Origin of the sequence: Roseivirga pacifica (genome assembly GCF_900111145.1) — a bacterium.
Taxonomy (GTDB): Bacteria; Bacteroidota; Bacteroidia; order Cytophagales; family Cyclobacteriaceae; genus Roseivirga; species Roseivirga pacifica.
Genome location: NZ_FOIR01000004.1, coordinates 115,343 through 346,028, shown reverse-complemented (window position 1 = coordinate 346,028; position 230,686 = coordinate 115,343). Strand labels below are relative to the sequence as shown.

The window sequence follows — 230,686 nt, the reverse complement described above, 5'->3', positions numbered from 1 at the left end:
CCTTGTATTTGCCCTTTGTTACTAAAACAGGTTTTATTGGCTCTCTAGATGAGGTAGCATCGTTAGGGTCGTGACCACCGATGGTTTGCAATACCAGCTCGCAGTCTGCTACAGACTTGGCAAAGACGCCAATTGTATCGAATGACGAGGCGTATGCAAGAAGTCCCCAGCGCGAAACGCGAGAATACGTAGGTTTGATACCCACAATACCGCAAAACGATGCTGGTTGCCTTACCGATCCGCCAGTGTCGGTGCCAAGCGATACCAAGCACATGTCGGCTTGCACAGCTACGGCCGAACCTCCAGATGAACCACCGGGTACGCGGCTTTCATCGGCAGCATTCTTTACATGGCCAAAGGCTGAGTTTTCGTTAGAAGAGCCCATGCCGAATTCATCGCAGTTTTGGCGACCAATTACAATGGCGTCTTCATTTAACAAACGCTGAACAGCTGTTGCGGTAAATTGAGATTCGAAACCTTCGAGGATTTTACTGCCACCACTTACTTGGTGGTTTTGGTAACACAGAAGATCCTTAATGCCAAAAACTAAGCCGGCTAATTTGCCGGCCTTTTTAGTTTTAATTTTTTCGTCTATCTGAACTGCTCTCTCTAGTGCTTCTTCTTTATACACTTCTATAAAAGCATTGAGCGACTGTTTGTCTTCAATGTTTTTTAGGTAGTGTTCTACAAGCTCAGAGCAAGTTGTGTTACCAAGGTATAGGTCATTTTGAATCTCATCTAAACGATGATACGACTTCAAAATATTAGCGAATTACTTATCGATTTCCTTCCCTGCGTCATCCACCTCTTTCTTGATTTCTTTGGTGGCATCCTTAAATTCTCTGATTCCTTTACCTAAGCCTCTGGCCAAGTCTGGAATTCTCTTCGCACCAAAAAGAAGCAAGATTGCTAGGATAATGAATATCCACTCTGGCCCTCCTGGCATTCCTATCGCAAATATTGTTTCCATAAACGTTTATAATAAAATTTTTACAAAGATAGTCAATTATTAAGACTCGAAGTTGGTGAATCCTAATCGGAACACCCACCTAAAAGAACGTTTTTTTTTGCAAGGCCGTTCAATTGATTTTGCTTTGGAGCCATATTTCAGGATTAACGGTTCCATTCTTATCGTTAATGCGAAATTTTAGTTCGGAAACGTTGTCTCCATTGGTTAAAACCTGCCCAAGCCTTTGGCCGGCAATTATTTGATCGCCTTTTTTTACGGTTACCGCTTTTAGGCGTGAATAGGCCGAAAAATAATCGCCATGCTGAATAAGCACCGTAATGCCTTGGCCCTGAATACTCATAACGCCAACTACCTTGCCAGAGAACACCGCCTTCACATCTGCATCTTTAGCCGTTTGAATATCGATGCCTTTGTTGTTTAGTGTAACCCGCTTTAGTGTTGGGTGGCGGTGCTTACCGTATTTTGATGAGATAAAGCCACCGTCAACAGGCCACGGCAATTTGCCCATGTTGTCTGAAAACTCTTTGCTGAGGGTAGACATATCGGCAGAAGATGCGGCCGCAGCTAACCTTTCGGCCTCGATGATTTCATCAATACGATTGGTCAGCTCGCGCTCAGAGGCGCGTTGTTTTTCTAACTCATCTTGAATTTTATTGGCTTGTTTTTCCAGCGTACTAATGAGCTGGCGCTGCTCGCCCCTGAGATTTTGTAGTTTTTTGTTTTCAGAAAGCTCTTCATCTAACAAAGCTTGTTTGTCTTGCTTTTGCTGCTCTATTTCAGCGATTTGCTCATTCAAATTGGCTTGAACAATCTGAATCTGTTCGCTTTGCTTCTTTCTGGCATCGGCATATTGTTCTATATACTTAAAGCGCATAAAGAGCTGGTTGAAAGTTTGAGAAGCAAATAGGAAAGTGAGCTTATTGAAGCCTGAACTGGTTTTTTGAGTGGCGTAAACCATTTTAGCGTACTCTTCTTTCAGTGCTGCCAAGTCGCGATCCATGGCCTCGATAATGCTTTGGTCTTCTGCAATCTCATCGTCCAGAACGGCCATTTCATCATTAATCGCTTTGATTAGTGTGGCGCGAGATGTGATTTGATTGTTCAGCGCTTTTAACCTACCAAGTGAGGTGTTGCGCTGTGCAGCAGTTTGATCAAGGATCTTTTGGTTCTCGTTTATTTTCCGAAGCAGCTCTTGCTTTTGCTTTTCCAGTTCGGCCCGTGTGTTTTGAGCTGAAGCCAATGGTGCCAGCAACACAAAAAATAGGAGGGCAAATGCACTACTTATGCAGCGTGTACCTGTCTGGGATAGAAAATGGGAAACTGAGTGAGCTATCTTCAATTTGTACTCTATTATGTTCAATGTCTACAGTGGCTTGCTGCTTTTTACCTTCGGTGAAGTAAGTTAGTATCATCAAGGCTTTATTTGCAAACGCTTTCTCGTTCAGGGGCTTAAATTCCCCGTACTTAATCTCTAACGTGTTAAGGCTTTCGCTAGTACTGGCATATAAATTTTCGAGGCGTGCAGTCTTTGGCCCAATCGTGTTGTTGATTTTTAACGGCCCTTCGGTTTGAATAATTACTTGATTGTTGCCCTTTTTAACAACTTGGTCTCCTTTTCTTCTAGGAATGGGCAAGTCGCCAATTAGTACCGACTGAAATAGATTGTAAGAAAACTGAAAGTTGTATTGCGCACTAAGCTCAGCAAAGGAAAAGGCGTAATATTCTTTATTAATGCGATCAACAAGAATGAGTGAGTCTTTGGTAATTCTGCCTCTGGCGGCCTCAATACCAACGCCTGGGGTTAATGAGAACCAAATGAGGCTATCTTTTTTAATGCGCATTCTGGCCGTAGCCTTCGTTTTGTCGTCACCGTTTTTGTACTTGAATTTGGTACGGGTGCTCAAATAGTCGTAGTCAATTTCTTGCACCAGCACATCGTCTCGATGGAAATTGAACCCAAGGAATTTTCTGTTACAGCTTTGCAGAGCAAGGCTGAGAATAAGCAGGATAATTAACCCAAAAGGTTTAGTTGTATGCTTTGTTTGCAATTTTCTCTTCCAGTTTATCAGATGTACCGCCCAAAGTTAAGGCTTTCTGCCATTGAACTAGGGCTTCGTTAGTTTGGCCCGCCTTAAAAAGTATGTCGCCATAAATTTCCAGGCTAGCTCCGTCAACTTCGTTCGGAAATTGTGCCAAGGCGGTTTCCATTGTCGACTTAGATTGCGCTGTGTTGTTTTGGTTTAAAAGTGCTTTGGCTTGAATGCTTACCGCTCTCAGTTTTTGGTTTATGCCCTCGGCAAAACCGTTCAACAATTCTAAAGCCTTTTGTGGTTCCGATTCGCTTAAATAGTTAGCGTAACTCAGTATGGCCTCTTCGTGAACGGTGTTAAAACCTACAGATTTTTCAAAGTAGGTTTCTGCTTGTGTGGCATTGTTGCGCGCTAGTTGAATAAGCCCTAATTGGGCATTCAAAAGGCTTTGCAATTGCTGGTTACTACCCGACATACGCAGGGCCTGTGTGGCATTGTCTTCAGCGTCATCAATTTCCCCTGAACCTAATTGGCCAGCCGAAAGAAAGTAGTAAAAGATAGCTTGGTTAGGGAAGAGGCTAAGCGCTTCATCGGCATCGTTGGTCAGGTCTTCCCAAAGCTTTTGGTTGTATTCGTAGCTTAGCACTTTGTTCCAGCCAGCAAAGTCGCCCGGGTTTAGCTGTGTTAGTTTTTTGTAATTGGCGATTGCTTTTTCTTGGTAAGCTTTTCTTACCGTGGGGTCCGGGTTGAATGCTAAACGAGAATAAATAAGGCCTCCATTTTCAAACACCATGGCAGAGGCTGGGTAAGTGGTTTGTAACACTTGCTGTAGGCTGTCAATGAAGTTTTCGTTCCCAGTTTCCGCATCATTGAAAATGAGGTAACCAATCGCCAATGCCTTAGCATCAGCGCCAAATTCATCATCTTCAAACACCATGTTAATGCTCGACTTTACTTTATCCGTTTTACCCTGTTGTGTATAAAGGTCAATGAGTAAAAGCGTGGCTTTAGTATTGTTGGCCTGAATCTGCTCCAATTGCGAGGTGGCTTCAGGTAACTTACCCTGAAAACTCATTAGTTCAACGTACTGCTGAAGTACAATATCGTCTTGCGGAAATTTGTTTAACCCCTGGGAGAGCGTTTGGGTAGCAGACTCAGTTTGACCTGAAATGAGCTCGATTTCTGCTTTTTTCAGATAGAATTCGGGTGCGTTAGGATAAGCTGCTATGGCTTTATCTGCCAAGGTTATTGCGTCAGAGTTATTTCCTGTTTGCTGGTATGTATCAATAATTTCGGCATAGTAAGCCTCATAACCACTGGCATTTGTTTGCAGCATGTCGTAGAAGCGTTTGGCATCTTCTAAGCTTTCATTTTGCTTGGCTAGTTGCGCGCCTAAAATGTAATAGAACTTATTGTCTGGCTGAATTTCTATCGCTTTGGTAATGGCTTCCAGCCCTTCCTCATACTTTTCCTGAATGCCCAGCACCTCAGCTTTCTTAAAGTAGGCCGCGTGGTTTTTTGGATCGGTGGAAAGGGATTGATCTAAGAAGGCCAGCGCACGCTCATAATCTTCCAACAAAAAGAATTTCTCCGCTTCTATCATCACAAATTCAGCATTGGCTTTTTCGTATGCAGAAGCTTCTTTTTCAAGCTTCTGCTCTTCCGCCTGCTGATAAGCAGCCAGTGAGGGGCTAAGTGCCACTGCCAAGATGAATGATATGATGATTCGGTTTTTCACAATAGATGCTACAATAAAACGATTGAAGCTTTACGATGTTTCCTGTTTGTGAGCACTGGCAGTTATGCGGTTCTTTTGGTTTTGTAATTCACGCTTCTGCCTTCAAGTAAAAACATTATTCCTGCAAAAAGAAGTGTAATCACTAGATCGAACCCGTATTGCAGCCATTGATTGCCGACTTGCACTCCGCCTAAGCTATATACAATGGCCAAACCAATCAGTATATAAATGAAAAGTTTGCCAAACCGATAGGGTACAGGGAAGTATTTTACTCCGTATTTATAGCAAAGGGCCGACATTAATATGTAACAAGTTAAGCTGGTTAAAGCGCTGCCAATGTAACCCATGGCTGGAATGAGCAGGATGTTGCCCGCTACGGTAATTAGGGCTCCGGCTCCGGCAAAGTAAGTACCGAAAATCGTTTTGTCTTTTATTTTGAACCAAACACTGAGGTTTACATAAATGCCGTAGAAGAGTTTGGCTAAAAGTAGAATTGGAAGTACAAAAAGCGCCTCCTTATATTCTGGTCTGCGCAAGAAAATGTCGCTTATCAGGTCTATGTTCAAACCAATAGCCACCAATATCACCACATTGAATACCACAAAGTAGTGCATGATTTTAGCAAATAGTTCTGGTGCTTGCCTATTGTCTGCGTGGTTAAAAAAGAAAGGCTCCGCTGCATAGCGAAAGGCCTGAATTCCTAGCATCATGATTACGCTTAGCTTAACTGCACTACCAAACTTACCGAGTGCTTCACTTCCAGAATTGCCCATAGATTCAGGGAATACGTTCTTCATGATAATTGTATAGCCTTGCTCGTTGAACATACCAGCTAAGCCCATGGCAAAAAGTGGCAAAGCATAGTAAAGCATGGGCTTAAAAGTAGTCCAGTCTATGCGTAGGCGCAGTTGCGAAAACTCCCTCCAAAGCAACGGTAGGTAAAGTAGGTTTGCTAAAATGTTTGCAATAAAGATGTACTCAATTCCTTTGCCGCCACTAAAAACAGCGTTTACAATTGGTTTCAGGGCTTCTAGATACTTGCCCGCTAGAATATCGGGGAATACAATGATAAATAGCAGGTTAAGAATAATGGTTATAGAGACAACCAGTGTTCTAATTACAGCGAATTTGAGTGCTTTTTCTTGTTGGCGTAGTTTGGCAAAAGGGATGGCCACAATAGCATCTATAAAGAGGATTATGGCTAAGTACTCTATATATACTGGTGCAATGTCTTCGCCAAAAAGAAAGCTGAACTTATCGGCACCAAAGTAGAGTATGCCCGAAAGCAGGGTTGAAATAAGAATGATGGCGGTGGTACTGCTGTGGTAAACCTTATCGTCATTACTCTTGGATGAGAAACGGAAAAAAGCCGTTTCCATTCCGAAAGTGTAGAGTACTAGGAAGAGTGCAGTGAATCCATATAGGTAGGTTACTTGACCGTACTCTGCGGCATCTAGCCTTTCTGTCCAAATAGGGAGTAATAGAAAGTTGAGTACTCTGGCGAGAATACTGCTTATGCCATAATAGGCTGTTTGTCCAGCCAGCTTTCGAATTTGACTCATATAGAAAGGGAGGCGTTACTCTCCCTTAAACTGTGGTTTTCTTTTTGCTAAGAAGGCTTGTGTTCCTTCTTTAAAGTCTTCTGTTTTTGTACAGGCCGCAAAACCGTTTGCTTCTGTTTGGTAGCCATTTTCAGTTTGGTTAACCGCTGCATTTACACAGTCAATTACCAAGCTTACAGCTACAGGTGCCTTGGCTGTAATTTTGCCCAAAAGCTCCTCGCATTTTGCTTTTGCCTCTTCAATTGTGCCGGTTACATAGTTAATCAAGCCAAGAGATAACGCAGTGTTAGCGTCTATCATATCTCCTGTCATACACAATTCAAAAGATTTTCCTTTACCCACCAATTGAGTAAGTCTTTGGGTTCCGCCATAACCAGGAATAATTCCAAGGTTTACTTCGGGCTGGCCAAATTTCGCATTGGCACTTGCTACACGCATATGGCAAGCCATGGCCAATTCGCAGCCGCCACCGAGTGCAAAACCGTTTACTAATGCTATTACTGGTTTGTGGCAAGTCTCTATCATAGAGAAAACTTCTTGACCGTTTTCAGCAAATTTTCTGGCATTAAGCTCCGTAAGGTCTGCTATTTCAGAAATATCTGCTCCGGCAACAAATGCCTTTTCGCCTGAACCGCTAAGCAAAACCGCTTTCACTTCAGGGTCATCATAAATTTGTTGGAATGCCTCCTTCAGTTCTTCAATGGTTTGAATGTTTAGTGCATTGAGTTTATCTGGTCGATTAATGGTAATCGATGCAATGCCATTCTCCTTTTCGAACAATAGGTTGTTAAATGTTGTCATTATCCCTTTTTATGTTGGCTCAAAGATAACAGTACGCCCCGAAACACAAAAATATGAGCAGGTGATGGAGACCTACGACCAACTGTGTATTGAAGCCGTTTAAAGTCAAGGTTTTATTTCCTTTTAAAGCTTTGTGAATTACCTTTGCGGGCGAATTGAGCGCGTAAAAAAGAACGACAAAAAATGGCAAAACAAGACAGAATTACGGTAGCGCATGGCGATGGTATCGGTCCTGAAATTATGGACGCAACCTTGCGTATTATGGATGCTGCTGAAGTAGGCCTTACCTACGATGTTATTGAAATTGGAGAGAAAGTTTATAAGTCTGGTCACGAGTCTGGTATTAGCCCAGAGTCTTGGGAAACTCTAAGAAATAACAAAGTATTCTTAAAGGCTCCTATTACTACTCCTCAGGGTGGTGGTTTTAAGAGTTTGAATGTGACCATCCGTAAGTCTTTGGGACTTTACTCAAACGTAAGGCCATTTAGAGCATATACTCCTTACGTTCCTTCTCACTTTCCTAACATGGATGTGGTGATTGTTCGTGAAAACGAGGAAGATCTTTACGCTGGTATTGAGCACCAGCAAACTAGCGAAGTGGTGCAAACCATTAAGCTTATTTCTGAGCCGGGTTCAGAGAAAATTGTACGTTATGCTTTTGAATATGCAAGAGCGTACGGTCGTAAGAAGGTGACTTGTATGACCAAGGACAATATTATGAAGCACTCTGATGGGCTTTTCCACAAAGTGTTCAACGAGGTGGCTAAAGAATACCCAGACATTGCTGCTGATCACTGGATTATTGACATCGGGTCGGCTGTAGTGGCTGCACGCCCAGAGTCTTTGGACGTAGTGGTAACGCTAAACCTTTACGGTGATGTGATTTCTGATATTGCTGCCGAGGTTGCTGGTTCTGTAGGTATGGCGGGTTCTTCAAACATTGGTATGGAACACGCAATGTTCGAAGCTATTCACGGTTCTGCACCAGATATTGCTGGCCAAAACATTGCTAACCCTTCTGGTTTGTTGAATGGTGCCACTATGATGTTGGTGCAAATTGGCAAAGCCGATAAAGCTGAGTTGATTCAGAATGCTTGGTTGAAAACTTTGGAAGACGGAATTCACACAGGTGATATTTACGATCCGAAAATTAGCGTTGAGCGCGTAGGTACAAAAGAATTTGCCGATGCGGTAATCGAAAGACTTGGCCAAAAGCCAAAGAAATTGAAGCCAGTAAAATACAACGAGAACGTTTCTATTAATGTAGAGGTAGCTGAAAAGCCTGCTAAGAAAAAGGAAATGGTTGGCGTTGATGTGTTTATCGACTGGAGAGAAGGTAACAGAGATGCTGATGCTTTTGGTGATAAACTTTCTGCTGAAGGTGCTACCGATAAATTGAAAGTTAAGGTGATCTCAAACCGTGGTGTATTGGTTTACCCAGGTGGAATGCCTGAGACATTCAAATCGGACCACTGGAGAGTGCGTTACACCAACCCGAACAACGAGTTGGTAACCAATAGCGATGTACTTGAGTTGCTTCAGAAAATTCAAGACCTAGGCTTCGACTTTATTAAAACAGAGCACCTTTACCACTTTGATGGTGAGCGTGGTTACTCGCTAAGCCAAGGAGAATAAGAAAATTCTACTATAGATTAAAGCCAGTGTGAAAGCACTGGCTTTTTTGCTAATACCTACTTTTATTCACGGTGTACTCCTTTTCCCATTTCTTTTCTGCTAACTCAAAAACTTGTCTGAAAGTACAAAGTTCTAGGTTTTCGAATTTGTAAGTTGATTTGGGCATAATATGACCTAGATTACCTTTGAAAACAGCTGAAGAGCAAACTCCATTCGTCATAATTAGTGTAGTGGACCATTGGTTGTAGATATCTACACCGTCAGACTCTAGCGCCTTTTCTGTGAACGCACCTTGCAATACTCCATTATTGAAGGTGCCTGTATAGGTTACGTTGTAATTGTATTTTACGTTAATTTGATCAACCGCACTTTTCTCACCGTTCTGGTATTCAAATTTAAAATTACCGTGCTTGACTTTGTTGTTGTCTTGAATGACGTAGCTATAATAGCCAGTATAGTTTACTTTCTCAGTGTTTGATGTTTCTCCGTCTATCACGGGTAAGCCAATAACCAGTTCAAGGTGCTCAGCAGAAATTCCTTCAAAAGTGGTTTTCAGTGTGTCTGTCTGATTTTCGAGGGATACACTAAAGTTATTTATAAACAGTAAGCTTAAAAATAGTTCTGTCATTAGTCATGTGTCTTCAGTTTTTAAATATAAAAAAAAGGCCACCACAAAGTGCTGGCCTTCCTCGGTTCAGAACTGGTTAGTTTAATCCCAGTCAAAAGTATCTATTGTATATGTGCCTTTATCTTCCAAGCCGTAGTCTCCGTATTTCCCTGAAGATTCCATTTCGAACTCAACAGACCATTGCTGTTGGTTTAATTTGGAGCCTTTTACCCTAACGCTGGTTATGTTAAAGCCTTCTTCGAAATAGCAGTAGCACGCCCTGGTGTAATACAATTCCATTTCGCCAAGACCACTATCCGTTTTTGAGTCGTATTCAAAAGAGGGAATGTTGTTCGGTATCTCTATCCAAAATATTTCAGAGAGCTCATCATCAGCTATGTCTTTGTCATCGGGGTGCGTAAGTACAAAGCGAAAAACGGTTTTTTCACCTTTGTTCCACTTAATGTATGTTCCGGTTTCTTCCTCTGGCTCGGTCAGTTCTGCATTTAAATAGAACTTACGTTCTACAGCGCCTTCCAAAGGGTCTACTTTGTTGCAAGCAATTGCCATTAAGGCCAAGGTTGCTACTACTGTTGCTGTGAATATCTTTTGCATGACTAGGTTGTTTGCAAGATTAGACACAGGCATCTGTCGCAAAGTTGGAATGCGATGAAACTCCCCCTTTTTGAAAAGGGGGCTTGGGGGATTAGATCAGAAAGTGAAGAATTTAACCCTGGTTGTTGTTCTTTACCAATGCGCTTGTAGCTGAGTGCCAAAAGCGTATTTATTTATCACTTCACTTTGAGTGAAAAGATGAACCTTGAAAGCACCCTACTTACCGAAATACTTTGGTAGGTTTTCCAGAATGTCGTCCGACATTTGGTCTATATCGTAGCTTTCTTGCCAGCCCCAGTCTTTTCTTGCTTCGCTATCGTCAATGCTATCAGGCCAAGAGTCAGCTATTTTCTGTCTGAAATCTGGAGCAAAGTCCATTTTCAAATCAGGATAACGTCTTTTTATAGAGTTGGCCAATTCAACAGGAGTAAAAGAAAGTGCCGCCACATTGTAGCTCGAACGTACCTTTACCTTTTCTGCCGGAGCTTCCATTAAGTCAATAGTAGCCTTAATCGCATCTGGCATGTACATCATTGGCAGTACTGTTTCTTCAGAAAGAAAACAGGTAAAGTCTTCGCCAGCAATCGCCTTGTGGTAAATATCTACGGCATAGTCGGTAGTTCCACCACCTGGTAGCGACTTATAGCCGATTAGTCCAGGGTAGCGCAAACTTCTAACATCAACACCATATTTATTGTGGTAATATTCGCACCAACGCTCGCCTGCTAATTTGCTTATGCCGTAGACGGTGTTAGGGTCCATTACTGTGTGCTGTGGCGTGTCAACTCTTGGGGTAGTTGGCCCGAAAACAGCAATAGAACTTGGCCAGTATATCTTGTTTAGTTTGTGGTCTTTGGCTGCTTCTAAAATATTCAAAAGGCCCGTCATGTTCAGGTTCCAAGCCCACTGTGGGTTTTCTTCTCCTTTGGCAGAAAGAATTGCGGCCAAATGATAAATTTGAGTAATGCCATGCTTTTTAATGATCGTATCGATCAACTCACGGTTCATTACATCTAAACGTTCAAAAGTAAAAGCCTCAATCGCCTTGTTGGGTTGCGAAATATCAGATGCTATAACTTGCTCATTTCCAAATAATTTACCCAGCTCGTGGGTTAGCTCAGAGCCAAGTTGGCCACAAGCACCAATTACTAAAACTTTCTCCATTTCCTCCGTTTTGAATTGCGGTGCAAACATATAGAATCATTGCTATAAGTAAAACGTTTGCCATGCGAAAGGTGAGGGCATGCGCTTTCTTTTTATATTTGTTGCTCATGGAAGAAATGACTTTTGATGCGTATTTAATTTCGAAGAAAATCGACCCTTCGGTCTTTAAAAGGACCGAAAAAGATCAGTTCGAATCGCTTAAGCATATTTTCGACCAGGTGAGCCCTGCCAGCTTTACGCAGCAAAAGCTTTTTTTGATCAATGCTACCAGAAGGAAATTCCCTTTTACAGAAGAGGCCGTTGAAGTTCCAAAAAAGAAGCCTATGGCAAGGCCAAAAATCATGAAACCTAAAACCCAATAATATGTACGACAAGCTGAAACCACATTTGGAGGCTGAAATCGAATCGATTAAAGAAGCCGGTTTATTCAAAAAAGAGCGTGTGATTACCACTCCTCAGGCGGCTGATATTAAAACCACTGAAGGCAAAGAAGTAATTAACTTTTGCGCCAATAACTACTTAGGCTTAAGCTCTCACCCAAAGGTGGTTGAAGCAGCAAAAGCTGCTATCGATACGCACGGTTTTGGTATGTCATCGGTACGTTTTATCTGCGGAACACAAGATATTCATAAAGAGCTTGAGCAAAAGATTTCTGAGTTTTTGGGCATGGAAGACACCATTCTTTATGCCGCAGCATTCGATGCAAATGGCGGGGTTTTCGAACCGCTTTTCGGTCCTGAAGACGCGATTATTTCTGATACGCTAAATCATGCTTCTATTATTGATGGTGTGAGGCTTTGTAAAGCCATGCGTTTCCGCTTTGTGCACAACGATATGGCCGACTTGGAAAAGCAGTTACAAGATGCAGATGCCAAAGGTGCTAAGCAGAAGATCATTGTTACCGATGGCGTGTTTTCAATGGATGGTACTATTGCACAGTTGGACAAAATCTGCGACTTAGCCGATAAGTACAATGCCCTTGTAATGACCGATGAGTGTCATTCAACAGGATTTATGGGTAAAACTGGCAGAGGGGTACATGAGTACCGCAATTGCATGGATCGAGTAGATATAATCACTGGTACTTTGGGTAAAGCCCTTGGTGGTGCTAGTGGAGGTTTTACTTCTGGTAAGAAGGAAGTTATTGAGTTACTGCGCCAGCGCTCTAGGCCTTACTTGTTCTCTAATACTTTGGCGCCATCTATCGTTGGGGCATCAATTGCAGTGTTCGATATGCTATCGGAAACCACCGAATTGCGCGATAAGCTGGAAGAAAACACCAAGTACTTCCGTGAGGAAATGACCAAAGCTGGGTTTGATATTAAGCCGGGTGAACATGCAATTGTACCTGTAATGCTTTATGAAGCTCCGTTGGCGCAAAAAATGGCCGATGCATTGTTAGAAAAAGGGATCTATGTAATCGGATTCTTCTATCCTGTAGTGCCAAAAGGACAAGCCAGAATTCGTGTGCAGGTTTCTGCAGGTCACGAAAAGCATCACTTAGATAAAGCAATAACAGCCTTTACCCAGGTTGGTAAAGACCTAGGTGTGATTTAAGCACTTATTGCCGACAAAATTTGAAAGCCAATACTTTAAGTGTTGGCTTTTTTTATGCTTTGGTAATGGGAGTTTTTCGTCCTGTGGCTTTGAATAAACTACCGATTTAGTTATTCTTGAGTATAGGCGATTTAATTTATGAACACACGACTGTACTTAATGTTGCCGCTGGTGTTGCTTGTTGCGGCCTGCGGTAGCGCACCCAAAGAAAACGTCTCGACCGAGGCTTCTTTTTATTCATATCCTATTGATCGTAATGCTCCTAAGGTTGATTTTTATGACCAGATAGAAAGCGTTAGACTACTTGGTTTGGAGGAAACTGACGAGTCATTATTACAACCTTTCTTGGTACATCTACCTACGGATAACGAGTTGTTAATTGTGGATGAAGGCAGCGGGGTTGTGTACCGTTACTCTAAGCAAGGAGAGTACATTGATAAGTTTAGCCACAAGGGCGATGGCCCTGAAGAATATGCAGGCATGCAGAATACTTTTTGGGATGGAACTGCATTGGTGACATTCGATAATAGAAATAGTGAGCTTTTGAGTTATACGGCTACTGGTGAATTCATAAGTACCGAAAAGCTGCCAACCAGAGTAATGCATGTAATGAAACGTGGCAATACCTGGTACTGGAGTAAAGGCAATATTCTTAATGAGGACTCGCTAAAATACAACCTGCTGGTGGCCGATGAGGCACTCAAAATTCAGCAATACCTAAAGCCAGTAGGCGAAGCTGATCCATTTCCAATCATGGGGTCGATTAACGATTTAAGAACATTCAACGATAAGATTTTATTCAATACCCTTATTTCTGATTCCGTTTTTGTGGTTGAAACAGATACAGTTGCCCCGTTTATCCATTTCGACTTTGGTGACGAATGGTTTTGGACGGAAGAGATGCGGGGTGATGCAGGTATGGCCATGGGAGCAATTGAGCAGGCCAATAAGGTCTGGGTATTTAATTGGTTTTTAACGAATGATCGAGTGGAGTTAAGTTATAACCTGAGTTTCAATGATAGTCGCAGAGGCTTTATTGAAAGAAAGACAGGTAAGTTTTATCACTACAGCGGAGAGGCATTGGAGAAAATTCCGGTGCAGTACTTTGGTGTGGATGATACAGCAGATGCCTTTTTCGGGACTACTAATTTTGAGGGGCTGGAGAAAATGGTGGAGGGTTTGGATGAATCTCAAATAGAGGTGCTTGGCAGTTTGAGCTTGGAAGATATGCTGAATATGGAGAATCCAACCCTGATTTGGGTGACTTTTAAACCGACAGTAGAATAAATTAATCAAGATGAATTCACACAATACCTTTTACCTATTCACCGCCATGTTCTTTTGCTTGCTGATGGCTTGTAGCTCGGCACAAGAAGAAGCTACAGAACAAGCTGCAGTTGTAAATACCGAGTTTCGGTCCATTCCGCTAAGTTTAAACGCTCCTGATACCAAGCTTGCTGACCTTATTGAGTCTGTGGAAATTGTAAAGCTGGAAGAAACAAGTGAATCGTTGCTTAGCTTTATTAATGCAGTTCATGAGGTTGGTGACAGCTATGTTTTTTCTAGTGAGGACGGGATATATACGTTTTCTAACGAGGGTGAGTATATTCAGAAATTTAGCCGCTTTGGTGAGGGACCCGAAGAGCACGATAACATAGAAGACTTGTGGATGGAAGGGGATACCGCTGTAATTCATGACACCAAGCGTTATATAAAAAGGTACTTGCTCGATGGTACTTTTATTAGTGCTGAAAAGTTAGAGAATAATGCAGACCATATTATGCCCTTTGAAGGTGGCTACTTAATGGATATGGGATTTCGGCCAGTGAATGACACTTTGAAGTTCGGTTTGGTAAAGGCAGATAAGAATGGCGTGTTTGAACAAGGCTATCTGCCCTTTGATAAATTCCCCGGCTTTTCGATTAAAACAAGCACACCTACTGTACAAACTGTTGGGGGAATGGTTTTAATTCAGAAGACTTTGTCCGACTCTGTTTACCTGTATGCCGATGGTCAGGTTAAGCCCTTAATTCATTATGACTTTGGAGATGACTGGCTGTTGAATGACATTGAACTGTCTGGTAATTTTTTTACGGAGGTACAGCAATCGGAGAAAACTTGGATGATTATGGGAGAGTTAGGGCCACAATTGACTGTGCTAAATGCACAAGTGGGTATGGGAAGTAGTCCGCGCTTTTTAATGGATCGCTCAAATGGTAAGACGGTAAAGATTGACGTACAGATTGATCCCGAAGAGAAATTCAGCTTTGCAATATGTAAATGGCGTGGCCCAAAAGAAGCTATTTTATCATTGGAGTCCCTTCAAGTAGCACCTTTAATAGATCAGTTAGATGAATCTCAATACAACTTTAGAGGAGGTACTACCCTAGAAGAAATAGAATCCTCTGAAAATCGAGCCTTGTTGGTGGTGAAGTGGAAAGATAGTGTTGAATGGTAGTTTTATTGAGTTCATTTTTCTAAAAGGTAGATGCTGCAATTCACCAAACTCCTAGAAGGCTTTTCGTGAAAGAAACCAATAGGCAAGCGGTACAAAGTACAGCGCGGTAAAGGTACCAATGGTAAGTCCGCCAATTACTGCAAAAACCAGTGGACGCTGCAAGTCAGCCCCAATACCATCAGCAAACACTACGGGTAGCAAAGCCAAAATGGTTGTAATGGAAGTCATCAGAATAGGCTTAAGTCTAATTTCTCCGGTTTTGGCAATGGCGGCAGTAAGCTGTGCTCTGTAATCCGTACTTTGATCTTTATTTATTGCACCAGCCAATCGGTTAATGGTGTCTATTTTTAAAATGGCATCATTAACCATAATTCCCAGCATTACAATAATCCCAATGGCCGACATTACATTAAGTGTTGCGCCAGAAATGTATATAATAATTAGGGCACCTAAAATCCCTAGGGGTAAAGTGAAAATCACAATAAGGGGCTGAACGAGCGATTCGAACTGCGCGGCTAAGATAAAATAGAGCAGGGCTACTGATATTGCCAGAATAAAGAGTAACTGTTGCAGGTTTTCTTGATCCTCAAAGTAAGTGCCGTCAAAGTCTACCGTAAGGCCTTCTTGCGAAGCAACGGCTGGAAGTTTACTGGTCAGTATTTTGATCTCACTCTCACTGATTTCATCCCACTCCAGTGATTGGTAAATACCGGTTCTGTCTGCCGTAATGTTCTTTTCGGTGCTGGAGAATGAGAAGTTAACAAAGCGAGAAACAGGATATTGTTCTCCTCTTGCACCACTTACAAAAACCTGCTGCAATTGTTGTTGCAAATCGGTCTGAGGGCGCGTGATCTTTATCGGGGTTACTTCACCAAACCTTCGGATTTCTGTAACTAAGTAGCCATCGAGTGCATTGCCCAAGGCTGTTTTAAATGCACCTTCGTTAATACCGTAAGTTGAAAGTGCCTCTATATCGATGGAGCCCTCTAGGGCGTTTTCGTAAACAAAACCTTTTCCTGCTATAGATTCGCTTTCAATGTTTTGCTCAGAGGCTTGCTTGAGTGTTGTCATCATTGCGGGCTTCATTGGCTCGCTTTCTCCTAAGTTTTTCCATTTGGCCACAAAGTAGCTGCCTTCCGTTACAAAAATCTGATCGAAGGCATTCGGAGCATCAGTAATCTCAAAAGTGGCTTCTGGGAAACTTTGACTTAAAAATGCTGCAATTTGAGCTTCTATTTTAGCCTTCTGCTGTTGGTCTGCGAACTTTAGATAGAGGTTTGCGTGTTCCACGGATCCTTCCGAAATGGAGAGCAAAAACTGACTTAGGCCAATGTCTGATTCGGAAACCGTGCTTTCTGGGGTTTCAGCCAGTATAGATTGAAGGCGCGCTTTATTAGCTGCTACATCAATTGGTGCATTCCACTGAATGGTTACCAGTGTTTCAGTCTTTTCAATTTCTGGCAAACCAGTTTTTGGCAAACTGTTCAATAATAAATAAGCCAATGGAATAAGCAATACAAGTACGGCCAAGCTAACTGCTTTGAATTTCCAAACCAGCTTAAAAATGCTTTTGTAGCCTCTTAGTATAAGTCTGAAAAATGCACTGTCTTCATTGATTCGTTTTTCGCTTTTACCAAAAAACAATTTGTAAAGTAGCGGCAATAAAATAAAGGCCACCATTAAGGATGCTCCTAAAATAATGGCCACGGAAACCGCCTGATCGTAGAAAAGTGAGCCTGAAAGCCCATTGAGGAAGACTAGCGGCACGAACACCGCCAAGGTGGTTAAAACCGAACTGATAAGTGGCGACATTACTTCGTTTACCCCGCTAATACAGGCTTCGGTAAGGCCAAGTCCTTCGCTGCGTTTGCGCGAAATATTATCGATAACAATGATGGCATTGTCAATGAGCATTCCCAAACCCAGTGCCAGCCCGCTTAGTGAAATAATGTTGATACTAAGCCCTACAGCATAGAAAAGTAAAAAACTGATAATGAGCGATACAGGTAGGGTAATACCCATAATAATTGGCAGGCGATAATTTCCCATGAATAGGAAGAGTACGGCAAATGCGAAAACACCACCATAGATTAAACTAGTGCTGAGGTTGCTAATGCCTGCGTTTAATAGGCTCGATTGGTCTTGCGTTAGATCGAAATCGGCCTCAGTATATTCCTTTTTAAAAAGTTCTACTGCATCGTAAACCAAGGGAGTGAGCTCGGTCATCTTGGCATCGGCCTGTTTGTGTACCGTAATCACTAGGCCTTCTTGTCCTTGAAACAAATGATAACTCTGTACCTTTTCCTGTTCGAAGGAAATACTTGCAAGGCGACTGAGTGGAACGACATCACCATCAGGGTTTTTAACCGGAAGCTTTTTGATCTCTTCAATATCGTCTAAGCGATTGGCCATGCGCACGAAGTAGCGGTACTGACCGTCTTTTATAGAAAGTTGCCCCAGTTCTTGGTTAGCAGTTTTTAGCGTTTGCTCAATTTGCGACTCTGTGATGTTGAGTGCCTCCAGTTGTGCCCTGTATGGATCAATGGAAATAAATTCAGAGCGAGTTCCATTAATGTCTACAATGGAAACTCCGTCCAATTGCTCGAGTCTTTTCTTAAGTACGCGCTCGGTAAGTTCAGAAAGCTCAATAAAATCTGTGCCTGCGCGCGGAGTTACCTGAATACGAATAATTGGTATGTCAGAGGTATTCACACGAATAATGCGCGGCCGATCCATGTCGCGGGGCAGGCTTTCCTGTAGCCTATCAATCTTTTCATTGATTTCGATATAAGCCAAATCCATGCGCGTACCGTAATTAAATTGCAGGTTGATGACACCACTTTCACTAGTGGCGGTACTTTCCAGGCTTTTTAAATTGTTCAGCGCATTTAGCTCGGTGCGAATAGGGTTGAGTACGCTGTTTTCGATAATGCGTGCTGGGTTGTTGGGGTAGTCTACTTTTACTACAATGGAAGGTACTTCTATACCCGGCAAAAGCGAAATGGGTAAGTGCCGAATGGCCAACACACTAAACACCAGTAGCCCCAGAAACGAGAGCAGTACAGCAATAGGGCGTTTGATTAAGAAACGAACCATATGCTATTAATTATTCGATTCTATAGAGTTGCTTACTTGCTTTACGCGGGCATCGTGCGCCAGCTGCATGTTGTTGCTAACGATCACAATGTCGCCATCCTTGAGCCCGTCTTTCACCTCTATTTCTACGCCATTGTCCATGCCGGTTTCTACATATTTCCATTTGGCAAGGCCATCTTCCAAGGTGAATATTACCGATCGGCCGCTCTTCATTACCAAAGCTTCGCGCGGTACAATAATGTTCTCGTTTTGAGGTACACGTACTACTGCATTGGCATTCATACCGGGTAAAAGCCCCTGTGGATTGTCGATTTTCAGCTTTAAGCTTACCATGCCATTCTCGTCTACACTTGGGTCAATTTCCACTAGGGTAGAAGAAAATACTTTGTCACGAAAGGCCAATGGGTAGATGTCAGCTTTTAGCCCTGTTTTTAAGTGTGCATAGTCCGATTCAAGCACTTTTGCCGTAAGTACCAAGCTGTTGGGGTTGTAGATTTTACAAAGAGCATCGCTGTTTACCAAGTTGCCTTTTTGTTGTTCTAAGGCTGTAACAATGCCCGAAATGGGTGCTTCTAGAATGGTATTGTCTAAATTAAGTTGTGCCTCTTTTATTGCTATTTCGGCATTTACCAAGCCGTTTTTGGCTCTCAGGTTATCGCGAATAACTTGCGTGAGAGAGCTACCGAAGGATATAGAATCGTTATCGTAGTTCACCTTTGAACTCGCATAAGATGCCTTGGCTCTTTCCAATGCGAGTACCTCTTTGGAGTTTTCAAGCTGAGCCAATACTTGCCCGGCTGTAACGCGCTGGCCGTTTTTAATGTTTAGCTCTTGTAAATAGCCTCCGGTTTGAAAAGTGACCTGCACTTCTTGCGCAGCCGAAAGAATACCGCTGGCGTTTACCCTCAGTTCAAAGTCCTTTTGTTGGGCAATGGCAGTAAGCACTTCGGTAGGTTTTACTTCAGCCCGAAGCGATTCAACATCAGGTTCTTCAAAAGTTTCCTTTTTGTTTTGACAGGAAGCAACCGCTAAAAATACGAGTAGTGTGAATAGTTGTGGTGTTCTCATAAAGCACACAAAATAGTGCTAAAATTTATAAGCAGAAAGCTATGGGTGGAAAAGTTGGGGTGGTTTAACTAAAAAGGTCGTTGGTTGGTGTTTGAGCTATTCTTTTTGCCAGAGCAACACCTCAAAATCAATAAAGTCTTCTGCTTCGTTATTTTTTAGTTTTATGCAAAGGCCTTTTGGTGATACAAATGACATGTTGATGTCATACTTAAATTTGGGGAGTTCTTTCTCGCCTATGATTTCTAAATGCTCATTCAGAATGATAATTCGGGGTGCTTTAGTTTCTGATCTTTCCGAGTCTTTAGAGTAATAGTCGTTTTCAGATATTGGGTCTTGCGCAAAGCGGTAATACAGTTTCCGATAAGGGTCATAATGTATCATATGAAAAGACGGTTGAGTCATAAACTTCATTTCGTCATGCTTTCTTCCTGGCGATTGCATGCTTTTTCTTGGGGCTTTTAGGTTGCCATAAGTTGGGCTACTTGCGTAATGACTGTTGGTTCCGTTTAGGTCTTTTACACTAATTGAGGTCAAGTTTTTATCCGCTGCATAGCTGAAAACAAAAAGTTCTTTATCAGGATTGAAAGTGTAGAACATGTTTTCAAAACCACCTCTCCAATACGCTTCTTTATAGAAGTCTGGATATCCAGAGAAGTAATCGATTTGGTCTGTTTTTAAGTTGAGTATGGCCATAGTGGGTTGCGTGAAAATACCGCCAATGGCCACTTGAAAATACAGTTTACTATTGTGGTAGGTCATAGGGCTGCCCGTCCAAACCATTGGGTCGGGCAGCTTATTGATTTTACTTGGGTCTGAATTCTTATGTTTTTTGATTGACTTCCCATTGATGTCAATCTGGCGAATTGCTCCGATAACATCATTTGTGTAAATGGTTTGGTCATCCACATAGAGGTAGTTGTTGGAGTAATTTGGGTTTGGTCCTTCCCGCTCAATAAAGGTCTTCTTTACCGGTTTGCCAGTTTCCAAGCTAAAGTAGATGATGGAGAAGTCATTGTCGTTCCAATAGGCTAGCTGGTCTTTTTCTGCAATATATTGAAGCCTAAAAGAGTTTGGCGGAGTTACGTAGTCAAGGTGAACGCGGATTGATCCTATTGGGCTTAGCAGGGCTAGTGCTTGCTTTTGTTTTGCGTTAGTTTGGCTTGCAAGTGACGTTAGTATCAAGAGGAATTGTAAAATGAATTGGTGCATGTGTTTTTGTCAGTTGAGACTAGAACGGATAAATGATTGTGTTAGTGTTTATTCTTTTATTAAACTAAGTATGTAGTTCTTTTTGATTTTCACTATTCATACATACTTTTATACTTAGTCAATTAAATTTTTGCTTTGACCAAACACACCGGAAACTTCAGATTAGTAATACTTTTTGTGGCACTGGCCATTGTGGGCTTGGCGACTGTACCAGCGCTAAGAGTTAATTTTTCTCCTACCTATACCAAGCCTGCACTTACCATTACTTATAGTTTATCCAATGCCTCGCCCGATATTGTGGAGCGCTTGGCTACTTCTCCTTTAGAAAATGCCTTTTCTCAATTAGAAGGTGTAAATAAGGTGTACAGTATTTCACGCTACAATAGTGGTACCATTGAGCTTTCTTTCGATAAGGGAGAGGATATGGCTTTCCGTAAGTTCGAAGTGAATGGAATAATTCGGAACATTTATAAAAAACTACCCGAGAACCTGTCTTATCCGCAAGTGGAGCAACGTGGTGGAGAGGAACAAAACGAGTCGAAGAGCCCAATTTTTCAGTACTCCATCAACGGTGCTTTTGCTCCATATAAGTTACAGAGAGATGTGGAGGAGTACATTACCAAACCGTTGGCGCAAATCAAAGGCATAGAGAATATTGAAGTACATGGAGGAAATCCCTTACAGATAACGGTGGATTTTGATGTGCCAACCCTGCAGCGTTATCATTTGAGTAAAGCTAGTATTGCTTCCGCGCTTTCCGGCTTAAGCCAAACAGTGTATGCCGGCTTGGCCAAAAGCCCAAATGGCGATCAGTTCTTTCTGAAAACCGCTGACCAAGTGCCTGATGTTAAGGCGCTAGAGCAAACGCAGGTGGGGATGGTAAAGCAAAAGCCTGTACTGCTAAAGGATGTAGCCAAGGTGTATGTAGAAGAACAAACACCGACCAGTTATAGGCGAATAAATGCCAAAAACGCGGTGTATATGTATGTTTATGCTCGGCAAGGCGTGAACAAAATAGTGCTCTCATCAGAAATAAAGCAGAAAATTGAAGCGCTGAAGCAACTTGTTCCTGATGGGATTGATGTGCGCTTAGAGCGGGATGATACTGAGTATTTGGGTAAGGAAATGGATAAGATCTACGTGCGTACAGCACTGTCTGTAGGGATACTTATTCTGTTTATTTTGGCCATTAACCGAAATGTTCGTTACCTGCTCACGCTCTTTTTGGGTATTGTGGTAAACCTATGCATTACAGCCATTTTCATTTATGCACTGAATGTTGAATTGCACATTTATTCTATAGCCGGTCTTACAATTTCGTTTGGGTTGATTGTTGACAATGCCATTGTGATGATCGACCATATGTATCGCAAGAAAAACCGAAAGGTGTTTATGGCACTTTTTGCAGCTTCACTCACCACAATTATGGCGCTACTTATGGTGCTGCTATTGCCAGAAGAGGATAGGAGAGATTTAACGGATTTTAGTGTTGTAGTGGCTATTAACTTGGCGGTGTCTTTGTTGATTGCTTTGTTTTTCACACCGGCACTTTACCAGTTGCTGTTTAAAGAAAAGATAGGAAGACCCAAGCCAAGCATAAAAAGCCTGAGAAGAAAAGTACGTGGGTTTAAGCGCTATGAGAATGGTGTTGGCTTTTTAGTGCGTTACAGAAAAGCTTTTATTGTGCTGGTTATTCTCGGGTTTGGCTTGCCTATATTTAAACTGCCTATTACATGGGAGGGGCAAGAATGGTATAATAAAAGTATAGGGAGCGATACTTACCAAGACGATATTCGCCCAATAACTGACAAGGTTTTTGGTGGGGCACTGCGCAAGTTTGTGCAAGAGGTTTACGAAGGGTACGGCTATCGCTCGCCTCAGCAAACTAAACTGAATGTAAATGCCAGATTGCCATTCGGCACAACTTTGGAAGATGCCAATTATGTAATTGGTAAGGTAGAGGAATATCTGACCGAGGTTAAGGGGATAGATAAATTTGTAACTAACGTTAATAACCGCACGGCTCGAATAGAGATTACATTCGAGGAGGCATATGAAAACTCTGGACTTCCGTACCAGCTAAAGGGAAGATTGCAAGCGCGGTCAATTGATTTAACGGGAGTTCGTTGGAGTATACACGGTGTCGGACAAGGCTTTAGCGCAGGAGGAGAGAGCAACTCACGCCCTAGTTTTCGCATAAAAATGAAAGGCTATAATTTTGATGAATTAGCTGGTTATGCCGAAATAATGTCTGATACCCTGCTTGGGCATAACAGGGTGCAAGAGGTGAACGACAATGCACAGCTTGGTTGGGGTGAGCAAACCAGTGAATATGTACTAGACTTTGATGTGGACCGATTGGCGACAGCCGGTATTAACCGAGGTGCAATTACTGGTATGCTTCAAGATTTAACCTTGCCCCGTGGGGCTTCGTTGCAGGCAAATTTTGACGATGAGCGTTTGCCTGTGGTAATAAAGGCCAACAACGCAGCCGAGTTTTCTCGGTACGATCTGATGGAAGAAGCGCTGCCTCTAGATACGGCTAGGTTTGTTAAACTGAACAACTATGCCAATTTAACCTTTGAGCAAACCGCTAACGAAATCCATAAAGAAGACCGTCAGTATTTGCGGGTAGTGGCATTCGAATACCTAGGGTCGGGAAAATTTGGGGATCGTTACCGAACTAATATTGTTGATTATCTAAATAGTATAATGCCAGTGGGCTACGAATCTGAGGCAAGCAGTTATACTTTTAGCATGGCTCGGGAGAAACGGCAGTACAGTTTACTCCTGTTTTTGATTTTAGGTATTTACTTTATTTGTGCCATTCTTTTCGAAAACCTTAGGCAGCCTTTCCATATTATTGTCACTATTCCTATTTCGTTTATTGGCTTGTTTTTGATTTTCTCTTTGTTCGATTTTTCTTTCGATCAAGGCGGCTATGCAGCTTTTGTAATGCTAGGTGGGCTTGTTGTAAATGCTTCCATTTTTATAGTGAATGATTTGAATACCAATAACAGATTAAGGAATTATAACCGATTGGTGTTGCGATCGGTGCTTGGTAAAGCACAACCTATTTTACTCACCATTCTTTCTACATGCTTCGGGCTAATTCCGTTTTTATTGGAAGGCGAAAGTGAAGTGTTTTGGTTTGCCTTGGCCATTGGAACCATCGGTGGATTGGTGTTTTCTACTGTAGCAGTGTTTGTGTGTTTGCCGGTGTTTCTGTCTAAGAAGAAACTTGCGGCCTAGCGCTTTCCTTAAGTGGCGATAGAACTAGGTTACCGCAAAACGTACAAGGTTATTGGCCAAGTTTAGGCTTCTATCAAGAAGCAACTTCCAGATTGGCTTCTTCAGTTTCTTTTTCTTGTTTCGCCTCAGATAGATAGCTGTTGATTCGCTTTCGGATTTCCGGAATTAATAAGTTGCTGTCAATAACACCATTGCGGGCTATTGAGATTTGCCCGGTTTCTTCAGAAATAATCATGGTGAGTGTGTCTGTTGCTTCAGACATACCCATGGCAGCTCGGTGTCGCATGCCATACTGTGCGGGTAGTTCACGCTCACTCACAGGTAGAATACAGCGTGCAGCCTTTATTCGGTTCTTAAACAAAATAATGGCGCCATCGTGTAGTGGGCTGTGCTTGTTAAAGATGGAAATCAGGAGTCTTTTAGACACGACTGCGTCCATTAAATCGCCAGTATCGGCATAAAACTTTAGCTCGGAGTTTTTGGAGAAAACGATAAGTGCGCCAGTATTTGTGGCGGAAAGACTCTTTGCGGCCTCAATTACTGGAGTAATATTAAACTGCTCCTTTTCTTCCTTCCGCTTCCATATCATTATAGACTTTAGAATACCATCTTGTCTAAAGGTGGATTTGCCGAGGATTAGCAGAAACTTTCTTATCTCTTGAGAGAAGATAATAATGGCCGCCAGTACACCAACCCCCATAAACTGGCCGAGTATTCCGGCTAACAGTTCCATTTCGGCAGCGCGTACAATCAGGTAGATGAGGTAGAGTACCAAAAAGCCGATGAGTACCCTTACGGCAACACTTCCTTTTAGCAGTTTGTAAACCTGATAAATCAATACGCTCACTAAAAGGATATCGACAATATCGACCCATCGTACATCAAGAAACCCTATTTTGAATGCGTATATCAAGCGTATAATTGGTTATAAAGTTTTACTGTTTCGGTAGCTTCTTTTACATCGTGCACCCTGAGTATTTTGGCGCCATTAATTAGCGCAACCATATTAAGTGCTGTGGTGCCATTGAGTGCTTCTTCTGCGCTGTTGCCTAGCGTTTTGTAAATCATAGACTTTCGCGAAAGCCCTGCTAGTACAGGTAGGTTGAAGCGTTGAAAATAGCTTAAATTTTTAAGCATTTCACAGTTCTGCTCCACGGTTTTGGCAAAGCCAAAGCCAGGGTCGAGTATGACATCGGCCACACCAAGTGCCTTTAACTTAGCCAGCTGGGCATCTAACTCAGTGCAAACATCAACCAGCAAATTGTCATAATTGGTCAGGTTGCTCATAGTTTGCGGAGTGCCTCGCATATGCATTAAAATATAAGGAACGCGAAGTTTTGCAACTGTGGCGAACATTTCTTCATCTAGAAGCCCTCCGGAAACATCATTTATGATGGCCGCACCTGCTTCAATTCCGGCTTTGGCTACTGCACTTCTAAAAGTATCGACCGAAATTACTGTTTCCGGAAACTCCTTCAGAATTGTCTCTACAGCCAAAATTACCCTGTCGGTTTCTTCGCGCTGGGTAACCTCTGCTGCTCCTGGCCGAGTGGAGTAACCGCCAATGTCAATTATGGAAGCGCCATCCTCGAGCATTTTAGCTGTCTTGGCCTTAATCAGGTCTGGAGTTTGAGTTCTGCTTTCAGAGAAAAATGAGTCAGGGTTAATATTCAGAATACCCATTACCAATGGGCTGTTTAGCGAGATCAGATTTCCCTTTACATTCAATGTGCTTTTCGTCATAAAAACCTATCTTTCGCCTTCAAATTAAGCGATACCTTAAACCCAGATTTACCTTGGAAGAACAAACAATAGGCGAATATAAAGAAGTTATTAAGGCCTGTAAAGACATATTCGTTAAGAAAACGAAAGACTACGGCACAGCTTGGAGAATACTAAGACTGTCGTCTATTACAGACCAAATTTTTATTAAAGCCCAACGCATTCGCTCTATTCAAGACAAGGGCACACAAAAGGTTGGTGACGACATTTCGGGTGAGTTTATCGGGATTATCAATTATTGTGTTATCGCTTTGATTCAGATGGAATTAGATGAAAACGCACCGCTGGAAATGGATGCCGAAACACTAGAGCCGCTATATAACAAGCACGTTCGTCAAACCAGGGAGTTGTTGGAAAATAAGAATCATGACTACGGTGAGGCCTGGCGCGACATGCGGGTAAGTTCTATGACCGACATTATTCTAATGAAGCTGCTTCGTGTAAAACAGATTGAAGATAATCAGGGAAAAACCATTATTTCGGAAGGAATTGATGCCAACTACATGGACATGATCAATTACTCGGTTTTCTGTTTAATCTTAATGGGCTTCGCTAAATCATGAAACTTCTTAACACAATCGCCAGGGTGCTCGTAGGGGGGCTGTTTATCTTTTCTGGACTGATTAAGGTAAACGATCCGGTAGGTACGCAAATAAAACTGGAAGAGTATTTTACTGTTTTTGCGGTGGATATTGCTCCGTTTTTCGAAAGCCTAAAGCCAGCTGCTTTATTTCTATCTGTTCTGCTTTCTACACTAGAAATAGTGCTTGGAATTGCCGTGCTGCTTAAATACCGGGAAAAGCTCGTAACCACTTTGCTCCTAGTGCTGATTGTGTTCTTTACTTTTCTTACGTTCTATTCGGCTTACTTTAATAAAGTGACAGACTGTGGTTGTTTTGGTGATGCTATTAAGCTCACGCCATGGGAGTCGTTTACAAAAGATATCATTCTGTTGGTGCTTATTCTGGTGCTTTTTGTAAAGCGAAAGGCAAATGAGATTACCTCAGGCGCAAAAAAGAAAACCATTGGTTTGGCCGTAGTTGTGGTGCTTTGCTTGGCAGTTGCTTTCAACGCTATAAAACATTTGCCAGTAATAGATTTTAGAGCTTACAAGGTGGGTACAAATATTAACGAGGCTATTATGCCGCCAGCCGATGATCCAACGCAAGTACCTAAGATTACAAATTATGCGCTTTGGGGAGATGAAAGTGACTTTACATTTGAATCACTTCAGGGGAAAAAGCTTTTGTTGATTATTCATGATGTGGAGAAAACAGATTTAGAATCTTATCCTGAGTTGAACAGTATGATCAGGGCTTTAGGTTATGATGTGGAGGTTGTGGCTATTACAGCTTCAAGCGGCCCTCAGTTCGAAGCTTTGAGGCATCAGGAGCAATTGGCTATTCCTTATTACTACTCCGACAAAACGCTCTTAAAAACCATGATCCGCTCGAATCCTGGCTTAGTACTTATGAACAATGGCACCATTAAGGGAAAGTGGCATTATAACGATATTCCTGCAGCAACAGATGTTCTAGAAAAAGTAGCGCAATAATGCAGCATTTACGCTTGTTTTTGGTTGGCCTAGCCGGAAGTGGAAAATCCACTTTGGGTAAACAGTTGGCCGAACGATTAGGTGCTCCGTTTTATGATTTGGATAGCCAGATTGAAAATCGGGTAGGTATGAGTATTCCAGAATACTTTAGCCAACAAGGACAGGCGAACTTTCGCATTCAAGAAAGTGAATGTTTGAATGAATTGATTGCTACACAAGATAGCTTTGTGCTTGCTACTGGTGGAGGCGCTCCTTGCTTTCACTTTAATATGGACGCCATGAACGAACATGGCACGACCATCTATTTAGATGTAAACCCAGGTGATTTAGCGCTACGCATTTTGGAAGATGGCGTTGAAAATAGGCCACTTTTGAAAAGTTACGATCAGCAAGACTTGATTGCTGAGATTAGAGCGATGAAAGAAAAGCGCCAAGGTTTTTACCAACAGGCACAAATAAAAATCAGAGACAACCAAATCACTGTGGATATGATTGTCTCTGAATTGAAAAGTGCTGGAAAACTTTAGAAGTTAAGCCCTACCGAGAGTCTTAGTTGGTTCAGTGTATTGTCTGTAATACCCTGAGGCCCGGTACCATCGTAAAAGCTGTACGACTGGTAAGAAGACTGATAGGTGGTTCGGCTATAGCCGGCATCCACAAAGAACTTTCTAAAACTTAAACCTACTCCGCCCGACATTACTTCTTGCGACCTATCGAGGTTGTCGTATGAGTCAGCATAAGGATCCCCAATTCGAGCATAACCAGCCCTGAATTTAAATATGCTATATCTAAACTCTGCACCAAAGCGCACATTCAATGTAGACTGGTAAATATTGTCTATGGTGTTGTTATCTCCTTCTGTTGAGAAGTCGATAGAAGAAACATGTGCGTTGGAGTAATCGGCATATTCAATGTCGGCAGTAATAAAACCTGCTTTACCCAAGAATAATGCTGCTCCGGCATTTACCTTCATTGGAGTTCTTAGATCATAATTTGAAGCATAAATTGGCGTACTTGATTGTAGGCTTGTTAGCACTGTGTCTTCCAAAATGTACCTGTTACCGAATTCGTCTGTAAAGTTGGCAACATCATAGTTGTTCCATTCTGAATTGTAAATGGCATCACTTTCTTCGTTAAAGTTGAACCATGTAGGTGTAGTAATTGAGGCACCGAACCTGAAGATAGGGATTGGTCTAACGATAAAACCAAAGTTGGCATTGATACCCGAACCTGAAGTTGTCAATTGTTCGTCAATGGAGAACGTGCTCAACGAGGTGCCCTCAAAAGATTCAGTATAAACCCTGTTATTCGAATATTTGGTTGAGACAAAGCCTAAGCCCGCGCCTATGTACAGTACATCGTTGTAATTGCCACCAAACGAAATGTTGATTTCATCAATATGGCCGGATTGCCTGTGGCGTTCGTTCTGATAAGGGAACCCTTCAACAGGAGATACATATAGGTCTTCAGCTCCAGGAATAGGATTGATTAAAAAATGGTCATAACCAATTTGTTCAATGCCGCCTAATTCTTCGGGAAAGAAGCCATATGCATTATCAATCATTGCGTCAATAATTGAGCTCTCGTTGTTTTGGGCTCCATACTGAAGGTCTCGCTTAAAGTTAGCGGAACGATTATAGGTTATGGCTAGCGTTCCTCCTCGCCAGCCTCCAGGTACCAAGTCTCCTTTGTTGAAATTTATTATTGCTGCAAAATTCGAGAATTCCATACCTGAATTCTCATTGTCAACAGTATTGCCTAAATAGTCAGTGGAATATGTATTGAAGTTGAAGCCAGGTGTAATTACTAGCTGAGAACGATTGTACATCCCTAGTCCGGCTGGGTTTAAAAACGCAGCGCTTGGGTCGGCACCTAATACAGAACCTGCCCCGGCCATTCCAGTAAGTCTGGCTGAGCCCAAACCGCGATACTGACCATAACGCAGTGCATCTTGATAATAGCCGTATGCAAAAGGGTCAACTTGTGCGTTCGACTTGAAAGCAAGGCACAACAGTGCCATGCTTAATGCTATAAGCTTAAAGTTTTTCATAAATGAGTTTTGATCTTACTGGTTACCTCTTGAACTTCTGGTGCTGCCGCCTGACCTAGAAGAACCGCTACTTCTCGAAGAAGAAACTCCGCTAGATCTACTGCCTCCTGATGAGCTTCTGCTCACTCCACTGCCTGAAGATCGGGAAGATGACGAATTGGTTCTTCCAACATTAACAGGGCGCGAACCGCTTGTTGATCTTGAATAAGAACTGCTTCTGCCAGAAGAAAACCCTCTGCTGTAAGCGTTTCTATTACTTCTGTCAATCACAGACCTACTTAAACCACTTGAGGTGCTCCTGTTGAACGTAGGTGAAGAAACCGCAGATCTACTTGATCCAACATTATAACTTCTTCTGTTAACAGAGCTTCTCGTAAATCTACTAGAACTAGAGCCACCACTTGCGGTATTTCTATAGTTTGCTCTAGCCGAAGAGCTTCTTGCCGCTGTTACTCTGCTTCTGGTAACTCTACTTACGCCACTTGAACCACTTCCGATTCTATAGTCATCCGTTCTCACACGGTTAACTCGCGATGCAGTAATGTTCGGGTTTGTAGCTCTTGTACTTCTGGTAGAGGTGGAACCAACTCTTCCGCCTCGTGCGGCTCTTGGGTTGGCAGAACCGCCTGATGCCGATACCGCTCTCTGAGACCTACTTCTGGTTCCAGAACCATTCAATGCATCAGATCTTACGCTCGCTACTGAAGAAGATCTTAGTCTAGGGCCGTACTCAATAGGTCTTCCGTTGGCGGTATAATAATGCTCTGGTCTGCTAGGTCTTGGGTTGTAGTAACCCGGGCCATACCAGCCGCCCCATCCTGGTCTCCAAGGATTGTAGTTGTACCAGTTGTTCCAACCAAAGCCAAAGCCAATTCCTACGTACCAAGAATTTCTCCATGGTCTGTAATAACTCGGTAAGGGTGTCCAAAAAGGATCGTAGAGTCCATATGGGTTAAGGTCAACGTAAGACATGCCCATTCCATAATTGAAACCGTATCCAAAGCCAGAATAGAAATCTGTAGCAGCTACGCTAAGTCCAACTGTTGGCCCCATAAAATCACTATATCTTAAGGAGTTTGCAGACTGACCAGAAAGATAGTTGTCCATTCTCCAAGCTTCACCTTTATAATATTGGTCGTACCAGGCTACTCTAAACTGGTAGTCTTGCACCATTAAATTGTTAAATGAGCTTTCGTTCCAGTCTGTGTCCCAGTCCATTGGAAGCTCATAATAAGCTAGGTGCTCATTTTCGTAATCGTAAAGAAAATCTCGATAGTTTAAATCTTTTGCAGACGTTACTTTAGCTCCTTCAGGACCTTGTAACTCAAAGTAAGTTAAAGGCTCTTCTTCTGGAGTTGAGTATCGTTCTAGAACCTCTGGCGAGACAGTAGCCTTGCCTGAGTACCCTAAGTCAACTTCGCTTGGGTCAGCTTCTTGAACTGGGGGTAGGTCAACGCTTTGAGGTTGCGTTTTTCGGTCGGCTTTCGTGAAATACATGTCATCGTATTCACCACCTTGTTGATATTGGTTTGGTGAGCATGAGTAAATCAATACCATGCTTAGTGGTGCCATTAGGTATTTTCCGTAGTTTTTCATTTTCATAAGTCCTCCTGTTGGCATTTTTTAAAGTTAACGTCTATTTCTCATTTCTAGTCGAGAAAACATCCGAAAAGTATATCTTTGTCGGATAAATTTTTCAGTACAAAAAGAGCAAGTATCATACCAAAAAGGGACTATGAGCAAAGGAATACCAAAAAGGAGCGAAGATTATTCATTGTGGTATAATGAATTGGTGAAAAAGGCTGATTTAGCTGAAAACTCACCGGTTAGAGGTTGCATGGTAATCAAGCCCTATGGCTTTTCCATCTGGGAAAAAATGCAAGCCGAAATTGATAGAATGTTTAAAGAAACAGGTCATACGAATGCTTATTTCCCCCTTTTTATTCCCAAGTCTTACTTAAGTAAAGAGGCAGATCACGTAGAGGGTTTTGCTAAAGAGTGTGCGGTAGTAACCCATTACAGGCTTAAGAATGATGAAAATGGCAATGGGGTTGTGGTTGATCCTGAAGCTAAGTTGGAAGAAGAACTTATCGTTCGTCCAACTTCTGAAACAGTGATATGGAATACCTATAAAAACTGGGTTCAGTCTTATAGGGACTTGCCTATTTTGGTTAACCAATGGGCTAATGTTGTGCGTTGGGAAATGAGAACTCGCTTGTTTTTGCGTACCGCTGAATTCTTATGGCAAGAAGGGCATACTGCACATGCTACAAAGCAAGAAGCCATTGATGAATCGGTACAAATGATGAATGTGTACGCTCAGTTTGCTGAGGAGTTTATGGCTGTGCCAGTAATTAAAGGTATTAAGTCGGAAAGCGAGCGATTTGCTGGGGCTGTGGAAACATACTGTATTGAGGCTTTGATGCAAGACGGAAAGGCGCTACAAGCTGGTACTTCGCATTTCTTAGGACAGAACTTCGCTAAAGCATTCGATGTGAAGTTTACTTCCAAAGAAGGTAAGCAAGATTTTGTTTGGGGAACATCTTGGGGTGTTAGTACCCGTTTAATGGGTGCCCTTATTATGGCTCATTCAGACGACCAAGGTTTGGTGCTGCCTCCAAAGTTGGCGCCTATTCAAGTGGTAATTGTACCTATATATAAAGGAGAAGAGCAGTTGAATGCTATTCGCGATAAAGTGAATGAGTTTATACCTGCCTTGCGTAAGGCTGGTGTTTCGGTAAAGCTTGACGACCGCGATACGCACAAACCGGGCTTTAAGTTTGCTGAATGGGAATTGAAAGGTGTGCCGGTTCGATTGGCCATGGGGCCTCGCGATATGGAAAACAATACCTTGGAAATTGCCCGAAGAGATACAGGTGAAAAGGAAACCTTCGACCTAAGCAATGACCTAGTTGCCAAAATTGAAGGCTTGCTGACAGATATTCAGGATAGTATTTACCAAAAGGCGGTAGCCTACCGTGCGGAACATACCACAGAAGTAAACTCATACGAAGAGTTTAAAGAAGTGCTTGAAAGCAAAGGAGGCTTTGTTTCTGCTCATTGGGATGGTACTGCCGAAACTGAAGAGCAGATAAAAGATGAAACCAAAGCTACAATTCGCTGTATACATATCGATGCCAAAGAAGAGGAAGGCGTGTGTATCTATTCGGGTAAACCATCTTCAAGAAGAGTTCTTTTTGCCAAGGCATACTAGGGCATTCCCTTTTTGTTGTATATTGGTGTGACTTCAAACACACCTATGGGCGACTGGATTTCTATCGTTTTATTAATTGTTATCGGGATAGTTTTAATCTATTTCGAATTACTTTTGGTGCCAGGTACTACAATAGTAGGCTTGGTTGGTGTTGTCTTATGTGTGGTGGGAATATATCTCACTTATGAAAAGCATGGTGATGCGACTGGGAATTGGGTGTTGGCTGGCTCTGTTGTACTTTCTCTAATAGGGTTGTTTTATAGCTTTAGGGCGAAGTCTTGGGAAAAGTTTTCGTTGAAAACAAGTAATCGATCTAAGGTTAATGAAAACTATTTCTCAGACATAAGCATTGGCATTGAAGGAGTTGCCTTATCGGATCTTAAGCCAATTGGAAAGGCAGATTTTAAAAATAAAGCTTACGAAGTCAGGTCTAATGGAGGGCATATTTCTTCAGGCTCTCAAATACGAGTAACCAAGGTTTCTGGAAACAGAATTGTTGTAGAATTGATAACTACTAATTAATGGAAAATTATACAGTTTTGATTTGGGTAATAGGTGGTATTGTTGCCCTATTTATATTTTTTTATTTCATACCTGTTAATCTCTGGTTTACAGCGTTAATTTCAGGGGTTAGAGTAAGTTTAGTTGAGTTAGTATTGATGAGGGTAAGAAAGGTGCCGCCTAGTCTCATAGTAAACTCATTAATCACTGCTACAAAAGCCGGTTTGGATTTGTCTTCTAAGGATTTAGAGACTCACTACCTTGCTGGTGGAAATGTACCTACTGTTATCAAAGCACTCATATCTGCGGATAAGGCGAATATAACTCTGGGTTTTCAGCAGGCTACTGCTATAGACCTTGCTGGTAGAGATGTATTCGAAGCTGTTCAGATTTCTGTAAATCCAAAAGTAATCACTACGCCTAAAGTAGCGGCTGTGGCTGCCGATGGTATTCAGTTGGTTGCTATTGCTAGAGTTACCGTGCGAGCGAATATCCAACAATTGGTTGGTGGTGCTGGTGAAGATACTATTTTGGCCAGGGTAGGTGAAGGTATTGTGACCTCAATTGGTTCTGCCGGAACACATAAGGAAGTACTTGAGAATCCGGATAAGATATCGAAACTCGTGCTGCAAAGAGGCTTGGATGCTGGAACAGCATTCGAAATTCTTTCCATTGATATTGCTGATGTTGATGTAGGACAAAATATTGGTGCGCAGCTACAAACCGACCAAGCCCAAGCCGACTTGAAAGTTGCTGAAGCGAAGGCGGAGGAAAGACGTGCCATGGCTGTAGCTGAAGAGCAAGAAATGAAAGCGAAGTCGCAAGAGGCGCGTGCAAAAGTGATTTTAGCAGAGGCGGAGGTGCCTTTGGCAGTTGCAGAGGCGTTTCGTTCGGGCAACTTGGGAATTATGGATTACTACAAGTTGGAGAATATTCAGGCTGATACGGATATGCGCGATTCTATTGCGAATCCTCAGCAAAAGAGCTCGACCAAACGAAAGGGTTCTTCTGATAAGAAATAATTACGAGAGTAATTTTATGAATTGAAAAAGGCTGGTGAACAACTGGCCTTTTCTATTTACTCAGCCGAATAGTTTCCCATTGGCTCGCTTTAGACCCAAGAAAGGCATCCTTAAATTGCTGAATAGTTTCGTAGGCAGTAGGTACCACATCTTCTCCTTTCAGGCTTATTACCCCAAACATTCCATTTTTCTCTACCTGAAAATAGCCGCTATCAAGTTTAGAAATGCTATCATATTGCGGCATTCGAATCAACTTTCCGTTGGAATCCGCCAAGCCAAAAGCATTGCCTATTTGTAATATTATGCCTTCAGTGGTGCGAATGAGTTGGGTGTACTTTGGTTCTAGTATAAAGGCTCCGCTGCTATCAATAAGTCCTTGTTCGCTGTTAGGGGTGGTTACTGTTGCCATTCCATTGTGGAAAGGTGCAATGTGTTTGAACACAGGTTGCACAACAATTTCCTCCCTAAAATTGATGACTCCCCAATTACCAATAAGCTTTACTGGGCAAAGGCCTTCAGAAAAATCACCAATTGAATCGTAGCGGTTGGCAATATTTAAATGTCCCATTTCGCCAACAAACCCCCATTGGTTGTCTTTGTAGATTTTGATGTGTTGTTCTGAATAATTCGCTACCTGTTGTGTGCCTTCAGGTAGTTTAAAGTCTGCTTTGTCCTCTGGCCTAAAAAGGTAGAATTGCTCGTTTCGTTCAAGTAGCCACATGGTTTTGTTGAGCGGTCTTACGGTGTCATAGCTGTGCTCAAGTAGTTGGTTGCCATTTAGGTCGAATACTTTGTACCCTTGCGAGTCGGTTTTATAAAAGCCTTGCGGCAGGGGAGAGATTTTATCGTAGCTCCTAAAAATCGTGTTACCCGCTCTATTGGCAATGCCATATTCTGAGCCTTGTTGAAAGTAAATTAGGTCATCATAAAAGTGGATCCAATCCTTGTAAGGGGTGATTACCCAAATGCCATTTTCGTTGATTACGCCAAAAAGTCCCCGGGACTTAACGATGGCTAATCCTTTATTAAAGTCAGAAATGCTATCATATTGAAAGGTGGTAAGTTCTTCACCAAAAGTGTTGATCAACCCAAACTTCTCGCCTCGTTTTGCTATGAATTTACCCTCAGAAAATGGTTTAAATTCTGAGTAACCATTTTGATTGATTTTGTTTCCTTCAAAGTCATAAGCGAACCAGTGTTGTCCATCGTTTCTGTGGATTTTTGCTAAGGCAAAATGCTGATAAAGTCTTATGCTATCAAAGTTAGTAGGTAGTACTGAGCTTCCTTTAGAGTTGAGTAAACCATAGTAACCCTGTTGCCGGTTTTTAATTACAATCCCTTTGTCGTTGGAATCTTCAACCGTATGATCAACCAAGTAGCTCAGGTAGTTTTCATTTTTGTCAATTATTGCAATGTTGTTTCCTGTACTTATGGCGAAGGCATCGGCTGCCAGCTGGCTTATTTGGTCAAAGTTGAAAGACTTTTGACCTTCACCAATTTTAAAGTATTCCCAGTTTCTAAAGCCCATAACACGGGCGCTGCTTTCACTAATCTCAATCTGCTTATAAATTGGGGTAATAACCACTTTGCCGCTTTTGTCGATAATGCCTTTTCTGTTGTAGTAGGTTACGGCAAGTAACTCGTTTGAATGAGCCGAAATTTCTTCAAATTCAAAACCTGAAAGTTGATCTCCTTCTTTAGCGAAAAGTGCCGAAAGCCCATCGGGTTCTTTCACTGAGTACCTGTCAGAACCTAGGGCTTCAATATCTTCATAGTTTAATGGGATGATATTTTTGCCATTGCTGTTCAAAACGCCCTTGCGAAATCCTGTATCCATTTTTTTAGATACAATTAATTGATCGCCATTAGGAGTGAGTGTGAGGTGTTCGAACGGTACTTGTACTTTGCCTTTTGTGGTAAGTGTGCCGTAGTTGAGCCATACGGAGTTTGTGGCACGTGTGCTTCCTATTAACTGGCCGTTTTGCCAAGGATAAAGGTCGGTATAGAGGTGCTGGGTTAGTTTTTTGCCAGTGTTATTAACCAATGCCCATTTTTCGTTTAGTTGTGCGCCAAAAATCTGAGCGTTAGGGTCAAAGGCTTGGTCGCTCCAGCCAAATGCCTCGAATTGGGCAGTGAAAATTGTATCTACTTTTGCGGTGTCAATTAAGCCGAGCCTTCCGTTTACCTCATAAGGTACTAGCTGAAATGCACTAACTGAAAGCGAAAAGCAGCAAAAAAACAGAGTAATAAACAGTCGGGTTAGCGGCATTAAGTATGGCAACGTAAATAAAACGCCAAGCTTACGAAATTTGTAAGGAAAATGGAATGAAGCTTTGAGGCTTTGGTGGAATTACTTTTTTACGGCTTGATTTTCCAAATCGAACAAATCGTTCAATATGTCAATCAATGTTTCTGCTTCACCTCTTTTGCAGGCTGCTTTTAGTTGAAGTACAGGTAGCTTCATTATTTTTTGCGTTAAACTCTTCGAGAGTTTTTCCGCAAAAGCTTCCATTTCAGGCGATGCGTGCTTCAAATGCTTTTTAAGCTCATCTTGTCTGATTTGCTCTAGCGCGCCTTTAAGCTTGTGAATGGTTGGAGAAACTTCCATTTCCATCGACCATTCGTTTACATCATCCAGAGAATCTGCAATTATGGCTTCAACATCAGGAATTGCGGCCAGTCGCTTATTCAAAGCTGCTGATGCATTGTTTTGAATTTCGTCAATATTGTAGAGGGCAACACCTTTAATATCTTCAATAGCAGGATCGATTGATCGAGGAATAGATAGGTCGACAAAATATTTAATGCCTTTGATTTCGGTGTTGGCAAGTTGCTCCGGATTGATGAAGTGTCTAACAGCAACGCTGGAAATTACTACGTCAAATTCATTAAAGCTCTTGTCTAATTGGTCAAATGGAAGCACGTTCAGTTGACATTCAAGACCGAGCTTATCGGCAACTTCTGTAGTTCTATTCGTAATGCTTACGTCAAGCTTGGTCTCAGCCATGTGTCTGGCTAAGTCTTCACCAATTTCACCCAGGCCTAGGAGTAAGATCTTAGGGTTCTCTAGGTTTTCGGCTAATGTTTTCACCAATTCAGAAGTTGCGTAGGAAACACTCGCAGCACCATTCCTGAAGTTAGTTTCTTGAAAAACACGCTTGTTAGCGTAAAAGATGGTGTGAAGCACGCGGTGCAAAAATGGCCCTGCCATTTGTGCATCGGCAGACATTTGGTAAGCTCTTTTTACTTGATTGATGATTTGTAAGTCACCAACTACTTGAGCTTCGAGCCCTAAAGCCACACGGAACAGGTGTTCTGAAGCGCTTTCAGGATCATTGATTACCTGAAAATGCTCCATGTATTGCTCCATATCAGCAATTCCTTTTTTTAAACCTAGGAATTGAATAAGCTGAGCAGCTACTTCGGTTTCGCTTGAGTAATAGAATTCGGTACGGTTGCAGGTGGAAATAATAAGCGCTTCAGAAACAGGGAAGAGGTCTCTAATCTCTTCTAACATCGATTTGATAAGATTGTCATCTAATGCGATAACCTCTCTGATCTCAACCGGTGTGTTTTTGTATGATAAGCTTATTACTTTGAAATCGCCCTGCATTGCTGCCTACTTTCTTCTAATACTGCCTGCAAAAATAACCTCTGCATATTCTTAATAAAAGTGATAAAAATCAGTGTTTGATATTTAGAATGCTTCTAAATAATTGTTTGACAATTCTCTGGGTTTTAATACTTTCGGTATATTTAATTGTATTAATTTCAAAACGCACACACCTTGAAATTCCGATTGAAACAATGGATTAAACACTATTTCGGTTTTACCAAGACAGAAACCAATGCTGTGGTGGTTTTGGTTCCATTGTTGGTGCTTATAGTCTTATCTCCAAAATTCTATTCGGCCTGGTTTAGGGTTGATTATCAGAACTATGAACATGATGCCGTATTGCTCGATAGTCTGGTAGCAAGAGTGAAAGAGTCGGTGCGGCCTAATGAGCTAGTTTCTCCATCAAAACCAGAGGAATTCTTATTTAATCCAAATGTGGTTTCTGGAGATAGTTTGAGGCTGCTGGGCGTTCCAGGTTTTATAGCGGATCGAATAGAAAATTATCGGTCTAAGGGTGGTCAATTTAGGGTGAAAGCTGACTTAAAGAGAATTTATGATTTCCCAGATTCGACTTATAATAGACTTGAGCAATTCATTCTCTTGCCCGATAAGGTTAAGGCTAGGGTAGAAAAGAAGCCAACGCCAAAAGTACCTAAACCTGATGGTGAGATTGAGGTGAGGGCACCAGAGAAAAAAGCTGAAGAATTTTTAGTTGTAAATATTGCTAGTGCCGATTCAATGAGCCTGCGCGCCTTACGGGGTATTGGGCCAGCCTATGCGCGCAGAATCGTTAAATATCGAGATTTGCTTGGAGGCTTTTATCATGTTGAGCAGTTGCGGGAGGTTTATGGGCTGTCCGACTCTCTTTTTGTGGCTTTGCAACCGCACCTTATTTGTGAGGATTATCAGTTAAAAAAACTGGCGATCAACTTAGCTACTTTTAAGCAGCTCAACGCACATCCGTATATCTCTTACCAACAGGCCGGTGATATTTTGAACACGAAAAGTAAAAACGGTAAATTCACCAATGCCAATGACCTATTAAAGGTCGAGACATTCGACAGTACTCAAGTAGTCAAACTTTTACCTTACCTGGATTTCCGATGAAGAAAATTATTAGCGCAGCGCAAACGCGCGCAACCGATAGCTTTACGATTACAAAGGAGGGGATTTCCTCTATTGATCTTATGGAGAGGGCTTCTAAGCGGTTTGTGGAATGCTTTCTTGAATTGTACCCTGCGGTGTCTTCTGTCTGTGTGTTTGCCGGAACCGGTAATAATGGTGGCGATGGTCTGGCAATTGCCAGGTTGCTTCAGCGGAATGGAGTAGATGCGCAGGCTTACTTGGTAAAGTATGCTGATAGTCTTTCGGCCGATTGTAAGAGTAATTTTGATCGCTTAGATAATTGTGTGGTTTTAAAGGAGGGCGACCACACTGGAGTTAACTGTGAGTTGATTATCGATGCAATTTTTGGCTCAGGGCTCAATAGGCCTGTTGAAGGTTGGCTGGCCGATCTGTTTGATGATATTAATAGGAGTGATGTGCCTGTGGTTAGCGTGGATGTTCCGTCTGGTCTTTTTGCAGATTCCTCTGGTCATGGTGCAGTTATTAGGGCTGATGATACCATTACTTTTCAAAGACCAAAACGCTCTTTTTTTGTTCCCGAAACTGGGAGGTTCACTGGGAAATGGCATTGTGTCGATATTGGGCTCAATGAGGCTTTTATTGAGGGGCAAGAGTCGGATTTTTACTTGATAGAGGCGAGTGATGTTGGTTTGCCAAAACGAGAAAAGTTCAGTCATAAAGGTAATTTTGGTAAGGTGCAATTGTTGGCAGGCAGCTATGGAAAAATGGGGGCAGCAATTCTTTGTGCCAAAGCAATTATGCGGTCAGGGGCTGGGTTGCTCACTGTTCATATACCAAGAGAAGGGTATACAGCAATGCAAGTAAGTGTGCCAGAAGCCATGGTTACTGTGGATGAGGGGGGTGAGTTTATTTCAAATCCGGTTGTTCAGTCTGATGCCTCTGCTATTTGTATTGGCCCCGGGTTAGGTGTTAATGAGTCAACTGTTCATGGGCTTCTGCAATTTCTTAGGTCAGTTGAGAAGCCTTTGGTACTAGATGCAGATGCACTAAATATTTTGGCGCAAAACCCTTTGCTTCTGAAAGAGTTACCGAGTAAAACGGTATTAACACCGCATGTGGGAGAATTTCATAGGTTGTTTGGTGAGTGTAAGGATGGTTTTGAAAGATTGGAGCGGGCACAACAGGCTGCGAAAAAGTACGATTTAGTGATTGTGTTAAAGGGTGCACATACAGCAGTTGTTGATAGTGAACGAGTGGTTTTCAATAATACGGGCAATGCTGGTATGGCAACGGGTGGTAGTGGAGATGTGCTTGCTGGAATTATAACAGCTTTGCTTGGGCAGGGGATGGCTGCTAGTGAGGCTGCTTTAAGTGGGGTTTACTTGCACGGCTTGGCTGGAGATTATGCTGCAAAAAAGGTAGGTGAAGTGTCATTAATGGCATCAGATTTGCTTGAATCATTACCATATTCAATTGATAACGTTCGGAAAAAGAAAATTATTTGAAAAAAGAGTATATTTATCCAAACCTTCAGGTCAATTGATGGGTCTAATAAGAGAATGAAAACCTTCAGCCTAAACATACCGCTTCAAAGATTCGCCTTAATGGCGATATTGCTTTTGGTATGTGCGAGTCTTTCAGCCCAAAACGGTAGGCTTGCAGAGGCCGGTGGATCTTCATCTGACGAGAAAGTTAAGATTGAGGTATTTCCAAACCCAACCTCTGATTTGATTAACATCGATCTAACGGATGCTGAGCTTAGTAAGCCTAAAATTGAAATCAGAAGTATTATCGGGACAAAAATGAACATCTATCTAGAAAAGAACGGTACCGATAAATACAAGGTAGATGTAAGTAGTTTTCCAAGAGGTTACTATCTGGTGCTGGTTCGAGAGGATAGGACCAAGTTCCAACAAACCATAAGATTCTCTAAGAAATGAAAAACCCCGAAAGTTTCGGGGTTTGTTGTTTTTAATACATTGCGTTTCCAGGTGTTCTTGGGAAAGGAATCACATCCCTAATATTTCCTAGTCCAGTTACAAAGATCATTAGTCTTTCAAAGCCTAGTCCGAATCCACTATGTGGTACCGAGCCGAACCTTCTGGTGTCTAAGTACCAATCCATTTCTTCTTCAGGAATATGCATTTCTGCCATTCTGGCTCTTAGTACATCAAGTCTTTCCTCTCGCTGCGAACCACCAACAATCTCGCCAATGCCAGGGAAAAGAATGTCCATGGCGCCAACAGTTTTGTCATCATCATTCATGCGCATGTAGAATGCTTTGATGTCTTTAGGGTAATCGAAAAGGATGACAGGCTTGTTGAAATGTTTTTCAACCAGGTAACGCTCGTGTTCTGATTGTAGATCTGTTCCCCACCCTTCTACAGGGAATTGAAATTTCTTCTTTTTGTTAGGCTTAGAGTTTCTCAATATTTCAACAGCATCTGTATAGCTAACTCTTTCGAAGTCGTTTTCAACAACAAACTGTAGCTTTTCGCGCAGGGTCATCGGGCTGCGCTCGGTTGCAGGTTTGTTCTTTTCCTCGTCAAGTAGTCTGTTTTCTAAAAACTCTAGGTCATCTGCACAGTTATCTAGTGCGTATTTGGCCAAGTATTTTAAGAATTCTTCAGCCAAGTCCATGTTGTCGGAAAGCTCGTAAAAAGCCATTTCTGGCTCAATCATCCAGAATTCCGCTAAATGGCGAGTTGTGTTAGAGTTCTCGGCTCTAAAGGTTGGCCCGAAAGTGTAGATGTCTCCCAATGCAAGTGCCCCTAGTTCTCCTTCCAGCTGACCCGATACGGTTAGGTTTGTTTCCTTGCCGAAGAAGTCTTCACTGAAGTCAACCGATCCGTCCTCTGTTAGTGGAGGATTTTTAGCATCAAGTGTTGTCACTCTAAACATTTCGCCTGCACCTTCTGCATCAGAACCAGTAACAATAGGGGTGTGCATATATACAAAGCCCTTTTGGTTAAAGAACTGATGAACGGCAAAAGACATAGCGTGGCGCATTCTGTAAACTGCACTAAATGTGCTGGTTCTTGGGCGCAAATGCGCAATCTCTCTCAAAAATTCAAAAGAGTGCTTTTTTGGTTGCAATGGATACTTTTCAGGGTCGGCTGTGCCGAGTACTTCCAGCTGAGACGCTTGGATTTCCATGTTTTGGCCAGCCCCTTGAGATGCCACAAGTTTACCTGTAACCGAAATACTAGCTCCAGTAGTAACAAGTCGCAAAGTATCCTCGCTGATTTGATTTGGGTCGGCTACAACCTGAATGTTCTTAATGGTTGAACCATCATTGACAGCGATAAAATTCACGTGTTTATTTCCACGTTTAGTTCTTACCCAGCCTTTTACTAAAACCTCTCTGTCGAATTCAGTGCTTTGTAGCAGCTCCGATACTTTTGTTCTTTTTGTTTTCATGGGGCTATTTCTCAAGCGATTAAAATGAACGCAAAACAATCATTTTTTCTCCTTATTAACAATTAATTGACTGTCATTTCGGTAAATAACTGCTGTGGCTAAACCTTATGGAACGAATAGAAAAAAGGTTGATTGTGTGATGTTTTGGCTGTTTTTAATTTTTTGCATGATTTTTGTTAAAAAGTGTCACATTGCATTTCTTTCTCTCGTTCTTTACTTAACTTTGGTTGAACGAGTCGAACAAAACTCAACGCATGCAGAAACTCAGTTTAAGTCAAACATTAGGTCAGAAACTGTCTCCACAACAGATTCAGTTTATCAAGTTGTTACAGGTGCCAACTGCAGAGTTGGATACGCGTGTAGAAGAAGAACTTGAGTTGAACCCTGCTTTGGAAGAGGGGAGAGAAGAGCCTGAGCCAGTAAGTGAAGCAGATGATTATGACGAGGCGGAGAGCCCTACCGATGATTTGAACGTAGAGGACTACCTTGGAGATGATGACTACTCCGGCTATAAAATGCAAGGTGATGGTAGTTATGATGATGAAGACAAGGAAATGCCGATCGCCATGCAGGCCTCTTTGAATGATCAGCTTGAGATGCAATTGGGGTATTTAGGGCTCGATAGTCGTAGCGAAACCATCGCTAAGCAACTTATTGGCAGCATTGAATCTGATGGGTATATAAGAAGAGAGTTGGATGCTATCGTAAACGATTTGGCGTTCTCACAAAATATAGAAACTGATATTGAGGAGCTTGAAGAGTTGCTCGGTCAAATTCAACAATTTGATCCTCCTGGCATAGCGGCAAGAAATCTTCAAGAGTGCTTGTTGATTCAACTTCAAAGAAAGTTGGAAGACTTGGAGGAAGACCCGGTGCTGCAAGCAGCAATTGAAATAATTGAGCATTGCTTTGATGAGTTTACCAAGAAGCATTACGATAAGATTGTTCGGAAACTCAATATTGACGATCAAGAGTTGCTGAAAGATGCAGTTGCCGCAATTGTTAAGCTAAACCCTAAGCCGGGTGGCGTTTCTGGTGGAATCGTTAAAACGCAATATCTTATTCCAGATTTTATTCTTTCTAACAATAATGGAAAGATGGACTTGACGCTTAATTCCAGAAACGCACCTGAGTTAAGAGTAAGTCAGTCGTACTCTGATATGTTTAAGGCATATGATAAGAGTGATAAAAAGGATAAGAAGCTAAAAGAGACCGTTTCGTTTGTTAAGCAAAAGCTTGATGCTGCAAAGTGGTTTATAGATGCTATTAAACAGCGCCAAAATACATTGCTAAGAACAATGGAGGCGATTGTGAAGTATCAGTATGAATTCTTTTTGGAGGGTGATGAAACCAAACTTCGCCCTATGATCTTGAAGGATATTGCCAACGAAATCCAAATGGATATTTCTACGGTTTCGCGTGTGGCTAACTCCAAGTCGGTTCAGACGGATTTCGGTATTTTTCCTTTAAAGTACTTCTTTAGCGAGGGAATTTCTACAGCAAGTGGAGAGGATGTAAGCTCGAGAGAAGTGAAAAACGTATTGGCTGAGTTTATTAATAACGAAGACAAGAAGAAGCCGCTTTCGGATGATAAGTTAGAAAAGGCACTCAAGGCAAAAGGGTACAATATTGCGCGTAGAACAGTTGCTAAATATCGTGAGCAGCTGAACATACCTGTAGCGCGACTAAGAAAAGAATTATAGTTTGAGTTTTTTCGCCAAGTTAATCACATACATTTTTCAGCCATTGTTGATGCCGACATTGGTTTTTTATACCCTCTTATTTCATTTGGGGAGTAGTTCAAATCTTACGGATAAAGGTAGATGGACAGTTGTTTCGCTCATTTTTGTAACCACTTGCGTTATTCCGGTGCTTACGGTTGTCATGTTTAAAGCTACGCGGGTTATTCGCGATTTGAATATGGTCAATAGAACAGATCGTTACATCCCTTTTGTGTTCATTACGCTATTTTATGTGGTGGTTTCATACCTTATAAAAGGGCAGGAGTGGTTGACTCCGCTTATGTATAATTGTTTTTTGGCCATTACAACAGTGGTTGTGCTAACGAATGGTATCACATTTAAGTGGAAGATAAGCGCGCATGCAGCTGGTGTTGCTGGTTGGCTCGGCTTTATTGTAGCCTTTCAAAACCAGTTTGCTTCTACCAATACATTGTTCTGGCCGTTGGTTTGGTCAGTTGCACTTTGTGGTTTAGTGTTTTGGTCTCGTCTTTTTCTTAAGGCACACAAGCCAGCTGAGATATGGGCCGGGGCCACAATGGGTTTTTTGGTCTGTTATGCGGCAGTTGTCTTTTTTTCTTAGGCAGAAAAAAGGGCTTAATTAAAAGCCCGTTAGTGATATTCCTATTGTAAGTGTTCTTGTGTCCGCCCCGCCTGCCGGAGGGTTGTCAAACTTATCAGAAAGTTCGTAGAAGCTAAAAATGGCAAAACCACCCCAGCCAACTCTTGCCTGTAGGCCGTATCTAAAGCGGTTAAACCCTAGCTCTTTTCGGTCTTTTAGCATTCTGTTGTCGCCAAGTGCATCTTGAAACTTAACCTTTGTAAAAGAAGAGTAAAGAACACCAACCTTACCACCGGCTGCTACTCTAAAACCTCTGCTGTATTTGTCTCTATTCGCATACCATCTAATTTCAAGTGGCATGTCTACGTAGAATAGGCCAAGCTTTGATTTATCAAAACTTAATGAACCGAATTGATCTTCTAAGTCAACTACCTCAGTTGTTCTCTGGCCGTTGCTAATGCTAGAGACAAGTGTAGTGTTGTTGTCGAATGTATACTTTTCCCAGCTCATGCCTAAACCAGGGGTTAAGGTAAAACCACCCTTGCCAATTGGTAAGTCGTAGAAGTAAGTTGCGTTTACTGTTTTTGACTGAAACCAGTTTAAGTCGGCACCAGTAGGCTTGTCTGACCAGCTATTAAAGCCAAAATCGAAGACCAATGCACCCGGAAGATCCGGTCTTTGAGCTTTGGCAGAAAATGCGACAAAAATTAATGCGAATATTAAAAGGCTTTTTTTCATATAGTTGCGCTGTTTAAAGCGGTGGCAAAGATAGTATTTTTTAAAAGTATACATAAACGTGTTTTGCAAAGAAAAAGAATTAATTACCTTTGCACTCCGTTTTAACGGACTTTAACAGCGAAAAGTATTTGGCCTCGTAGCATAACTGAATAGTGCACTTGATTACGGCTCAAGAGGTTGCAGGTTTGAATCCTGCCGAGGTCACAAAAACAGAAAAGGTCACCCTTGGGGTGGCCTTTTCTGTTTTTAAGATTTTGTATCAGGTTCAAACCATTTGAAATCTCTTCCGAGTATTCGGAGAGATTCGTGAGGGGCTGTGCGGTATGCTCTGCGGGTACGAACAATCCTGCCGAGGTCACTTAAAGTACAAAAGCTCTGAATGTTTTCAGAGCTTTTTTTATTTACGGATTACCGAGCTTGCTCGGGTAATCAAGAAAAAAAGACATGCGCAGCATGAGCTTTTGTATTTTCAGGTGTGATATTTAGAGTTGTTTGCCAATTCCCAAAAGTGCACACCAAGGGTTTTTATTAGTAAAAGAGGTAACCTTGTAACTCCTCTTTTTATTCTCCATCCAATTTTTTTTGAACCCACGGCACGTTATCACGTAACTAAAGGCTAGAATATGTGCGTTTATTCGGTGTATAGTACTTTTAATAAGTAACCACTTACGTAAATTCATCATTTAATTCGGACACTCTTACAAAGTGTTCGGGTTCGGTTCATTCAGAAGATATTCGCTCAATCTGGTCAATTGGCGGTCGTATTTTTGGATAAAATGCAGTTGCTTTTCTTGAGTGCTGTTTGTGGTTAAATGGTGTTATTCCGCTGAAATAAAGGCTATTCTGAAAAACAAAACTCACCGTATATTCGGTAAAAGGTCAAAACAATGATAGCGTATAAGGGTCAACACACTATCCACAAAAAGGGTGGACAGCTTTATTGGCGAACAGAAAATGGTTCAATGGAAGGAATCAACAACGGCTTCGCCTATTTCTCATCTAAAAATTTATCGGCAGAAAATCAGCAAACACGATTTACAATTCGGTTTGGGCTTGACGGTACTCAGGTTTATGAAGTGAATAACCAGCAAGTGCAAGTCAATTCAGGCCAGTTTTTCGTTATGAACGAAGGTACTGAATATCATTTGCGGGCACTGAATAATGAAGATACAACAATGCTGGCGTTTTGTTTTAACGAGCAGTTTATCGCGGATTTTATTGCCTGTAAGCAAAAAAGCAACCTCAGTTTGCTCGACTCCGGTGGTCTATTTGAGTGTACTAACAGCACTTTTCACTTCCCAGAACATTCGTTGGTGGTAGATGCAGGTTTAAAAACCTGTATTGAGGAGTTAATGGATGAACATATATGTGCACCAGTTGATATGGTTGATGAATTCGAACTGTTCTCTACCATATTAACCACCGTAATGCGAAGAACAAAAGAGGTGTTATCGCCTTTTGAACGGCAAAATGTTGTCAAGAAATCTACTCAGGTTGAACTCTTCAAAAGGCTGTCTATAGCTAGAGATTATATTCAAGCACATTACTGCGAAGATGTTAATCTAAACGAGATTTCTAGGGTGGCCTGTCTTTCTCCTTATCATTTTCATAGGGCTTTTAAGCACACCTTTGGCATTACGCCCAAAAAGTTTGTAACCCACCTAAGAATAGAGCGGGCTAAATGGCTGTTAGAAAACGGTGATAGGTCTGTACAAATGATTTGTCATGAAATTGGCTTTAGGGATGTAAGTTCTTTTACAAGATTATTTTGCTCTTATACTGGTCATACGCCTTCTGTTTACAGAAATTTGCTTAGCAATAAGTTGATTATGACAGCATAAAATAAACCCTTTTGCGCTTTGCTTGTTTGATGTATGCAAGCTGACAATTATGGAGAGTTCTTGTTTTTGCAAGGAATTATTCTCTCCTTATTGTCCGTTATTCGTACCAAACATGCAGTCGGAAACCGCCATACTTTTTTTCTCAAGAACGCTCGAAGATGAGTATAAGGCGAAGTCGTTTGGTCTTTCGAAGGAACGATTCAAATCAGTTTATTCAGGTTTAGTAAGTAAGGCACTTCGAGTAGCAGAGCAAACTGGGTTTGCTCTGCATGAGGTTTATTCTGGTAGTCAAGTCGGCAGAACATTTGGGGAGCGCCTGATAAACGCCATTCTATCCATTGAGTCTGGAGGGTTTAAAAAAGTACTGGTAATTGGGAATGACTGTCCCGAACTGAATGCCTTGCATTTAAAACAGGCTGCCCAAAGCTTGGGAAATCACCCGTCTGTGGTTTTAGAAGATAAGCGTGGTGGTATAGCACTATTAGGAATTGACCTAACAAAGGTTGATTTCAATGATTTGATTAGCATAAAGTGGAGCACTGCTGCGGTAGCTCAGGAGCTTAAGTCACGTGTAAAATCCTACTCGCTAGAGTGGAGTCTGCGCGATGTCAATTCAAAGAGGGATCTCCTTCTTTTGAGACGAGAGGCATCCAAAGGTGTGCGTAAGTTCGTACGTCTGCTATGTGCGGCATTCACCTATACATACCAAAGAATTTTTGAGCAAACAATTGAGGTGCTGCGTGCATGCATGCTGGCATTTTGGAAAGGTCCTCCTTTCTGCTTACTCAATCGATTTTAGCATACTTATTCAGCGTGCGTTTTGTGCGCTTAAACCTTACAAACCTTTTCATGGACAAAACATATTATAATCCTGCCGACCTTAAGAAGTTCGGGCAGATAACTGATTTTCAAGAGAAACTAGGAAAAAAATTCTTCGATTGGTACGGAGCTGTTTTTGAGCCTGGAGCACTTACCGCGAGAGAAAAATCGCTAATAGCGCTGGCTGTAGCTCATGCCGTGCAGTGCCCGTACTGTATTGATGCATATACCGATGACAGCATGAAAAAAGGAGCAGATGAAGAACAAATGATGGAAGCTGTACATGTAGCAGCGGCTATCAGAGGTGGTGCTTCTTTGGTTCATGGTGTGCAAATGATGAATAAAGTAGACGAGAAACTAATGTAATATGAGCATTAAAACTTTGCTTAGGGAGAAACATTGGCTGTCTTCGCCTGATGAACAGGTGAAGGTTTTAAGCAACCACGAGGCTGCCGGTGTTCCTTCTTTTGCACAGCAACTAGATAAGAGTGGAGTGGAACTTACCCCTACGGGAATAGATACCTTTCAGGTGAACGTGGGTAAAATGTGTAACCAAGTTTGCAAACACTGCCATGTAGATGCAGGGCCTGACCGAAAGGAAATAATGACCCGCGAAACCATGCAGCAAATTTTGTATGCACTGGAAGGTACCGATGTAAAAACCGTAGACCTTACAGGTGGAGCTCCAGAAATGAATCCTGATTTTAGGTGGTTTGTAGAAGCCCTTTCTGAACAAGGACGCCAAATTATTGTGCGCTGTAATCTTACCATAATTTTAGCAAACCCTAAGTACCACGATTTGCCCGACTTCTTTAGAAAACACGGGGTGAATGTGGTTTCATCGTTGCCTTCTTTTACAGCCAGACGAACAAATGCCCAGCGAGGTAATGGTGTTTTCGAAAAGTCCATTGAGGCATTGAAAATGCTGAATGCCGTAGGTTATGGCAAAGCAGACTCTGGCCTGAAGCTCGATTTGGTTTATAACCCTTCAGGTGCATTTCTACCAGACGATCAGGCCATTCTAACCCAAGAGTTTAAACAGAAATTAAAGGAAAGCTACGATATCGTATTCAACGACCTGTTTGTAATTACTAACCTTCCTGTCAGTCGATTCTTGGATTACCTACTCAATTCTAAGAATTACGAGTCGTATATGGATGAATTGGCCAATGCTTATAACCCTGTGGCAGCTGCAGGGGTTATGTGCCGAAACATGGTTTCAATTAGCTGGGATGGTTATCTGTACGATTGCGATTTTAACCAAATGCTAGAGTTGAAATTGTCGGGGAATGCGCCTAAGCATGTTAAAGACTTTGATTGGGACAAGGTAATGGACAGAGAAATAGTAATAAATCAACACTGTTATGGCTGTACTGCAGGGGCAGGTTCTAGCTGTGGCGGTGCAACTACATAAACATGAGTTATTTAGAAACCACTAAAGACATTTATAAAAAAGCAGCAGAAACACCCGATGTGGGGCTTTGCTGTACTACGACACCAGTTTGGGCTTTTCCGGGGTTGGAGATTCCCAAAATAATGCAGCAAATGAATTATGGTTGCGGCAGCACTGTTCACCCTCGAGATTTGGTGAACAACCCCAAGATTCTCTACGTGGGTGTAGGTGGAGGTATGGAGCTTCTTCAGTTCTCTTATTTCAGTCGCCAGCCTGAGGGCGTAATCGGTGTTGATGTGGTGGATGAAATGTTGGCTGCTTCCGCACGCAATTTTGAAGAGGCCGCTGAATCTAACGCTTGGTTCGATCCGTCTTTTGTTACGCTCAAAAAAGGCGATGCCTTGAGTTTGCCTGTTGAGGATGAGTCTGTAGATGTGGCTGCGCAGAATTGCCTGTTCAATATTTTTCATGAAGAAGATTTGAAAAAGGCACTGAAGGAGATGTACAGAGTACTAAAGCCCAGGGGTCGTTTGGTGCTTTCTGACCCTGTTTCGGAAGATGAAATGCCTGAATCATTGAAGCAGGATGAGCAACTTCGGGGGCTTTGCTTAAGTGGGGCATTGCCGCTTAAGGACTACATAAAGATGATCACTGACATAGGCTTCGGCACGGTAGAAATTAGGGCGAAGAGGCCTTATCGCATACTTACTCCAACGCAATACGACACTCCAGAATCTATCTACATAGAATCGGTTGAGGTGTGTGCAATTAAGGATCCAATGCCTGCTGATGGGCCTTGTGTGTTTACAGGTAGAACCGCTATTTATACCGGAAAAGATGAGTGTTTTGATGACCATAATGGGCATATACTCTTGCCGAACCAGCCTTTAGCTGTTTGCGATAAAACGGCCGGTAACTTAGAGGCACTCAATAGCCCAGATATTTGGGTGTCGCCAAGTACCTACTTTTACGATGGTGGCGGCTGTTGCTAACTGAATGATGAAATCAATGAAGCTACGCTGGTTAATAATTGGACAAGCGTGGCTTTCTTTTTTCTTGTGAATTGTTCTGGCTTTTAGAATATTAGTAGAAATGTTTGTGTGAATATGGAGCAGGTAGAAAGGCCAGACGAGAATGATGATAAGGACAAGTTAAGGCGGTGGGTAAACAACCTTCAGCTCGAAAGTTGGCAGCTTGAGCTACTGATCACGGGTTTCTCAATTTTTCTTTTGGCTACTAGTTTAGAGGAATACGAGCTTTTTAGAGCTTCTATGGCTTTTAATAAGTTCACTTTAGGCGGAAACATGAATCCGGTTATCTCGGTTTCTGTTTTGCTTATTCTAAACACAATTCCGCTGGCCATGCGGTTTTTCCTTTTCAGTTTGTTGGCGCACTTACTCCTCAGAGGATTTTGGATTGGCATAGTAGGATTGAGCTCCGTTTCTAACCGAATTGATTTTGATAGCCTGCGCTTAAGTGGCGGGTTTAAAAAGTTCATTCCCAAAAACGTTCGAACGCTCGATGAGCTTATTCTTTATTTAGATAAGATCGCGAGCGTAATTTTTGCCTACACTTATTTATTGGCTTTCTCCATAATTTCGGTGGTATTGGTTGGTGCTTTTTTGCTGGTAGTGCTAAGCTTAACCTCGTATTTCCCTGTTGTTATTGAAAGTGTGGCTTTGGCCGGTACCTTAAATGCCATTGTGTTCTTTGTTTGGTTTATTCTGGCTTTAGGCTCAATTATCTTCTTTTTAGATACGCTGTTGTTCGGGGTGTTCAAAAGGTCCAGATGGTTTTCAACGCTCTATTACCCAATTTATCGTTTCTATTCTATCCTGTCGCTTTCCTTTGTTTACCGAAGTATTTACTATCACTTAATAACCAATTATAAGAAGAAACATATAGTGTTTGCTTCGCTGGCTTTGCTTGTGCTGTTTTTGATTAATAATAGGTTGAACAGCTGGGATAACTACCCTTTCTTTCCGCAAATGGACGATGAAAGTGAGGCTTTAATAAGGAATGAACATTACGATGATCAGCGCACCGATGGATTTATAGAAACGGCCAGTATTCCGTCTCGCATAGTAAATAATGGGTTTTTGGAGTTATTTGTAAGGTACTCGCCAGTGAATAACGAGATTCTGCAATTCTTATGCCCTGCGTCTAAAAACCTGAATACCGACATAACTTTTATGGAAGGAATGAAGGCCGGTGTGGAGGCGCAAGGCGATAGTACCCGGACGATAAATGAGATACTCCGCTCGCTCAACAACTTTGACGAAATGGTGAGTATGTCGGCTGGTTGCTTGGTGAAAATGTACGACATATATATTGATGGGGCCAAGGTTGAAAACCCTGAGCTTTTCTTCACCACTCACAAAAATAAAGGCGAAAAGGGCTTTGCTTTTATGTTGGATTTGAATGATTTAAGTAGAGGTAGACACCTGCTTTCTATAAATCATTATGAACGAACAAACCAGATTTGGGGAGGAGAGATTACCGAGCAAACCATTAAAAAGGAGAATTTCGTGAAAATTGTATTCTGGAAGGAATAATGTTACCACTAACATAATCCGCAAGAATAAACGAAAATCCATTTCCTATCTTAATTCATAGAAATCGCAGGCTATGATTAAGAACTACATAAAAATTGCATTTAGAAATATTCGTAAGCAGAGCTTTTATGCTGTGCTGAATATTACCGGTTTGGCAGTTGGAATTAGCTGTTGCATACTCATTCTTACCTATGTGGCCGATGAGTTAAGCTATGATAGCTTTCAACCTGAAGTGGAACAAACTTATAGGGTTGCCCTCGATAGAAAGTTTCCTGACAATCAATTTGTGTATGCGCGTTCGCCAATGCCGCTTGGTGTAACGTTGGTTCGCGATTTACCCGTGGTGACCAATTTTACACGGGTGTTCAATAACTTCGGTTCGCTTACATTTCAGTTAGAAGACCAGTACTTTGATGAACGCAATGTGCTGGCGGTGGACTCTACCTTTTTCGATTTCTTTCATGCTGACTTTGTTAGTGGAGACAAACAAACTGCATTGGATCAGCCAAACAGTTTAATAATTACAGAGGCAATGGCTACCAAGTATTTCGGTGGTCAAGATGCTTTGGGCAAGCAATTAACTGTTCAGAATATAGGTGAGATGATGGTAAGAGGAGTGGTGAAAAATCCGCCTTCCAACTCTCATATGCATTACGATTTCCTTTTTTCTCTTAATACTATGCCTGGTTTGTATCGAAACGATTTTTGGGGTTCATATCAAACCTATAATTACCTGCGGCTAGAGTCAGGAACTGATCCGGCCATGGTAGAACAGCGCATTGAAGAGATTGTGCAATCTTATATGGAACCTCAAGTGCAAAGCTTTCTAGGGATTGATTGGCAGGAGTATGAAGCAGCTGGAAATGATCATCGCTACTTTCTTCAGCCAATGAAGGATATTCATTTGCATTCTAACTTTCAGTGGGAGTTAGAACCTAACGGAAATGCGACAATCGTATACCTATTTGCTGCGATTTCGGGCTTTATTTTACTCTTGGCTTGCATCAATTTTATAAACCTTACTACGGCTAGAGCCGCTAATAGGGCGAGAGAGGTTGGAATGCGAAAAGTACTTGGCGCAGTACGTAAGCAATTGGTTGGTCAGTTTTTAACAGAGGCCGTTTTTGTCTGTTTGTTGGCAAGTGCGCTAGCTGTTTTTCTTGCCTCTATGCTCATGCCGCTTTTCAACGAAATGTCGGGCAAGCAAATAGATATTGTGAGTTTAATGAATTGGCGATCTATTGGTGGTCTTGTGCTTTTCTCTGTGTTGCTTGGTGTTGCTTCAGGGCTTTACCCTGCATTCTTTCTATCGGCATTTAAACCCATTTCAGTATTGAAAGGTAAAGTAAGTGGCGGGGCGAAAAGCTCGTTTTTGCGTAACGGGTTGGTCATTTTTCAATTCGGAGTTTCAATAGTTTTAATCATCGGAACGCTCGTAATTTATCAGCAAATCCAGTATTTGAATGACAAACCCTTGGGTTTTGATAAAGACCAATTAGTAGTGGTAGAGCGGGCCGACTTGTTAGGTGAGCAAATTGAAACATTTAAAAACATACTTTTAGAAAACCCAAGAATCGAATCGGTGGCAGGAGCAGCCACTATTCCTGGTAGACAGGTAAATGGCGGCACCTTTATGGATGTTACTGGCAATGCCAGCGAACGGTATTTAATGCCTAGCATTCGCGGAGATTATGATTTGATCAACACCATGGGGTTGAATGTGGTAGATGGCCGCGCTTTTGATAATGCCATTGTTACAGACTCAACTGCTATAATAGTAAACGAGTCGGCTGTAAAAACCTTTGGATGGAATGACCCGATAGGAAAGCAGTTACAGCCAATAAACGGCCCAATTTATACTGTAATTGGCGTTGTTGAAGATTTTCATTTCGAGTCGTTGCACCAAAATATTGGCCCATTGGCCCTCTTTGCAAGTGACCTTGGCGCTAACCCTACCGGTTTAATGGTGCTGAAAGTATCCACTTCGGACTTAAGCAATACCCTGGCTTCTATTGAGTCCAGTTGGGACGAATTTGTTCAACAAAGGGCGGTGCAGTTGTCGTTTGTAGATCAGGAGTTTGGAGAGTTGTATGAGGCAGAGGAGCGTAGCGGCCAGTTATTTTCTGCCTTTGCAGTTTTGGCCATTATTATTGCTTGCTTAGGGGCGGTTGGCTTGGCTGCTTTTTTAGCCGCGCAGCGCAGAAAGGAAATTGGAGTGAGAAAGGTGTTGGGAGCTACCACTTTTGGCTTAGTGGGTTTGCTTTCAAAAGAGTTTGTAAAGCTAATATTGGTGGCAAACTTATTGGCTTGGCCCTTGGCCTACTACCTAATGCAGCAATGGCTAAATACCTTTGCGTATGCTGTTGGGCTAAACTTACTCGTATTTGTGATGGCGCTCTTGGGGTCTGTGCTCATAGCCTTGCTAACTGTTTCCTTCCATAGTGTAAAGGCGGCCGTTACCAATCCGGCCGAAATCCTACACTATGAGTAATAAACAAGGGTTGATTAATATCTAGAATTTTGGAGATAGCTTAGCAGAACGCTTTAAATACAACCTCAGTTTAAGTCCTAAGAAGGTGAAAATGCCAGCATAGAAAAGACCTGCGATTAAAAGGATTGCTTCAATAGATAAAGTGTTCATGGCTATCTGTTTTAAATGATATTCAAATCTGCTCAGATAGCCACAAATATTTTTACGGGAATTCGTGAAAAACTGGATTTACGTAATTCCCTTAGCGCCACTTTACGCGTACAAAACTCTTGGCTTTGCTAAAGTTTTTCGGAATGTGTTTAATGATGCTATCGCGCAGTTTTTCCAGAACGGCCTCTTTTGTAAAACTCTTATGAACCACCAAGCTAACTTCCCTAATTGGCTCAGGTGAGGTAAAGCGTTTTATACGTTGGTCAGTCATGTCATTCAAAACAGAAAGCTCAGGTACCAAGGTATAGCCCATATTATGCTTTACAAGGTTCTTTAACGTTTCTATTGAGCCACTTTCGTACGAGAAGTTTCCACTTCGAGCATTCTTTTCGCTGCAAATATTCAGTACTTGGTTTCTTAAGCAGTGTCCTTCAGTAAGTAGCCAAAGCCCTCTTTCGGAAAGTTCGTTAGGGTCAATCTCTTGCTTCATAAAAAAAGGATGGTGCATGCTAGTGTAGAGCAAAAAGGGCTCGTTGAACATTGGTACCTCCCTAAGGTTGCTCTCCTCTAAAGGAGTAGCCATAAGCCCAATATCCAATAAGTCGTTTTTGAGATCGCTTATTAGTTGAGACGACTCTACCTCTCTAATAATAAGTTTAGTATTAGGGTTGTTGGCCGTAAAGTCATTGAGAAAAAGCGGTACTAAGTAAGGCGCTATGGTTGGAATAACCCCTAACCTAAAGGTGCCCTTCATGGTGTCTTTTTCCTCATTAATCATGGCCTTTAGCTGGTTGGTTTCCCTTAAGATTTGGCGCGCCTTAGCTATAATCAATTCACCTGTTGGGGTAGGTATAATTGGCTGCTTGGACCTATCAAAAATGAGCGTGCCCATTTCCGTTTCCAGCTTTTTTACCTGCAGGGTCAACGTAGGCTGTGTTACAAAACACTGCTCGGCAGCCGTAACAAAATGACGGTGCGTATCGAGCGAAACGATGTATTCTAATTGTTGTAATGTCATATTTACGAATTCTATAACATTTTTAGGAACATTGAAGGGGTAAATAACGTTCTTTGTGTGTAAACAAAAAAGAAAACAATCAGAGAAATGGAAAAATCAACAAATATGACAGTAGTAGAAAAATTAAATCAGCTTTTAATCAACTATCAGGTGCATTATCAAAACCTGAGACTTTTTCATTGGAATGTAAAAGGCCCTTTCTTTTTCGTGCTTCACGATAAGTTTGAGGAGCTTTACAGAGATGCTGCTGAAAAAATTGATGAAGTAGCAGAGCGTGTGTTGGCACTTGGAGGAACGCCAAAAGGTTCGCTTAAAAATATTGTTTCGAATGCTGATGTTGAATCGCACGAGGAGCAAATGGAGGCCAATGAAATGGTAAACTCGATTATTAGCGCTAACAAAAAGCTTATAGAAAACTTAAATGGTGTTTTAACAACTGCGGAAGAAGCAGGTGATGAGGGTACACTCGATATTTTCACTAGCTACATTCAAGAGTTGGAGAAACAAAACTGGATGTTTAAAGCGTACTTGAAGTAATGAATTTTCATACTAGGAAGTGGGTAAAACCCGAGGACCTGAACCCAAACGGTTCGCTGTTTGGAGGTAGGTTGTTGGCGTGGATTGATGAGGAGGCTGCCCTTTACACAGTTGTGCAGCTTGAAAACCCTCATATCGTAACCAAGTTTATTTCCGAGATCAACTTTATTTCGGCTCCAAAACAAGGCGATATCATTGAAATAGGTATTGAAGCTGTTGAGTTTGGAAGAACCTCGCTAACCTTAAGTTGTGAGGTACGAAATAAGCAAACGCGAAAGCAGATTTTATCGATTGATAAAATCGTGATGGTGAACTTGGGTGAGGATGGAAACCCCGCTCCACATGGAAAAACGAAAATTGAGTACGTTAAAGATCGATTAGTGTAATTCTATTATATATTTTGGATTGAGGCCGAGGGATTTTTCCTTCGGCTTTTTTTATGCAGAAAGTTAGCGATGGCTATCGTAGTCTTCTAAAATACTGAGGTAGCTGAGGTATCGGGTTTCGCTGATTTCACCTTGCTCAAATGCATCTAAAACTACGCAGCCTGGCTCGTTGGTGTGAGTACAGTTGTTGAACTTACATTCGCCCAAGAACTGGCGCATTTCCGGAAAATAGTGACCAATTTCTTCTGGTTCCATTTCAACCAAACCTAGTTCTTTAATTCCGGGAGTGTCTATTACCAAGCTCTGTTCGTTCATTTCAAACATTTCTGCAAAAGTAGTGGTGTGCGTGCCTTTGTTGGCAAAGGAGGAAACCTCTCCGGTTTTTTGCTCGATAGAAGGAATAATAGCGTTAAGCAATGTTGACTTACCTACTCCGGAATGTCCGGCTATCAAAGTGGTTTTGTCTTTCAATAAGGAGTGGATGGTTTCTAGTCCTTCATCTTCAAGCACAGAGATAAGGTGGGCATCGTAACCAATTGCCTTATACATATCCATTAGCTCTTCGCAAAACTCCACTTGCTTTGGTTTAAGCATGTCCTTTTTGTTGAAAACAATAATGGCTGGAATTCTGAATGATTCGGCACTAACTAGAAAGCGGTCGATGAACCCGAGCGATGTGCGCGGAAAGGAAAGTGTCGCTAGTAGAACGGCTTGATCTAAGTTGCTAGCCAAAATATGAGAAAAGCCGTTTTTTCTAGTTGATTTGCGGATTATGTAGTTCTCGCGGTCTTCAATTTGAGTGATTACCGCAGAGCCTTTTTCTTCTCCTTCGGTACTTAGTGTTACCCAGTCGCCAACGGCAATTGGGTTGTTCACTTTTAGCTTTGCGTTACGGAATTTGCCCCTTAAGCGGCATTGATAATAGTGGCCATCTTCGGCTTTTACACCATACCAACTACCAGTCGATTTGTAGACTCTTCCCCTCATATGGCACGAAGATAGTCCATTATGATGTTTGTAGAACCAGCTTTCTCGTTTACGTATTGCTTGCAGGTAGCTGAGGCGGTGTTTCTGAGTTCTTTTTCGTTCAATAGTCTGTTCAAAATAGCCTGAGCTTGATCTGCTGTTTCAATGCTAAACCCACCGCCTTTTTCTTGCAACTCTATGGACTCAGGGAATTTTTCGAGCCCCTTATTGCCGTAAACTACTGGCAAGCCAAAAGCAACAGCCTCCAATACATTGTGCAAGCCATCTCCAAACGCACCTCCTATATAGGCAAAGCTTCCGTATTGGTAGGTGTTAGAAAGCATGCCAATCGTGTTGAGAATGAGTATGTGCTCATTGGTGAAATTGTCAAATTCGGTGTATCGAATGGCTTGATCTTTTAAATAGTCTTCAATTTTAGCCACATGCGCATCGTCCACTAAATGTGGTGCAATAATCACTTTTATGTCATTGGAGTGTTCGTTAATGAAAGCCGCTAAAACCTCCATGTCTTCGGGCCAGGCACTTCCAACAATAAAGGCAGGTTTGCCAGCTAAGAAAGTCTCAACTTGACTTTGTTTGGCTGGGTTTGCAATGGTTTGTTGTACTCGATCGAAGCGTGTGTCGCCAGAAACAGATACGTTTTTAATGCCAATGCCTTGAAGCAACGCTTCAGAGCTTTCGTTCTGAACAAAGGTATGCTCAAAAAAGCGAAGCATTTGGCGATGAAGCCCACCGTAAGGTTTAAAGAAAATATGCTTTTCGGTAAAAAGAGCAGAGATGCTTACTAGTGGTATGCTCAGATTATTGATTGTTTTGAGGTGATGGTACCAGTATTCGTATTTAATGAAAACTACTTTTTTGGGATTAACCATTTTTACAAAAGCTCTGGCGCTCTTGCCAGTATCCCAAGGTAAATAACTGGTAAAGTCGGCTACAGGGTGGTTTTTTCTGTGGTCAAAGCCCGAAGGTGAAAAGAAAGTAACCAATAGCTTATATTCGGGAAAGGCTGCTTTTACCTGCTCCATTACGGGCAACCCTTGCTCAAACTCTCCTAGCGATGCAGCATGAAACCAAATGATAGGAGATTGATTGTTTTCTAGCTTGGTTTGAAGTGCTTGAATAGATGCTTTCCTGTCCTCAACGGCCTTTTTAGCCTTTGTATTAAAGGGGCTTGCAACAATAGCCAATAGCCTGTAGAGAAAGATTGAAAGGTTGTAAAGGAGCATCATTTGTGCAAAAATAGCAGTAAAAACGGCATGGGTAAAACTATCCGTTCGATATGATTAAATACCTGTTCTTTATTGGTAAAAGTTTCTTAGCAATATTCTCTTTGTTTACTGCTTTAAAAAGCGCGTTCTTCGATAAATGAATGTAGGGAATCTACCTATTAGTGGGTATTCGCATAGGAAAATATGCATTCTATATTTATAAACTTGTATCTTCAATCAGTAAAACTAAAAACTAAAATGCGAAGTAAGTATCTATTATTAGCCCTGATTAGTGTCTTTTTATGGGGCTGTGGAGAGGCTGGCGTAGAGTCGGATATCTCGAAACTAATTGACACAGAGCGTATAGAAATTAATCTTTCAACTCCATTTGTTGGACAAGAAGTGGATAGAACACCATCTACGATAGTTTACGCTAGAAATGTAGTGGAGTCTGACGAATTTTCAGAATATCTTGATGATGCTCAGAACTTTACAGTAAACTTTATTACCTATAGTGTTGAGGGTTTTCCTACTACTAGTAGTGCGGACATGGTCTTGGATGTTTCTGTATCTATTCAAGGTGGTAACTTTTTAGAGTTGTTATCTCTTAGAATTAATGATGTTCAGAACAATCCTCAGGACATTATGATCTACGAGAAGGGAAGTGACCTTCCTGCAAATGAGAGTACAGTTAGCCAGTTGGAAAATGCGCTGCTAAATGGACAGACTTTCGATATGAAGATTGAGCTTTATGGAGAAGATGTGACACTAGAACAAGCTGATGTAGCCTTCGACCTAATCTTTAAGTATGACCTTACTGCAAGAGTTCAGTTCGACTAATTCTTCTACTTCAATCAAAACAATGACAACGATGAAAAGATATATATACACATCACTTTTCTGTGCTTCCATTCTATTTGGGTTTAGCCAAAAAGCGAAAGCCCAGTTGGATTTAGGTACAATATTGGAGGCAGGAGCCGCAGACGTAACCACTTACCTTAAGAATTATGCAGAGCCTGCGTTTAAAGGTTTGGGCTTTGGAATGAATGGCGGTTGGTACAATACTGCCGAAACTCATAACTTACTTGGTGTTGACCTTTCAGTTTCGCTAATAGCCTCAAGAGTTCCAACAGGTGCAGAGTTCTTTACTTTCAATAACAGCGATTATACAAACATTTATTATAGAGATGCATCATCGGTTGATGTGCCAACAATGTTTGGGCCTAATTTAGGTGCAGATGACCTTCCTCAACTTTCAGTGCGTGACTTTAACGATGCTGATAATGATGGAGATACAATGGAGGAGTTGGTTAGACTTTCTGCCCCAACAGGCCTTGGTTTAGATGAAGAGGATTTTATGCCTTTTAATGCTGTGCCTGTACCAATGGCGCAATTAGGAATTGGCTTATTCAAAAATACAGATTTAAAGGTGCGTTACATCCCAAATGTGGAGGTTGACGATGACGGAAATTCTGTAAAACTATTTGGCCTTGGTTTAATGCACGACATTAAGCAATGGTTGCCTGGTGAGAAGCTTTTACCAATTGATCTTTCTGTATTCTTAGGCTTTACTAGCTTAGAGACTAATGTTTACATCGATAAAGATTTGGACCAAAGGGTGACAATGGAGGCCAACTCATTTATGGCTCAGGCTGTTGTTTCTAAAAAGCTTTCGATCTTTACTCCTTATGTGGGATTGGGTTATGCTAGCAACAATGTAAACTTTAAGATGCTAGGTAACTTTGATACTGAGACAGGTACTTTAACTGATCCGATTGATTTTGATTATGAGGGCAGTGGCTTTAGAGCAAATGCTGGTCTTAGAATTAAACTAGCTATTTTAACAATTACTGGTGAGTATGCTTTCCAAGAATATGACACTTACACAGTAGGTATTGGATTTACTTTCAGATAAGAATATTAACAGATAAGTTAAAGGCTGCTTTCCAGTTTGGGTAAGCAGCCTTTTTTTATTGCCAATTTTTCGAGAAGAACTTCCATTCTGCTTTATTTCCTTTCACTAATTGTATAGGTTTGAAGTCCAATTTTTAGACCGATCACCGTTAACTTATGAGTAAAGTAAAAGTATTGTTCGTTTGCCTCGGAAATATCTGCCGTTCTCCATTAGCAGAGGGGATTTTTAGACAGCGTGTAGAAGAAAGAGGGCTTTCAGAATACTTTTTAATTGACTCTTGTGGAACGGCATCTTACCACATAGGCGAAACTCCAGACGAACGTTCCATGGCGAATGCCGAAAAGAATGGCGTAAAATACACTCACCGTGGGCGTCAGTTCAAGAAAGACGACTTTAAGCGTTTCGATTACATTTTCCCCATGGATGCTTCTAATAAAATGAACATCATGGAATTCCATCCGGGAGAAGCAAAGGCTACCGTTGAAATGATGAGGGCGTATGATGGCACGCAGTCTGGTACCGATGTGCCTGACCCGTATTACGGTGGCGAGCAGGGTTTTCAGAATGTGTTCGATATACTTGATGAATCAGTAAACAACCTACTCGATCATTTAGTGAAGGAACATCAGCTTGCTTAATGAGTCCAATGGCTGGACTTTTTTACTTCTTCACCTCGTCCTTCATAGTTTTTTGTAAACCATCTGGAAGTTATTTCGGGAACGCTGCTCAATAATGATTTGTTTGTCTATCATCAGTTCGTCAATGGTTGCCTGATTATAATTTTTGACCGTAATCATCTCTAGCCCTTCGTTATAATAGATAGAAAACTCTTCCATTAAGGCAGTGCGTAGTTGCTCCCTTCTTTTGGGGTCATCGTCCATACAAATGGTAAAAGTAATGGCCGAGTTTTGCATCAGGTTGATGCTCAGGTTCAGGCGCTTTACATGATCGAAAATCATGTGTATGTGATGCTCATTAATAAATGAAAAGTCGCTGATTTTGAATGAGATAACCGTTTGTTTGTCTTTGTGTATAATGGCTGGAGCAAGATTTGGTACTTGGCACTCCTCTATTATTGTTCCCTCAGCTTCTGGGGTTTCAAAAGACTTAACGTAAAGTGGAATGCCTTTTTGCGCCAGCGGCTTTATCGTTTTTGGGTGAATTACCGAAGCACCATAGTAGGTCATTTCAGCGGCCTCTTTGTATGGTAACTGCTTATACAAGGTGGTTTTTTCAAACTTCTTTGGGTCAGCATTGAGTACTCCAGGTACATCTTTCCAAATAGTGAGGGAAGTAGCATTAAGGCTAGTGGCAAAAATAGCACCGGTAAAGTCGCTACCTTCACGGCCTAAGGTAGTGGTGTTGAATTTTGCGTTGCTGCCTATAAAGCCCTGAGAAATAACAATACCGCTTTCGAGCATTGGGTTTACCTGAGAGCGAATCATTGCTTGGCTCGCACCCCAATCTACCTTAGCTTGGCGGTGAGTGTTGTCGGTTTTGAGCACCTTCCTTGCATCTAACCAAGTGTTGGCAATTCCTTCTTTAGCTAAATAAGCGGCAATTATTTTGGTAGAAAGTAATTCACCACAAGAAACTGACTGATCATAAACGTAGTCGTAGCCCATTGTGCTACTGAATTTATTCAGTGCATTTTCAAGTTCTTCGTAAATATTCTCGATGTCGGCCTGCAATGCTTCATTGCTGCTTAAGCCCAAATCGTAAATAATTTGCTCGTGAAAGCTAGTGATAGCGGCAAGGGCTTCGGTAGGATCTTCCTCCTGCATGGTGGCGTCAAGCAATCGCTCGAAGGCGTTGGTTGTCTTACCCATGGCCGATACAATTACCACAAGTGGTTGGTTTAAATTGGCTTTTATGATTTGCGCCATGTTGCGCACGGAAGGGGCATCTTTTACTGAGGCTCCGCCAAACTTAAATACTTTCAATGGACGTGTATAAATTTTACTAATTTCGCTGCAAGTTATTAACGATTTCCGACTTACAAATTATAAATCACCTATGGGAAAAGCGGAAAAATCGAGAATTGCCCTTCCAGTTGGCTCTAATCTCGATAGATTCATCATGAAAAACCAAGAGGCATTTCCGTATGCCTCTGGAGAATTGTCTCAGTTAATCAGAGACTTAGCTTACGCGGGCAAGGTAGTGAACCGCGAAATTAATCGGGCAGGGCTAGCCGATATCACCGGAGCTTATGGTAACGAAAATGTACAAGGCGAGGAGCAACAAAATTTAGATGTTGCTGCTAACATTAGGTTTACCAGAGCGCTTAAAAAAGGGGGAGAGGTAGCCGCTATTATTTCTGAAGAGGACGAAGAAATTATCGACCTGAACAATCCACGTTCTAAATATATTGTGGCGATAGATCCGCTTGACGGTTCGTCCAATATAGATGTGAATGTGTCAATTGGGACGATTTTTTCTGTTTACCGAAGAATTTCCCCGCAGGGAAGCCCGATTCAGACAGAGGATGTGTTGCAACCGGGTAGTGCTCAAGTGGCTGCTGGTTACATTCTTTACGGCTCTTCAACCATGTTTGTGTACACAACGGGTAAAGGAGTAAATGGCTTTACTTATGAACCATCACTTGGCGAATACATTTTGTCTCACCAAAACATGAAAATGCCTAAGGATGGGAAAGTGTACTCAATTAATGAAGGTTCTTATTATTCGTTCGAACCGCATGTAAGGGACTATGTGGAGGCCTGTAAAAAGCGAGGCTTTTCGGCACGGTACATCGGTTCTTTGGTGGCAGATTTTCACAGAAACTTATTAAAGGGTGGGATTTATATTTATCCTTCTACCGAAAAAGCGCCAAATGGAAAACTGAGATTAATGTACGAATGTAATGCATTGGCCATGATTGCCGAACAGGCCGGAGGTAAAGCAACTGATGGTAAGCAGCGTATTTTGGATATTCAGCCAACAGACTTGCACCAGCGTGTGCCTTTTTATGTGGGCAGTACCAAAATGGTGAAAGAAGCAACTGAAGAAGCCTAGTCTTCAAATTAAATGCATTGGTATCAATCAAGGCCTCACTCAAAGTGAGGCCTTGACTTTTTTAAGGCTTTATTAGAAAGTCACCCTGAACGCAGCGAAGGATCTCAGTTGCAGGGGCACAATTTGAGTAGGTATTTGCATATGACTGGTGTTGCTTGCCAATTGCAGTGAATGTCTCCCTCTTTGAAGAGGGAGTGCCACAGGCGAGGGAGTAGAAATGTAGTTCTTTCTAATGACTATAGTCACAAAACTTGCCGCCAAAATCGGTGTCCTCACCGATTTGTAAACATGTATTTTATGGGGATGAGCTATGCCAATGGTGCAATATCATTCCATTTACTTTTCTTTTGATGCTCCAAAAGAAAAGTAACAAAAGAAAAAGCGCCCAACATCAAAACCATCGGGGCAGCCTTCTACTTTTATCGTTTATTTTTCAGCCGATGGTCACGCTGATGTTGGATCCCCACGCGCGTTAATCCGATGCTTTTTCTCTTAACACTATTTGGCTATGACTGGTGTTGCTTGCCAGTTGCAGTGAATGTCTCCCTCTTTGAAGAGGGAGTGCCGCAGGCGAGGGAGTAGAAATGTAGTCCTTTTTAATGACCATGTTGCAAACCTCACCGATTTGTAAGTTGTGTTTTGAAGAGGTGGTAACGTGTGTCGAGTGCTCTATCCTAAGAATACTTCTTTCGAGTGCCTACTTTTTGTAGCTCGCGCTCCAAAATCATTTTAGTAATGATGGCCGCAGGGTTGTCGTTGGTAATGGCCAGCGCTGCTTTTAGTTTCTGCTCCGAAACATCTATGCGGTAAAGCACATTAATCAGTGCATTAAAGTCGCGCTCCATCAAGTCTTCAACTACACGCATTATTTTAAGGTAAGCTTGGTCGTAGCTAAAGTCTGGCTGATTGGCCAAGTCTAAATAAGAAACATCCAGCCCAAAATCCTTTTCAAAAAGGGCCAGGCCGGATGTTATGTCTTTATTGTCGTAGGTCATTTTCCCTACTTGTTTTTATGCTTCTTCTTTTTCTTCAGTAGCTCCTTCAGCCAAAACCTCAGGGCATTTTACCGCAATAAGGTTGTACCAAGTCACTAGTTTCTTAATGTCAGAAACGTAAACTCTGTCCTCATCGTATTCTGGTAAAATGTGCTTAAGGAAAGATTTTAACTCGTCTCCAGAAGAGTTTTTGTCTAGTCCTGTATCGCCTTCAAACTCACTGTGAATCGACTGAAGCACATCAAGTAATGGTGTAGAACCATCTTCAGTATGAGAGTAGATAGAGATTTCGCTAAGAATCGATACACGAGCATCTGCTCCAACTACCAATTTCTGCTTTTTCTCGTCAAGCGATTCTAAAATAACACCGGCCTTTGAAGGTTTAAGTACCTTAAACAACCCACCTTTTCCTGCCACTGAGGCCAATTCTTCAAACTTCATAAACGTTTCAATTATTGAGGCTTCAAAGTAAACGGAAGCCACGGCTTTAACCAACAGAAAATTTAACTTTCAAGAATCTCTTGGATGTACTCGGATACTTTTTCTTTACCAAACTTACTTTCCGAAGAGGTAAGGAATATTGGCGGCAATTCTTCCCAGTTCGCCTTCATGGTTTTTCTAAACTTGGCAACGTTTTGCTGGCCCTTATTAATAGATTGTTTATCGGCTTTGGTGAAAATTAGCGCGAAAGGAATCATGTTCTCTCCCAGCCAGTCAATAAACTCCAAGTCTATTTGCTGCGGGGGCAGTCGGCTGTCAATTAGCACAAAAACCAACTGCAGGTTTTCGCGATTGATCAGGTACTCGGAGATCATCATTTCCCATGCCTCGCGATTCTTCTTGCTGGTTTTAGCGTAACCATAGCCTGGTAAGTCTACCAAGTACCAACTTTCATCAATTTTAAAATGATTAATAAGTTGAGTTTTGCCCGGCTTGCCCGATGTTTTCGCCAAGTTCTTTTTATCGGTAAGCATGTTAATGAGGGAGGATTTGCCAACATTCGATCGGCCAATAAAGGCAAACTCAGGTAAATCCGGTTTCGGACATTTTTTGTAGTCGGTATTGCTAATAATAAAGGCTGCGCTTTCAAACATGGCACAAAGGTATTGAATTCGAGCAATTTAAAAGCCCGATGAATCGGCTCATTTCTGGGTATTCCTTTTCTTATTGTTACCTTTGCACTCCCTCGATATTGGGGGGAAACAAAAAACAATAATTATGTCAAAAGCAAAGAAAGGCGATCAGGTAAAAGTTCACTACACTGGTAAACTTACAGATGGAACAGTTTTCGATTCTTCTGAAGGTAGAGAACCACTAGGTTTTGAGCTTGGCGCTGGAATGATGATTAAAGGATTTGATGCAGCAGTAGACGGAATGGCTATTGGAGATAAAGTAACTGCCGAAATTCCTGCAGCTGATGCCTACGGAGAAGCTCGTGAAGACCTTATTTTCGATGTGCCAAAAGCAAATTTACCAGAAGACCTTAAGCCAGAAGTTGGTCAGCAATTAGCTATGAGCCAGCCAAATGGACAGCAAGTGCCAGTAACTGTTAAAGATGTGAAAGAAGATATTGTAGTGATTGACGCTAACCACCAATTGGCTGGTAAAGATCTTGTTTTCGATATTGAACTAGTAGAGATTGCCTAAGGCATTCAAAAAAATATAGATAAATACGGAGCCTCACCCTGTGAGGCTTTGTTATTTCCACCAAACAATACCACATACTGAAGGTTTCCTTCGTATTATTGCACCCGAAAATTGAAGAAGATGGCGGTAGTACCTTACAAAGAGCAGCAGGGAAGTAAAAAAGAACAAGTGGCCGAAATGTTTAACAACATTAGCCATAAGTACGATTTCCTAAATCACTTCTTAAGCCTTGGTATAGATATTTTGTGGCGAAAGAAAGCCATAAGATTGTTGAAAGCCGATAAGCCAAAGCAAATTCTAGACATTGCCACAGGTACTGGCGATTTTGCCATCGAAGCATTGGCGCTTAACCCCGATAGAGTTGTAGGAGTTGATATTTCTGCCGGTATGCTAGAGGTTGGCAAGCAGAAAATGAAGAAGAAGGGCTACGACAATATCATTGATATGCAGTTGGGCGATAGCGAAAAGTTGCTTTTTGAAGACAATACCTTCGATGCCGTAATCGTTGCTTTTGGCGTAAGGAATTTCGAAAACCTTAAAAAAGGACTGGCCGATATGCACAGAGTGTTGAAGCCTGGAGGGAAAACGGTGATCATCGAGTTTTCGAAGCCTAAGCGTTTCCCTATGAAGCAACTTTACAATTTTTATTTTAAATCGATTCTGCCGATTATTGGACGGATTGTTTCGAAAGATCAGGCGGCCTACACTTACTTGCCAGAATCGGTTGGAGCTTTTCCTGATGGACAAAAGTTTTTGGACATTCTTGGCGAAGTAGGATATAAAGAGACTCAATGCAAACCACTCACTTTCGGTATAAGTTCTATCTACATCGGGCAAAAATAATTGCCTTACTTCTCTTTTTAGTTTCTTTTCAGGCATTTACCCAGCAACGCAGAAAGCCGGGAGTTACGCTACATCGTATTGAAAGCGACCAGAAGAAGTTTAAGTATGGTTTCTTTTTAGGGGCACATCAAAACTATTATGGTTTGCAGTATTCTGATGCCTTTTCTGGTGCAGATTACGACAATGTAACTTCAATCACTCCACGGAAAAACCTAGGGTTCAACCTTGGGTTTATGGTCAACTTTAGGCTGAATGATCAGTTTTCTTTCAGGTTTGTGCCGGTGAAAATTGGGCTTTACCAGCATACAGTAGACTACAATTTCACCGATGGAACGATCGATCAGCAGATTATAGAAAGTACCCGAATTGAACCAGGACTGTTTTTAAAATACCGTTCTATCCGAAGGGATAATTCGCGCATGTATCTTATTGCAGGTGTAAGTGCTTCTATGCGTTCTGGTAAAGATGACTTGGAAACCTCTCAAGACCGATTAGAGATAGGTAAGTTCAATGCCAAATTCGAGGTAGGGATTGGAATGGAGCGTTATTTCGAGTTTTTTAAGTTCGCTCCAGAGATTCGTTATTCCCGTGGGCTGGTGAATGTAATGACGGGCGCGAACAACTTTTACCATAACGGAATTCAACGTTTGGTAACCCATAATTTCAGTATCTACTTGCATTTTTCAGACTAAGTTTCCGTTAGTCATTTCTACATTATTGGTTGAGTGCTTTTTCTGTTATTTTCACTTCAAATACTTGAGTGAATGAAAATAGCATTAGTTACAGGGGCAACATCGGGCATTGGTTGGGCTACGGCCGAACATTTGGCAGCGGTGGGCTACAAGCTTATTATTTGTGGCAGAAGAGAAGAGCGATTGAAAGAACTTTCGTCAAAGGTTGAAGTGGAAACCTATCCATTGATTTTTGATGTACGCGACAAGGCCGCAGTAGATGCTGCCATTGCGAGCTTGCCAGAAGAGTGGAAGGCCATAGATGTACTGATTAACAATGCGGGAAATGCGCATGGACTTGGTAAGATTCAGGATGGTAATGTGGATGATTGGGAAGCCATGATTGACATTAACGTGAAGGGTTTGCTCTATATGACAAAGGCTGTGGTGCCAGGAATGATAGCCCGTGCAACAGGCCATATTGTAAATATTGGGTCGGTTGCTGGTAAGGAAGTTTACCCGAATGGCAATGTGTATTGCGCAAGCAAGCATGCTGTAGATGCATTAAACAGCGGCATGCGTTTAGACCTAAATGGAACAGGTGTGAAGGTGTCGCAGGTATGTCCAGGTTTGGTTGAAACGGAGTTTTCGTTGGTGCGATTTAAGGGCGATGAAGACCGAGCTGGCGCTGTTTACCAAGGCTTCGACCCACTAACGGCAAATGATATTGCTGATCTCATTCAGTTTATCGTTACTAGGCCAGCACATGTAAACATAGCCGATACATTGATTTTCCCGGCTGCTCAGGCGGGTTCAACTGTGGTAGATAGAAAGGCTTAAGGCATGGAAGAAAATACAAACGAAGGTATTCCAATACCAAAGTCATTCCTTTCATCGGATACCAATGCGCCAATTCAGCGATGCATCGATTGTGATCATGATTTGATGCTGGGTGATAGGCATTATATGATCGAAAAGGTTTTTAAGCGTTACCCAAACCTAGATAAGTTAGAGGTACTTTTCGAATACGCGATTTGCAGTGTGTGTTACGAAAAAATGAAAGACGCACTTTCGGCAGAAAGCATGGCCAACCTTTCTCAGTATATGATGCAAAACTCCGACATGAGCGCCTTGCAAAAGCGCATTGAGGAAAACCCAGAAGATCCGGAGCAATGGCTTACGCACTGCATTATTAAAGGCACTGCAAAAGATGAAATGAAAGAATTTCAGATGGGCGCCTGCTTTAGAGGTGATAAAATGGCAACTGATTTTATGCCGCCATTTCTAATAGGTGAGTTGGCTATTGAGGAAATGAACGAATTGCTTTCCGAAGAGACCAAAGGTGAAATGGACGATTTTATGGGAGAGCATTTTGGAATTCCTCCTGAACTTAGAAAAGACTTTATCCTTATTTAAATGAAGAGATTTTTAATGCTTTTGTGCCTCACAATGTTGATTTGGGGCTGCAATAATAAAGAGGCAATTAAGGTTGAAAAAGGTGTTTCGCTTGAGTTGGCCCAATGGAGAAAAGCCAACATTAGTATGGTTAATTATAAGCTTGAATTTCGTGTGCCCGAGGCGTACGATCAGCAGATTCAGGCTTTGGAAGAGCTTACATTTAACCTGAAGGAGGTAGATCAAGACTTGCAACTTGATTTTAAAGAAGATGCATCTAAGCTGAAGGGCTTGATAGTGAACGGATCGTCAGTGCCAATTCTGTTTGAGCAAGAGCATTTAATCCTTCCCAAGGAGGGGCTTAAAGAAGGTTTTAACAAAGTAGAGGTAAACTTTTTTGCAGGAGAAAGCTCACTGAATAGAAAAGAAGAGTTTTTGTACACCCTCTTTGTGCCAGACAGGGCCAGAACGGCTTTTCCGTGTTTCGACCAGCCAAACTTAAAGGCTACCTTCGAACTGAAGCTTGATTTGCCAAATAGTTGGAATGCTGTTGCAAATGCTCCTGTTGGTACAGTCCAAATAAAGGATGGTCGCAAGCAGCTTGAGTATCAAAAATCTGACCTAATCAGCACATATCTTTTCTCTTTTGTAGCAGGAAAATTCAAGTCCATTACTGAAACCATTGGAGGAAGAACCATGACCATGCTACACCGAGAGACTGATGAGAATAAAGTGGCTAGGAACAAGGATGATGTTTTCAAGTTGCACGCTGCATCTATTCAGTGGTTGGAAGGTTACACGGGTATAAAATATCCATTTAAAAAGTTCGATTTCGCCCTTATTCCTAGCTTTCAGTATGGAGGAATGGAACATGTAGGAGCCATTCAGTATCAGGCTAATAGTTTGTTTTTAGATGAGGACCCATCGCAAAATAGGTTGCTCTCAAGAGCGAGTTTGATTGCGCATGAAACTGCCCATATGTGGTTTGGTAATTTGGTTACTATGGACTGGTTTAATGATGTGTGGACCAAGGAAGTGTTTGCCAATTTTATGGCAGCCAAAATGGTCAATCCTAGTTTTCCTGAAATTAACCACGACCTGAATTTTCTTAAGCATTACTCATCAGCCTACAGTGTTGACCGTACTGAGGGGGCGAACCCAATTCGTCAGGAGCTACCTAACCTGAATGAGGCGGGCCAAATGTATGGTGCGATTATTTACAACAAGGCGCCAATTATGATGAAACAATTGGAGTTTTTGATTGGTGAAGAGGTGTTTAGAGCTGGTTTGCAGGAGTATCTGAAAACTTATGGAATGAGCAATGCCACTTGGCCGAACCTAATTGAGATTCTAGATAAAAAATCGGAGGCAGATTTGAAAACATGGAGTGAGGTATGGGTGAATTCTCCTGGCCGACCTGATTTTAACTTTGCAGTAGCTGACGGAACCGGAACACTAAGCCAAACCGACAGAAATGGAGATAAGGTATGGCCGCAGTCTTTCCGAATGAAACTGTATAACAATGGCCGAAAGGATAGGAAGGAATTACAGGTAGTTTCTGGGGGAGATCCATACACCGTTGCTTTAAGTAATAGTTGGACGGATTTTGATGTGCTACACAATTCTAATGGTATTGGCTATGGACTTTTTCCACCAGCCTATAATATGATTGAAAAACGATGGGAGTCGCTTTCCGACCTTGAAAAAGGCTCACTTCTGTTAAATGCATATGAAAACTTGATTGAGCCAGCTAATCATGGTCAGGGGAATCAGTACAGTCCCGGGCAGTATTTGGAAGTGCTACAGTGGATTATTGAAAGGGAACAAAACCAATTGAATTTAAACCGAGCGATTGGCCAGATAACTTCTATTTATTGGAATCTATTGGATGAGGCGCAGCGCACTGCTTTGGCACCATCGCTAGAGAAGCAATTGTACGGACTAATGCTAAAGGCGGATGATGCAGCTATTAAAAAGATGTTTTTTAATGCTTTTAGTGGTGTAACCATTACAGAATTGAACAAGCAGCACTTGTTTGATATTTGGGTGGGAACGTCTCATGCGCAGATCGAAGGTTTAAAACTATCTGAAAATGATAAAATAGGATTGGCATCCAATCTTGCTGTTAAAATGCCTGATAAGGCTGCGCTTATTACAAACAAGCAATATCATGGTATTCAGAACCCTGATGCGAAAAGGCGTTTTGCTTTTATTATGCCGGCTCTTTCAGATACAGCGGCTGTTCGCGATGCGTTTTTCGAGTCATTAAAAGATGAGCAAAATAGAGAAACCGAATCTTGGGTGCTTTCGGCATTAAACTATTTACATCACCCGCTGCGCAAAACAGAATCGGTAAAGTACATCAAGCCGAGTTTGGAGTTGTTGCAGGGGATTCAGGTTACTGGCGATATTTTCTTCCCAAAGAGGTGGCTCGATGCCAACTTGGGTGGGCATAGTTCCGATGAGGCTATTGCCACAGTGGAGGACTTTCTAAAAGAAAACCCGAATTACAATAAGCAACTAAAGATGAAGATTCAGCAGTCGGCTGATTTTGGAAAAAGAGCCAATGCGATTTTGAGTAGGGACAAAAAAATAACCCCTCGTTAGAGCGGTTTTTTCATTCACCTTATTTTAATGACTAGGCGTTGTCTTGCATTATAATTGCCCCATGTTATAGCGACTCGGGTTTGTCATTTCGATTATAAAACTAGCAAGTGCCAAGGTAAGTTCCGCCTAAAACAAATTAAGTTGCGATTAAGCAATTGTGTACAAAAAAAGCCAGTCGATTGACTGGCTTTTGTATTGTTGAGATGCTTAGCATCTATTTATCTTTGGATTAACCACCAATCTTAACGATTAGGTCGGCAGCTCTGTTAGAGTAACCAGCTTCGTTGTCGTACCAACCAACAACTTTTACCAAGTTACCTTGAGCAGAAGTTAAGTCAGAATCGAAGATGTTAGAGTGAGGGTTTCCAATAATGTCTACAGAAACGATTGGATCCTCAGTGTACTCTAAAATACCTTTCATTGGGCCTTCAGCAGCAGCTTTCATTGCAGCGTTAACCTCTTCAGCAGTTACTTCTTTTTCCAAAACTACTGTAAGGTCAGTTAACGAACCGTCAGGAGTAGGAACTCTCATAGCCATACCGTCTAATTTGCCAGCAAGGTGAGGAAGTACCAAACCTACAGCTTTAGCAGCACCAGTAGAAGTAGGGATAATAGAAACAGCACCTGCTCTAGCTCTTCTTAAGTCTTTGTGAGGAGCATCCTGAATTCTTTGGTCAGCAGTGTAAGCGTGAACTGTTGTCATGAAACCTTTTACAATGCCAAAGTTGTCGTCCAATACTTTTGCCATTGGAGCAAGGCAGTTAGTAGTACAAGATGCGTTAGAAACGATAGTTTCTTCGCCAGTAAGTTCTTCGTCATTTACTCCAAGAACAATAGTTTTTACACCACCTTTAGCAGGAGCAGAAATTACTACTTTTTTAGCACCGGCCTCTAAGTGACCACCAGCGCTTTCTTTGTCAACGAATCTACCAGTCGACTCAAGTACTACATCAACTTTAAGATCTCCCCAAGGAAGGTTCTTAGGCTCTTTTTCTGCAGTTACTTTAATTTCAGTACCATTTACAACGATTCCTGCATCAGATGCTGACACAGTTCCGTCAAATCTACCATGGACAGAATCGTACTTCAATAGGTGGGCTAGGGTAGCAGTATCGGTCAAGTCGTTGATCGCTACTACTTCAACATTTTCTTTGTTCAATAAGGTCTTGAAAGTCAATCTTCCGATTCTTCCAAATCCATTAATGGCTACTCTGATTTTAGACATATCCGTAACGGGTTTTAAATAAAGTTTTAGGGCTGTAAAGCTAACAAAGCCCTACACGTTTTCAAATAATAATAAAGGTAAGTACACTGGTATAAACCAAGGCACTTGGGGAACAGTTCTAACGGAAACGTTTGAAATATTTTTGGAAAAAAGTTTTTGCAAATATTAAACCCCCAATTATATTTGCACCTCGAAAACGATAGGGCATTGAAACACTGTTGTGTCGTTTGAGAAAAGAAATCCTAATGGTCCCTTCGTCTAGGGGTTAGGACGCCAGGTTTTCATCCTGGAAACAGGGGTTCGATTCCCCTAGGGACTACAGAATCAAGCTCGACATTATGTCGGGCTTTTTTTGTGCCCAATTGTCAATTACGTTTTCGTATTGGCTGAACTTATAGACAAGTCTGTCTGTTTTTTACTAAATTTATCGATATGAAGGGACGGCCAGTAAAAGAAAGATTGATTGAAACAGCTTCTGACCTGTTTTATAATAAAGGATACAACCGAACCGGTATTAATGAGATACTGGAGAAGTCCGGTGTCGCTAAGGCGAGTATGTATCAACACTTTCGCTCTAAAGAAGAGATTGGTGTGGAATACCTTAAGCATATGGACGCTGAGGCGCACAAGAAGCTGGGTGCCAAAATTAATGCTAAACCACAAGGGCCAGAGCGTGTAATGGCCATCATAGAACATGTTTCCGAGTTCTTCGATTCAGGGACTTTCAGAGGTTGCTGGAGTTTGAATACAATTGCCGAGATTTCACAAGAGGATAAACTGATGATGGCGGAAATCTTGAAGCAAAAAAGAGAGATGAAAGCATTCACCTATCGCTTGGTTGTCGATAATTTGAACGCAAGAGAACCGGAAGTAATAGCAAATCAACTCTATTTGATCTACGAATCAGCACTTATGGAAGCCAGGGTTTTCAATGAAAAATGGCCGATTGAAGTGGCTAAGGGTATGTTTGAAAAAATTATTCAAGAAAATTAATCTTTTTTTGAACTAAAAGAACAGACTTGTCTGTTTGTATTTCAAATAAAACGAACAGACTTGTCTGTATTTTAAAAACTTTAAAACAAATAATCATGGAAACATTTAACGTACCAACCAGAGAAGAAGTAAGTGAGCAGAACAAAGCCATCTTCGACAATTTGAAAAATGCATTGGGATTTGTTCCTAACCTCTATGCGACTATGGCGCATTCAGAAAATGCACTAGGTAACTACTTGCAACTTCAGCAGGGAAAAACATCATTTTCTAACAAGGAAAAAGAAGTGATAAACCTAGTGGTGAGCCAAGGCAACGAATGTAGCTATTGCCAAAGTGCGCACACTGCCATAAGCAAAATGAACGGTTTTACAGATGAGCAAATCCTTGAGCTAAGATCGGGTAAGGCTTCATTTAACGAAAAATTCGATGCGCTGGTAAAACTTGCTAGCGAGGTAAACCTAAACAGGGGCAAAGTTGATGCGGAGTTAGTGGAGAACTTTTATAGTGCAGGTTACACTAAAGGTCATTTAGTCGATTTGGTAGTGGCTGTGGCCGACAAGGTGGTAATGAATTACCTACATAATCTTACTCAAATTCCTGTGGATTTCCCTGCAGCACCAGCTTTAGAATCTGTGGAGGCATAAGAAAAAAATTAGCATTCGGGTCGTAAGGCCTGAATGCATTTCAAAACAACAATCATAAGGTCATGAAAAACAAAATTAACTGGCAAAAAGCCATTATTGCAGGTGTACTAGGTACGCTGGCATTCGATATTGTAGGATTCTTTTTTACCGGTCAATGGTGGGATATTCCTGCTCTTTTAGGGCAGAAAACCGGTTTGGGCTTAGCCTATGGCGTAGCTGGTCACTACGGCAACGGTGTGCTACTTTCCATTCTTTATGCAGGCATTGCGCCATCACTTTGGGGACCCAAGTGGGCAAAAGCGGCAATTTTTGCTAGTGCGGAAACAGTTGCCTTGGTATGGTTCTTTATGTTTCCGCTTTTAGGGGCGGGGGTAGCCGGCTTGGCACTCAGTCCAATGATTCCGATAATCACTATGGTGAGACACTGGGCATATGCCATTCCGCTTACCGTGATTTTAGATTACGGCAGCCAAACGGTAAAAGGTAAAAAAGCTGTTAGTGTTGGTTGATGATTGTTCGGGGTGGGTCTTTTGGCCCGCCTCTAACTTTTAATGTATTTATTATGGAAAAGAAATATCCACTACCTCCTTATACTTTGGAAACAGCCAAAGAAAAAATTCAACTCGCAGAAAATGCCTGGAATAGCCAAGATCCGGACAAAGTTTCGTTGGCTTACTCGGTAGATAGCGAATGGAGAAACAGATCTGTATTTGTGAAAGGCCGAGAAGAGATTCGTACTTTTTTAGCAGATAAATGGAAAAAGGAAAAGAACTATAAACTCAAGAAGGAGTATTGGGCGCATACCGATAACCGCATTGCAGTGAGGTTTGAGTATGAATACCAGGATGAAACTGGAGAGTGGTTCAGGGCCTATGGCAATGAAAACTGGGAGTTTGATGAAAACGGTTTAATGACTAAGCGATTTGCCAGCATTAATGACCTTCCGATAAAGGCTGCCGAAAAAAGGCTTGTTTAACGGTTAAGTTTTTAAGAACTGCGCTGTAAAACCTTCTTTATACACTCTGCCAATCGGTATTTCTACACCTTTTTCGGTAAAAACGCGATTGCCCGAAACCCGCTGAATCCTTGCAATATTGATGATGTACGATTTGTGTACTTGCACAAAGCTACCTGTTGGTAGGTGTTCTAGCCAATATTTAAGTGGTTCAACCGATAGGTGCTTTTTACTGCTTGTTACAATCTCAGAATAATCGGCACTGGCCTTAATAAATTCTATATCGGTGATTTTGAGTTTAATATGGTCGTGGCCCGACTTAATAAAGATCTCTTTGTTTACTTCCTTCGGAGTTATTGTTTCGGGTGCTGTTTTTGGGCTCAAAAGCCCCTGTACTTTACTTACAGCTTGGACGAAACGCTGAAAAGGAAAGGGCTTTAGTAGGTAATCTACCACATTGTACTCATAACTCTCTAGCGCATAATCGGAGTAGGCGGTGGTTAAAATCACGTAAGAATCTGTCGGTTTGATCCTCAGAAATTCCATGCCCGTCATTTTGGGCAAGTGAATGTCTAGGAAGATGAGGTCTACCTTGTTGTTGCTAAGAAATGCGAGTGCCTTGATGGTGTCAGAAAATGTACCGAGCAACTCTAGCGTGCCAATATCTTCAATGTACTTTTTGATAATCCGCTGTGCGGGAGCTTGGTCTTCTATTATTATGCAAGTCATCACTTTTCTCCTAATTCCATTTTCAAAACCACTCTAAAATATTGCTCGGTCTGTTCGAGCAATAAGTCGTGCGCATTAGGGTAAATATAGGCTAAGCGCTGTTTCACATTCTCAAGCCCAATACCTTTTGCATCTGTATTTTCTTCCTCTTCCTTTTGATAAGAATTTGTGCACTCAAAATAAAGCTGATTTCCTTCTAGTGCTATGCTAATATCAATACTGATATTGTCCATTTGATTTATGGCGCTATGCTTAAAGGCGTTTTCCACAAAAACCATTAGAATTAGTGGAGCAATTGGTAGCTCAGCACTTTCAACATTTGTTTTGCTAAACTTTACCGTGCCTCTTCCCTCAATTTGCATCTCGTACAAGGCAACAAAATGTGCCAGTTGCAATACTTCATTTTTCAGAGATACATATTCGTTTCGGCACTCATAAAGCATGTATCGCAATATGGAAGACATCTCAAGAATGATTTGCGGAGTTTTTGGAGAGTTCTCCAATGCATGCGAATACAGGTTGTTCAGATTATTGAATAGAAAGTGCGGATTGATCTGCGATTTGAGAAAACGCAACTCACTCTCTTTTATTGATGCTTTCAGTTCGTCAACCTGTCGTTCCTTCGTTATAATGTCCCAGGCCAGCTTAAAGCCGCAGAGAATAATCATAACCGGCAGTACATCAATTAGGCTTCGGAAAACACCTTGAAAGTAGCGCCCTCTATATTCAGGAAAATAGATTTTTTCAATCACTGCTTCTTCCAAAAATATAACCACTGCAATGAGTGTAACTACCGAAAGGAAAAATTGCCAGTACTTCTTTTTGTAAAGGAATTTCGGAAAAAGGTAGTAGCTCATTACAAAAGCTCCTGCCACATAATTCAGAAAAAACACAAAGTGCGATTCGCTTAACGAAACGCTGACATGTTCTTCGCCAGGATTGCCGCGGTAGGTGTAAAAGATGAAAACAATGGAAGTAATGCCAAGTTGAAATGGGATTTCCCATTTGGAAAAGGACGGTTTCTGTTCCAGGTTTATCACGCTACTAGTTTATGCTAATTCTTTCAAAGGGCTTAAATTTTTCACCCCATCTTCCAAGTTAACACGATAAACGACATTCTAAACCCCGCGACCCGCAATATGTGTTCATTTCGGCTTTACATGCAGTTCATGGTATTAGTTTGGTAGTTCAAGGATTATTTTAGAACGGCTTTTAAGGAGTGTTTTTCTTTGATGTAGTAATTCAAAAAATCTATAGATATGCAAAAAAGAACACTCATGCTTTTGGTCACACTTGTGTTTTCAGCGCTTCAGGCGTTTGGTCAAGGGAGCACGGTGACTATTAAGGGAAAAGTGATTGAAGAGGAGACCGATCTGCCGCTAAGCTTTGTTACCATTGCTGTTGTGGGAATAGGTTCGGATGTGCCATTGGCGGGTACACTAACTGCCGATGATGGTAGTTTTAATATAGAAACAACTGCCAGCGATTTCGCAATTAAGATTAGCTTTATTGGTTTTGAAACTAAGTTGATTGAGGACTTCACTGTGGAGGGAAATGAAATTGACTTGGGTATCGTAGTATTGGGTGCTGATAGCCAAGAACTGGAAGATGTAGTGGTTGTTGGAGAAAAATCTTCTACAGAATTCAGGCTCGACAAAAGGGTTTTTAATGTTGGCCAAGATTTGAGTACAGCTGGTGGGAGTGCGCTTGATGTGCTCTCTAATGTGCCATCGGTAAATGTAAATATCGAAGGGCAGATTAGCTTGCGTGGAAGTGCCGGAGTGCAAATACTCATCAACGGTAAGCCTTCTGTAATGGCGAGCGATGGTGGTAACGCGCTGGGTACGCTTACTGCAGACATGATCGAGAGCATCGAAGTAATCACAAATCCATCGGCCAAATACGAGGCAGAAGGTACTGCTGGTATAATTAATATTGTGCTTAAAAAGGATGAGCGCAAGGGTACTAACGGTTCTATTTCATTGAATACCGGTATTCCGGATAATCACAGTGTTGGGTTAAGCTTGAATCACAGAACTGAAAAGTTTAACCTGTTCTCGCAGCTTGGGGTAGGCTACAGAAATATGCCCAACGAAAATACTTCGATCAATAGAAACAAGGTTACAGATACCACCATCTATTCGGTAGGTAACGGTGATAAATACGAAACCTTTTACAACGTTATTTTGGGTGCCGATTATCATATAAATGATAATAACGTGATTACCCTTTCTGGTAATTACTCGCTAGAAGATGAGGATCAGCCTTCGGTAACCAACTTCTCGTCACTTTATGGCGAAACGGTGATCTCTAGCTGGGATAGAACGGAAGATACAGAGGCAACTAACCCAAAGTATCAGTTCGATTTGCAGTACAAAAGAGATTTCGATGATCATGAAGATCATGACCTATTGTTCTCGGCTTTGGGGAGTTCCTTTGCAAAGGACCAGTCGTCTTACTTTACCAACCAAACTACCGCTGGTGCCGATGAAGATTTGGAGCAGCGAACTGCTACTGACTTCGGAGAAACGCAGTACACATTTAAGTTAGATTATACCAAGCCTTTTTCTGATGTATTTACCCTAGAAACCGGTAGCCAATACTTTATTAATGATGTGGGTAATGACTACATGGTAGAAAACTTGGAGAATGGCACTTGGATGGTTGATGCTTCTCAGACCAATGTTTTCGATTACAATCAAAAGGTGTTGGGAGTGTATGCCACTGGGGCTTATGAAAAGGAAAAATGGGGTTTAAAGTTAGGGTTGAGGGTTGAGGATACCGACCTTAAAACCTACTTGCAAAACACTGGTGAGGAGAATAATCAGAACTATACCGATCTATTCCCTTCAATTCACACTTCTTACGAGTTAAGAGAGAATCTTTCCATTCAGGGTGGCTATTCTCGTAGAATTTTCCGTCCAAGACTTTGGGACTTGAACCCATTCTCAAACATTCAGAATAACTATAACATAAGAACAGGTAATCCTGATTTGCAGCCTGAATACTCAGATTCTTACGAGGTGGCTACTATTTACAATGCGGGTGATTTGTCGTTAAACTTTACACTTTATCAAAGAAATACAACTGGAGTGGTTGAGCGCATTTCGTTTTACGAAGACAATGTGAATATTACCCGTCCGGAGAATATTGGTACCAACAATTCAACAGGCTTGGAGCTTAACGCCAAATACGATGCATTGGACTGGTTTACCGCAACGGTTGATATGAACTATAACTACTTTGTGCGAAACGGTGAGTTCGATGGTACGTCATTCGATTTCAGTAACGATCAATGGTCGGGCAGGTTAGTTACAAAGTTTAAGTTGCCGGCAGGAGTAGACTTTGAGGCAACTACCAATTACCGTTCTAGCTACCAAACGGTGCAGAGTACAATTTCAGACCAGTTCTTTATGGATTTTGGCTTGAGAAAGAAAATTATTAGAGGAAGAGGTGTTTTGAACATGAGTGTTAGAGATGCCTTTGCTTCGAGAATCCAAGAGAGCATTATCGATCAGCCAGAGTACTCTTTGTACAACGAAGGTTTTAGAGGTCGATTTATTACACTGGGTTTTAGTTTCAGCTTTGGTAAAGGCGAAGCAATGACTTACTCTGGTGGAAGAAGATAGTTGCCGGTTAGGTATACTTTGTTGATTTGAGAGACTAAGGTTATTTTAGTTGAGTTTCCCTTAGCATTAGACTGATTCGTTAAGGGTACAAAGCACCTACCGATATTATGTGTCAAATATTTTGTGCATAGTGTCGGTAGGTGTTATTTGTTTTGAGTCGTGCGCTTTTTACAATAGTATTTCGCTATTTTTCCAGAATGAAAGTAACCGAAGGTTTACAATCTCGAAAGCAACAGATACTGGAAGAAGCGGCTAAATTGTTCCGCAATTATGGGTTTAAGGGTACATCGCTACAGCAAATAGCCAAAAAAGTGGGGATGGAAGGCCCTAGTTTATACAACCATATTTCGTCTAAAAACGAGATTCTTTCCCATTTACTCATGACCAATGCACGCATTTTTCATGAGCGCATTACAGAGATCCAGACCTCTTCTTTGGGAGCTATCGACAAGCTGGATCGGGTGATTTCACTACACATAGAGCTCACAGTGGCCAACCCAGATGCCATGGCGCTTATGTTGCATGAATGGGCACACTTGGAACCTGCCGAAAAACAAGAGTATGTGAGCCTGCGCGATTGCTATGAGCGAGAGTTTCAGTCCATACTAGAGCAGAATATTGCCGAAGGAAAAGTGGTGCAAATGGATGTGCATTTTATGATGTTCATGATACTTTCCACACTTCGTTCGCTTTATGCTTGGTGCGCAAAGTACCGAGATTACAATAGGCTTGAGCTCGAACAGAATATCAAGCAAGGTGTTCTAAAGGGGATTTTAGCCTAGGGTTAAAATTTTTTGCAACATTAACTAATGTTCGTTAGTTTTAACCTAAATTAGGTTAGTAAAATGGCATTCTACCCGCTAAAAGTTAAGGACTTAAGTAGACCTACTGATGATTCAGTTGCTGTGTCTTTCGATGTTCCTGAAAACTTAAAAGAGCAGTTTAAATATACCCAAGGGCAATATTTAACCCTTCGACAGCAAATCAATGGCGAAGAAGTTCGCAGATCTTATTCCATTTGTTCATGTCCGTTAGATGGCGACTTAACCGTGGCTGTTAAACGTGTTGAGGGTGGTTTATTTTCGAATTACGCCAACAATCGTTTGCAGGTGGGCGATGTACTTGAGGCAATGCCGCCAAATGGTAAATTCTTCACCCAACTAGATGTAGCCAACCAAAAGGAATATGTGGCTTTTGCGGGTGGTAGTGGTATTACACCTATCATTTCTATTATCGAAACTACATTACGCACCGAGCCAAAAAGTAGCTTTACGCTGTTCTATGCCAATAGAAAATCGGGAGCTATCATTTTTCAGGAAAGGCTGGAAGCGCTAAAGAATAAGTATATGGACAGGTTTAGCTTGCACCATGTACTGAGCGATGAAATGGTAGACCCTGACCTTTATTATGGTTATATTGATGGTGAAAAGCTGAAGACTTTTTCAAAGCTTTTCTTTAACCCAAAGGAGGTTGACGAGTTCTTTACCTGTGGGCCTGAGCCAATGATGTTGGCCATTAGAGAAGCGCTGATTGAGTTGGAAGTTCAGACCAAAAAGATTCATATGGAGTTGTTTACTTCTCCATTGGGTAAGCTAGGCGGAGCCAAAGAAGCTAAGCCAGCCAAGCAGGCCAAAAGTGAGGTGACAATTACCCTAGATGGTAATAACATTACCTTTCCTTACGATTCACACGAGTCGATTTTGGATGAGGCCATAAAAGCAGGTGTTGACCTGCCATATGCCTGCAAAGGTGGTGTTTGCAGTACTTGCATTTGCAAGGTTGAAGAAGGAAGCGTAGATATGACAGTGAACTACGCGCTAGAACCGGATGAGCTAGCCAATGGCATGGTGCTGAGCTGTCAGTCGCACCCAACTACCGATAAGGTAAAGCTGAATTTTGATGTGTAAAACCGAAAATTCAATGATATGAGTACTGAATTATTGGAACAAAAATTTAATGAGAAGATAGACCAGGAGGTTCGTATTGAGCCGAAGGACTGGATGCCCGAAAAGTATCGAAAGACATTGATCAGGCAGATTTCTCAGCACGCCCATTCCGAAATTGTTGGGATGTTGCCCGAAGCGAACTGGATTACAAGAGCGCCTTCTTTAAGAAGAAAGGCTGCTGCTTTGGCCAAGGTACAAGACGAGGCAGGTCATGGACTTTATCTCTATTCTGCCTGCGAAACATTGGGCGTAGAGCGCGATGATTTGTTGGCCGACTTACACTCGGGCAAAGCCAAATATTCGAGCATTTTCAACTATCCAACTTTAAGTTGGGCCGATATGGGCGCCATAGGTTGGTTGGTAGATGGTGCCGCAATTATGAACCAAGTGCCGCTTTGCCGTGCTTCTTACGGGCCGTATGCCAGGGCTATGGTAAGAGTGTGTAAGGAAGAATCTTTCCACCAACGCCAAGGTTACGAAATCATGCTTACGCTTTGCAAAGGTTCAGAAGCACAAAAGAAAATGGCGCAAGATGCGCTTAACAGATGGTGGTGGCCATCACTAATGATGTTCGGACCAACTGATGCTGATTCTAAACATACTGAGCAATCAATGCGCTGGGGAATTAAACGTTTCACAAATGATGAATTGCGTCAAAAGTTTGTGGATGTAACCATTCCGCAAGCTGAAATTCTTGGTTTGACGGTTCCAGATAAAGATTTGAAATGGAACGAAGAACGGGGTCACTACGATTTTGGTGAGATCAATTGGGAAGAGTTTTTCAATGTAATTAGCGGAAACGGCCCTTGTAATAAGCAAAGAATTGACGCTAGAAAAAAAGCCTATGACGATGGTGCTTGGGTGCGCGAAGCAGCCAATGCGTATGCTGAAAAGAAAGCCAAAAAGAAGGTAGCATAATCTCTACTATGTCCGGTTGGAACAGAAATGCTCCCCCGACCACTAAAGGGTGAATTAATGTAAATGACAGCTCCCTTTAGGGATTAAGGGTAAAGTAGAGAGGAAGACAAAGTAGATGGAATATCGCAAATCGTAAATCAAACATCGTAAATCAATAAGATGAACAAGAACTGGCCCCTTTGGGAAATATTTATAAGAAGTAAAGCAGGTTTGAACCACAAACACGTGGGAAGTCTACATGCTGCAGATGCAGACATGGCGGTGCAAAATGCGCGCGATGTTTACACCAGAAGAAATGAAGGTGTGAGTATTTGGGTGGTAGAAACAAAGCATATCACAGCTTCCGATCCTGACGATTCGGATCAAATGTATGAGCCGGCTAAGGATAAAGCCTACCGACACCCAACATTTTACGATTTGCCTGACGAGCTAAAACACATGTAATATGACTGATCAGAATAAGTTCGATTACATACTTCAGCAAGCAGATAACTGCCTCATTCTTGGTCAGCGATTAGCCGAATGGTGCGGTCACGGCCCAATTTTGGAGCAAGATATTGCGCTTACTAACATTTCACTCGACTTGATTGGTCAAGCACGATTGTTCTACCAATATGCTGCTGAAATTCAAGGAGAAGAAAAAACCGAAGACGATTTGGCCTACTTGCGTGATGCATGGGGCTTTAAAAATGTGCTTTTAGTAGAGCAGCCGAATGGTGACTTTGGCTTTACCATTATGCGCCAGTTTTTGTACGATACTTTTAGCTGTTACTTCTACGAAGCACTGATGAGTTCTAGCGATGAAAGACTAGCTTCAATTGCTGCTAAATCGCACAAGGAAACACTCTATCACATGAAATGGAGTGCCGATTGGGTAATCCGCTTAGGTGACGGAACGGTTGAAAGCCATAACCGCGTTCAGCAAGCATTAAATGAGCTTTGGTCTTATAAAGACGAGATCGTTATAGAAACTAGTGCTGATTCGGATGCGCTTGCAGCAGGTTACGGTGTTTCATTAGCCGAACTAAAAGAGAAAAGAGACGCCAAAATCACAGCGGTTTTAGAAGAAGCTACGCTTTCTATCCCTGAAGGAACTTACAGTCACAAGGGAGGAAAGGAAGGCGTTCATAGCGAACATTTGGGCTACATTTTAGCCGACCTGCAATTCTTACAAAGAGCATATCCGGGTAACGAATGGTAATCAATAAAGAACACGTTCAGGAAATTCTGGAGGAGGTAAAAGACCCGGAAATCCCCGTGGTCTCTATTTACGATTTAGGTATCCTTCGCGATGTGAAGGTAGAAAACGGCTTTGTAGAAGTGGTGATTACACCAACTTACACAGGCTGTCCCGCCATGCTCGAAATTGAGCGCGACATCAATAATGCGCTGAAAAAAGAAGGAATCAACGACTTTAAAATAACCACTGTGCTTTCCCCTGCTTGGAGTACCGATTTTATGACCGAGCGCGGCAAAGCAAACCTGAAGGAGTACGGCATTGCTCCACCAAACCCAACTAACGAAGAGGATATTGAGTGCCCAAACTGCGGTTCTCAAAACACCAAATTGCTGAGCCAGTTTGGTTCTACGGCTTGCAAGTCGCTGTTCAAATGCAACGATTGCCTTGAGCCCTTCGATTATTTTAAATGCCACTAAACTTTAACCAAACCATGACCTTAGAAATAACCCAAAAAGAAAATCTAGGTATCATTCGCTTCAACCGACCAGAAGCATACAACAGCTTTACCAGAGAAATGAGTTTTGCTTTGATTGATGCTTTGAAAAAGTTCAATGAAGACAAAACCGTAAGGGCCGTGTTGCTTACTGGCAACGGAAAGGCTTTCTGTGCAGGTCAGGATTTGAAAGAAGCGGTAGAAGATAATGGTCTTTCTGTGGAGCAAATGGTAGAAGAGCACTACAACCCAATTGTGCGGTTGATTCGCAAGTTGGAAAAGCCGGTGATCGCTGCGGTTAATGGAGTAGCAGCCGGTGCTGGAGCTAACATTGCCTTTGCTTGTGATATTGCTGTGGCCACTAAATCGGCTGCATTTATTCAAGCTTTTAGCAAAATAGGATTAGTGCCTGATAGTGGTGGTACCTTCTTTTTGCCGAGGTTAGTTGGTTTCCAAAAAGCATCTGCACTTATGATGCTGGGCGATAAGGTTACGGCCGAAGAAGCCGCGCAAATGAACATGATTTACAAAGTGTTTGAAGATGATGTGTTTGCGGAAGAAAGCGAGAAACTAGCCATAAAGATGTCACAAATGCCAACCAAGGCTTTAGCATACACTAAGCATTTGTTGAACCAATCGTTCACCAATGATTTGGATGCGCAGTTAGACCAAGAGAAGGAATGGCAAGCTAAATCTGCGGCTTCAAAAGATTCAATCGAAGGCATTCAAGCCTTTGTGGAAAAACGTAAACCAGAATTTACTGGAGAATAAAAGGGATGAAAGATACTTTTATAATAGATGGAATTAGAACTCCGATTGGCAAATTCGGAGGCACCTTAGGCGCAGTTCGTGCAGATGATTTGGCCGCTTTGGTCATCAAAAAATTGATGAGCCGAAATAGCCAAATTGACCCAGCTTTAATCGAAGATGTGATCTTGGGCTGTGCTAACCAAGCTGGAGAAGACAATAGAAACGTGGCTAGAATGGCTTCGCTTTTGGCGGGACTTCCGTATTCAGTACCAGGCGAAACGGTGAATCGTTTATGCGCTTCGGGTATGTCGGCCATTGTGCAGGCTAACCGTGCCATTAAAACTGGCGATGGCGATATGTTCATTGCTGGTGGTGTGGAGAATATGACACGTGGGCCTTGGGTGGTCTCCAAATCAGCTAGACCATTCGGTACCGATGCAAAGATGTACGATTCAAGCTTCGGATGGAGGTTTATCAACCCACAAATGGAGAAGGTTTACGGAACAGATTCCATGGGGATGACAGCCGAAAACTTGGTGGAAATCCACAAGATCAGTCGTGACGATCAAGATGCTTTCGCTTACAATTCCCAAATGAAAGCTGCGAAAGCACAAGCTAGCGGTAGATTAGCCGAAGAAATTGTAGTGGTTGAAATTCCGCAGCGCAAGAAGGATCCCATCGTTTTCAATCAAGACGAATTTATCAAAGCCAACACCACGCAAGAAATTCTTGCTGGCTTACGTCCTGCCTTCAAAAATGACGGTAGTGTAACTGCGGGTAATGCTTCTGGCCTAAACGATGGTGCAGCAGCGATTTTAGTAGCTTCGGAAGAAGCGGTTAAAGCCAATAGTTTAACACCAAAAGCACGTATTGTCGCTTCTGGCGTGGTAGGTGTAGAGCCGAGAATCATGGGCATTGGCCCAGTTGAGGCTACCCGAAAAGCATTGAAGAAAGCTGGTTTAACGCTCGATCAAATGGATGTGATTGAGATCAACGAAGCCTTTGCAGCACAGTCACTTTCGTGCACAAGGGCTTTAGGCCTTGCCGATGACGATGAGCGCATCAACCCAAATGGTGGTGCAATTGCTATTGGTCATCCGCTGGGAATGACAGGCGCTAGAATCACTTATTCAGCAGCTTTAGAATTGCAAAAAACAGGCAAGCGTTACGCATTGGCAACTATGTGTGTTGGTGTAGGTCAGGGCTATGCCATAATCCTCGAAAACGTAGGTTAATGATTTACGAATTCAACAATATCAAACCTGTTGTTCACGAGACGGCATTTGTCCATCCTTTGGCAGCCGTTACTGGCGATGTAATCATTGGTAAAAATGTCTACATCGGTCCGGGAGCAGCCATTCGTGGCGATTGGGGGAGAATTGTGATTGAAGATGGCTGCAACGTTCAGGAAAATTGCACCGTGCATATGTTTCCCGGCATCACCATCACTTTACAAGAAAGCGCACACATTGGTCATGGGGCCATTATTCACGGAGCACAAATTGGCAAAAATGTATTGGTCGGCATGAATGCGGTGATTATGGATGAGGCCGTAATCGGTGATGAGTCCATTGTTGGGGCGCTCAGCTTTGTGAAAGCCAACGCTGTTTTCGAACCGAGAAGTTTGATTGTTGGCAACCCAGCCAAGCGTATCAAAGAAGTAAGCGATGAAATGATTGCCTGGAAATCAGAAGGAACAAAGCTGTATCAGCAGCTTCCTGCCGACTGTTATACTTCGCTGAAAGAGTGCGAACCGCTAAGGAAAATTGAACCCAACCGACCGATTGCTTCGGCAGATTATAAAACCTGGAACGAAACGAAAAAGAAATGATGATAGATAAGATACCACACTTTATTGCGGGCGAATGGATTCATGGCGATGGCGATGGAGAGGTTTTGCACCATGCCATTACAGGCGAAGCTGTTGGAACGCATACCATTAAGGGCCTTGATTTCAGCGCAGCATATGACTATGCACGAAATGTTGGTAATCCTGCTTTACGCAAAATGACTTTCCAAGAACGTGGTTTAATGCTCAAGGCTTTGGCTTTCCACCTTATGGAAAAGAAAGAGCAGTTCTACGAAGTGAGCAAAGCGACTGGTGCTACGCGCATCGATAGCTGGATAGACATTGAGGGTGGTATCGGAAACGTATTTTCAAACGCCAGTTTAAGACGTCAATTCCCGAACACTTCTTATCATGTAGATGGCGATATGGTTGGCCTTTCTAAAGGCGGATCGTTTGTTGGTCACCACATTATGGTGCCGAAAGAAGGTGTGGCGGTGCATATCAACGCTTTCAACTTTCCGGTTTGGGGAATGTTGGAAAAGGCTGCTGTCAACTGGTTGGCTGGAATGCCGTGTATCATCAAACCAGCTGAGCAAACCTGTTATTTAACGCAGGCGGTGGTGAAAGAAATCATCGACTCAGGCATATTGCCTGACGGTGCCTTACAACTAGTTTCTGGCTATGGTAATGGAATTCTAGACTATGTCGATTCGCAAGATGTGGTGACTTTCACGGGCTCTTTCGAAACGGGTAAGAAGCTAAAAACACTTCCTCAAATCATTGAAAACTCCGTGCCTTTCAATCTAGAGGCCGATTCATTGAACTGTGCAGTATTGGGTGAAGATGCAGTGCCTGGCACAGCGGAATTCGATCTATTTATCAAGGAAGTTCGAAAAGAAATTACCGTTAAAGCAGGGCAGAAGTGTACTGCTGTACGAAGAATTATAGTGCCAGAAAAACTGGTGGAAGATGTTCAAATTGCTTTGGGCAAAGCTTTGACTAAAACCACTATTGGTGACCCTTCTGTAGAAGGCGTAAGAATGGGGGCTTTGGCCGGAAAAGAGCAGTTGGCTGAGGTAACCAAGAAGGTGGCCGAACTGGCCAAAACATCCGAAATGGTTTACGGTACACTAGACAAAGTGGAGCTGATGGGAGCTGATTGGGATAAAGGTGCATTCATTTCACCTATCTTGTTCTTAAACCAGAATCCGCTGGGTGTTGATGAACCACACAATGTGGAGGCTTTTGGTCCTGTAAGTACCATTTTGCCGTACAAAACCATCGATGAAGCCATTGCCATTTCTAAGAAAGGAAAGGGCTCGTTAGTGTCCTCGATCACTACGGCCGATGATAAAATTGCTACTGAATATACGATTGGAGCAGCAACCCATCACGGAAGAATTTTAGTGCTGAACGAAGCTTGCGCCAAGGAAAGCACAGGTCATGGTTCGCCAATGCCAATGTTGACACACGGTGGCCCAGGTCGTGCCGGTGGAGGCGAAGAAATGGGTGGAAAGCGTGGCGTAATGCACTACATGCAGCGCACGGCTATCCAAGGCTCACCAACTACTTTAACGGAGATTACGCAGCAATATCAATACGGTGGCGAATATAAAGATCCGGGGCAGCATTTGTTCTCTAAATACTTTGAAGATATTGAGGTAGGAGAGACAGTGATTACTGCGAAAAGAACGGTAACGGAAACCGATATTGTGAACTTCGCCAATGTAAGCTGGGATCATTTCTATGCGCACACAGACGAGACTTCACTGGAAGGAACAACCTTCGAAGGACGCGTAGCACACGGTTATTTTGTGCTTTCTGCTGCCGCTGGTTTGTTCGTTCAGGCCAAGAAAGGACCAGTATTGTTGAACTACGGACTAGAAACGTGTCGCTTTACAAAACCTGTTTATCCAGGTGCCACCATTGGTGTTCGTTTAACCGTGAAGGAAAAAGTCGAGCAAGAGAAGAAAGACGATATCGCCAAAGGTATTGTGAAGTTCTTGGTAGATGTATACGATGAAACTGGCGAAACCGTAGCCATCGCGACTATTCTAACAATGATCAAAAAGAAAAATCAAGATTAATGGAGAACTACGTAAACCTACAGGTAAACGAAGGAATAGGAACAATTGAATTTTTCACCAAGCAAAGCAACTCCTTGCCGGGTGCGACTTTGAAGGAACTTGCTGAAACCATTACCAAGGCGGGCGAGGATGACAGTATCAAGGTGATCATTCTAAAGAGTGGTGGTGACCGTGCGTTTTGCGCAGGTGCCAGCTTCGATGAGCTTTTGGCTATTGAAGACAAAGACACTGGTAAGGAATTCTTCCTTGGTTTCGCACGAGTAATTAATGCGATGCGTAAGGCACCAAAGTTTATTATTGGGAGAGTGCAAGGTAAGGCTGTTGGTGGAGGAATTGGCGTAGCTTCGGCTACGGATTATTGCTTCGCAACAAAGTTTGCTTCCATTAAACTTAGTGAACTGGCCGTGGGGATCGGTCCTTTTGTTGTGAGTCCGGCCATTGAACGCAAGATGGGCGTAGCCGCTACTTCTCAGATGGCCATTAACGCTACTGAATTTCACGATGCGCAGTGGGCAGCTGACAAAGGCTTATACCAGCAGATATTCGATGATGCAGCGGCAATGGACGAAGCGGTAAATGCACTTGCACAAAAACTTGTCAAGTCGAATCCAGAGTCTATGGCCATGATGAAAAAAGTATTCTGGCGTGGTACGGAAGACTGGGATAAGCTGCTTGATGAAAGAGCACAGATTAGCGGTGAGTTGGTTACTTCTGATTATACTAAGAATTTTATTACTGAGTTTAAGAAGAAATTAGGTTGAGCCTAGCTTAATCTTTTACGTCATTCTCGCGCAGGCGGGAATCTCACATTTCGAAAGTGTTTTGGTGTGGATACCAAAACTGGCTTACGGGGCTTTTTTTGGGGGGGGCTTTTTCAGCCGATGGTCACGTCCCGATTGCTATCGGGATTGGATCCCCACCTGCGTTAATCCGATGCTTTTTCTCTTAACACTACTTGGTTATGACTGTGTTACTTGCCAATTGCAGTGAATGTCTCTCTCTTTGAAGAGTGATTTCATAGAAAAAGGCATTTAATTGAATGTTGAATTGAAAAACACTAAATGTGTTGCTCTTCAATCTAGTAGAGGCAATTCCCCCTTTTTCGAAAAGGGGGCTAGGGGGATTTGAAAACCATATTTGATTACTTGAAAAGCCAATCCTCCCAACCTCCTTCGTCAAGGAGGAGTGTCTGTGCAAACATCGTTGGTCAGAATTCCATAGAGGTGCCACTTGCTAGGAAATTACTTTCCCCAAGGGGAGGACAAGTAAAGACTAAGACTTCTCCATGCGGCTGAAATGGCAAAATGAAGTTGAACCTACTTCCTCAAATAGGTTACAAAATCGAAGGCATAGCGATGCTTTTCATCGGCTGAGTGATGGACGCGTGAGTCTTCTTGCCATTGGCTTTTGTCGAAGTCAGGAAAGAAAGTATCAGCACCTTTAATGTCAGCATATACCTCGGTAATGTGCATTTTGTCGATCATGCCTTTTTCCAGCGACTCCTTGTAAATGGCGCCACCGCCAATCACGAAGACTTCTTCCACTTTCAATTCTTGCTCTGCCAGTTCCAATGCAGCTTCTAGAGAATTAACGGCATAATGTCCCTCTGGCGCTTGGTAGTCTTGCTGTCGCGTTACGATCACAAAGGTTCGTTTTGGTAGTAAGCCAGGTAGCGAATCGAAAGTCTTTCGTCCCAGTATCACCACATGGTTGAGTGTAACTTGCTTGAAAAAACGGAAGTCGTCCGGTAAGCGCCAAAGCAAGTCATTGTCTTTGCCAATGGCACCATTTTTAGCTGCGGCTACTACTATCGTGCGAATCATAGATTGTTTCCTCTTAAAAAGCTCTCGATGTCCATGCGTTTTTTACCCTGCATTTGCAGTTCGGTAATGGCCAGCGAATTGCCTCCGCTTTGAATGTGGAGGTAAGTTTTATTATCCGTTTTATAGTCGCCTGGTTGATCGCCAGCTGTAGTCATTTCTAGCTTTTCAGCTTTGTAGATTTTAAACTGCGTGCCGTTGATCATCGTCCATGCAGCTGGGTAAGGAGAAAGGCCACGGATGAAGTTATAAACTTTTTCAGACGATTTACTCCAGTCGATTTCGCAGGTTTCTTTAAAGATCTTAGGGGCGTGTTTTATCTCTCCACTTTCGTCTTGCGGGTCTTGCGGATAGTCATCTTCTTGAATGGCTTGCACTGTTTTAAGTACCAATTTTGAACCTCTGTCCATTAGTCGACCATAGAGGTCGCCCACATTATCATCCTCTTCAATCGGTTCTTTTTCTTGGAAAATAATGTTTCCGGTATCTATCTCGTGCTTCAAAAAGAAGGTTGTTACGCCTGTTTCTTTTTCACCATTGATAATGGCCCAGTTAATGGGCGCAGCACCACGGTATTGCGGCAATAAAGAAGCGTGTAGGTTGAAAGTGCCAATTTCTGGCATGTCCCAAACCACTTCTGGCAACATGCGGAAGGCTACCACGATTTGTAAGTTGGCCTTGTAGCTTTTCAATTCCTCAATGAATTCTGGCGACTTAAGATTGGTAGGTTGAAGCACCGGAATGTCTTGCGAAACGGCATAGTCCTTTACGGGTGAAGTAGCCAGTTTTTGCCCTCTGCCTTTTGGTTTATCGGGTGCCGTAATTACAGCCACCACATTAAAATTGTTTTCTACCAATATTTGAAGGCTAGGCACCGCAAATTCAGGTGTGCCCATATAGATAATGCGTAAATCAGTCATTGAAAGAATTTCTTCGCCCCAAAAATAGGGAATGTATTTGAAGGCGCCTTAATGGTTGTTGGCTATCCTTTTTTATCCCGACTTTACGGAGGGATCGGCCAAGTTAATTTGGGTCGATGCTTCGGCTTCGCTCAGCATGGAAAATCATTTATTCATTCAAATCGAATCTTATACTATAGCTGAATCTATTAATAAATACACTATGGTGAAAAAGCTTAGAGAGCCGGCAATAATTAGAAATGAAGCTAAAAGCTTAAACCAATAAATGCTTAATCCCAGAAATCTTTTCGGGTCATTTAAATTAGCCCACTTTAAATAGTGTTTTACTCCTATGCCAATTGCTATTAGTATTAATGGTATTAAAGAATATCCAATGACTTCTAGATCTATCATTTAAAATCCTTATACAGCAAGTACTTCTTGCGTAGGGCTTTGTAGGCGTTTAGTTTGGGTTGCCAAGTGGCTCTTATTTCGGCGTCTGACATGCCGGCTTCTACTTGCTTGCGGAAATCTTTGGTGCCAGAAAGTAAGTCGATATAATCTCTAAAGAAGGTAGTATCATCTTTAATCTCTTGATGATATTCCAACAAGTACTTCAGTGTAAACTCAGGCTTGGCGGCTGTACCTACAAACGACTGACCTTTGCAGAGCTTGCCTTCCATTGGCGGATATTTAGAGCCCTCGTTTGGTTGGGGAGTGAATTCATAAGTACCGGGCGTGTAGTCAGGGTGGCCAATCACTTCAAAAGGATGGTCGGTGCCGCGGCCTACACTCACCACGCTACCTTCGAACAAGCCGAGGCTAGGATAAAGCGTGATGGAGTTGTCTGTTGGCAAATTAGGCGATGGCTTAATCGGTAGGCTGTAGGTTTGGCTATGATCCCAGCCCAGCATAGGAATAACCTTAAGGTCACTTGTTGCACCGTTGGCTAGCCAACCTTCATTATTGATCATTTGGGCAAGTTCGCCCACGGTAAGGCCGTGTACCACAGGTATTGGGTGCATGGCCACAAAACTATTCACATCATCATCCTTTACAGGGCCGTCCACATACATGCCGTTTGGGTTGGGGCGGTCAAGCACGATAACCTGCTTGCCGTTTTCTGCAGCGGCTTCCATTACATAGTGCATCGTGCTAATGAAAGTATAAAAGCGCACGCCCACATCTTGAATATCGAAAATCAAAACATCTACATCTTCCAGCATTTCTGGGGTGGGCTTTTTGGTTTTGCCATAAATAGAAATAATTGGCAAACCTGTTTTAGCATCTTTGGTATCGTCTACTTTTTCACCATCGGGGGCTTCACCACGAAAACCGTGTTCAGGCGCCATTACTTTCACCACATTAACTCCGCGGCTTACTAATGTGTCCACTAAGTGCGTATTGTTAATTACGGAAGTTTGATTGACCACCAGTGCTATGCGTTTTCCTTCTGAAAGTGGGAGGTATTCACCCATTCGGGCTGCACCGAGTTGCAGTTCTTGTGCTTTGGCACAACCGAACATTAAAAAAATGGAGGCAAGTAAAATAAGACGATTCATTCGCTTCGTTTATATTTGAGCATTAGCATCAAAAATAACGATAATCTTGAACCTCCCTTATTTCATTTCCAAAAGAATAAACGCCAGTGATAAAGGGAGTTTTTCGTCAATCATTCACAAAATTGCCATAGCCAGTGTAGCACTGGGCATCGCCATAATGCTGGTTTCATTCCAAATATTGGGTGGTTTTCAGAATAGTATCAAAGACAAGATCTTTAGCTTTTCGGGGCATATTCAAATCAAAGCATTCACTTTTTCGAGTGAATATGAGCAAACGCCAATAGTAATTGAAGGGGAGCGGATGGAAATGCTGCAGGACGATCCGCATGTAAAGCATTTACAGGAGTTTGCCTTTAAACCTGGGCTTATTTCCCAAAACGAAGAGGTTTTTGGAATGCTCTTTAAAGGGGTGAGCCAATCTTTCGATACCATACGTTTTGCTGATTATTTGGTGGAAGGAAGCATGCTGACTTTTGATGAAGAGGAAGCTTATCCGAATGAAATACTGCTGAGTGAGCATATGGCGCGCCAAATGCAAGTGGGAGTAGGGGACAGAATTGTGAGTTACTTTATAATGGATCCGCCCCGAACTAGGTCATTTTTTGTGAAGGGGATTTTTAGCTCTGGTTTGGAAGACTTTGACGAGCAAATTGTGATTGGCGATATTAAAGTGGTTCGAACGCTGAATGGTTGGGAAGACAATGAGGTTGGTGGTTACGAGGTGTTTATCAACGATTTAGAAAAGCTGGAGGAGGCGGATGATTCCATCCTTCAAAGATTAAGCGTAAATCAGACCACAGAGCGCGTAGATCAAAAATTTGTACAGGTCTTCGATTGGCTCAATCTGCTTTCTCAGAACGTGTTTATCCTTATTGGTCTTATACTATTTGTGGCTTGCTTTAACATGGTTTCGGTGCTCTTTATACTGATTATGGAGCGCAGACCAATGATTGGTTCTTTCAAAGCCTTGGGAGCTACAGACAAACTAATTCGTAGCATATTCACCTACAATGGCGTACGATTGGTTGTTCGCGGGTTAATTATCGGGAATGTGATCGGTTTGGTGTTTGGCTTTTTGCAGTACCAGTTCAAGCTTATTCCGCTCGACCCAGCCACATATTATATGAGTCACGTACCAATCGATTGGAACTGGTTCCGCATATTGGGCATAAACGCGCTTACATTTTTATTAGTAGGTGTGGTGCTGTTATTGCCAACGGCAATTATCTCACGAATCAGTCCGGTTAAGGCCATTCGCTTCGACTAGCGGAGTAGAAAAATCCTGATCTTTTCGGAAAGTTCTGAACAGGCTGTTCAGCTTTATTTGGAGTACGCCAAGTACCGCTTCTTTAATGATTCCGCCTGTCATTTTCGATTCGCCACGGGTTCGATCTGTAAAAATGATTGGTACTTCGGCAATGCTAAAGCCATACTTCCACGCCAAAAATTTCATTTCAATTTGAAAGGCGTAGCCCATAAATTTCACACGGTCCAGCTCAATGGTTTCGAGCACACTGCGGTGGTAGCATTTAAAACCCGCGGTAGTATCGTTTACTGGCATGCCTGTGATAATGCGCACATAATGGCTGGCAAAATAGCTCAACATTACTCGGCTCATGGGCCAGTTAACTACGTTTACACCCGTAATGTAGCGCGAGCCAATGGCCATATCGTTACCTTGTGTGGCGCAAGCGTAGTAGAGCTTGTTCAGGTCTTCTGGGTTGTGCGAAAAGTCCGCATCCATTTCAAAAATATACTGGTAGTTGCGCTTTAGTGCCCAGCGAAAACCATGAATATAAGCTGTTCCAAGACCGAGTTTGCCTTCACGCTCTACCAAGTGCAACCTTTCAGGGTAAAGCTTTTGCTTTTCCTTAACCAGGTCAGCAGTGCCGTCAGGTGAATTGTCATCAATAACCAACAGGTGAAAATCTTTCTCCTGATTAAGCACGGTGTCAATCATCTCTTCGATGTTTTCGCGCTCTTTGTAGGTTGGTATAATTACAATGCTATCGCTCATGGGGCTATTACGGCCAAAAATTGAATCTCTTCAGCGAGTGGGCTGCCGTTTAAAATTAACTTACTTTATTTGTGCCAACTCGTGGTGCCGAATATAGGATAAAACGATGTGCGTTATGTAAATGTTAAGCACATTTTCTTTAAAAGATGTTAAGATGACAAAAGCTGTGAAATGTGTGTTTTTAGATCGTGATGGGGTTTTGAATGAAGAGCTGGGCTATCAGGTCTCGCATTTCGATGAGTTTAAAATCCGTGATGAGGTGCCGAAAGCCTTGCAACAGTTCAAGTCGGCTGGTTATTTATTGGTAGTGATCACAAACCAAAGTGGTATCGCTAAAGGTACTTATAATGAGGGTTTTGTGCGAAAATGTCACGAGGCTATTCAAGCCGCTTGCGACTATGTAATTGACGACCTGTATTTCGCCCCTGGTTACGATAAAATTAGCAAGACACTTTCACGGAAGCCAAGAGGACTGATGTTCGAAAAAGCCATAGCCAAGCACGGAATTGACACATCAAAAAGCTGGATGATTGGTGACCGAGAGAGCGATATGATTCCCTCGAAAAAGCTGGGGATAAACACTGTTCACTTAACGGAAGGTGAAAAATCTGAATTTGCCGATTATAAAGTACACTCCCTACTCGAAGCTGCTCAATTAATTATTAATGCTGGTTAGGTCTCGGTACTTTGTACACCATACTCCATTCTGGCTTTAGCCAAGTTCATCCCAAGTTTCACAGCGTTCACCGATAAAATTTTAGTAGTTTCAGTACTTGCAGCACTTTTGAGTCAACGATTTCGGATAGCCCGAAGACAAAAACTCAAAACATTAAAACAATGAAAAAGCTAAAAGTAATAATCGCGTTTGCGGCAGTTGCACTCCTAATGAATTCGTGCATTTATTCGCTGTTTCCAATTTTCACAAAAGAGACCCGAGTTTTTCTACCTGAACTAGATGGTAAGTGGCAGGAGGGCGACAAGGAAGGTAATTATGTTACTTTCTCCGCAGGGCTCAATTACAAAGGGAATTTAAAAGTTAGTAAGGTGGAAAAAGGACAGCCTCAGCCTAAGGTTGAACCAAAAGTTGAAACCAGTTTCTCTATAGAGTTTGATGGGGACGAATATTATGTGGAAGATGGTGATACCATTCGAGACAAAGAAAAAGTAAAGGCCTATTGGGAGAAAGAAATGGAAAAGCTTTCAGAGGAATTTAAGGGGGATATGGCCGATAAACTGGCGAATACGCTTACTGAGCTTGGTGGTGCGATAGAGCAACTAACGAGTGGTTTAGATGTAGGCTTCGACAAGGATCCAGAAAGTTACTATATGACGATTTATGAAGAAGGGGAGAAAGTGGCGGTTTATGAGGCCAATGTTACTGAAATTGGAGGAGAGTACTTTCTTGATATTTATGCCACTGATGGTGATTTGGCCGATCAGGCTTTTGAAAGTATGGTATGGTTTCCGGTGCATAGCTTTATGAAATTGGAAATGAATGGAGATCAATTGAAACTGGTGCAGTTTGACTATCAGAAAATGAACAAGCTCTTTAAAAGTAACCTGATCCGTTTGAGGCATGAAGTGGTTGACGGTACTGTACTGATTACTGCGCAGACTGATGAATTGAGAAAATTTATTGATAAGTATTCGAAAGACGAGTCGGTATTCGAGGGGTCTACACTTTACACCAAGGTAGGACAATAGCATGAAGAGACTGGTCAAGTTTTTAAAGTCGCGTTGGTTTCAGCATCCAATTTTTTGGATGCTGTCCATTTACGCTATAGGCAGCTACTTTGCCATTTCCAGCATTCTTAAGTTTCTCGACTTCTATTATGCATTGTTTTTCCATATCCCGCTATTCTTTTTGGTGTATGTAAACCTGTTGGTAATTGTTCCCAACTTGCTCAAGAAGGGGCGTTACGCGCTCTATGCACTTTCGGTGCTGGCATTGCTTGCAGCTACCTACTGGTTGCACGAATTTACCTTTGAGGTTATAGTGGCGGAAACAGCATTATATATGGTGTCCTTTGCCGATTGGCAAGTGCTGGTGACTATTTTCGCTATTTACATCGTACTTACCACGCTGCTTACCTTGTCTAAATCTTGGTACACTTTGCAGCAGGTGGAGAAAGAGAAACTTTCAATTGAGCTCGATTCTCTCAAAACACAGGTCAACCCCCACTTTCTTTTCAACAGCCTCAATAGTATTTATTCTTTGGCTTTGGCCAAAAGCGAACAAACAGCTGATAGTGTTTTGGAGCTTTCGAACCTATTACGGTACATGTTGTACGAGGTGGGTGAAGATAAAGTGCCTTTAGAAATGGAGGTGGAAATGATCGAGAACTACATTGAGTTGCAAAAGCTACGTGCCGATGCTTCGACCAAGGTTCAGTTTAGTGTAAGTGGAAAGATTGAAGCTTATAAAGTAGCTCCTTTACTTTTCTTTCCTTTGATAGAAAATGCTTTTAAACATGGTGTTAAAGGTGTTTCGGAAGAAGGGTTTATTCATATTGAAATGAAGTTGGATAAGGGACTGTACTTTGAAATAAGTAACAATAAAGGAGTAGTAGATGATATGGAGCAGGGTAAATATGGAGGGATAGGTCTGGAAAATGTTAAACGAAGGCTAGAACTGATTTACCCGAATGCACATACCTTTGAGATTGAAGAGACCGCTGACCTTTTTACTGCAAAACTTACACTAAAATGATTCGATGCCTGATAATAGATGATGAGCCATTGAGCCGAAATGTACTGAAGGGCTTTATCCAAGACCATCCCGATTTGAACTTAGCTGGCGAGTGTAAAGATGCACTAGAGGCTATGACTTTTTTGGAGAAACAGCCAGTCGATTTGCTGTTTTTAGATGTGAACATGCCGAAATTATCTGGCGTGAATTTCTATAAAGCGTTGCAGCAAAAGCCAGCGGTGGTTTTTACTACAGCTTATCCTGAATTTGCTGTAGATGGCTTTGAGCTAAACGCTGCGGATTACCTAATGAAGCCCATTGCATTTGAGCGCTTTCTACAGGCAGTGCAAAAGGTGAAAACGAAGCTTGGAGGAGTGTCGGAAAGCAAACCCCAGCAAGATTACATTATGCTAAAAGCAGACAAAAAGATGTACCGTACTCCGTTTGATGAGTTGCTGTTTTGCGAAGCTTTAGGGGATTATGTAAAAGTTTATTTAACGGATAAGGTGTTGATTGTAACCACTACCATGAAGAAGCTCTTGGCAGAATTGCCCTCAAATCAATTTATCAGAACACATAAGTCTTTTATCATCAACACGGCTAAATTCGATTACATTGAGGGTAATCAGATTAAGGTTGGAGAACATACTATTGCTATTGGGCAGAGTTATCGTGAGCAGGTCTTGAGTGTTTTGGGTAGCTAATGATAGTTTCCTAGATTCGAAGCACAGAAATGGTTGTTATTTAGTTATTTAAATACTTCTTGAAGTACTGCTATATCTTGGGAGATTTTTTCTAGGAGTTTATCAAAAACCAAAGTGTTACTGTCAATACCACGTTGGTCCTTTGAGCACTTAGAGCAGCTCATGCTATCTTTATTGTTTTCTTTTCCGCATTCACAGCCCCATATGGAAGTTAACTTACTGGTTAGTCCCTTCTTTTTCTCAGAGAAAGAGACTTTAATAGGATACTTTTCTTGAATTAGCTTTTTAATGTTTTCGAGCGCATGTAGGTCGTTGGTTATGTATTCTGACTTCTCACTTTTTAAGGTTTTCATAAGCAGTATTCCTTGGTGAAAGTCTGAGGTGATGAGATTAGAATAAACTATGTTGTAGTCTAATAGCTTATTGGATTTTATGATTTCAAGGATCTGATTTTTAGTGCTTATCGAAAGTTCTTCTTTTATCAGGTTTGAATAGAGTTTTTCTTTGGATATTTCTGAAGGTAAATGTCCAAAAAATTCCACCATTTTAGATTCGAAGTCAGGCATATGAGATACACTCTTTTTGTCGAAGTATTCAATAACCAGCTCTGAGAACTCTTCTAATTGGTTCTCAATTAGAAACCTCCAAGTTTCATCAATATAGGCTAGAGAGTCGTTTTTTGCAGATTCTAGATATAGCTGTTTTTTCTTAAGAATATTAAAGGCGATATCCGAGATTGATGTCTTTGAATTGAAATTGGTAGATTTTTCACTATTATCTGTTTTTAATTTGGCTGCCATTCCTATCGCTGTAACCATCAACATTGACTTCCCTTGGGCCGAAATCTCATCATTGTCGATTCTCAGATCAAGAATACAATTTGCTCCAAGTATTTTTGCCTTATACTTGAGTTGATCAATAGCCTCTGAGTTAATGCGGTCTAATGTCTTTTGGTAAGATTGAGAGTTGCCTCCAAAGAAATCGGTTAAACCAGAAAATAGATCTTTAAAGAAATTCATCCCAATAACAAGGTGGGATGTAATTGGCTCATAGTACTCTTCTATTTCTCTACCTTCTATGGTCGAAGATGTAGTAACTAGAACATCTAAGTTTTTCATTGTTGGAACTAATTGTGTGTGAATTAATAAATCAATTATACTCAAAAAGAGTTAGAGTTTAACAACCTAGCTAGTTGTCTTGTCCTTCACCGGTACCCAAAGCTCTTCTTCGGATTCAGGGTCATTGTTTTTGTACTTCTCTCCCATTACTGCAAAGTGAGGTCTGTGGTCTAGCTCGTATTCTGAGGAGGGCAGCCATTCTCTAAAAATGTATTGGTATGCTTTACCGGCCTCGGCAGAAGAGCCCTTGTAGGCAAAAACAGCATAATTTCCTTCAGGAATTACCAAGTGATGCATTTCTTCGGGCTGACCATCTAAGCTTTCAACAGCCACTGCTGCCCATTTCTCAAACCTCTTTGCAGGGTCAAAACCCTTAAAGTAATCGCTACTGTAAACTTCTATTGAGTAAAGCTCAGTACCTAGCTGGTTTTGGATCTCGCTGCGTTTAGGCATAAAGTTGCGCCAAATAGCTACGGTTTTATTGTCCGTTAACGACATTAACGCTTTTTGCCCAACAAATTTCGTTTCGGGCATGGTCTCAATTCGGCATTCCATGTATTAAAGTTACCAAGCACATATTGCCACACAAGGCTGCGCCTGATTATCCTTTGAACGGTGCTATTTATGGATCATTCCAGGCGCCCTGTTTTCAGTGCCTTCCACATTGGTAAGTGCATCGCCAAGTTTGTTGCGCATGCCGTTGGCAAGTGCTTTTATCTCTTCAACAACATCGGGATGTTCGTTGGCCACATTGTTGGTTTCGCTTATATCTTTAGAAAGGTCGTAAAGTGCTATTTCATCGAAAGTCAAGTATTCGTAATCAGCTGGGAGGCCACCTTTGCCACCTTCGCGACCACCTAGGGTCCTGTATTTATGCGGAAAATACATCTTCCAGTTTTTGTAACGCACGCCTTGTAATTCGTTTACATGGTAATAAAAATAATAGGCCTCTTGTGGACTCTCATTACTTTCTCCGGTCCAGATTTTCCAAACACTTTTACCATCTATATTTTTTGCAGGAAGCTGTGCACCTGTTAATTCAGCTATGGTTGGCAAAATGTCAATGTTCATCATAGGTGTTTGCAGTGTTCTGCCGGGGTTAATTTTACCCGGATAGCGAATAATTGCAGGTTCTCTTTGGCCACCTTCTAGTGCTGTGCCCTTGCCTTCGCGAAGTGGTAGTGCGCTGCCCGAATGCTCGCCATAGGCCAACCAAGGTCCATTGTCTGAAGTGAAGATTACCATAGTGTTTTCATCAATTCCTTCTTGCTTAAGGGTTTTCAAAATCTCACCAACCGACCAGTCAATTTCCATAATTACATCCCCGTAAAGCCCACGTTCCGACTTGCCTTTAAACTTGTCGCTAACAAAAAGCGGTACGTGTGGTTGCGGATGAGCCACATAAAGAAAGAAGGGCTCTGATTTGTTTTCCTGAATAAACTGAATGCTGCGTTCTGTAATTTGAGTGGTTAAGTTCGACTGATCCGTGAGGGTGTCAATAATGTTTTCGTTTTCATAAAGTGGTAGTGGCCCAAAGTTGAAAATAGTGCCTTGTTGCGGATGGTAAGGCCACATGTCATTTGAAAACGGGATGCCGAAGTATTCATCAAATCCTTGTTTGGTTGGAAGAAATTCAGGCGCATCGCCCAAATGCCATTTGCCATAAATGGCTGTTTTGTAGCCTTCTGTTTTCAACATTTCGGCAATGGTGGTTTCTTCCGGGTTCAAACCTTTGGGGCTATTGGGCATAAAAGCCCCATGAATACCCAATCGGTTAGGGTAGCAGCCAGTAAGCAGCCCTGCACGCGAAGCCGAGCAAACCGCTTGCGCAGCATAAAAATCGGTCAGGCGAATGCCTTCCGCAGCCATTTGGTCTAGGTTTGGTGTTTTAAAACCAACAGCGCCATAGCTACCTACATCCTGATAGCCCTGATCATCTGTAAAAATGATGATTACATTGGGTTTTGAAGGTGTTTTGGTGGTAGTTGTTTGGCAAGAATAGACAGCAAAAAGTACAACTATCAGCAGTAGTGAGTTCTTCATCGGTATAAAGGTTTGGGCCAATATACTGGAATATGGCAGCTAAACCTTACAGTATTTTACCTTAGCTTCTGGTAGTGTAAATAATGGTAAAAGTAGCCCCTTTACCTTTGCCTTCACTCGTAGCACTAATTTCTCCACCTATTCTGCGCATCATGTTTTTGCATAGGTACATGCCAATGCCAGTTGAAGGCTCGTTCGAAGTTCCCAGTCGCTGCAAAGGAGAGTTGTAGGCGAATATTGCCTTGGCGCAAGATTCGTTGAAGCCAACACCATAGTCTTTAACAGCGATTTTCAGGGTATGCTCCTCTTTTATGGCTGATATCTCAATATTTCCGCCAACATTGGAGTATTTAATGGCATTGTCGAGCACATTTTTTAATACCCGTTGCAGGCTGTGTTTTGGTAGTGCCAAGGACCCTTCAAAACCACCAATCGTCAAATCAATTCCCTTTGCCTTCATTTGCATGTGTAGGTCTTTGGCCACTTCACCAATCAAAATCGGTACTGGAATGCTGACTTTTTCAGCGTCTAGCTCGCTGTTCAACTTTTGTTCTTTTAGCAGTTGCAGGTAATAGCGTAGCTGTTTTAGTTGTTTGTCGAGTGTTTCTTTCAGCATTCCTTCCAGCTCTTTTCGCTGTTCGGGGTCTGTTTCATCTTCAAGCAGTGCCAATGCGCCCATAGCTGTTCTTACCGGACTTTGTAAGTCGTGCGAAAGTACATGGAGTACGTTTTGCCGTTCTTCTTCATACTTTTCTAATTCATTTATGGCTTGTTGCACATCGGCCATTAGCACTCCAGCCTCGTCTTCAAACGTTAGGGGTAAATCGGGCGTTTTGGAAAAAGCTATGTAGTCGTTAAGCGCATTTTTAGCAATCATAACGGGTTTAAGTAGCTTGTTTAGCAGGAAGAGCGTAATGCCTGTGGCCAATAAAGTAAAGACCAAAGTTAGTAGGCCAATGGTTTTTGCAGCATCTATGGGGAACCTACTAATTAGAAGATATCCGATAATCGCAAACAAGGGAATATGTATTCCAACAAATGCGACAAATAAGATTTTAAGGGGGAAACGCTTGCTAAGAAGTGGCAAGTGAGATAAAAAAGTGTATGTGCGCACGGTGATATATTTGGTTGTTGGTATTCTAAGTTAAAAATTAAAATATAAAATGTCGAGTCTGCGACAATTGTTAATTAATGATAATATATCATGAATTAATGATAATAATTTAATTGTGTTTTTTGAACACAAGAAAATGCAGTTAATGAGTTATGGCTTGCTACTGGTCGCTTTAGTAAGGTTTTGAGACTTTTTGAAAAAAATATTCGGAGTTTGTAAGAAATGCTTTGGCTAGAGGTACTAATTGGTTGACGATTCATTTAAATGACCGAAGAACAACAATCGCAAATATTTCAAGAGTGGCTAAATGAGCACAAGGGGATCCTTTTTAAGGTAATTAGATCTTTTGCTCAAAGCGCTGAAGACCAAGAAGACCTGTTTCAGGAGATTTCGGTGCAGCTATGGCGTTCGGTGCCAAAGTTTAAGGCAGAGAGTAAAGTGAGCACGTGGATTTATCGGCTAGCACTCAATCAAGCAATTAAATGGAGCACCAAGGAACAACGAAGACCTGCCGAGGAACATAAGGAAGAGTTTTCGAGGCTGCTGTATCAACAAGCCCCGGCAGATAACTCAAGGCTGAATTGGCTTTATGAGCAAATCCATGAGTTGGAGCAAACCGATCGCTCAATTTGCCTGATGATGTTTGATGGTTTTAGCTATAAAGAGATAGGAGAGGTTGTAGGGATTTCGGAGAACTACGTAGGCGTGAAGGTGAATCGGATCAAAGAAAAACTGACAGCAATGTCGAAAAAGTTGAATTAAAATGGAGTTTGAAGAAATGAAAAAGATATGGGACAACCAGACCAATCAGCCAATGTACGCGATTGATCAGGACGCATTACAGCAACGTGTGAGTAAGAGAAAAAACAAGGCGAAAAATATCGCTAGCTATACTGAAAAGGCCTTAGCAGGTGCTTTGGGCTTATCGGGTTTAGCCATAGTGGCAGTGAATGTTTTTACTGGTAAGTATGAGGTGACTTCGCTAATTATGGCAGTGTTAATGTTGGTCATGGCAACTTATGTTTTGGTAAACAGAAGCAAAAGACTGAAATGGAATAATACTTTCGATAATTCTATTTTGGGTGAATTGGAAGAGGCCATTGCTCACGCAAACTATCAGGTGCGGTTGTCGCAATCGGGTCGGTGGTTTTTCTTTATTGTGGCTGGCTTTACTGTGCTAAGTACTTATAGTACTACTGCCGATATTCCTAAAACCATTATTGTGATTGCCTTTTTTGTGGTGGTTTATTTTCTGGCAAAATGGGAGCATAAAACTTTTTACGTTAGCCAAAAGCAACGCCTTTTGGATATGAAAAAGAAACTGCAGGAACTCGAGGTAGTTTAAAAATAATAAACTCAGTCGCCACTTTGCAGTCCGAACTACAGCCTATATCTTAGGTAGTATGTTGAAGAACAAAACGCTTGGTTTGGCCTTGAGTGGCGGTGGTGTACGTGGTGCTTTACATATTGGTGTGCTCGAGGCATTGGAGCCGCATAACGACCAAATAAAAGCCCTTTCGGGAACAAGTATTGGCGCTGTAATTGGCGCCTTTTATGCTGCTGGTGTGCCGCCCCGAAAAATGCTCGAAATAATCAGTAGTCAGTCGCTGTTTAGCATGGCGCGCTTGGGCTTCAACAGAAAAGGTTTAATGGAAATGACAGGCCTGTATAAGCTACTCGAAAAGTATGTACCCAAGACATTTGAAGAGCTGAACATACCTTTGACTGTAGTTACCACCGATTTGGGTTCTGACGATTACCTGCCCATTAGCAGTGGCGATTTACATCAGGCTGTAGTGGCTTCATGTTCTATTCCTGTGTTTTTTAAGGCTACGGAAATAGACGGTAAGCAATGTGTAGATGGCGGTTTGCTGAATAATTTGCCCGCTAATGAGTTGGTAGAGAAGGTGGATAAAATTATAGGTGTGCATGTAAATAATTATGCCATTCCTGAAAAGGCCGAAAGTCTGAAAACCTTGGCCGATAAAGTTTTTTCCCTGGTGATTCGCCAAAACGTAAAGCGCTATAAAATGTATTGCGACTATTGGCTTGAGCCTGAACTACCGCATGGCAGTGTGCTGGATTTTAGCAGTACTGGCGAATATTATGAAATAGGCCGAAAAGCTGGGTATGAGTTTGTGGCACATCCGAAACAGTTCAGGCTAAAAAAGCATTTTTTAGAACGTTTTTTCTTCCGCTATATAGACCACAAATACATGCCGTATTAGGCTTCCAGTATTTGCATTAATTCTTCCTGAAAGTCCTCTTTGGCCATTTTTTGTGCAATGGAAGAAGCTGCTTGCTTAAAATCAATATTAGTCCAAAGTGAGTTTACGAGTGGCTCCAGGTTGCTTTGGCTAATACTTCCGATTTTAATGCCTTTTGGACCAACGCCTAGATCAGAGAGCACATTGTTCCAGAAAAACTGATCGATTATATGCGGTATTATCATTGAGGCACAGCCGTACTTTAGCCCAAGGTGGGTGGTGCCACTTCCACCATGATGTATGATAGCGTGCGTTTTTGGTAAAATCCAGTCGTAAGGAATGTTGCTGGTAAAGTAGAATTGAGACTTATTATAATCTGATGGTTCAATCAAGCCACCGCCCGCAGTATTGATGATTGCAGGAATGCCCAGTTGCTGGAAAATATCCATCATCACTTTGGTTTTTTGTACTGGTTCTGGGTTGCTCATGCTACCAAAGGTCAGGAAAATGAACTTCTGATTTTTCTCAAGAAAATGTTTTAGCGCTTCGTCAGGCTGCCAAGTTCTAGTCTTGTTTCTTTCCTGATAACCAAGAAACGCTACTTGTTTAGGGAGACCTTGTGTATTGATTAAGCTAGGCGAAACCGTAAAGATTGCCGGCTCATTTTGCATGGCTGATTTAAGCGTTTTTTGGTCGTTATTGGCTTCAATATGCAAAAGCTTGGTTAGATAAAACCTAAGGTTTTTTACCGTAGCATAAGTAGTGAATTTATAGCTCCACTTGTTTAGAAGCTTGCCTAAATCTTTCCCTCGAAAAGCCATTGAAGAGCGACCCTTTATAGGGTGAACTACACAGGGAATGGGGCTGAGTATTATGCTTTTTCCTGGTCTATCTACTCCCCAATGAACAGGAATGGTTGCTTTAATGCTGTGAATGATCTTATCGGGTTGCAAAGCCTCTATCGCTTCGAACTGTTGTTTGAAAATGGTTCTGTTAATCTCTTTTGAAGCTTTGTATAGTTTGTAATAGGCTTTGAATTTTTGAACAAAGTTGCCTTTTCCGCCTAATGCTTGTTTACCTACTTCGCCTTCAATCATATCGAGAAACTCGGCTGTCATAGGAATAAATTCCATGCTAGAGTCGAGCGTTATCTGTTCAAACTGCTGCGGAAAAACACCGGTTACATCATGTCCTCGGTTAGCAAGCATTTCGCCCACCGCTAAAAATGGCTCAATGTCGCCACGAGTGCCAAGGGCTATTAGCAAAAATTTCATAAGGTTTCTTTCTGAGGGTAGGGCTAGTTTTTGATAGTTCAAATTAAAACTTTCTACTGTAATGAACCATCCATGCAACAGTCTTTAAGTTGAACTGTCTCTTATGCACTAAAAACTCAAACTATGTTCCGCAATTACCTCAAAACCGCCCTGCGTTCACTTCGCAAAAACAAATCTTACAGTCTGCTCAACATCCTCGGCCTAGCTTCTGGCATGCTGGTATTTATGCTTATAACCCGCTACGTAACCTATGAGTTGAGCTACGATGGTTATCATGAAAAGAAGGATCGCATTTTTAGAGTATACAAGCGCGATGACGGTAATGTGTACCAAGGAACGGATCAGTTTGCTGTAGTTCCTGCTCCGCTGCCCACTGCCATGAAGGCGGAGTTTCCCGAAGTGGAGGCTGCCGCACGCGTATTGCGCAGGCAAAACGCCTTGATAGAGGTAGGCGATGAGTTTTTTATAGAAAGTAACTTACATGGAGTGGATCCTGATTTTTTCGAAATCTTCAGTTTGGAGATTTTAAAAGGAGACCCCAATAGTCCTTTAACAGGTAGAGAGTCTGTTGCCATTTCTCGAACCACTGCTATGAAGTATTTCGGGACAATTGATGCCCTTGGGCAGACATTAAAGTATGGAGAGGAGTGGAGCGGTAAGCAGTTTTTTATGCAGGTAACTGCGGTGTTCGAAGACATGCCAGAGAATTCTCACTTCACCATTCAGCTGGCGGCCGATTTTCAAGGGGTAATGGAGTTGAACAGAGACGATTCGCAGAGCTGGAACAACAGCTCTTACTATGCTTTTGGCCTGTTGGCGACCGGCAATAGCTTTGAGGGTTTGCAAGAAAAGATGCCGCAAATTCGTGCCAAATATGCCGATGATCCAATTGATGAGGACGGACAAGAATCGAACTACATTATTCAGCCTTTGGCCGATATGCATTTTACAAGCAATGTGAACTTTGATATAGCGCCAAGTGCTAACAAGCAGAACTTGCTGATCTACTTGGGGATTGCCTTTATGATTCTGATTATTGCGGGCGTAAACTATGTAAACCTAGCAACTGCTAGGGTAATAAATAAAACCAAAGAGATAGGCATTAGGAAGGTGATTGGAGCGCAAAAGAAATCGCTGCTTAGTCAGTTTTTAGTCGAATCAAGCGTGTTAGTTTTTACTTCATTGGCTATTGCAACATTTTCGTTATTGCTCATTTTGCCTTCTTTTGCCACATTTATTGATAAGCCTTTGGCTGTCGATTTTGCCACAGTTCAGCCTTGGCTGGTGCTTTTGATTTTGGGCGGAAGCATGACATTGCTGGCCGGTATATACCCTGCTGTACTTTTGGCTAGATTTAAGCCAATAGCTTCTTTAAAAGGAAAAGGAACGGTAAGCAAAAGCAATGCAATGTTCCGAAATGCCCTAGTGATATTTCAGTTCACTATTTCGGGGATACTCATTTTGGGTGCAACTGTACTTTCTCGACAGCTTAGCTACATTCAAACCATGGATGTTGGTTTCGATAGAGATCAGATTGTGATCTTTTCTGTTCGCGACCAAGGCTTGAGAGATCAGATTGGCGCTTTTAAAGATGAAATCAAAACTATTCCTGGGGTGGTTTCCGTGGCTGCTTCTAATTCCCTGCCAAACAATATCTCTTCCAGCACATCGGCTAGGTGGCCTGGCATGCCAGAAGATGGCGAAAGAGTACGTATTTATGTGAATACGGCAGACTATAATTATGTAGATCTTTATGGATTAGAGTTGGTGGCAGGAAGGAATTTCGACCCTAATATTGCTGCTGACAAGAAAGGAATTTTGATTAACGAAGCCGCTGCCAAAGCCATTGGCTGGGACGACCCGATTGGCAAGGAAATGGTACGCACTTGGTATGGCGACACCGGTAGAGTTGTGGGAGTGTTAAAGGACTTTCATCAGCATTCGGTACATCTTGCTATTGAGCCAAGCCAAATTTTCTTTAACGATGAACAGTCGAGAATTTCTGTGAAAATTGAGGGCGATCTGGACAGAACGCTCAAGGCAATTGAAGCCAAGTACTTAAGCTTCAACCCTAAATATCCTTTTGATTATAACTACTTCGATGATGTATTTGATAGGGCCTACCAAACGGAAACCAGAACGGCCGAATTGGCTAATTGGTTTACTGCTTTGGCCATAGTAATTGCTTGCTTAGGGCTTTACGGTTTGGCTGCCCATAAGGTGCAACATCGCATTAAAGAAGTTGGCGTGCGCAAGGTGCTTGGGGCTTCGGTTGGGCGTATATTGGCGCTTTTGTCCAAAGATTTTGCCTTGCTATTACTCGTAGCCTTTCTAATTGCCTCACCCATTGCGTACTATGTAATGAATGGCTGGCTAAACGATTTCGCCTACCACATTTCCATCAATATCTTCACCTTTGTAATTGCCTTGGTGCTGATGTTGCTTGTAGCCGGACTCACCGTTGGGTACAGAACTTACCGTGCTGCGGTACGAAACCCCGTGGAGGCTTTAAGGGAGGAGTAGAAGTCTACTCCATAATCTAAGTCTGTAAACTGGATTTTATGAGCGCACCTTAACGGGCTTCAGCTTCTTCATGCGATAGTACTCGCTAAAGCTGATCATGCGTTGCTCGGCTTCGTCCCACAATTTGTTACGCATTAGTGAAAGGCTTTGCCAAAAGTTGATGGTTGTGGTAAACTGGTTCAACCAAGGGTTTTCCTTAATGCACTTTTTCAAATTGTAATTAGGAATAAACGGATTAAGGTGGTGAACATGGTGAATACCGATGTTGCCTGTTAACCAATTGAAAACGCGTGGCACCTTATAGTATGTGCTGCCTTTTAGGGCTGAAGTCACATAATCCCAGTTCTTTTTCCATTGCTTGTAACTGTTTTCGTGCTGATGCTGCACATAAAAGAACCAAATGGCGATGATTGAAAACAACACCAAAATGGTAAGGTGAACCAGTAAGAATTTTTGCCAGCCAAGTAGAAAACCTAAAAGCAAGAATATGGCGAGCAGTACAAAGTTGTTAAGCACCAACCATTTTTTTGCCTTTTGAAAGCTTGGTAGCTTAATCATGGCAATACGGTTGTGAATGAATACATAATAAACCGGGCCAATAAAGAACATAACGATTGGAGAACGGTACAGGCGGTACTTGAAGCGCTCAAATCGGGTCATTTGCTCAAATTCGGCCACAGTCTTGGTGGTCACATCACCTATGTCCCTAATCTCTAATTGGCCATTGTGTTTGTGATGCACATTGTGCGATTTGGACCAATAATTAAATGGAATGGTTGAAAAGTAACTGCAGATGTAGCCAATTACTTTTTGGGCTTTTCTGTTACGCAAAAACGATTGGTGGCCGCAGTCGTGCTGAATAATGAAGATTCTTACCAAAAAGAAAGCGTTGATAACGCCTAGCCCAAGTGTTATCCAATAGCTGTAATCCAGGCTAATGTACATTAAGATCCACAGGCCAATAAATGGCAAAAATGAATTAATGATTTGAATGGTGGCTTTGGCTTTATGCTCTTGCGCATACTTTTTAAGCGAGTGAATGCGCTCCTTCGCCAACGATATTTTTTCTACTCTTGTATTCTCTTTGGTATTCATTCAGGTACTCCTTCAGCTTTCGCTTTTCAACATAGGTGAGCGAAAATTCGTTTCGCAGCTGTAAATTTACGCAACACCGAGGCTAAATGGAGCAAATAATTGTAATAAGTGCTTTTTGCGTTATGAGTGGTGCTTAACTAGGTCAGTTTTATTTGCAGTTCCGAAAAGCTACTAATCTCCACATCGGGCTGCAAATGTTCGGTTTTTAGGCCATGAATATTTAGCCAAACAGTTTTCATGCCGGCACTTTGTGCGGCTTTTAGCCCCGAAACGGAATCTTCAATTACCAGACAGTCTGCAGGTGCTACTTGCAGTTTTTTGGCAGCAGTAAGGTAAACAGCAGGGTGTGGCTTGCCTTGCTTTTCATCTTCAGCAGAAATTGTGATGTCGAAGTATTTAGTAACACCAACCTGATTTAAGATAGCGGGTATAAGGTAAGCGGGGGAGTTAGTGGCTAAGCCAATTTTAAGGTCTTTTTCTTTAAAAAAATCTAGCACTTCAATTACACCATCTATTGCTCGGCCTTCTGACACAATGAGTTCTTCAACCCGATGGATTACGGCTTGTTCTGCCGCTTGTAGCGATGGCCCTTGCCATGGGCTGAGGTTAAACCAAAACTCGGTTACGGCTTTGGTGGTCATGCTGGCAGTTTGCCCTGTGAGGTCTTCCGAAAGTGTAACCCCCAGACCTCCAAACACCTCTGCTTCGGCTCTTTTCCAAAGTGGTTCAGAGTCAATCAGCACACCATCCATATCAAAGATCACCGCTTTCATTGGGCTCGAAATTGATAGAAAGGGAGGTTCTAAGCAAGCCAACTGCACTATTCTTCATTCCCAATGTCAAAATAAAGCTTATCTTCAAGGTTTATGATTCAGGAACCCATCTACATTCTGACGGTTTTATGCGGCTTGATTTTTATAAGCGAGTGGTTGACTAAGCACACTTTTTTAAGGCATATCAGTGGGCCACTTTTGGTGATAATACTAGGTGCTGTTTTGGCCAACTTTGGACTTATTCCTTCGGCTTCCAATGCTAGCCCGGTTTACAGCGCCATCTTTAGTTATGTGGCACCCGCCAGCATTTTCTACTTGCTTCTTGGGGTGAATTTAAAGCAGCTGAAAAAGGCCGGTATGCCCATGCTTGTGGCTTTTGTACTTGGCGCAGCTGGCACCACGCTGGGTGTGATTGTAGCGTTACAATTAATTGATTACAAGACAGTTTTTGGTGCGCACTACGCAGCCATTGCCGGCATGATGACGGGAACTTATACTGGTGGAAGTGCGAATTTTAATGCCGTGGCTCTGCACTATGATATTGTGAGGGAAGGAGCTATTTACACTGGAATTGTAGTGGCCGATAATATTGTAACCGCTGTTTGGATGTTGGTTACTCTGAGCCTGCCTGTCTTTATGATGAAGTTCAGATCGAATCCGGTATTGCAGATGAAGGATGGAGATAAGATTGATGCCCATACCGAAAGAGAGCACGTAGGACCGCTACGCTTAGGGCTGATGCTCTTTATTGGTCTAGCAGCCATGTTTGTTTCGGATAAGCTAGCTGCCATTTCGGATATTCCGTCAGTGCTCATACTAACAACTATAGCTTTGGTTTTGGCTCAATGGAGGCTTGTTCAGCAAATTCCTGGGGCAAAAATGCTGGGTATGTTTTCGGTGTATCTCTTTTTGGTTGTTGTGGGAGCATTTTGCGAGGTAACGGCTCTGGTAGAGGTAGGCGAACATGCCTTCAATATTTTGCTTTTTACAGTTGCGATAGTATTAGTGCATGGCTTGTTTTTGGTGACTTGCGGTTGGCTGTTCCGTACCGATTGGTCCATAATTGCCATTGCTTCGCAGGCCAATATTGGTGGAGCAAGTACGGCTTTGGCTTTGGCGAAAAGTTTTAAACGAAGTGATCTGTTGCTTCCTTCAATTTTGGCAGGTTCGCTCGGTACTGGCCTTGGTACTTATCTCGGCTTTTTGGTTGCCGGGTTGGTTTAATCCAGTATTTCAAATATGCATCGAATACCAAGCCATGCTTCAGCTTTCTCGTAGCTGAATTCTTTGGTGTAGCTAGTGTTTGGTGTAGGTAAATTCCATCCACCACCTACGGCAATTCCTTCTAAATAAGTCATTTCTGCTACATTGTTAAACACGTTGTAGTAGCCAATCTGCTCTTTTGGGGTGTCGTATATATCGGTAAGTGTTTTTGAATTTTTAAGCGTTTTGCTTCTGTTCAGTTTAAAGGATTTAGAATTCTGATTAGCTAGGTCTTCTATTTGATCCAGTACCTGATTTGGTTGTCCTTTAAAACGCATTATGCCCCACTCTTTGGCACTTGGTAAACGGAATACAAAGTCTCTGGGAAAGCGCGCCCTCTCTCTTTTGCTCATGCCTTCCAATTCTTTCTTAAAGGTTTTGGTGCGCCACTCACAAAATGCTTCGGCTTGTTGGCGTGTAATCCCCACAATTGGCATTAGTGCCAACTCATCAGAAGCGTAAAACAGGCTCGCGAGTTCTTCTGCCGAAAGTTTTGGAAATGCATTTGTCCAAACCCCAAAGTTTGGTTCATTTTCGATAAAGGCTGCCGATGTTTTTCCTTGTTCATTGGCTATGCTCGCAAGAAACTCTTTGTATAAATAGGCGGGGGTCTCTGTAATTTCTAAGCAGAGTCTGTTGTTTAATGCCAAAGTGTTTCGGGCGCATAAATATTGTTCGTCCTGATTAAAGAAGTCGGGTTTTGGTGTGCTATTTTTAGTGAATAGTACAGAAAATAACACACCTACAAAAGTCCATAGGTACATAGCCAGCCAATTTGAATTGCCTCACACCACACAAGGCCATTCAATTTACGTAATTACTTTTGTTTTGAACTTTTCTGCTGAAAAATTAAGCTTTTGCTTGGTGGCGGAGTTAGCTCGCTGGCTCGAACAATGCACAGGTGGCCCCACCCGGATCTTGTATGTAACAAGTGCGACCGTAAGCACCCATGTCTTTTATTTCAGTCAAAAGTTTGCCGCCTTTGGCTTTTACCGTTTCTAGGCTTTTTTCCAAGTCTTCCACATTTATATAGATCATCCATTGCGATGGAATGTCGCTGTTAATGCCTGTTTTGTGGCATACACCAGCTTTAGCTTCACCATCGGCAAGCATGCTGTAATCGTTGTAATCGCCCATTGAAACTGGTTCTGGTTTCCAGCCTACAACTTCGGCATAAAAATCCTTTACTTCTTCAGCATTAGGAATGCTCAAGTCTATCCATCCAATGGTGCCAAATTTCTGCTCTTTCATAGTTTTATAGTTTTTCGAATGTGGCTGTTAGTGTGCGAAAAGTCTTCATACTAAAGTACCAAACTACCAATTCATTCGCGCTTTTAAAGAAGTAATATGCGCTAAATGGTGGTTTCCGTGCCAAGCATACATACCAATGACTTTAGCGAGTTTATTGGTTTTTCCATCATCAGGGTGAATGTAGGCTTTGTCTAAATCGGATTGGTTTAATGATTTGAGTAAGTGTACCCAGCGCATGTGTATTTGCTCCAAAAGGTCTAGCGAAGCCGAAATAGGCAGCGTGCTTTGAAAGGGTAGTGTTGCCCAAGCTTGTTCGTTGTAGGCTTTAATGGTGGGTTGATCTTCGGTGAGTGTCCAGCAAAAGCGAATATAGCTGTTCATGTGGCTGTCTGGCACATGATGAATCACTTGCCTGATCGTCCAGCCCTCGGGGCGGTATGGGGTGTCTAGTTGTTCGGTTGAAAGGCCAGCAACGGCCTCCTTCATTCTTTGGGGAAGCGTGGCGATCTCTTCAATCCATTGAGCAATTTGGTCTTTGTTAATGGGCTTTAAGGTTTCGAATTTGCCAATTGGGTAACTAAGCGAAGTTTTCATTTTAATGATTTGAAGATTGTTAAATAAAAAATGGGAACCGACTAGCTCCCATTTTTCTATGATTTATTAGGCTACACCTTCACCTCGAGAGGCTACCCATATGTCGAACCATTGTTGGCGGCTAAGTTTTACGTCAAGCGCAGCTACAGCAGACTTTATTCGCTTAATTTTTCCTGAGCCTACTACCGGAATTAAGCCAACAGGGTGTTGCAATAACCAAGCATACATTACCTGATCTATTGGTACGCCCATATGGTCGCTAATGCGGTGCAATACATTCTTAAGCGTTATAAAACGATGGGTTTGAGCTGTAAAAATGGCGCCACCTGCCAATGGAGACCAAGCCATTGGTCTAAGGCCATTTTCTTGGCAAAAATCGATATTACCATTTTCAAACTCTTGATGTGCCGCAACTGAAACCTCAATTTGATTGGTTACCAATGGAAAGTCTAAATGCGCTTGCAATGCCTTGAATTGGGCAGGCAAAAAGTTAGAAACACCAAAAGCTTTTACCTTACCTTCTTCCTTTAGCTTGTTAAAAGCTTTGGCGACTTCTTCTGGATTAATGTATGGATCTGGTCTGTGAATGAGCAATACATCTACATTGCTGCGCTTAAGCATTTTAAGCGAGTTTTCCGCAGACCATACAATGTGTTCAAAGCTAGTGTCGTAGTGCTTTATGTAGTTTTTTGGTCGTTTTTGACTAACTAATTGAATACCGCATTTGGTAACAATTTTAATTTTATCGTTCAGTTCAGGTGCCAATTCCATGGCCTTTCCAAACATTTTTTCGCACTGATAGTCGCCATATATATCGGCATGGTCAAATGTATCGATGCCCAATTCCAGGCACTGTTCTACCAACTGCACAGTATCCTTTGGTTGCATGTTCCATTCAGTCATTCGCCAAACACCATGCACCAATCTTGAAATGGATACTTCGTTGCTTAATTTTATTTGCTCCATTATTCTTGATTTATTTGCTAAAATTGAAATAAGAATTCAGAATACTAAACCCTTTTAATTTTTTGTAGATATGCTAACAATCTTTCATAACCCAAGGTGCCGAAAAAGTAGAGAAACACTTCAGATTTTAGAAGAAAGTGGCGAAATGTTAGAAGTGATTGAATACCTAAAGGAGGTGCCTTCTAAGGAAGAGCTGGAAAAGCTAATTGAAATGCTTGGTATAAAGCCTGAGCAACTATTGAGAAAAGGGGAGGCTATATATAAGGAACAATTTAAGGGTAAAACACTTACCGATGACGAATGGATTAAGGCTATGGTGGAAAACCCAAAATTGATTGAGCGCCCGATAGTTACCGATGGCGAAAAAGCTGTGATTGGCCGACCGCCAGAAAGCGTGAAAACACTTTTAGCATAGTTTTTACTGGTCACATTTTTTAGATGCTCCGTAATAGCCTATGCTAGATGAATTTATTTGGGTATGGTAAAGTAGAAGGTAGCGCCCGCGCCTATTTCGGAATCAACCCAAATTTCTCCTCCGTGCATGTTTACAATTTTTTTGCAGTGGGCTAGGCCTATGCCGGTGCCTTCATATGCATCTTTTTTGTGCAAGCGCTGAAACATCAAGAAAATCTTTTGATAGTGCTTTGAAGCTAAGCCAATGCCATTGTCTTTAACAGAAAACTGCCAATGCTTAGCTGTTTGTGTGCACTCAATCACAATATGTGGTGGGGTGTCTGGCCTTTTGAACTTTATGGCATTGCCTATTAAATTCTGAAAGAGCAACCTCAGCTCTGTTTTATAGCCTTTTACTTGTAAAGGGATGTCTGTCGTTTTTATTACTGCCCTATGTTCTTTTATCTGGGTTGATAGGTCTTGCTGAATGGTATTCAGCAATTGGTGGCAGTCTATAGTTGAAAGTACCTGATCTTTGCCAAGGCGATTGTAATCCATAATGTCTCTTACCAGCAGACTCATGCGCTGGCTTGCCTGCATAATGTAATCGAGCAACTGCTCGGCCTCGGGTTCTAGCTTGCCTTTATATTCTTGTTCAAAAATGTCGCACATGCTCATTAACGAGCGCAGGGGTTCTTGCAAATCGTGCGAGGTTATGTATGCTATTTGACTCAGCTCTTTGTTTTGAATCTCAAGCTGATGGTGGGCTTTTTTAAGCTCAGTTAGCTTTGTCTTTTGTTCTTTGTAGGTGATGAAGTAGTCGATTGTAATGCCCACAAATGGAACAATATAGGATATGGTTTTTAGGTAATGCCCTATGTTGAAATGAGGGTCGTAAAGTTCAGTAGACCCAAAGGCCATGTGTAATTGGGTTGCCAAAGCTGGCACCATGCTCCAAAGTAGGGCATAGCTAAAAATGTTGTTTTCTGTTCTCCGAAAACGCGGAAACGCCCAAAGTCCGAGAACTATAAATAGAATGAGTGGAATAACGTCATAAGGCCTTGTGATCCACTGATCGGGAAACTGTGTATTAGGTAGATTGTTGCTAACAGCACAAAATCGAACAACGGTGTACGAAATGATTAAGAAAATGAGGCTCGTAAATATCACAAACCGATCTTGAGCTGCTCTGTCTAGCTTTTTGTGTATTCCAAAAATGAATACACTTACACCTGCCAATAGAATAAGTGCATTGAACATTCGTGAGAAAGCCCACGTGAAAGGAATGAAATTGGAATTATCGTTTACTGAATGGGTGAGTTTTGTAGCAGCCAAGGCATGAAAGGCATCAATTCCACCTGTGCATAGCAGCGCTACCCCAATAATGGCAGTTGCCGCATTTTTGGTAATGCGGTACTGTGCAAAAGCTAACACTGCCGTAACTGCCGCAATGGTGACTGATGACCACTCTAGCAACAAATGGACAAATGCACCCGCTAGTGCCTCTAATAAATTTGCAGAGTCGGCAGTTGATAGGTTGTTGAAATTGGCTAGGTGAGTTTGTGAACCAAAATTGACTCCCAAAAGCAGAAGGATGATTGGGGCTATGGTAAAGCCGATTGTAGAATAAGCCAAATAGTTGGCTAATTGATTTTTGCTATTACCTAAACTCATAAACCCTGATAAAACTCGGTTGATTAAAAAAAGGGACATTAAAATAGTGTTTTTTTAATTGAATGCGCTCGTTTTATCAGTTGAAAAATTAATGGTTTTGTACTTTCTGTGGCTTCTATAAATACCTATGATGGTTTAGGAGAAATAGGCTTATTAATTTGTTAAAACGTGATAGTCCTCTGCTTTTAGCTCGAAGCGATTCTTTTATACCAGAATTGAATGGTCTTAAAAGAAGAATCCCAAACCTACAGGCTTGGGATTCTTCTTTTCCGTCAATAAAAACTGATTAGTCACCAGTCTATCAACTGGCTTAATATCCTAATATTTTAAGCATATGATCGTGAGTTTGCTCTTCAGCAAACACCTCGTAAGACAGTTTACCATTTTCGTCTCTGTCGATTAATAAGTGCTTAGGAGCCGGAATCAAGCAGTGCTGAATGCCTCCATAACCACCAAGCGACTCTTGGTACGCTCCTGTGTGGAAGAAGCCAACATAAAGCTTTTCGTCCTCTTCAATGTATGGCAAGAACACTTCAGAGCTATGTGCCTCTGAATTATAATAGTCCATACTGTCGCAGGTAAGCCCACCAAGGTTTACTCTATGGAAAGGGTGATCCCACTTGCTAATGGCAAGTAAAATATATTTTTGATTTAGTCCCCAAGCATCTGGCAGATGCGTAATGAAAGAACCATCAATCATGTACCAAAGCTCTTTGTCGTTTTGCTGCTTTTGGTCCAAAATAGAGTAGAAGAAAGCACCGCTTTCGCCTACTGTAAACGAACCAAACTCAGTAATCAAGTTCGGAACAGGTACATTGTTTTTGTTACAAATCCATTTAATGTTTTCAACAATTTGGTCAACCATGTAGGCATAGTCGTACTCAAATGTTAAAGAAGTTTTTATTGGAAAACCACCGCCAATATCAACCGTGTCTAGCTCAGGGCAAATCTTCTTTAATTCGCAGTATTGATACATAAAGCGGCTCAATTCACTCCAATAATAGGCGGTGTCTCGAATGCCTGTATTAATAAAGAAGTGAAGCATTTTCAGCTTCGCCTTTGTGCCCTGAATGTGTTCTTTGTAGTACGATATAATGTCGCTGTAGCGAATACCTAATCTTGATGTATAAAACTCAAAGTTTGGTTCTTCATCGGCTGCTACGCGAATGCCTACCTTAAAGTCTTTGTCGATGGCGGCTTTGTACTGGTCGAGTTCATTCAAATTATCAAGAATAGGAATCAGGTTGTCGAAACCATCATTGATCATTCCATTAATGTACTCGGTGTAAAGTGGGCGTTTAAACCCGTTACACACTACCAAAGTGTCTTTACTAATTTTGCCTTTTTCATACAAACTTCTCACAATCTGTATGTCGAAAGCAGAAGATGTTTCTATCTGGCAATTGTTTTCAATCACTTTGTCCAATACAAATTCAAAGTGAGAAGATTTGGTGCAGTAACAGTAGGTGTAAGTTCCGTTATAGTCGTGCTTTTTTATGGCATCGGCAAACCACTTTTTCGCATTTTGAATGTTTTGCGAAATTTTAGGTAAGTAGGTGATTCTTAAAGGGGTGCCGTATTTGTCTAATACTTTTTTTAAAGGCACTCCGTGGAACTCAAGGTATTTACCGTTTACCTTAAACTCTTCCGTAGGGAACTCAAACGTCTGATCGATCAGATCGAAGTAACTTTTCATTCAAAAACATTAAATCTAAGACCACAAATATGAAAACAATTTACGAATTGCTATTACCATGAGGGTAAATAATGCCCGCATTTCTGCAAAGGCTAAATAACATGGGCAATACGTTAATAAATCCTAAGATTTTGCCAATTTTACGCCTTAGTAAAAACACCCTAAATTTATCGGTATGTCTAACACTCCGATTTCAGATTTTATAGAACAAAACTATTTGCACTTCAATGCAGCGGCATTGGTTGATGCAGCAAAAGGCTACAAGGCACACCTTGCAGCTAATGGTAAAATGATGGTCACTTTGGCTGGCGCCATGAGTACTGCCGAGCTGGGCATAAGCCTGGCCGAAATGATTCGTGCCGATAAGGTGGATTTCATTTCCTGTACGGGCGCAAACCTCGAGGAAGACATCATGAACCTTGTGGCGCACTCTCATTACGAGCGTGTACCAAATTATAGAGACCTTACTCCTAAACAAGAGTGGGACTTGCTCGAGCGGGGATTGAACAGGGTAACTGATACCTGTATTCCTGAAGAAGAAGCATTCCGCAGATTGCAAAAGCATATTTTTCAGCAATGGAAAGATGCTGAAGATGCAGGCGAGCGTTTCTTCCCGCATGAATATATGTACAAAATGCTCCTTTCAGGAGATTTAGAACAATACTACGAGATTGACCCTAAAAACAGCTGGATGCTGGCGGCAGCCGAAAAGAACCTGCCGATAGTAGTACCGGGTTGGGAAGACTCTACCATGGGTAACATCTTCGCTTCTTATTGCATAAAAGGTGAATTGAGGCCATCGACCATGAAATCAGGCATAGAATATATGACCTTTCTGGCCGACTGGTACAAGGCCAATTCAGCGGGCAAAGGCGTAGGTTTCTTCCAAATTGGTGGAGGTATTGCGGGCGATTTTCCAATATGTGTGGTGCCAATGATGTACCAAGATTTGGAAATGCACGACATCCCTTTCTGGAGCTACTTCTGTCAGATATCCGATTCCACCACCAGCTACGGTTCTTATTCTGGCGCAGTGCCAAATGAGAAGATCACTTGGGGTAAACTCGATATCGATACGCCTAAATACATTGTAGAGTCGGACGCTACCATTGTAGCACCTTTAATGTTCGCCTACATTTTGGGTAAGTAGAACTAAAGAACACCTATGAGAAAAATTAGACTTGTTGAAGTACGTTCGGAACTTGCAGCAGGTACGCGAGGCGCGAGTATGGGCATTGATGCAATGAGAATTGCGAGTATCAAGAGAAGGTCCAACTTTTTTATGCGCTTTGAACCTGTTAGCGTTCAGGACGAGAACAAATTACTGTTTGGCGATCCGCAGTTTAAATGGGCCAAGTATGGCGAAGGCGTGTACACAATGCTCAACAGAGTGTGCGACACGGTTGAAGGTTTGAGAAAAGAGAAACTGTTTCCTATTGTGCTGGCGGGCGATCATTCGACTGCGGCCGGCACAATTTGTGGCATTAAAAAGGCTGATCCAGGTTTACGCCTTGGTGTTATCTGGATCGATGCTCATGGAGACTTTCACTCACCGTACACTTCGCCAACAGGCAATATGCACGGCATGCCTTTGGCAATGGTTACCGCTACCGATAATGCAGAAAACGAAGCCAACGATGTGGAGGAAGAAACTGAAGCACTGTGGGAGAAGATAAAGCAGATTGGTGGCAACGGACCAAAAATAAACCCAGATGACATTGTATATGTTGGGGTGAGAGACACCGAAGCGCAAGAAGATTACCTGATTGAAAAGTTTGGTATTCGCAACTTTAAAACCGCTGAGGTGAATGAGAAAGGTGTTGCCAAAATTGCTGAGGAGGCGCTTGAGATTTTGAAAGACTGCGACCAGATCTACATCTCTTTCGATGTGGATAGTTTGGATACTTCTGTTTCAACCGGAACGGGAACTCCAGTGCCAAATGGTCTTTCTAAAGAACAAGCTTTCGAGCTAAATAGAACATTAATAAAAGATAAAAGAGTGTGCTGTTGGGAGATAGTGGAGGTGAACCCAACTTTGGACACAGAAAATAAAATGGCGGAACATGCTTTCGACATTTTGGAAGCCACCACAGAATCGTTAATCGAGAATTTCTAATTAATGGAGTTACAAATTAAAGAGGCCATTTCGGCAGCATTAAAAGCACTTTACGACCATACAGTTTCTGCAGAAGAAATTGCGTTACAACCAACCAGAAAAGAGTTTGAGGGTACATATACCTTTGTAACCTTTCCTTTTGCAAGGGTTTCGAGAAAAAGCCCAGAGCAAACCGCAACAGATATTGGCGAGCATATTCAGGCCAATGCAGCGGAGGTTGCTGCTTTTAATGTAGTAAAAGGTTTTTTGAATATCAGTCTTTCCGAGGCCTCTCAAGTGAATCAGTTTGCAGGCATTTTTAATGGTGTAGATGTTAGCCAATCGGCTATTTTTCAGCAGACTGCAACTGGCAAAACCGTGGTGGTGGAGTATTCTTCGCCAAACACCAATAAGCCGTTGCACCTTGGTCACTTACGTAACAATTTCTTAGGTAATTCAGTATCGCGCATTTTGGCTGCTGCTGGCTATAATGTGCAGAAGGTGCAAATTATTAACGATCGCGGAATCCACATTTGTAAATCCATGTTGGCTTGGCAAAAGTTTGGCGAAGGCGAAACTCCTGAGTCTTCTGGCTTAAAAGGCGACCACTTGGTGGGTAAATACTATGTGGCTTTCGATAAGGCTTACAAAGCAGAAATTGCTGAGCTTGTTGCTGGTGGCATGGGCAAAGAACAAGCCGAGAAAGAAGCCCCTTTGTTGCTAGAAGCGCAGGCCATGCTGAAAAAATGGGAAGCCAAAGATCCAGAAGTTTATGCCCTTTGGGAGAAAATGAACGGCTGGGTCTATAGTGGTTTCAATGCTACTTACGAACGCATGGGCGTTGATTTCGATAAGCTTTATTATGAAAGTGATACTTACCTTATCGGGCGCGATCGTGTGATGGAAGGCCTTGAAAAAGGGGTGTTTTATAAAAAGGAAGATGGCTCTGTTTGGGTTGATTTAACAGACGAAGGCTTGGATGAAAAACTATTGCTAAGAAGCGATGGTACTTCTGTTTATATGACACAGGATATAGGCACCGCGCTGATGCGTTTTGACGACTATCCTGACCTTAGTCAGTTGATTTACACAGTAGGAAACGAGCAGGAATATCATTTCAAAGTACTCTTTTTAATTCTGAAAAAACTCGGTTACGCTTGGGCCGATGCTTGCTACCACCTGTCGTACGGTATGGTAGATTTGCCTTCAGGAAAAATGAAGTCACGAGAAGGCACCGTAGTAGATGCTGATGACTTGATGCAGGAAATGGCTGATACCGCCAAAGCCCGCACAGAGGAGCTTGGTAAAATCGAAGGCTTTACAGAAGAACAAGCCAAAGAACTTTACGAAATGCTAGGCTTGGGCGCCATTAAGTACTTCTTACTGAAAGTTGACCCGAGAAAACGCATGCTTTTCAATCCTGAAGAATCTATTGAATTTCAAGGGAATACGGGACCGTTTGTGCAGTACACTCATGCACGAATTAGTGCCATTTTGCGTAAGGCGCAGCAGCTAGGTGTAAGTATGGAGGACATTAACTTCGATGGCATTGAGGAGGTGCATCAAAACGAAAAGGATTTGATTTACGCTTTGAGTACCTATCCTGAGAAGTTGCAACTGGCAGCAGATACTTACTCTCCGGCTATTATCGCGCAGTATGTTTACGATTTAGCCAAAGAATACAACAGGTTCTATACCGAGCTTTCTATTTTCAATGAGTCAGACGATACTTTGCAGCAGTTCCGAGTGGCACTTTCTGCTTTAACTGCTCAAACCATTAAGGTGGGTATGGGCTTGTTGGGTATTCAGGTTCCAGAACGCATGTAATATGAAAAAGTGGATAGGAGCCTTTCGCTTGCGCACATTGCCACTGGCTTTGGCGTCAATCGGAATGGGTACTTTTTTGGCTGCCGCAGCAGGTCACTTCAATGGAACAGTGTTCGCGCTATGCGCCCTAACTACCATTTTACTACAGGTGCTATCTAATCTTGCCAACGACTATGGCGACTCTATTCATGGGGCTGATAGTGATGACAGGCAGGGGCCGAAAAGAGCCGTGCAGAGTGGTGCAATTACTAAAAAGGCAATGTTCAGGGCGTTGGTTGTTTTCTCTGTTTTGTCTTTGTTGAGTGGTGCCGCTTTGGCCTATGTAGCCTTAGAAGATTTCGGAACCGTGTTCTGGTTCTTTGTTGGCTTAGGCGTTTTGGCAGTAATTGCTGCTATAACCTACACTGCGGGTTACAGACCTTATGGTTATGCCGGATTGGGCGACATTAGCGTGTTGATATTCTTTGGTTTTGTGGCCACAATTGGTGCTGCTTACCTCTACGAACCTGTAATTCATTGGGATTATATACTACCGGCACTTTCTACGGGTTTATTTTCTGTAGCCGTGTTGAATGTGAACAATATTCGGGATATCGAATCGGATAAAAAGGCGGGGAAAATGTCAATTCCAGTACGAATTGGCAGGCCAGCCGCGGTGTTTTATCACTTTGCCTTGTTAACAGTGGGCTTTGGATGTGCGCTTATTTATGTGGGCCTAAATTATTCCAGTCCATGGCAATTGCTTTTTGTGCTTTGCCTACCGCTACTATTAAAGAATGCAAAAGCAACTTTGGTGAAAACCAAGGCTGCCGAATTAGATCCCTATTTAAAGCAAATGGCCCTTACTACACTATTGTTTGTAATATTGTTTGGTGTAGGTCAGTTAATCTAGCTTTATATTGTGCTATTTTTTTGCATCTTATTTACATGACTGCTAAATTTAAATGAACCACTTCTAGCCCTATGAAAGGACGAAAATCAAACCAAGTAGATTTGCAATGTCAGTTTTGTAAGTCGCGCGAAAACTCCCTCTTTTCCGACCTTCCAGATGAAGATTTAGGAATTTTGAGTGAGCATAAAAGCTGCGTAACTTATAAAAAAGGCCAAACGCTTTTTTACGAAGAAACACGTCCTATGGGGGTTTTTTGTATCAATCACGGAAAGGTGAAAGTATACAAAATGGGTTCTAACGGTAAAGAGCAGATACTTTATATCGCAAAAGGTGGAGATTTTTTGGGCTACCGTGCATTGTTGAGCGAAGAGTTTTATGCTGCCTCGGCAACCGTAATTGAGCCTGCAGCAGTTTGCTTTATTCCTAAGTCAGATTTTCTAACCATTTTGAACAGAAACCCTGCGTTCTTCCAAAAATTAATGAAGGCCGTGTGTCACGATTTGGGCGTGATGGAAGAGCGTCTTGCTAACATTGCTCAAAAGTCTGTGAGAGAGCGTTTGGCAGGTACAATTCTTATGTTGAAAGAAACGTACGGAATGGAAGGGGGTGAGAGCGAACTTATTGATATTATGCTCTCGCGCGAAGATTTGGCCAATATTGTAGGTACCGCTACCGAAACCGTAATCCGTTTACTGTCTGAGTTTAAGGGCGATGGGCTTATTGAGCTTCAGGGCAAGAAGATAAAGGTGGTGGATCAGAAACGCCTGCTTCACGAGGCCGACTTCTACAGTTAAAACATGATTTTTATCATATAATTCGCTGACAGCTATCAATCCATCTTGTGACTGACTATTCTACTTTTGATTACCCAATGAGGAATAGTAGTGAAACACAAAATTTTAATAGCTGCCGATCAGAATTCTGCCATTAACGATTTGGTTAAGCAAACTTTGGGTTTGTTAAATGAGGTAGATACCAAGCTTTTTTCTTTATGCCTGCTCGATGCGCAGTTTGAAAAGAAGCTGGCTGTGGCTGGTGCCGCAGGGCAACACAATAAACCAGACCTTATTTCTACCATTGAGTTTGAACTGAACTTTGATGAAGCTGCTTGCCAGTGGTCTAATGTGGAGGTAGTAAAAGATGCTTTCGGCACAAGCTCATTGAAAAGTGTAAGCACCGTGGCGGACCTGCTTGTAGTGGACATGAAGGTGTTGCTGCACGACTATGGCTTAAAGACACTTAAAGAACTTTTAAAAAGGGTTGATTGCCCCGTGTTACTAATCTCGGAGCACTTGGTAATTGATAACTTAGTGATAGTACATAGCGGCTCAACAGGAATTGTGAGTGGCGTAAAGCATTTTTTGAACCTTTTTGCTACTAGCCTGAGGGATTTACCAGTTTCTGTATATGTTTCAGACCCGGAAAGTGGCACTCATATAGACAATGAAAAAGCCTTTATTTCTTATCTAAAACTATTCTTTAACGATATAGGAATTCAATTAATACACGGCAATATTCAGGATAACCTCTTTGAGACCGTAAGCCGCCAGTCACCTTCTTCTCTTGTGATTATGGATAAACAAGTATCCAGCTTGTTGGTGACGAAAAAAGGCGAAATGGCCGATAAATTCACTTCTTTCATTTATAATAAGGAGTATTAACATTGAGTAACCCTGTGGCCATAACAACTAGCTGCTACCATTGCGGAGATCCATGTGAGACAGATCAAATTGAATTTGATGATAAGTCTTTTTGTTGCGCTGGATGTAAAACAGTCTATGAGATTCTGAGTGAAAATGATCTTTGTGATTATTATGATTTAGAGGCTAACCCTGGCATTTCTCAGAGCAATCAGAGCAATGGCCTTTTTGAGTATTTGGATAATGCAGAAGTAAAAAAGCAGCTGCTCGACTTTTCGGATGGTGAGCAAGAGAAAGTCACGTTGTTTGTGCCAAATATTCATTGCAGTAGCTGCATTTGGTTGTTAGAGCATTTGGATAGACTCGCTCCGCAAGTAATTCATGCCAATGTGAATTTTACACAGCGAAAAGTGAGTATCCACTATAAAACAGATGGTTTTTCTTTAAAACAATTGGCAGAATTACTCCACAGAATTGGCTATGGAGCAGTAATTAACCTAGAGGCACAGGAAGATGCAGAACAAGTGCATCAGGCCGATAAAAAACTTTGGGTAAAGTTGGGTGTTGCCGGCTTTTGCTTTGGTAATGTAATGCTGCTGAGTTTCCCAGAATATTTGGGGCTTTCAGAGCTGGAAAGGGAGTACCAAACCATCTTTCGTTGGATAAGTGCACTAATGGCTGTACCTGTGGTTTTTTATGCAGCTTCCGACTATTTCATCTCTGCATTTAAGAGTTTAAGACAGCGGTTTATCAATATCGATGTGCCGATTGCTTTGGGTATAATCACATTGTTTGTAAGAAGTTTTTATGAGGTTGCGGCAAACGTAGGCTCAGGTTACTTCGATTCGCTAGTGAGTCTTATTTTCTTTCTGCTCATTGGCAAGTGGTTTCAGCATAAAACCTACCGAAACCTTTCTTTCGACAGAGATTATAAGAGCTATTTTCCGCTGGCTGTTCTGCGCAAAAAGGACAATGCGGTAGATGCCGTAATGGTGAAGGACATTAAGAAAGGCGATGAGTTGATTATTAGGAATACTGAAGTAGTGCCTGCCGATGCCATACTGATTGACGGTGAGGCTTCTATTGACTATAGTTTTGTTACGGGCGAGTCGGCCGCGGTAGCAAAGGTAAAAGGTGATTTGGTGTATGCTGGAGGCCGATTGGTTGGAAAACAAGCCCATTTTATTGCGCAAAAGGACGTTTCGCAGAGTTACCTAACTAGCCTTTGGAACGATCAAGCCTTTGAAAAGGAACGAAAAAGCAAGCGTTTAATCGATCAGGTAAGCCAGTACTTTACGGTAATTATTATGCTGGTAGCTACTGGTGCGGCTTTTTATTGGCAGCAAGTTGACCCATCCAAAACATGGTTGGTGTTTACGGCTGTGCTGATTGTTGCCTGCCCATGTGCTTTGGCTTTGGCTACACCTTTTACATGGGGTTCGGTGTTGCGGGTGTTTTCCAGAAACCAGTTTTACCTAAAAAATGCCGACATTATTGAAGATTTACAGAAAATTGGCACGATAGTATTCGATAAAACGGGAACGATAACAGAGACCGCTAGTCAGGATTTGGAGTTTGTGGGGGAGCCTTTAACAGAAGGTGAACGCGCAATGACGAGTATGGCAGTGGCCAGTAGCACACACCCGTTGAGTAGAAGGGTGAATCAGAGCCTAAAGGCTTCTGGTTCAGCCTACTCATTGGAGCAATTTGATGAGTTATCGGGTAAAGGTGTTTTTGCTGTGGTTAGTGGGGTAGAAGTTAAGCTGGGTAGCGCCAAGTTTGTTGGAGCTAAAGCAAGTGAAGCGGTAGAAACATCAGAGGTTTTTCTTTCCATTGGAGGAAAAGTAAGAGGCCGATTTTTAGTGAAGAATACATACAGAAAGGGGTTCAAGGCCTTGGTAGATGATTTGGCGGCTCACTTTAAGTTGAGTGTGCTTTCAGGAGATAATGAAGCCGAGAAGGAGCGCCTGCAAACATTGTTGCCCGAAGGAACTAGTATTCGATTTAAGCAAAGTCCGCATAACAAGTTACAAGTAGTAAAAGGCTTGCAAACAGCTGGTGCCAATGTAATGATGATGGGTGATGGACTGAATGATGCCGGAGCTTTAAAACAGAGTAATGTTGGTGTGGCCGTGACCGAAGATATTTCTATGTTTTCGCCAGCCAGTGATGCCATTATGCATGCCAATGCTTTTGGCGCACTTAGTAAGTTGATGGCCCTAGTAAAGCAGGCGAAATGGGTGGTGATTGCCAGCTTTGTGATTTCATTTATATACAATATTGGTGGGTTAACATTTGCAGTAGCAGGTTGGCTGACACCGCTTTTTGCGGCTATACTAATGCCGCTAAGTAGTATTTCGGTGGTGCTGTTTACTACGTTGATAATTAATTGGTTAGGAAAGAGAAAGGGGCTGTAGTATGTCGGTTATTGTGATCTTAATTATTACCAGTATCGTTGTGGCGGTGGTCTTTTTGGCGGCCTTTCTCTGGTCGGTAAAATCGGGCCAGTATGATGATACCTACTCGCCTTCCGTACGCATGTTGTTTGACGACAAAAAGAAGAAAACAGATGGAGCAGAATCAGATAGCACAGTTGATCAAAAAGTATGATGTGCCAGTGCCAAGGTACACCAGTTACCCAACCGTTCCGGACTGGAATACAGCGGCTTTTTCGCTCGAAAAATTTAAAGGTCGTGCTATAGAAGCTTTTCAGAATTACGGTAAAGATGGCGTGAGCTTATACATCCACTTGCCATACTGCGAAAGTCTGTGCACTTACTGCGGTTGCAATACGCGCATAACCGTAAATCACGCAGTTGAAAAGCCATATATCGATGCGGTTTTGAAAGAATGGCAACTTTATACGCAGCTATTCGAAGACAAGCCGATCATCAAAGAAATTCATTTGGGCGGAGGTACGCCCACGTTCTTTTCACCAGAACATCTGAGTAGCCTTATTGCGGGTTTGCTGCAAAACGCAGACCTGCATAAGGACTACGAGTTTAGCTTTGAAGGTCACCCAAATAATACAACATATGAGCACCTAAAAGCACTAGCAAACGCAGGCTTTAGCCGTGTGAGTTTTGGGATTCAAGACTTTGACGAAAAAGTGCAAGTAGCGATTAACCGTAGGCAGAGTTTTGAGCAGGTAAAACAAGTAACGGAATGGTCGCGCGAGCTAGGTTATAAATCCGTCAATTTCGATTTGATCTACGGATTGCCATTTCAGACGGGTGCTTCCATTAAAAACACCATTGAATTGGTAGAGCGACTGATGCCTGAACGTATTGCTTTCTATTCTTACGCACATGTGCCGTGGAAGCGCCCCGGGCAAAGGGCTTATTCGGAAGCAGACTTACCAAAAGCAGCAGATAAGCGCGACTTGAATAAGTTGGGTACAGATATGCTGCTCGATATGGGCTATAAAATGATAGGGATGGATCATTTTACCCTGAATAGCGACAGTCTATACACTGCTTCTTTAGAAGGAAAGTTGCATCGCAATTTTATGGGCTACACCACCAACCCAGGGAAATTGCTAATTGGTTTGGGTGTTTCTTCCATTTCTGATATTGATGCCGCCTATGCTCAAAATGTAAAAACTGTAGAAGGTTACATGCAGCATATTGAAGCAGGTGAATTCGCGATTTTCAAAGGGCATTTAATGACCGAAGAGGATTGGCTAACAAAGGCCAAGATTCTACTTGTGGCTTGCGAAAAGCATATCTCCAATGCGCTGATTAGCGAAAAAGTTGACAGACGAAAAATGCAAGCTATGATTGCCGAAGGGTTACTTGAGGAAAGTGAAAATGGCTATTCAGTAACACAAATTGGCTCGCAGTTTTTAAGAAATATCTGCGCACTTTTCGACCCCAATTACCAAACCGAAAGAGCCGGCAAAATTTTTAGTCAGGCGGTGTAGGTTTTAGTTACAAAATGTCAAGCCTCTTCTTTTATTCAGAAGAGGCTTTTTTATTGGTGCTCAGTTGCTTAGCAGTGTTTGTTGAGTAAGGGTTCAAAAACATGACATAAATCAGTTTTTTAGCTAATTCGTGTCAGCCCTATCGGTGTATGGTAAAGCTACCTTCGAATCATTAATTAGCTTAACCATAGCGCAACCATGGAACTGGAACACTTTAAGTATGACAACAAGATTGTCAAGTATTTCGCAATTGCTACGGTAGTCTTCGGGCTTGTCGGCATGTTAGTCGGCCTCATCATAGCAACTCAACTCTTTCTTCCTCAGTTAAACCTGGGTATTCCTTACACCACTTTCGGGCGAATTAGACCACTGCATACCAATGCCGTGATTTTTGCATTTGTGGGGAACGCCATGTTTGCCGGGGTGTATTATTCAATGCAACGCCTGCTTAAAGCGCGCATGTTTAGCGACATGCTGAGCTGGATTCACTTCTGGGGCTGGCAGCTAATTATTGTGGCAGCAGCTATTACGCTTCCACTCGGATTAACTACCTCCAAGGAGTATGCTGAGCTTGAATGGCCAATCGATATTGCCATCACACTTATTTGGGTGGTGTTCGGTATTAACATGATTGGTACCATACTTAAGCGTAGGGAACGCCATATGTATGTAGCCATTTGGTTCTACATAGCCACGTTTGTTACGGTGGCCGTTTTGCACGTTGTAAACTCTTTCGAAATACCTGTAACAGCTTTTAAAAGTTACTCTTGGTATGCTGGTGTGCAAGATGCCCTAGTGCAGTGGTGGTATGGTCACAATGCGGTGGCATTCTTCCTAACCACGCCATTCTTAGGTTTAATGTACTACTACCTGCCTAAGGCGGCCAACAGACCAGTTTATTCTTACAAACTGTCCATCATTCACTTCTGGTCACTCATATTTATTTATATCTGGGCGGGGCCTCACCACTTGTTATATACTTCTTTGCCAAACTGGGCGCAATCATTGGGTACGGTATTTTCCATTATGCTTATTGCGCCATCTTGGGGTGGCATGCTCAATGGTCTTTTGACACTTCGTGGTGCTTGGGATAGGGTGCGGGAAGATCCTGTATTGAAGTTTATGGTAGTGGCTGTAACAGCCTATGGTATGGCTACTTTGGAAGGCCCGTTGCTTTCTATCAAAAACGTAAACGCCATTGCACACTTTACCGACTGGATTATTGCCCACGTACACGTAGGTGGTTTGGGTTGGAACGGTTTCATGACCTTCGGTATGCTGTACTGGCTAATCCCTAAAATGTGGGGTACAAAGCTTTACTCAACCAAAATGGCCAACGTTCACTTCTGGATTGGCACGCTGGGAATCATCGTTTATGCTTTGCCTTTGTATACTGCAGGTGTAGTGCAAAGTTTAATGTGGAAAAACTTTAATGCTGAAGGCTTTTTGGAGTATCCTAACTTTTTGGAGACAGTAACACAGATTGTTCCAATGTACATGATGCGTGCATTAGGTGGCTTGCTTTACTTGTCGGGTGCCATAATAATGGTGGTTAACCTAGTAAAAACTGCTAAGCAGGGAAGCTTTATGGCAGAAGAGGCTGCTGAAGCTCCAGCACTAGAGAAAAAGAAAGTTGTAGGTGGACACTGGCACTCTGCTTTGGAAAGAAAGCCTGTGATATTTACAGTGCTTACTTTGGTGGCCATCTTAATTGGTGGAGTGATCGAAATGGTGCCAACATTCCTGATCAAATCCAATATTCCGACCATTGAGTCAGTAAAGCCTTACACACCACTAGAACTGCACGGCAGAGATATTTACATACGCGAAGGCTGTAATAACTGTCACACGCAGATGGTGCGTCCGTTCCGTTCGGAAACTGTACGATACAAAGGGGAATACTCTAAAGCTGGCGAGTTTGTGTACGATCACCCATTCTTGTGGGGGTCTAAACGTACTGGGCCAGACCTGCACAGGGTAGGGGGCGCATACAACAATGTGTGGCACTACAACCACATGTTGGATCCAACCTCTACTTCGCCAGGTTCTATTATGCCGCCATACCCTTGGCTGTACGAAAATCAAATTGATCCGGGCTTAACTGCGGGTAAAATTAAAGCATTGAGAACCGTAGGTGTGCCGTATGAAGAAGGGTACGAAGATGTAGCTAACCAAGACCTGAAGGCTCAGGCTACAGAAATAGTTACAGACCTAAAGTCTTTCGATGTAGAAATACCTGAAACCGCTGAAATAGTGGCATTGATAGCCTACTTACAGCGCTTAGGTACAGATATTAAAGCAGAACCAACAGCAAACAAATAAGCCATGTTTAAGCACTATTTCGAACAAGTTCATAATGTAGAAATCTGGCCGATAATCTCGCTCAGTATCTTCTTTGTCTTCTTTGTGGGGCTGTTGGTGTACGTATTGCGTATTAAGAAAGACCACATCTCGCATATGTCGGCCATGCCGTTAAATGAAGATGATCCGGAAAATGATTTAACCAGTAGCAGATAACCGAATAACCATGAAAAGAATTGCTAACAATACTATAAGAAAAGCAGGGCTACTAATGAGTTGCTTGTTCCTAACTGGTTCAAGCAGTTTTGCCCAAACAAATGGAGGTATGAGTGATACCACCATGATGTATATGGCGCTTGGTTTGGCCATTTTGGTTTCTGTGTTGGTTTTGGTGGTTGCAGTTTATGTATTGCAGCTGCTCAGGGCATTTGTAAACCTACAAATGACGGAAGAGCAAAAGGCCGCCCGTGCCGATGAGCCTGGCTACTTTGCCCGACTCTGGGCCAAATGGAACGACTTTAAGCCAATGGAAGAAGAGCAAGACATTATGCTCGACCACGATTATGATGGCATTAAAGAACTAGATAATCACTTGCCGCCTTGGTGGAAAGGATTATTCTACCTAACCATTGTTTATGCCGTGGTTTACCTATTGATCTTCCACGTTTTCAAAACCGCTCCTTTGCAAGAAGAGCAGTATGAACGCGAGATGGCTGCAGCCGAAGCTTTACGCGCCAGTAAAGAAGCTGATTTAGTAGTAGACTTTGATGAAGAAACAGTAACGCCAACTGAAGACCCTGCCGAGCTGGCTGACGGTCAAAAATTCTTCGAAACCCAATGTGCGTTATGTCACAAAGCCGATGGTGGTGGTTTGGCAGGTCCCAACCTTACTGACAAGTATTGGAAGCACGGTGGCAGCATGTCTGATGTTTACAAAGTGATTAAAAACGGAGTGCCAAACACAGCGATGATTTCGTGGGAGTCGCAGCTAAACCCAGTGAGAATCCGCAATGTGGCTTCTTACTTACTCACTTTGCAAGGAACAAACCCTCCAGGTGCTTTGCCTCCTGACGGGGAGCTGTATGAGCCTGAGAATTAATTGCAAGCCAGTCTCGATGAGACATAGACTGTAGAAGAAAATGGATCAGGATAAGTTAAAAGACCTATATCATTACGATGAGCAGTTTCGTGATTCAATTGCCACGGTAGACGAAAAGGGCAAGCGTATTTGGGTTTATCCTAAAAAACCAAAAGGTCGGTATCACAATAAGCGGGTAATAGTCTCGGTTGTATTGCTTGCTATATTGTTTGCCGGACCATTTATTAAAATAGGGGGAGAACCGTTTCTCCTCCTTAATATTTTTGAGCGTAAATTCTCAATACTGGGAATGGTGTTTTGGCCTCAAGATTTCTTTATTCTGGCCTTAATAGCTATCTCATTCTTTGTTTTTATCATTCTGTTTACGGTCGTTTTTGGCAGGGTTTGGTGTGGCTGGGCATGTCCACAAACGTTGTTTATGGAGATGGTTTTCCGGAAAATCGAGTACTGGATAGATGGTGACGCTGGGGCTCAGCGTAAGCTCGCTAAAATGCCTTGGAATGCTGAAAAGATTAGAAAACGCGTACTTAAGCATAGCGTTTTTGCCCTAATAGCCATTCTTATTGGGCATACAGCAATGGCCTACCTTATTGGTATTGAACAAGTAAAGGAAATTGTGAGTCAGCCGCCAACGGAAAACTTGGCAGGGTTTATTGGTTTGGTTGCTTTTAGCGGTGTGTTTTATGCTGTTTTTGCCTTTCTGCGCGAACAGGCTTGCGTAGCCATTTGCCCATACGGAAGGCTCCAAGGGGTGCTATTGGTTAAGGACTCCATGGCCGTAATGTACGACTGGCTACGTGGCGAACCACGCGGCCGAATGAAACGCAATGAAGAGCGATCGGATAAGGGAGATTGCATTGATTGTAAAATGTGCGTGCACGTTTGCCCAACCGGAATCGATATTCGCAATGGTACACAACTAGAGTGTGTAAACTGTACTGCCTGCATTGATGCCTGCGATGATGTGATGTTGAAAATAGGCAAAGATACTGGTCTTATTCGACCAACCTCTCACACTGCTATTGAAGAAGGGCATCAAAGAATTTTCACTCCGAGGGTAGCAGGATATTCAGGTGTATTGGCATTGTTACTTGCCTTGGTCATTGTATTTGTGTCGGGTAGGGCCGATGTGGAGGCTACCATGCTTCGTATGCCGGGGCTTATATTTCAAAAACTAGACGATGGGCAAATACAGAACATTTACAATGTGCAGTTTGTAAACAAAACGGCAGAAGACTTAACACTCGAAATTAGAGTAAGCAATTTTCCTGAAGCTACCATTGAAAAGGTAGGTGAGGGAGCCATACTGCTCGATGCAAAGTCTAAATCTGACGGTGTTTACATTATAAAAATTCCTGAGGACGCACTGGAAGAAAGAAAAACGCAGTTGCGTTTAGAACTCATCTCCAATGGAGAGGTGATTGATGTAATTAAAACAAACTTTTTAGGGCCAATTAAATTTTAGGGTATGAACTGGGGAAGAGGAATACTTGTAGCGATGATTTTGTTTGTGGGGGTAATTGCCACAATGGTTTACGTAAGTGTAAATACAGAATTTAGTTTGGTTGCAGACAACTACTATGAGCAAGAGTTGGCGTATGACGACCAAATTGCGCGCATCAGAAATTTTGAGGCTTTAACCGCGCAGCCTGAGTTTTCTTTCAATCGGGCCGAACAGCAAATCAAACTTCAGTTTTCAGAAGAATTAGTAGGTGCAATTAAAGAAGGTAAGGTGGTGTTCTTTCGTGCCAGTGGTGCAAAGCACGACAAGGTCTTCGAACTAAATTTTGATGACGACAATGTATTTACAACAGATGTTTCCAAGTTTTTAATTGGTGCTTGGAGCCTTCAACTTTCGTTTAATGATGGTGCCAAAGAATACTATAAAGAGATAAAGTTTGTGATATAATGGTTTTGCTCGGTACCGCTTTTGTTTTTGGTCTTTTGGGTAGTTTGCACTGCTTGGGTATGTGCGCACCGCTCATATGGGCTCTGCCTCAAGATAAGGCCAAACAAAGTAAGTGGTGGGCAAATCGCTTGGCATATAATTTTGGCAGAAGTATAACTTATGCATTGTTAGGAGTGACTATTGGCTTGCTGGGGCAAACATTTGCGCTGGCAGGTTTGCAGCAGTATATGTCCATTATTGCGGGTGCTGTTTTGCTGCTCATTCTTCTTTTTTCAAAGGGTCATGTGCCACTAAATATCAGCTTTGGCCCTGCCACTAAGTTGTTTGCTTGGGTAAGGCCCAAAATGGGGCCCTTAATAAGGGGCAATACAGCGGGTTCCAACCTTATGCTTGGCCTGCTCAATGGGCTTTTGCCTTGTGGTTTGGTATACATGGCATTGGTAGCGGCACTTTCGATGGGTACCATTGTGGGGAGTGGCGTTTACATGATGCTATTTGGGCTCGGTACTTTCCCTATGATGATTGCCGCGGCATTTTTAGGTAGCAGAATTAAAGGATTAAAAAGTGGTTTGCTTAACCGATGGGCACCAAGATTTTTGGTGGTGGTTTCTTTGTTGTTGATTATGCGTGGGCTTGGTTTGGGTATTCCATATGTAAGCCCAGCCTTTGGCAGCGAAAAAGAAATATCTATTTGCCAAACGCCCTAAAGCAGTTCAATGCTTAGTTCTAATTCACTATCTTATTGTCGATTCACACTTTAGAACGAAAACCTAAATCATATGAAAACCATACTCGTACCAACAGACTTTTCAACCCAAGCCGACAATGCGTTAGACATGGCCTTGCAAGTGGCCAAAATTAACGGTTCCAAAATTTTGCTTATCAATGTGATTGAAGGAATGCGCTCGTTTTCCTTTAATACCATGGGTGAGCTAGAAGATTCTACCGGTGAAGAAGCCTACTTGGTGAAAAAGCTAGTCGACCAGACCAAATCGAACTTGGATGATGCGCTGTCGAACCTCGATACCGATGGAGTGGAAATTGAAGCCATGGTTGAAATTGGGAGCCCTTACGAAAGTATTGCACATGTAATAACCAACCACGATGCGGACCTAGTGGTAATGGGAACCAAAGGTAGTGGAGGAGTTGAAGAAGTGCTTATTGGATCGAATACTGAAAAGGTAGTTCGTTATGCTAAGTGTCCTGTGATTACCATTAAGGACAAGGTTGATCTTGATAAGGTTAAGCATATTGTTTTTGCAACAAGCTTAATGGAAGACCAGCCAGATATTGTTGAAAGACTAAAACTGGCAAGAGAGAACTTTGGTGTAAAGTTGCATCTGGTGAAAGTAAATACGCCAAATAACTTCCATACGGAGCGCCAGTTGAGGGAAGAATTTCAGAAGTACTTAGAGAAGCACGACCTGAAGGACTGCGAAACGCATGTTTATAATGAAGCTTCAGAGGAAGATGGTATTCTTTATTTTGCTGAAGACTTGGGCGATTGTATGATCGCGATTGGTACACACGGAAGAACGGGACTGCTGCACCTGCTAAGCGGTAGTATTGCAGAAGATTTGGTGAACCACTCTAAAGTGCCAGTTTGGACATTCTCTATGAAGAAGTAATGTTGACTTATAATACATTGAAGCCACTCCTGAACTCATCTGTTTGGGAGTGGCTTTTATTTTAGGTTCACTATTATTTACCTTTGAATTATGGGCAGAAAAAACAAAAAGGATAAAGGCAGAATTGGAGTGGTTTATTCAACCAGCGATGATTTTGACTACGACTACGATGATTTTGAGGAGGAGACTTTGCCGGCTGGAGAGCAAAACCTGAAGGTGATGCTCGATAAAAAGAGTCGTGGAGGTAAGCAAGTTACCTTAGTTGAAGGTTTTGTAGGCACCGAAGATGATCTGAAAGATTTGGGCAAGCTCCTGAAGTCTAAGTGTGGCGTGGGCGGTTCTGCCAAAAATGGAGAAATTCTCATTCAAGGCGATTTCAGGGACAAAGTGCTCGATTTACTGAAAAGCGAAGGATACAACGCCAAAAGGGTAGGTGGTTAATAGGCTCATATATTGCTTACTTGTTTGCCTTTTGGCCTTTTCGTGCCAAGAGAAAGAAGTGCTTTTTGAAGAAGGCTGGGAGGTTGAGGTTTCTGGTTCTGCTGTTTATGTAAAGGAGTATGCCATTGGCCATGAAGGTGAGGATGTTTCTCAGCGCGAGCCAATTATTGTTGTACACGGTGGGCCGGTTTTAGATCACACTTATTTCATTCCCCACCTAGACGATTTAGCCAGAACATACCAACTAATATTTTACGATCAACGAGTGTGCGGTAGGTCTTCTTTGGCAGTAGACACCACAACCATGACACTCGATGGATTTGCCGATGATATTGAGGTAATCAGAAAGCAAATGGGCTTGGGCAAGGTTAATTTGTTGGGGCACTCTTGGGGTGGTTTGGTGGCAATGAAATATGCGATTAAGTACGATGAACAGCTCAGTCATCTCATATTATCTAACAGTATGGCACCAAGCGTTGCCGATTGGCAAGCCGACAATGCTGCTGTGGCGCAAATGACAAGCCCAAAAGATCAGCAGCGACTGAATGCTTTGGTGAGCTCTGGGCTGCTGAGACAGGAGAACCCCGCTCGTTATATCAAAGAAATGATGATGCTCTCTTTTCGTGGGCAAATGTATGATACAGCCAACTTGTCTAAGCTAGAAATTTTTATTCCTGAGAACTTTATGATAAGAAGCCAAACCTTTGGTTTGCTAAGTCCCGATTTGGCTTCTTACAATTTATACCAAGCCCTGACAGCTGTAAAAACCCCAACATTAATAATTTATGGAGAAAAGGAGCCTGCAGTTGGCGGCCATGCAGGCAGGTTTGCCGAGGCTTTTCCTAACGCAACGTTAGAAGTGATATCAAAGTCAGGGCATTTCCCCTTTATAGATTCACCCGAAACCTATGCAAATGCTGTTTCGGGTTTTATTAAACAATAGCTAAATTTTACTTAGACCTTTACTTCCGTTAAGACAAGTGCTTTTCAAAAAAGCCAATCGTGCGTTCCCAGGCCAAGGTTGCAGCGGCATCATCATAGCGAGGTGTAGTGTTGTTATGAAAGCCATGGTTTACATCGGGGTAAATAAAGGCTTCATAAGCTTTGCCGTGCTTTTTTAGTGCAGCTTCATAATCGGGCCACCCAGCATTTACTCGGGTGTCTAGCCCTGCATATTGCAGCATTAGGGGTGCTTTTATTTTAGCTGTTTCCTCTTCGCTTGGTTGGCCACCATAAAACGGCACTGAAGCAGCTAAGCTAGGTAGGTTCACGGCCATCATGTTCGAGATCCACCCACCAAAGCAAAAACCAACAACGCCTACTTTGCCATTCGATCTTGGGTGGTTTTTAAGGTATTCAAAGGCAGCTATAAAGTCTTCAAGCATTTCATTTCTGTCGCGCTTGCGCTGCATAGTTCGTCCTTCATCGTCATTGCCAGGGTAACCGCCAAGCGGTGTTAGAGCATCGGGTGCCAGACTCATAAATCCGGCAACTGCACATCTTCGGCCCACATCTTCAATGTATGGGTTCAAGCCACGGTTTTCGTGCACTACAACTATAGCGGGCAGTTTTCCATCTTTTCCTTCTGGCACAGAAAAGAGGCCTTTTATTTCTCCACCTCCTTTAGGTGAATTGTAAGTAATGTACTCTGAGCTTAGTCTTTCGTCATCTGCTTTTATGGTTCTTGTGGTTTCATAGTCTGGTAGCATTGTGCTCATAAGCGAAGATACCGTGATGCCACCGACCGCATAAATGGACAGCTTTTCCAGAAAGTTTCGCCTGTCTATTTTGTTGTGTGCGTAGTCATCATATAGGTCGTAAACCTCTTGGGAGATTTCTTCTTTCTTAAGTTTTTTCATGGTTTTAGGGCTTGGTTAATGGTGGTATTAAGTTAAGAAATTTGGTAAACACCTGTTAACCAGTAATCTAAATTACATGAAAGGTGATGGGTATAACCGCTAATAGAATTCTATTCCATAAGCCTGTTTATGAGCAGTATATTGGCGCAAACACGAAAATCTCTATCAATGAAATTATTTAAGTACAGTCTCTTTGCACTGTTGCTGGTACTTTGTGTCGGTATTCAGGCGCAAACCGACCTTTCAATGTTCGAGGCTATGAAACCGCGGTCTATTGGCCCAGCTGGTATGTCTGGTCGCGTTACCGCAATAGATGTGGTAAGGCACAATAAGAATGTAATTTATATAGGAACAGCTTCTGGTGGGGTATGGAAATCGACCAGTGCTGGTACAGAGTGGGAGCCTATTTTCGATGATCAGGAAGTCGCTTCTATTGGAGCGCTGGCCATCGACCCTTCAAATCCAAGTGTAATCTGGGTGGGGACAGGTGAAGGAAACCCTAGAAACTCGCTGAACTCTGGTTACGGCTTGTATCGAAGCTTAGATGCCGGAAGAACTTGGCAACACATGGGGCTCGAAGAGACGAGTAACATTCACAGGGTTATCGTTCACCCGAACAACCCTAAGACTGTTTGGGTAGGTGCTATCGGTTCTCCATGGGGAGAGCACGAGGAGCGCGGAGTATTTAAAACTACAGATGGTGGTAAAACCTGGGAAAAGGTGCTTTACGGAGGTCCTGGAGTAGGAACTGCCGATTTGGTTTTGGACCCAAGTAATCCAAACAAGCTGATTGCAGCTATGTGGGAGCACCGAAGATATCCTTGGTTTTTCAATTCAGGAGGCCCTGAATCTGGAATATTCATTTCTCATGATGGTGGCGAAACTTGGGACAGAAAGACATCGGAAGATGGCTTGCCTAAAGGTGATTTAGGTAGAATTGGTTTGGCCATAGCGCCTTCAATGCCCGACAGAGTTTACGCTTATGTAGAGTCTAAAGAGAATGCCATCTACAGATCTGATAATGGCGGAGTTGACTGGTATAGAGTTTCAAACAAAGGCGATAGAGGAATTGGTAACCGCCCGTTCTATTATGCTGAGATATATGTTGATCCGAAGAATGAAAACCGGGTTTACTCGCTTCATACCTATGTTACTTCAAGTGAAGATGGTGGAAAGAGCTTCAACACCTTTGTGAACCCTGGATATGTTCACGTAGACAATCACGCCTATTACATTCATCCAGACGATCCGAACTTTATCATTCTCGGAAACGATGGTGGTTTGGTGATGAGTACCGATAGAGGTGGTAGCTGGCAGTATTCGGAAAACTTGCCGATTGGTCAGTTTTACCATGTGAATTACGATATGGAAACGCCTTATAATGTAATGGGTGGTATGCAAGACAACGGTGCCTGGTTAGGGCCAAGCCAACTGTTAAAGCAAGGTGGAATTAGAAATAGCTATTGGGAAAGAATTGTTGGTGGCGATGGATTTGATGTAGTGCCTGATCCGCAGAATTCTAGATACGGATATTCACTAAGCCAAGGAGCGAATATTCAACGCTACGATCGCAAAACCGGAGAAATGCGTGGTATCAGGCCAGAGCATCCGGAAGGAGAGGAGTTGAGGTGGAACTGGAATGCTGGGGTAAATGTGGATCCGCACGATAAGAAGACCGTTTACATCGGTGCGCAATACCTTTTCAAATCGAGCGATTATGGTTTGAACTGGGAAATCATTTCACCAGACCTAACTACCAACAATCCTGAAAAACAAGATCAGATCAATACTGGTGGACTGAATTATGATAATACAGGTGCAGAAATGCACACTACCATCACCGTAATTGAGCCAAGCACAAAAACTGAAGGTATGATTTGGGTTGGTACTGACGATGGAAATGTTCAACTAACAAGAGATGGCGGCAAAACATGGGCAAACAGTGCAGGTAAATTTCCGGGCTTACCAGAGGCCACTTGGGTACAACAAATTAAAGCAAGTACTTACGATGAAGCGACAGCCTTCGTAGTTTTCGATGACCACCGAAGAGATAACTGGTCGCCATATGTTTACCAAACAACTAACTACGGAAGAACATGGAAGCGCATTGTGAATGAGGGCGATGTATTTGGTTTTGCATTGTCTTTTGTTCAAGACCCAATAGAGCCGAACTTGATGTTCTTAGGGACTGAAGGTGGTTTGTATGTGAGTATGGACGGTAGTGAAACTTGGGAAAAGTGGACACACGGATACCCAACGGTTCCTACAATGGACTTAGCGATTCATCCAAGAGAGCATGATTTGATCATCGGAACTTTCGGTAGAGCCATCTGGATTTTAGATGACATTAGACCTATTCGCGAAGCAACTACTATGGGTATGAAAAAGCTGAAGGATCAGACGGTTCATTTGTTCGAAATTCCTGATGCCACCAATGCCATTGTTGGTCCTTACTGGGGCTATAGAAGCACGGGTAATGGCATGTTCTTCGGAGAAAACAAGCCATTCAGCGCAGCCATTAGTTACTACGTAAAAGAGAAAAAGGGTAAAGTGAAAATGGAGATTTCTGACCAATCGGGTAAAGTGGTTAGAACCAGGTACTATACGCCAGATGCAGGTTTCAATAGAGTTTATTGGGGATTTGAGACGGATGGAATTAGAAGTCCGGGTTCTAGACAGCCTAGCGGAAACGAGGTAACTCCACCAAGTGGATATGATGCATTACCGGGTACTTATAATGTGAAGCTTACTTACAATGATCAGACTTCAACTCAGGCAATTAATCTTTTGAGAGACGAGCGAGTAGAAGGTTGGGATGTTGCTGCTTTGCAAGAAAAACAGGCGTTTATTGCCAAGTACTACGAGCTTACCAATGAGGTAACCGAAGCGGTTGATAGACTTAACGAAGCGCAGGAGATAGTAGGGAAGGTTCAGAAGTTAGATGAAGAGAATGAAGCGCTTCAGGAAAAGTCCAAGGAGGTGAAGAAAAAACTAGCTGAATTAAGAAAGCTATTCTACTCAGAGCCAGTACAAGGTAACCGTGGCGATGATAGTCCGATTACCAGTCAGCTTAGAAATGTAAGAGGAAAAGTAGGCGGTAGTTACACGCCCGTTTCGCAAGCTGCAGAGTATGCTTATGCTAACTTTGTAAGAAACTGGGAGCCGGTTAAGTCACAACTAAATACTTTCTTCAGCAACGATTGGAACGACTACCAGCAGTTTGTAGAAGGGCTGAATTTAGTCTTGGTAAAAGACTTCTAATTCAAGATGATTGATTTGTAAAAAAAGAAGGATGGCTTTCGGCCATCCTTCTTTTTTATAGCTCCCAACCAAATCCTATGGACATTACATAATCCGATTCATTGCCAGCTTCAGCGGGTTGATTATCGTAGTTATAGGTAAGTCCGGTTTTAATGTAAAAATCAAGTGGCAGATCGTACTTTACATCTAGGCTAAAGTCAGTACGAAAACGCCCTGACTCCGTTAAACTTGGGTACATATAGAGAGAAGAAGTTAAAGATAAATCTCCTGTATCGAATAGGTTGGCGTTTGTGCCAATGAATGCTTCCGTACTCGCTCTTGGGTTAGGGTCAACAGGCTCTGTTAAACTGCTATTGTCAAATTCCTCGTTTAGAAACGCTATCCCCACTATGGCACCCCATTCGGCTTTATTATTTTTTATAATGCTTCTACCACCACCAAACTTTAATGATCTACGTAAGTCTAGCGCTTGTTCTGTATTGGAAAGTAAGTTGAGGTTTCCCGCGATGTACCATTTCTGTTCCAAATAGTATTGAAATGTGGAACCAAACTCCTGCCTTCTTATTGGGTCGGTCTCATCCTGGCTCGATCTTAATAAATCGTAAGATAAACCTGCACTCCATCGGTCGGCCCGATACCCCACATTACTCCTAGCATTATATTGTTTAAAGTTATTGGCCTTAGTAAGGTTAATGCCAAAGTCGATGGAGGCACTCATTCTTCCCCAAAAGTCAGATTCTACACCATTTAAAAACACAATATCTTCTAAGGCAACATCTGCCAGTTCTGTGCCATCACTTTCATGGATTTTTACACCATGCTCCGAGCCGTAAGACGATACCGTTCCGTTTAAGCGCTCACCATTAGATAGCGAAATTAAAAACCTGGTTTGGGTTCTTATGGCAACTACATCGAGCCATTCTATCGTGAAATCATCATCAGAATAGTCTGTTTCGATCGTGATTACTCCATATTGCATTCCTTTTATTTCGCCCACAATCAAGTTGTTGCCCGGCATAACCAAAGTGTCTATTTGAGCAGCAGCATTGTAGGAGCAGAGTAATGCTAGCGAGAAAATAAGTGATTTGAGGTAATTAGGTTTCATGGCAATAATATTCATGTTCTAATCAAAAATATCATTTTTTCAGAAAACCCAAACAGAGAGATAGGTATTAATGAGGCGATTGAACGATTGTAGAAATAATACTTGTAGGCTAGTTCGCTTCCATTATCTTTGCAGTCAATGTTCATGACTTCACATATCGCCATTTCTGCGCATCATGCACATCACTTCCATCATCTCTCTTGAGAGAGATGACATAACACCCCTATGCGGTTTCCGTAACCGCAGTTTACATATCAATATTTTCTTTAATCAATTCTTTAAAAATTCTGTTGAATACATCAGATGGAAAATACATTACGCATTGCAGTTCAGAAAAAGGGACGTTTAAGTGATGACTCCCTAAAACTTATCAAAGAGTGTGGCATTAAGGTGAACAATGGCACCGGAAAACTAAAAGCCACCGCATCAAACTTCCCTATGGAATTTCTCTTTTTAAGAGATGACGATATTCCGGGTTATGTACAAGATGGTATTGCCGATATCGGTATCGTGGGGGCGAATGAAGCCGAAGAAAAAGACAAAGATGTCGATTGGATCAAAAAATTAGGCTTCTCTAAATGCCGCCTGTCTTTGGCAATAGATAAAAACGAACCCTACAACGGAGTGCAGGATTTTCAGGGCAAAAGCTTGGCTACTTCCTATCCTAAAATCCTAGGCGACTTTCTAAAAGCGAATAGCATTGATGCTGAAATCCACGAGATCAGCGGGTCGGTAGAAATTGCGCCAAGCATCGGTTTGGCCTATGGTATTTGCGACATCGTAAGTTCGGGCTCTACGCTTATGAGCAACGGCCTTAAAGAGGTAGAAGAAATCTATCAGTCGGAAGCCGTAATGTTGGCAAACAAGTCGCTGAGTGCTGAAAAGCAAGAGATACTAAACCGCCTTTTGTTCAGAATAGATTCTGTACAAACCGCCAAGAATAACAAGTATATTTTGCTGAACTCTCCTAACGAAAAGATTGATGAGATCATCTCAATTCTTCCGGGTATAAAAAGCCCTACGGTGTTGCCATTGGCAATGGAAGGCTGGAGTTCTGTTCACACAGTAATTCGCGAAGATGACTTCTGGCAAATAATTGAAGACCTTAAAAAAGCGGGTGCTGAAGGGATTTTGGTTGTGCCAATTGAAAAGATGATTCTATGAAAACCGTAGTAAATCCGGCCAGAGCCTCGTGGAGCCAGCTGCTTAAGCGGCCTACAATGGATTTAGCATCCATCGAAGCTTTGGTGCGCCCCGTAATGGAGGCTGTAAAAAATGAAGGCGATGCAGCGATTCAGCGCTACACCGAAAAGTATGATGGGGTAAGGCTTAGCGAATGGGCTGTTTCTCAAGCTGAATTCGAAGCAGCAGAAGCCAGCGTGCCAGCCGAACTGAAGGCTGCAATTCTTCAGGCCAAAGCAAACATTGAAGCTTTTCATACTGCGCAGCAACAAGACGAACTTAAGGTGGAAACAATGCCTGGAGTTGTTTGCTATCGCAGGTCAGTGTCTATAGAAAAAGTGGGCTTGTATATTCCTGGCGGAACGGCCCCTTTGTTTTCTACCGTGCTAATGTTGGCGGTACCAGCCAAAATTGCCGGTTGCAAGGAGATTGTTTTGTGTACTCCGCCAGATGAAAATGGAGCCATTAACCCTGCTATTTTATATGCAGCCAAGGCTGTTGGGGTTACCAAAATATTTAAAGTAGGTGGAGCGCAGGCAATTGCTGGTCTTACTTTCGGTACGGTAACCATTCCTAAAGTGAATAAAATTTTTGGCCCGGGAAATCAATACGTAACTGCTGCCAAGCAGTTAGCAACCAAGTATGGTTTGGCGATCGATATGCCCGCAGGTCCTTCTGAGGTGGCGGTATATGCGGATGATGCAGCTGTGCCTGCTTTTGTAGCGGCTGATTTGCTATCTCAGGCAGAACATGGTGTAGACTCTCAGGTGGTGCTGGTAGCAGCAAACGAGGCAATTGTTGACAAGGTTAAAGCCGAGGTAGATCAGCAATTACAGGTATTGCCAAGGCGCGAGTTTGCCGAGAAGTCTTTGGCTAATAGCGTAGCTGTAGTTTTAGGAAATGAAGCTGACGCGGTTGATTTATTGAATGAATATGGAGCCGAACACTTAATTCTTTCGGTGAAAGAACCTTGGGAGGTTGCGGACCAAATCATCAATGCTGGTTCTGTGTTCTTGGGGAATTATACGCCAGAGTCTGCGGGTGATTATGCTTCGGGTACAAACCACACGCTACCAACCAATGGCTATGCAAAAATGTATAGTGGGGTTTCGCTGGATAGTTATGTGAAAAAAGTAACCTATCAGCAAATCTCTGCTGCCGGTATACAGGCACTTGGTCCAGTAGTAGAAACTATGGCTGCTGCCGAACAGCTCGATGGCCATAAAAACGCAGTTTCACTTCGACTTAAAAGCTTGAAAGATGTTTGATCCGAATGCGCTTTTAAGACCGCACCTGAAAAACTTGGTGCCTTACTCTTCTGCCCGCGATGATTATAAAGGAAGCGAAGGCGTTTTTCTTGATGCCAATGAGAACCCTTTCGGTTCTATTACCGATGAAAATTGGAACCGATATCCTGACCCTTATCAAAAGGAGTTGAAGTCAGCAATAGCCCAAATAAAAGGTGTTCCTGCCGAGAATATCTTTTTAGGAAACGGTAGCGATGAACCGATTGATCTGCTGTATCGCGCTTTTTGCGAACCTAGTAAAGACAATGTGATCATCAACTCACCAACTTACGGCATGTACCAGGTAAGTGCCGATATAAATGCGGTAGAGGTGAAGGAGGTTTTGCTTACCGAAAACTATGATTTGGATGTGCCAGCGATAAGTGTGGCCGTTGACGCAAACACGAAAATCATATGGGTATGCTCGCCAAATAACCCAACCGGCAATGATTTTACCTTGGCCAAAATCGAGTCGTTACTTTCCACTTTTAAAGGAATTGTGGTGGTGGACGAAGCTTATATTGATTTTGCAGAAAGGGCTTCTTTCGCTGAAAAACTTGCGGAGTACCCTAATTTAGTAGTGCTGCAAACTTTTAGTAAAGCATGGGGGTTGGCCGCCTTGCGTATAGGTATGGCATTCGCATCGGAAGCTATTTTGGCTATCATGAATAAGATAAAGGCACCTTATAATTTAAGTGGTCTTACGCAGCGAACTGTGCTGGAAGCGCTTAAAAATGCAACGGACAAAGACGCAATGGTAGCCGAGATTTTGGCAAATGCAAAGGAGTTAAAGGCGGCATTACAGCAACTTGATGTGGTTGAGCATATTTATCCAACCGATGCCAATTTCTTTTTGGTAAAGGTGAAAGGGGCTCGGGCGCTTTACACTAAGCTGATAGAACAAAAGATCATTGTACGTGATAGGTCCAAAGTTGTGCTTTGCAGCGATGCACTAAGGATTACTATTGGTACTAAAGAAGAAAATGATAAGCTGGTTGAGGCTTTAAAGAATTTAAGAAACTAGTCCATGGTTTATGGTCCATGGTCAATTGACCAATTATGAAAAAAGTACTTTTTATAGATAGAGACGGCACAATTATAGTTGAGCCACCAACCGATTACCAAGTAGACTCATTGGAGAAATTGGAGTTTTTACCTGGTGCTATTTCTAACCTAAGAAAGATTGCAGAGCAATTAGATTATGAATTGGTAATGGTTACCAATCAAGATGGGTTGGGAACGGATAGCTTTCCAGAAGATACGTTTTGGCCTGCCCACAATAAGATGCTCAAAACCCTGGAGAATGAAGGGGTGGTATTCGATGAAGTTTGTATTGATAGAACCTTTGAGCATGAAAATGCTGATACCAGAAAGCCGGGGACAGGTATGCTGACGAAATACATGCAAGGCGATTACGACTTGGCTAATTCTTATGTTTTTGGTGATAGAACTTCTGATATTCAATTGGCTAAGAATTTAGGTGCTAAGGCAATCTTTATTGCTGAGGACAAGCATGAAGAAGCTGCGCTTACGACTACCTCGTGGGATGAAATATTTCAGTTTTTGCAAATGCCGGAACGCAAAGTAAGTGTGAGCCGTGTGACAAAAGAGACTGATATTCAGGTTGAACTGAACCTTGATGGCAAAGGAAACTGCCAGAATGAAACAGGTTTAGGTTTCTTCGATCATATGTTAGATCAGTTAGGGAAACACTCTGGTTCAGACTTAAAAGTGCTTGTAAAAGGCGACTTGCATATCGATGAGCATCATACCATAGAAGATACTGCTTTGGCACTGGGTGAGGCCTTTAAAAAGGCCATTGGCGATAAACGAGGCATTAATCGCTACGGGTTTTTATTGCCAATGGATGAGGCTTTGGCACAAGTGGCGATAGACTTTAGCGGTCGTCCGTGGTTAGTTTGGGAAGCTGACTTTAAGCGTGAAAAAGTGGGTGACATGCCAACTGAAATGTTTATGCACTTTTTCAAGTCATTCTCAGATGCTGCCCAGTGCAACTTAAATATTAAGGTGGAGGGAGATAATGAACATCACAAAATAGAGGCTATCTTTAAAGCTTTTGCGAAAGCCATTAAAATGGCTGTAAAGCGAAATGCTGAAGAACTTGATGTTTTACCTTCTACCAAGGGCACACTTTGAAAAGACCGCTTCGAAGACTGATTTTTAACTTGTTACTGTTCGTTCCAATGCTTTGCCAGGCGCAAAGTTTTTGGGACTGGTGGGATCAGCTGCACAATTATCCTGATGCGGCCGGTCCTAACCGCAGGCGTTACATCAATATCTCACCTGGTTACATGGGGCCTAATGCTTTTGCCATTCCCTCTTTGCCAAATATGACCATTGATGATGAGCTATGGCTACAAGTAGCTGGGCAAATGCATCGTGGAAATGGTGACGAAACGGATAACCTATTTGTGAAGGCCAATATTCCATTGGCTAAAAATAAAGTCAGCCTTTATGTAACCAGTGTGGCTTACGAAACCTGGCATGTAACTGCCGAAACCAGAGATGAGCGTAGAATGATCTCCATTCATGAAGGTAATTCAGGCGATTTGGCATATGGTTTTATAGTTAAGGCCTTCGAGGAGGGAAAGTTGCTGCCGTTCAATTTCGGTTTTAGGGCACATGTTAAAACCACTACTGGGGGGCAGCTGGAAAATGCTCGATCAACTGACCATAGTTTGTATTTGTGGGATGGTATTTTTTCAAAAACACTGGTTAATAAGGAGGATCAAAAGCTTCTGGTGAAACTAGCGGTGGGCTTTTTAACATGGCAAACGAATATGAATAAGTTGCCTGGAGGGTCGAATCAGTTGCAAAACGATGCCATTTCGTATGGTTTGGGGATTGAATACACCAGAAAGAAATGGTATTTGGCTACTGATTTATCGGGTTTTGACGGATATATCGGTAACCGGGATAATCCTAGTTTTTTAAGGTCTCAGCTAGAGTTTAGGCCAAGTAAGTTTGCGGTTCGTGCAGAATATAATTATGGCTTAAAATCTTGGGATTGGAATACCGCAACACTTGGTGTTCGATATTACTTTTTAGAGGTGAAAAAATAAAGCGGGTTTCCCCGCTTTTCTTTTTAGTAGCCCTTTCCGTTTGAAGTGAGCTGCTTTGTCATGGTTGCGCCAATCAACGCTTCTAGTGGAGTTCCGCCTCCATCTTCGCCACCAATGATCATTGTTGTAGGGAATTTGATTTTCGCAATTTCCTTTGCTACACCAATCGCAATCTCTTTTTCGAGTTCAGCTCTTTGCTGCGGAGTTAAGCCGGCTTGAACCAACTTAGAGTTCTGATAGGATTCTGCATCTGCTTTTACCTTTTGTGCAGAGGCTCTAAGTCTTTCAGTTTCCAGTGCTATGGCTGCCAATTTTTTATTGGTCTCCTCTTGCTTCAGTTTTGTTTCAATAGAGATCAGGGCTTTTACTTGCTCTTTCTCTTGCGTTACACGCTCCGCAGCTTTGTCACGCTCACCTTCGGCAATAATTCTGGCCTGGGCATCTTTCGCAGTTTTGATCTTTTGCTGCTCTAGCTGACGTTTTGCCGACTCGTCACGTTGAGCTTCCAATCGCTGCTTAAACACTTGCTCCAGAATTACATCGTCCACAATTACCTGCGCTACTATAATGTTGTTTTCGTTTATGTCGTGCGGAATTCGGATGAATTGACCGTTTTCATCTACACGCTTTTTTACTTCGTATCGTGTTTGTACCTCTTTGATTTCGCGGCTTTCTTGCTCAATGGCAGTAATTACCGTGTCGCGATACTCTGTTTTTTCAACACTATAGGCACCGTCTTTCAGTTGCTCTTCAATCGCTACGCGGAAGTCTGATGCTGATCCGGAAATATAATCCTGAGCGGCAAACATATATCCTGTGTTCGATACAACCTCGCGCACCGTAGGGATTAGCGTGTTGTTTGAGAGGTTCTGTAATGAACGGAACTCAATAGCCATTTCAATGAACGACTCTTTGTCTGCAGGCAGTTGAAAACGTGTAGACAGCTTTGTCGTAGCGGTAACTTGGTCGATGAACCGGATGGGAATGGGATCCATTTTCCCTTCAATGTCTCTGTCGTCTTCTTCGGCTCCGACAACTTTAACATCGATAAATTTTTGCCAGGGTGTGATTTTCGCAAACCCACGAAATTTAATTCCTTCCGTCATTATGGCGTCTTTTTTACCATTTGGGTATACCACAAAGTACTGGTAGCCCGGCTCTGCCCAAAAGAACAGATATGGTAGAGTAATGAGTAGGCCACCTGTAATAATTACCGCAATTGATACTCTGCGGGTAAACATAAGTAGCCAAGGGGGCGACTTACGCTTTACTACCTGAACTTGCCCGCCAACGGTTTCTTTTACAGTGTCCTCATCGTTCAATTGAGGACGTAGAATTAGGGTGATAAGCCCAATAATGATAATGATGATTCCTAAAATGGTCATAGTGTATAAAATTTAAGGGTTAAACATGGTTGTGCTGTTCAGCCACTTTGGCTGTCAGGGTTTTTCGAGAAAATGGATGGGGTTCGGATTAACGATCTATCTTGCGATAGACGAACTTTAATCCAGACCAGATGTCATCAATCGCACAAACTTTTGTGTCGACCAATCCGGTGGCTAGCCCTAATTCCCGAACTACTCCATCGTTCAGGTCAGTGGCCACTTTAGCGGCTTTTTTGGGCCACGAGACCCATAGCATGCCGTCTTTTTTAAGGCTAGTTTTTAAGGAGTGCATCTCATTCTTTAATTCGTTAGCGCTTTTGCTAAAAATGTGAATGAAATCTACCGTGTGTTCGACAGGTCTTTTTGCTTCTACCACCTGAACGTTTTCAGGTAAGGTGCCTAATAGCTCCCAGTAGTTGTGCGGTACGTTAACCGGCATCATTAAAAAGCTCGGCTTTATGCCGAGTTTCTTTACTAAGGGTGTATTTGAATAACCTGCCATTTTATCTAAAACTTATTAATATATACGAATATAATTCTGAATATGTTACGTATTCGGAATAATATTTTAAAATATTGTATATACGAAATATAATTTCGAATCATGAGATGATTGGTTCTTGCTGATTATGAGCATAATATGGCACACTAAGTATTTACATGTATGTCAGAATTCGTTTGCTTTTATTGGTTAATAGTGCTGGTGAATGTTATTTTTGCGCATGGCAGAACAGATCCTCATTCTAGATTTCGGATCGCAGTATACTCAGCTAATTGCAAGAAGAGTTCGTGAACTAAACGTTTACTGCGAAATCCACCCTTACAACAACATTCCTGAAATTACTGACGACATTAAAGGTGTAATCCTTTCTGGTAGCCCGTGCTCTGTAAGAGAAGCTGATGCACCGGATATCGATGTAGATCAATTCAGAAAGAAATTCCCTGTGCTAGGGGTGTGCTATGGAGCACAATTAATGGCGCAAAAATATGGAGGTAATGTATTGCCATCAGAAATTCGTGAATACGGTAGGGCTCGTTTGAGTCATGTAGATACGCATTTCGATCTTTTAAAGGAAATAAGCATGGATTCTCAGGTGTGGATGTCGCACGGAGATACCATTAAAGATTTACCAGCTGGGTTTGATGTAATTGCAAGCACGCCAAGCGTAAAAGTGGCCGCTTACAAAGTAGCCGATGAGCAAACCTATGGTATTCAGTTCCACCCGGAAGTAACGCACTCTGAAGAAGGAAAAACCTTGCTAAGAAACTTTGTGGTACATATTTGTGGCTGTGCGCAAGAGTGGACGCCAGATATTTTTGCAGAGTCTACAATTGCTAACCTTAAGCAACAATTGGGTAATGATAAAGTGGTGCTTGGCCTTTCTGGTGGAGTAGATTCATCTGTGGCTGCGGTACTTATCAATAAAGCTATTGGCGAAAACCTTCACTGTATTTTTGTAGATAATGGCTTGTTGCGCAAGAATGAGTTTGAATCTGTATTGGATTCTTACAAAGGCATGGGCTTGAATGTAAAGGGAGTTGATGCTAAAGATCAATTCTACAAAGCATTGGAAGGCTTGACCGATCCGGAAGATAAAAGAAAGGCAATTGGGCGAGTGTTTATCGAAGTATTCGACCAAGAGGCGCATAAAATTCAAGATGTAAAGTGGTTGGGTCAGGGAACAATTTACCCTGATGTAATTGAATCGGTGTCTGTTAAAGGGCCTTCTGCTACTATAAAATCTCACCACAACGTTGGTGGTTTGCCAGAGAAGATGAACCTGAAAGTTGTAGAGCCACTGAATACACTTTTTAAAGATGAAGTAAGAAATGTAGGTCGAAGCCTTGATATAGATCCGAATATTTTAGGTCGTCATCCTTTCCCAGGGCCAGGGCTTGGCATTCGAATTTTGGGAGATATTACACCAGAAAAAGTAGCCATTCTTCAAGAAGTGGATTACATTTTTATAAACGGATTAAAAGAGCGAGGTTTATACGATGACGTTTGGCAAGCCGGAGCCATGTTACTACCAGTTCAGTCGGTTGGTGTAATGGGCGATGAGCGTACTTACGAGCGCGTAGTGGCTTTAAGGGCTGTTACTAGTGTAGATGGTATGACTGCCGATTGGGTGAACCTACCGTACGATTTCTTGCAAGACGTTTCTAACGATATTATAAATAAAGTAAAAGGAGTTAACCGAGTGGTTTATGACATTAGCTCTAAACCACCAGCGACCATCGAATGGGAATAATGAAGCGATACTTTTTAGCATTATTACTAGTTTTTTCTTTCAGCGCTCAGCTTAGTGCACAAAACGTAAAGCAAATTTTCGAAGAAGGTAAAAGCCTTTTCGATCAGGAGCAATATGCTTTGGCACAAGGTAAGTTTGCGGCTATTTCGGCTCTTGACCAAGAGAACGATATGGTACGCTATGCGGCATATTACTATGCTATTTCGGCTTACCGAGCAGACGATGCTGAAACAGCCAAGAACATGTTTCTTCAAATCAAGGAACGCTACCCTTATTGGGAGCCAGATGAGATGAACTATTGGTTGGGCTTTTTGAATGCTAAAGAAGGAAACCCGCAAGAGTCTTTTGAATACTTAGCCTTAGTTAAGAATGATTCGCTGGCGCAATACAAAGAAGCGATCAAGAAGTCGGCATTAGCTGCCGAAACCGAGATTGATGTGCTTGAGCAAATGCTTGGCGAATTTCCTCAGGAAGGTGCAATTGCTTCGCGTATTGCAGAGCTTATTCTTGAAAAGCCAGTTGAGCAGCAAGACATCAACCGTTTAATGAGCTTGGAAGAATCCTACGAATTGAAAATCGACCTTGGGGTAGAAGGTATTGAGTCTTCACCAAAAAAATCGGTTTATAATGTGGGGCTGTTTTTGCCATTTTATTACAGATCAGATTCTGCTTCTTTGGTACGTGTTGAGCGCAATTGGACTTCTAGAATGTACTATGGAGCGCAATTGGCAGTGCAAAAACTTGAGGAAGAAGGTATAAAAGTTAACCTGATTCCTGTTGATACAAGAGATGCTAGAAAGTCGCTTGCGAAAATGATTAGTGAAGGCGAGTTGGATAGCCTGGATTTAATTATTGGTCCGGTTACTGAATCGAGTATTAATGAGGTGAACGCTTTTTCAAAAGAAAAGCAGATCAATATGATCAACCCACTTTCTTCTAACTCGGAAATCATGGCGGCTAATCCTTTTGCGTTTCTGTACTACCCGAGCAATGAGTCCATTGCTATTAAGGCAGCCAATTATGCTAAGGAGAACTTTAGGAAGAACAAGAATGCTGCAGTTTTCTACAGTGGTTTTTCCGATAAGCCTAGAGCAGATTTGTATCGAAAGCTGATTGAGGAAGACTCTTTCAATGTAACCATATTTGAAGGGGTACTACCGAATGAGTCAGTGAAAATTCAGCAGCTTTTGCTTGATGAAGAGGAAGTAGACAGGGATTCTATTGCTGTTGACTTAATGATGGCTGAAATGGATTCGTTGAGAGCGGCTGGCGAAGCTGACTGGGAGATTTATTCAGAAAGAGATTTTGTATATGATACATTAAGGATATTGCCAGATAGTTTGGGGCACATCTTTATAGCATCCGATTTTTCATCGCTTTCCACATCTGCTTTGAGTGGTATTGATGCAAGACCTGATACAATTGAGTTTCTTTCATCATCAAGGTTTCTAACGGCAGAGCAAACAGTGTCTTTCGCTCAGTTGGAGCGTGTGAATTCTGCTTTTACAGGAACGAACCATATTAACTATGGAAAGCCACAGGTGACCGAATTTAGACAGCGCTACCTGAACAAATACTATACTAACCCTGTTCGTGAAGAGCGACTTGGCGATGCGTACATCGGCTACGACATTGTGGTAAGCTTTGGTAGACTGCTGCATCGCTATGGAAAGTATTTCCAAGTTGGCCTAAAACGACAAGACAAAATACCAGGAGAGCTTACCGACTTTTTGGAGTACAAGCTTTCCAATGATAATCGCTACATTCCTTACATGAAAGTAAGGGGCGCGAAGGTTGAAATAATAGAAGAGAAGAAATAATATGCCTGAATCTAAAAGAAGCACTCAGCTTTTTGAAGAAGCACAAAACTATATTCCGGGTGGAGTTAATTCGCCTGTAAGAGCATTTAAAGCTGTTGGAGGTAATCCTTTATTCATTAAGAGGGCTCATGGAGCTTATATGATAGATGAGGATGACAACCAATATGTTGACCTGATAAACTCATGGGGGCCAATGATTCTTGGTCACGGTAATGAGCAAATTCAGGAGGCGGTAGCTAAGGCTATTAAAGACTCTCTTTCTTTTGGCGCTCCAACTGCCATGGAGGTGAAAATGGCCGAGTTAATCTGTGACATGGTGCCAAGCATCGACAAGGTGCGCATGGTGAATTCAGGAACTGAAGCTACCATGTCGGCTATTCGATTGGCGCGTGGATATACAGGTAAGTCTAAGATCATTAAGTTCGAAGGCTGCTATCACGGTCATGGCGACTCATTTTTGATTGCAGCGGGTAGTGGAGCCATTACTTTAGGTGAGCCTAACAGCCCTGGTGTAACCAAAGGCGTGGCGCAAGATACGATTACCGTTCCTTTTAATGACTTGAACAAAGTACACGAGGCAGTAGCCGCCAGCCGAGGCAATATTGCAGCAATAATAGTGGAGCCGGTTGCCGGAAACATGGGCTGTGTATTGCCAAAAGATGGTTTTCTAGAAGGTCTTCGTAGTATTTGCGATGCCGAAGGTATTGTCCTGATTTTTGATGAAGTGATGACGGGGTTCCGTTTGTCTAAAGCTGGTGCTCAAGGTGTTTTCAATGTGCAGGCGGATATTACCACACTGGGTAAAATTATAGGTGGTGGAATGCCTGTAGGTGCCTATGGTGGTAAGCGCGAAATCATGGATTTTGTATCGCCAGTGGGGCCTGTTTATCAGGCAGGAACGCTTTCTGGTAATCCGGTAGCAATGGCTGCGGGTTACGCCATGCTTTCACAAATCAACGAGAATGAAACGCTCTATAACGATTTGGCACTCATTACATCTAAGCTTGAAAATGGCTTTCAAGATATCTTGGATGAGTTGAGCCTACCTTATACAATCAATCGAATTGGTTCTATGATAAGTCTATTCTTTACCGATCAGAAAGTGGTTGATTTCGATACGGCTAAGTCTTCCAACCTAAGCTTGTTCGGTAAATACTTTAGAAATATGCTTGATAATGGTGTTTACCTGCCACCATCTCAGTTCGAGACCTACTTTGTTTCTACGGCCATTACTAAAGAGATAGCGGACGATATTATAGACGCCAGTCGCAAGTCTTTAAAAGCCCTGCTTTAGTAGTACCAGAAGCTTATGTAAACCTCGAACCCGAAAAAGGTTGAGAGTAGAAATAGGTAAACAAAGCCTACGATATTGAATTTTATCAGGGTTTTAAACCAACCTTGTTTATACACTTTTAAAAATGAGATGTAAGTGTATGTGCTGGCTAATACAAAGAAGAGGAACAATGGCCAAGCCCTGGCAGATTCAATGTCGGCATTCGGAAAATTCTCTTCGGTAATTACCTTAAATGCAATCAAAAGTATGATGCCATAAATAAGGTAGGCAAAGGAGTGAACATGCAGAGCGTGCACAATATGCTTTATGTAAAGATGGCTTCTTCTGACATAAACCATCTTAAGTACCCCTGCAAAAAGCGGAATCAGCAAGAACATCATAAGTGGTAAATTGCCAAGTACAAAGCCTTTAAAGCCTTGGTCATTTTCGAATATTTTCCTGACCTGTTGCTTGACATGGTCTCCACCGTCACCGCCAAAAAAGTTCATGTTCCAGCCACCGCTGCTATCACCATTGGCTAGCGAATCCATAAACTGATCATCCGTAACGCGATGATCTCTAGCAAGTCTGTGCAGCTTATCAAAATAGCGTTCGTTTTGAGAGATAGGAATGTCTATGCCTTCGAGAGAAACCTTGTTGTCTTCAATAAAGTCTTCGCCATAATTTACTTCTAGCGTATCTATTAGCGCAGCAAAATTGGTGATAGAAGGATATTTGTTTACCAAAGTGTCATTCAAAAGCGAAAACTTCACACTATCGCTAAGCATTTTAAGTTCATCGCTGTCTTTCAGGTCTTCGAAGGCTGCTGAACGGTATTCCATTCTATCATCTAGCGTGCTCAAATCAAAGTCTGAAAGTAAATAGCTAATGGTGAAGAAGTAGAAGAGACTCATTACAAGGTAGAGTCTTACTGGGTGAATAAAGTGCTTTACCTTTCCTTCTTGAAAGCGATTAGTGAGTGCACCAGGTTTAAATAGAAATGGCACGGCACTATGCGCCATTTTAGAGTCTATACCGAAGTAGTTATCGAGGAATTCTTTGATAAGCGTAGTGAAGCTTACGTTGTTGTCGCTGTTGCTTTGACCACAAACCGGGCAAAAGTTGAAACCTTCCTCCAGAGTTGAGTCACAGTTTTTGCAAGTGGTACTTCTTCTCTGTTTTTCCTTCATATGAGTTTAGACTAAACTCAAATATAGTTTATCATTTTATGTAGGTAAAGTGTAAATGAAAAAAGCCGGTGAATAAATCCGGCTTTTTGGTCTTGAGTGTTTAGGTGAAAGGGAATATTTTATACAAGCTCCAGTAGCATTTCATTCTGCTTAAGGCGCCTTGATCTTTGTTTTGTTTGTGCACTATGTAATGCTGTTCTTATTTCGGCTAGCAGCTTTTGGTCGCCAGTGGTGTAGCGAATACAAGGAGCCATGCCTTCTATAAATTCGATCTTATTATCGTGCTCATCGGTAATGAGCTCGAAGTATTTTGCTTCTGGAAGTCCGTATTTTTCGCGCACAATGTTTATTAATTCTCCAGAGAAATAGCCTGTATTATGCTTTAAGCTTAACTGGCCAAAAAAGAATTGGTCGTTAAAAAAGTGTAATTGAAGCACACATTTTACATTGGCAATTCTTAGGCGGTAGAATATAGTATTCTGACCTTCTAAAGCAGAGCCTTTCTTGACTTCAAAATTTGGCTTGCCCATCTTCTTTTTGCAAGCTTTTAAGCTTGTGCCAAAGGCAATGCCGTAAAAATTTATGTGCTTTTTACTAACGAAGACATCGTAGCTGTTACGAGTAATAATGTCGTTGATGGAAGCTTTGGCAATAAGGGCATTCTTATTTCTGTAAAAATCTACCCGATCTTCTCTATAATACTTTCTTTTTCTTAGGCCTCCGAGCCCATTAAAAAGTGTTCTGAATAGCATCATAACTTGCCAGACAATTGGTTTAGGTTGAGTGTACTCTTGTATAAGGTTACCCCAAGATAGGAAAGAAAGGAATGAAAAAATAGCCTCCGTTTTGGCTTGTAATCAGTTGGTTATGTGTTTTTAAACGAATTTATGGTGGTGTCGCCTTTTCTTTATGTGGTGAACGACAAAAAAATGTATGTGTTGATTTTAGTGAAAAAAATGCATCAATTTTAAATACCTAATTATCGTTAAATTAAAACTAAAAAAATGAATGGTCGCTGCCTTGTGGAAAGGCAACGGCCATTGTTAAAGTGACTTAAAAGGTAAAGTCAACATAGTAAATGGTGGTGTCCCATATGAGCTGAAGCTGTCCGCCCTTTTCTGTTTCAACAATCTCTATAGTAAACGATTCGGTTACATCATCTTGGCTTTTTCTACTCATGGGAACGCGCATAAGGTCTCTACTTTCATCATACGATTGACCGTTTTGTCCTGTCTGCTTATTAATTATCAGTGTACCGCCATCCTCTTCTGGTATGGTGAATAGCGTGTATTCACCCGCAGGCACGGTACTGCCATTAATCTGTATGGGCTTGCTTGTGCTAAAATGAGTTGCTCGGTTGGCACCAGTTCTCCATCTATTGCCATAGCTAACTATGCCGCCATAAATGTCTCTTCCGCGCTTTAATGGGGAGCCATAAGTCACTTTGAAATCGCTTCCTTTAAAACTGAATTCACCTTCTTGTGCAGGCGATAGGGTTCCGAATGGCGAGTTTTCTTTGTCATGCACTACATAGTGAGCAACCAACTCATCAAAGTTGAGCGTGTTGGTTCTTTCCACAATAAGCTTTCTGGTAGTGTTTTTAGCATCTAGCCAAGTAAGTTGCCCCTTGTCGTTGGTTTTTACCAGCATAACTCCACGCGAAGGGTGGCGTAGGGTAAAGTCATTTCCTGCTGTATTGTGAATTATAAAGTCGCTAGCCCTTCTGCCCGATATTAAATATTGATGCGTAGAGTCCGACTTACTGACATGCGCACGCTGAAGCGCAATATCAAAAGGCCAGTGCACCATGTCGATAAAGGGCAATAACTTTTGGTCGTTGGCAAGGTTGTAGGTTATTTCGTTGCCACGAAAGGTAGCCGTAATGGCTAGGCTATCTCCATTTTCTGCTATTTCTTGTGTGATTGTACCTGTGCCTTTTCCGAACCCGCCTAGGTCTGTCACATCTTCAGCACGCATGCTAATTAGCTGGTTGTTCTCGTTCCAAGCGAGTTGGTAACTGGTAAGCGATATACTGGGACTCCTTAATAGTACATCGGCCGAAATGCTGTTATTGCCATAATTAATGCGCTCAATGGCCAGCGTGTCGTTGCCCAGCTTAGTTACAAAGTAGGTAGTGGAACTTTCTTTTTCTATGCCCGAACTACATGCTGATATAGCGAATGCAGTAAGCATTAGTAGTACTAGTTTTTTCATTTCTCTGGTTGTTTAGTATTGGGAATATAAAACTTCTACTAACTACCAAAGAATGAATTTTTACTAGTGGATTCAGGCCTTGGTTTTTACTTTATCCCATGCCTTTATTTGCCAATGAATTTTACCTGTGGTTAGATGGTTGCCTTCGCTGTCATGTGTTTTTACTTCGCAGATTACCGTTGTTTTTTCGCTGGTAGCAAGCGGGTTGATCACATTTTCGAGCAGCCATTCATCTGTTAGCGCAAAGTTTACCTCGCTGTGCATCTTTGCTTGGTAATGGTACTCCATCTCCATTTTCTGCATAATAATGCGGTACTTTTTCGGGTCGAGTTTATTGAGCAGCACCAAGCCAGTGGAGTATTCCGAAGCTGTAGCCAAGGCACAGGCATGTATTCCTTTTATATGGTTAAAGTTTGTTCTTTTATATGGTATGTAGATTTTTACCGACCCATCGCCAATTTCAGTTATTCTGAAACCATGAGGTTTATTGAAAGGAATCATTCTCGCCAATCCAAAATTCAATAAGGATAGATGTTTTTTGGAAGTTCTGGCTTTCACCATTAGTGTTGCAGGGTCGAACATATGCGCTAGATTTTCTTTTAATTTATACATTCTATTTCAAACAAACACCTATGCTTAGTTTTTGGGAAAAAGATCACTTTTTAAACTACGATCACATCATTATTGGTGGCGGAATTGTTGGGCTTTCTACAGCGGTTTCATTAATGGAAAAGGCACCTAACAAGCGGGTGTTGGTTTTAGAAAGAGGGGTTTTTCCTACAGGAGCCAGTACAAAAAACGCAGGCTTTGCTTGTTTTGGCAGTCTTACCGAGATAATGGTAGACCTGCAAAAAATGAGTCCTGAAGAGGTAGTCAACCTGGTGAGTACACGATGGAATGGGCTTCAGCTGTTGAGAAAAAGACTGGGCGATACAGCAATAGATTATAGGTCGTATGGGGGATATGAACTATTGTCAAAGAATCAGTTAAATGCACTTGATAAGTTGGATGAAGTAAATGATTTGCTCAAGCCACTTTTCGACCAAGAAGTTTACCGCCAAACAAACGAAAAGATTGAGGACTTTGGCTTTAATCAAGCGCATGTGTCTGCGGTTATTTTTAATCCGTTAGAAGCACAGATTCATACGGGGAAAATGATGAAGCGCCTGCAACAGCTAGCCACATCATTGGGAGTTGAGGTAATTTCTGGAATTGAAGTAGAAGCTTTTGAAGAGCAAGCAAACGGTGTTACTGTCAAGGCCGGAGGGCTTAGCTTTCGTGCAGAGAATATAGCGCTTTGTACAAATGCATTTACAAAAAATCTCTTGCCTGAAACTGCATTGGCTCCGGGCAGAGGAACGGTACTAGTGACCAAGCCAGTAGCTGGATTAAAATTCAAGGGTACTTTCCATTACGAGGAAGGCTATTATTACTTCAGAAATTATGAGAATAGAATAATTTTTGGAGGTGGCCGAAATTTGGCTGAAGCCGAAGAAGAAACCACTGCATTTGAAATTAATGAGAAGATATTGAATAAGCTGAAGCACGACTTAAACGAAGTGATTTGTCCGAATCAATCAGTTGAAATTGAGCATGTTTGGAGCGGTATAATGGCCTTTGGTCCGAATAAGCAACCCATGCTTAAGCAGCATACGGACCGTGTTTTTATGGGAGTGCGATTAGGCGGAATGGGCGTGGCCATTGGTAGTCAGTTAGGCTTTGACTTGGCCGATCGTATGCTCCAATTTTGAAATAATTGCTATCTTCAACGCTTAGCTTTTATCGCTTATGAGTTACACGTACAAGAAGCCCACTTTATTCCAGGCTTTTATCCCGATTATTTTTTTAGTAGTTGCCCTTTTTATCAACGTTCGAATCTTTGGAGATGCTTCGCTTGATGGTTCTAACCAAATAATTCTAATTCTTTCCGCAGCTGTAGCCGCATTGGTTGCTTTGCGGTTGAAAATGCCTTGGGAAGCCATGCAAGATGGCGTGGTAAAAAGCATTAGCTCTGCCATGGCTTCTATACTCATATTGCTGCTTATTGGCTCTTTGGCTGGTACTTGGCTGCTTTCTGGCATTGTGCCTGCCATGATTTATTATGGCTTACAGATTTTAAACCCGACCATATTTCTTTTTGCTGCGTGTATTGTTTGTTCCATCGTATCGGTGGCAACTGGTAGCTCGTGGACAACCGCTGCCACAGTTGGTATTGCCCTAATTGGAATTGGCAAAGCTTTGGGCTTGCACGAGGGGATGGTTGCTGGTGCAGTGCTTTCAGGAGCGTACTTTGGCGATAAAATGTCGCCACTTTCCGATACTACCAACTTAGCCCCAGCAATGGCGGGCACCGATCTTTTTTCGCATATAAGGTATATGGCATTGACTACTGTTCCGTCTATTACTGTGGCTCTAGTGATTTATCTTATTTTGGGTTTCACTTCAGGAGGTGGTTCTGATGACAGTCAAACGCAAGAAATTTTGAGTGCTCTTGGTGAGAGCTTTAATATCAATGGGTGGCTTTTTCTGGCTCCCGCGATTGTTGTCTTTCTAATTCTAAAGAAAGTTCCGGCAATACCAGTGATTTTAATAGGAGCTTTATTGGGAGTCGTATTCGCATTTATTTTTCAGGCAGATAAAATAACACCGATTGGAGAGAATGTTCACGTAGGAATTCATTGGAAGCTAACGGAAAATGAGTATGAAATCCAGAAGGCCAATACCTCTGACTTAGAGTTTCAATTCATTGGGGTTATGCAAGCAATGTTCGGTGATATTACATTTTTGACGGGTGTGGAGCAGTTTGATCAAGAGGGGGATGAGCTTTTAAGTAGTGGTGGAATGCATGGCATGCTCGGCACGGTGTGGCTTATTCTTTCTGCAATGATTTTTGGAGGAATAATGGAGGCCAGTGGTTTGCTTAAGCGAATTGCTGAGGCTGTTATTTCAGGAATTAACTCTATTGGTTCTTTGGTAGCATCTACGGTTGGTACTTGTGTTTTCTTCAATATTACGGCTTCAGACCAATATTTGGCCATTGTGGTGCCGGGTAGAATGTATGCCGATATTTATAAAGAGAAAGGTTTAGCACCAGAAAACTTGAGTAGAACGCTGGAAGACTCCGGCACGGTAACCTCGGTGTTGGTGCCTTGGAACACCTGCGGTGCCTATCATTCCAATGTGTTGGGAGTGAGTACATTTGCGTACGCACCGTTTGCTATTTTCAATTACATAAGCCCATTAATGTCTATCATTTTCGCCTATTTCAAAATCAAGATTAAAATGAGAGAAGAGGCTAAAACCGAAATGGACTAACCTATGATGTTTCCCCTGTCCATTACCAAAGAAGAAGTAATGCAGCGAGAGCTTGGCCACTACAAAGGAAAAATTGTAGTGGCAGCCGATGAACGATCGATCGAACAAGCCATGGCCGAGATTAACCAGTCCGAAATAGTTGGTTTTGATACCGAAGCCAAGCCTACATTTCAGAAAGGGCAAGTGCGGAATGTATCACTAATTCAAGTGGCTACGGAAGACAAAGTGTTCTTAATTAGAATTCTTCAGACAGGGATTACCGATTCGCTCCATGAGTTTTTTCAGAACGAAAAAATTACCAAGGTGGGCATAGGTTTAACGGATGATTTTAACCTACTGAATAACTTAAGAAAGTTCAGGCCAACTGGCTTTTTAGATCTAAACAATAAGTTTGAAGAACTAGGGGCAGGAAGCATTGGCGCCAGAAACTTGGCGGCAATGGTGTTGGATATTCGTATATCTAAGTCAGCACAAACCTCTAACTGGGAGGCACAAACCCTAACGGAAAAGCAACTGCGCTATGCAGCTACCGATGCATGGATTTGTCTAGAAATTTATAAGAAAATTGCTTTTTGGGGTTATCTTTAAGGTAAACGACTACCATGAAGAAAGTTCTCCTAACACTTACCCTAATCTTAGTCGCTAACCAATTATGGGCACAGCGCGACATCGAAATCACAGCTTTTAGCGGATATACCTTTAAAAATACCTTCGATATTTATGGCGGGCGAGCCAGAATTGATGACGGGCACACTTATGGCGGAATGCTTGCTGTTGAGGTAACCGATGGTTTGGATGTAGAGTTTATGTATAGCAGACAAAATACTGTGGTTACCGCGTATTCTGCATTTATGTCCAATGATGTGAATGAAGACGCAAATGTGGTTTACTACATGATTGGCGGAACTAAGACCTTCGAAACAATGAATTCAAGCCTTAACTTTTTTACAGGCATGAAGCTGGGTGGTGTTACGATTGCCTCTCAAGAAGATGACTTTGATTCTGTCACAAAATTTGCAGCAGGCCTTAATGGAGGTGTAAAGTATTTTATAACGGATAAACTGGGCATAAAACTGGCAATGCTTATTAACTTCCCCATTGTTGATGTTGGGGCCGGGCTTTGGTTTGGAACAGGCGGTGGAGGAGTTGGTGTAAGCACTTGGTCGCCAATTGTACAGTTTAATATGCAAGGAGGTTTGTTCTTCCGCATCAGTAATTAAATAATCAAAAACGTGAAATATATTTTTAGAATGGGAGCTGCTTTGCTCCTTTTTTTGTCTTGTTCGGCTAATGCCTTTCAGTTTAAACCTTTTGCACAACCTTATTACGATATGGTTGACGCAACATTCAATCAGAATGAAGCTTTTGAAACCGTAGCTTTTGTTGAAAAGTACTTCAGGGTGGTGGGGAATGAAGGCTTTAATAAGAGCATTTACTACGCTGCGGATAAGCTGAAAGCAGCAGGCTTTGTTTTGGAAGAAGAAGCAAAACCCAGCGATAGACTGACCTACCGAATTGAGAAGCGAACGCTGGATAAACCTACTTGGGAGCCTGTAAGTGGAAGCCTAAAGTTGGGGTCGGATGAGGAACTACTTAACCTAGAAACCAACCGAAACATGATTGCCATAAACTCTTTTAGCACAAAAGGAGAGCAGTCGTTTGAGTTTGTGAATGTGTATGAAGGCAAGGATATTGACAACTATGATGTGGAAGGTAAAGTAGTTGTTGGAAATGCCTCTGCCAGGTATCTGTTTAGCGAATGTGTGCAAAAAAGAGGTGCTGTTGGCGTAATAAGTTATCGCATGCCCGACTACAATCAACCTGTGAAACACCAAAATTCCATCTCCTTCTCTGGCATTCCGCTCGATGAGGAGAAGGAGTCTTTTGCCATCTTGCTTTCATACGATGCCTACAATAAGTTACTGATGGCAGAGTTTGAAGAAAAGTTCGAGTTAAAGATCGACTTGGCAACCAAGGTTTATAAGTCGGAAGAGCTGACTTTGGTGGCTGAATTAAAAGGGAGTAAAGCTCCTGAAGAGCGCTTTGTTTTTAGCGCCCATGTGCAAGAACCTGGTGCCAATGATAATGCCTCTGGTGTGGGGGCACTTACTGAAATCGCTGCTTCATCGGCCCGCTTGTTACGGTCAGGCCAGATTGATCCCGAAAGAACTATAACCTACCTGTTTGGCGATGAAATAGTATCGACCAACCGCTATGTGCAAGAGGATCCGGAAAGGGCAAAGGGCATTAAATGGGGCATGAGTTTAGATATGGTAGGCGAAGACACTGAAAAAACTGGAGGTACTTTCCTAATTGAGAAAATGCCTGACCCAGGGGCTATTTGGGTACGTGGTGTAGAAAAGCATTCCGAATGGGGCGGGCGACCGCTGACCAAGGAACAGTTAAAACCGCATTATTTTAATGATTTGGTGATTAGCCAGTTTAAAGCCATTGGTAGTGCTCGCAATTGGGAAGTGAACTTCAATCCTTTTGAAGGAGGAAGCGACCATGTACCGTTTTTGAGAGGTAATATTCCCGGCTTATTGCTTTGGCACTTTACGGATGTATTTTACCATACCGATAGAGATAGAATTGATAAAGTGTCTCCTCAAACCCTAGATAATGTAGGAACAGGCGCGCTGATGATTGCTCTAATGTTGACAGAGAACAAAGAGCAGCTTGCTGATTTTGTGTTGTTGGAGGCTTCTACTGCCGCAGCCATAAGAATGACCAACGAGCTACAACTAAGTAAAAGCGCAATTAGTGACGGGGAGGATAAAGAAGTGCAGCGTGATATAGTCGCCACTTGGGCTGACTACTACATGAATGTATTTGAAACTACGCTGGATATTGATCCTAAAAACAAGACTGCATTTCAAAAGAACTTACAAGAAACCAAGGACGCGATGATTACGCTTAAGAATATGTCGCTTGGTCAACTGAATTGATTGAGGTATTCAAGGTCTCACTCAAAGTGAGGCCCTGAATTACTGCTTACTTCCCCTTTGTCACCTCAAGCATCTGGTTGCAAACAACAGTCAGGTGCTTTGTACCACTTCGCATCCAATTGAGAAATTTTATTGAGTCTGTGCATCCTTGCGTTTTTCTGCCTGTCTCTAGAGAAAAACAAACTGACAATGCATAAACTCAAACTATCATTAACTGCAATTGCCCTATGCATTTTTGCTTTCAGCAGCACAGCGCAAGAACGAATTGAAAAGTCTTTTTCGGGAATCGAGAATATTCGATTAGTAACATCTTCCGGTAATGGAACGATTAAAAAAAGTAGTAACAACGAGGTAAAAGTAACTTTAGAGTTTACCTACGATGAGGAAGATTACAAGCCATCTTTCGAGCAGAGAGGAGAAACGCTTTACATAGAAGAAGAATTTAGAAGAAGCCGCTGGACGCGCGGTTACTCAGAGTGGACGCTTGAAGTGCCAGATGGCCTTGAGTTAGACTTTAAAACCGGTTCTGGTAACATAGAAGTTGATGGGGTGGTTATTGAACTCCAAGTCAATTCAGGTTCTGGCAATATTCAGGTAGATAGGGTGTCGGGAGATACCAGGGCCAATACTGGTTCGGGTAACATTTCATTCAGAGATGTTGATGGAATGCTGGATGCCAACACGGGCTCAGGTTCCATCAGACTTGAGGGTGTAAAGGGCGATGCTGATTTGAATACCGGTAGCGGAAACATTCGTGCTAATGGAGTAGAGGGTGCATTGGATTTAAACACAGGCTCTGGAAATATAGATATCAGAGAGGCTACCATTACCGGAGCTTCTAGCTTCAATACAGGTTCGGGCAATACCAGTGTCGTATTGTCGGCTGCTTTAAATAGCGATGTTTCACTTAATACTGGTTCAGGTAATGCCACTTTAGATTTTAATGGTCAGAAAATCGAAGGTGAATTCATCATGAGAGCGAATGACAAGTCAGACATTCGCGCTCCGTTCCGTTTCGACAAAGAGTATGAAGGCTCTGGTGATAGATGGGGAGGCAGAAACCGAGGCTATACCAAAGAGGCCAAGATCGGCTCGAAAAATATCACTATTAGAATTAGCACAGGTTCGGGTAACGCTGTGGTAAGAGAATAATTTAAGACTTGGGTGTAACGATTTTGTTGCACCCAAGTCTTTTAATACAAATCAAACTCAAAGGTCACCATGCTCAAAAACTTCTTTAAAGTTGCGCTGAGGAATCTGCGCAGAAATTCGCTCTATTCGGTCATCAATATCTCAGGGCTTTCTATCGGAATAGCCTGCAGTATTCTCATTTTACTATGGGTTAAAGACGAAACTTCTTACGATGCCTTTATTCCAAAGGCAGACAAGCTACATCAGGTTTGGGTAAATGCTGAATTCGATGGTTCGGTTCAATCATGGAATTCCGTTCCGCTGCCTACTTACGAGGAAATGAAAAATGCTCACGCCAAAATTGCTAACTCGGCCGTGGCCGGTTGGGGGGCTGAAAGGCTTATGGCGGTGGGCGACATTCGCTTGATGAAACGCGGTTACTATGTTAGCAATGAATTTCTGGACATGTTCGAGTTTCCGATGCTCTATGGTGATAGAAGCGAGGCACTTGATGACCCTTCTTCTATTGTGATTTCGGAAGAAGCCGCCATGACTCTTTTTGGTAAAACGGATGTTGTTGGTGAGTTTATTAAGGTGGAAGATACTAGCACCTTAAAAGTAACGGGGGTGGTTAAAAACGTACCTCAAAATTCTTCTTTCCAGTTTCACTATCTAATTCCATGGAAACACCGCGAATCTATTAATGAGTGGGTAGTTAATAATAAGACTAATTGGGGCAATTACTCCTTTCAGGTTTATATAGAGCTTTCTGATGCCAATGCAATGGACGAGGTGGAAACTGGTATTAAAGATATTCTGACCGAAAAGGGGCAAACGGATGTGCCGAGAGAGTTTTTCTTGCACCCAATGCTGCGCTGGAGGTTACATACTAGTTTTGAAAATGGTGTAGAGGCTGGCGGGCAGCATGAATATGTGAAGCTTTTTACGGGTATTGCACTCTTTATTTTAATTATTGCCTGTATAAATTTTATGAACTTGGCTACTGCCAGGTCTGAAAGAAGAGCGCGAGAAGTAGGTATTCGTAAAAGCTTGGGTTCGCGCAGAGAGCAGCTTATTATGCAGTTTTATGGGGAGTCGTTATTGATTTCTTTCATCTCTTATGCCATTGCCATTTTGCTGGTGTTGGTTTGCCTACCTTCCTACAATAATTTAGTTGATAAAAAGCTGGCGATAGACTTTGTCTCTAGTGAGTTTTGGATGTTTACCTTGATGATTGTTTTCTTAACTGGTTTTATATCGGGTAGTTATCCATCGCTTTATTTGTCTTCTTTCAATCCGGTAAAAACGCTTAAAGGCAAAGTGAGTATTGGCAAAAATGCCAACCTGCCACGAAAAATATTGGTGATGTTTCAATTCGGGTTCGCGGTGATTCTTATTATTAGTACTGTGGTAATTCTTAAGCAGATCGATTTGGCCAAAAACCGCGATTTAGGCTATGCGCAAGAGGGACTTATTACCATTCCCGTAACGGACGATATTAGGGAGAACCACGATTTGATCAAACAGGACTTGCTTAGAACAGGAGCTGTGGTGAATATGACCAGGTCGAACAGTTCGCTTACTTCCATCAATTCGAACAACTTTTTAGGCTGGCCAGGTAAACCGGAAAGCCAGAAAGTGATGTTCGCAACAATTACAACGGCTTACGATTATGCTGAAACTGTAGGAGCAGAAATGATTATGGGGCGTGATTTCTCAAGGGAATTCGCCACCGACTCAAGCTCAATTGTAATTAACAAAGCAGCACTCGATCTAATGCAATTAGAAAACCCAATTGGAACACAGCTTGATCTTTGGGGTGAAAAACGCACTTTGATAGGCGTAATAGACAATATCCTTATGGGCTCGCCATATGAGCAAGTTAGACCACTTTTTATGGTGTTAGATGATTGGGGCGGTTCAGTAACAGTTCGCCTAAAACCAACAGAGGATATGCAAGCATCAATGGCTCAGGTACAGGAAGTATTCGAGCGCCATAATCCAGCTTATCCCTTCGATTATAGCTTTGTAGATGTGGACTTTCAGCGTAAGTATACCACCATTAACCTAACCCGTAAGCTGTCTACCATTTTCGCGGTGTTGACCATCTTTATTACTGGTTTGGGGCTGTTTGGTTTAGCGTCTTATACTGCGGAGCAGCGCATAAAAGAAATTGGTATTAGAAAAGTACTGGGTGCATCTGTAGGTAGTTTGGTTGGCCTAATGTCGCGCGACTTTGCCAAGTTGGTGATGCTGGCCTTTGTGGTTTCGGCTCCGGTAGCCTATTTCTTGCTCGATAGTTATTTGCAGCGCTACACCATTAGAACAACAATAGACTGGTGGATTTTCGCCATCACAGGGGCATTCGCTTTGGTGTTTGCATTGGTAGTGGTAATGAACCAAGCCCGAAGAGCCGCAGTAGCCAACCCGGTTTCTTCGTTAAGAAATGAGTAGTAAGTAAGTTTTTAGTTGAAAGCCTTAGGTCGTAAGATCTAAGGCTTTTTTGGAAATGGCTATTGGAGTTTTACTTCTCCAGTTAAGGTAATGGTCAGGTTGTAGGTTGTGTCTAAATGGGTTAAGGAGAATGTGTTAGGTGAATTCCAGCTTTGAAATTTTACGTTTCCACTCTGCTCTGAATAGATGCCAAGAAGAGTTTCAATGTTCATCTCATTTTTAAGTATTTGTTGTCTTCTCACCTCTCCAGTATGTTCAATTTTAGAGATATAGAAGTATCTATAGATTTCGGAACCATAAACTTCAATGCGATAATTAAACCCATCGGCTTTGTTGCCTTCTTTTGAGTCGTAGCTTTGATATTCTCCTAGTTTAGCGAATTCAAGATAGTTCCTATCCTTTTCATATTGCAGAAGTTTATTTTTCGTAGAGTCCAAAAGGTCTTCTAAGTTGTTGTATTCTTTTTTTAATGAGTCACTTGAAAGATTCAAGTGTTCAATCTCAGTTATCAAATGTTCATTTATATTTTTAAGCTTTTCGACTCTTGCTTGTTGGCTATTGTCTGAACAGGAAAAACATAGCAGGGTAAATGCAAAAGTTAAGTAGTAGTTTTTCATTTGGTAAGATTGTTTACGTTCCAGTTATGCGCAGTGTGATATTGAAAGGCCGAAACTTTCAATTTGGCGAGCTATAAACACCTGCCTTTGGACTATCCCTTTTTGTAGTTTTTTTTGGCAATAGTTATTTTATTCTTTGTTTCAATTTTTTCCTGGTCGACATCAAATTCAATCATCTTTGGTTTATGCCTTGGACTATCATAACCGTAAATTTTGTTCTGTTCAAAACTTCTAAGATCAAGAACGTTAAATTTTCTTTTGAATGTTGTCTTCTTTCCTGTCGACAAGTCAATTACGATTAATTGTTGTAGAGTTCCTCTCCAAAGAGTCCGAGTCCATTTAGGGATAGCCACTTTTTTTCCTTCGGAATCCCATATTGGTGGTCCGCTGCACCAGTTGTCGATAAGTAGGTTTTTATCGTCCGAGACCAAATATGCTTGTCCACCTAATGGCGCACCCATTGCAATTTCCAACAATTCACCATATTCAACTCTGTAATATCCAATAGTCGATTTCATTTGCTTGTCAGAGTTTCCAAAGTCCCAAGCATTTGGATATTTTTCAATTATCGACTTGTCCATTTTTTAATTATTATCAATATTATGTGTCATCCATAAATATGACTGATATAAACATATAATGAAAGTTGCTTGAGAGAAGTGTTCATCACTACTTCTGTGTCCCCGTTGGTGTTCTTCACCAACGGCCCTAAAGCTTGCTTGCAGACATAAGCGTTGCTTGTCTTCTAGTTCTGAATAACCGTCTTCTCCTTTATGGGAAGATAAGAGTTGGGGGCTTTACGGATGAGTTTACTCAATTTGGCCGGTCTTAAGCACCTATCTTTGGACTATTCCTTCAGCCGCATTGGGTATAGGTTGTGTTGGAGTTAGTTGTTTTTATAAACAATCTTTCTTTTAAATATTCTATTTATAGACCGGTCTACGACTCTATTACCATTCAATTTAACTTCGTAAATCTTTTTTTGAACCCAATTGCCTCTTTTGTCATACTTTATTTGAAGTTCAAAGTAGACGTCATCATTTTCACCCCAATTTCTTGGGTAATAAATACAATCACCTTGCTCATTGTACTTTCTATCAGTGTTTATGCTCAAGTCTATCTCATAATTATTGGTAGTAACTAGATTGCCAGTTTTATCAAATACTCGATAGACCCATTTGTTACTTGGGTAATCGTATGTCGCTGTTTCGTATCCGATAAGTTCATTATCCTTATCAAATAATCGAAGCTCAATTATGTTGGATAGTGAATCATTCTTTATAACGGCATTAATAACTTTATTTCCATTTGAATCAAACTCCGTCCTTTCAATTAAACCTGTTGAATCATACTTATATGTTGCTAAATCATACTTCCAGCCACTATAGGGAATTTTCCGCTTAAAAGAACGAGATGTCAATTGCTTATTTTGATTAAATATAAAAGTTAATTCAGCTGTGATTTCTGAGCTTTCATACCTCTTTTCGGTTATTGTATCCATTTTAGTGGAATACTCATAAACATCCTTTTTTTTCTCTACTCCAGATTTCGAATAGAAAGTATTCGTATTGATGACTTTTTCAATAGAGCCATATTTGGGTACATAACTACTATGAATGTCTGATTTCAGTGATCTGATAGATTGACCATTAATTGTTGAAAAGTTCATTAAAAAAATGGTCATTAAAACGCCTATGATAAACTTGGTCATATTTTGAATTGGTCCCAACGTAACGTATCAGTCATTAATATGGTTGATATTTCTGTATAACTGAAGCTTTATGGCTAATCGCTATAAAATAGTGAGCATGAAAGCTTGCTTGAGAGAAGTGTTAATTGCCGTTTTTAACACTGAATAGCCGTCTTCCCCTTTGGGGGAAGATAAGAGTTGGGGGCTTTACCAATATGTTGTTGGTGAAGAACACCAACAACTGCAAAACCTTCTGGTCTTCGCGTCTCGCGGAGACCTTTTGATCTAGGCTCTTAAATTAAAAATCAGGATTTCTCCTCACTCCAATATCATCCAGTGCAATTACGCCTTTGGTACTTTTATCGAAGGTTAGTTTAATGCTTTTTAGAAAGCGCTCTTCCGAAATAATACCATACATCGGAATAGCTACAGTTTCCATGTTGAGTTCCCATTCATTGCCAAATGAGCCGTTCAGTTGATCAAGTTTCATATACTTGATTTTAAGTGCAGGAGCCAGCTTTTTATAGTCGTTTAAGACAACCGAAGTAGGAATGGAATCGCCTAGGCTTAGGTTAATGCTAAAGTTAATGTTGGTAGTGTCAGCTACTTCTATGGTCTCATCTTTTGCCCTGCCAAGGGTAAAGAGCAGTTCGTCTGTTGGTCTGAATAAAACCGAGTCTTCAAACTGAATTTCGTAATACGGAGTGGTTGCCACGCTGTCGCTGTTCCAGCCTATAATTACAGCATCGGTGCTCTGGCTGTCGCCACCGCGCATGCTTAGGTTTTCTTCGCGCCAAACAAGCAGTTCATTACTGCTGATAGACTGTCCATTGGTGCCTGTAGTCACGTTAATATCCTCTTCATAATCTACCAATATGTTATCACCAGCTTTCATATAGTTGCTCAGGTAAACGGTTTCTGGTAACCAAGATTTTGCTAAGGCAGGACGTTTGAATATTTCCTCATAAGTGGAGTCTTGCTTCAAAACTCTATCGGCAAAGGCGCCAATAAACACTTTGGCCGCTTGCCTTTGTTCCTGACCATCAATAAGGGCTCCAGTGTTCAGGAACCAGCCGTAGGGTACGCCAAAATCCCTCGATCCCCAAATAGAATTGAACTGCCCGTGGTTGCCTTTGTGAATCCATACGCCCGCGCTAAAGTAGTTGGTAGAATCACTAAACGAAACGCGCTTGGCTTGGCGGAGTCCAAAAAAGCTGGCTTCGTCTGCATCGTAAGTGCCTTGCAACGATAGGTAGTTGATGTCTTCCAACTCAATTCTTCGGAAGTAACGAATATCGGTAGGGGCAATGGCCACCAAACCTCTAATGCCAAAGTTAAAGTCGAATTCAACGGTGGCGTCATCCGGAAAATGACTGAGTTTATTGTAAGCAGCGGCAATCGAAACAGCCTCACCACCGCGAGAATGGCCCATCAGTATTACATTGTCCAAGTCGGCTTTTCCCGCTAATTCGCTAGTGCCGTTATTCCAGCTTCTCCATTGCTGCAGGTGCTTTAGCAGCAGCCAAGCCCTTATTGGCATTTCGCGGCCTCTAAAGTCGCCCGACCAAGTGCCGTTAATAAAGTTCTCGTCTACCGAAACGGTAATATAGCCACGGCTAGCCAAGTGCTGACCTAAGTAAGCATAACCAGGATCGCTGTGGTGTTCCATGCCATGGTTTCCATGCACTACCAAAATCAGCGGGAATGGCCCATCGCCTTCCGGCATCCAAACACGTCCGTTTATTGGCGCTTCATCTATTCCAAAACCCCAATAGCGTTCGCGCCACTTTTTGCGCTTGCCTTTCCATTCGGGCAGCAGCGGTAAACCATTTACCGTTTCGGTTTTGTAATTCACATCTGGCCCGAATTCTGGCCTCCTTTCATCAGTTCCACTTCCATAGGTAAAGTATTCCACCTGATAATTGCCGTTTTGGCTAGGGTCTGTTAAGGACAGGTCGGCTAGTTGGTTGGGAATAACATCGTTGAACGAGACAGGGTAAGGGTCGTAACCCGAGTCCACTACCTTTTGCAGCGGGAAATATGCTAAAGCCAAGCCTACGAGTAAAGGCACAATATACAGCACTTTGCCTTGTTTGGCTTTTACCATGGCATATAGGCTACCAAAAACAAGCGAAAATGACAGGGCTGCATAAATGAGTGTGATATTGTAAATGCTGCCGGGCCAGCTAAAGCGCATATAACCTGCCAAAATGGTAATGCCGATTAAGGCCAATACCAAAGAAGCTAAAGTAGAAGGGATAGCTTTAACAATATGGTGTACAACTGTACCCAACCAGCGAAAAATAGGGAAGGCGATAGTGCCAATTACTACATAAACTGTGGCTTGCAATAGGGGCGAAAGTCCGGTGCGGAAAAAGTATCCGGCCATGCCCATAATTACTAGGGTGAGTAGGAATAGCCCCCAGAATATGCCCTTTAAAAACGGGTGATTATTTTCTTTTAGTAATTGGTTTTCTTCTTTGATCTGCCTAAAAAAATGCCACATGGTTTACTGCCTTAAGAAAGGAAGATAATGAAAACCAATTGGTTGCTGGGCTACAATCTTATCAATGGTAGTCTTGCTGTTTAGAACCGTTTGCCTACTCTATATTGCGGTAATATTGGTAGCACTGAAAACCATTGAAGTTGAACTTGGGGCCACGTTGCATACCATTGTTTGCGGCTACCTTTTGCGATGCAGTATTGTGTTTATCAATAATGGAAATCACTTTGTTAGCGAGTTTTTGTACCACGAAGTAGTCGAAGAAGCATCTGGCCATTTCTGTGGCATAACCCTTGCCCCATCGGCTGGGGATTACCGAGTAGCCAATCTCGTGCATTTTATCAAATTCGGGGTGCTGTCGGTATATTATTCCGGCCGATCCCACAATTTCGCCACTCCCTTTTTCTATGGCAGCAAGCGTACCAAAGCCATCGGTTTTGTATCTGTTGGTTTGTCTTTCAATAAACTTTTTGGCTTCGAGTTCTGGAGCCTCCGGGTTTGTGGCGCCAACATAATGCATCATGGGGTTTTCTGTGAAAAAGACGGCCCACTCGGCAATATCGGCCTCTTGGAAATAGCGAAAACGCAGTCGCTCGCTTTCTATAGGGAATTGGTATTGATGCATGTTTTTATAGTGAACCTGATAGGTAAAGATATAAGAAAACGCCAATGATAATGCTTCCGCCAATGGCCAAAATGGTTAAACGGTTTTTGGAGAACAAAGCCTCGGGAGGTAAGGGCTTTTCGGCCTGAATGTCCAACTCAGCGAGTATGGCGTTTACCCTTTCAATATCGGCAGGCCGCACTTGTAGTTTTACCCCGCCAATAGCATTCGAAAGGAAGTTGTCGGTTTGCACCGTTAGTTCATCTTTCATGTGGTAGGGAATGCCTTCAGCCTCTAGGCGCGATTTCAGTACATAGGCGTCTTGTGGTAGTGGAAAATTGGCTACGGTTACAAGGTTCATGAACAGCTAAACGTGAATTCAGTCATCAAGTTTAATGTCATGCCCAAGGTCGTTAAGCAGCTGTACTTTGGTACGAAGCTGTTCTTCCAAACTAACGATAATATTGGCTACTAGAATACATGCCACCTGATAGTCTTGTTTTTTGATCTCTAAGTCGAAGTCTTTTACTAGCTTCATTACTTCGTTCATTTCTTCATAAGGGAAAGAAAAGCGTAGCTTTTTGGTGATCTTCTTTTCTACAATTTGGTTTTGGTCCAAGGCATCGGCCGCAGCGGTTTTGTAGGCGTTTATCAGGCCACCAACGCCCAGTTTGGTTCCGCCAAAATACCGTACTACCACAACCAACGTATTGGTGATTTCTTTTGAGCGAATTTGCCCGAGAATTGGATCACCGGCAGAGTGGTTGGGTTCGCCATCATCGTTAGCTCTAAACTGGCTTTGGTCTGCTCCTAAAATGTAGGCGTAGCAATGGTGACGAGCATCGTAATACTGCTTTTTCAGTTGTTCAAGCTGCTCTTTGACCTCATCCTCATCTTCTACCGGAATGGCATAAGCAATGAATTTGCTGCCTTTTTCTTTATAAAACCCTTCAGTTGTTTTTGTAATCGTTAAAAAGCTATCGAGCATGGCTCAAAGTTTAACAATTTCCTGATGACTCAAAAGGAAGATGACAATTACGGCCAGTCCAACGCCAGCTAAATTAATTTTGCCGAGCTTTTCCCTAAACAATAAAATGGAAGCCAGTGTAGCGCAAATAATAATACCAATGTTCAACGTAGGGTAAACAATGGCGCCATTGTTATCGAACGCCCTGAGTGCTTTGAGCTGAAAATAGATGGAGAAATAGTTCGGAATGCCTAGGTAAATGCCACCAATTATGTCCTTTGCCCGTACTTTGGTTTTGGTGGCAATTATCATAATTGTTCCGCCCACAAAAGCCGTAAAAAATATGGCAATGGGAAAAACTGATTCGACCGATTCGTCAATTACATATTGGTTTACATAGTTGAGCGAGGTGTCAATTATTCCGCCTAAAAGAAACACCATAAATGGCAGTGTTAAATGCTTTAGCTTGAAAGGTGTTTGTTCTGATGTTTTATCTTTTTTGCTAACTAAAAGTATGGCCACAAAGGCAAGTAGAATGCCTAGGTAATTCCATCCATCCAACGCATTGGTACCTATTTTGAAAATAAAAAGGCTGAAGATAACCGGAATGGCTAGGCTCATTTTGCTAGCTACAGAAGTAGTTGCTACCCCACGCAATTGTGTGCTTCTAGCCATTAAATAGAACGTACAAACGAAAATTACGCCCAAGCCCAATGCATATGGCAACCACGAATGGCTTACGGAAAGCTGTGCCGAAACATTACCAAAACCAACAAAACTGCTACCTGTAATTACACACACCAAATAGTTGGTAACAATGGCCGGTAGGGTGTTGATCTGAAACTTGCTATATGACCGAAAAGCCATGAATATGGCCACGTTGAGCAAAATGGTGAGTAAAAGGTAAATCATTTTTGGTGTTTAAAACTGGGTGCGATTCCTTTGCGGCTCAATCTAGTTCTTTCAAAGCATTTAGCTTTGTATATTGATGAAATCTTATGCGTAAAAAGCCAGAATTATACACGTTTTCGGGAGTGAAGGAGCCGCGCGGGCATTTGAATTATTTGGAGGAATTGAAAGACGTTCCCTTTGAGGTGAAGCGGGTGTATTGGCTGCACAATGTACCCGAACAGCAAACACGTGGTGGGCATGCGCACAAAACAGGAGAGCAAGTAATTGTGTGCTTGCAAGGAACTGTGGAAGTGGTTTTAGAATCGAAGCAGGGAGAGACATTTACCTATACGCTTTCCGCCCCAGAAAAGGGATTATATATACCGCCAATGTGGTGGGGCAGAATGCTTTTTAAAGACAAGGCAATGCTGTTGGGCTTGGCCTCAGATGAGTTTTCGGAAGCAGATTACATTCGCGATAAAGCACAATTCTAATGGAAGGATTGCACGTAATTGAGCATTTACCTACCAACTATACTTTTGAGTACGAACCGCTATTTTATGGTACTCCCACATTTTTAGAGGCTAACAATGCGCTACCTCAAAAGCATTTCTATTTGGTGGATAACCACTATCACAAAGTCTTTGCGAGTATAGCCTTTTCAATTGAAGAAGGTACTGCATATAGCCCTGCAAAAGCGCCCTTTTCAGGTTATGAGTTTGCTCAGCGGTTAAATCCTGAAGAACGCATTTTCTTTATGATTGAGGTAGAAAGGCGTTTAAAACAGGCTGGTGTTAAGGCATTAAACATTGGCCAAGCACCAAGTTTTTTTAATACACAATTTGAAAAGGAGCAAAGGGATTTGGGTTTTCTGGAATATCAGAAAGCAGCAGCCCGGGTTTACCACAGCATTTCGGTAGATAGTACGCCTTTTGAGGGCAAGGTGCATGATATGGAGAAACGAAAACTCAAAAAGAGTGCGCAGGGTGGATTAAACTTTCAAATGCTCGATTCGTCTGACTTGGAAAAGGTTTTTGCCTTTATAAAACTGCAGAGAGATTTGAAGGGCTATGAGTTTTCTATGAGTTGGGAAGAGTTAAGGGATGCTGCTCGGTTAAATCCCGGCATGTATTTACCTGCAGTTATGTTGCACGATAAAAAGATTGCCGCGGCCACCATTGCCATACGCGAAAGTAAAAGCGTGCTATACAACTTTGCGCCAGCTCATGCGCCAGCTTACAATGAGCTGAGCCCTGTAGTGGCTCTGGTGCAGGGGCTTTATGAGTGGAGTCAGGCGCAGGCTATTAAATGGCTCAACCTGGGTACATCTTACCTAGATGGTGCTCCCAACGAACCCCTCGTTCAGTTTAAGGAGCGCTTAGGTGGTGTATCATTTTCTGCATTTAGTTTTCAAAAAAGTTTAAATTCGTAGCAAAGCTTTTGAAGTTGAAATCAAATTTTCTGAAGAATTCCTCGTGGTCGTTTACGGCAGTAGCCTTTCGGGCTTTAGGAGGGTTATCTATCAATAAGCTTTTCTCCATCTTTTTAGGGCCGTCTGGATTAACCCTGCTTTCCCACTTTCAAAACCTTACGGCTTTGTTTACGCTATTGCCCAGCGAAGGTGTAAACAGAAGCTTGATGAAGTATTGGTCAGATCCGCGGGTGCCTGACGAGGAACGCAAACAGCTGTTTAAAACAGCCATTTGGGTTACCACCTTTATTTTTGGAGCCACGCTGGCGGTGCTCTATTTCTGGCAGAAAGAATATTTCTTCGATCGTTTTATTTCGGCATACACTCCTAAAGAATTTTTGATAGTCTTTATTCCGGCCGTTTTCTTAATGCTGCTATCGGGCTATCTCAATTCGGTTATTTTGGCTTTGCGAGAGGTAAAAGCCTACGCCATCATCAATATTATCGGCCTACTGCTTTTGGTGGCGGTGGTTTACCTTGGGGTAACCATGGGCAATGCCGATCAGGCCTTGCTGAGCTTTTCAGTTGGTTATGGACTGATGTTTTTCTGTGCCCTGTTCTATTTAATAAAAAAACGAAAAGCCTTTAATCTGGGTATTGGTTTGCCCGATGGTAAGTCCATTAAACGGATTGGTAAATTCCTAGCCATGGCCATAAGCGTCATTGTTTTTGGGCGTTTGCTGGACTTTATGGTACGCGATTACGTGATTGACCTGTATGGCCTTGAGCGCACCGGCCTTTGGCAAGCGGTTTCCAAAATGTCGACAAGCTATTTGTTGGTGTTTACGGGAACTGTAGGGGTGGTTTATTACCCAAAAATGTCATCACTTATTCATGAGCCACAAGCGCTGAAATCGTACGTTGGTAAGGTGATGGGCTTTGTGGCTTTTGTGTCGCTATTGGCGCTTACCGTTTACTTTTTGAACAAAGAGTTTATACTGAAGCTATTTTTTGCACCTGGTTTTGAGCGAGCTGCTTACCTTGTGCGCTATCAGGTGGTGGGAGATTTTCTATCCATACTTTCCTATCTATTGGCCTATTTACTAAGTGCTAGGGTAGAAATGGCAAAGTATATTTTCGCCCAGTTTTTCTCGGCCGCTATTTACGTGATCATTATTTATTCGTTCATCGATTTTTACAATTTAGAAGCCCTCACCCTAGCCTACATGTGGCGCTATATTGGCTTTTTTGTTATCCTGGTTTTTCTAAACAGACGCTTACTTTTTAGGTCATGAAACCATTGGTAACCGTTATCGGGATTAGCTTTAATCATGCTGCTTTTATTGAAGAAGCACTCAACTCGCTGTTCAGTCAGTCTTACGAAAGCCTTCAGATTATCCTGCTAGATGATGGAAGTGGCGATGGCAGTGCAGCGAAGATTGAAGAACTGATTGCGGGTCGAGAAATCGAATTTATTCACCACAAAACAAACAAAGGTTATACAGCTACTTTTAATGAAGGCTTTAGAAAGGCGGAAGGCGATTTTATCATAGACTTTGCGTTGGATGATGTAATGAAGTCTGGCTTTATAGCCAAAAGCATCGATCGGTTTGAGCAGGCTTCTGAACAAACAGGCGTGGTTTTTTCTAATGCCGATTTTATAAATGAACAGACTCAAGTTACGGGTAATCATACCCAAGCACTTTTGGAAAAAGGCATGATCTCGCAAGTGCCACAAGGCGATGTGTTTAGTATGATATTGAGGCGCTATTTCGTTTGTACCCCAACAATGGTGATTCGAAGGAGAGTATTGGAAAGGCTTGGTGGGTATGACGAATCGCTAGCTTATGAAGACTTTGATTTTTGGGTGCGTTCGGCTCGTTACGTTGAATATGCCTATATAAATGAAGTGCTGATGCAGAAACGGCTTTTAAAAACGAGCATGTCTGCCAACCGCCACTTGCATCATTACAATGAATTGATGGCCTCTGTTTTTCAAGTTTGTCAAAAGGCCTTTCAGCTGTGTAAGACGGATGCTGAGCTTGCAGCTTTGGGAGAACGCTTAAACTATGAGTACCGCCAATGCTTGAAGTATGGAGCAATTAGTATGGCTCAGAAATACCGAAGACTAATTGTGGAGTCGGGTAATTCACGCAGTTTGAAATCATTTGCATTCCGCTGGCTAGTAGCGCCAAAAATGCTTGGTAGATAGCGGATTATCTTACTTGTTTTTTGCTGTAAAAGGCGATTCTTGCCTTTTGAGATAACATATCTTTCAGGAGCTTGTTGTTCTCTACGTACGATTGTTCTAAATTCCCATATTTCGATAAATCCATTTTTTACATGAAGGAAAATATCCAAAAAATAGAGAAGCTTTTGGTCGCCAACCGTGGCGAAATTGCGATTAGAATTTTGCGTGCCGCTTCTGAATTGAAGATCAGAACTGTGGCCATGTATACCTATGAAGACCGTTATTCATTGCACCGCTATAAGGCCGATGAGGCGTACCAAATAGGTGCTGATGATGATCCGCTCAAGCCGTATTTGGATATAGAAGAAATTATTTCGCTAGCCAAAAGAGAAGGTGTTGACGCGATTCATCCTGGTTATGGTTTCCTTTCTGAGAACGTGAATTTTGCCAGCAGGTGTAGAGAAGAGGGAATCATCTTTGTTGGGCCAGCTCCAGAGGTTATGGAGAAATTGGGCGATAAAGTTCAAGCCAAAATAGTAGCCCGAAATGCTGGAGTACCTCTTATTGAAGACAGTAAGGTAGAACTTACAAATGCTGAAATTGCTTTGGCCGAGGCTAAGAAGATTGGTTTTCCTGTTATGGTGAAGGCCGCTGCCGGTGGTGGAGGTCGTGGAATGCGCGTAGTACGCACCGAAGATCAACTGGAAGGCTCCTTTAACGAAGCCAAAAGCGAGGCTAAAAAGGCCTTTGGTGACGATACTATTTTTATCGAAAAATTTATTGATAGCCCTAAGCACATTGAGGTGCAAATAATGGGTGACAATTATGGCAACTTGGTGCACCTATACGAACGCGATTGCTCTGTGCAGCGCAGGTACCAAAAGGTGGTAGAGGTTGCGCCTTCCGTAGGTTTGAAGGACGAAACGCGCGAACAACTTTATGAGTACGCATTAAGAATTACCAAAGAGGTAAACTACAATAACGTTGGTACAGTAGAGTTTTTGGTCGATGCTGAGGAGAACATTTACTTTATTGAGGTGAACCCTCGGGTGCAGGTTGAGCACACCATAACGGAGCAAATTACAGGAATCGATATTGTTCGATCACAAATTGAAATTGCTCGCGGCTATGCCCTTTCTAACCCTAGAATTTACATTCAGTCTCAGGACGATATTCAAATAAATGGCTACGCTATTCAGTGTAGAATTACCACGGAAGATCCTGAAAACAACTTTAAGCCAGACTACGGTACCATTATCGCTTACCGTTCTCCGGGAGGTTTCGGTATTCGATTAGATGCCGGTAACTGCTACGCTGGGGTTACCATTTCGCCATTCTTCGACTCTATGTTGGTGAAAATTACCGCCACGGGCAGAACGCTCAAGGGGGCTTCTCAGCGTTTGCAACGTGCGCTTTCAGAATTCCGAATTAGAGGGGTGGTAACCAACAAAGGCTTTTTGGAGAATGTGCTCAGCAATGAGATTTTCTACAAAGGCAAAGCAACGGTTAAGTTCATAGAAGAACACCCGGAGTTGTTTAAAATGCCGCGTTACATGAACCGTGCTACTAAACTGCTCAATTATTTGGGCGAAGTAGCGGTAAACGGAAACCCGAGCGTTAAAAAGATTGATCCGAGTGTTCAGCTAAGAGTGCCAAAGGTGCCAGAGTTCGATAGGCTTGGAGAATATCCAAAAGGCACCAAGCAAGTACTGGATGAAAAAGGGCCAGAAGGATTGGCGAAATGGGTGAAGGATCAAAAGCAGATCCTGTTTACCGACACCACTTGGCGCGATGCACACCAGTCGCTTTTGGCTACCCGAATGCGCTCGCTCGACATGCTGAAAGTTGCTCCTGGGTTTGCTAAAAATCACCCAGATGTATTTTCAATGGAAATGTGGGGAGGGGCGACATTCGATGTAAGCATGCGCTTTTTGAATGAAAACCCTTGGGACAGACTGAAAAAAATGCGCGAGGCTGTTCCGAACATTCTTACTCAAATGCTTTTGCGTGGATCCAATGCAGTGGGTTACAAGGCATATCCGGATAACCTAATTGAGGAATTTGTTGAGAAGGCTGCGGAAAACGGAATGGACGTGTTCCGGATTTTCGATTCGTTAAACTGGGTAGAGGCTATGAAGGTAAGCATTCGCACAGTACGCGAAAGAACTAATTCGGTAGCCGAGGCCTGCATGTGCTACACAGGCGATGTATTGAATAAAGACAGTAAGTACAACTTGCAATATTACTTGGACTTGGCCAGGGCGCTCGAAGATGAAGGGGCACATATGCTGGCAATTAAGGATATGGCAGGGTTGCTTAAGCCTGAAGCGGCAACGGTACTGGTTAGTGCATTAAAAGAAGCTACCGACTTGCCAATTCATTTGCATACCCACGACACCTCGTCTATGCAGGCGACCACTTACTTTAAGGCCATTGAGGCCGGTGTAGATATTGTGGATGTAGCTATAGCTTCCATGTCGGGGCTAACTTCTCAACCAAACTTTAATGCTTTGGCTGCCGCCTTGCAAGGGCATGAGCGCGATCCAAAAATGAATGTTCAGAGCTTAAACAAATACGCCAATTATTGGGAAGATGTACGCGAGTACTATTACCCATTTGAAAGCGGATTGAAAGCCGGAACTGCAGAGGTTTACGATCACGAAATTCCGGGTGGGCAATATTCAAACCTAAGGCCACAAGCTGCTGCGCTAGGTCTGGAACATAAGTTTGAAGAAGTAAAGAAGAACTATGCGCTGGTAAACAAAATGTTTGGTGATATAGTAAAGGTTACGCCATCTAGTAAGGTGGTGGGAGATATGGCCATTTACATGACCTCGAACAACCTTACGCCTGAGGATATCTTTGAGCGAGGAGAAACGCTTTCGTTCCCTCAGTCGGTAATTAGCCTGTTTAAAGGCGATTTAGGACAAATGCCGGGCGGTTTTCCAACAGCACTTTCAAAAATCATTTTGAAAGGAGAGGAGCCATACACCGACAGGCCAAACGCCCATTTGGAAGCAGTTGACTTCCAACAGGAATTCAAGACTTTCCAGAAGGAGTTTGATGAGTATTGCGATGAACTGGACTTCCTTTCTTACAAGCTTTACCCAAAAGTGTTTAAGGACTTCTATAACCAATGGAAGCAGTTTGGAGCAATTTGGCAACTACCAACCAAGGCATTCTTCTTTGGTTTGAAGCAAAACGAAGAGGTTTTTGTGGAGATTGGTAAAGGGAAGCACATTATCATAAAAATGCTTTACACAGCCGACCCAGACGAAAACGGTATGCGCAAGGTGTACTTTGAATTGAATGGCCAAACACGTGTGATTGACGTTCGCGACCAAAACTACAAAGTCACTAAGGCCATAAATCAAAAGGTGAGTGCTGAAAACCATGTGGGTGCGCCAATGCAAGGCCGAATAGCTGAAGTAAAAGTAAAGCCTGGAGATAAGGTGAAGGAGAACCAAGCCTTGTTCTTGATTGAGGCCATGAAGATGGAGACCACGGTTTCCTCACCAAAAAGCGGTACCGTTAAAACCATTTACCTAAAGCCGGGTGATATGGTAGAGCAAGACGACCTAGTGGTTGAATTTGAGTAGATATATATTGGTAAACGATATGAAAGCCCTTGTTAACGCAAGGGCTTTTTTTGTGTCTAAGTTCTTCTTTGCCAAGTGCCTCCTAACCCCCATGCCTATGGCATGCAGGCGCCAGCGGGGGATGAACTTACCGAGGCTTTTGTTTTATATGTGAATACCTTCTTCCTCAGGTTCCTGGTTTACTAGTTTGTTGATTTTTGGTTGAATGATCCAAACGCCAATAAATGAAAACCAGAGCATTAAAAATTCACCAATAAATTCCGAGAACTCAACTTCCTTGTTTAATTCTATGGTTTTAATTGTTTTGGCTGCAAAGTAAAGCCCGTAGAATATTCCAAAAATGGCTAGAAAATGAAGAGGAATAAAGAGGAGAAGGAGTATTCCCGTAATCCCAGCGTTTGGAACAAAGTCTGGCTGCATTGAAGTAGGGATGAATATAAGTAAGCTCAAAACGATAAGTAGCATGTACCCCATTGCTATTAAGTAGAATGTTTTGAACTTTTTAAATTTCATGGTGATGCCGTTGGGGATTTTTTCTTGAAGGCCCGAGGCGATTGACCATACCCAACCAAAAGTTGTGGCTCCGCTCAAAATGGAAACCACTATGATAAGAATAATGTAAGCCGGCATTACAAAAAAGGGTGGCTCGTTTGTAGCATTTACTGCCGATGCAAACATGGCTATCATAGAGCCGAACTGAACAATGATGGGAAGCCCGATCATTAATGTAAAAAGTTGCCAGTGTTTGGCATTTAAAAATCTTTCGGTAAAAGGCATTGTAGCTGTAATTATTTGTGGTTACTCCAACCCGAAGTCTCTGTCAATTAGCTTCTTGCTGTTCTTGCGGTCGGTTTTTCTTTTTTTTGATTTTTCCTTTTGTGCCCAAAGGTTTTTGTCAGATTTAAAATGAATGTGCGATTCGGCTAAAGGCGATTTTGGATGCACCATCAGTCCGTCATAAGGGCATTCGGGAACACCACAGTCGTGCTTGGAGTAAGTGCCAAAGCTTCGGTGTTTTATGCGTTTGTCTTTGAGTATTTTTTCTTGTCGCGCTTTTACCTCATTCCATAAGTCCCACTGTTGCCCTCTACTTAATTCTTTTCCTAAATGGGTAAGGTCAAACCATGTGCTAGGATCCTTCAAAACCAAAAAATCGAAGGTTTTCTGAAAGTGCTCGTTGGCCAAGTCAAGCACTTCAAATTTTTCTTCAGTTGTAAGTTTATCATTCTCCAAAATAGAACGATACAAACCAAGTGTGTTGAAGTCGGAGTAGCGCTTATGTTCAGGAATTATGCTTTGATATTCAGCTTTGGTGAAAGTATTGAAAGGGCGGTCTATTTTCATTGAGGCTTAAGATAGCAATGCCTTTTGTTTAGGAGTACTTTTTATGTGTGTTTTCTAAATCTGGTTAACGAATTTGTTTCGTAGGTAATAGTGAATATCTTAAAGCAGGATTTTTCTCATAATAATTAAAGCAAGCTTTTTTTTGCGTAAATAGCGCGGCTTTTTAAGTGAGACACTTTGACCGTACCAACTGAAAAACTAAAAGTACTGCTCATTTCGGAGGGAACTTACCCCTTTTATGGTGGTGGCATATCCACTTGGAGCCACATGCTATGTGAGCGCGTTTCTAATGTAAATTTCAACCTGTATTCTATCAATGCGGGTTATGAACCCAAACCCATTTTTGACCTAAGCCCTTCGGTAAAGGAGGTAATTCAAGTACCACTTTGGGCACCCGATGAACCACAAGATTACGTGAGTTACAACCGGGATTATTATAAGGTTGTGAGTAAAAAAGAGAACACTACCACAACTATAATTCAAGAGCATTTTGTGCCGCTGTTCAAACAGTTTTTGAGTATGGTGTATGGCGAAACCACCGATATGAAGGCTTTTGATGCTGTCTTCTATCAGATGTGGCGCTACTTTCAGAACTATGATTATAAGGAAACTTTTAAGGATAAATCGGTTTGGGAGGCCTTTAAGGAAGAAGCAACTGCCGAAACAGCTGAGGATGGCTCCTTTATAGCTACTTTGTTTGATGTGACGGTAGGTTTGCGCTGGTTGTACAGGTTTTTAATGCCCTTTTCTATTCCAATTAAAAAGGTAGACTTGGCGCATATTACCCTGTCGGGCTTTCCGCTTATTCCAGCCCTGGTTTTAAAGTACCGATATAATACCCCGCTAATGATAACCGAGCACGGTGTTTATGTAAGGGAAAGATTGCTTTACATTAACAGGTCGGACTATAGCTACTTTATCAAAGTATTTCTCATTAAACTCACAGAGGCAGTTGTAAGACTTTCGTATTTCAAAGCCGATAAAATTCTATCGGTTAACAAGTTCAATATTACTTGGGAGTTGATGTACGGTGCCGATGAAAAGAAAATCGAGATTACTTACAATGGGGTAGACCATGAAAAGTTTATACCGAGAGAAAAGCCCGATCACTTAAAAGGTATACCTACCGTTGTGGCTGCTGCCCGAATATTTGAGCTAAAGGATGTTCTAACCATGATCAGGTCTTGTGCAGTGGTAAGAAGGCAAATTCCGAATGTACAATACCTAGTTTACGGAGATAAGAATGCCGTACCTGAATACACCAAAAAGTGTGAGGATTTAATTAAAGAGCTCAAACTGGAAAACAATTTCTTTTTGAAAGGGTATCATAGCCAGCCACATTTAATTTTTAGCGAGGGCGATATTTCAATTCTAACGAGTATTTCAGAGGGCTTTCCATTTACGGTTTTGGAGTCAATGAGTTGTGGGGTGCCGGTGGTTGCTACGGATGTTGGTGGCGTTTCTGAAGCAATAGATGAAGGCTCTGGCTTTGTGTGTAAACCAAGAGACCCAGAAGCAATTGGAGCCAAGGTTATAAAGCTGCTTTCTGACGAAACGCTTAGAAATCGCATGAGTGAAAATGGTCGGCAGCGAGTGATTGATCACTTTACGCTAGATATATTTATAGATGCCTATGAACGTATTTACGATAAGGTTTATAGCGATTGGAAAGCTGAAAAGCAGAAAAGAAAGGCTGAGCTAGCACTATGAGTAACGAGCAGAAAATAGCAAACTTGGGCTATGAGGTTTACGAGAAAGTGGGTAAGCCAGTGAACGTGAATGTGGTGCGTGCAACGCTAGAGTCTATGAGTATTCGCGCTATTGATGCGGAGCAAGACTACGGAATTCCCGACTTACAAGACTTAGCAAAGATTGTATTTAAGCAAATCACGAGTTCGGCCTTTTTAGAAAACAACCCTGATAGTATTGAAGTGAATGATCAGTTTAAAGCTGACCTTACTTCAACCAATGACTACTTGAAGGTTAAAACCAAGTACTTTTTTTATTACTACCCTCTAGGACTCTTTCATGGTGTGCCGGTGTTTTTGCAAATCGCAACAATTATAGTCTTTGGCTATTCACTGTGGACGTACATTGGTTTTAACCAATTGCAATCTACTGCGGTGGTTTTGGGGGTAATATTTGGTTTAATAGGAACGGGAGGGTTTGTACAAGTGATAGGCCGGCAGGTGTCGCATTATTGGTACAATAATGACTTTGCTATGGCCAGGCAAAGTACCGTAATGGTGATTCGCGATGGACTCATTTTTATGGGAATACTAAGCCTTTTGGCATTGGTGATAAATGTTTTTGCGAACCTTTACCCTTTTAAGTTTCTATGGTTGGTTTATGCATATGCTTTTTCAATAGGAATTTTACTCTTGTTTTCTGCTGTATTTCACCCATTAAAAGAGCGCTGGGCTATTACTGTGGCTTTTGTTATAGCCACTGGTTTGTCTTTGTATCTGCATTTGTTTACCGATCTAAAAACCTATTATACGCACTGGATTGGCATTTGGACTGCCATTGCCTTAATGGTGGGGTATCTCCTTTGGTTCTTTAAAAGGAAGGTGAAGCAAACCAAGAAATTTAGTCGTGCAACATCTAAGTCAGCGGCTATGGTTTATAGAAACCATCGTTATTTCATCTATGGGTTTTTCTTCTTCCTTTTCATTTTTATCGATCGTTTTTTGGCTTGGTCTACTACTGCAGATGGGGCCTTGCCCTATATGGTTTATTATGAAAAAAATTATGAGGTAGGGATGGATATAGCCATTATCATATTCTTTTTGCTTGTTGGAGTTTTAGAGTTTAGCATCTCCTCTTTCAGCACATTTAGCGATATGTTTCAGCGTCAGTTTGCTTTCAATCAAGCCAAGGAATTCAACAAAAAGTCGCTGAAACTTTATTGGCAACATGTTTCGATATTATTGATTACTGCAGTTGTAATGATTGCAGTAATGTATACCATAATCTGGTCTCGATTGGGCTATGAAAAGGCCTTTGGAGAAGCACTTGATCCAATTAGCATAAAGGTGAGTTTAATTGGAGGGGGAGGGTATGTACTACTCGCATGGGGAATGCTAAATTCCCTTTACCTGTTTACGTTAAGCAAGCCCACTAAGCCACTTAACGCAATAATTATTGCTACCGTAGTGAATTTCGTAATTGGCATGATTGCCAGTAGACTAATATCGTACGAGTACAGCGCTGTAGGTATGCTTGTGGGGTCGGTCGTATTTATGTGGCTAACCTTACGCGCAACCCTCAAGTTTTTCAAAAATCTTGATTATTTCTACTATGCGGCCTATTAAACACATCGCATCTTTGCTCGCCCTGTTTTCATTTACGGGCTTGAGCTGTCAGGAGAGCATCAACAGTACCGTGTTGGTGTGCTATGGAAAAATTAATCCCGATTCGGTTCGAAACTACAAGTACGTTATTCTCGAATCAGAACAGTTCAACAGTTTTGATGTTGGCCTCATGAAGGAGTCGAACGAGCTGCTTTTGGGCTACATAAGCCTTGGTGAGGTAAGTGCAAATAGAAACTACTTTGACCTGTTGAAAGAAAGAACTTTGGGGAAGAATGAGATATGGGATAGTTACTACCTGAACCTGAGAGATTCTACCACAAAAAGAACGCTGCTTGGTTTGGTAGAGAAAATAAGGGAAAAGGGTTTTGATGGTTTGTTCTTGGATACCGTGGATGCTTTTGGTCCGTGGGGGCCAAGCTCCAATCAGGCCAATGATTACGTAAGTCTTTTAAAAGAAATTACTGAGCAGTTTCCAGGCATACATTTAATGCAAAACTCTGGCATTGCCTTGTTGCCTAAATCGGCTCCATATGTGAGTTCACTTGCTTTGGAGTCTGTGGTGACAGATTACGATTTTGGAAAATCTGCTTACAGGCTTAGAAAAACTTCTGGGTTTAATGAGCGTGTGAAAGAGCTTACAGAAGTTGATGAACAGTATGATTTATCGATAGTTATGATTGAATATGCCAATACAAAGAAAATGGCTAACAGGGTTAAGAATCAAGCATTGAACCTGCCTTGGGACTATTTTATTGGTAAAATCGATTTGGCTGAAATACCAAAATATTAGGCGTTGAATATACCTTACACCGACAGTTTGTTTCTTGGCATTTTCAGAATACTACTCTGGGTATTATTTCTCTACATTCTGAAAAGGCTCATTTTTAAAGGGGAACGGTCTCGTAACCAAGTGAAGGCCATGGGCAACCTATGGGCCTTTTATGGAAGCATTGTTTTGGTGCTAATATTCATCTTGGTTCAGATAAATAGCTACGATTTATTCACCTGCCTACTATTGTTACTGTTGTTCTTTTGCTTTAGGCTAGTTGGCTTTAACAGGTTGGCCTTTAATTGGCGAATGTGGGAGCGCAGAAGGAAATCTGTACTAATAAGAGTAATTGAAAATGTGGAGGACAAGGACTCTATAGTTGAAGTTTCTGAAGGTTCTAACAAAGAGCGATTTGGCGTAAAACCGGGTTTCTATATTGCAGTTGGCGTTTGTGTTATCGCTGTTACAGTGCGCTTTTACCTTATGCAGTTCGATAGCTTTCAGCTATCAGTAAGTTGGTTCGAAGAGCTATCGCTGATCAACGATATATCAAACCAAAGCTGGTTCAATAACCAATTGACACTGGCTGGCGAAGCGGCATTCATGAATTTTTATGCCTTGATTACTGGGATAAGCAAAGAAATGGCCTTGGAGTCTTTTGGGCTTTTTCAGGCTTTCCTGCTGTGCTTTGTGATTTTTTGGTTTGTAGATGCCATGACAAACTCATTGGTAACCATTCCATTAATTGCCGCATTGGCATTTGCGCTCTTCTTTAATTTGGCGCCAATTAATATTCCTCAAATAAGTCACAACAAGAGTACTTTCATGGCTTTCACTTTCTTTTTGCCTGCCATGATATTTATTAGGAAACCCTGGAAGCTATATCAGGCACAACCAAAGGCATATTTCTTTGGTATGCTTATGCTCTTTTTAGCCATTGGTTTAATCGACTTCTTTACCTATTTCTTCTTGCTGGTTCCTTATTTTGTTTTGGCAGCGGTTTTTCTCAGAAAAAAGTATCGGAAGTACTTTTGGCAGGCAATTAGTGCATATGCCATAAGCATAGCGGTTATAATGAGCTATTATTTGCTGGCATGCTACCGAAACGATGTTGACTTTTGGGTGTTCTTTAGGAGCAATTTGCTGTCGGTATCGGCCACAACAACCACAGATAATCTACTCTTTTCTTATAGCTATTTAATTCTGTCCTTTCAGGTTATTTCGTTAGTAAGTGTGGTAGTTATGGCTGTTCTCTTTTCGAAAAAGAGTGTAAAATGGGCCAGTCCGCTCATGTTTATTATTTACGTAAACGGGCTTATTCTGCTTAGCCGCCTTGACCTTGGTTTTTTCGATATAGACCTGTTTAACGAGGTGTTACCAATATTCATAGCCTGCTCTATCGGGTTGGCATTTTACATTATTTACTACTTCTTCAATACTGGTGTACGTCATATCGAAATACCAGATAAGCTTTCTGCCCCATTGCTTTTCATGGGCTTTATTGCCGGTGCTTTCTATAGCCAGCAGACATTATTTACTAGGGTTAATCAGAACGATAATATTCTCAGCAAAGATATATTGGAGGCCTATCAGAAGATTCACGATGGCTTTATTCCTTATGGCTTTGCGGTGATTAACGCCAACACCATGCAGCCAATGAGCCGTGGGTCTCACAACTTTATTTCTTACGAAGATTTTGTGGAAACTTACCCGCAAAGGGACTCGGTTTATTTTGCCAATAAGGAAGATAAGGAGTTCTTAAGACAGAACACGGAATACATTATTCCTAACAGCCTTTTGGTTTTTGTTTATGACAGCGTGCCGTCAGAGTTTGCCGGTAAGGTGCCAATTGATGAAAGCTTATTGCAGCGGGTTGATGGTCAGCTAAAGGCCTTTGAGAGTAATGGTCGAACTGTTAGGCTGTTTTTCGATAAGGGCGATTTAAAAGTTTACGAGATAGTAAATAACCCGAGCCAAGCAAAACTTAGCGAGTTACTTTGATAGAAAGAGAGAAAAATAATACTCCAGTCAGAAGCTTGTTGGGCCTATTGGTGTTTGCCTTGTTCGCTTGTACTTCCAACCAGGATGACGATGCCAGTTTGGAAAAAGCAGATGGAGGCGTAGGTGCATTAGTGACCTATATTGTTGATAACGAGCACCCTTTGTCTCAAAGTACGGCAGATTTGCTTTCGAAAGCATTCGACTATACCAGTATTCCCTACCAAGAGCGCTCCATTACACAGGTAAATAGCAGCAAAAGCTTTGAAAGCAGCAATCGGGTGATTTTCATCAATGGTACAGAGGGCCTCAAAACCGATGTGAAAGAAGCATTGATTGCTTTTGTAGCCAAAGGAGGTACGCTCGTTTTTCCTAGCTTAAACGAAGATCAAAAAGCAGGTTTTCTTTCTGGTTTAAAGCCAGATACGAATTTTAGTTACGATGTTGAAGCTGCAGGTATTCGCTTTAATTCAGATTTGCTGCCGGGAATGAAGGGCAGGGCTATTTATCCAAAAAAGCAAAATTTCGGATTCCAAGCAGCGCAGTTCTCACCTGCATTGAAAGTATTAGCTACTGCTATAAACAACCCAGACTACCCAGTGATTTTGGAGCAAAGAATTGGGAATGGTAGAGTGATTCATTTTAATACCAATATTCCATTCGAGAAGCAAGACAGGGGACTATTGTTTGCCGCTGCTCTGAGGGGCTTAGAAGGTGTACAGTTTCCCATAGCCAATGTAAGTGCCATATACATAGATGACTTTCCAAGTCCGCTCTATGATATGGAAATGGAACCTATAAAGTCTGAGTATGGAATTAATCAGGCTGAGTTTGTTATGAATGTTTGGTGGCCAGACATGCTTCGTTTGTCTGAGAAATTTAGTCTTCCGTACACTGCCTACCCATGTTTTAACTATGATCAGCTTAAAGAGCCTCCTTTCACTTTTCATGAGTGGAACCTTTATAAAACTAAGCGCCAAGGCAAGCAGGTAGTGGGTGCCGATTGGATGACTAGTCAAACCCTTCAGAATCAGTTTGAACTGGCCTTCCATGGCTATAACCATGAGTCGCTGCTTAAGCAGGTATGGGAGAAACCAGAGAATATTCAAGATGCCCTGGAGGCCGTAAGAAAGAAGTGGCGTGTTAATGGTTTTGGTAAGTTCCCTACTAGTTATGTGCCGCCTTCAAACTACATAGATAGCACTGGTTTGGCTAATCTGGCGCAGGCAATGCCTGAACTAAGATATATGGCCAGTACTTACGATGGCGAGCTATGGGAAGGTGGTGATCGGGAGTACGATGTTGATCCGTATGAAGCAAGATTCTTTGATTTTCCACGGGTTACCAGTGGTTACACGTTTAACGATCTTAAGCGGTACACGCATCGTTCTTTACAGCTTTTTACAGGAATTTGGTCGCACTTTATTCACCCTGATGATGTTTTCCAAACCCCTGACCCTAATAGCACAACTGCGGGTGATTTTGAATTTAGGAACAAGGATAACCTACATTGGAAAGCCACTGTTGATGGCAAAAAAGGTATGTTGCCACAGTGGGAAGAGTACCTAGCAGAATACGTTAAACTATATCCATCGCAGCGATTTATGCGCGTTACAGATGCCGCTAAAGTGACGGAAGACTGGCGCAAGACGAAATACTTATATGAGCAATCTGGTGCGAATTTGTCGGTAAGCAAAGTGAGTAGTAACAAGTGGAGCAATCGCAATTTCTTTTGGAAAATGTATGTGGCTAAGCAGAACGAACAGCGTGTTCAAACCACATTGGAAGAAAAAGGGCTCTCATATTCAAAAACTCCATTTTTTGAAGGTTCACTTATAACCATTAGAACCAATCAGCCTGAGCTTGTATTTGATAGTGGCGACCGTTTGTTGGCTAATCCTATTTTTAGCCTAGAGGATGTTTATGGTATGGTTGCAGAGGCTAGAGCAGATTATTATGCTGAAAGAGAAGAACTGCTAACAGGTGCTGTCGTTTCCGAAGAAGTATTTGTGGTTGAAGCGCCTGAAGTAGTTACCGACTCGGTAGAATGGTATGTGGCAAATGAGAATTTGCAGGCTGCTACCGACTTGCTTTACAAAAGACTAAATGAGCAAGCAGCACTGGACACCGCGACATTCAACCGTTATAGCACTTATTTGGCTTACCAAGAAAAACCACTAGAAGTATGGAGCTACCTAGAAGAGGTTTATTCAGAAAGGTCCGAGTCGCTTGCGTTGGCTTATCTAGTCCATTACCTAGAGCAAGAATCTTATCCGAATGAAGTGCTTAACGAGCGTTGGCTTTACCGGCAAATTAAAGCGGACCCAACTAATCTGGGTATGATCAATGAGTATTTAACTTATTTCTACGACAATCAATATCAGTCTAGTATTGAGCAAATCTTACTAAGGCTAAATGAAATGGGGCCTTCGGCCGAAGCATATGCATTGTATATCAAATACCTCATCGATTTTAAGCCCGAACTATTGACTACGGAGTTGGATAGAAAGCAGCCTAAGGACTATCCGCTGTTGCACAACTTTGCGAATAGTATAATGTATGCTTTTTCCGATGAAGGAGATATTCAGCAGGCACTACTTTGGGCTGACTATGCTAGTGAGGCATCCATAATGATGAAACTGCAATGGTGGGCCGATTTAGAAGCTTATAACAAAATGGAGTCTGTTTACAAGGAGTATCACCAACAGAACCCGAATGATGTTGAGCCAATGCGTTTTGTGAGTAACACATTTTACGATGTTGGCGCTTACGAAAAAGGAGCGCTGATTGCTGAAGAAATGGCAGAAGTAGAGGAGAAGGAAAACTTCAGAAAGCGTTTGAATCCAGATGTGATTTACTTTGAGCCTGATGTGCAGAAATACCTTATCGTTAATACACCAAGTCTGTTTTATGCCGATACATTGAGGCGAATAGAAAGAGATTTGAGGTACGCAGAGAATGATGCTATTGAGGCTATAACGAGCTTTGTGGAGGATAACTTCAATCAGTCGGTGTGGGAGAGTTCGCTACTTTATCACACCAAAACCAAGAAATTGAATCAGCATAGTTTTTCGGTAAACTACAGCGCTGTTTCCGACTTGGTGCTTGACGTACCCGATCCAGATAATATTGATCATAGTCTGTATGGTTTGAGCTATCGCTATCAAACCAGAGAAAATACCGATAAGCCCATTTTTCATGCAACTGCCGGCTTAATGCAAGACGATGTTTCTAATACCTTCTTCCATTTTGGGGCGGGTATTTCAAAGTCTGGGGCCAAGAGTTTTAAATCTATTACCTACAATTATGCTCCGGTAAAAACTGGGCCTGCTATTAGCAAAGAAATTTATTGGGGCGAGTTAGTAGGCTATTATGAAACTGGCTATGATAAGTTTTTGCAGCTTTCAGGGTCGGCTGTGGGTACGCATTACACCACAGGAGCCCTAGAACTCGCTGTTACGGGGCGTGCCTATTTCAACTTTAACAGAGACCATAAGTCAAGATTTTCTCCTTTTGCAGAGGTGTTTGGTTCTACAGCCAATACCGTACAAGAAAACGGAAATCCTTTCTGGATGATAGATAATAGAGTGTATGGAGGAGGTGGTTTCGCCTGGACATACGGAGAAGACCAGACCAAAAAACTCTATGCTCGAATAGAAGGAGGGTATTTCTTGGATTCATACACCGATAGTTTTCTTAGACTTACTGGTAACTTCGGTTTTCCTATTAAAGAGTTTACCTATGTTACAGGTCAGTTTGAATTCTTTAATCAGGCGCTCTATTACTCTAATGGATTTCAAATTGGTTTGAAACATTATTTTAGAAGAAGAAAGCCTTATAAGTATAAACCGAGAGATTATTAATTGTCTTCAATCTCTTTTAAAAACTATTTATTCACTCCTCAAACCTTCTGTAGGGCTGGTGGTCATTACTTTTTTAACCAATGAAGAAACCGTAATGAAAACCATGAGCACCACCATTACGAGTGCGACTATAAATGGAAGGATTGTAATCGGTTTGTAGAAGGCATAAACCGCATCGAACATCGTTGATAGCAGTAAATAGCTGATGGGTAAGCCTAAGCAAAGCGCAATCAACAAAAACAGCACAAACTGTTTGTTGATCACTAAAATGAGGTTTTTAAGTGTGGCACCTAGCGCCTTTCGAATGCTAAATTCTTTGGTGCGGCTGGCTACATTCAGCGACACCAAGCCATATAGTCCAAGGCAAGAAAGGATAATGCAAATAAAGGCTACATAGCGCATTAGTTTGCCATGCCCGTCTATGGTCTGAAAGTACCAATCGAGTTCCGCCTCTTGATAAAACCCATTGAATGGTTTATCGGGAAACAATTCAGTCCAAGTGGCCTTTAAGTCTTCATAAGTGCGCTTAAGGTTGCTTGCGTTTACCTGCATCATCAGGTATTGATAATCTTCTTCTTTAGCGAGTTTAATCATCATGGGTTCTATTTCATCAAAGAATGACCATTGATGAAAATCCTCTACTACACCAATTACGGTGTAATTCAGGCTATCGATTTTAAACTGCTCTCCGATGGCTCCATTAGGATTTAGAACCGCGGCCAGTTGCTCATTTACCAGTACATTCTGAAAATCCGTTGCTCTGTTTTCCTCTAAGCTTCTACCTTCTAGTAGGTTCAGACCCATTGTTTCGATGTAGTTCGGGCCAACTTCCAAAGTAGCAATGTCATGCTTTTCATCAAGCACTTCTATAATATGGCTGGTGGTCGAACGCGCAAGGTTATTCTTGGCTGGTGCAAGCAGATCAACCGAAGGGTGTTGTTCCATACGGTTTTTTAACTGGATGATCTCGTCCGAATTATTAATGAAAGCACCAAGTGTACTTTGCTGATCGTAACCCCAATCGCGCTGTTTTTGATAGGCTGTATTTTGGGTAAAAAGTATGCCCCCCACAATGGCAATAATGGCCAGTATATATTGAAAAGTGAGAAAAGCTTTTGTGAGGTTGTTTTTGCCGCCAAACTTGAGCCTACCACGGAATATGTTAACCGCACTAAAGTTGGAAATATAAAGGGCAGGGTAGGCTCCAGAGGCCAAGCCAGTAAATACCACTAAAATGAATAGAAAGAGCCAGAGTTCGGGCTGGTTCATGTTAAAGTCTAAACCAATATCGAATAGCTGGTCGAAGCCCGGGATAAGGAGTGTAACCGCCAATACAAAGCCAAAAATGAGTGCAAGCAGTGTAAGGACTATATTTTCGGTTAAAAATTGGAAGATCAGGGATTTGCGTGTGCCGCCCATAACTTTTCGAACACCAATTTCTTTCAATCTTTTGGTGGCAGATACTATAGCGATGTTAATGTAATTGAAGATGGCTAGTACCAGCACAAAGGAAGCTATAATCACCAAAATTTTTCTGGCGAGGGAATCGCCCTGCCCGGTAATTCTGCTTCTTAGGTTCTCCCCTTCGATAAACAGCCTCGTCCAAGGCATAAAGCCAAAGCTGGTTGCTGGCCAATCTTTCTGCACCTCATTTTGAACACTTACATATTGTCCAGTTTGAGAAAGGATCTGATCTACGGCAGCAGCATCTTTCACCTGAATAAATACACCATCTAAAAAATGACTCCAGTCGGAAAGTGCGTAGTCCGAATCGATGAGCTCTAGCTGCTCAAAGTTTACCAAAACGCTAAATTGAAGACTGCTCTTTCTTGGGAAAGGCTTGGCTACTCCGGCCACTTCAAAGGTGTATTTTTTCGATTCAAAATCGAAAGTCATGGCCTCACCAACAGGGTTTTTATCCCCAAAATACTTGATGGCCGTTTGATGACTCAAAATGATTTTGTTGGGCTGATTGAGTGCAGCCTTGTTTCCGCTGGCCAGCGGGAAGGTGAACATGTCTAAAAAGCCAGGGTCGGTAAATGTGAAGGTTTCGTTAAAAACGCTCAGCCCATTTTTTAGAATACCTGTTCTTCTTTCAATGCGGACCACGCGTTCAATCTGAGGAAAGTCGTTACGAAGCACTTCTGCGTATGGTGCTGGGGTTACACCATGCTGGGCTATCTCTCCGCTTCGTTCTAAGAAGGAAGTAGAAAGAAAAATCTCCTCTCTATTTTCGTGGAACTGGTCGGTGCCGAGGTCTAAATCGAGAAAGGCGTAAACCATAATGGCTACGCCTAAGCCTACGGCTAGTCCAAAAATATTAATAAAAGACGAAAGCGGGCTTTTTCGAATCGTCCTTAGCGTGGTGATAAGGTAAGATTTTAGCATTTGGTTGAATTTTGAGTGTTTGACCTTGTAGGTCAGATGCTAAAAGCTTTTTTGTGGTTGCACCACTTTTAAAAAATCATCCGCCCTTTTTGCTGGCAATAAAAGACTTAGCGCCTTGGGTCATGGTAAACGAAGTCACCTTTCCAGTTTCGTCCCGCTTAAATTGTACAATAATACCATTCGTGTTCTTCAGTTCGAACTTGTCTTTATCCCTAGAGAGTAAAATGGTTTGAGGATGCATTTTATTCACGGGTTGGCCCATTAACCGGCTTTCACCATCGAGCGATATCTCTACATCGAAACCCTCGCTGTCGGTAGTGGTGTAAACGCCTACATATTCTTTCAGCACTTCATCACTAACCTCATATTCACTGGTTGAGCTCACCTCCTGTGCATTGGTATTGATAGCTAGGAACAGGAAAAATATAAGGCCAATTCCCGCAGTTGTTTTGCGTAACATAATTTTGAGTTTTTGATCTAATAGGTTAGATGCTAACATCAAAAAAATGGTTACAGCAGGTTGAATTTCTACAATAAAAACTAAAATACTAGTTATAGATACGGCAGGGAATTTAATTACCTTCATTGTCTACACTTTTTACATTTAAATTGTCCATCGAGTCATGCAAAAATCTTCTTTTCGTCTATGCTTATTAGCCGGTATTTTATGCTTGCTATATGCTTGCAGTACCAAACAAAAGCCTGCTAATGTGCTCAATCAGCAAGCCGACCAGTTATACAATGAGTACATTTCGGCTTATACCACAGGTAAGGTTTCCAGCCGTTCGGCTATTAGTATTCAGTTTGCCGAGCCATTGACAAACCAGCAGCAACAGAACACTGGTTTTTTATCTTTTTCGCCAAGTATTAGTGGTGAAACCCGTTGGGTGGCAGCGCGCACTTTGGAGTTTGTTCCTACGGCTCCATTACAAAGCGGCAAGAGCTACATTGGTAAATTAGACCTCAAGAAACTAGGCATAGAAACCAAAGAAGAACTTGGCCCTTTCGAGTTCAAGGTAGAAGTAATCGATCAGGACTTCGACTTGGAGGTAACCAACATAGTAAGCGATGCCGAGCAGCCAATGCGCAGGCAAACAATTGAAGGTGTACTGCAGACAGCAGACTTTGCCGATAGCGCAAAGATTAAGCAAGCGTTAACGTTTGAACAAGAGGGCAAATCATTACAAGTAAACTGGGTATTCGACCAAGCAACAGGTGTTAACCATAAGTTTTATGTTGAAGGTGTAGAAAGAAAAGAAACGGCTTCCGAGGTAAGTTATCGATTTAACGGGGAAGAAATTGGCGTGATTAGAAGTCGTTCGGGCAAAGTAAATATTCCTTCTTTAAACGACTTTAAGGTGATTAATGCCCGTGTTGTAAAGCAAGGAGATCCGTATGTGCTAATTGGTTTTTCGGACCCATTGGACGAGAACCAAGATCTGCGCGGACTTATAACCATTGAAGATGATGCGAACCCGGTGTTTTCAATTTCGGGTAATGAAGTGAAACTCTATACTTCGGCCACCTTAAATGGCGAAAAGAGGTTGTCTGTGTTTCCAGGCATTAAAAACCGCTTGGCTTTCGGAATGAAAAATGAGTTCTCGCAGGTGGTGTCTTTCTCTCAGGCCAATCCTGAAGTTCGTTTACTTAACAACGGGGTGATTTTGCCGAGTACCGATGGTTTGGTTTTGCCCTTTGAGGCTATTAATCTTCGAGCGGTTGATGTAACCGTAATTCAGGTTTTTGAAAAGAACGTAGTTCAATTTCTACAAACAAATGATTTAGGTGGAGGCGAGCAGTTGCGAAGAGTCGGTAGACCTGTACTGCAGCAGCGTGTACTATTGGACGAATCGAATGTAATGGACCTTACCAAGTGGAATCGCTTTACTCTCGATTTAGCCCGACTAACCAAAACCGAACCTGGCGCCATTTATCAAGTAAGGCTAGATATGCGCAGAGCCTATGCACTTTATCAGTGCGATGGACAGTCACCAGAAGCACTGATTAATGATGCGGAAATGCCTGCAGACGACTGGGCCACTTACGATGGCTCCGAATACGGCTCTTACGACAGCTATTACACATATAGCTATGGCAATGGCTATAGCTGGAGCGAGCGCGACAACCCATGCCACGACTCTTATTACATGAACAATAACCGAATGGTCTCAACCAATATTTTGGCATCAGACCTTGGGGTAATTGCCAAAGTTGGAGAAGATAGAAGGTTGAATGCCTATGTGACGGACCTTAAAACTACACAGCCAATTGCCAATGCAACCGTGGAGGTTGTGGACTATCAACAAGAGGCAATTGAGACATTGAAAACTGATGCAGAAGGTAAAGTATCCGTGGACTTGCTGAGAAAGCCGTTTATGCTAGTGGTTACTCGTGGAGTAGAAAAGGGATACCTGAAACTTACAGATGGTAAGGCGCTTTCTCTTAGTAATTTCAATGTTGGTGGTGCTAGGGTTGCACGTGGTGTACAGGGCTTTATTTATGGCGAAAGAGGCGTTTGGAGGCCAGGAGATGATATTTACCTCAATTTTATTTTAGAAGACAAAGATGATAATCTTCCGGAAGATCATCCGGTAATATTCGAATTACTCGACCCATCTGGTACAGTGAAAGAGCGCATAGTGCGTAATGGTTCGCTCAATGGTTTTTACCATTTTCCAACCAAAACGGACAATCAGGCGCCTACTGGCAACTGGTTGGCAAGGGTGAAAGTTGGAGGTACCGAATTTACCAAACGCGTAAAAATTGAAACGGTAAAACCGAACAGGCTAAAGATTGATTTGAAGTTTGATAAGGAGCGAATTACCACTGCCGATAAAGGCGTTTCGGGTGATTTGAACGTAAAGTGGCTAAGCGGTGCTCCTGCCCGAAATCTTAAGGCAGAATTTGACCTCTATTTAAACCCGACTACAACAACCTTTAAGGGATACGAAAACTATGTTTTTGACGATAAGTCGAAAGAATTCTATAGCGATAGAGCGACTATTTTTAGCGGAGAAGTAAATGACAAGGGATATGCTGCGGTTAACTTTAGTATTAACGACCAAGCGAATGCACCCGGCATGCTCATGGCTACTTTCAGCGGGAAGGTATTTGAGCCAGGCGGTGATTTTAGCATCAACCAGTTTAGCTTGCCGTACTTACCATACGATTACTTTGTGGGAATTAGAAAACCAGAAGGTGATAAAAGAGGGCAGCTTTTAACTGACGAAGACCACACAATGAACATTGTATCGGTTGATGCGGAAGGCAAGATTGCGGGTTCTCGCAACATGGTGCTTGAGGTGTTTAAGCTCAACTGGCGCTGGTGGTGGGATAATTCTTCTGGCAATTTGGCCTCTTATGTTGGTCGTAATTACCAAAGCCCGTACTTGAGCAAGGCTGTAAAAACGCAAAACGGCCGTGCTTCGGTAAAAGTGAACATTCCGAAGGAAGATTGGGGGCGCTATTACATCAGAGTGCGCGATTTAAGCTCTGGGCATTCGGCTGGAGAGATCACATATTTCGATTGGCCGGGTTGGGCAGAGGCTTCCCGTCCGGGTGGTGCGTCAATGCTGAATTTTTCCACCGACAAAGAATCTTACGAAGTAGGCGAAAAAGTAGCCTTAAAGATTCCCACTAATACACAAGGCCGAGCATTGATTAGCGTGGAAAATGGAAGCAAAGTAGTTGAGTCTTTTTGGTTAGAAACTAAGCCGGGCGATAATAATTTCACTTTTCAGACTACCAAAGAAATGCTGCCTAATGCCTATGTAAATGTCACTTTGTTGCAGCCACATGGGCAAACGCGTAATGACTTGCCTATTCGCCTTTATGGTATTGTGCCAATCAATGTAAGTGATAAAAACTCTAAACTCAGCCCGCAAATTACTATGGCCAATGTGCTTGCGCCAGAGTCGGAAGTGAAGGTGAAAGTTGCCGAGCAAAACGGTAAAGCCATGACCTACACTATCGCGGTGGTGGATGAAGGACTCTTGGATATTACAGGCTTTAAAACCCCGAATCCTTGGGCGACCTTCTTTGCAAGGCAAGCGCTAGGCGTAAATACATGGGACGTTTACGATGAAGTGATCGGGGCTTTCAACGGTGATCTTTCTCGCTTACTGGCACTCGGTGGTGATGGCACGGCTGCTCGCCCAGAAAATGCCAAGGCCAACCGTTTTAAACCTGTTGTGAAACATCTCGGTCCGTTTACTTTGGAAGCAGGTAAAACCGCAGAACACAGCTTCGATATGCCGAATTATGTGGGTTCGGTGCGCACTATGGTCATCGCGGGGGACAATGGTGCTTATGGTATGGCAGAGAAAGCCACACCTGTGCGCAAACCACTAATGGTGCTGGCCACTGTGCCACGGGTACTTGGCCCGGGCGAAACATTTAAACTGCCGGTAAATGTGTTTGCCATGGAGAGCAATGTGAAAAATGTGGAGGTAAGCATTGAGACCAATGGTTTATTGACCGCCACAGATGGCACCCAAAAGAATATAACCTTTGATGCGATAGGAGATCAGAACATTGACTTTGACCTAAAAGTAGCCGAGCAAATAGGGGTAGGTAAAATTGCGGTTGAAGTGCGTTCGGGTAGAGAAACTGCGCACTACGAGGTGGAGGTTCAGGTGCGTAACCCTAACCCAGTGGTGACTCGGGTAACAGAGGCAGTCTTACAAGCTGGCCAAAGTTGGTCGCAACAGTTGGATCAAGTAGGTATGGCGGGTACTAATGTTTCCAAATTGGAGATTTCTACCTTGCCACCACTTAATTTGAGCAAGCGTTTAGCTTACCTAATGAGCTATCCGCATGGCTGTATTGAACAAACTACTTCAGCGGTTTTTCCTCAGTTATTCTTGTCTGATTTGACCGAACTGAACGCTACTGAGAAGGAAAAAACCAAGCGAAATGTAATGGCTGCTATCGATCGAATTGGAAGTTTTCAAACAGGACAGGGAGGTTTTGCTTACTGGCCAGGTCAAAGCGATGACAATGCGTGGGGAACAAATTACGCGGGTCATTTCTTGCTTGAAGCAAAAGACAAGGGTTATGGAATCCCTTCAGCCCTATTGAATAATTGGAAGCGTTTTCAAAGTAGGTCAGCGCGCAGGTGGAGCAGAAATGGCAGCTATAATGATGACTTACTACAGGCCTATCGCCTATACACGTTGGCCAAGGCACAAGCTCCAGAACTGGGCGCTATGAACCGCCTGCGCGAAGACGAAAAGTTAAGCACAGAAGCTAAGTGGAGGCTCGCTGCAGCCTATGCGCTTACAGGCAGGGCTGCGGTTGCCAAAGAGTTGATCGAACAGTTGCCAACTTCGCTGACCAGAAAAAATCGTTACTATTATTATGGCTCTCAGGTGCGAGATGAGGCGATGGTTTTAGAAACACTCGGCCTGCTTGGCATGCAGAAAGAAGGCTTGCAGTTGTTGCGCAATGTTGCCAATGAACTAAGCAAAGATCGCTGGATGAGCACGCAGACTACGGCTTATGCTTTATTGGCTATAATGAAGTTTGCCAATGCCAATACGGTTGGCAGCGGCATGGATGCTACATATACAATTGATGCAGCCGCGCAGCAGACGGTAAAAACAGCCAAGTCGATGCTGTTGGTAGATGTACCAGTGAATGGAGATAAGCCGAATGAGCTTTCAGTAAACAATACCGGGAATGGAGTTCTGTTTGTGCGTGCGATTCAGCAAGGGCAACCTTTGGCCGGCCAAGAGGCGCCAGCGGCTAATGGTTTGCGATTAACCGTAAGCTATAGCGACAGAGATGGAAATGCACTAAACGTGAACAGTCTGCCGCAAGGAACAGATTTAGTTGCTGAAGTGAGCGTTTACAATTCAGGTACTAAAGGCATTTATGAGGACCTAGCACTGACCCAGATTTTCCCTTCAGGTTGGGAGATTTTGAACGAACGACTTAATGAAGTGCCTGGAGCTTCTACAGCGACCAATTTTGACTATCAAGACATTCGCGATGATAGGGTGATGACTTATTTTGACTTGAAGCCTAGTGAAAGTAAGACTTTTAAAGTGATGTTGAATGCTACCTATTCTGGCAGATTCTACCTGCCTGCTGTAAATGTAGAAGCCATGTACGATAATACCGTAAATGCGCAAACTGCGGGTAAATGGGTAAGGGTAGAAAGAGTGAATTAGAATAAGATGAGGTAGATACTATTCCCATTTTCAAAGGAATGTTAGTCTTTAGGTGTTAAGTGAAAAAGAAGCTGTTTAAATATCGCAAAGTAATATTGGCTGCACTGTTTGTGTTGAGTGTAGCCTATTATTTCTGCTTACCTAAAACGCTTTTTGAAGATCCTTATGCCACAGTACTGAACACTGCGGAGGGGCACTTGCTTTCTGCCAGAATTGCTGATGATGGCCAATGGCGTTTCCCTGAAGAAACTGCGCTGCCCGATAAGTACATCCAAGCAGTAATTACCTTCGAGGATAAAAACTTTTACTGGCATCCGGGAGTAGATCCTTTAGCGTTTGGTCGCGCCATGGTGCAAAACCTGCGTGCAGGTCATGTAGTGAGTGGAGGCAGCACCTTAAGCATGCAGGTTATTCGCTTACATCGCAAGGGTAAGTCGAGAACCATTTGGGAAAAACTGGTGGAAGTAGTACTTGCCACTAGGTTAGAACTCAGGCATTCCAAAACCGAAATATTAGAACTTTATGCTTCGCATGCGCCATTTGGAGGGAACACGGTTGGCTTGTCTGCGGCTTCCTGGCGCTATTTTGAGCGGCAACCTGCTGAACTTTCTTGGGCTGAAGCGGCCTTGTTTGCAGTATTGCCTAACCAGCCTTCTATGCTTTTTCCTGGCCGATATGAACGAGCCTTAATGGCAAAACGGAATAGGCTTTTAGAAAGGCTCTATGCGAAGGGTGCATTGGATGCTACTGCTTTGGAGCTGGCCAAGTCGGAACCGCTGCCTTTGGCACCAAACGAACTGCCTCAAATGGCCAATCACTTGCTAGGCTATGCGAGTGTAAATGGTTATAAAGGTCAGCATTTGCGCACCACGCTCGATAGGTATTTGCAAGCTAAAGTAAATAAGGTTTTGCAGGCGCATCATGCTTTGCTTAAAACGGATGGTATTCATAATGCGGCTGCCCTAGTACTTGATGTGAAGGCCAACCGAGTTCTGGCTTATGCCGGCAATGTGCCACATACTGGTGCTGAGCACGCAGAAAATGTGGATGTAATTCAGGCTCCGCGAAGCACTGGTTCCATCCTAAAACTATTTTTGTATGCGAGTATGCTCGATGAAGGGATGATCTTGCCCAAAACATTGCTGCCTGATGTACCGATGTTCTTTGAAGATTTTGCGCCAAAAAATTTCACCAGAAGGTATGATGGTGCTGTACATGCCGATGATGCACTGTCTCGTTCGCTGAATATTCCAATGGTGCATTTGCTGAAAATGTATGGCTATCCACGCTTTCATGAGCAACTGCGGAATTTAGGGATGAGTACGCTCAGTAAACCCGCGGGGCATTATGGGCTGACACTGGTTTTAGGTGGGGCAGAAGGGACACTTTGGGATATGGCCAATATGTATGCGGCTATGTCTAGAACGCTATCGGGAAGTGGTGAAGCCGATGAAAAGTTTGCTGAATTTGTTTTGAATAATGAAGGTGTTCACTCAAACTCTAGAAAAGAAGAGCCTATAAAGGCCAGCTTATCGGCTGCATCGGTTTGGTTTACTTTTCAGGCCATGCTAGAAGTTTATCGGCCAGAAGAGGATGCTTCTTGGAAGATGTACTCCAGCGCTCGAAAGATCGCTTGGAAAACAGGAACCAGCTTTGGCTACAGAGATGGCTGGGCCATTGGCGCTACCCCTGAATACGTGGTGGCAGTTTGGGTGGGCAATGCGGATGGCGAAGGTAGACCAGGGTTAACGGGCATAGAGGCCGCTGCGCCAATTATGTTCGATATTTTCGATGCGCTGCCCGAAACAAGCTGGTTTTTACCGCCAAGAAATGAACTAACTATGGCTGCGGTAGACCGACAAAGCGGTTATTTGGCATCGCCATATTCCATTGCAGTAGATACTGTTTTTATTCCAAAAGCTGGCTTGAGAACTGCTGCCAGTCCATACCATCAAAGGGTGCATTTGAATGCGCGAGAAACTGAGCGGATAAACACCAATTGTGCTGAGGGTGATGAATTGATAAGCAAGAATTGGTTTGTGTTGCCCGCAAAGCAAGCGCACTATTTTAAGCAAAGAAATCCAGCATATCAGGAGTTGCCACCTTTGGCACCTGGCTGTGGAACCGCAGATTTATGGGTGATGGATATGGTCTACCCAGAGCCGAATGCCAGCTTATACCTACCAATAGAGCAGGATGGTGCCCAAGGTCAGTTGGTGTTTGAGGTAACGCACAGAAGCGCTGATGCTACTCTCTATTGGCATTTAGATAATCAGTACTTGGGCACTACTGAAACGCGGCATTCGATGGAACTAAGTCCTGCCGCAGGCCCTCATACCATCACCATTACCGACCAACAAGGTAATGAGTTGGTAAGAAGGTTTGAGGTGATTAGGAGTAGTGATTAGCTTCTTTTGCTACTAGCATGTTTTAAACTGATGCTTTGTGTTAGCAAAATCAAACCCCAAAATTGTAGCTCAAGAATTTAATCTGATTACCTTCTTTCTGATAACTGATAACTACCTCCGCCTTTAGCGCTCTACTTCTGGCTTAAGTAACCCCGTGAACTGTGCTTTTAACTTTTGGATTTTAGGAGAGATAATGGCTGTGCAGTATGGCGCATTTTCATTTTGGTTGTAATAGTCTTTATGATAATCTTCCGCCTCATAAAATGCCATAAATTGGCTTAGCTCTGTTACAATTGGGTCGTCAAAATATTGTGCCATTTCATCCATTACTTGGGCAGCTATAGCTTGCTCTTGCTCGTCTTGATAGAAAATGACTGACCTATACTGCGTACCAACATCGTAACCTTGTCGGTTAAGTGTTGTTGGGTCGTGTGTTGTAAAGAATATGCGTAGCAGATCGGCAAGGCCGACCTGATCTTTATCGTAGGTAATTTTGATTACCTCGGCATGGCCAGTCCTTCCTGTCGTTATTTCACGATAAGTTGGGTTTTTAATCATACCGCCAGCGTAGCCAGAGACTACTGACTTCACACCTTTAACACGTTGAAAAACAGCTTCGGTACACCAAAAGCAGCCACCACCTAGTACAAGTGTAGCTTCTTTACGCTCTGTTTCGAGCAATTGCATGGAAGCTGAGTTAACGCAGTATCGTAGGCCGCTTGGCTCAGGCCCATCGGGAAAAACGTGCCCTTGGTGTGCATCGCACACATTGCACATTACCTCTACGCGCACCATACCATAGCTGGTGTCTTTTTCGTACTTAATAGCATTTTGCTTAACTGGTTGGGTGAAGCTCGGCCATCCCGTACCCGACTCAAATTTTACGCGTGAATCGAAAAGGGGGGTGCCACAGCAAACACAGCCGTAAAGCCCCGGCTCATGACGTTCGCAAAATTCACCAGTTCCAGCTCTTTCGGTTCCCTTTAATCGGGCAACCTGAAACTGACCAGGTGTGAGTATTTCTCTCCATTCTTCCTCAGATTTTTCTACTCTTCGGTCTGGAGCTGGGTTACCATTGTTGGTGAATTTTATTACGTCAATCCAAGTTAGCATAAGGGCAATATTAATGTGTTTTTAGCAACACAGCTAATAAGTAGAAAGTTTACTGTTGCCCCAAATATCGATTGAACTCCTGGATCAACTTTTCCTGCTCACTTGGTCGTGGGGCATCATTATTTACAAGCTTTCCATTTTTGTCGAAGATCATGTAACGAGGAATAAATTGAACAGCCAGTTCTTCCATGGTTTTGGAGTTATCGGCATTCGTTATTCTGTAATGCAGTCCAGTGTTTAATTGGTGTTTGGCAATGGCTTCTGACCATGGTTTTTCTTTTCGGTCGGTAGATAAGTAGATGAATTCAATGTTTTGGTCTGCAAGTGTTTTTTGTAGAGATTGGGAGCTTGGCATTTCTTTGATACATGGGACACACCAACTCGCCCAGAAATCAAGGTATATTGCTTTTCCGTTGTGCTGGGCAATAAGTTCTTTTAAGTTGAGTTTGTTTCCCTTGGTGTCTATTAACTCTAGCGCATCGTCTATTTCAAATTTAATGTTGTATTTAGAAATTAGCTTGTTGGTTAAAGCATCATCTGAAAAAGCATTTCTAAATTTGGTTAAGTACCTGAGTCTGTCTTCTATTGTAAAGGTGTTACCGTTCATTAAAATTTGCTCTAATAAGTTAAATTGTAAGTTCTTTTTTTCTTTTTCAGAATAGAGTGTCGACTTACCTACTGAGTCGTATAATGCTATATAGTTAGGCGTTCTAGAACCTCCTCCTTTACCATTACGTTCAATCATTTCATAGTCGAATTCTGAAAATACACTTGAATGCAAAATTCCTTGATATGCCATTGATCTTTCGATCCAATCTATCTCATTAGTTTTCTGCTTTAGGTTGTTTTCAAAAGTTGATACGAACTGTTTGATAGGGGTGCTTTGTTCCAGTTGGCCGATTGTTTCGATAGATTTTAGATAATTTTTGGCTTTCCAGTATAACTCTGAAAGCGCAGCTTGTTTGATAAGACTGTCGGTTTTTGAATAAACCTGTGAGTTATTGAAGTTGTTAATCAGGAACATGAATTCTCTATCCACATCTTGGGTTTTCTTCTTTTGATAGGTTTTCTCGTATTCTTGAAAGGAAGGCTTTGGACTTTCTAATTCTAACCATTCCGTATGCATTAGCATAAAATTTGAAATTTCAACACTTGGAGGGAAAGTTGAGTTGAAAAGACTGTCTCGAACTTTCATTTCAATATTAACTAAGCTATTATTCGTATTGCGATTAAGAATTGTGGCATGTGGTTTATTCCCATCGTATTCTATAATTACGGTATCACCTTTTGCAAAAAAGTAGGTAAGTCTGTCAAGGGCATTGTAGAGTAGTTTAACCTCGAGTACTTCTAGTTTGGTGGGTATTATAACTGTATCGGATTCAGCTCCAATCTCAAAGCGATACCTTTCAAGTACGGAGTTAGTATCAATAGCAGTAATCTCTTTCCCATTTTTAGCTAATGGCTTATAAGTGGAGGAACCGTTCTTAAGTTTAAATGAATTATGCGAGTGAGGGTTCTTAAAAATCAGGACAACCTGATTGGGTTTTTCTTCGGGTAGTTTTTCTTTGGTGCTTTCTTTTGAGCAACTCAAAATAATGAGGCACAAAAAAAGGAATGATGTGTGTTTCATTCCTTAATATAATGTTTTTGATGTTGTAAGTCTCTTATTCCGAAATCAATAGCTCGGTTTTAATCACATCTTCTAAAGCACTTTTAGGTAGGGCACCGGCTTGCATCATCGGTTGTTTGTTCATTGGAATAAACAAAATGCTTGGGATAGAGCGAATGCCAAACATACCACTAAGCTTTGTTTCGGCCTCGGTGTCAACTTTGTAAATGTCAATATCTGGATATTCATTAGAGAGTTCTTCGAAAATAGGAGCTACCATTTGGCATGGCCCACACCAGTCGGCATAAAAGTCAATTATAGCAGGCTTATCACCCCTAAATTTCCACTCTTTCTCGTTTTCGTAGTCAAATACGTTATTCTTAAAATCTTCTAATGTTAATTTCTTTGTTGCCATTTCTATTAGGTTTAAGCCATTAAACAGTCTGCTGTCGTATCAGTTCCATTAGGGAGCTAGAAAGGTAAGCTGGATTACAAAACAAAGAACATTAACAGGTAAAACAAGTGAATGTGATTGCGGGAATTGATTACGGCAGCAAAATGGCTGGCACAACTGCTATTGCCATTGTGGTTAATGGGCATTTACACTTGTTTAGTGCATTGAAGAATAGAGATGCTGATGCCTTTATTTCTAAGACTTTGCATGCAAATAAAGTTAACCTTGCCGGTATTGATGCACCACTTTCATTGCCAGAGGTTTATTCTGGTAGAGAATCTAAGGAGTACTTCTATAGGGCTTGTGATAAGGAATTAAGAGCCATGTCGCCTATGTTTTTGGGTGGGTTAACGGCACGCGCCATCAAGCTGAAAGCAGCGTTGGAAGGTGAAGGGGTTAAACTTATTGAGGTTTATCCGGCCTCAACAGCAAAAAGACTTCACCTTGAACAGTTCAATTATAAAAAGAAAGAAGCTGACTACGTGCAAATGCTCCAGATCCTACAGCCTGTTTTAAGCTTCAATAGCTTTGATGAACCCAAGAATAGCCATGAAATGGATGCTGTTTTGGCTTTGCACACTACTGTGCTGGCTGCTGATAATCAAGCTCAGGTGACTGGAAAAGCGTCTGAGGGTTTAATTTTCTTTTAATGGACTTCCAAAATGGTGTTCTAAAAAAGGTCACCCGTCTTTTACTTTGCTCGGGTACAAAGGCTTCAATTTCTTTAATGTGCATTGGCTTTGCCATATGCAGCCAATTATGAAATTGATCCGTTTTGTAAGCGCTGTGCTTGGTTATAAGGGTTAACAGTTTGCCAAGCTTAAACTTTTTGGCGGCTATTCCTGCCCCCACGCGCTCAGCATCCAATGCATTGCAGGCTTGCTCGTATTGCCCTTTTACCGGCACCATCATAATGGGTTTGCCTAGGTACATGGCTTCGCAAATCGATTCGAATCCGGCAGTGGATAGGTAACCCGAGCAGCTGGCCATGTAGGTTAAAAACTTCTGGTCGTTTAGGTGGTGGAAAGTAATGTTTTTTCTAGGCGACCATTCGTCTGGGTGTTCCTTGTTGTCCCAAAAGCAGTGGATCTTAATCTTCTTATTCTGCTCATGCCATTTCAGAATTTCATCACCATAGCCTTTGTTTACAACATAGGCTAAAATATGTCCTTCAGAGGTAGGTGCTAAGTTTTTTATCTCGCTTCGCAAAAGGGGGGGGACAACGCTCAGGTCTTTTTGATGTGAAGTTAAATAGTCGAATGAAAGCGCCAGTTTTTTATGGCTATTCATTGAGGTAAGAAAGTTGTTGAGCAAAAACATGCGTTTTTGCCATTTATTGGCTTTTGCGAAAGGGAAGCTAGGGTGGCTGGCCAAGTATTGGTGCGCCACCACTATGCGTTTAGCATCGGGGTTGGCAAACAGAAAATAGAAACCTCCGAGCATATCATAAAAGTTAATGATAGCGTCAGGCTTATGTGTTTTTACCAATTTGTTGATTCTACCTACTTCACGAGCAAAGACAGGCAGTTTCAAAAAGTTTCTGTAGAAGGTCTTCCATAGATTGATCGACTTGTTTTCTGCGTCAAAAAAGAAGTTGGGGCTTTCTACTGGATGAATAGGAGCAGTGGTTTTTTGCTTGAAATAGGCAGGTATTTCTCTGCGTTTGCTCGAGCCAATAACCATGGCACACACGGTGTGGCCTGCTGATTTTAGCATTTGCTCTAAAGCCATGGCTTGTGTCATGTGGCCACGACCCTCGCCTTGAATAATGAACATGATTTTCATAAGCGTTAGCCTACTTCTGTGTTTGGTGAAAAGTTGGTTTTTTGAAAGTAGTCTTTCAGGTCAATGGTTTTATCGTCCTCATTGTCCTTCTTGTCTTTTTCTTTTTTCTGATCAGAGTCAGAGTAGTAAACAAGGCTCCATTCTCCATTTTTGTCCTCAATTAGGGCGGTCATAGATTCTACCCAGTCGCCTGAGTTGAGGTAGTGCACTCCATCAATCTGCTTATTGGCAGGTTGGTGAATGTGGCCACAAATAATGCCATCGCAGCCTTTGTAGCGTGCCATGGAGGCCAGCTGGCTCTCGTAATCATCAATGTATTTTACGGCACGTTTTACCTTACCCTTAATCTTTTGCGAAAGAGAGTAATAGGGTAGTCCCTTTTTAAGCCTGCGGTAATTGTATTGGCGGTTTAGCCAAAGCAAGAAGGTGTAGCCAATGTCTCCTAATTTGGCAATCCACTTAAACTGAGAGGTGATTGAATCGAATATATCTCCGTGAACGATGTAGTATTTCTTGCCATTCGACTCGTAGGTCATGTCGCGGGCAATGTTCAGGTTACCCATTTTAAATGGTAAGATCTGATCTAAGAAATCGTCATGATTGCCACGAATGTAGGTCACTTTTGTGCCTTCATCCTCAATCATTTTTAGAATGCGCGTAAAGAATCGTGTGTGTTTACGCTTCCATTTGCCAGACTTTCTCAGCTGCCAACCATCAATGATGTCGCCATTAAGAATAAGGTTTTTGCACTTGTACTGCTTAAGAAATCGCACGAGCTCTTTTGCCTTAGAACCTTTGGTTCCGAGGTGTACGTCCGATATAACGATAGTTTTGCACTCATTTTTCACGGTCTGGGTATTTGGGGGTAAGGGTTAAGCACAATATACTTTTGGCGTTTAACCCAATAATGACCGCTGTTTTATGCGAATGCTACTATTCGAAAGCTTTGATTGTCAGTAGTTAACCTTAAAGTAATACTTGAAGGTCTAGCTGGTTTTCTCGGTAATGTATTCCACTGCCTGCCCAAGGGTTTGAAGGCGCTCGGCATCGTTGTCGGGTATGCGAATGTCGAAGGTTTGTTCGAATTCCATCACAATTTCTGCGTAGTCCAACGAGTCTATTCCGAGGTCTTTTATAAAGTTTGCATCTAGTGTGGCTTCTGTGCGTGCAATTCCAATTTTTTCAACCAAAATGTTTGTGATTTGCTCTTGGATTTCGCTCATAATAAATATGAATTAGATGGTTTTTGGAAGATAGTTTATTTCCTGAAAATTTCTAAAATCTTAGGGTAAATTCGGTTCCTTCATTAATCACAGATTTAACACTAATAGCGCCTCTGTGCTTACGCATAATTTGTTTAGAAAGGCTTAGCCCAATACCCGATCCTTGCTTTTTTGTGGTAAAGAAAGGGATGAAAATCTTGGTCAGTGCTTCCTCATCAATGCCCGAACCGTTGTCTCTAATGGTAATGGTTGGGCGATCGAATTCGTTCAAAAATGCATTAACAATTAGGTGTTTTTCACCTTCGTTTTCTTCAAGCGCATGTATGGCGTTTTGCAGAATGTTAATGAGTACCTGATCTATTAATTCCTTATCGATATTTAGTTTCAGGTTTTCTGGTGTGATTTTTAGCGAAACATTTATGCCACGAATGTCCATGTCGTGCTTTAACAGCACCTTCATGTGGTCCATTACTTTTGCTACTTCAATTTCCTGCAGTTTAGGTTCAGGAATCCTAGTGAGGTTTCTGAAATCAGAAACGAATCTAATCAAGCCAGCGCTACGTCTCTTAATGGTCTGAAGTGCCAAATAGATATCTTCCAGCTCGTCTTTTTCAATCGGTACATCATCTTCTACGTTATCAACCAAATTGGCCTCTACAGTAGAGGCTAGGGATGAAATTGGTGTAACCGAATTCATTATTTCATGGGTAAGCACGCGGATCAGGTTTTGCCAGGCTTCCATTTCCTTCTCTTCCAATTCGCTTTGAATGTTTTGAATGGAAACGAGCTTGAATTCTTCGCCACGAAGCACCAGTTCAATTACATAGATGGACAGCTGAATGCGGCTGCCTTCTACCGAAATCTCGACCAAATCGCTACCGCCTGTTTTGAGCTTTACCAGCGATTCTACCAGCTTTGGGCTGACTTTACTCAGCTCAAAAATATTGTTGATGTTTTCTATACCAATGAGTTTTTTGGCTGCGCTGTTAATAATCTGGATGTCTCCGAGCTTATTAAACGTAACCAAGCCAATGCCTACGTGCTGAACAATGGTGCGGAAGTAATGATAATTAGCCTCCTTTTCGGCACGGATTTCACGAAACTTTCTAATCACATTGTTAAACTCATTATAGAGTTCATTCATGGATTTACCTCTGCCCGAGGTAGGGTAGGTGGTCGTGAAATCATCATAGCGGATTGAACTGAGGAAATTGGCTATCTCGCGGTTCGATTTGTCGAGCACACGCAGCAGCAATGCCAGCTGAACAACAATCAGGATGCCCAGAAATACAATGTTTACCTGATTGCTGCTGGAATAGATAACATATGCCAGCGCAATTATTGAAACGGTAAGCCCAATTACCCGAAGTACAATGTTGAGGCGAAGATTCTTAAAGCCCATGTTTTTCTAGTCTGCGATAAAGAGAGGCACGGGTAAGGCCCAGCTCTTTGGCTGCCTTACTTATGTTGCCAGAATGTTTGTTGATGGCTTTCAGAATTACATTCTTTTCTACATCGTCAAGGTTAAGGTTGTCGCTAGCCTCGGTATTTGCATCAGCTTTTTGTACCAAAAAGAAAAAGTCATCTGGCATTAGTGCCTGACCATCGCTCATGATAATGGCACGTTCTATGGCGTGCTGAAGTTCTCTGATGTTTCCGGGCCAAGCATATTTCTCTAGCTTCTTCATGGTGGAAGGAGCAATCTTCTTTGTTGGTTTTCTGTACTTATCGCAATAAACTTTTACAAAGTGACTGGCAAGCAGTTCAATGTCGCCTTGTCTATCTCTAAGCGGTGGCAAATGAATTTCTACTGTGTTGATTCTGTACAATAAATCTTGGCGGAATGTGTTTTCAGAAACCATTTCATAAACCGGCATATTGGTGGCGCAGATCAAACGGATGTCTACATCTATTGGCTTATTTGCTCCAATACGGGTTACTTGCCTGCCTTGTAAAGCGGTAAGTAGCTTAGATTGCAAGGGCATGCTTAGGTTGCCTATTTCATCTAAAAACAGAGATCCGTTAGAGGCCACTTCGAACCTACCGGCACGGTCTTCTTTGGCATCGGTAAAGGCACCTTTTTTATGGCCGAATAATTCACTCTCAAAGAGTGTTTCGGTAATGGCGCCCATATCTACTCCCACAAAAACATTGTCTTTGCGCAGCGACCGCTGGTGAATGGCTCTTGCTACTAGCTCTTTACCAGTACCATTCTCTCCTAGAATTAAAACATTGGCATCGGTACCTGCCACCTTATCTATAATGCTAAACACATTCTTCATGGCGGGGCTATCGCCAATAATGTCTTTAAACGATTTATTGATATCGTCTTCAAGCTGTTTTTTAGCGCTTTTTAGCTTGCTTACCTCTTTGTATGATTGCTTGAGTTTGATGGCTGCAGAAAGCGTAGCTAGTAGTTTTTCGTTTTGCCATGGCTTTAGTACAAAGTCTGTGGCACCTTCTTTCAGTGCTTTTACGGCCATTTCAACATCACCAAAAGCTGTTATTAGAATTACTACGGCTTGAGGATCGGCTTCCAAGATTTGTTCTAACCAATAAAACCCTTCTTTACCACTAGTGGTATCCTTGCTAAAGTTCATGTCTAACAGGATTACATCGTAGGTTCCGTTGTTCATCAAAAACGGAATCTTCTTAGGGTTCTTTTCTATTATAACTTCCTTGGCGTGCTTTTTTAGCAAAAGTTTTGCTGCTATCAACACATCCTCATCATCATCTATAATTAATATTTTGCCTAGTTCCTTATCCACGGTAGTTAATTTAATAATGGGTTGGTATGCTTAAATGGTGCCAACTGCATATACAGCTTCAAAATAGTGTTTTTTTGTTTAACGCTGTACGGTATTGAGATGAAATATGAACGTAATCGAACAGTTTTTATGCCGGCTGACTAGATAAGAAGTAGGACTATTGTCATTGTGTCAATATGACGAAATGAAGTTTGAATTTGCTTAAAGCAAGTGCCTACATATATTTCCTGCTTTTCGTGTAAAATATTGATTGAATGAACTATCGATATTTTGCAGATGTTATTTATGTGCTTATATTGCACTCGTTGTTTTGAATTAATTGCATATTAATTCAGATATTTTGAGTTTTTGACCTTTGGGCTCGATTCTGACCAAATCGAGCCTTTTTTTATGCCCATACTTTTCTGGTCTACCCCTTCTCTCTCTTAAAAAGTGTTCATTTCCGATCAGGTGTTGTTTTAATTCTGTACACTTTGATGCAACCATTAATATGTGATTGTAGTCTATTAGGTTGATTATAAGGTTTTTATAAAAGTGGCATCCTTGTTGTCATCTGGCATGCGGATTAGAAAACACGACCTTAATAACATGGATAGAAAAATCAAGAAGAGTAAGTTTACCCCCAAACGAATAATCACTGTAGTGGGAATTGGGGCAATACTATTTTTAATACTCTATGTATTCGTTTTAGCAGACAATTCTTCGAAGCTTAATGTAGAGTTGGATAAAATTAGTGTAGCGGCAGTTACAGAAGGGCCATTTCAAGAGTATATTCCAATAGAGGGTACCGTTCAGCCTAAAACCACTATTTTCTTAGATGCCAAAGTGGGAGGAAATGTTCAAGAAAAACTTTTAGAAGGAGGGGTTGCTGTAACAAAGGGAGATACAATTCTAAAACTAGAAAACAGTAGTCTTGAAATGAGTTACATCAACCAACAGACACAAACTAATAGGTTGAGAAACGAAATTGAAAACACTAACAATGGATTACAGCAGTCCCTGTTTAATTCCAAGGCACGGGTAATTACGTTGGATTTTGATATTGATGAGGCTAAAGATCAGTTAATGAGAACTGAACAGCTCTACAAGGATCAAGTAGCAACTGAACAGCAATATTTAAATGCGAAAAGGCAATACAACAGACTTCTTGCTACTAGAGAGAATACCCTAAAGCAAATGGAGTTTGATTCTATAAACTCAGTTACTCAAGTGAAGCAAAACGAACAGCGTTTGGTGACTTCTCAAGAGAGTTTGGAAATTGTTAGGGGTCAGCTTAATGATCTTTGGGTAACGGCTCCGATTGATGGGTTGCTTTCTACTGTAAATGCTGAAATTGGACAGTCTATTGGACAAGGAACTACCATTGCACAGATAGATGATTTAGATGGTTTTAAGATTTCTGCAAATGTAGATCAGCATTATTTGCCAAGAGTTTATGAAGGCTTGGTAGGTACTTATGACTTTGCGGGACAAACCTATAGCTTAGAGATTAGAAAAAAATTCCCGGAGATCATCAATGGACAATTTGTGGTGGAAATGATAGGAGAAATTCCTGAAGGCGTTCGTAGAGGACAAACCATCTCTATCAGGCTACAGCTTAGCGAAGAGAAAAACGCTATTCAGATACCTCGTGGTAGCTTCTTCCAAACTACTGGTGGTAACTGGATATTCGTACTAAATGAAGATGAATCAGAGGCAGTTAGAAGAAATATCCGCATCGGAAACCAGACTCCAAGACACTACGAAGTGCTAGAAGGCTTGAGACCTGGAGAAAAAGTTATATTTTCATCTTATGATGGGTATGATGACAAGGATAAACTCGTAATCAAGAAATAACTAATTAATTCATAACAACTATTAACAATCAAATCATGGAAAACAACAAGAATCTAATCACTACAAAAGGGCTGAAGAAGTTCTATTACACAGATGAAATAGAGACTACAGCACTTAACAACGTAAACCTTGAAATTAAAGAGGGTGAATTTGTAGCAGTGATGGGGCCGTCTGGTTGTGGTAAATCAACCTTACTAAACATTATTGGTCTATTGGACAATCCTTCTGAAGGAGAGTTCTTTTTTTACGATGAAGAGGTCTCAAAATATTCTGAAAGACAAAGAGCAGAGCTAAGAAAAAGAAACATTGGTTTCGTATTCCAGAGCTTTAACCTGATTGACGAGCTTACTGTTTATGAAAACGTAGAGCTTCCTTTGATCTACTTGAAATTCCCTGCTTCAGAAAGAAAAAAGAGAGTAGAAGAAGTACTAGAGCAAATGCAGATTATGCATAGAAAAGACCACTTCCCTCAACAATTGTCTGGTGGTCAGCAGCAGAGGGTAGCGGTAGCAAGAGCGGTAGTAGCACAGCCTAATCTAATTCTTGCCGATGAGCCTACTGGTAACTTAGACTCAACAAACGGTCAAGAAGTAATGACGCTTTTGAGCGATTTGAATGCCGGTGGAACTACTGTGATTATGGTAACTCACTCTGCAACAGATGCTGAGTACGCACACAGAGTAATCAACTTGTTCGATGGTCAAGTAGTATCGGAGAACATCAATTCCAAAGAAAACTCTTTAGTCTAATCTAGACTGAAAATATAGATCATTTGCCCGAAAGGGCAGATGGTTTTCAAGGTCGCTTTTCAGTGGCCTGGCTAACTATTGCCAAAAGGATAGAAAAAACTGTTATGAAAAAAACATTATACACCGCCATTCTTTCTTTGTTTGCGCTGGCCAATGTTCAGGCACAAACAACGCTAACATTGGAAGAGTGCATCAACATTGCCTTGGAGAACAACCTCAGTTTGAAAAGGGCAAGAAACAGCTCAATTAGTGCGAAGGCGCAAATGGTGCAAAGCAAGATGAATTTCCTGCCATCATTGAGTGCTGGGGCATCTTACAATTGGAATGAAGGTCTTCAGTTTGACCAGACCTCTGGTAACCTAGTAAATACTACCACGCTTTCGGGAGGTGGTTCGCTAAATGCCAGTATGGTTATTTTTAATGGTATGTCGAATATTTATAATGCCCAACGTGCCAACTTTCAATATCAGGCGGCTGAAGAAACTGTGCGTAATACAGAGTTGCAAACGGAGCGAGATGTGGTTGTAGCATTTTTGGACCTTATTTCGACAAGGGAGCAGCTTAAAATTGCTAACCAAACCAATGACCTTTACAAGGAGCAGTTGGAAAGAGAGGAGAAGCGAGAAAGAGCTGGTGTTGGCAACATGGAGCAAGTTTACAACTTCCGTTCTCAGATTGCTCAGCAAGAGCTGATTATTGTAACACGTCAGAACCAACTTCAATCACAAGAACTTCGCTTGATACAACTGCTATTGTTAGACCCTTCTGACAACTATGAGTTTGCAGGGATAACAGTAAATGATGCAGAGTTGGAAGCCGAACTTGAGGCTTATGCGACTGTTTATGACAATGCACGTGAGTTTTCTCCAAGCCTAAGGTCTGCAGAGCTGGCACTTCAAGCTTCAAAGAAGAGTTATAGACAATCTCAGTTTACTTGGATGCCTTCTCTATCAGTGGGGGCGAGTTATGGTACTGGATGGTCTTCAAACGTAAAGGCGCAAGATGGTACTGTATTGGATTTAAGTGACCAGTTTAGAAATAATGAGTATAAATCAGCTGGACTGAATCTTAATATTCCCCTTTTTACTCGTTTTCAGAACAGAACACAAATGCAAGTGTCTAAGATCAACTATTTAAACTCAGAGCTAACCTTGCAAGACACAGAAAACCAACTGAGAAACCAAGTACAACAGGCTTATTTAGACTTGTTGAATGCGAAGTCTACTTATGCTGCAGCCAAGGAAAGTCTGGTCAACTTGGAGACCTCTTTTGAGTTCTCTAAGACCCGTTATGATAACGGAACTGTAGATTTTGTGACTTACCTAGAAAATGTGAATGCACGAAACGTAGGTGAATTAACGCTGACACAATCTAAATACGCAATTCTTATTCGTCAGATGGTGCTGGATATTTACACCGGACAGTTTGAGCTAGCTAATAAGTAATAGAAAATACCTGGAGTTTGTTGGCGGTAACTCCAAATAATTGATTGTTTTCCATAAGTACAAAGCCAAATGAGAGGTCAGTTTTGACCTCTTTTTTTTGCTGGTTATAAATGTGCTTTAAAGTCAGTTTGCCATCCGTATGGTAAATGAGCTGATCTTTGTAAAAAGAGAAAAAGGCAACTCCCTTTGCTGGAATGGTTTCTAAATAGGAACCGAGGTTGTCAAAAACCGCAATGCCATAGTTGGGGTCTGCAATAAAAATCAAATTCTGATAGGCCCGAATAAATGTTGGGTTTAACTCATCTACATTTAGAATAAGGTTAAGTCTGTTTTCGAAAATCACCTCATTAATAATCAGGTCTTGTTTACTAAGCGTTTGTGTGGTGGTGTTGAAGCTCCACAGCGTGCGGTCGTTTTCAATGGTTGCCAAGCCAGAAAAATCTAGACCTGATGTTGCGCTTACTGAATAGCGTTCTGAGCTGTTCATGAACCTGTCCAGAAAGTAATATTCTTGATAAGGCGCAGAGTAAACAAAAGTTTTTAACCCTAACCACGATTCTAAAAGTGTAATATTGAAGCGCTTTGGGGGAGAAAAGGTATAGAGTAGTTCGCCTTTTTGGCTGTACTTGGTTACATCTCCGTTGCCGTAGCCAAAGTATATATTGCCAGTTCTGTCAATGGAAGCAGCAACAGGTTTGTCGGTGAGTGTGTATTCCGCAGTCTTGGTTAGTTTCTGTCCAAAGGCCTGCTGAACAAAGATGAGGGCTATGATAAAAGTGCTAAGCCTCAAAAGTTTTAAGCGCAATCTTACCATTTTCATATACCGCATAAGTGTAGTTGCTAAGCCATTCACCCAAGTTAATGTAGCGACTTGTGGCACTTACTTCCAAATCGAGCGGTAAATGTCTGTGGCCGAATATATAGTAATCTCTGTGTTGTAGCTGCTCTTGCTCTTTGGCGTATGTCCATAACCATTCGCCTTCGCCTAAAAACTTCTGTTCTTGATTTACGGCCTGAGCTCGACTTCTTCCCGACCAAAAATTAGCTAAGCCCATGCCTATATCGGGGTGTAGCCACTTAAAGCACCATTGGAAAAATCGGTTGGTAAAAACCTTTTTCAAGAATTTGTAGCCGCTATCTCCAGGCCCAAGTCCATCGCCATGGCCTACTAATACGCGAGTGTCATTTATCTGTAGGTCAATCGGGTTGTAGTGAACTTTAGCGCTAAGCTCCTTTTCTAAGTAACCAAACATCCATAAATCGTGGTTGCCGGTAAATATATGTAGTTCAATTCCCTTATCAGAAAGGCTTGCTAGTTTGCCCAAAAAGCGTGTAAAACCCTTTGGGATCGTATAGCCGTACTCAAACCAAAAGTCGAACAAATCGCCAACCAAAAAGATAGCAGACGCGTCTTTCTCGCATTCCGTTAACCATCGAATGATTTTTTGCTCTCTTTCTTTACTCGCAGCGGGAGTTGGAACCCCCAAATGAAAATCGGATGCGAAGTAAATTTTTTGGTCTGAATTTGGTGTAAGCTTCATTTATTGAAGAAAAATCAAATATTATGATTCGGTTTGAAATAAAAAAATCAGGCCGAAACCAGCCTGATTTTAATCTATTGAGATAAGGTGTTTTTAATCTTTTTTCTCTTCGCTATCGCTTGCTGAAGTTTCTTCAGAAGTAACTTCTTCAACTACCTCTGCGGAGGTATCTACAGTTTCTTCATCAGACTTGTCTTTACCGTTGTTGGTATAGGCCTGATAAGTCGTTTCTTTTTCAAAAGGTCTCTTACCAATCAAGCCTTCAAGGTCAGATTGGAAGATGATTTCTTTGTCCAAAAGCTCCTTAGCCAATACCTCAAGCTGCTCACGTTTTTCAGTTAGCAACTGCTTTGTTCTTTGGTATGCTTGGTCTACAATTTTCTTAACCTCTTCGTCAATCGTTTTGGCGGTTGCTTCCGAGTATGGTTTAGAATAACTGTATTCGCTTTGTTTCGAATCGTAGAATGAGATGTTTCCGATCTTATCATTCATTCCGTAAACCGTAACAATGCTATAGGCTACTTTGGTTACTCGTTCTAAGTCACTAAGCGCGCCAGTCGAAATTTTGCCAAAAATGATTTCTTCTGCAGCTCTACCACCTAGCGTCATGCACATTTCGTCCATCAGCTGTTCTGTTTGGTAAAGGAATTGCTCTTTCGGCAAGTACTGTGCGTAGCCAAGTGCTGCAACACCACGTGGCACAATTGATACTTTCACCAATGGATCGGCATGCTCCAAGAACCAGCCAGCTACTGCGTGGCCAGCCTCGTGGTAGGCAACAATTTTCTTCTCTTCAGGAGAAATGATTTTGTTCTTCTTTTCCAAACCACCAATTACACGGTCAATTGCGTCTTGGAAGTCCGACATATCAACAGCCTTTTTGTCTTTACGAGCGGCAATAAGTGCTGCTTCATTACAAACGTTGGCTATCTCAGCACCTGCAAAACCAGGGGTTTGTGCCGAAAGTTTCTTAGGATCAACGTCCTTTTCAAGCTTAATTGGCTTAAGGTGAACCTTGAAAATGGCTTCTCTACCAACAATATCGGGTTTGTCAATACTGATTTGTCTATCGAAACGGCCTGGTCTTAACAGGGCATTATCTAGTACATCAGGTCTGTTGGTCGCTGCCAAAATGATAACACCTGAATCTGTCGCGAAACCGTCCATCTCTACCAAAAGTGAGTTGAGTGTGTTTTCGCGCTCATCGTTCGAGCCAGGCATTTGTCCTTTGCCGCGTGAACGACCGATTGCATCAATCTCATCGATAAACACAATACATGGTGCTTTTTCTTTGGCTTGCTTAAATAAGTCTCTTACACGTGCTGCTCCCACACCCACAAACATTTCCACAAAATCGGAACCTGAAAGTGAGAAGAAAGGCACGCCCGCTTCACCTGCTACGGCTTTGGCTAATAAGGTTTTACCTGTTCCCGGAGGGCCTACTAGTAGGGCACCCTTAGGGATTTTACCACCTAACTTGGTGAATTTTGAAGGGTTCTTTAAGAATTCAACGATCTCACGAACCTCTTCTTTAGCTTCATCTAGGCCGGCAACATTTCCAAAAGTGATTTTTACTTTATTCTCTGCATCGAACAAGGCTGCGCGCGATTTTCCAATGTTGAAAATCTGTCCGCCAGGGCCTGCGTTTCCAGTCATTCTTCTCATCATTAACCAAAAGAAAAGGATAATGATGATGAGGAAGCCCCAAGTACCTAAGAACTCCATTACGGTAGTTCTAGTGTCAAATTCAACAGGGATTTGCTGTTCTTTGGCAATACCGTTATTGTCTAAAAATTCGGTGTAGTACTCGCTAAACTTATCTGCTGACGAGAAGTAGTTTTTCAATACATAATGCGGGCCTTGAGATATGCCGAATAAGCTGTTGTTTTCTAATTCAGTTTTATACTTGGCGTTGCTTAGTGCATCTTGCTTTAATGTAACCTCTACATTGGTTTGGTTCTTTATAAATACAACCTTAGCTACATCATTGCTTTTAATCATCTCCTCAAAGCGAGAAGGTGTAATTGCAATACCAGATCCTTGATTGGTTAAAAAGGAAATGGCAAAAAACACAATAATTAGCGTAATGAATATCCAAACCTGATTGTTAGGCTTCTTATTCCCCGGGCCTGGGGTAGGTAAAATGTTTTTCTTTCTTGGTTTATCAGGCATTCTGCTTTTCTTTTCGATAAAATAAAACCTTTTCTTTAACGCTTACCGAACGATAATGTTAGCGTTGTGTAGTGTTAATTTCGCTTATTACCGCATCACCCCAGAGCTCTTCTAAGGCAAAAAATGCGCGTTTGTCTTTTTTGAAAACATGTGCCACTACGTTCACATAGTCTATAAGTATCCATTCGCGGTTTGTGAAACCTTCTTTTCTCCATGGATTTTCTTTTGAGGCTTTATGAACCTCTTTCTCAATTGATTCTGCTATGGCTTGAATTTGTGTGTCAGAGTTTCCGGAACACAACACGAAGAAATCGCTTACGGCCCCTTTTACTTTACGAAGGTCCATCAGTACAATGTCTTCGGCCTTCATATCTTCCATACCCTTCACTACCAGGCTGCTAAGTTCTTCTGATTTCATTAAAATGATTCTGCGCTATTTTTATTTTCTTTGGCGTCTAAAACTACGAAAAATTCATTGTACAAAATTCTTGCTAACAGCTTATTTCTAGGAAAGCAGATAGTTTACATGCCAACATGTCATTCAACTAATGACACCGCCAGAGAGCATGTCAGGAATACTGCCACCATTGAAGGTGCGGTTTTTATAACCGATGACCAAACACAGGGCAAAGGCCAGCGTGGCAATAGCTGGGAAGCCAAGCCAGGCGAAAACCTGACTTTTTCGGTTGTGCTGACGCCTACTTTTCTCAAGGCCGATAAGCAGTTCTTTCTCAATATTGTTGCTTCATTGGCTGTAAACGATACAATTGAGGCGTTTTTGCCAAACGATCAGGCACTAGTTAAATGGCCAAACGATGTATACTTAAATGGTGGGAAGGTAGCTGGAATACTCGTTGAAAATGCTTTTCAAGGGAGTAGGCTTTCCAGTACGGTTGTAGGGATTGGCCTTAATGTGAATCAACTGAGTTTTAAAGTGAATACGGCTACTTCATTGGCCAAAGAGGCAGGCAGTGCTTTCGGCTTAGAGGAAGTACTACATTCATTACTTATGAATTTAGAAAAGTACTATCTGCAGCTTAAGCGTGAACAGTACGACTTATTGAAGGAAGCTTATTATGGTAAGTTGCTCGGTTATGCGCAAACCAGAAAGTATTTAGCCGAATATGAATTTGAAGGAAAAATAACAAGGGTAGAAGATTCTGGTTATTTAATAATTGAATCGAAACAAGGAGAGCACCGCTTTGATTTTAAGGAAGTTCAGTTCTTGTTTTGAAGTTTGGGTAATAATTGAAAAATCTTTTGGCAAGTACTACCTTTGCCGAGCAAAATAACGATAACGATGCAAGAAACAGGAATAGCATACAAGGTAAAAGACATAAACCTCGCAGATTGGGGTAGAAAAGAAATTCAATTGGCAGAGGCAGAAATGCCAGGCTTAATGTCGCTAAGAGAAGAATATGGTGCTAGCAAGCCTCTTGCGGGTGCTAGAATTGCCGGCTGTTTACACATGACAATTCAGACTGCAGTTTTGATTGAAACTTTAGTTGAACTTGGTGCTGAAGTTACCTGGTCTTCTTGTAATATTTTCTCTACTCAAGATCATGCTGCTGCTGCTATTGCACAAGCTGGTATTCCGGTATTTGCTTGGAAAGGCATGAACGAAGAAGAATTCGACTGGTGTATTGAGCAAACGCTTCATGCTTTTGAAGGCGGCAAGCCATTGAACATGATTCTAGATGATGGTGGTGATTTGACCAACATGGTACTAGACCAGTTCCCTCAGTTGGTACCAGATATCAAAGGGCTTTCTGAAGAAACCACTACGGGTGTTCACAGACTTTACGAAAGAATGAAGAAAGGTACACTTCCAATGCCTGCCATTAACGTAAACGACTCTGTAACTAAGTCTAAATTCGATAATAAATACGGTTGTAAGGAATCTTTGGTAGATGCCATTAGAAGAGCTACAGATGTAATGTTAGCAGGTAAAGTGGCTGTTGTTGCTGGTTATGGCGATGTTGGTAAAGGTTCTGCTGCTTCTTTGAGAGGTGCTGGCGTAAGAGTGATTGTTACTGAAATTGATCCAATCTGTGCTTTGCAAGCCGCAATGGACGGCTTCGAGGTGAAGAAAATGGACGATGCAGTAAAAAGAGCTGATATTGTGGTTACTGCAACTGGTAATAAGGACATTATTGCTGAAAGACACTTTAGAGCGATGAAGGACAAAACCATCGTTTGTAATATCGGTCACTTCGATAATGAAATCGATATGGCTTGGTTGAATGGTACTTTTGGCGATACTAAAATTGAGATCAAACCTCAGGTTGACCTATACAATATTGAAGGAAACGATATTATTGTTTTGGCTGAAGGTCGTTTGGTGAATTTGGGTTGTGCTACTGGTCACCCATCGTTTGTAATGTCGAACTCATTTACCAACCAAACTTTGGCTCAACTTGAACTTTGGACAAACACTGCGGCTTATGAAAACGCAGTTTACACGTTGCCAAAGCACTTGGATGAGAAGGTTGCAGCACTTCACTTAGAGAAAATTGGTGTAGAGTTAGATACGCTTTCTGAAGATCAGGCATCATACATTGGTGTTACTGTTGAAGGACCATTCAAGCCAGAGCACTACAGATATTAATAGTATTGAAACTTATAAGAGAAAGGCTCCATTTGGAGCCTTTTTTTATGCTGTTGGTTCAAACACGAAGTTATTACAGTAGCCTTTTTTATTCACTATTTGAAGGTTGCCATCAACCAGTTGGTCTTCTGCCGAATTGAAGGAGTCTATTGGGAGCTTTTTGCCATTTTTAAAGAAAAAGCCACGATACCCTAAACCCTGAACGTATTCAAATACATCTGTTACAGATCTACTATTTAAGTGTCGGTTTTCACATTCAAAAATGAGTTTAGGCCTGTCCTTTTTTAAAATGTTATCAGCACCTTTAAATACTTCTAGCTCATGGCCTTCCACATCCATTTTAATAAATGAAACCGGTTGTCTTCGTTCAGCAAGGAGTTCATCCAGTTGGTAAATGGGTACTTTAATAAAATGTCCTTTTCTGCCCTCTCTTTTTTCGAAAGTTGCACCGGGAGATGTTAATCCTTCTGCTTTTGGAATGAATAAATCGAGCGTGCCTTGTTGCGAAGACAAGCCTCCGTGGTAAAACTCCACGTTTTTGTAATCAAAAACATCAATCGCTTCTTTTACATAGTCGTACAATATGGGTTGTGGTTCAAAGGCAACTACTCGGCCGTTTTTACCGGTAGCCTTTTGAATCCAATAGAGGTAACCTCCCTTGTGTGTGCCAATGTCAAGTACCAATTGGCCTGGCGTAATATTATCTTCTATATACTTTAGTTCGGCTGAGTCTTCAATGTATCTATACTTATAAGCCCGGTAGAGAAACCGCAGCTTAGAAAATTTCTTAGACATAGTTAGTAGTGGTGATTTGGGTTAATAATGGTTTGGTCGAATTCTAAATATAATTGATTCTATCAACTGCATTGTGTCAATTCGGTAAAATCATGATTAATGGAATTGTGTAAGTTACTTGGTGTCTGAAATGCGATGTTTTGGAGTGGGCTTTTAGGATAGAAATAATATCTTCGTGAGATTTTGAAGTATGGAAACACTAGCAAGCATTTATACTAAGGGCACAAAAAGAAAGCTCCAGAAGTTTTTGGGTATAGAGTCGAAAGACCCTTGGATGAAATACAAGGAGATTGATTTTTTTAAAGAGTTGTTTGCTAACTGTCAGCCTAAAAAGTGCTTGGAATATGGTTGCGGAACAAGTACTCCATATTACATGAGCCATTTGCCAGAGGGTGCCGAATGGGTTTCTATAGAGCACCATAAGGGTTGGTTCGACAAAATTTCTAAGGTTATTGATAGGCCCAATTTGTCGCTACATTTTGTAGATGTTGAGCATAATGCCCCAGAAACCCCTGCAGATGATGTATATGCCGCTTTTCCGCAGCAGTTCGCCCCATTCGATTTTATTTTAATTGATGGTATAAGACGCGAAAACTGTATTGAACTAGCGCATGCTATGTTGGCCAAAAATGGTGTTGTGGTTATTCATGACAGCAATAGAAAGCAATATCACGATCATATTAAGCAGTTTAAGTACTGGTTTATTTTAGAAGATTTCAGGAAAACTGCCGGTGGCTTGGGTTTAGCTTCAAATGATGTTGACGTAACCAAGTTGGTAAAACTTGAACAGCATGCTGCGCTTTGGAAAAAGGATAGTGCAGTTTCTAACTTCTTTAAGTTTAAGTTTTTGCTTGGCAAAAAAGCTAAACCATTCAGGTTACAAACCTCTAATTAAGGTTTATATACAAGTGCGTAGGTAGCGAATTTTTCTGTGTTGCCCTTCAACGCTTGATTAACCGCCATAACATACTTGAAAAATTGTGACTCAGAGGAGAAGTTATAGATCATTCCCTCCCAAAGTAACTCATATTCAAAGTCTAAATCGGTTAAATGATCTTTTGGTAAGAAGGCAAGCGTTTCATTACTCGTAGCGTATTCATTGATCATGCTTGGAGAATAATCTCTCAAGGTATGCCTTTTGGCATAATAAGGCAGGTTTTGAATTAGCCAAGCATCGAGTAGAAGAGGTGTTATCCTGTCAATCTCCTTTTGAGTGATTATTTCACCAATAGTGTCATAAGGTCTGAATGCCTCCATTTTTGGAAGAAAAGAGCTGAATACAATCATAAAGCCGAACATGGCCCAAAAAGGAAGAATTAAGCTGAATTTGAAGCTTTCTTTCTTGATTAAGAACATTACAGTTGCAGTAATCAACAATGCAGGGATTAGCATAAATGCTAGGGAGAGATTAAGCTCTAAGATCAAGTATATAATTCCGCCAGTTAATAAAGCGGATATGAAAAAGTGAATGATCTTGATGGCCAACCTTGGTGTCTTTTCGCCAATAAACATTGGCACAATCATCAATGCTAAGGCTGGGTGCGCTTGAATGATGTATGTTGGAATTTTACCTTTTGAAACGGTGAAAATCACGAGCATTACTAATACCCATGCAATAGGGAAGAGAGCCTGTTTTGCGGACTTGCGGTAAATTGCCCAATGAACAACAGCGTAAAAAAACGTGAGTGAATAGGGTACTATTGTCCAGCTTAAAACCCCAATATAGAAGAATGGCTTCATGCCATTGGACTTCTTCTCTAGCGCTCTTCCAAAGGTTTCGGTATAGTAAATATCCCAAAAAGCTTGTCCGTCTTTTATGTACATAAAAATCACCCAACTAAGACCAATTGCGCCAACAATCAATACGCCCAGTGGAAGTTTGAGAAACACAATGTCTTTCCAAAGCTGCTTCCATTGTCCCCAGTTTTTTAGTAAAACATAAAAACCTACAATGCCCCCAATCACAATTATATAGGGGAAGCCTTTGGTTAAAACAGTGAGTCCAAGGGCGATGTAACTGAGCATTAGGTATTTGTTCGATCGGTCTTCATACCCCCTATAAAACCAATACATGGTAAGTGTAAAGAAGTAGGTGAGGGGGACTTCGGGCGAAGCGTACTGTTTTACAGCTAATAGTTGCAGGCCGAGTGCCATAATAATCATGGCATAAAACCCGCCCGATTGGCCATACATACGCTTGCCAAGCAAATAGGTAAGCCAAATAGAGCCGAGTGCCATTAGTACAATCGGTAATCTAATTCCGAATTCATTTAACCCGAAAATGGCATTACTAGCGGCTATAGCCCAGTAAGTAAGCGGGGGTTTATTGTAACGCGGTTCGTAGTTGTATTTAATGTCTATGAAATTGCCCGACTCGAACATTTCGCGAACTGCATCAGCATAAAAACTTTCGTTGGGTGTCCAAATATCATTTACGTGAAAGTTGTAGAAATAAACGAAAGCAATGAGGATAAAGAGAAAGTATGTGTTCTTTGGTTTTGAGCTGTCAGGGCTGATTACTGATAATACTTTCTCCATTATTTATGAATTTTATGGGAAGGCCTTAATTTTGCCTCTTGAGGCGCAAATTTAAAAGGAAAAGGTGGCTCAACAGTCAATTCTATGAAAAAAGCGAACCCCAAAGTATCAGCCATCATTCCAACCTTTAACGAGGAAGAGAATATTGAGCAATGTATTCAGTCGGTGCTATGGGCCGATGAAATTATCATCATCGATTCTTTCAGTACAGATGGTACACTAGACATAGCCAAAAAGTATCCAACCACAATTGTTCAGCACGAATACGTTAACTCTGCCACACAAAAGAACTGGATTATTCCTCAAGCCAAACATGAATGGATTTTTCTGTTAGATGCTGACGAGTACGCTACCGAAACATTGGTTGAGGAGGTTCAAAAGGAGCTGGAAAACCAACAAAAAGACGCTTATTGGATTAAGCGGAAGAACTTTTTTATGGGTAAAAAAGTGAATTATAGTGGTTGGCAAAACGATAAGGTGGTAAGGCTTTTTAAGCGAGATAAATGCCGATATGAGGATAAGAATGTGCACGCTGAGATAATTACTGACGGTACGGTTGGCCAGTTAAAACAGGTGATAATGCACAATACCTATAAGGGATTGAACCACTATTTGGGTAAAATTAGCTGGTACTCTACATGGAAGGCTTACGACAAAATCCATAAAGGAGCGAGTACCAACTTCTTCTTTAATATTATTGTAAAACCGTGGTACCGCTTTTTCTACCACTACATCCTACGTTTAGGTATATTGGATGGAAAAGTTGGCTTCGTAATTTCAGCATTGAACGGCTATGATGTAATGCTACGAGGGATTAAGATTTGGCGTATAACTCAAGGGGAAGTAATAAATAAGGATAAGAAATGATACTGGTAGATAACGCGGTATTGAGCGATGACATAAAAGAGAACTTCTTTGTGTGTGATCTGGATAAGTGCAAAGGTGCTTGCTGTGTAGAAGGTGACCTAGGTGCTCCGCTTGAAGAACACGAACTCAAGGAAATTGAGGCAGCATATGAAGTTGTAAAGCCGTACCTATCGCCAGAAGGAATTGCTGCGATAGAGCAAGAGGGTACTTACATCAAGGACTTTGAAGGTGATTATTCTACCACTACAATTGGTGGCAAGGAGTGTGCTTTTGCCATTTACGATGATAAGGGCATTTTGAAGTGCGGTATAGAACAGGCGTACAGAGACGGTAAAACCACTTTTAAGAAACCTATTTCTTGCGAGTTGTACCCAATTAGAATTACCAAGTATGATCATTATGAGGCGTTGAATTACGACCGTTGGGACATTTGTTCTGCGGCTTGTACGCTCGGAGAAAAACTTGGTGTACCTATTTATAAATTCTTGAAGGACGCGCTTATCCGTAAATATGGTGAAGCGTGGTATAAAGAATTGTGTGAAGAAATTGAGGGAAAGGCTTAGTCTTTCCCTTTTATTTTTCCATTCTTAATTTTTTCTTTGATTACAAACAAGGGACGCTGTTTCACTTGAAAGAATATTCTTAATACGTATTCTCCAATTAGCCCAAGTGATAATAACTGAATTCCTCCGAAAAGGACAAGTACAAATAACAAACCAGTGAAGCCTTCTGGTACGTTTCCGTAAATCAGTTTTTTTGCAATAACATAACCTAAATAAGCAAAAGAGGAAATTACCGTGAGCAATCCTAAGTTGGTTATCAGTTTGATAGGGGCTTCACTAAAATTAAATACACCATTAAAGGCTAATTGAAATAGTTTTCTTAAAGAGTATTTAGATTCTCCTGACTTTCTTTCTTCTCTGTCGTATTCTATCCCAATTTGTTTAAAGCCTAACCAACTTCTCATCCCCCTCAGAAACCTACTTTCCTCTGGCATTTCATTTAGAAGATTGGCTACTTTAGCGCTAATTAGGGAGAAGTCTCCAGTATCTAAGGGGATTTGTATATAGGAGATTTTGTCCATTAATCGATAGAAGGACTTGTACGCGAGTTTTTTCAGGAAACCCTCTTTTCTGTTCTTTCTTACTGCATAAACTACGTCATATCCGTCTTCATAGTACTGGTATAATTTATCCAGTAGCTCTGGTGGGTCTTGAAGGTCAGCATCGATTATTAAAACGGCATCAGTAGCAGAAACCTGCTGTAAACCTGCCGTTAGTGCTGTTTGGTGACCAAAGTTTCTAGAAAGAACAATGCTTTGAAAACGACTATCCTTAAGCGCCAAGTCGGCCATTAATTGTGCAGTGGCATCCCTACTTCCATCATCTACCAATATTACTTCAATGGATTTGTCAAAACTTTCCATTAAAGCAGTAAGTCGATCGATTAATTGTTGAAAAACCTCTTCTTCGTTGTAAAGCGGAATGACAATGTTGATATGTGGTGTGTTCATTGTTTATTGGTTGCTTTAGGTTGCAGCATGCTTGGTTTCACTTGAATATAAGCGATCAACAGGGCTATTGCCCCAAATGTTATGATCTTAAAATACTGGGTTTGATCATACAATGCTTTTCCAATTATGTTCGATGAGGTAAGGTTAGTAAGTATAAAGTACAGCGCTAAAGGAATTAATATAGAAGGCTTAATCTTCTTCCAAGAACCTAAGCTTTTAGACTGGGTGTAGAAATAAATACTCAAGTAGAAGATGGCTGGAAACATGTAATAGAATGAATACTTGTTTTGAGCCGGAAAGATCAGAGGAAAGGCCAAGCTGATATAACCAAACTCCCAAAATAGCTGCTTGTAGTCATCAATGGATTTGAATGGATTCCACTTAGTGAAATAAAGTGTAAATAGGATAAAAAGGCCTCGGACTACATTTGTGATTGTGCCAGCAAACTCATAAGAGAGTGACGCTAAACTTCTGTTACCAGAAATTTTTTGATCCGGCATTTCAGTAAAGTAGGCGTAAATAAAGGCTGACAAGTTGTAAATACCGGTTTTGGTTTCAAGTGTATATTCCTTGTTCATTGGGTTTATAATGCCATACCATTCTTGAATCAAAAAGTTGTTGTATTCATAGCCTACAAAAATAATTGGCAAGAAAACAAAGAATACAGTCCAAGCAATTGTATAAACTGGGGTTTTGAAGTCTTTACGGTAAACAAAATAAGCCATAAGCACTAGCGGCATTATTTTGGTAATTATGGCTAAGCTTAACATTAAACCGCCCAGTATCGGCTTGTTTTGCTTGCTAAGGTATAGTGAGTAGAAGGACAGGAATACGAGAATTATGGTAGTTTGACCTAGCTCAAAGTTCTGTCCTATTAGTCTGATACACATAATCA

The 230,686-nt window shown here is 42.0% G+C and carries 203 protein-coding genes and 2 tRNA genes (2 of these 205 cut by a window edge); 120 read left to right on the top strand and 85 right to left on the bottom strand.

The window, feature by feature from the left end:
- The 7 genes from gatA to BMW98_RS18620 form a co-directional block, all read right to left on the bottom strand.
- Nucleotides 1-760, bottom strand: partial view of an Asp-tRNA(Asn)/Glu-tRNA(Gln) amidotransferase subunit GatA gene (gatA, locus tag BMW98_RS18650; protein ID WP_090260731.1) — the 5' portion only. Its footprint begins 668 nt before the window's first position; only the first 760 of its 1,428 coding nucleotides appear in the window; it begins with the start codon at nucleotides 758-760; its stop codon lies off the left edge, out of view.
- A gap of 12 nt (nucleotides 761-772) precedes the next feature.
- On the bottom strand, nucleotides 773-970 hold the full coding sequence (locus BMW98_RS18645) for a Sec-independent protein translocase subunit TatA/TatB (protein ID WP_090260729.1): 198 nt from the start codon (nucleotides 968-970) through the stop codon (nucleotides 773-775).
- 109 nt (nucleotides 971-1,079) lie between these two features.
- A complete protein-coding gene (locus BMW98_RS18640) occupies nucleotides 1,080-2,225 on the bottom strand; it encodes a murein hydrolase activator EnvC family protein (protein ID WP_090260727.1) in 1,146 nt (381 codons plus the stop codon).
- A 22-nt stretch (nucleotides 2,226-2,247) separates the two neighbouring features.
- Nucleotides 2,248-3,018, bottom strand: a complete 771-nt coding sequence (lolB1, locus tag BMW98_RS18635; protein ID WP_162844619.1) for a lipoprotein insertase outer membrane protein LolB1 — start codon at nucleotides 3,016-3,018, stop codon at nucleotides 2,248-2,250.
- Complete coding sequence (locus BMW98_RS18630) at nucleotides 2,996-4,738, bottom strand: tetratricopeptide repeat protein (RefSeq protein ID WP_090260722.1); 1,743 nt, start codon at nucleotides 4,736-4,738, stop codon at nucleotides 2,996-2,998. Before BMW98_RS18630 ends, lolB1 begins: the two co-directional genes overlap by 23 nt.
- 62 nt (nucleotides 4,739-4,800) lie before the next feature.
- Nucleotides 4,801-6,300, bottom strand: a complete 1,500-nt coding sequence (locus BMW98_RS18625; protein WP_090260720.1) for a lipopolysaccharide biosynthesis protein — start codon at nucleotides 6,298-6,300, stop codon at nucleotides 4,801-4,803.
- 15 nt (nucleotides 6,301-6,315) lie between these two features.
- Entirely contained in the window at nucleotides 6,316-7,101 is a 786-nt protein-coding gene (locus BMW98_RS18620) for an enoyl-CoA hydratase/isomerase family protein (RefSeq protein ID WP_090260718.1), read from the bottom strand.
- A gap of 183 nt (nucleotides 7,102-7,284) precedes the next feature.
- On the opposite strand from BMW98_RS18620, the gene BMW98_RS18615 reads away from it, so the two are divergent.
- Nucleotides 7,285-8,736 carry an NADP-dependent isocitrate dehydrogenase gene (locus tag BMW98_RS18615; RefSeq protein WP_090260716.1) on the top strand — a complete coding sequence of 484 codons (1,452 nt, stop codon included), beginning with the start codon at nucleotides 7,285-7,287 and terminating at the stop codon, nucleotides 8,734-8,736.
- Between the two features lie 49 nt (nucleotides 8,737-8,785).
- Here BMW98_RS18615 and BMW98_RS18610 read toward each other — a convergent pair whose 3' ends face one another.
- The 3 genes from BMW98_RS18610 to BMW98_RS18600 all read right to left on the bottom strand — a co-directional run bounded on the left by BMW98_RS18610 (nucleotide 8,786) and on the right by BMW98_RS18600 (nucleotide 11,122).
- Nucleotides 8,786-9,364 (bottom strand): hypothetical protein, encoded by a 579-nt coding sequence (locus tag BMW98_RS18610; protein WP_090260715.1) that lies wholly within the window; start codon nucleotides 9,362-9,364, stop codon nucleotides 8,786-8,788.
- 81 nt (nucleotides 9,365-9,445) lie between these two features.
- Nucleotides 9,446-9,958 (bottom strand): hypothetical protein, encoded by a 513-nt coding sequence (locus tag BMW98_RS18605; protein ID WP_139177690.1) that lies wholly within the window; start codon nucleotides 9,956-9,958, stop codon nucleotides 9,446-9,448.
- Nucleotides 9,959-10,174: 216 nt separating this feature from the next.
- Nucleotides 10,175-11,122: an NAD-dependent epimerase/dehydratase family protein gene (locus BMW98_RS18600; RefSeq protein WP_090260788.1), complete on the bottom strand. Its 948-nt coding sequence runs from the start codon at nucleotides 11,120-11,122 to the stop codon at nucleotides 10,175-10,177.
- Nucleotides 11,123-11,184: 62 nt separating this feature from the next.
- Between BMW98_RS18600 and BMW98_RS18595 the strand changes: the two genes are divergently transcribed.
- The 4 genes from BMW98_RS18595 to BMW98_RS18580 all read left to right on the top strand — a co-directional run bounded on the left by BMW98_RS18595 (nucleotide 11,185) and on the right by BMW98_RS18580 (nucleotide 15,137).
- On the top strand, nucleotides 11,185-11,484 hold the full coding sequence (locus BMW98_RS18595; RefSeq protein WP_139177687.1) for a hypothetical protein: 300 nt from the start codon (nucleotides 11,185-11,187) through the stop codon (nucleotides 11,482-11,484).
- 1 nt (nucleotide 11,485) lies between these two features.
- Nucleotides 11,486-12,679 (top strand): glycine C-acetyltransferase, encoded by a 1,194-nt coding sequence (gene kbl / locus BMW98_RS18590; RefSeq protein WP_090260709.1) that lies wholly within the window; start codon nucleotides 11,486-11,488, stop codon nucleotides 12,677-12,679.
- Nucleotides 12,680-12,817: 138 nt separating this feature from the next.
- Entirely contained in the window at nucleotides 12,818-13,966 is a 1,149-nt protein-coding gene (locus tag BMW98_RS18585) for a 6-bladed beta-propeller (RefSeq protein WP_090260707.1), read from the top strand.
- 10 nt (nucleotides 13,967-13,976) lie between these two features.
- Nucleotides 13,977-15,137 (top strand): 6-bladed beta-propeller, encoded by a 1,161-nt coding sequence (locus tag BMW98_RS18580; protein WP_090260705.1) that lies wholly within the window; start codon nucleotides 13,977-13,979, stop codon nucleotides 15,135-15,137.
- 51 nt (nucleotides 15,138-15,188) lie between these two features.
- On the opposite strand, the gene BMW98_RS18575 is transcribed toward BMW98_RS18580, so the two are convergent.
- From BMW98_RS18575 to BMW98_RS18565, 3 genes are all read right to left on the bottom strand, one after another.
- Entirely contained in the window at nucleotides 15,189-18,233 is a 3,045-nt protein-coding gene (locus BMW98_RS18575; protein ID WP_090260703.1) for an efflux RND transporter permease subunit, read from the bottom strand.
- 6 nt (nucleotides 18,234-18,239) lie between these two features.
- Nucleotides 18,240-19,301 carry an efflux RND transporter periplasmic adaptor subunit gene (locus tag BMW98_RS18570; protein WP_090260701.1) on the bottom strand — a complete coding sequence of 354 codons (1,062 nt, stop codon included), beginning with the start codon at nucleotides 19,299-19,301 and terminating at the stop codon, nucleotides 18,240-18,242.
- 96 nt (nucleotides 19,302-19,397) lie between these two features.
- On the bottom strand, nucleotides 19,398-20,483 hold the full coding sequence (locus tag BMW98_RS18565) for a DUF4221 family protein (protein WP_170836531.1): 1,086 nt from the start codon (nucleotides 20,481-20,483) through the stop codon (nucleotides 19,398-19,400).
- A 162-nt stretch (nucleotides 20,484-20,645) separates the two neighbouring features.
- Between BMW98_RS18565 and BMW98_RS18560 the strand changes: the two genes are divergently transcribed.
- Nucleotides 20,646-23,762: an efflux RND transporter permease subunit gene (locus BMW98_RS18560; RefSeq protein ID WP_090260697.1), complete on the top strand. Its 3,117-nt coding sequence runs from the start codon at nucleotides 20,646-20,648 to the stop codon at nucleotides 23,760-23,762.
- Nucleotides 23,763-23,835: 73 nt separating this feature from the next.
- On the opposite strand, the gene cdaA is transcribed toward BMW98_RS18560, so the two are convergent.
- Together cdaA and folP are read right to left on the bottom strand one after the other, a co-directional pair.
- Complete coding sequence (cdaA, locus tag BMW98_RS18555) at nucleotides 23,836-24,675, bottom strand: diadenylate cyclase CdaA (protein WP_090260695.1); 840 nt, start codon at nucleotides 24,673-24,675, stop codon at nucleotides 23,836-23,838.
- A complete protein-coding gene (gene folP / locus BMW98_RS18550; protein WP_090260693.1) occupies nucleotides 24,672-25,505 on the bottom strand; it encodes a dihydropteroate synthase in 834 nt (277 codons plus the stop codon). Before folP ends, cdaA begins: the two co-directional genes overlap by 4 nt.
- 53 nt (nucleotides 25,506-25,558) lie before the next feature.
- Here folP and BMW98_RS18545 point away from each other — a divergent pair, with 53 nt between their 5' ends.
- From BMW98_RS18545 to BMW98_RS18535, 3 genes are read left to right on the top strand one after another with little or no spacing between them, the layout of a single operon-like run.
- Complete coding sequence (locus BMW98_RS18545; protein WP_090260691.1) at nucleotides 25,559-26,107, top strand: DUF1599 domain-containing protein; 549 nt, start codon at nucleotides 25,559-25,561, stop codon at nucleotides 26,105-26,107.
- Nucleotides 26,104-27,099 (top strand): DoxX family protein, encoded by a 996-nt coding sequence (locus tag BMW98_RS18540; RefSeq protein ID WP_090260690.1) that lies wholly within the window; start codon nucleotides 26,104-26,106, stop codon nucleotides 27,097-27,099. Before BMW98_RS18545 ends, BMW98_RS18540 begins: the two co-directional genes overlap by 4 nt.
- Nucleotides 27,099-27,626: a shikimate kinase gene (locus BMW98_RS18535; protein WP_090260688.1), complete on the top strand. Its 528-nt coding sequence runs from the start codon at nucleotides 27,099-27,101 to the stop codon at nucleotides 27,624-27,626. Before BMW98_RS18540 ends, BMW98_RS18535 begins: the two co-directional genes overlap by 1 nt.
- Here the strand turns inward: BMW98_RS18535 and BMW98_RS18530 are convergent.
- Complete coding sequence (locus BMW98_RS18530) at nucleotides 27,623-29,149, bottom strand: OmpP1/FadL family transporter (RefSeq protein ID WP_090260686.1); 1,527 nt, start codon at nucleotides 29,147-29,149, stop codon at nucleotides 27,623-27,625. The two genes, BMW98_RS18535 and BMW98_RS18530, sit on opposite strands and share 4 nt — an antisense overlap.
- 15 nt (nucleotides 29,150-29,164) lie before the next feature.
- Nucleotides 29,165-30,769, bottom strand: a complete 1,605-nt coding sequence (locus tag BMW98_RS18525; RefSeq protein WP_090260684.1) for a hypothetical protein — start codon at nucleotides 30,767-30,769, stop codon at nucleotides 29,165-29,167.
- A 115-nt stretch (nucleotides 30,770-30,884) separates the two neighbouring features.
- Between BMW98_RS18525 and proS the strand changes: the two genes are divergently transcribed.
- The 3 genes from proS to floA are packed head-to-tail and all read left to right on the top strand — an operon-like array spanning nucleotide 30,885 to nucleotide 33,886.
- Entirely contained in the window at nucleotides 30,885-32,363 is a 1,479-nt protein-coding gene (proS, locus tag BMW98_RS18520; RefSeq protein WP_090260682.1) for a proline--tRNA ligase, read from the top strand.
- Between the two features lie 12 nt (nucleotides 32,364-32,375).
- A complete protein-coding gene (locus BMW98_RS18515; RefSeq protein ID WP_435406114.1) occupies nucleotides 32,376-32,885 on the top strand; it encodes an NfeD family protein in 510 nt (169 codons plus the stop codon).
- Nucleotides 32,885-33,886, top strand: coding sequence for a flotillin-like protein FloA (gene floA / locus BMW98_RS18510; RefSeq protein WP_090260678.1), 1,002 nt, complete (start codon nucleotides 32,885-32,887; stop codon nucleotides 33,884-33,886). The genes BMW98_RS18515 and floA overlap by 1 nt, the downstream gene beginning before the upstream one ends.
- 52 nt (nucleotides 33,887-33,938) lie before the next feature.
- Here floA and BMW98_RS18505 read toward each other — a convergent pair whose 3' ends face one another.
- Nucleotides 33,939-36,155, bottom strand: a complete 2,217-nt coding sequence (locus tag BMW98_RS18505) for a WG repeat-containing protein (protein WP_090260676.1) — start codon at nucleotides 36,153-36,155, stop codon at nucleotides 33,939-33,941.
- Nucleotides 36,156-36,236: 81 nt separating this feature from the next.
- Nucleotides 36,237-37,499 carry a glutamyl-tRNA reductase gene (gene hemA / locus BMW98_RS18500; RefSeq protein WP_090260675.1) on the bottom strand — a complete coding sequence of 421 codons (1,263 nt, stop codon included), beginning with the start codon at nucleotides 37,497-37,499 and terminating at the stop codon, nucleotides 36,237-36,239.
- Between the two features lie 174 nt (nucleotides 37,500-37,673).
- Between hemA and BMW98_RS18495 the strand changes: the two genes are divergently transcribed.
- From BMW98_RS18495 to BMW98_RS18485, 3 genes are read left to right on the top strand one after another with little or no spacing between them, the layout of a single operon-like run.
- Nucleotides 37,674-38,609: a ComEA family DNA-binding protein gene (locus BMW98_RS18495; protein WP_139177684.1), complete on the top strand. Its 936-nt coding sequence runs from the start codon at nucleotides 37,674-37,676 to the stop codon at nucleotides 38,607-38,609.
- Nucleotides 38,606-40,093 carry an NAD(P)H-hydrate dehydratase gene (locus BMW98_RS18490; RefSeq protein ID WP_090260671.1) on the top strand — a complete coding sequence of 496 codons (1,488 nt, stop codon included), beginning with the start codon at nucleotides 38,606-38,608 and terminating at the stop codon, nucleotides 40,091-40,093. Before BMW98_RS18495 ends, BMW98_RS18490 begins: the two co-directional genes overlap by 4 nt.
- Nucleotides 40,094-40,147: 54 nt before the next feature.
- Nucleotides 40,148-40,528, top strand: coding sequence for a T9SS type A sorting domain-containing protein (locus BMW98_RS18485; RefSeq protein ID WP_090260669.1), 381 nt, complete (start codon nucleotides 40,148-40,150; stop codon nucleotides 40,526-40,528).
- A 31-nt stretch (nucleotides 40,529-40,559) separates the two neighbouring features.
- Here BMW98_RS18485 and asnS read toward each other — a convergent pair whose 3' ends face one another.
- A complete protein-coding gene (gene asnS / locus BMW98_RS18480) occupies nucleotides 40,560-42,008 on the bottom strand; it encodes an asparagine--tRNA ligase (RefSeq protein WP_090260666.1) in 1,449 nt (482 codons plus the stop codon).
- 254 nt (nucleotides 42,009-42,262) lie between these two features.
- On the opposite strand from asnS, the gene rpoN reads away from it, so the two are divergent.
- Nucleotides 42,263-43,711 (top strand): RNA polymerase factor sigma-54, encoded by a 1,449-nt coding sequence (gene rpoN / locus BMW98_RS18475; protein WP_090260664.1) that lies wholly within the window; start codon nucleotides 42,263-42,265, stop codon nucleotides 43,709-43,711.
- A 49-nt stretch (nucleotides 43,712-43,760) separates the two neighbouring features.
- Nucleotides 43,761-44,330: a hypothetical protein gene (locus BMW98_RS18470; RefSeq protein ID WP_139177682.1), complete on the top strand. Its 570-nt coding sequence runs from the start codon at nucleotides 43,761-43,763 to the stop codon at nucleotides 44,328-44,330.
- A gap of 18 nt (nucleotides 44,331-44,348) precedes the next feature.
- On the opposite strand, the gene BMW98_RS18465 is transcribed toward BMW98_RS18470, so the two are convergent.
- Nucleotides 44,349-45,047 carry a porin family protein gene (locus BMW98_RS18465; protein ID WP_162844618.1) on the bottom strand — a complete coding sequence of 233 codons (699 nt, stop codon included), beginning with the start codon at nucleotides 45,045-45,047 and terminating at the stop codon, nucleotides 44,349-44,351.
- Nucleotides 45,048-45,177: 130 nt separating this feature from the next.
- Between BMW98_RS18465 and BMW98_RS18460 the strand changes: the two genes are divergently transcribed.
- The 8 genes from BMW98_RS18460 (at nucleotide 45,178) to BMW98_RS18420 (ending at nucleotide 54,146) form a co-directional block, all read left to right on the top strand.
- Nucleotides 45,178-45,251, top strand: a tRNA-Arg gene (locus BMW98_RS18460).
- Nucleotides 45,252-45,934: 683 nt separating this feature from the next.
- The gene (locus tag BMW98_RS18450; RefSeq protein ID WP_090260656.1) at nucleotides 45,935-46,888 is read left to right on the top strand and encodes a helix-turn-helix domain-containing protein; all 954 of its coding nucleotides are present in this window, start codon (nucleotides 45,935-45,937) and stop codon (nucleotides 46,886-46,888) included.
- Nucleotides 46,889-47,000: 112 nt separating this feature from the next.
- Nucleotides 47,001-47,687 (top strand): TIGR04282 family arsenosugar biosynthesis glycosyltransferase, encoded by a 687-nt coding sequence (locus tag BMW98_RS18445; RefSeq protein WP_162844617.1) that lies wholly within the window; start codon nucleotides 47,001-47,003, stop codon nucleotides 47,685-47,687.
- A 50-nt stretch (nucleotides 47,688-47,737) separates the two neighbouring features.
- Complete coding sequence (locus tag BMW98_RS18440) at nucleotides 47,738-48,073, top strand: arsenosugar biosynthesis-associated peroxidase-like protein (protein WP_090260652.1); 336 nt, start codon at nucleotides 47,738-47,740, stop codon at nucleotides 48,071-48,073.
- Nucleotides 48,074-48,080: 7 nt separating this feature from the next.
- Entirely contained in the window at nucleotides 48,081-49,121 is a 1,041-nt protein-coding gene (gene arsS / locus BMW98_RS18435; RefSeq protein ID WP_090260786.1) for an arsenosugar biosynthesis radical SAM (seleno)protein ArsS, read from the top strand.
- Nucleotides 49,122-49,123: 2 nt separating this feature from the next.
- Nucleotides 49,124-50,092 (top strand): arsenosugar biosynthesis arsenite methyltransferase ArsM, encoded by a 969-nt coding sequence (gene arsM / locus BMW98_RS18430; RefSeq protein WP_090260650.1) that lies wholly within the window; start codon nucleotides 49,124-49,126, stop codon nucleotides 50,090-50,092.
- Between the two features lie 114 nt (nucleotides 50,093-50,206).
- Nucleotides 50,207-51,655, top strand: a complete 1,449-nt coding sequence (locus BMW98_RS18425; RefSeq protein WP_090260648.1) for a hypothetical protein — start codon at nucleotides 50,207-50,209, stop codon at nucleotides 51,653-51,655.
- 73 nt (nucleotides 51,656-51,728) lie between these two features.
- Nucleotides 51,729-54,146 carry an ABC transporter permease gene (locus BMW98_RS18420; RefSeq protein ID WP_090260646.1) on the top strand — a complete coding sequence of 806 codons (2,418 nt, stop codon included), beginning with the start codon at nucleotides 51,729-51,731 and terminating at the stop codon, nucleotides 54,144-54,146.
- Nucleotides 54,147-54,167: 21 nt separating this feature from the next.
- Here the strand turns inward: BMW98_RS18420 and BMW98_RS20650 are convergent, their stop codons facing one another.
- Together BMW98_RS20650 and BMW98_RS18415 are read right to left on the bottom strand one after the other, a co-directional pair.
- Nucleotides 54,168-54,296 carry a hypothetical protein gene (locus BMW98_RS20650; RefSeq protein ID WP_262501617.1) on the bottom strand — a complete coding sequence of 43 codons (129 nt, stop codon included), beginning with the start codon at nucleotides 54,294-54,296 and terminating at the stop codon, nucleotides 54,168-54,170.
- A 91-nt stretch (nucleotides 54,297-54,387) separates the two neighbouring features.
- Nucleotides 54,388-55,314, bottom strand: coding sequence for a hydrogen peroxide-inducible genes activator (locus BMW98_RS18415; RefSeq protein WP_090260644.1), 927 nt, complete (start codon nucleotides 55,312-55,314; stop codon nucleotides 54,388-54,390).
- 105 nt (nucleotides 55,315-55,419) lie between these two features.
- On the opposite strand from BMW98_RS18415, the gene BMW98_RS18410 reads away from it, so the two are divergent.
- Both BMW98_RS18410 and BMW98_RS18405 read left to right on the top strand, forming a co-directional pair.
- On the top strand, nucleotides 55,420-55,851 hold the full coding sequence (locus tag BMW98_RS18410; protein WP_245733644.1) for a Dps family protein: 432 nt from the start codon (nucleotides 55,420-55,422) through the stop codon (nucleotides 55,849-55,851).
- Nucleotides 55,851-56,237, top strand: a complete 387-nt coding sequence (locus BMW98_RS18405; RefSeq protein ID WP_090260641.1) for an acyl-CoA thioesterase — start codon at nucleotides 55,851-55,853, stop codon at nucleotides 56,235-56,237. The genes BMW98_RS18410 and BMW98_RS18405 overlap by 1 nt, the downstream gene beginning before the upstream one ends.
- Before the next feature lie 63 nt (nucleotides 56,238-56,300).
- Here BMW98_RS18405 and rsgA read toward each other — a convergent pair whose 3' ends face one another.
- Nucleotides 56,301-57,224 (bottom strand): ribosome small subunit-dependent GTPase A, encoded by a 924-nt coding sequence (gene rsgA, locus BMW98_RS18400; RefSeq protein WP_090260637.1) that lies wholly within the window; start codon nucleotides 57,222-57,224, stop codon nucleotides 56,301-56,303.
- The gene (locus tag BMW98_RS18395) at nucleotides 57,221-58,453 is read right to left on the bottom strand and encodes a 3-deoxy-D-manno-octulosonic acid transferase (RefSeq protein WP_090260635.1); all 1,233 of its coding nucleotides are present in this window, start codon (nucleotides 58,451-58,453) and stop codon (nucleotides 57,221-57,223) included. The genes rsgA and BMW98_RS18395 overlap by 4 nt, the downstream gene beginning before the upstream one ends.
- A gap of 237 nt (nucleotides 58,454-58,690) precedes the next feature.
- On the opposite strand from BMW98_RS18395, the gene BMW98_RS18390 reads away from it, so the two are divergent.
- From BMW98_RS18390 to BMW98_RS18380, 3 genes are all read left to right on the top strand, one after another.
- Complete coding sequence (locus BMW98_RS18390; protein ID WP_090260633.1) at nucleotides 58,691-59,272, top strand: hypothetical protein; 582 nt, start codon at nucleotides 58,691-58,693, stop codon at nucleotides 59,270-59,272.
- Nucleotides 59,273-59,303: 31 nt separating this feature from the next.
- A complete protein-coding gene (locus tag BMW98_RS18385) occupies nucleotides 59,304-60,347 on the top strand; it encodes a DUF6588 family protein (RefSeq protein ID WP_139177680.1) in 1,044 nt (347 codons plus the stop codon).
- 155 nt (nucleotides 60,348-60,502) lie between these two features.
- The gene (locus tag BMW98_RS18380) at nucleotides 60,503-60,985 is read left to right on the top strand and encodes a low molecular weight protein-tyrosine-phosphatase (protein ID WP_090260629.1); all 483 of its coding nucleotides are present in this window, start codon (nucleotides 60,503-60,505) and stop codon (nucleotides 60,983-60,985) included.
- A 42-nt stretch (nucleotides 60,986-61,027) separates the two neighbouring features.
- On the opposite strand, the gene BMW98_RS18375 is transcribed toward BMW98_RS18380, so the two are convergent.
- Nucleotides 61,028-62,290 (bottom strand): aspartate kinase, encoded by a 1,263-nt coding sequence (locus BMW98_RS18375; RefSeq protein ID WP_090260627.1) that lies wholly within the window; start codon nucleotides 62,288-62,290, stop codon nucleotides 61,028-61,030.
- A gap of 73 nt (nucleotides 62,291-62,363) precedes the next feature.
- Between BMW98_RS18375 and fbp the strand changes: the two genes are divergently transcribed.
- Nucleotides 62,364-63,362, top strand: coding sequence for a class 1 fructose-bisphosphatase (fbp, locus tag BMW98_RS18370; protein WP_090260625.1), 999 nt, complete (start codon nucleotides 62,364-62,366; stop codon nucleotides 63,360-63,362).
- Nucleotides 63,363-64,036: 674 nt separating this feature from the next.
- Here the strand turns inward: fbp and BMW98_RS18365 are convergent.
- From BMW98_RS18365 to yihA, 3 genes are all read right to left on the bottom strand, one after another.
- A complete protein-coding gene (locus tag BMW98_RS18365) occupies nucleotides 64,037-64,357 on the bottom strand; it encodes a hypothetical protein (RefSeq protein ID WP_090260624.1) in 321 nt (106 codons plus the stop codon).
- A gap of 15 nt (nucleotides 64,358-64,372) precedes the next feature.
- Nucleotides 64,373-64,798 (bottom strand): DUF5606 family protein, encoded by a 426-nt coding sequence (locus tag BMW98_RS18360; protein WP_090260784.1) that lies wholly within the window; start codon nucleotides 64,796-64,798, stop codon nucleotides 64,373-64,375.
- Nucleotides 64,799-64,860: 62 nt separating this feature from the next.
- Nucleotides 64,861-65,451 (bottom strand): ribosome biogenesis GTP-binding protein YihA/YsxC, encoded by a 591-nt coding sequence (yihA, locus tag BMW98_RS18355; protein ID WP_090260622.1) that lies wholly within the window; start codon nucleotides 65,449-65,451, stop codon nucleotides 64,861-64,863.
- Nucleotides 65,452-65,575: 124 nt separating this feature from the next.
- On the opposite strand from yihA, the gene BMW98_RS18350 reads away from it, so the two are divergent.
- The 6 genes from BMW98_RS18350 to BMW98_RS18325 all read left to right on the top strand — a co-directional run bounded on the left by BMW98_RS18350 (nucleotide 65,576) and on the right by BMW98_RS18325 (nucleotide 71,520).
- Nucleotides 65,576-66,004 (top strand): FKBP-type peptidyl-prolyl cis-trans isomerase, encoded by a 429-nt coding sequence (locus BMW98_RS18350; protein WP_090260620.1) that lies wholly within the window; start codon nucleotides 65,576-65,578, stop codon nucleotides 66,002-66,004.
- 120 nt (nucleotides 66,005-66,124) lie between these two features.
- Nucleotides 66,125-66,847 (top strand): bifunctional demethylmenaquinone methyltransferase/2-methoxy-6-polyprenyl-1,4-benzoquinol methylase UbiE, encoded by a 723-nt coding sequence (gene ubiE / locus BMW98_RS18345; protein ID WP_090260618.1) that lies wholly within the window; start codon nucleotides 66,125-66,127, stop codon nucleotides 66,845-66,847.
- Nucleotides 66,796-67,539: a type IX secretion/gliding motility protein PorT/SprT gene (porT, locus tag BMW98_RS18340; protein WP_090260616.1), complete on the top strand. Its 744-nt coding sequence runs from the start codon at nucleotides 66,796-66,798 to the stop codon at nucleotides 67,537-67,539. The genes ubiE and porT overlap by 52 nt, the downstream gene beginning before the upstream one ends.
- A 72-nt stretch (nucleotides 67,540-67,611) precedes the next feature.
- The gene (locus BMW98_RS18335; protein WP_090260614.1) at nucleotides 67,612-68,358 is read left to right on the top strand and encodes an SDR family NAD(P)-dependent oxidoreductase; all 747 of its coding nucleotides are present in this window, start codon (nucleotides 67,612-67,614) and stop codon (nucleotides 68,356-68,358) included.
- Between the two features lie 3 nt (nucleotides 68,359-68,361).
- Nucleotides 68,362-68,934 (top strand): hypothetical protein, encoded by a 573-nt coding sequence (locus tag BMW98_RS18330; protein ID WP_090260611.1) that lies wholly within the window; start codon nucleotides 68,362-68,364, stop codon nucleotides 68,932-68,934.
- Nucleotides 68,935-71,520: a M1 family metallopeptidase gene (locus BMW98_RS18325; RefSeq protein WP_090260609.1), complete on the top strand. Its 2,586-nt coding sequence runs from the start codon at nucleotides 68,935-68,937 to the stop codon at nucleotides 71,518-71,520.
- Nucleotides 71,521-71,749: 229 nt separating this feature from the next.
- Here the strand turns inward: BMW98_RS18325 and gap are convergent, their stop codons facing one another.
- Nucleotides 71,750-72,745, bottom strand: a complete 996-nt coding sequence (gene gap / locus BMW98_RS18320; protein WP_090260607.1) for a type I glyceraldehyde-3-phosphate dehydrogenase — start codon at nucleotides 72,743-72,745, stop codon at nucleotides 71,750-71,752.
- Nucleotides 72,746-72,992: 247 nt separating this feature from the next.
- On the opposite strand from gap, the gene BMW98_RS18315 reads away from it, so the two are divergent.
- The 5 genes from BMW98_RS18315 (at nucleotide 72,993) to BMW98_RS18295 (ending at nucleotide 75,358) form a co-directional block, all read left to right on the top strand.
- Nucleotides 72,993-73,064, top strand: a tRNA-Glu gene (locus BMW98_RS18315).
- Between the two features lie 113 nt (nucleotides 73,065-73,177).
- On the top strand, nucleotides 73,178-73,738 hold the full coding sequence (locus BMW98_RS18310; RefSeq protein ID WP_090260604.1) for a TetR/AcrR family transcriptional regulator: 561 nt from the start codon (nucleotides 73,178-73,180) through the stop codon (nucleotides 73,736-73,738).
- 95 nt (nucleotides 73,739-73,833) lie between these two features.
- Nucleotides 73,834-74,382 carry a carboxymuconolactone decarboxylase family protein gene (locus BMW98_RS18305; RefSeq protein ID WP_090260602.1) on the top strand — a complete coding sequence of 183 codons (549 nt, stop codon included), beginning with the start codon at nucleotides 73,834-73,836 and terminating at the stop codon, nucleotides 74,380-74,382.
- Nucleotides 74,383-74,444: 62 nt separating this feature from the next.
- Entirely contained in the window at nucleotides 74,445-74,891 is a 447-nt protein-coding gene (locus tag BMW98_RS18300) for a hypothetical protein (RefSeq protein WP_090260600.1), read from the top strand.
- A gap of 53 nt (nucleotides 74,892-74,944) precedes the next feature.
- Nucleotides 74,945-75,358 carry a nuclear transport factor 2 family protein gene (locus BMW98_RS18295; protein ID WP_090260782.1) on the top strand — a complete coding sequence of 138 codons (414 nt, stop codon included), beginning with the start codon at nucleotides 74,945-74,947 and terminating at the stop codon, nucleotides 75,356-75,358.
- 3 nt (nucleotides 75,359-75,361) lie between these two features.
- Here the strand turns inward: BMW98_RS18295 and BMW98_RS18290 are convergent, their stop codons facing one another.
- Nucleotides 75,362-76,066 carry a LytR/AlgR family response regulator transcription factor gene (locus tag BMW98_RS18290; RefSeq protein ID WP_170836530.1) on the bottom strand — a complete coding sequence of 235 codons (705 nt, stop codon included), beginning with the start codon at nucleotides 76,064-76,066 and terminating at the stop codon, nucleotides 75,362-75,364.
- Entirely contained in the window at nucleotides 76,066-77,106 is a 1,041-nt protein-coding gene (locus BMW98_RS18285; RefSeq protein ID WP_222843681.1) for a sensor histidine kinase, read from the bottom strand. The genes BMW98_RS18290 and BMW98_RS18285 overlap by 1 nt, the downstream gene beginning before the upstream one ends.
- A 219-nt stretch (nucleotides 77,107-77,325) precedes the next feature.
- Here BMW98_RS18285 and BMW98_RS18280 point away from each other — a divergent pair, with 219 nt between their 5' ends.
- From BMW98_RS18280 to BMW98_RS18225, 12 genes are all read left to right on the top strand, one after another.
- Entirely contained in the window at nucleotides 77,326-79,695 is a 2,370-nt protein-coding gene (locus BMW98_RS18280; protein WP_090260596.1) for a TonB-dependent receptor, read from the top strand.
- A gap of 197 nt (nucleotides 79,696-79,892) precedes the next feature.
- A complete protein-coding gene (locus BMW98_RS18275) occupies nucleotides 79,893-80,477 on the top strand; it encodes a TetR/AcrR family transcriptional regulator (RefSeq protein ID WP_090260594.1) in 585 nt (194 codons plus the stop codon).
- 63 nt (nucleotides 80,478-80,540) lie between these two features.
- Entirely contained in the window at nucleotides 80,541-81,602 is a 1,062-nt protein-coding gene (paaE, locus tag BMW98_RS18270; protein ID WP_090260592.1) for a 1,2-phenylacetyl-CoA epoxidase subunit PaaE, read from the top strand.
- A gap of 18 nt (nucleotides 81,603-81,620) precedes the next feature.
- Nucleotides 81,621-82,559, top strand: a complete 939-nt coding sequence (gene paaA, locus BMW98_RS18265; protein ID WP_090260589.1) for a 1,2-phenylacetyl-CoA epoxidase subunit PaaA — start codon at nucleotides 81,621-81,623, stop codon at nucleotides 82,557-82,559.
- Nucleotides 82,560-82,718: 159 nt separating this feature from the next.
- Nucleotides 82,719-83,003, top strand: coding sequence for a 1,2-phenylacetyl-CoA epoxidase subunit PaaB (gene paaB / locus BMW98_RS18260; RefSeq protein ID WP_090260588.1), 285 nt, complete (start codon nucleotides 82,719-82,721; stop codon nucleotides 83,001-83,003).
- Between the two features lies 1 nt (nucleotide 83,004).
- Nucleotides 83,005-83,760: a 1,2-phenylacetyl-CoA epoxidase subunit PaaC gene (gene paaC, locus BMW98_RS18255; RefSeq protein ID WP_090260586.1), complete on the top strand. Its 756-nt coding sequence runs from the start codon at nucleotides 83,005-83,007 to the stop codon at nucleotides 83,758-83,760.
- Nucleotides 83,754-84,215 (top strand): 1,2-phenylacetyl-CoA epoxidase subunit PaaD, encoded by a 462-nt coding sequence (paaD, locus tag BMW98_RS18250; RefSeq protein ID WP_090260584.1) that lies wholly within the window; start codon nucleotides 83,754-83,756, stop codon nucleotides 84,213-84,215. The genes paaC and paaD overlap by 7 nt, the downstream gene beginning before the upstream one ends.
- 14 nt (nucleotides 84,216-84,229) lie before the next feature.
- Nucleotides 84,230-85,003 (top strand): enoyl-CoA hydratase-related protein, encoded by a 774-nt coding sequence (locus BMW98_RS18245; RefSeq protein WP_170836529.1) that lies wholly within the window; start codon nucleotides 84,230-84,232, stop codon nucleotides 85,001-85,003.
- 5 nt (nucleotides 85,004-85,008) lie between these two features.
- Complete coding sequence (gene pcaF / locus BMW98_RS18240) at nucleotides 85,009-86,217, top strand: 3-oxoadipyl-CoA thiolase (protein ID WP_090260581.1); 1,209 nt, start codon at nucleotides 85,009-85,011, stop codon at nucleotides 86,215-86,217.
- Nucleotides 86,217-86,813: an acyltransferase gene (locus BMW98_RS18235; protein ID WP_090260580.1), complete on the top strand. Its 597-nt coding sequence runs from the start codon at nucleotides 86,217-86,219 to the stop codon at nucleotides 86,811-86,813. The genes pcaF and BMW98_RS18235 overlap by 1 nt, the downstream gene beginning before the upstream one ends.
- Nucleotides 86,810-88,858, top strand: a complete 2,049-nt coding sequence (gene paaZ, locus BMW98_RS18230; RefSeq protein WP_245733643.1) for a phenylacetic acid degradation bifunctional protein PaaZ — start codon at nucleotides 86,810-86,812, stop codon at nucleotides 88,856-88,858. The genes BMW98_RS18235 and paaZ overlap by 4 nt, the downstream gene beginning before the upstream one ends.
- Nucleotides 88,858-89,619, top strand: a complete 762-nt coding sequence (locus BMW98_RS18225) for an enoyl-CoA hydratase/isomerase family protein (protein WP_090260578.1) — start codon at nucleotides 88,858-88,860, stop codon at nucleotides 89,617-89,619. Before paaZ ends, BMW98_RS18225 begins: the two co-directional genes overlap by 1 nt.
- 555 nt (nucleotides 89,620-90,174) lie before the next feature.
- Here BMW98_RS18225 and BMW98_RS18220 read toward each other — a convergent pair.
- The 3 genes from BMW98_RS18220 to BMW98_RS18205 form a co-directional block, all read right to left on the bottom strand.
- Complete coding sequence (locus tag BMW98_RS18220; protein WP_222843680.1) at nucleotides 90,175-90,681, bottom strand: dihydrofolate reductase; 507 nt, start codon at nucleotides 90,679-90,681, stop codon at nucleotides 90,175-90,177.
- On the bottom strand, nucleotides 90,678-91,598 hold the full coding sequence (gene fmt / locus BMW98_RS18215) for a methionyl-tRNA formyltransferase (protein ID WP_090260576.1): 921 nt from the start codon (nucleotides 91,596-91,598) through the stop codon (nucleotides 90,678-90,680). Before fmt ends, BMW98_RS18220 begins: the two co-directional genes overlap by 4 nt.
- Nucleotides 91,599-91,987: 389 nt before the next feature.
- Nucleotides 91,988-93,139, bottom strand: coding sequence for an exo-beta-N-acetylmuramidase NamZ family protein (locus BMW98_RS18205; protein WP_090260572.1), 1,152 nt, complete (start codon nucleotides 93,137-93,139; stop codon nucleotides 91,988-91,990).
- 46 nt (nucleotides 93,140-93,185) lie between these two features.
- Here BMW98_RS18205 and BMW98_RS18200 point away from each other — a divergent pair, with 46 nt between their 5' ends.
- Nucleotides 93,186-94,406 (top strand): ABC transporter permease, encoded by a 1,221-nt coding sequence (locus tag BMW98_RS18200; RefSeq protein ID WP_090260570.1) that lies wholly within the window; start codon nucleotides 93,186-93,188, stop codon nucleotides 94,404-94,406.
- Here the strand turns inward: BMW98_RS18200 and BMW98_RS18195 are convergent.
- Nucleotides 94,368-95,156 (bottom strand): polyprenol monophosphomannose synthase, encoded by a 789-nt coding sequence (locus BMW98_RS18195; RefSeq protein WP_090260568.1) that lies wholly within the window; start codon nucleotides 95,154-95,156, stop codon nucleotides 94,368-94,370. The genes BMW98_RS18200 and BMW98_RS18195 overlap by 39 nt on opposite strands.
- A 154-nt stretch (nucleotides 95,157-95,310) precedes the next feature.
- On the opposite strand from BMW98_RS18195, the gene BMW98_RS18190 reads away from it, so the two are divergent.
- The 4 genes from BMW98_RS18190 (at nucleotide 95,311) to BMW98_RS18175 (ending at nucleotide 98,549) form a co-directional block, all read left to right on the top strand.
- Nucleotides 95,311-95,832 carry a D-glycero-alpha-D-manno-heptose-1,7-bisphosphate 7-phosphatase gene (locus BMW98_RS18190; RefSeq protein WP_090260566.1) on the top strand — a complete coding sequence of 174 codons (522 nt, stop codon included), beginning with the start codon at nucleotides 95,311-95,313 and terminating at the stop codon, nucleotides 95,830-95,832.
- Nucleotides 95,833-95,993: 161 nt separating this feature from the next.
- A complete protein-coding gene (locus BMW98_RS18185) occupies nucleotides 95,994-96,860 on the top strand; it encodes a hypothetical protein (RefSeq protein ID WP_121505211.1) in 867 nt (288 codons plus the stop codon).
- Nucleotide 96,861: 1 nt separating this feature from the next.
- Nucleotides 96,862-97,866 (top strand): sensor histidine kinase, encoded by a 1,005-nt coding sequence (locus BMW98_RS18180; RefSeq protein WP_090260562.1) that lies wholly within the window; start codon nucleotides 96,862-96,864, stop codon nucleotides 97,864-97,866.
- A complete protein-coding gene (locus BMW98_RS18175; protein ID WP_090260560.1) occupies nucleotides 97,863-98,549 on the top strand; it encodes a LytR/AlgR family response regulator transcription factor in 687 nt (228 codons plus the stop codon). The genes BMW98_RS18180 and BMW98_RS18175 overlap by 4 nt, the downstream gene beginning before the upstream one ends.
- A 44-nt stretch (nucleotides 98,550-98,593) precedes the next feature.
- Here BMW98_RS18175 and BMW98_RS18170 read toward each other — a convergent pair whose 3' ends face one another.
- The 4 genes from BMW98_RS18170 to BMW98_RS18155 form a co-directional block, all read right to left on the bottom strand.
- On the bottom strand, nucleotides 98,594-99,667 hold the full coding sequence (locus tag BMW98_RS18170) for a YbjQ family protein (protein ID WP_090260558.1): 1,074 nt from the start codon (nucleotides 99,665-99,667) through the stop codon (nucleotides 98,594-98,596).
- Between the two features lie 66 nt (nucleotides 99,668-99,733).
- Complete coding sequence (locus tag BMW98_RS18165; protein WP_090260556.1) at nucleotides 99,734-100,222, bottom strand: GyrI-like domain-containing protein; 489 nt, start codon at nucleotides 100,220-100,222, stop codon at nucleotides 99,734-99,736.
- Between the two features lie 63 nt (nucleotides 100,223-100,285).
- The gene (locus BMW98_RS18160; protein WP_090260554.1) at nucleotides 100,286-101,710 is read right to left on the bottom strand and encodes a sulfatase family protein; all 1,425 of its coding nucleotides are present in this window, start codon (nucleotides 101,708-101,710) and stop codon (nucleotides 100,286-100,288) included.
- 61 nt (nucleotides 101,711-101,771) lie between these two features.
- The gene (locus tag BMW98_RS18155; protein ID WP_139177678.1) at nucleotides 101,772-102,824 is read right to left on the bottom strand and encodes a sensor histidine kinase; all 1,053 of its coding nucleotides are present in this window, start codon (nucleotides 102,822-102,824) and stop codon (nucleotides 101,772-101,774) included.
- A 264-nt stretch (nucleotides 102,825-103,088) separates the two neighbouring features.
- On the opposite strand from BMW98_RS18155, the gene BMW98_RS18150 reads away from it, so the two are divergent.
- From BMW98_RS18150 to BMW98_RS18140, 3 genes are read left to right on the top strand one after another with little or no spacing between them, the layout of a single operon-like run.
- Complete coding sequence (locus tag BMW98_RS18150) at nucleotides 103,089-103,586, top strand: RNA polymerase sigma factor (RefSeq protein WP_090260550.1); 498 nt, start codon at nucleotides 103,089-103,091, stop codon at nucleotides 103,584-103,586.
- A 1-nt stretch (nucleotide 103,587) separates the two neighbouring features.
- Complete coding sequence (locus BMW98_RS18145) at nucleotides 103,588-104,169, top strand: hypothetical protein (RefSeq protein ID WP_090260548.1); 582 nt, start codon at nucleotides 103,588-103,590, stop codon at nucleotides 104,167-104,169.
- A gap of 58 nt (nucleotides 104,170-104,227) precedes the next feature.
- On the top strand, nucleotides 104,228-105,052 hold the full coding sequence (locus tag BMW98_RS18140) for a patatin-like phospholipase family protein (RefSeq protein ID WP_090260546.1): 825 nt from the start codon (nucleotides 104,228-104,230) through the stop codon (nucleotides 105,050-105,052).
- On the opposite strand, the gene BMW98_RS18135 is transcribed toward BMW98_RS18140, so the two are convergent.
- On the bottom strand, nucleotides 105,049-106,305 hold the full coding sequence (locus BMW98_RS18135; protein ID WP_139177676.1) for a glycosyltransferase: 1,257 nt from the start codon (nucleotides 106,303-106,305) through the stop codon (nucleotides 105,049-105,051). The genes BMW98_RS18140 and BMW98_RS18135 overlap by 4 nt on opposite strands.
- Nucleotides 106,306-106,428: 123 nt before the next feature.
- Between BMW98_RS18135 and BMW98_RS18130 the strand changes: the two genes are divergently transcribed.
- Nucleotides 106,429-108,828: an ABC transporter permease gene (locus BMW98_RS18130; RefSeq protein ID WP_090260542.1), complete on the top strand. Its 2,400-nt coding sequence runs from the start codon at nucleotides 106,429-106,431 to the stop codon at nucleotides 108,826-108,828.
- A gap of 36 nt (nucleotides 108,829-108,864) precedes the next feature.
- Here the strand turns inward: BMW98_RS18130 and BMW98_RS18125 are convergent, their stop codons facing one another.
- Entirely contained in the window at nucleotides 108,865-109,923 is a 1,059-nt protein-coding gene (locus BMW98_RS18125; protein WP_090260540.1) for a fatty acid desaturase, read from the bottom strand.
- A gap of 137 nt (nucleotides 109,924-110,060) precedes the next feature.
- Nucleotides 110,061-110,744 carry a hexitol phosphatase HxpB gene (gene hxpB, locus BMW98_RS18120; protein WP_262501616.1) on the bottom strand — a complete coding sequence of 228 codons (684 nt, stop codon included), beginning with the start codon at nucleotides 110,742-110,744 and terminating at the stop codon, nucleotides 110,061-110,063.
- A 45-nt stretch (nucleotides 110,745-110,789) separates the two neighbouring features.
- Between hxpB and BMW98_RS18115 the strand changes: the two genes are divergently transcribed.
- On the top strand, nucleotides 110,790-111,920 hold the full coding sequence (locus BMW98_RS18115) for a DUF819 family protein (protein WP_090260536.1): 1,131 nt from the start codon (nucleotides 110,790-110,792) through the stop codon (nucleotides 111,918-111,920).
- Here the strand turns inward: BMW98_RS18115 and BMW98_RS18110 are convergent.
- The 4 genes from BMW98_RS18110 to BMW98_RS18095 all read right to left on the bottom strand — a co-directional run bounded on the left by BMW98_RS18110 (nucleotide 111,917) and on the right by BMW98_RS18095 (nucleotide 114,770).
- Nucleotides 111,917-112,723, bottom strand: coding sequence for an SUMF1/EgtB/PvdO family nonheme iron enzyme (locus tag BMW98_RS18110; RefSeq protein WP_090260534.1), 807 nt, complete (start codon nucleotides 112,721-112,723; stop codon nucleotides 111,917-111,919). The genes BMW98_RS18115 and BMW98_RS18110 overlap by 4 nt on opposite strands.
- 109 nt (nucleotides 112,724-112,832) lie before the next feature.
- Complete coding sequence (locus tag BMW98_RS18105) at nucleotides 112,833-113,210, bottom strand: VOC family protein (protein ID WP_090260532.1); 378 nt, start codon at nucleotides 113,208-113,210, stop codon at nucleotides 112,833-112,835.
- 63 nt (nucleotides 113,211-113,273) lie between these two features.
- Nucleotides 113,274-113,804: a YfiT family bacillithiol transferase gene (locus BMW98_RS18100; RefSeq protein ID WP_090260531.1), complete on the bottom strand. Its 531-nt coding sequence runs from the start codon at nucleotides 113,802-113,804 to the stop codon at nucleotides 113,274-113,276.
- Between the two features lie 66 nt (nucleotides 113,805-113,870).
- Entirely contained in the window at nucleotides 113,871-114,770 is a 900-nt protein-coding gene (locus tag BMW98_RS18095; protein WP_090260529.1) for an aldo/keto reductase, read from the bottom strand.
- A 70-nt stretch (nucleotides 114,771-114,840) separates the two neighbouring features.
- Here BMW98_RS18095 and arsC point away from each other — a divergent pair, with 70 nt between their 5' ends.
- Nucleotides 114,841-115,185, top strand: coding sequence for an arsenate reductase (glutaredoxin) (gene arsC / locus BMW98_RS18090; protein ID WP_090260527.1), 345 nt, complete (start codon nucleotides 114,841-114,843; stop codon nucleotides 115,183-115,185).
- A 53-nt stretch (nucleotides 115,186-115,238) separates the two neighbouring features.
- Here the strand turns inward: arsC and BMW98_RS18085 are convergent, their stop codons facing one another.
- Nucleotides 115,239-116,837, bottom strand: a complete 1,599-nt coding sequence (locus BMW98_RS18085; RefSeq protein ID WP_162844616.1) for a sensor histidine kinase — start codon at nucleotides 116,835-116,837, stop codon at nucleotides 115,239-115,241.
- Between the two features lie 310 nt (nucleotides 116,838-117,147).
- On the bottom strand, nucleotides 117,148-118,533 hold the full coding sequence (locus tag BMW98_RS18080; protein WP_090260524.1) for a type III PLP-dependent enzyme domain-containing protein: 1,386 nt from the start codon (nucleotides 118,531-118,533) through the stop codon (nucleotides 117,148-117,150).
- A gap of 175 nt (nucleotides 118,534-118,708) precedes the next feature.
- Here BMW98_RS18080 and BMW98_RS18075 point away from each other — a divergent pair, with 175 nt between their 5' ends.
- From BMW98_RS18075 to BMW98_RS17990, 18 genes are all read left to right on the top strand, one after another.
- On the top strand, nucleotides 118,709-119,683 hold the full coding sequence (locus BMW98_RS18075; RefSeq protein ID WP_090260522.1) for a deoxyhypusine synthase family protein: 975 nt from the start codon (nucleotides 118,709-118,711) through the stop codon (nucleotides 119,681-119,683).
- Nucleotides 119,684-119,698: 15 nt separating this feature from the next.
- Nucleotides 119,699-120,649, top strand: a complete 951-nt coding sequence (locus BMW98_RS18070) for an arginase (RefSeq protein WP_090260520.1) — start codon at nucleotides 119,699-119,701, stop codon at nucleotides 120,647-120,649.
- A 3-nt stretch (nucleotides 120,650-120,652) separates the two neighbouring features.
- Nucleotides 120,653-122,455 carry an arginine--tRNA ligase gene (argS, locus tag BMW98_RS18065; protein WP_090260518.1) on the top strand — a complete coding sequence of 601 codons (1,803 nt, stop codon included), beginning with the start codon at nucleotides 120,653-120,655 and terminating at the stop codon, nucleotides 122,453-122,455.
- 1 nt (nucleotide 122,456) lies between these two features.
- Complete coding sequence (locus tag BMW98_RS18060; RefSeq protein WP_090260516.1) at nucleotides 122,457-123,347, top strand: 1,4-dihydroxy-2-naphthoate polyprenyltransferase; 891 nt, start codon at nucleotides 122,457-122,459, stop codon at nucleotides 123,345-123,347.
- 71 nt (nucleotides 123,348-123,418) lie between these two features.
- The gene (locus tag BMW98_RS18055; protein WP_090260514.1) at nucleotides 123,419-124,141 is read left to right on the top strand and encodes a Crp/Fnr family transcriptional regulator; all 723 of its coding nucleotides are present in this window, start codon (nucleotides 123,419-123,421) and stop codon (nucleotides 124,139-124,141) included.
- Nucleotides 124,142-124,231: 90 nt separating this feature from the next.
- Complete coding sequence (locus BMW98_RS18050; RefSeq protein WP_090260512.1) at nucleotides 124,232-125,008, top strand: hypothetical protein; 777 nt, start codon at nucleotides 124,232-124,234, stop codon at nucleotides 125,006-125,008.
- Nucleotides 125,009-125,010: 2 nt separating this feature from the next.
- The gene (locus BMW98_RS18045) at nucleotides 125,011-127,404 is read left to right on the top strand and encodes a heavy metal translocating P-type ATPase (protein WP_090260510.1); all 2,394 of its coding nucleotides are present in this window, start codon (nucleotides 125,011-125,013) and stop codon (nucleotides 127,402-127,404) included.
- Between the two features lies 1 nt (nucleotide 127,405).
- Complete coding sequence (ccoS, locus tag BMW98_RS18040; RefSeq protein ID WP_090260508.1) at nucleotides 127,406-127,597, top strand: cbb3-type cytochrome oxidase assembly protein CcoS; 192 nt, start codon at nucleotides 127,406-127,408, stop codon at nucleotides 127,595-127,597.
- Nucleotides 127,557-128,909 (top strand): oxygen-independent coproporphyrinogen III oxidase, encoded by a 1,353-nt coding sequence (gene hemN / locus BMW98_RS18035; RefSeq protein ID WP_090260506.1) that lies wholly within the window; start codon nucleotides 127,557-127,559, stop codon nucleotides 128,907-128,909. Before ccoS ends, hemN begins: the two co-directional genes overlap by 41 nt.
- Before the next feature lie 198 nt (nucleotides 128,910-129,107).
- Nucleotides 129,108-131,231, top strand: coding sequence for a cytochrome-c oxidase, cbb3-type subunit I (gene ccoN / locus BMW98_RS18030; protein WP_090260504.1), 2,124 nt, complete (start codon nucleotides 129,108-129,110; stop codon nucleotides 131,229-131,231).
- Between the two features lie 3 nt (nucleotides 131,232-131,234).
- Nucleotides 131,235-131,426, top strand: coding sequence for a hypothetical protein (locus BMW98_RS18025; protein ID WP_090260502.1), 192 nt, complete (start codon nucleotides 131,235-131,237; stop codon nucleotides 131,424-131,426).
- A 10-nt stretch (nucleotides 131,427-131,436) separates the two neighbouring features.
- Nucleotides 131,437-132,309 (top strand): cbb3-type cytochrome c oxidase N-terminal domain-containing protein, encoded by an 873-nt coding sequence (locus tag BMW98_RS18020; RefSeq protein WP_090260500.1) that lies wholly within the window; start codon nucleotides 131,437-131,439, stop codon nucleotides 132,307-132,309.
- A 40-nt stretch (nucleotides 132,310-132,349) separates the two neighbouring features.
- Entirely contained in the window at nucleotides 132,350-133,774 is a 1,425-nt protein-coding gene (gene ccoG, locus BMW98_RS18015) for a cytochrome c oxidase accessory protein CcoG (protein WP_090260498.1), read from the top strand.
- Nucleotides 133,775-133,777: 3 nt separating this feature from the next.
- Nucleotides 133,778-134,218 carry a FixH family protein gene (locus tag BMW98_RS18010; RefSeq protein WP_090260496.1) on the top strand — a complete coding sequence of 147 codons (441 nt, stop codon included), beginning with the start codon at nucleotides 133,778-133,780 and terminating at the stop codon, nucleotides 134,216-134,218.
- On the top strand, nucleotides 134,218-134,925 hold the full coding sequence (locus BMW98_RS18005) for a sulfite exporter TauE/SafE family protein (RefSeq protein ID WP_090260495.1): 708 nt from the start codon (nucleotides 134,218-134,220) through the stop codon (nucleotides 134,923-134,925). Before BMW98_RS18010 ends, BMW98_RS18005 begins: the two co-directional genes overlap by 1 nt.
- 72 nt (nucleotides 134,926-134,997) lie before the next feature.
- Entirely contained in the window at nucleotides 134,998-135,846 is an 849-nt protein-coding gene (locus BMW98_RS18000; protein WP_090260493.1) for a universal stress protein, read from the top strand.
- A 90-nt stretch (nucleotides 135,847-135,936) separates the two neighbouring features.
- Nucleotides 135,937-136,287: a translation initiation factor gene (locus tag BMW98_RS17995; protein ID WP_090260491.1), complete on the top strand. Its 351-nt coding sequence runs from the start codon at nucleotides 135,937-135,939 to the stop codon at nucleotides 136,285-136,287.
- Between the two features lie 31 nt (nucleotides 136,288-136,318).
- The gene (locus BMW98_RS17990) at nucleotides 136,319-137,230 is read left to right on the top strand and encodes an alpha/beta fold hydrolase (RefSeq protein WP_162844614.1); all 912 of its coding nucleotides are present in this window, start codon (nucleotides 136,319-136,321) and stop codon (nucleotides 137,228-137,230) included.
- Nucleotides 137,231-137,258: 28 nt separating this feature from the next.
- On the opposite strand, the gene BMW98_RS17985 is transcribed toward BMW98_RS17990, so the two are convergent.
- On the bottom strand, nucleotides 137,259-138,146 hold the full coding sequence (locus tag BMW98_RS17985) for a dienelactone hydrolase family protein (protein WP_090260487.1): 888 nt from the start codon (nucleotides 138,144-138,146) through the stop codon (nucleotides 137,259-137,261).
- A gap of 168 nt (nucleotides 138,147-138,314) precedes the next feature.
- On the opposite strand from BMW98_RS17985, the gene BMW98_RS17980 reads away from it, so the two are divergent.
- Nucleotides 138,315-141,407 (top strand): VPS10 domain-containing protein, encoded by a 3,093-nt coding sequence (locus BMW98_RS17980; protein ID WP_090260485.1) that lies wholly within the window; start codon nucleotides 138,315-138,317, stop codon nucleotides 141,405-141,407.
- Nucleotides 141,408-141,462: 55 nt separating this feature from the next.
- Here the strand turns inward: BMW98_RS17980 and BMW98_RS17975 are convergent, their stop codons facing one another.
- Nucleotides 141,463-142,512 carry a DUF481 domain-containing protein gene (locus BMW98_RS17975; protein WP_162844613.1) on the bottom strand — a complete coding sequence of 350 codons (1,050 nt, stop codon included), beginning with the start codon at nucleotides 142,510-142,512 and terminating at the stop codon, nucleotides 141,463-141,465.
- A 303-nt stretch (nucleotides 142,513-142,815) separates the two neighbouring features.
- Between BMW98_RS17975 and hisG the strand changes: the two genes are divergently transcribed.
- The 5 genes from hisG to BMW98_RS17950 are packed head-to-tail and all read left to right on the top strand — an operon-like array spanning nucleotide 142,816 to nucleotide 148,063.
- On the top strand, nucleotides 142,816-143,676 hold the full coding sequence (hisG, locus tag BMW98_RS17970) for an ATP phosphoribosyltransferase (protein WP_090260482.1): 861 nt from the start codon (nucleotides 142,816-142,818) through the stop codon (nucleotides 143,674-143,676).
- Nucleotides 143,673-144,962 carry a histidinol dehydrogenase gene (gene hisD, locus BMW98_RS17965; RefSeq protein ID WP_090260479.1) on the top strand — a complete coding sequence of 430 codons (1,290 nt, stop codon included), beginning with the start codon at nucleotides 143,673-143,675 and terminating at the stop codon, nucleotides 144,960-144,962. The genes hisG and hisD overlap by 4 nt, the downstream gene beginning before the upstream one ends.
- The gene (hisC, locus tag BMW98_RS17960; RefSeq protein WP_090260477.1) at nucleotides 144,955-146,004 is read left to right on the top strand and encodes a histidinol-phosphate transaminase; all 1,050 of its coding nucleotides are present in this window, start codon (nucleotides 144,955-144,957) and stop codon (nucleotides 146,002-146,004) included. The genes hisD and hisC overlap by 8 nt, the downstream gene beginning before the upstream one ends.
- 35 nt (nucleotides 146,005-146,039) lie before the next feature.
- Nucleotides 146,040-147,137: a bifunctional histidinol-phosphatase/imidazoleglycerol-phosphate dehydratase HisB gene (hisB, locus tag BMW98_RS17955; protein WP_090260475.1), complete on the top strand. Its 1,098-nt coding sequence runs from the start codon at nucleotides 146,040-146,042 to the stop codon at nucleotides 147,135-147,137.
- Nucleotides 147,134-148,063 carry a hypothetical protein gene (locus tag BMW98_RS17950; protein ID WP_139177674.1) on the top strand — a complete coding sequence of 310 codons (930 nt, stop codon included), beginning with the start codon at nucleotides 147,134-147,136 and terminating at the stop codon, nucleotides 148,061-148,063. The genes hisB and BMW98_RS17950 overlap by 4 nt, the downstream gene beginning before the upstream one ends.
- 23 nt (nucleotides 148,064-148,086) lie before the next feature.
- On the opposite strand, the gene BMW98_RS17945 is transcribed toward BMW98_RS17950, so the two are convergent.
- Entirely contained in the window at nucleotides 148,087-149,448 is a 1,362-nt protein-coding gene (locus tag BMW98_RS17945) for a cell envelope integrity TolA family protein (RefSeq protein ID WP_090260469.1), read from the bottom strand.
- Between the two features lie 88 nt (nucleotides 149,449-149,536).
- Complete coding sequence (locus tag BMW98_RS17940; RefSeq protein WP_090260467.1) at nucleotides 149,537-149,950, bottom strand: DUF3052 family protein; 414 nt, start codon at nucleotides 149,948-149,950, stop codon at nucleotides 149,537-149,539.
- A gap of 220 nt (nucleotides 149,951-150,170) precedes the next feature.
- Here BMW98_RS17940 and guaA point away from each other — a divergent pair, with 220 nt between their 5' ends.
- Genes guaA through hemL form a run of 3 tightly spaced genes read left to right on the top strand, consistent with a single transcriptional unit; the run spans nucleotide 150,171 to nucleotide 154,814 of the window.
- On the top strand, nucleotides 150,171-151,700 hold the full coding sequence (gene guaA / locus BMW98_RS17935) for a glutamine-hydrolyzing GMP synthase (protein ID WP_090260775.1): 1,530 nt from the start codon (nucleotides 150,171-150,173) through the stop codon (nucleotides 151,698-151,700).
- Nucleotides 151,700-153,520 (top strand): ABC transporter substrate-binding protein, encoded by a 1,821-nt coding sequence (locus tag BMW98_RS17930; protein ID WP_139177672.1) that lies wholly within the window; start codon nucleotides 151,700-151,702, stop codon nucleotides 153,518-153,520. The genes guaA and BMW98_RS17930 overlap by 1 nt, the downstream gene beginning before the upstream one ends.
- A 1-nt stretch (nucleotide 153,521) precedes the next feature.
- Nucleotides 153,522-154,814 (top strand): glutamate-1-semialdehyde 2,1-aminomutase, encoded by a 1,293-nt coding sequence (gene hemL, locus BMW98_RS17925; RefSeq protein WP_090260463.1) that lies wholly within the window; start codon nucleotides 153,522-153,524, stop codon nucleotides 154,812-154,814.
- Here the strand turns inward: hemL and BMW98_RS17920 are convergent.
- From BMW98_RS17920 to BMW98_RS17905, 4 genes are all read right to left on the bottom strand, one after another.
- A complete protein-coding gene (locus BMW98_RS17920; RefSeq protein WP_090260462.1) occupies nucleotides 154,811-155,983 on the bottom strand; it encodes a DUF3667 domain-containing protein in 1,173 nt (390 codons plus the stop codon). The two genes, hemL and BMW98_RS17920, sit on opposite strands and share 4 nt — an antisense overlap.
- A gap of 119 nt (nucleotides 155,984-156,102) precedes the next feature.
- A complete protein-coding gene (locus BMW98_RS17915) occupies nucleotides 156,103-156,738 on the bottom strand; it encodes a hypothetical protein (RefSeq protein WP_090260460.1) in 636 nt (211 codons plus the stop codon).
- Nucleotides 156,739-157,036: 298 nt separating this feature from the next.
- A complete protein-coding gene (locus tag BMW98_RS17910) occupies nucleotides 157,037-158,197 on the bottom strand; it encodes a DUF2911 domain-containing protein (RefSeq protein WP_090260458.1) in 1,161 nt (386 codons plus the stop codon).
- Nucleotides 158,198-158,269: 72 nt separating this feature from the next.
- A complete protein-coding gene (locus tag BMW98_RS17905; RefSeq protein WP_245733642.1) occupies nucleotides 158,270-158,809 on the bottom strand; it encodes a DUF4442 domain-containing protein in 540 nt (179 codons plus the stop codon).
- Between the two features lie 20 nt (nucleotides 158,810-158,829).
- Here BMW98_RS17905 and BMW98_RS17900 point away from each other — a divergent pair, with 20 nt between their 5' ends.
- From BMW98_RS17900 to BMW98_RS17870, 7 genes are all read left to right on the top strand, one after another.
- Nucleotides 158,830-159,948, top strand: coding sequence for an NAD(P)/FAD-dependent oxidoreductase (locus BMW98_RS17900; protein WP_090260456.1), 1,119 nt, complete (start codon nucleotides 158,830-158,832; stop codon nucleotides 159,946-159,948).
- Nucleotides 159,949-159,985: 37 nt separating this feature from the next.
- Nucleotides 159,986-161,512, top strand: coding sequence for a Na+/H+ antiporter NhaC (nhaC, locus tag BMW98_RS17895; RefSeq protein ID WP_090260454.1), 1,527 nt, complete (start codon nucleotides 159,986-159,988; stop codon nucleotides 161,510-161,512).
- Between the two features lie 3 nt (nucleotides 161,513-161,515).
- Nucleotides 161,516-162,100: a 3'-5' exonuclease gene (locus BMW98_RS17890; protein ID WP_090260452.1), complete on the top strand. Its 585-nt coding sequence runs from the start codon at nucleotides 161,516-161,518 to the stop codon at nucleotides 162,098-162,100.
- A 14-nt stretch (nucleotides 162,101-162,114) separates the two neighbouring features.
- Nucleotides 162,115-162,732: a hypothetical protein gene (locus BMW98_RS17885; protein ID WP_090260450.1), complete on the top strand. Its 618-nt coding sequence runs from the start codon at nucleotides 162,115-162,117 to the stop codon at nucleotides 162,730-162,732.
- 12 nt (nucleotides 162,733-162,744) lie between these two features.
- Nucleotides 162,745-164,460, top strand: coding sequence for a M28 family peptidase (locus tag BMW98_RS17880; RefSeq protein WP_139177670.1), 1,716 nt, complete (start codon nucleotides 162,745-162,747; stop codon nucleotides 164,458-164,460).
- Nucleotides 164,461-164,649: 189 nt separating this feature from the next.
- Nucleotides 164,650-165,612 carry a DUF4097 family beta strand repeat-containing protein gene (locus BMW98_RS17875; protein WP_090260447.1) on the top strand — a complete coding sequence of 321 codons (963 nt, stop codon included), beginning with the start codon at nucleotides 164,650-164,652 and terminating at the stop codon, nucleotides 165,610-165,612.
- 69 nt (nucleotides 165,613-165,681) lie between these two features.
- A complete protein-coding gene (locus BMW98_RS17870; protein WP_090260445.1) occupies nucleotides 165,682-168,045 on the top strand; it encodes an ABC transporter permease in 2,364 nt (787 codons plus the stop codon).
- 59 nt (nucleotides 168,046-168,104) lie between these two features.
- Here the strand turns inward: BMW98_RS17870 and BMW98_RS17865 are convergent, their stop codons facing one another.
- The 8 genes from BMW98_RS17865 to BMW98_RS17830 all read right to left on the bottom strand — a co-directional run bounded on the left by BMW98_RS17865 (nucleotide 168,105) and on the right by BMW98_RS17830 (nucleotide 175,338).
- Nucleotides 168,105-168,662: a hypothetical protein gene (locus BMW98_RS17865; RefSeq protein WP_090260443.1), complete on the bottom strand. Its 558-nt coding sequence runs from the start codon at nucleotides 168,660-168,662 to the stop codon at nucleotides 168,105-168,107.
- 92 nt (nucleotides 168,663-168,754) lie between these two features.
- The gene (locus BMW98_RS17860; RefSeq protein WP_090260441.1) at nucleotides 168,755-169,243 is read right to left on the bottom strand and encodes a hypothetical protein; all 489 of its coding nucleotides are present in this window, start codon (nucleotides 169,241-169,243) and stop codon (nucleotides 168,755-168,757) included.
- Nucleotides 169,244-169,548: 305 nt separating this feature from the next.
- The gene (locus tag BMW98_RS17855; RefSeq protein WP_090260439.1) at nucleotides 169,549-170,373 is read right to left on the bottom strand and encodes a hypothetical protein; all 825 of its coding nucleotides are present in this window, start codon (nucleotides 170,371-170,373) and stop codon (nucleotides 169,549-169,551) included.
- Nucleotides 170,374-170,650: 277 nt separating this feature from the next.
- Entirely contained in the window at nucleotides 170,651-172,858 is a 2,208-nt protein-coding gene (locus BMW98_RS17850; protein WP_090260437.1) for a poly(ethylene terephthalate) hydrolase family protein, read from the bottom strand.
- 94 nt (nucleotides 172,859-172,952) lie between these two features.
- A complete protein-coding gene (locus BMW98_RS17845; protein WP_090260435.1) occupies nucleotides 172,953-173,480 on the bottom strand; it encodes a GNAT family N-acetyltransferase in 528 nt (175 codons plus the stop codon).
- 4 nt (nucleotides 173,481-173,484) lie between these two features.
- Nucleotides 173,485-173,820, bottom strand: a complete 336-nt coding sequence (locus tag BMW98_RS17840; protein WP_090260432.1) for a putative signal transducing protein — start codon at nucleotides 173,818-173,820, stop codon at nucleotides 173,485-173,487.
- An 18-nt stretch (nucleotides 173,821-173,838) separates the two neighbouring features.
- Nucleotides 173,839-174,447, bottom strand: coding sequence for a YigZ family protein (locus tag BMW98_RS17835; protein ID WP_090260430.1), 609 nt, complete (start codon nucleotides 174,445-174,447; stop codon nucleotides 173,839-173,841).
- 3 nt (nucleotides 174,448-174,450) lie between these two features.
- Nucleotides 174,451-175,338: a hypothetical protein gene (locus BMW98_RS17830; protein WP_090260428.1), complete on the bottom strand. Its 888-nt coding sequence runs from the start codon at nucleotides 175,336-175,338 to the stop codon at nucleotides 174,451-174,453.
- Nucleotides 175,339-175,424: 86 nt separating this feature from the next.
- Here BMW98_RS17830 and BMW98_RS17825 point away from each other — a divergent pair, with 86 nt between their 5' ends.
- The 5 genes from BMW98_RS17825 to BMW98_RS17805 all read left to right on the top strand — a co-directional run bounded on the left by BMW98_RS17825 (nucleotide 175,425) and on the right by BMW98_RS17805 (nucleotide 182,518).
- Nucleotides 175,425-175,811, top strand: a complete 387-nt coding sequence (locus BMW98_RS17825; RefSeq protein ID WP_090260426.1) for a sugar 3,4-ketoisomerase — start codon at nucleotides 175,425-175,427, stop codon at nucleotides 175,809-175,811.
- On the top strand, nucleotides 175,811-176,749 hold the full coding sequence (locus tag BMW98_RS17820; protein WP_090260424.1) for a GNAT family N-acetyltransferase: 939 nt from the start codon (nucleotides 175,811-175,813) through the stop codon (nucleotides 176,747-176,749). The genes BMW98_RS17825 and BMW98_RS17820 overlap by 1 nt, the downstream gene beginning before the upstream one ends.
- A 14-nt stretch (nucleotides 176,750-176,763) precedes the next feature.
- Entirely contained in the window at nucleotides 176,764-178,023 is a 1,260-nt protein-coding gene (locus BMW98_RS17815; RefSeq protein WP_139177668.1) for an oligosaccharide flippase family protein, read from the top strand.
- The gene (locus BMW98_RS17810; RefSeq protein ID WP_090260420.1) at nucleotides 178,020-178,940 is read left to right on the top strand and encodes a glycosyltransferase family 2 protein; all 921 of its coding nucleotides are present in this window, start codon (nucleotides 178,020-178,022) and stop codon (nucleotides 178,938-178,940) included. The genes BMW98_RS17815 and BMW98_RS17810 overlap by 4 nt, the downstream gene beginning before the upstream one ends.
- A gap of 131 nt (nucleotides 178,941-179,071) precedes the next feature.
- On the top strand, nucleotides 179,072-182,518 hold the full coding sequence (locus BMW98_RS17805; RefSeq protein ID WP_090260418.1) for a pyruvate carboxylase: 3,447 nt from the start codon (nucleotides 179,072-179,074) through the stop codon (nucleotides 182,516-182,518).
- A gap of 144 nt (nucleotides 182,519-182,662) precedes the next feature.
- Here BMW98_RS17805 and BMW98_RS17800 read toward each other — a convergent pair whose 3' ends face one another.
- The gene (locus BMW98_RS17800; protein ID WP_090260416.1) at nucleotides 182,663-183,295 is read right to left on the bottom strand and encodes a hypothetical protein; all 633 of its coding nucleotides are present in this window, start codon (nucleotides 183,293-183,295) and stop codon (nucleotides 182,663-182,665) included.
- A gap of 21 nt (nucleotides 183,296-183,316) precedes the next feature.
- Nucleotides 183,317-183,862, bottom strand: a complete 546-nt coding sequence (locus BMW98_RS17795) for a hypothetical protein (RefSeq protein ID WP_090260414.1) — start codon at nucleotides 183,860-183,862, stop codon at nucleotides 183,317-183,319.
- 177 nt (nucleotides 183,863-184,039) lie between these two features.
- Here BMW98_RS17795 and pelF point away from each other — a divergent pair, with 177 nt between their 5' ends.
- From pelF to BMW98_RS17770, 5 genes are read left to right on the top strand one after another with little or no spacing between them, the layout of a single operon-like run.
- Nucleotides 184,040-185,572 carry a GT4 family glycosyltransferase PelF gene (pelF, locus tag BMW98_RS17790; protein ID WP_170151085.1) on the top strand — a complete coding sequence of 511 codons (1,533 nt, stop codon included), beginning with the start codon at nucleotides 184,040-184,042 and terminating at the stop codon, nucleotides 185,570-185,572.
- Nucleotides 185,569-187,176, top strand: a complete 1,608-nt coding sequence (locus BMW98_RS17785; protein WP_090260413.1) for an exopolysaccharide Pel transporter PelG — start codon at nucleotides 185,569-185,571, stop codon at nucleotides 187,174-187,176. The genes pelF and BMW98_RS17785 overlap by 4 nt, the downstream gene beginning before the upstream one ends.
- Nucleotides 187,163-187,966 carry an endo alpha-1,4 polygalactosaminidase gene (locus BMW98_RS17780; RefSeq protein ID WP_090260411.1) on the top strand — a complete coding sequence of 268 codons (804 nt, stop codon included), beginning with the start codon at nucleotides 187,163-187,165 and terminating at the stop codon, nucleotides 187,964-187,966. Before BMW98_RS17785 ends, BMW98_RS17780 begins: the two co-directional genes overlap by 14 nt.
- Before the next feature lie 3 nt (nucleotides 187,967-187,969).
- On the top strand, nucleotides 187,970-189,946 hold the full coding sequence (locus BMW98_RS17775) for a hypothetical protein (protein WP_139177666.1): 1,977 nt from the start codon (nucleotides 187,970-187,972) through the stop codon (nucleotides 189,944-189,946).
- Nucleotides 189,943-193,806: a DUF2194 domain-containing protein gene (locus tag BMW98_RS17770; protein WP_090260407.1), complete on the top strand. Its 3,864-nt coding sequence runs from the start codon at nucleotides 189,943-189,945 to the stop codon at nucleotides 193,804-193,806. The genes BMW98_RS17775 and BMW98_RS17770 overlap by 4 nt, the downstream gene beginning before the upstream one ends.
- Nucleotides 193,807-193,833: 27 nt before the next feature.
- Here BMW98_RS17770 and BMW98_RS17765 read toward each other — a convergent pair whose 3' ends face one another.
- Nucleotides 193,834-196,194 carry an ABC transporter permease gene (locus tag BMW98_RS17765; RefSeq protein WP_090260406.1) on the bottom strand — a complete coding sequence of 787 codons (2,361 nt, stop codon included), beginning with the start codon at nucleotides 196,192-196,194 and terminating at the stop codon, nucleotides 193,834-193,836.
- A gap of 76 nt (nucleotides 196,195-196,270) precedes the next feature.
- Nucleotides 196,271-196,780 (bottom strand): DUF3471 domain-containing protein, encoded by a 510-nt coding sequence (locus BMW98_RS17760; RefSeq protein ID WP_090260404.1) that lies wholly within the window; start codon nucleotides 196,778-196,780, stop codon nucleotides 196,271-196,273.
- Nucleotides 196,781-196,817: 37 nt separating this feature from the next.
- Here BMW98_RS17760 and BMW98_RS17755 point away from each other — a divergent pair, with 37 nt between their 5' ends.
- Entirely contained in the window at nucleotides 196,818-202,367 is a 5,550-nt protein-coding gene (locus BMW98_RS17755; protein ID WP_090260402.1) for an alpha-2-macroglobulin family protein, read from the top strand.
- 59 nt (nucleotides 202,368-202,426) lie between these two features.
- Nucleotides 202,427-204,775: a penicillin-binding protein 1C gene (pbpC, locus tag BMW98_RS17750; RefSeq protein WP_090260400.1), complete on the top strand. Its 2,349-nt coding sequence runs from the start codon at nucleotides 202,427-202,429 to the stop codon at nucleotides 204,773-204,775.
- Nucleotides 204,776-204,898: 123 nt separating this feature from the next.
- Here the strand turns inward: pbpC and BMW98_RS17745 are convergent, their stop codons facing one another.
- The 3 genes from BMW98_RS17745 to trxA are packed head-to-tail and all read right to left on the bottom strand — an operon-like array spanning nucleotide 204,899 to nucleotide 207,912.
- Complete coding sequence (locus BMW98_RS17745; protein WP_090260399.1) at nucleotides 204,899-205,888, bottom strand: bifunctional methionine sulfoxide reductase B/A protein; 990 nt, start codon at nucleotides 205,886-205,888, stop codon at nucleotides 204,899-204,901.
- Between the two features lie 49 nt (nucleotides 205,889-205,937).
- Nucleotides 205,938-207,518 (bottom strand): TlpA family protein disulfide reductase, encoded by a 1,581-nt coding sequence (locus BMW98_RS17740; RefSeq protein ID WP_090260397.1) that lies wholly within the window; start codon nucleotides 207,516-207,518, stop codon nucleotides 205,938-205,940.
- A gap of 34 nt (nucleotides 207,519-207,552) precedes the next feature.
- Nucleotides 207,553-207,912 (bottom strand): thioredoxin, encoded by a 360-nt coding sequence (gene trxA, locus BMW98_RS17735; RefSeq protein WP_090260395.1) that lies wholly within the window; start codon nucleotides 207,910-207,912, stop codon nucleotides 207,553-207,555.
- A gap of 113 nt (nucleotides 207,913-208,025) precedes the next feature.
- On the opposite strand from trxA, the gene BMW98_RS17730 reads away from it, so the two are divergent.
- Complete coding sequence (locus BMW98_RS17730) at nucleotides 208,026-208,601, top strand: DUF429 domain-containing protein (RefSeq protein WP_139177663.1); 576 nt, start codon at nucleotides 208,026-208,028, stop codon at nucleotides 208,599-208,601.
- On the opposite strand, the gene BMW98_RS17725 is transcribed toward BMW98_RS17730, so the two are convergent.
- From BMW98_RS17725 to BMW98_RS17705, 5 genes are all read right to left on the bottom strand, one after another.
- Nucleotides 208,531-209,727 (bottom strand): glycosyltransferase family protein, encoded by a 1,197-nt coding sequence (locus tag BMW98_RS17725; protein ID WP_162844612.1) that lies wholly within the window; start codon nucleotides 209,725-209,727, stop codon nucleotides 208,531-208,533. The two genes, BMW98_RS17730 and BMW98_RS17725, sit on opposite strands and share 71 nt — an antisense overlap.
- Before the next feature lie 14 nt (nucleotides 209,728-209,741).
- The gene (locus tag BMW98_RS17720; RefSeq protein ID WP_090260389.1) at nucleotides 209,742-210,584 is read right to left on the bottom strand and encodes a UDP-2,3-diacylglucosamine diphosphatase; all 843 of its coding nucleotides are present in this window, start codon (nucleotides 210,582-210,584) and stop codon (nucleotides 209,742-209,744) included.
- A gap of 138 nt (nucleotides 210,585-210,722) precedes the next feature.
- Nucleotides 210,723-210,959 (bottom strand): acyl carrier protein, encoded by a 237-nt coding sequence (locus BMW98_RS17715; protein WP_090260388.1) that lies wholly within the window; start codon nucleotides 210,957-210,959, stop codon nucleotides 210,723-210,725.
- Between the two features lie 52 nt (nucleotides 210,960-211,011).
- The gene (locus BMW98_RS17710; RefSeq protein ID WP_090260386.1) at nucleotides 211,012-212,361 is read right to left on the bottom strand and encodes a sensor histidine kinase; all 1,350 of its coding nucleotides are present in this window, start codon (nucleotides 212,359-212,361) and stop codon (nucleotides 211,012-211,014) included.
- Nucleotides 212,351-213,727 (bottom strand): sigma-54-dependent transcriptional regulator, encoded by a 1,377-nt coding sequence (locus BMW98_RS17705; RefSeq protein WP_090260384.1) that lies wholly within the window; start codon nucleotides 213,725-213,727, stop codon nucleotides 212,351-212,353. Before BMW98_RS17705 ends, BMW98_RS17710 begins: the two co-directional genes overlap by 11 nt.
- A gap of 588 nt (nucleotides 213,728-214,315) precedes the next feature.
- Here BMW98_RS17705 and BMW98_RS17700 point away from each other — a divergent pair.
- The 3 genes from BMW98_RS17700 (at nucleotide 214,316) to BMW98_RS17690 (ending at nucleotide 217,757) form a co-directional block, all read left to right on the top strand.
- Nucleotides 214,316-215,563: an efflux RND transporter periplasmic adaptor subunit gene (locus BMW98_RS17700; protein WP_162844611.1), complete on the top strand. Its 1,248-nt coding sequence runs from the start codon at nucleotides 214,316-214,318 to the stop codon at nucleotides 215,561-215,563.
- Between the two features lie 35 nt (nucleotides 215,564-215,598).
- Nucleotides 215,599-216,312, top strand: a complete 714-nt coding sequence (locus BMW98_RS17695) for an ABC transporter ATP-binding protein (RefSeq protein ID WP_090260381.1) — start codon at nucleotides 215,599-215,601, stop codon at nucleotides 216,310-216,312.
- Nucleotides 216,313-216,416: 104 nt separating this feature from the next.
- Nucleotides 216,417-217,757, top strand: a complete 1,341-nt coding sequence (locus BMW98_RS17690; protein WP_139177660.1) for a TolC family protein — start codon at nucleotides 216,417-216,419, stop codon at nucleotides 217,755-217,757.
- On the opposite strand, the gene BMW98_RS17685 is transcribed toward BMW98_RS17690, so the two are convergent.
- The 4 genes from BMW98_RS17685 to rsfS form a co-directional block, all read right to left on the bottom strand.
- Complete coding sequence (locus BMW98_RS17685) at nucleotides 217,747-218,577, bottom strand: hypothetical protein (RefSeq protein ID WP_090260378.1); 831 nt, start codon at nucleotides 218,575-218,577, stop codon at nucleotides 217,747-217,749. The genes BMW98_RS17690 and BMW98_RS17685 overlap by 11 nt on opposite strands.
- The gene (locus BMW98_RS17680) at nucleotides 218,537-219,298 is read right to left on the bottom strand and encodes a UDP-2,3-diacylglucosamine diphosphatase (protein WP_090260376.1); all 762 of its coding nucleotides are present in this window, start codon (nucleotides 219,296-219,298) and stop codon (nucleotides 218,537-218,539) included. The genes BMW98_RS17685 and BMW98_RS17680 overlap by 41 nt, the downstream gene beginning before the upstream one ends.
- A 93-nt stretch (nucleotides 219,299-219,391) precedes the next feature.
- Nucleotides 219,392-221,470 (bottom strand): ATP-dependent zinc metalloprotease FtsH, encoded by a 2,079-nt coding sequence (gene ftsH / locus BMW98_RS17675; RefSeq protein ID WP_090260375.1) that lies wholly within the window; start codon nucleotides 221,468-221,470, stop codon nucleotides 219,392-219,394.
- Between the two features lie 58 nt (nucleotides 221,471-221,528).
- Nucleotides 221,529-221,888, bottom strand: coding sequence for a ribosome silencing factor (gene rsfS, locus BMW98_RS17670; RefSeq protein ID WP_090260373.1), 360 nt, complete (start codon nucleotides 221,886-221,888; stop codon nucleotides 221,529-221,531).
- A gap of 108 nt (nucleotides 221,889-221,996) precedes the next feature.
- On the opposite strand from rsfS, the gene BMW98_RS17665 reads away from it, so the two are divergent.
- The gene (locus BMW98_RS17665; protein ID WP_139177656.1) at nucleotides 221,997-222,704 is read left to right on the top strand and encodes a biotin--[acetyl-CoA-carboxylase] ligase; all 708 of its coding nucleotides are present in this window, start codon (nucleotides 221,997-221,999) and stop codon (nucleotides 222,702-222,704) included.
- 66 nt (nucleotides 222,705-222,770) lie between these two features.
- The gene (gene ahcY / locus BMW98_RS17660; RefSeq protein WP_090260369.1) at nucleotides 222,771-224,078 is read left to right on the top strand and encodes an adenosylhomocysteinase; all 1,308 of its coding nucleotides are present in this window, start codon (nucleotides 222,771-222,773) and stop codon (nucleotides 224,076-224,078) included.
- 45 nt (nucleotides 224,079-224,123) lie between these two features.
- Here ahcY and BMW98_RS17655 read toward each other — a convergent pair whose 3' ends face one another.
- The gene (locus BMW98_RS17655) at nucleotides 224,124-224,873 is read right to left on the bottom strand and encodes an FkbM family methyltransferase (protein ID WP_090260366.1); all 750 of its coding nucleotides are present in this window, start codon (nucleotides 224,871-224,873) and stop codon (nucleotides 224,124-224,126) included.
- Between the two features lie 190 nt (nucleotides 224,874-225,063).
- Here BMW98_RS17655 and BMW98_RS17650 point away from each other — a divergent pair, with 190 nt between their 5' ends.
- Nucleotides 225,064-225,768, top strand: a complete 705-nt coding sequence (locus tag BMW98_RS17650; RefSeq protein WP_090260364.1) for a class I SAM-dependent methyltransferase — start codon at nucleotides 225,064-225,066, stop codon at nucleotides 225,766-225,768.
- Here BMW98_RS17650 and BMW98_RS17645 read toward each other — a convergent pair.
- A complete protein-coding gene (locus tag BMW98_RS17645; RefSeq protein ID WP_090260362.1) occupies nucleotides 225,765-227,411 on the bottom strand; it encodes an ArnT family glycosyltransferase in 1,647 nt (548 codons plus the stop codon). The genes BMW98_RS17650 and BMW98_RS17645 overlap by 4 nt on opposite strands.
- 84 nt (nucleotides 227,412-227,495) lie before the next feature.
- Here BMW98_RS17645 and BMW98_RS17640 point away from each other — a divergent pair, with 84 nt between their 5' ends.
- Together BMW98_RS17640 and BMW98_RS17635 are read left to right on the top strand one after the other, a co-directional pair.
- Nucleotides 227,496-228,278: a glycosyltransferase family 2 protein gene (locus BMW98_RS17640; protein ID WP_090260360.1), complete on the top strand. Its 783-nt coding sequence runs from the start codon at nucleotides 227,496-227,498 to the stop codon at nucleotides 228,276-228,278.
- Nucleotides 228,275-228,841, top strand: coding sequence for a DUF3109 family protein (locus BMW98_RS17635; RefSeq protein WP_090260358.1), 567 nt, complete (start codon nucleotides 228,275-228,277; stop codon nucleotides 228,839-228,841). The genes BMW98_RS17640 and BMW98_RS17635 overlap by 4 nt, the downstream gene beginning before the upstream one ends.
- Here BMW98_RS17635 and BMW98_RS17630 read toward each other — a convergent pair.
- Both BMW98_RS17630 and BMW98_RS17625 read right to left on the bottom strand, forming a co-directional pair.
- Nucleotides 228,838-229,791 carry a glycosyltransferase family 2 protein gene (locus tag BMW98_RS17630; RefSeq protein WP_090260356.1) on the bottom strand — a complete coding sequence of 318 codons (954 nt, stop codon included), beginning with the start codon at nucleotides 229,789-229,791 and terminating at the stop codon, nucleotides 228,838-228,840. The two genes, BMW98_RS17635 and BMW98_RS17630, sit on opposite strands and share 4 nt — an antisense overlap.
- Nucleotides 229,788-230,686, bottom strand: partial view of a glycosyltransferase family 87 protein gene (locus tag BMW98_RS17625; RefSeq protein WP_139177654.1) — the 3' portion only. The gene runs 394 nt beyond the window's last position; only the last 899 of its 1,293 coding nucleotides appear in the window; its start codon lies beyond the right edge, outside the window; the stop codon is at nucleotides 229,788-229,790. Before BMW98_RS17625 ends, BMW98_RS17630 begins: the two co-directional genes overlap by 4 nt.

Bases quoted from the DNA above. Each gene is read 5' to 3' on its own strand.
- paaZ (WP_245733643.1), top strand. From the start codon at position 86,810: ATGATGATAGATAAGATACCACACTTTATTGCGGGCGAATGGATTCAT.
- rsfS (WP_090260373.1), bottom strand. From the start codon at position 221,888: ATGAAATCAGAAGAACTTAGCAGCCTGGTAGTGAAGGGTATGGAAGAT.
- BMW98_RS18395 (WP_090260635.1), bottom strand. From the start codon at position 58,453: ATGATGCTCCTTTACAACCTTTCAATCTTTCTCTACAGGCTATTGGCT.
- BMW98_RS18190 (WP_090260566.1), top strand. From the start codon at position 95,311: ATGACAAAAGCTGTGAAATGTGTGTTTTTAGATCGTGATGGGGTTTTG.
- paaA (WP_090260589.1), top strand. From the start codon at position 81,621: ATGAGTACTGAATTATTGGAACAAAAATTTAATGAGAAGATAGACCAG.
- BMW98_RS18330 (WP_090260611.1), top strand. From the start codon at position 68,362: ATGGAAGAAAATACAAACGAAGGTATTCCAATACCAAAGTCATTCCTT.
- BMW98_RS18095 (WP_090260529.1), bottom strand. From the start codon at position 114,770: ATGGAGCAAATAAAATTAAGCAACGAAGTATCCATTTCAAGATTGGTG.
- BMW98_RS18185 (WP_121505211.1), top strand. From the start codon at position 95,994: ATGAAAAAGCTAAAAGTAATAATCGCGTTTGCGGCAGTTGCACTCCTA.
- BMW98_RS17905 (WP_245733642.1), bottom strand. From the start codon at position 158,809: ATGTATAAATTAAAAGAAAATCTAGCGCATATGTTCGACCCTGCAACA.
- BMW98_RS18605 (WP_139177690.1), bottom strand. From the start codon at position 9,958: ATGCAAAAGATATTCACAGCAACAGTAGTAGCAACCTTGGCCTTAATG.
- BMW98_RS17715 (WP_090260388.1), bottom strand. From the start codon at position 210,959: ATGAGCGAAATCCAAGAGCAAATCACAAACATTTTGGTTGAAAAAATT.
- pcaF (WP_090260581.1), top strand. From the start codon at position 85,009: ATGAAAGATACTTTTATAATAGATGGAATTAGAACTCCGATTGGCAAA.
- BMW98_RS18140 (WP_090260546.1), top strand. From the start codon at position 104,228: ATGTTGAAGAACAAAACGCTTGGTTTGGCCTTGAGTGGCGGTGGTGTA.
- BMW98_RS17945 (WP_090260469.1), bottom strand. From the start codon at position 149,448: ATGACCATTTTAGGAATCATCATTATCATTATTGGGCTTATCACCCTA.
- BMW98_RS18360 (WP_090260784.1), bottom strand. From the start codon at position 64,798: ATGAAGTTTGAAGAATTGGCCTCAGTGGCAGGAAAAGGTGGGTTGTTT.
- BMW98_RS18235 (WP_090260580.1), top strand. From the start codon at position 86,217: ATGATTTACGAATTCAACAATATCAAACCTGTTGTTCACGAGACGGCA.
- BMW98_RS17695 (WP_090260381.1), top strand. From the start codon at position 215,599: ATGGAAAACAACAAGAATCTAATCACTACAAAAGGGCTGAAGAAGTTC.
- BMW98_RS17780 (WP_090260411.1), top strand. From the start codon at position 187,163: ATGCGGCCTATTAAACACATCGCATCTTTGCTCGCCCTGTTTTCATTT.
- BMW98_RS18130 (WP_090260542.1), top strand. From the start codon at position 106,429: ATGTTCCGCAATTACCTCAAAACCGCCCTGCGTTCACTTCGCAAAAAC.
- BMW98_RS18025 (WP_090260502.1), top strand. From the start codon at position 131,235: ATGTTTAAGCACTATTTCGAACAAGTTCATAATGTAGAAATCTGGCCG.
- BMW98_RS17855 (WP_090260439.1), bottom strand. From the start codon at position 170,373: ATGACCAAGTTTATCATAGGCGTTTTAATGACCATTTTTTTAATGAAC.
- ubiE (WP_090260618.1), top strand. From the start codon at position 66,125: ATGGCGGTAGTACCTTACAAAGAGCAGCAGGGAAGTAAAAAAGAACAA.
- yihA (WP_090260622.1), bottom strand. From the start codon at position 65,451: ATGTTTGAAAGCGCAGCCTTTATTATTAGCAATACCGACTACAAAAAA.
- BMW98_RS18610 (WP_090260715.1), bottom strand. From the start codon at position 9,364: ATGACAGAACTATTTTTAAGCTTACTGTTTATAAATAACTTTAGTGTA.
- BMW98_RS18575 (WP_090260703.1), bottom strand. From the start codon at position 18,233: ATGGTTCGTTTCTTAATCAAACGCCCTATTGCTGTACTGCTCTCGTTT.
- BMW98_RS18150 (WP_090260550.1), top strand. From the start codon at position 103,089: ATGACCGAAGAACAACAATCGCAAATATTTCAAGAGTGGCTAAATGAG.
- BMW98_RS17795 (WP_090260414.1), bottom strand. From the start codon at position 183,862: ATGAAAATAGACCGCCCTTTCAATACTTTCACCAAAGCTGAATATCAA.
- BMW98_RS17745 (WP_090260399.1), bottom strand. From the start codon at position 205,888: ATGCTAACTTGGATTGACGTAATAAAATTCACCAACAATGGTAACCCA.
- BMW98_RS17820 (WP_090260424.1), top strand. From the start codon at position 175,811: ATGGAAGGATTGCACGTAATTGAGCATTTACCTACCAACTATACTTTT.
- BMW98_RS18195 (WP_090260568.1), bottom strand. From the start codon at position 95,156: ATGAGCGATAGCATTGTAATTATACCAACCTACAAAGAGCGCGAAAAC.
- BMW98_RS18175 (WP_090260560.1), top strand. From the start codon at position 97,863: ATGATTCGATGCCTGATAATAGATGATGAGCCATTGAGCCGAAATGTA.
- hemL (WP_090260463.1), top strand. From the start codon at position 153,522: ATGCCTGAATCTAAAAGAAGCACTCAGCTTTTTGAAGAAGCACAAAAC.
- asnS (WP_090260666.1), bottom strand. From the start codon at position 42,008: ATGAAAACAAAAAGAACAAAAGTATCGGAGCTGCTACAAAGCACTGAA.
- ccoS (WP_090260508.1), top strand. From the start codon at position 127,406: ATGTCGGTTATTGTGATCTTAATTATTACCAGTATCGTTGTGGCGGTG.
- BMW98_RS18070 (WP_090260520.1), top strand. From the start codon at position 119,699: ATGAGAAAAATTAGACTTGTTGAAGTACGTTCGGAACTTGCAGCAGGT.
- BMW98_RS18225 (WP_090260578.1), top strand. From the start codon at position 88,858: ATGGAGAACTACGTAAACCTACAGGTAAACGAAGGAATAGGAACAATT.
- paaD (WP_090260584.1), top strand. From the start codon at position 83,754: ATGGTAATCAATAAAGAACACGTTCAGGAAATTCTGGAGGAGGTAAAA.
- guaA (WP_090260775.1), top strand. From the start codon at position 150,171: ATGGCAGAACAGATCCTCATTCTAGATTTCGGATCGCAGTATACTCAG.
- BMW98_RS17930 (WP_139177672.1), top strand. From the start codon at position 151,700: ATGAAGCGATACTTTTTAGCATTATTACTAGTTTTTTCTTTCAGCGCT.
- rsgA (WP_090260637.1), bottom strand. From the start codon at position 57,224: ATGAGGGGAAGAGTCTACAAATCGACTGGTAGTTGGTATGGTGTAAAA.
- BMW98_RS17875 (WP_090260447.1), top strand. From the start codon at position 164,650: ATGCATAAACTCAAACTATCATTAACTGCAATTGCCCTATGCATTTTT.
- BMW98_RS17710 (WP_090260386.1), bottom strand. From the start codon at position 212,361: ATGGGCTTTAAGAATCTTCGCCTCAACATTGTACTTCGGGTAATTGGG.
- BMW98_RS18425 (WP_090260648.1), top strand. From the start codon at position 50,207: ATGGAGCAGGTAGAAAGGCCAGACGAGAATGATGATAAGGACAAGTTA.
- BMW98_RS17845 (WP_090260435.1), bottom strand. From the start codon at position 173,480: ATGCATCAATACCAATTCCCTATAGAAAGCGAGCGACTGCGTTTTCGC.
- ccoN (WP_090260504.1), top strand. From the start codon at position 129,108: ATGGAACTGGAACACTTTAAGTATGACAACAAGATTGTCAAGTATTTC.
- BMW98_RS17890 (WP_090260452.1), top strand. From the start codon at position 161,516: ATGATGTTTCCCCTGTCCATTACCAAAGAAGAAGTAATGCAGCGAGAG.
- BMW98_RS18470 (WP_139177682.1), top strand. From the start codon at position 43,761: ATGCCGACATTGGTTTTTTATACCCTCTTATTTCATTTGGGGAGTAGT.
- arsM (WP_090260650.1), top strand. From the start codon at position 49,124: ATGAGTTATTTAGAAACCACTAAAGACATTTATAAAAAAGCAGCAGAA.
- BMW98_RS17840 (WP_090260432.1), bottom strand. From the start codon at position 173,820: ATGAACCTTGTAACCGTAGCCAATTTTCCACTACCACAAGACGCCTAT.
- BMW98_RS18300 (WP_090260600.1), top strand. From the start codon at position 74,445: ATGAAAAACAAAATTAACTGGCAAAAAGCCATTATTGCAGGTGTACTA.
- BMW98_RS17980 (WP_090260485.1), top strand. From the start codon at position 138,315: ATGAAATTATTTAAGTACAGTCTCTTTGCACTGTTGCTGGTACTTTGT.
- BMW98_RS17645 (WP_090260362.1), bottom strand. From the start codon at position 227,411: ATGGAGAAAGTATTATCAGTAATCAGCCCTGACAGCTCAAAACCAAAG.
- BMW98_RS17860 (WP_090260441.1), bottom strand. From the start codon at position 169,243: ATGGACAAGTCGATAATTGAAAAATATCCAAATGCTTGGGACTTTGGA.
- BMW98_RS18645 (WP_090260729.1), bottom strand. From the start codon at position 970: ATGGAAACAATATTTGCGATAGGAATGCCAGGAGGGCCAGAGTGGATA.
- BMW98_RS18570 (WP_090260701.1), bottom strand. From the start codon at position 19,301: ATGAGAACACCACAACTATTCACACTACTCGTATTTTTAGCGGTTGCT.
- BMW98_RS18600 (WP_090260788.1), bottom strand. From the start codon at position 11,122: ATGGAGAAAGTTTTAGTAATTGGTGCTTGTGGCCAACTTGGCTCTGAG.
- nhaC (WP_090260454.1), top strand. From the start codon at position 159,986: ATGAGTTACACGTACAAGAAGCCCACTTTATTCCAGGCTTTTATCCCG.
- ahcY (WP_090260369.1), top strand. From the start codon at position 222,771: ATGCAAGAAACAGGAATAGCATACAAGGTAAAAGACATAAACCTCGCA.
- BMW98_RS18540 (WP_090260690.1), top strand. From the start codon at position 26,104: ATGAAACTTCTTAACACAATCGCCAGGGTGCTCGTAGGGGGGCTGTTT.
- arsC (WP_090260527.1), top strand. From the start codon at position 114,841: ATGCTAACAATCTTTCATAACCCAAGGTGCCGAAAAAGTAGAGAAACA.
- BMW98_RS18325 (WP_090260609.1), top strand. From the start codon at position 68,935: ATGAAGAGATTTTTAATGCTTTTGTGCCTCACAATGTTGATTTGGGGC.
- BMW98_RS18385 (WP_139177680.1), top strand. From the start codon at position 59,304: ATGAAAAGATATATATACACATCACTTTTCTGTGCTTCCATTCTATTT.
- BMW98_RS18125 (WP_090260540.1), bottom strand. From the start codon at position 109,923: ATGAATACCAAAGAGAATACAAGAGTAGAAAAAATATCGTTGGCGAAG.
- fbp (WP_090260625.1), top strand. From the start codon at position 62,364: ATGGGAAAAGCGGAAAAATCGAGAATTGCCCTTCCAGTTGGCTCTAAT.
- BMW98_RS17995 (WP_090260491.1), top strand. From the start codon at position 135,937: ATGGGCAGAAAAAACAAAAAGGATAAAGGCAGAATTGGAGTGGTTTAT.
- BMW98_RS17680 (WP_090260376.1), bottom strand. From the start codon at position 219,298: ATGAAGCTTACACCAAATTCAGACCAAAAAATTTACTTCGCATCCGAT.
- BMW98_RS17865 (WP_090260443.1), bottom strand. From the start codon at position 168,662: ATGAAAAACTACTACTTAACTTTTGCATTTACCCTGCTATGTTTTTCC.
- proS (WP_090260682.1), top strand. From the start codon at position 30,885: ATGAGCAAAGGAATACCAAAAAGGAGCGAAGATTATTCATTGTGGTAT.
- BMW98_RS17830 (WP_090260428.1), bottom strand. From the start codon at position 175,338: ATGATTTACCTTTTACTCACCATTTTGCTCAACGTGGCCATATTCATG.
- BMW98_RS18085 (WP_162844616.1), bottom strand. From the start codon at position 116,837: ATGAGTTTAGGTAATAGCAAAAATCAATTAGCCAACTATTTGGCTTAT.
- BMW98_RS18110 (WP_090260534.1), bottom strand. From the start codon at position 112,723: ATGTACCTATGGACTTTTGTAGGTGTGTTATTTTCTGTACTATTCACT.
- BMW98_RS18305 (WP_090260602.1), top strand. From the start codon at position 73,834: ATGGAAACATTTAACGTACCAACCAGAGAAGAAGTAAGTGAGCAGAAC.
- BMW98_RS18410 (WP_245733644.1), top strand. From the start codon at position 55,420: ATGACAGTAGTAGAAAAATTAAATCAGCTTTTAATCAACTATCAGGTG.
- BMW98_RS17805 (WP_090260418.1), top strand. From the start codon at position 179,072: ATGAAGGAAAATATCCAAAAAATAGAGAAGCTTTTGGTCGCCAACCGT.
- BMW98_RS17985 (WP_090260487.1), bottom strand. From the start codon at position 138,146: ATGAAAAAACTTAAGAAAGAAGAAATCTCCCAAGAGGTTTACGACCTA.
- BMW98_RS17755 (WP_090260402.1), top strand. From the start codon at position 196,818: ATGCAAAAATCTTCTTTTCGTCTATGCTTATTAGCCGGTATTTTATGC.
- hisG (WP_090260482.1), top strand. From the start codon at position 142,816: ATGGAAAATACATTACGCATTGCAGTTCAGAAAAAGGGACGTTTAAGT.
- trxA (WP_090260395.1), bottom strand. From the start codon at position 207,912: ATGGCAACAAAGAAATTAACATTAGAAGATTTTAAGAATAACGTATTT.
- kbl (WP_090260709.1), top strand. From the start codon at position 11,486: ATGTACGACAAGCTGAAACCACATTTGGAGGCTGAAATCGAATCGATT.
- BMW98_RS18295 (WP_090260782.1), top strand. From the start codon at position 74,945: ATGGAAAAGAAATATCCACTACCTCCTTATACTTTGGAAACAGCCAAA.
- BMW98_RS18585 (WP_090260707.1), top strand. From the start codon at position 12,818: ATGAACACACGACTGTACTTAATGTTGCCGCTGGTGTTGCTTGTTGCG.
- ftsH (WP_090260375.1), bottom strand. From the start codon at position 221,470: ATGCCTGATAAACCAAGAAAGAAAAACATTTTACCTACCCCAGGCCCG.
- fmt (WP_090260576.1), bottom strand. From the start codon at position 91,598: ATGACTGATTTACGCATTATCTATATGGGCACACCTGAATTTGCGGTG.
- BMW98_RS18145 (WP_090260548.1), top strand. From the start codon at position 103,588: ATGGAGTTTGAAGAAATGAAAAAGATATGGGACAACCAGACCAATCAG.
- BMW98_RS18365 (WP_090260624.1), bottom strand. From the start codon at position 64,357: ATGACCTACGACAATAAAGACATAACATCCGGCCTGGCCCTTTTTGAA.
- BMW98_RS18440 (WP_090260652.1), top strand. From the start codon at position 47,738: ATGGACAAAACATATTATAATCCTGCCGACCTTAAGAAGTTCGGGCAG.
- BMW98_RS17975 (WP_162844613.1), bottom strand. From the start codon at position 142,512: ATGAAACCTAATTACCTCAAATCACTTATTTTCTCGCTAGCATTACTC.
- BMW98_RS17835 (WP_090260430.1), bottom strand. From the start codon at position 174,447: ATGCTCGATAGCTTTTTAACGATTACAAAAACAACTGAAGGGTTTTAT.
- BMW98_RS17915 (WP_090260460.1), bottom strand. From the start codon at position 156,738: ATGATGCTATTCAGAACACTTTTTAATGGGCTCGGAGGCCTAAGAAAA.
- BMW98_RS18005 (WP_090260495.1), top strand. From the start codon at position 134,218: ATGGTTTTGCTCGGTACCGCTTTTGTTTTTGGTCTTTTGGGTAGTTTG.
- BMW98_RS18055 (WP_090260514.1), top strand. From the start codon at position 123,419: ATGAAAGGACGAAAATCAAACCAAGTAGATTTGCAATGTCAGTTTTGT.
- BMW98_RS18105 (WP_090260532.1), bottom strand. From the start codon at position 113,210: ATGAAAGAGCAGAAATTTGGCACCATTGGATGGATAGACTTGAGCATT.
- BMW98_RS18075 (WP_090260522.1), top strand. From the start codon at position 118,709: ATGTCTAACACTCCGATTTCAGATTTTATAGAACAAAACTATTTGCAC.
- BMW98_RS17635 (WP_090260358.1), top strand. From the start codon at position 228,275: ATGATACTGGTAGATAACGCGGTATTGAGCGATGACATAAAAGAGAAC.
- BMW98_RS18275 (WP_090260594.1), top strand. From the start codon at position 79,893: ATGAAAGTAACCGAAGGTTTACAATCTCGAAAGCAACAGATACTGGAA.
- BMW98_RS18450 (WP_090260656.1), top strand. From the start codon at position 45,935: ATGATAGCGTATAAGGGTCAACACACTATCCACAAAAAGGGTGGACAG.
- BMW98_RS17690 (WP_139177660.1), top strand. From the start codon at position 216,417: ATGAAAAAAACATTATACACCGCCATTCTTTCTTTGTTTGCGCTGGCC.
- BMW98_RS17850 (WP_090260437.1), bottom strand. From the start codon at position 172,858: ATGTGGCATTTTTTTAGGCAGATCAAAGAAGAAAACCAATTACTAAAA.
- BMW98_RS18160 (WP_090260554.1), bottom strand. From the start codon at position 101,710: ATGAAGAACTCACTACTGCTGATAGTTGTACTTTTTGCTGTCTATTCT.
- BMW98_RS18490 (WP_090260671.1), top strand. From the start codon at position 38,606: ATGAAGAAAATTATTAGCGCAGCGCAAACGCGCGCAACCGATAGCTTT.
- argS (WP_090260518.1), top strand. From the start codon at position 120,653: ATGGAGTTACAAATTAAAGAGGCCATTTCGGCAGCATTAAAAGCACTT.
- BMW98_RS17685 (WP_090260378.1), bottom strand. From the start codon at position 218,577: ATGAAAATGGTAAGATTGCGCTTAAAACTTTTGAGGCTTAGCACTTTT.
- BMW98_RS18625 (WP_090260720.1), bottom strand. From the start codon at position 6,300: ATGAGTCAAATTCGAAAGCTGGCTGGACAAACAGCCTATTATGGCATA.
- BMW98_RS18135 (WP_139177676.1), bottom strand. From the start codon at position 106,305: ATGAAATTTTTGCTAATAGCCCTTGGCACTCGTGGCGACATTGAGCCA.
- folP (WP_090260693.1), bottom strand. From the start codon at position 25,505: ATGACGAAAAGCACATTGAATGTAAAGGGAAATCTGATCTCGCTAAAC.
- BMW98_RS18100 (WP_090260531.1), bottom strand. From the start codon at position 113,804: ATGAAAACTTCGCTTAGTTACCCAATTGGCAAATTCGAAACCTTAAAG.
- BMW98_RS18390 (WP_090260633.1), top strand. From the start codon at position 58,691: ATGCGAAGTAAGTATCTATTATTAGCCCTGATTAGTGTCTTTTTATGG.
- BMW98_RS18380 (WP_090260629.1), top strand. From the start codon at position 60,503: ATGAGTAAAGTAAAAGTATTGTTCGTTTGCCTCGGAAATATCTGCCGT.
- BMW98_RS18420 (WP_090260646.1), top strand. From the start codon at position 51,729: ATGATTAAGAACTACATAAAAATTGCATTTAGAAATATTCGTAAGCAG.
- BMW98_RS17785 (WP_090260413.1), top strand. From the start codon at position 185,569: ATGAGTAACGAGCAGAAAATAGCAAACTTGGGCTATGAGGTTTACGAG.
- rpoN (WP_090260664.1), top strand. From the start codon at position 42,263: ATGCAGAAACTCAGTTTAAGTCAAACATTAGGTCAGAAACTGTCTCCA.
- BMW98_RS18485 (WP_090260669.1), top strand. From the start codon at position 40,148: ATGAAAACCTTCAGCCTAAACATACCGCTTCAAAGATTCGCCTTAATG.
- BMW98_RS18310 (WP_090260604.1), top strand. From the start codon at position 73,178: ATGAAGGGACGGCCAGTAAAAGAAAGATTGATTGAAACAGCTTCTGAC.
- BMW98_RS18615 (WP_090260716.1), top strand. From the start codon at position 7,285: ATGGCAAAACAAGACAGAATTACGGTAGCGCATGGCGATGGTATCGGT.
- BMW98_RS18620 (WP_090260718.1), bottom strand. From the start codon at position 7,101: ATGACAACATTTAACAACCTATTGTTCGAAAAGGAGAATGGCATTGCA.
- BMW98_RS18580 (WP_090260705.1), top strand. From the start codon at position 13,977: ATGAATTCACACAATACCTTTTACCTATTCACCGCCATGTTCTTTTGC.
- BMW98_RS18535 (WP_090260688.1), top strand. From the start codon at position 27,099: ATGCAGCATTTACGCTTGTTTTTGGTTGGCCTAGCCGGAAGTGGAAAA.
- BMW98_RS18415 (WP_090260644.1), bottom strand. From the start codon at position 55,314: ATGACATTACAACAATTAGAATACATCGTTTCGCTCGATACGCACCGT.
- BMW98_RS17700 (WP_162844611.1), top strand. From the start codon at position 214,316: ATGGATAGAAAAATCAAGAAGAGTAAGTTTACCCCCAAACGAATAATC.
- BMW98_RS17655 (WP_090260366.1), bottom strand. From the start codon at position 224,873: ATGTCTAAGAAATTTTCTAAGCTGCGGTTTCTCTACCGGGCTTATAAG.
- BMW98_RS17725 (WP_162844612.1), bottom strand. From the start codon at position 209,727: ATGTTCATTATTCAAGGCGAGGGTCGTGGCCACATGACACAAGCCATG.
- BMW98_RS17910 (WP_090260458.1), bottom strand. From the start codon at position 158,197: ATGAAAAAACTAGTACTACTAATGCTTACTGCATTCGCTATATCAGCA.
- BMW98_RS18505 (WP_090260676.1), bottom strand. From the start codon at position 36,155: ATGCCGCTAACCCGACTGTTTATTACTCTGTTTTTTTGCTGCTTTTCG.
- BMW98_RS18595 (WP_139177687.1), top strand. From the start codon at position 11,185: ATGCGAAAGGTGAGGGCATGCGCTTTCTTTTTATATTTGTTGCTCATG.
- BMW98_RS18350 (WP_090260620.1), top strand. From the start codon at position 65,576: ATGTCAAAAGCAAAGAAAGGCGATCAGGTAAAAGTTCACTACACTGGT.
- paaB (WP_090260588.1), top strand. From the start codon at position 82,719: ATGAACAAGAACTGGCCCCTTTGGGAAATATTTATAAGAAGTAAAGCA.
- BMW98_RS18165 (WP_090260556.1), bottom strand. From the start codon at position 100,222: ATGGAATGCCGAATTGAGACCATGCCCGAAACGAAATTTGTTGGGCAA.
- BMW98_RS18405 (WP_090260641.1), top strand. From the start codon at position 55,851: ATGAATTTTCATACTAGGAAGTGGGTAAAACCCGAGGACCTGAACCCA.
- BMW98_RS17940 (WP_090260467.1), bottom strand. From the start codon at position 149,950: ATGGCAGGTTATTCAAATACACCCTTAGTAAAGAAACTCGGCATAAAG.
- hemN (WP_090260506.1), top strand. From the start codon at position 127,557: ATGGAGCAGAATCAGATAGCACAGTTGATCAAAAAGTATGATGTGCCA.
- BMW98_RS17630 (WP_090260356.1), bottom strand. From the start codon at position 229,791: ATGAACACACCACATATCAACATTGTCATTCCGCTTTACAACGAAGAA.
- BMW98_RS18080 (WP_090260524.1), bottom strand. From the start codon at position 118,533: ATGAAAAGTTACTTCGATCTGATCGATCAGACGTTTGAGTTCCCTACG.
- BMW98_RS17900 (WP_090260456.1), top strand. From the start codon at position 158,830: ATGCTTAGTTTTTGGGAAAAAGATCACTTTTTAAACTACGATCACATC.
- BMW98_RS18530 (WP_090260686.1), bottom strand. From the start codon at position 29,149: ATGAAAAACTTTAAGCTTATAGCATTAAGCATGGCACTGTTGTGCCTT.
- BMW98_RS17740 (WP_090260397.1), bottom strand. From the start codon at position 207,518: ATGAAACACACATCATTCCTTTTTTTGTGCCTCATTATTTTGAGTTGC.
- BMW98_RS18280 (WP_090260596.1), top strand. From the start codon at position 77,326: ATGCAAAAAAGAACACTCATGCTTTTGGTCACACTTGTGTTTTCAGCG.
- BMW98_RS17760 (WP_090260404.1), bottom strand. From the start codon at position 196,780: ATGAAGGTAATTAAATTCCCTGCCGTATCTATAACTAGTATTTTAGTT.
- BMW98_RS18245 (WP_170836529.1), top strand. From the start codon at position 84,230: ATGACCTTAGAAATAACCCAAAAAGAAAATCTAGGTATCATTCGCTTC.
- BMW98_RS17665 (WP_139177656.1), top strand. From the start codon at position 221,997: ATGCCAACATGTCATTCAACTAATGACACCGCCAGAGAGCATGTCAGG.
- hisD (WP_090260479.1), top strand. From the start codon at position 143,673: ATGAAAACCGTAGTAAATCCGGCCAGAGCCTCGTGGAGCCAGCTGCTT.
- BMW98_RS17885 (WP_090260450.1), top strand. From the start codon at position 162,115: ATGAAGAAAGTTCTCCTAACACTTACCCTAATCTTAGTCGCTAACCAA.
- BMW98_RS18290 (WP_170836530.1), bottom strand. From the start codon at position 76,066: ATGACTTGCATAATAATAGAAGACCAAGCTCCCGCACAGCGGATTATC.
- paaE (WP_090260592.1), top strand. From the start codon at position 80,541: ATGGCATTCTACCCGCTAAAAGTTAAGGACTTAAGTAGACCTACTGAT.
- porT (WP_090260616.1), top strand. From the start codon at position 66,796: ATGCAAACCACTCACTTTCGGTATAAGTTCTATCTACATCGGGCAAAA.
- BMW98_RS17870 (WP_090260445.1), top strand. From the start codon at position 165,682: ATGCTCAAAAACTTCTTTAAAGTTGCGCTGAGGAATCTGCGCAGAAAT.
- BMW98_RS17800 (WP_090260416.1), bottom strand. From the start codon at position 183,295: ATGCCTTTTACCGAAAGATTTTTAAATGCCAAACACTGGCAACTTTTT.
- BMW98_RS18205 (WP_090260572.1), bottom strand. From the start codon at position 93,139: ATGAATCGTCTTATTTTACTTGCCTCCATTTTTTTAATGTTCGGTTGT.
- BMW98_RS17810 (WP_090260420.1), top strand. From the start codon at position 178,020: ATGAAACCATTGGTAACCGTTATCGGGATTAGCTTTAATCATGCTGCT.
- BMW98_RS20650 (WP_262501617.1), bottom strand. From the start codon at position 54,296: ATGAACACTTTATCTATTGAAGCAATCCTTTTAATCGCAGGTCTTTTC.
- BMW98_RS17640 (WP_090260360.1), top strand. From the start codon at position 227,496: ATGAAAAAAGCGAACCCCAAAGTATCAGCCATCATTCCAACCTTTAAC.
- BMW98_RS17650 (WP_090260364.1), top strand. From the start codon at position 225,064: ATGGAAACACTAGCAAGCATTTATACTAAGGGCACAAAAAGAAAGCTC.
- hisC (WP_090260477.1), top strand. From the start codon at position 144,955: ATGTTTGATCCGAATGCGCTTTTAAGACCGCACCTGAAAAACTTGGTG.
- BMW98_RS18115 (WP_090260536.1), top strand. From the start codon at position 110,790: ATGATTCAGGAACCCATCTACATTCTGACGGTTTTATGCGGCTTGATT.
- BMW98_RS18020 (WP_090260500.1), top strand. From the start codon at position 131,437: ATGAAAAGAATTGCTAACAATACTATAAGAAAAGCAGGGCTACTAATG.
- BMW98_RS18220 (WP_222843680.1), bottom strand. From the start codon at position 90,681: ATGATTCGCACGATAGTAGTAGCCGCAGCTAAAAATGGTGCCATTGGC.
- BMW98_RS18010 (WP_090260496.1), top strand. From the start codon at position 133,778: ATGAACTGGGGAAGAGGAATACTTGTAGCGATGATTTTGTTTGTGGGG.
- BMW98_RS18170 (WP_090260558.1), bottom strand. From the start codon at position 99,667: ATGAAAAACTTAGATGTTCTAGTTACTACATCTTCGACCATAGAAGGT.
- hisB (WP_090260475.1), top strand. From the start codon at position 146,040: ATGAAAAAAGTACTTTTTATAGATAGAGACGGCACAATTATAGTTGAG.
- BMW98_RS18000 (WP_090260493.1), top strand. From the start codon at position 134,998: ATGAAAACCATACTCGTACCAACAGACTTTTCAACCCAAGCCGACAAT.
- BMW98_RS18465 (WP_162844618.1), bottom strand. From the start codon at position 45,047: ATGAAAAAAAGCCTTTTAATATTCGCATTAATTTTTGTCGCATTTTCT.
- BMW98_RS18060 (WP_090260516.1), top strand. From the start codon at position 122,457: ATGAAAAAGTGGATAGGAGCCTTTCGCTTGCGCACATTGCCACTGGCT.
- floA (WP_090260678.1), top strand. From the start codon at position 32,885: ATGGAAAATTATACAGTTTTGATTTGGGTAATAGGTGGTATTGTTGCC.
- BMW98_RS17765 (WP_090260406.1), bottom strand. From the start codon at position 196,194: ATGCTAAAATCTTACCTTATCACCACGCTAAGGACGATTCGAAAAAGC.
- BMW98_RS18335 (WP_090260614.1), top strand. From the start codon at position 67,612: ATGAAAATAGCATTAGTTACAGGGGCAACATCGGGCATTGGTTGGGCT.
- BMW98_RS18180 (WP_090260562.1), top strand. From the start codon at position 96,862: ATGAAGAGACTGGTCAAGTTTTTAAAGTCGCGTTGGTTTCAGCATCCA.
- BMW98_RS17920 (WP_090260462.1), bottom strand. From the start codon at position 155,983: ATGAAGGAAAAACAGAGAAGAAGTACCACTTGCAAAAACTGTGACTCA.
- hemA (WP_090260675.1), bottom strand. From the start codon at position 37,499: ATGCAGGGCGATTTCAAAGTAATAAGCTTATCATACAAAAACACACCG.
- BMW98_RS18525 (WP_090260684.1), bottom strand. From the start codon at position 30,769: ATGCCAACAGGAGGACTTATGAAAATGAAAAACTACGGAAAATACCTA.
- BMW98_RS17825 (WP_090260426.1), top strand. From the start codon at position 175,425: ATGCGTAAAAAGCCAGAATTATACACGTTTTCGGGAGTGAAGGAGCCG.
- ccoG (WP_090260498.1), top strand. From the start codon at position 132,350: ATGGATCAGGATAAGTTAAAAGACCTATATCATTACGATGAGCAGTTT.
- gap (WP_090260607.1), bottom strand. From the start codon at position 72,745: ATGTCTAAAATCAGAGTAGCCATTAATGGATTTGGAAGAATCGGAAGA.
- paaC (WP_090260586.1), top strand. From the start codon at position 83,005: ATGACTGATCAGAATAAGTTCGATTACATACTTCAGCAAGCAGATAAC.
- BMW98_RS18445 (WP_162844617.1), top strand. From the start codon at position 47,001: ATGCAGTCGGAAACCGCCATACTTTTTTTCTCAAGAACGCTCGAAGAT.